205 protein-coding genes (2 of these 205 only partly in view) are annotated in these 229,297 nt (G+C 60.9%); 93 read left to right on the forward strand and 112 right to left on the reverse strand.

The annotated features are described in order from the left end of the window. Both purE and CAF76_RS06275 read right to left on the reverse strand, forming a co-directional pair. Positions 1-373: the 5' portion of a 5-(carboxyamino)imidazole ribonucleotide mutase gene (gene purE, locus CAF76_RS06270; protein WP_007954291.1), read on the reverse strand. It extends 119 nt beyond the left edge of the window; the window shows 373 of its 492 coding nt (coding positions 1-373); its start codon is at positions 371-373; its stop codon lies beyond the left edge, outside the window. A 266-nt stretch (positions 374-639) separates the two neighbouring features. Then, on the reverse strand, positions 640-1,548 hold the full coding sequence (locus CAF76_RS06275; protein ID WP_085647098.1) for a LysR substrate-binding domain-containing protein: 909 nt from the start codon (positions 1,546-1,548) through the stop codon (positions 640-642). Positions 1,549-1,728: 180 nt separating this feature from the next. On the opposite strand from CAF76_RS06275, the gene aspA reads away from it, so the two are divergent. The 7 genes from aspA to CAF76_RS06310 all read left to right on the forward strand — a co-directional run bounded on the left by aspA (position 1,729) and on the right by CAF76_RS06310 (position 17,922). After that, complete coding sequence (gene aspA, locus CAF76_RS06280) at positions 1,729-3,153, forward strand: aspartate ammonia-lyase (RefSeq protein WP_039765095.1); 1,425 nt, start codon at positions 1,729-1,731, stop codon at positions 3,151-3,153. A 441-nt stretch (positions 3,154-3,594) separates the two neighbouring features. Continuing rightward, on the forward strand, positions 3,595-5,040 hold the full coding sequence (locus CAF76_RS06285; protein WP_011336625.1) for a sodium:alanine symporter family protein: 1,446 nt from the start codon (positions 3,595-3,597) through the stop codon (positions 5,038-5,040). 98 nt (positions 5,041-5,138) lie between these two features. Beyond that, positions 5,139-6,143 carry an asparaginase gene (locus tag CAF76_RS06290; protein WP_085647099.1) on the forward strand — a complete coding sequence of 335 codons (1,005 nt, stop codon included), beginning with the start codon at positions 5,139-5,141 and terminating at the stop codon, positions 6,141-6,143. 167 nt (positions 6,144-6,310) lie between these two features. Next, positions 6,311-7,309, forward strand: a complete 999-nt coding sequence (locus CAF76_RS06295) for an AraC family transcriptional regulator (RefSeq protein ID WP_085647100.1) — start codon at positions 6,311-6,313, stop codon at positions 7,307-7,309. A 132-nt stretch (positions 7,310-7,441) separates the two neighbouring features. After that, positions 7,442-8,467, forward strand: a complete 1,026-nt coding sequence (locus tag CAF76_RS06300; protein WP_085647101.1) for a histone deacetylase family protein — start codon at positions 7,442-7,444, stop codon at positions 8,465-8,467. A 155-nt stretch (positions 8,468-8,622) separates the two neighbouring features. Beyond that, positions 8,623-13,188: a dermonecrotic toxin domain-containing protein gene (locus CAF76_RS06305; RefSeq protein ID WP_085647102.1), complete on the forward strand. Its 4,566-nt coding sequence runs from the start codon at positions 8,623-8,625 to the stop codon at positions 13,186-13,188. Positions 13,189-13,329: 141 nt separating this feature from the next. Then, complete coding sequence (locus CAF76_RS06310) at positions 13,330-17,922, forward strand: dermonecrotic toxin domain-containing protein (protein ID WP_085647103.1); 4,593 nt, start codon at positions 13,330-13,332, stop codon at positions 17,920-17,922. Positions 17,923-17,937: 15 nt separating this feature from the next. On the opposite strand, the gene CAF76_RS06315 is transcribed toward CAF76_RS06310, so the two are convergent. Next, the gene (locus CAF76_RS06315) at positions 17,938-19,491 is read right to left on the reverse strand and encodes a PLP-dependent aminotransferase family protein (RefSeq protein ID WP_085647104.1); all 1,554 of its coding nucleotides are present in this window, start codon (positions 19,489-19,491) and stop codon (positions 17,938-17,940) included. Positions 19,492-19,583: 92 nt separating this feature from the next. On the opposite strand from CAF76_RS06315, the gene CAF76_RS06320 reads away from it, so the two are divergent. Genes CAF76_RS06320 through CAF76_RS06330 form a run of 3 tightly spaced genes read left to right on the forward strand, consistent with a single transcriptional unit; the run spans position 19,584 to position 21,348 of the window. Then, complete coding sequence (locus CAF76_RS06320; protein WP_085647105.1) at positions 19,584-20,207, forward strand: FMN-binding negative transcriptional regulator; 624 nt, start codon at positions 19,584-19,586, stop codon at positions 20,205-20,207. A gap of 10 nt (positions 20,208-20,217) precedes the next feature. Beyond that, on the forward strand, positions 20,218-20,664 hold the full coding sequence (locus CAF76_RS06325; RefSeq protein WP_085647106.1) for a GNAT family N-acetyltransferase: 447 nt from the start codon (positions 20,218-20,220) through the stop codon (positions 20,662-20,664). 12 nt (positions 20,665-20,676) lie between these two features. Further along, positions 20,677-21,348 (forward strand): GNAT family N-acetyltransferase, encoded by a 672-nt coding sequence (locus tag CAF76_RS06330; protein WP_085647107.1) that lies wholly within the window; start codon positions 20,677-20,679, stop codon positions 21,346-21,348. Positions 21,349-21,378: 30 nt separating this feature from the next. Here CAF76_RS06330 and CAF76_RS06335 read toward each other — a convergent pair whose 3' ends face one another. Beyond that, positions 21,379-21,657: a helix-turn-helix domain-containing protein gene (locus tag CAF76_RS06335; protein ID WP_064600535.1), complete on the reverse strand. Its 279-nt coding sequence runs from the start codon at positions 21,655-21,657 to the stop codon at positions 21,379-21,381. Continuing rightward, on the reverse strand, positions 21,654-23,006 hold the full coding sequence (locus CAF76_RS06340) for a HipA domain-containing protein (protein ID WP_085647108.1): 1,353 nt from the start codon (positions 23,004-23,006) through the stop codon (positions 21,654-21,656). The genes CAF76_RS06335 and CAF76_RS06340 overlap by 4 nt, the downstream gene beginning before the upstream one ends. Before the next feature lie 240 nt (positions 23,007-23,246). Between CAF76_RS06340 and CAF76_RS06345 the strand changes: the two genes are divergently transcribed. Both CAF76_RS06345 and CAF76_RS06350 read left to right on the forward strand, forming a co-directional pair. After that, on the forward strand, positions 23,247-26,204 hold the full coding sequence (locus tag CAF76_RS06345) for an autotransporter domain-containing protein (RefSeq protein ID WP_085647109.1): 2,958 nt from the start codon (positions 23,247-23,249) through the stop codon (positions 26,202-26,204). A 200-nt stretch (positions 26,205-26,404) separates the two neighbouring features. Then, the gene (locus CAF76_RS06350; RefSeq protein ID WP_085647110.1) at positions 26,405-27,871 is read left to right on the forward strand and encodes an autotransporter outer membrane beta-barrel domain-containing protein; all 1,467 of its coding nucleotides are present in this window, start codon (positions 26,405-26,407) and stop codon (positions 27,869-27,871) included. 105 nt (positions 27,872-27,976) lie between these two features. Here CAF76_RS06350 and oadA read toward each other — a convergent pair whose 3' ends face one another. Continuing rightward, entirely contained in the window at positions 27,977-29,785 is a 1,809-nt protein-coding gene (gene oadA / locus CAF76_RS06355; protein ID WP_085647111.1) for a sodium-extruding oxaloacetate decarboxylase subunit alpha, read from the reverse strand. A gap of 11 nt (positions 29,786-29,796) precedes the next feature. Then, on the reverse strand, positions 29,797-31,212 hold the full coding sequence (locus tag CAF76_RS06360) for an acetyl-CoA carboxylase biotin carboxylase subunit (RefSeq protein WP_007954255.1): 1,416 nt from the start codon (positions 31,210-31,212) through the stop codon (positions 29,797-29,799). Between the two features lie 190 nt (positions 31,213-31,402). On the opposite strand from CAF76_RS06360, the gene CAF76_RS06365 reads away from it, so the two are divergent. After that, positions 31,403-32,365: a LysR family transcriptional regulator gene (locus CAF76_RS06365; protein WP_039765068.1), complete on the forward strand. Its 963-nt coding sequence runs from the start codon at positions 31,403-31,405 to the stop codon at positions 32,363-32,365. Here CAF76_RS06365 and CAF76_RS06370 read toward each other — a convergent pair. From CAF76_RS06370 to CAF76_RS06380, 3 genes are all read right to left on the reverse strand, one after another. After that, the gene (locus CAF76_RS06370) at positions 32,307-32,513 is read right to left on the reverse strand and encodes a PA3496 family putative envelope integrity protein (RefSeq protein ID WP_007954251.1); all 207 of its coding nucleotides are present in this window, start codon (positions 32,511-32,513) and stop codon (positions 32,307-32,309) included. The genes CAF76_RS06365 and CAF76_RS06370 overlap by 59 nt on opposite strands. Positions 32,514-32,753: 240 nt before the next feature. Continuing rightward, the gene (gene hexR / locus CAF76_RS06375; protein WP_007954250.1) at positions 32,754-33,620 is read right to left on the reverse strand and encodes a transcriptional regulator HexR; all 867 of its coding nucleotides are present in this window, start codon (positions 33,618-33,620) and stop codon (positions 32,754-32,756) included. A gap of 149 nt (positions 33,621-33,769) precedes the next feature. After that, on the reverse strand, positions 33,770-36,643 hold the full coding sequence (locus tag CAF76_RS06380) for a GGDEF domain-containing phosphodiesterase (RefSeq protein WP_085647112.1): 2,874 nt from the start codon (positions 36,641-36,643) through the stop codon (positions 33,770-33,772). A 259-nt stretch (positions 36,644-36,902) separates the two neighbouring features. On the opposite strand from CAF76_RS06380, the gene uvrD reads away from it, so the two are divergent. From uvrD to CAF76_RS06400, 4 genes are all read left to right on the forward strand, one after another. Then, positions 36,903-39,086, forward strand: coding sequence for a DNA helicase II (uvrD, locus tag CAF76_RS06385; protein ID WP_085647113.1), 2,184 nt, complete (start codon positions 36,903-36,905; stop codon positions 39,084-39,086). A gap of 53 nt (positions 39,087-39,139) precedes the next feature. Continuing rightward, positions 39,140-39,580 (forward strand): EamA family transporter, encoded by a 441-nt coding sequence (locus tag CAF76_RS06390; RefSeq protein ID WP_064379739.1) that lies wholly within the window; start codon positions 39,140-39,142, stop codon positions 39,578-39,580. A 175-nt stretch (positions 39,581-39,755) separates the two neighbouring features. After that, positions 39,756-40,634 carry a Tim44 domain-containing protein gene (locus tag CAF76_RS06395; protein WP_085647114.1) on the forward strand — a complete coding sequence of 293 codons (879 nt, stop codon included), beginning with the start codon at positions 39,756-39,758 and terminating at the stop codon, positions 40,632-40,634. A gap of 137 nt (positions 40,635-40,771) precedes the next feature. Beyond that, entirely contained in the window at positions 40,772-41,179 is a 408-nt protein-coding gene (locus CAF76_RS06400) for an SMI1/KNR4 family protein (protein WP_007954245.1), read from the forward strand. A gap of 22 nt (positions 41,180-41,201) precedes the next feature. Here the strand turns inward: CAF76_RS06400 and CAF76_RS06405 are convergent, their stop codons facing one another. Further along, on the reverse strand, positions 41,202-42,965 hold the full coding sequence (locus tag CAF76_RS06405) for a cation:proton antiporter (RefSeq protein ID WP_085647115.1): 1,764 nt from the start codon (positions 42,963-42,965) through the stop codon (positions 41,202-41,204). A 282-nt stretch (positions 42,966-43,247) separates the two neighbouring features. Here CAF76_RS06405 and CAF76_RS06410 point away from each other — a divergent pair, with 282 nt between their 5' ends. Next, complete coding sequence (locus CAF76_RS06410) at positions 43,248-43,730, forward strand: acyl-CoA thioesterase (RefSeq protein ID WP_003229693.1); 483 nt, start codon at positions 43,248-43,250, stop codon at positions 43,728-43,730. Between the two features lie 117 nt (positions 43,731-43,847). Here the strand turns inward: CAF76_RS06410 and pdxY are convergent, their stop codons facing one another. After that, on the reverse strand, positions 43,848-44,720 hold the full coding sequence (gene pdxY, locus CAF76_RS06415; RefSeq protein ID WP_039765058.1) for a pyridoxal kinase PdxY: 873 nt from the start codon (positions 44,718-44,720) through the stop codon (positions 43,848-43,850). A gap of 117 nt (positions 44,721-44,837) precedes the next feature. Here pdxY and CAF76_RS06420 point away from each other — a divergent pair, with 117 nt between their 5' ends. Continuing rightward, the gene (locus CAF76_RS06420) at positions 44,838-45,251 is read left to right on the forward strand and encodes a DUF3301 domain-containing protein (protein WP_039765057.1); all 414 of its coding nucleotides are present in this window, start codon (positions 44,838-44,840) and stop codon (positions 45,249-45,251) included. Between the two features lies 1 nt (position 45,252). Here CAF76_RS06420 and CAF76_RS06425 read toward each other — a convergent pair whose 3' ends face one another. After that, positions 45,253-46,224, reverse strand: a complete 972-nt coding sequence (locus CAF76_RS06425; RefSeq protein WP_085647116.1) for a GTP-binding protein — start codon at positions 46,222-46,224, stop codon at positions 45,253-45,255. Positions 46,225-46,248: 24 nt separating this feature from the next. On the opposite strand from CAF76_RS06425, the gene CAF76_RS06430 reads away from it, so the two are divergent. Then, positions 46,249-46,605: an NADH:ubiquinone oxidoreductase gene (locus tag CAF76_RS06430; RefSeq protein ID WP_085647117.1), complete on the forward strand. Its 357-nt coding sequence runs from the start codon at positions 46,249-46,251 to the stop codon at positions 46,603-46,605. 4 nt (positions 46,606-46,609) lie between these two features. Here CAF76_RS06430 and CAF76_RS06435 read toward each other — a convergent pair whose 3' ends face one another. After that, positions 46,610-47,260, reverse strand: a complete 651-nt coding sequence (locus tag CAF76_RS06435; protein ID WP_085647118.1) for a DUF1826 domain-containing protein — start codon at positions 47,258-47,260, stop codon at positions 46,610-46,612. After that, positions 47,260-48,465 carry a zinc metallochaperone GTPase ZigA gene (gene zigA, locus CAF76_RS06440; protein WP_085647119.1) on the reverse strand — a complete coding sequence of 402 codons (1,206 nt, stop codon included), beginning with the start codon at positions 48,463-48,465 and terminating at the stop codon, positions 47,260-47,262. Before zigA ends, CAF76_RS06435 begins: the two co-directional genes overlap by 1 nt. 223 nt (positions 48,466-48,688) lie before the next feature. On the opposite strand from zigA, the gene CAF76_RS06445 reads away from it, so the two are divergent. Further along, the gene (locus tag CAF76_RS06445; RefSeq protein WP_064600551.1) at positions 48,689-49,063 is read left to right on the forward strand and encodes a hypothetical protein; all 375 of its coding nucleotides are present in this window, start codon (positions 48,689-48,691) and stop codon (positions 49,061-49,063) included. Here the strand turns inward: CAF76_RS06445 and CAF76_RS06450 are convergent. Then, positions 49,060-50,259 carry an N-acetylmuramoyl-L-alanine amidase gene (locus CAF76_RS06450; RefSeq protein WP_085647120.1) on the reverse strand — a complete coding sequence of 400 codons (1,200 nt, stop codon included), beginning with the start codon at positions 50,257-50,259 and terminating at the stop codon, positions 49,060-49,062. The genes CAF76_RS06445 and CAF76_RS06450 overlap by 4 nt on opposite strands. Before the next feature lie 84 nt (positions 50,260-50,343). On the opposite strand from CAF76_RS06450, the gene folE2 reads away from it, so the two are divergent. From folE2 to CAF76_RS06480, 6 genes are read left to right on the forward strand one after another with little or no spacing between them, the layout of a single operon-like run. Next, the gene (folE2, locus tag CAF76_RS06455; RefSeq protein ID WP_064600558.1) at positions 50,344-51,240 is read left to right on the forward strand and encodes a GTP cyclohydrolase FolE2; all 897 of its coding nucleotides are present in this window, start codon (positions 50,344-50,346) and stop codon (positions 51,238-51,240) included. After that, a complete protein-coding gene (locus CAF76_RS06460; protein ID WP_085647121.1) occupies positions 51,237-51,905 on the forward strand; it encodes a metal ABC transporter ATP-binding protein in 669 nt (222 codons plus the stop codon). The genes folE2 and CAF76_RS06460 overlap by 4 nt, the downstream gene beginning before the upstream one ends. Further along, the gene (locus CAF76_RS06465; RefSeq protein WP_085612445.1) at positions 51,905-52,771 is read left to right on the forward strand and encodes a metal ABC transporter permease; all 867 of its coding nucleotides are present in this window, start codon (positions 51,905-51,907) and stop codon (positions 52,769-52,771) included. Before CAF76_RS06460 ends, CAF76_RS06465 begins: the two co-directional genes overlap by 1 nt. An 11-nt stretch (positions 52,772-52,782) precedes the next feature. Beyond that, positions 52,783-53,658 carry a metal ABC transporter substrate-binding protein gene (locus CAF76_RS06470; protein WP_085647122.1) on the forward strand — a complete coding sequence of 292 codons (876 nt, stop codon included), beginning with the start codon at positions 52,783-52,785 and terminating at the stop codon, positions 53,656-53,658. Next, positions 53,655-54,215, forward strand: coding sequence for a carbonate dehydratase (locus tag CAF76_RS06475; protein WP_011336655.1), 561 nt, complete (start codon positions 53,655-53,657; stop codon positions 54,213-54,215). The genes CAF76_RS06470 and CAF76_RS06475 overlap by 4 nt, the downstream gene beginning before the upstream one ends. A 3-nt stretch (positions 54,216-54,218) precedes the next feature. Next, a complete protein-coding gene (locus CAF76_RS06480; protein WP_085647123.1) occupies positions 54,219-55,556 on the forward strand; it encodes a dihydroorotase in 1,338 nt (445 codons plus the stop codon). 38 nt (positions 55,557-55,594) lie between these two features. Here CAF76_RS06480 and CAF76_RS06485 read toward each other — a convergent pair whose 3' ends face one another. Further along, complete coding sequence (locus tag CAF76_RS06485; RefSeq protein ID WP_039765036.1) at positions 55,595-56,113, reverse strand: DUF3617 domain-containing protein; 519 nt, start codon at positions 56,111-56,113, stop codon at positions 55,595-55,597. 146 nt (positions 56,114-56,259) lie between these two features. Between CAF76_RS06485 and cls the strand changes: the two genes are divergently transcribed. After that, entirely contained in the window at positions 56,260-57,699 is a 1,440-nt protein-coding gene (cls, locus tag CAF76_RS06490; protein ID WP_085647124.1) for a cardiolipin synthase, read from the forward strand. 2 nt (positions 57,700-57,701) lie between these two features. Here the strand turns inward: cls and cfaB are convergent, their stop codons facing one another. The 5 genes from cfaB to hflK (CAF76_RS06515) form a co-directional block, all read right to left on the reverse strand. Beyond that, positions 57,702-58,889: a C17 cyclopropane fatty acid synthase CfaB gene (gene cfaB, locus CAF76_RS06495; RefSeq protein WP_085647125.1), complete on the reverse strand. Its 1,188-nt coding sequence runs from the start codon at positions 58,887-58,889 to the stop codon at positions 57,702-57,704. 177 nt (positions 58,890-59,066) lie between these two features. Beyond that, on the reverse strand, positions 59,067-60,974 hold the full coding sequence (locus CAF76_RS06500) for a heavy metal translocating P-type ATPase (RefSeq protein ID WP_085647126.1): 1,908 nt from the start codon (positions 60,972-60,974) through the stop codon (positions 59,067-59,069). Next, positions 60,971-62,029 carry a protease modulator HflK gene (gene hflK / locus CAF76_RS06505; protein ID WP_064600576.1) on the reverse strand — a complete coding sequence of 353 codons (1,059 nt, stop codon included), beginning with the start codon at positions 62,027-62,029 and terminating at the stop codon, positions 60,971-60,973. The genes CAF76_RS06500 and hflK (CAF76_RS06505) overlap by 4 nt, the downstream gene beginning before the upstream one ends. Next, positions 62,026-63,072, reverse strand: coding sequence for a protease modulator HflC (hflC, locus tag CAF76_RS06510; protein WP_085647127.1), 1,047 nt, complete (start codon positions 63,070-63,072; stop codon positions 62,026-62,028). Before hflC ends, hflK (CAF76_RS06505) begins: the two co-directional genes overlap by 4 nt. Continuing rightward, positions 63,069-65,015, reverse strand: coding sequence for a protease modulator HflK (gene hflK / locus CAF76_RS06515; protein WP_085647128.1), 1,947 nt, complete (start codon positions 65,013-65,015; stop codon positions 63,069-63,071). Before hflK (CAF76_RS06515) ends, hflC begins: the two co-directional genes overlap by 4 nt. A 210-nt stretch (positions 65,016-65,225) precedes the next feature. On the opposite strand from hflK (CAF76_RS06515), the gene lpdA reads away from it, so the two are divergent. Continuing rightward, entirely contained in the window at positions 65,226-66,626 is a 1,401-nt protein-coding gene (lpdA, locus tag CAF76_RS06520) for a dihydrolipoyl dehydrogenase (protein WP_064600586.1), read from the forward strand. Between the two features lie 37 nt (positions 66,627-66,663). Here lpdA and CAF76_RS06525 read toward each other — a convergent pair whose 3' ends face one another. Next, on the reverse strand, positions 66,664-67,137 hold the full coding sequence (locus tag CAF76_RS06525) for an Lrp/AsnC family transcriptional regulator (RefSeq protein ID WP_085647129.1): 474 nt from the start codon (positions 67,135-67,137) through the stop codon (positions 66,664-66,666). A 144-nt stretch (positions 67,138-67,281) separates the two neighbouring features. Here CAF76_RS06525 and CAF76_RS06530 point away from each other — a divergent pair, with 144 nt between their 5' ends. Continuing rightward, the gene (locus CAF76_RS06530; protein ID WP_085647130.1) at positions 67,282-67,911 is read left to right on the forward strand and encodes a LysE family translocator; all 630 of its coding nucleotides are present in this window, start codon (positions 67,282-67,284) and stop codon (positions 67,909-67,911) included. On the opposite strand, the gene CAF76_RS06535 is transcribed toward CAF76_RS06530, so the two are convergent. Genes CAF76_RS06535 through CAF76_RS06565 form a run of 7 tightly spaced genes read right to left on the reverse strand, consistent with a single transcriptional unit; the run spans position 67,908 to position 76,964 of the window. Next, positions 67,908-70,046, reverse strand: a complete 2,139-nt coding sequence (locus tag CAF76_RS06535) for a hypothetical protein (RefSeq protein ID WP_085647131.1) — start codon at positions 70,044-70,046, stop codon at positions 67,908-67,910. The genes CAF76_RS06530 and CAF76_RS06535 overlap by 4 nt on opposite strands. Continuing rightward, on the reverse strand, positions 70,033-71,226 hold the full coding sequence (locus CAF76_RS06540) for a DUF3142 domain-containing protein (RefSeq protein ID WP_085647132.1): 1,194 nt from the start codon (positions 71,224-71,226) through the stop codon (positions 70,033-70,035). The genes CAF76_RS06535 and CAF76_RS06540 overlap by 14 nt, the downstream gene beginning before the upstream one ends. Before the next feature lie 48 nt (positions 71,227-71,274). Further along, positions 71,275-72,093 carry a class I SAM-dependent methyltransferase gene (locus tag CAF76_RS06545; protein ID WP_064379692.1) on the reverse strand — a complete coding sequence of 273 codons (819 nt, stop codon included), beginning with the start codon at positions 72,091-72,093 and terminating at the stop codon, positions 71,275-71,277. Next, entirely contained in the window at positions 72,087-73,241 is a 1,155-nt protein-coding gene (locus CAF76_RS06550; protein ID WP_085647133.1) for an acyltransferase, read from the reverse strand. The genes CAF76_RS06545 and CAF76_RS06550 overlap by 7 nt, the downstream gene beginning before the upstream one ends. Beyond that, a complete protein-coding gene (locus CAF76_RS06555; protein WP_085647134.1) occupies positions 73,238-74,122 on the reverse strand; it encodes a class I SAM-dependent methyltransferase in 885 nt (294 codons plus the stop codon). Before CAF76_RS06555 ends, CAF76_RS06550 begins: the two co-directional genes overlap by 4 nt. After that, positions 74,119-75,423: a glycosyltransferase gene (locus CAF76_RS06560; protein WP_085647135.1), complete on the reverse strand. Its 1,305-nt coding sequence runs from the start codon at positions 75,421-75,423 to the stop codon at positions 74,119-74,121. Before CAF76_RS06560 ends, CAF76_RS06555 begins: the two co-directional genes overlap by 4 nt. Beyond that, positions 75,417-76,964 (reverse strand): glycosyltransferase, encoded by a 1,548-nt coding sequence (locus tag CAF76_RS06565; RefSeq protein WP_256579598.1) that lies wholly within the window; start codon positions 76,962-76,964, stop codon positions 75,417-75,419. The genes CAF76_RS06560 and CAF76_RS06565 overlap by 7 nt, the downstream gene beginning before the upstream one ends. A 426-nt stretch (positions 76,965-77,390) precedes the next feature. Between CAF76_RS06565 and CAF76_RS06570 the strand changes: the two genes are divergently transcribed. From CAF76_RS06570 to CAF76_RS06605, 8 genes are read left to right on the forward strand one after another with little or no spacing between them, the layout of a single operon-like run. Further along, the gene (locus tag CAF76_RS06570; protein ID WP_085647137.1) at positions 77,391-78,305 is read left to right on the forward strand and encodes a GDP-mannose 4,6-dehydratase; all 915 of its coding nucleotides are present in this window, start codon (positions 77,391-77,393) and stop codon (positions 78,303-78,305) included. Continuing rightward, the gene (gene gmd / locus CAF76_RS06575; RefSeq protein WP_039765008.1) at positions 78,302-79,273 is read left to right on the forward strand and encodes a GDP-mannose 4,6-dehydratase; all 972 of its coding nucleotides are present in this window, start codon (positions 78,302-78,304) and stop codon (positions 79,271-79,273) included. Before CAF76_RS06570 ends, gmd begins: the two co-directional genes overlap by 4 nt. A gap of 3 nt (positions 79,274-79,276) precedes the next feature. Next, entirely contained in the window at positions 79,277-80,719 is a 1,443-nt protein-coding gene (locus tag CAF76_RS06580) for a mannose-1-phosphate guanylyltransferase/mannose-6-phosphate isomerase (protein ID WP_085647138.1), read from the forward strand. Then, complete coding sequence (locus tag CAF76_RS06585; RefSeq protein ID WP_085647139.1) at positions 80,720-81,517, forward strand: ABC transporter permease; 798 nt, start codon at positions 80,720-80,722, stop codon at positions 81,515-81,517. After that, complete coding sequence (locus CAF76_RS06590; RefSeq protein WP_085647140.1) at positions 81,517-82,767, forward strand: ABC transporter ATP-binding protein; 1,251 nt, start codon at positions 81,517-81,519, stop codon at positions 82,765-82,767. The genes CAF76_RS06585 and CAF76_RS06590 overlap by 1 nt, the downstream gene beginning before the upstream one ends. Next, entirely contained in the window at positions 82,764-84,131 is a 1,368-nt protein-coding gene (locus tag CAF76_RS06595; RefSeq protein WP_085647141.1) for a glycosyltransferase family 1 protein, read from the forward strand. The genes CAF76_RS06590 and CAF76_RS06595 overlap by 4 nt, the downstream gene beginning before the upstream one ends. Then, positions 84,115-85,245 carry a glycosyltransferase family 1 protein gene (locus CAF76_RS06600; protein ID WP_085647219.1) on the forward strand — a complete coding sequence of 377 codons (1,131 nt, stop codon included), beginning with the start codon at positions 84,115-84,117 and terminating at the stop codon, positions 85,243-85,245. The genes CAF76_RS06595 and CAF76_RS06600 overlap by 17 nt, the downstream gene beginning before the upstream one ends. Then, positions 85,246-86,376 carry a glycosyltransferase family 4 protein gene (locus CAF76_RS06605; protein WP_085647142.1) on the forward strand — a complete coding sequence of 377 codons (1,131 nt, stop codon included), beginning with the start codon at positions 85,246-85,248 and terminating at the stop codon, positions 86,374-86,376. It begins immediately after the preceding gene. 4 nt (positions 86,377-86,380) lie between these two features. Here CAF76_RS06605 and CAF76_RS06610 read toward each other — a convergent pair whose 3' ends face one another. From CAF76_RS06610 to mnmG, 21 genes are all read right to left on the reverse strand, one after another. After that, the gene (locus CAF76_RS06610; protein ID WP_085647143.1) at positions 86,381-88,411 is read right to left on the reverse strand and encodes a pyridoxamine 5'-phosphate oxidase family protein; all 2,031 of its coding nucleotides are present in this window, start codon (positions 88,409-88,411) and stop codon (positions 86,381-86,383) included. Between the two features lie 38 nt (positions 88,412-88,449). Beyond that, positions 88,450-89,076 (reverse strand): glutathione S-transferase family protein, encoded by a 627-nt coding sequence (locus CAF76_RS06615; protein WP_064600620.1) that lies wholly within the window; start codon positions 89,074-89,076, stop codon positions 88,450-88,452. Between the two features lie 104 nt (positions 89,077-89,180). Further along, positions 89,181-90,107, reverse strand: coding sequence for a LysR family transcriptional regulator (locus CAF76_RS06620; RefSeq protein WP_085647144.1), 927 nt, complete (start codon positions 90,105-90,107; stop codon positions 89,181-89,183). A 158-nt stretch (positions 90,108-90,265) separates the two neighbouring features. Beyond that, positions 90,266-91,042 carry a hypothetical protein gene (locus CAF76_RS06625; RefSeq protein ID WP_085647145.1) on the reverse strand — a complete coding sequence of 259 codons (777 nt, stop codon included), beginning with the start codon at positions 91,040-91,042 and terminating at the stop codon, positions 90,266-90,268. Continuing rightward, positions 91,030-92,049, reverse strand: a complete 1,020-nt coding sequence (locus CAF76_RS06630; protein WP_085647146.1) for a hypothetical protein — start codon at positions 92,047-92,049, stop codon at positions 91,030-91,032. Before CAF76_RS06630 ends, CAF76_RS06625 begins: the two co-directional genes overlap by 13 nt. Before the next feature lie 256 nt (positions 92,050-92,305). Next, positions 92,306-94,138 (reverse strand): glutamine--fructose-6-phosphate transaminase (isomerizing), encoded by a 1,833-nt coding sequence (gene glmS, locus CAF76_RS06635; protein ID WP_085647147.1) that lies wholly within the window; start codon positions 94,136-94,138, stop codon positions 92,306-92,308. Positions 94,139-94,140: 2 nt separating this feature from the next. Further along, on the reverse strand, positions 94,141-94,917 hold the full coding sequence (locus CAF76_RS06640; RefSeq protein WP_085647148.1) for a DeoR/GlpR family DNA-binding transcription regulator: 777 nt from the start codon (positions 94,915-94,917) through the stop codon (positions 94,141-94,143). Positions 94,918-95,047: 130 nt separating this feature from the next. Next, positions 95,048-96,415 (reverse strand): bifunctional UDP-N-acetylglucosamine diphosphorylase/glucosamine-1-phosphate N-acetyltransferase GlmU, encoded by a 1,368-nt coding sequence (gene glmU, locus CAF76_RS06645; protein ID WP_085612472.1) that lies wholly within the window; start codon positions 96,413-96,415, stop codon positions 95,048-95,050. Between the two features lie 118 nt (positions 96,416-96,533). Then, a complete protein-coding gene (locus tag CAF76_RS06650) occupies positions 96,534-96,959 on the reverse strand; it encodes a F0F1 ATP synthase subunit epsilon (RefSeq protein ID WP_007954164.1) in 426 nt (141 codons plus the stop codon). Positions 96,960-97,004: 45 nt separating this feature from the next. After that, positions 97,005-98,381 carry a F0F1 ATP synthase subunit beta gene (atpD, locus tag CAF76_RS06655; protein WP_007954162.1) on the reverse strand — a complete coding sequence of 459 codons (1,377 nt, stop codon included), beginning with the start codon at positions 98,379-98,381 and terminating at the stop codon, positions 97,005-97,007. A 27-nt stretch (positions 98,382-98,408) separates the two neighbouring features. Then, the gene (gene atpG, locus CAF76_RS06660; RefSeq protein ID WP_007954161.1) at positions 98,409-99,269 is read right to left on the reverse strand and encodes a F0F1 ATP synthase subunit gamma; all 861 of its coding nucleotides are present in this window, start codon (positions 99,267-99,269) and stop codon (positions 98,409-98,411) included. A gap of 50 nt (positions 99,270-99,319) precedes the next feature. After that, positions 99,320-100,864, reverse strand: coding sequence for a F0F1 ATP synthase subunit alpha (atpA, locus tag CAF76_RS06665; protein ID WP_041073579.1), 1,545 nt, complete (start codon positions 100,862-100,864; stop codon positions 99,320-99,322). 21 nt (positions 100,865-100,885) lie between these two features. Then, positions 100,886-101,422, reverse strand: a complete 537-nt coding sequence (locus CAF76_RS06670; RefSeq protein WP_007911956.1) for a F0F1 ATP synthase subunit delta — start codon at positions 101,420-101,422, stop codon at positions 100,886-100,888. A 12-nt stretch (positions 101,423-101,434) separates the two neighbouring features. Then, on the reverse strand, positions 101,435-101,905 hold the full coding sequence (locus tag CAF76_RS06675) for a F0F1 ATP synthase subunit B (RefSeq protein ID WP_007954149.1): 471 nt from the start codon (positions 101,903-101,905) through the stop codon (positions 101,435-101,437). A 57-nt stretch (positions 101,906-101,962) separates the two neighbouring features. Then, a complete protein-coding gene (gene atpE / locus CAF76_RS06680) occupies positions 101,963-102,220 on the reverse strand; it encodes a F0F1 ATP synthase subunit C (protein WP_003097235.1) in 258 nt (85 codons plus the stop codon). Between the two features lie 134 nt (positions 102,221-102,354). Beyond that, positions 102,355-103,224, reverse strand: a complete 870-nt coding sequence (gene atpB / locus CAF76_RS06685; RefSeq protein WP_039764981.1) for a F0F1 ATP synthase subunit A — start codon at positions 103,222-103,224, stop codon at positions 102,355-102,357. A gap of 16 nt (positions 103,225-103,240) precedes the next feature. Further along, a complete protein-coding gene (locus CAF76_RS06690) occupies positions 103,241-103,648 on the reverse strand; it encodes a F0F1 ATP synthase subunit I (protein WP_003229783.1) in 408 nt (135 codons plus the stop codon). Positions 103,649-103,796: 148 nt separating this feature from the next. Beyond that, entirely contained in the window at positions 103,797-104,669 is an 873-nt protein-coding gene (locus CAF76_RS06695) for a ParB/RepB/Spo0J family partition protein (RefSeq protein WP_064600630.1), read from the reverse strand. Positions 104,670-104,678: 9 nt separating this feature from the next. Next, on the reverse strand, positions 104,679-105,476 hold the full coding sequence (locus tag CAF76_RS06700) for a ParA family protein (protein WP_039764974.1): 798 nt from the start codon (positions 105,474-105,476) through the stop codon (positions 104,679-104,681). An 18-nt stretch (positions 105,477-105,494) separates the two neighbouring features. Then, positions 105,495-106,139, reverse strand: coding sequence for a 16S rRNA (guanine(527)-N(7))-methyltransferase RsmG (gene rsmG / locus CAF76_RS06705; protein WP_007911906.1), 645 nt, complete (start codon positions 106,137-106,139; stop codon positions 105,495-105,497). After that, the gene (gene mnmG, locus CAF76_RS06710; RefSeq protein ID WP_085647149.1) at positions 106,136-108,034 is read right to left on the reverse strand and encodes a tRNA uridine-5-carboxymethylaminomethyl(34) synthesis enzyme MnmG; all 1,899 of its coding nucleotides are present in this window, start codon (positions 108,032-108,034) and stop codon (positions 106,136-106,138) included. The genes rsmG and mnmG overlap by 4 nt, the downstream gene beginning before the upstream one ends. 571 nt (positions 108,035-108,605) lie before the next feature. On the opposite strand from mnmG, the gene CAF76_RS06720 reads away from it, so the two are divergent. From CAF76_RS06720 to CAF76_RS06730, 3 genes are all read left to right on the forward strand, one after another. After that, positions 108,606-109,112 carry a sigma-70 family RNA polymerase sigma factor gene (locus CAF76_RS06720; protein ID WP_085647151.1) on the forward strand — a complete coding sequence of 169 codons (507 nt, stop codon included), beginning with the start codon at positions 108,606-108,608 and terminating at the stop codon, positions 109,110-109,112. Then, entirely contained in the window at positions 109,112-110,059 is a 948-nt protein-coding gene (locus CAF76_RS06725) for a FecR domain-containing protein (RefSeq protein WP_064600638.1), read from the forward strand. The genes CAF76_RS06720 and CAF76_RS06725 overlap by 1 nt, the downstream gene beginning before the upstream one ends. Positions 110,060-110,179: 120 nt before the next feature. After that, complete coding sequence (locus CAF76_RS06730) at positions 110,180-112,615, forward strand: TonB-dependent siderophore receptor (protein WP_085647152.1); 2,436 nt, start codon at positions 110,180-110,182, stop codon at positions 112,613-112,615. 42 nt (positions 112,616-112,657) lie between these two features. Here CAF76_RS06730 and mnmE read toward each other — a convergent pair whose 3' ends face one another. The 5 genes from mnmE to rpmH all read right to left on the reverse strand — a co-directional run bounded on the left by mnmE (position 112,658) and on the right by rpmH (position 116,585). Next, positions 112,658-114,028 carry a tRNA uridine-5-carboxymethylaminomethyl(34) synthesis GTPase MnmE gene (gene mnmE / locus CAF76_RS06735; protein WP_064600643.1) on the reverse strand — a complete coding sequence of 457 codons (1,371 nt, stop codon included), beginning with the start codon at positions 114,026-114,028 and terminating at the stop codon, positions 112,658-112,660. 81 nt (positions 114,029-114,109) lie between these two features. Then, the gene (gene yidC / locus CAF76_RS06740; RefSeq protein ID WP_085647153.1) at positions 114,110-115,792 is read right to left on the reverse strand and encodes a membrane protein insertase YidC; all 1,683 of its coding nucleotides are present in this window, start codon (positions 115,790-115,792) and stop codon (positions 114,110-114,112) included. A gap of 2 nt (positions 115,793-115,794) precedes the next feature. Then, entirely contained in the window at positions 115,795-116,040 is a 246-nt protein-coding gene (gene yidD, locus CAF76_RS06745; protein WP_010465488.1) for a membrane protein insertion efficiency factor YidD, read from the reverse strand. Continuing rightward, positions 116,033-116,434, reverse strand: coding sequence for a ribonuclease P protein component (gene rnpA, locus CAF76_RS06750; RefSeq protein ID WP_011336726.1), 402 nt, complete (start codon positions 116,432-116,434; stop codon positions 116,033-116,035). Before rnpA ends, yidD begins: the two co-directional genes overlap by 8 nt. A 16-nt stretch (positions 116,435-116,450) precedes the next feature. Continuing rightward, a complete protein-coding gene (gene rpmH, locus CAF76_RS06755) occupies positions 116,451-116,585 on the reverse strand; it encodes a 50S ribosomal protein L34 (RefSeq protein WP_003213577.1) in 135 nt (44 codons plus the stop codon). 567 nt (positions 116,586-117,152) lie between these two features. Between rpmH and dnaA the strand changes: the two genes are divergently transcribed. The 4 genes from dnaA to gyrB are packed head-to-tail and all read left to right on the forward strand — an operon-like array spanning position 117,153 to position 123,360. After that, a complete protein-coding gene (dnaA, locus tag CAF76_RS06760; protein ID WP_085647154.1) occupies positions 117,153-118,676 on the forward strand; it encodes a chromosomal replication initiator protein DnaA in 1,524 nt (507 codons plus the stop codon). Positions 118,677-118,715: 39 nt separating this feature from the next. Continuing rightward, positions 118,716-119,819, forward strand: coding sequence for a DNA polymerase III subunit beta (gene dnaN, locus CAF76_RS06765; RefSeq protein WP_011331733.1), 1,104 nt, complete (start codon positions 118,716-118,718; stop codon positions 119,817-119,819). A 14-nt stretch (positions 119,820-119,833) separates the two neighbouring features. After that, a complete protein-coding gene (gene recF, locus CAF76_RS06770; protein WP_007911886.1) occupies positions 119,834-120,937 on the forward strand; it encodes a DNA replication/repair protein RecF in 1,104 nt (367 codons plus the stop codon). 5 nt (positions 120,938-120,942) lie between these two features. Next, entirely contained in the window at positions 120,943-123,360 is a 2,418-nt protein-coding gene (gene gyrB, locus CAF76_RS06775) for a DNA topoisomerase (ATP-hydrolyzing) subunit B (protein ID WP_011331734.1), read from the forward strand. A gap of 63 nt (positions 123,361-123,423) precedes the next feature. On the opposite strand, the gene CAF76_RS06780 is transcribed toward gyrB, so the two are convergent. Then, on the reverse strand, positions 123,424-124,140 hold the full coding sequence (locus CAF76_RS06780; protein WP_064592400.1) for a response regulator transcription factor: 717 nt from the start codon (positions 124,138-124,140) through the stop codon (positions 123,424-123,426). A gap of 166 nt (positions 124,141-124,306) precedes the next feature. Between CAF76_RS06780 and CAF76_RS06785 the strand changes: the two genes are divergently transcribed. Then, positions 124,307-125,848, forward strand: a complete 1,542-nt coding sequence (locus CAF76_RS06785; RefSeq protein ID WP_085647155.1) for a HAMP domain-containing sensor histidine kinase — start codon at positions 124,307-124,309, stop codon at positions 125,846-125,848. Positions 125,849-126,005: 157 nt separating this feature from the next. Here CAF76_RS06785 and CAF76_RS06790 read toward each other — a convergent pair whose 3' ends face one another. From CAF76_RS06790 to glyQ, 4 genes are all read right to left on the reverse strand, one after another. Beyond that, entirely contained in the window at positions 126,006-126,785 is a 780-nt protein-coding gene (locus CAF76_RS06790) for a 1-acyl-sn-glycerol-3-phosphate acyltransferase (RefSeq protein ID WP_064592402.1), read from the reverse strand. Positions 126,786-126,867: 82 nt separating this feature from the next. Beyond that, positions 126,868-127,407 carry a D-glycero-beta-D-manno-heptose 1,7-bisphosphate 7-phosphatase gene (gene gmhB / locus CAF76_RS06795; RefSeq protein ID WP_178076161.1) on the reverse strand — a complete coding sequence of 180 codons (540 nt, stop codon included), beginning with the start codon at positions 127,405-127,407 and terminating at the stop codon, positions 126,868-126,870. A 5-nt stretch (positions 127,408-127,412) separates the two neighbouring features. Then, the gene (glyS, locus tag CAF76_RS06800) at positions 127,413-129,467 is read right to left on the reverse strand and encodes a glycine--tRNA ligase subunit beta (RefSeq protein WP_085647156.1); all 2,055 of its coding nucleotides are present in this window, start codon (positions 129,465-129,467) and stop codon (positions 127,413-127,415) included. Then, positions 129,464-130,417 (reverse strand): glycine--tRNA ligase subunit alpha, encoded by a 954-nt coding sequence (glyQ, locus tag CAF76_RS06805; RefSeq protein ID WP_003187265.1) that lies wholly within the window; start codon positions 130,415-130,417, stop codon positions 129,464-129,466. Before glyQ ends, glyS begins: the two co-directional genes overlap by 4 nt. 81 nt (positions 130,418-130,498) lie before the next feature. Between glyQ and tag the strand changes: the two genes are divergently transcribed. After that, positions 130,499-131,056 (forward strand): DNA-3-methyladenine glycosylase I, encoded by a 558-nt coding sequence (gene tag / locus CAF76_RS06810; protein WP_085647157.1) that lies wholly within the window; start codon positions 130,499-130,501, stop codon positions 131,054-131,056. 40 nt (positions 131,057-131,096) lie between these two features. Then, positions 131,097-131,984 (forward strand): lysophospholipid acyltransferase, encoded by an 888-nt coding sequence (locus CAF76_RS06815; protein WP_085647158.1) that lies wholly within the window; start codon positions 131,097-131,099, stop codon positions 131,982-131,984. A gap of 51 nt (positions 131,985-132,035) precedes the next feature. Here the strand turns inward: CAF76_RS06815 and CAF76_RS06820 are convergent, their stop codons facing one another. The 5 genes from CAF76_RS06820 to def are packed head-to-tail and all read right to left on the reverse strand — an operon-like array spanning position 132,036 to position 136,599. Further along, entirely contained in the window at positions 132,036-132,350 is a 315-nt protein-coding gene (locus CAF76_RS06820) for a tetratricopeptide repeat protein (protein ID WP_085647159.1), read from the reverse strand. Between the two features lie 20 nt (positions 132,351-132,370). Next, positions 132,371-133,747 carry a Trk system potassium transporter TrkA gene (gene trkA / locus CAF76_RS06825; RefSeq protein WP_039764938.1) on the reverse strand — a complete coding sequence of 459 codons (1,377 nt, stop codon included), beginning with the start codon at positions 133,745-133,747 and terminating at the stop codon, positions 132,371-132,373. A 22-nt stretch (positions 133,748-133,769) separates the two neighbouring features. After that, positions 133,770-135,080, reverse strand: coding sequence for a 16S rRNA (cytosine(967)-C(5))-methyltransferase RsmB (gene rsmB, locus CAF76_RS06830; protein ID WP_085647160.1), 1,311 nt, complete (start codon positions 135,078-135,080; stop codon positions 133,770-133,772). Continuing rightward, on the reverse strand, positions 135,077-136,036 hold the full coding sequence (gene fmt, locus CAF76_RS06835; protein WP_085647161.1) for a methionyl-tRNA formyltransferase: 960 nt from the start codon (positions 136,034-136,036) through the stop codon (positions 135,077-135,079). The genes rsmB and fmt overlap by 4 nt, the downstream gene beginning before the upstream one ends. A gap of 56 nt (positions 136,037-136,092) precedes the next feature. Next, entirely contained in the window at positions 136,093-136,599 is a 507-nt protein-coding gene (def, locus tag CAF76_RS06840; protein WP_007954104.1) for a peptide deformylase, read from the reverse strand. A 169-nt stretch (positions 136,600-136,768) separates the two neighbouring features. On the opposite strand from def, the gene CAF76_RS06845 reads away from it, so the two are divergent. The 8 genes from CAF76_RS06845 to CAF76_RS06880 all read left to right on the forward strand — a co-directional run bounded on the left by CAF76_RS06845 (position 136,769) and on the right by CAF76_RS06880 (position 144,931). Beyond that, on the forward strand, positions 136,769-137,794 hold the full coding sequence (locus CAF76_RS06845; protein ID WP_085647162.1) for a LysM peptidoglycan-binding domain-containing protein: 1,026 nt from the start codon (positions 136,769-136,771) through the stop codon (positions 137,792-137,794). Positions 137,795-137,873: 79 nt separating this feature from the next. Continuing rightward, positions 137,874-138,974 (forward strand): DNA-processing protein DprA, encoded by a 1,101-nt coding sequence (dprA, locus tag CAF76_RS06850; RefSeq protein ID WP_085647163.1) that lies wholly within the window; start codon positions 137,874-137,876, stop codon positions 138,972-138,974. A gap of 54 nt (positions 138,975-139,028) precedes the next feature. After that, complete coding sequence (locus tag CAF76_RS06855; RefSeq protein ID WP_085612492.1) at positions 139,029-139,586, forward strand: L-threonylcarbamoyladenylate synthase; 558 nt, start codon at positions 139,029-139,031, stop codon at positions 139,584-139,586. 271 nt (positions 139,587-139,857) lie between these two features. Next, entirely contained in the window at positions 139,858-140,529 is a 672-nt protein-coding gene (locus CAF76_RS06860) for a hypothetical protein (RefSeq protein WP_064592414.1), read from the forward strand. Then, a complete protein-coding gene (locus CAF76_RS06865; RefSeq protein WP_085612494.1) occupies positions 140,507-141,241 on the forward strand; it encodes an iron-containing redox enzyme family protein in 735 nt (244 codons plus the stop codon). Before CAF76_RS06860 ends, CAF76_RS06865 begins: the two co-directional genes overlap by 23 nt. A 42-nt stretch (positions 141,242-141,283) precedes the next feature. Beyond that, positions 141,284-142,378, forward strand: a complete 1,095-nt coding sequence (locus tag CAF76_RS06870) for a DUF3419 family protein (RefSeq protein WP_085647164.1) — start codon at positions 141,284-141,286, stop codon at positions 142,376-142,378. Continuing rightward, the gene (locus tag CAF76_RS06875) at positions 142,375-143,643 is read left to right on the forward strand and encodes an aminotransferase class I/II-fold pyridoxal phosphate-dependent enzyme (protein WP_085647165.1); all 1,269 of its coding nucleotides are present in this window, start codon (positions 142,375-142,377) and stop codon (positions 143,641-143,643) included. The genes CAF76_RS06870 and CAF76_RS06875 overlap by 4 nt, the downstream gene beginning before the upstream one ends. Further along, a complete protein-coding gene (locus CAF76_RS06880) occupies positions 143,633-144,931 on the forward strand; it encodes a phenylacetate--CoA ligase family protein (protein WP_085647166.1) in 1,299 nt (432 codons plus the stop codon). Before CAF76_RS06875 ends, CAF76_RS06880 begins: the two co-directional genes overlap by 11 nt. A 23-nt stretch (positions 144,932-144,954) precedes the next feature. Here the strand turns inward: CAF76_RS06880 and CAF76_RS06885 are convergent, their stop codons facing one another. Next, positions 144,955-145,932 (reverse strand): NADPH:quinone reductase, encoded by a 978-nt coding sequence (locus tag CAF76_RS06885; protein WP_085647167.1) that lies wholly within the window; start codon positions 145,930-145,932, stop codon positions 144,955-144,957. A 147-nt stretch (positions 145,933-146,079) separates the two neighbouring features. Here CAF76_RS06885 and hemF point away from each other — a divergent pair, with 147 nt between their 5' ends. Then, positions 146,080-146,994 carry an oxygen-dependent coproporphyrinogen oxidase gene (hemF, locus tag CAF76_RS06890; protein WP_007954079.1) on the forward strand — a complete coding sequence of 305 codons (915 nt, stop codon included), beginning with the start codon at positions 146,080-146,082 and terminating at the stop codon, positions 146,992-146,994. Positions 146,995-147,003: 9 nt separating this feature from the next. Continuing rightward, a complete protein-coding gene (gene aroE, locus CAF76_RS06895; RefSeq protein WP_085647168.1) occupies positions 147,004-147,825 on the forward strand; it encodes a shikimate dehydrogenase in 822 nt (273 codons plus the stop codon). Between the two features lie 105 nt (positions 147,826-147,930). Here the strand turns inward: aroE and CAF76_RS06900 are convergent, their stop codons facing one another. From CAF76_RS06900 to betC, 3 genes are all read right to left on the reverse strand, one after another. Next, positions 147,931-149,499, reverse strand: coding sequence for a SulP family inorganic anion transporter (locus tag CAF76_RS06900; protein ID WP_085647169.1), 1,569 nt, complete (start codon positions 149,497-149,499; stop codon positions 147,931-147,933). 283 nt (positions 149,500-149,782) lie between these two features. After that, a complete protein-coding gene (choX, locus tag CAF76_RS06905) occupies positions 149,783-150,700 on the reverse strand; it encodes a choline ABC transporter substrate-binding protein (protein ID WP_085647170.1) in 918 nt (305 codons plus the stop codon). Positions 150,701-150,716: 16 nt separating this feature from the next. Next, positions 150,717-152,231: a choline-sulfatase gene (betC, locus tag CAF76_RS06910; RefSeq protein ID WP_085647171.1), complete on the reverse strand. Its 1,515-nt coding sequence runs from the start codon at positions 152,229-152,231 to the stop codon at positions 150,717-150,719. Positions 152,232-152,345: 114 nt separating this feature from the next. Here betC and CAF76_RS06915 point away from each other — a divergent pair, with 114 nt between their 5' ends. Further along, positions 152,346-153,296, forward strand: a complete 951-nt coding sequence (locus CAF76_RS06915; protein WP_085647172.1) for a LysR family transcriptional regulator — start codon at positions 152,346-152,348, stop codon at positions 153,294-153,296. Between the two features lie 3 nt (positions 153,297-153,299). Here the strand turns inward: CAF76_RS06915 and CAF76_RS06920 are convergent, their stop codons facing one another. Further along, on the reverse strand, positions 153,300-153,959 hold the full coding sequence (locus tag CAF76_RS06920) for an NAD(P)-dependent oxidoreductase (RefSeq protein WP_085647173.1): 660 nt from the start codon (positions 153,957-153,959) through the stop codon (positions 153,300-153,302). 84 nt (positions 153,960-154,043) lie between these two features. Here CAF76_RS06920 and CAF76_RS06925 point away from each other — a divergent pair, with 84 nt between their 5' ends. Beyond that, complete coding sequence (locus CAF76_RS06925) at positions 154,044-154,370, forward strand: DOPA 4,5-dioxygenase family protein (protein ID WP_085647174.1); 327 nt, start codon at positions 154,044-154,046, stop codon at positions 154,368-154,370. Here CAF76_RS06925 and CAF76_RS06930 read toward each other — a convergent pair whose 3' ends face one another. Continuing rightward, positions 154,371-154,772 carry a GFA family protein gene (locus tag CAF76_RS06930; RefSeq protein ID WP_085647175.1) on the reverse strand — a complete coding sequence of 134 codons (402 nt, stop codon included), beginning with the start codon at positions 154,770-154,772 and terminating at the stop codon, positions 154,371-154,373. A gap of 336 nt (positions 154,773-155,108) precedes the next feature. Here CAF76_RS06930 and CAF76_RS06935 point away from each other — a divergent pair, with 336 nt between their 5' ends. The 9 genes from CAF76_RS06935 to CAF76_RS06975 all read left to right on the forward strand — a co-directional run bounded on the left by CAF76_RS06935 (position 155,109) and on the right by CAF76_RS06975 (position 165,357). Continuing rightward, positions 155,109-156,416: a CitMHS family transporter gene (locus CAF76_RS06935; RefSeq protein WP_007954069.1), complete on the forward strand. Its 1,308-nt coding sequence runs from the start codon at positions 155,109-155,111 to the stop codon at positions 156,414-156,416. Between the two features lie 71 nt (positions 156,417-156,487). After that, on the forward strand, positions 156,488-157,255 hold the full coding sequence (locus CAF76_RS06940; protein WP_064592444.1) for a TerC family protein: 768 nt from the start codon (positions 156,488-156,490) through the stop codon (positions 157,253-157,255). A gap of 213 nt (positions 157,256-157,468) precedes the next feature. Beyond that, complete coding sequence (locus CAF76_RS06945) at positions 157,469-159,127, forward strand: Na/Pi cotransporter family protein (RefSeq protein ID WP_039764899.1); 1,659 nt, start codon at positions 157,469-157,471, stop codon at positions 159,125-159,127. Between the two features lie 167 nt (positions 159,128-159,294). Continuing rightward, on the forward strand, positions 159,295-160,686 hold the full coding sequence (locus tag CAF76_RS06950; RefSeq protein ID WP_085647176.1) for a pitrilysin family protein: 1,392 nt from the start codon (positions 159,295-159,297) through the stop codon (positions 160,684-160,686). Positions 160,687-160,761: 75 nt separating this feature from the next. Beyond that, the gene (locus CAF76_RS06955; protein WP_039764894.1) at positions 160,762-161,790 is read left to right on the forward strand and encodes a DUF5924 family protein; all 1,029 of its coding nucleotides are present in this window, start codon (positions 160,762-160,764) and stop codon (positions 161,788-161,790) included. 55 nt (positions 161,791-161,845) lie between these two features. Further along, a complete protein-coding gene (locus CAF76_RS06960) occupies positions 161,846-162,994 on the forward strand; it encodes an ABC transporter permease (RefSeq protein WP_085647177.1) in 1,149 nt (382 codons plus the stop codon). Next, a complete protein-coding gene (locus CAF76_RS06965; RefSeq protein WP_064592457.1) occupies positions 162,991-163,794 on the forward strand; it encodes an ABC transporter ATP-binding protein in 804 nt (267 codons plus the stop codon). The genes CAF76_RS06960 and CAF76_RS06965 overlap by 4 nt, the downstream gene beginning before the upstream one ends. 1 nt (position 163,795) lies before the next feature. After that, positions 163,796-164,734 (forward strand): MlaD family protein, encoded by a 939-nt coding sequence (locus tag CAF76_RS06970; RefSeq protein WP_039764886.1) that lies wholly within the window; start codon positions 163,796-163,798, stop codon positions 164,732-164,734. Then, positions 164,731-165,357 (forward strand): ABC-type transport auxiliary lipoprotein family protein, encoded by a 627-nt coding sequence (locus tag CAF76_RS06975; protein ID WP_064592458.1) that lies wholly within the window; start codon positions 164,731-164,733, stop codon positions 165,355-165,357. The genes CAF76_RS06970 and CAF76_RS06975 overlap by 4 nt, the downstream gene beginning before the upstream one ends. Positions 165,358-165,360: 3 nt before the next feature. On the opposite strand, the gene CAF76_RS06980 is transcribed toward CAF76_RS06975, so the two are convergent. From CAF76_RS06980 to CAF76_RS07005, 5 genes are all read right to left on the reverse strand, one after another. After that, entirely contained in the window at positions 165,361-166,590 is a 1,230-nt protein-coding gene (locus tag CAF76_RS06980; RefSeq protein ID WP_085647178.1) for a nucleoside recognition domain-containing protein, read from the reverse strand. A gap of 102 nt (positions 166,591-166,692) precedes the next feature. Beyond that, entirely contained in the window at positions 166,693-168,024 is a 1,332-nt protein-coding gene (gltP, locus tag CAF76_RS06985; protein ID WP_064592462.1) for a glutamate/aspartate:proton symporter GltP, read from the reverse strand. A gap of 697 nt (positions 168,025-168,721) precedes the next feature. Continuing rightward, the gene (locus CAF76_RS06995) at positions 168,722-169,186 is read right to left on the reverse strand and encodes an inhibitor of vertebrate lysozyme family protein (RefSeq protein ID WP_039764879.1); all 465 of its coding nucleotides are present in this window, start codon (positions 169,184-169,186) and stop codon (positions 168,722-168,724) included. 2 nt (positions 169,187-169,188) lie between these two features. Then, positions 169,189-169,353, reverse strand: a complete 165-nt coding sequence (locus CAF76_RS07000) for a DUF1328 domain-containing protein (RefSeq protein ID WP_003177151.1) — start codon at positions 169,351-169,353, stop codon at positions 169,189-169,191. Positions 169,354-169,420: 67 nt separating this feature from the next. Next, a complete protein-coding gene (locus CAF76_RS07005) occupies positions 169,421-169,705 on the reverse strand; it encodes a hypothetical protein (RefSeq protein WP_039764878.1) in 285 nt (94 codons plus the stop codon). A gap of 427 nt (positions 169,706-170,132) precedes the next feature. Here CAF76_RS07005 and algB point away from each other — a divergent pair, with 427 nt between their 5' ends. Beyond that, positions 170,133-171,479 (forward strand): sigma-54-dependent response regulator transcription factor AlgB, encoded by a 1,347-nt coding sequence (gene algB / locus CAF76_RS07010; RefSeq protein ID WP_085647179.1) that lies wholly within the window; start codon positions 170,133-170,135, stop codon positions 171,477-171,479. 10 nt (positions 171,480-171,489) lie between these two features. Next, positions 171,490-173,280, forward strand: coding sequence for a KinB sensor domain-containing domain (locus CAF76_RS07015; protein WP_085647180.1), 1,791 nt, complete (start codon positions 171,490-171,492; stop codon positions 173,278-173,280). On the opposite strand, the gene CAF76_RS07020 is transcribed toward CAF76_RS07015, so the two are convergent. The 7 genes from CAF76_RS07020 to CAF76_RS07050 all read right to left on the reverse strand — a co-directional run bounded on the left by CAF76_RS07020 (position 173,277) and on the right by CAF76_RS07050 (position 180,618). Continuing rightward, the gene (locus CAF76_RS07020; RefSeq protein WP_170928281.1) at positions 173,277-174,890 is read right to left on the reverse strand and encodes an EAL domain-containing protein; all 1,614 of its coding nucleotides are present in this window, start codon (positions 174,888-174,890) and stop codon (positions 173,277-173,279) included. The two genes, CAF76_RS07015 and CAF76_RS07020, sit on opposite strands and share 4 nt — an antisense overlap. A gap of 75 nt (positions 174,891-174,965) precedes the next feature. Next, positions 174,966-175,745 carry an N-acetylmuramoyl-L-alanine amidase gene (locus CAF76_RS07025; protein ID WP_039764871.1) on the reverse strand — a complete coding sequence of 260 codons (780 nt, stop codon included), beginning with the start codon at positions 175,743-175,745 and terminating at the stop codon, positions 174,966-174,968. A gap of 101 nt (positions 175,746-175,846) precedes the next feature. Next, on the reverse strand, positions 175,847-177,937 hold the full coding sequence (locus CAF76_RS07030; protein ID WP_085647181.1) for a GGDEF domain-containing protein: 2,091 nt from the start codon (positions 177,935-177,937) through the stop codon (positions 175,847-175,849). Continuing rightward, positions 177,934-178,812 carry an endonuclease/exonuclease/phosphatase family protein gene (locus tag CAF76_RS07035; protein ID WP_039764867.1) on the reverse strand — a complete coding sequence of 293 codons (879 nt, stop codon included), beginning with the start codon at positions 178,810-178,812 and terminating at the stop codon, positions 177,934-177,936. The genes CAF76_RS07030 and CAF76_RS07035 overlap by 4 nt, the downstream gene beginning before the upstream one ends. 14 nt (positions 178,813-178,826) lie before the next feature. Beyond that, positions 178,827-179,468, reverse strand: coding sequence for a thiol:disulfide interchange protein DsbA/DsbL (locus CAF76_RS07040; protein WP_007954043.1), 642 nt, complete (start codon positions 179,466-179,468; stop codon positions 178,827-178,829). A gap of 200 nt (positions 179,469-179,668) precedes the next feature. Continuing rightward, positions 179,669-180,280, reverse strand: a complete 612-nt coding sequence (locus CAF76_RS07045) for a cytochrome c (RefSeq protein WP_064592479.1) — start codon at positions 180,278-180,280, stop codon at positions 179,669-179,671. 32 nt (positions 180,281-180,312) lie between these two features. Then, positions 180,313-180,618, reverse strand: coding sequence for a cytochrome c5 family protein (locus CAF76_RS07050; RefSeq protein WP_041475093.1), 306 nt, complete (start codon positions 180,616-180,618; stop codon positions 180,313-180,315). A 191-nt stretch (positions 180,619-180,809) separates the two neighbouring features. On the opposite strand from CAF76_RS07050, the gene yihA reads away from it, so the two are divergent. Next, a complete protein-coding gene (gene yihA / locus CAF76_RS07055; protein ID WP_085647182.1) occupies positions 180,810-181,454 on the forward strand; it encodes a ribosome biogenesis GTP-binding protein YihA/YsxC in 645 nt (214 codons plus the stop codon). A gap of 414 nt (positions 181,455-181,868) precedes the next feature. Here the strand turns inward: yihA and polA are convergent, their stop codons facing one another. Then, the gene (polA, locus tag CAF76_RS07060; RefSeq protein ID WP_085647183.1) at positions 181,869-184,673 is read right to left on the reverse strand and encodes a DNA polymerase I; all 2,805 of its coding nucleotides are present in this window, start codon (positions 184,671-184,673) and stop codon (positions 181,869-181,871) included. Between the two features lie 74 nt (positions 184,674-184,747). On the opposite strand from polA, the gene CAF76_RS07065 reads away from it, so the two are divergent. Together CAF76_RS07065 and CAF76_RS07070 are read left to right on the forward strand one after the other, a co-directional pair. Further along, positions 184,748-185,044: a DUF2782 domain-containing protein gene (locus CAF76_RS07065; protein WP_011331780.1), complete on the forward strand. Its 297-nt coding sequence runs from the start codon at positions 184,748-184,750 to the stop codon at positions 185,042-185,044. 61 nt (positions 185,045-185,105) lie between these two features. Continuing rightward, positions 185,106-186,059 carry a homoserine kinase gene (locus CAF76_RS07070; protein ID WP_085647184.1) on the forward strand — a complete coding sequence of 318 codons (954 nt, stop codon included), beginning with the start codon at positions 185,106-185,108 and terminating at the stop codon, positions 186,057-186,059. 37 nt (positions 186,060-186,096) lie between these two features. Here the strand turns inward: CAF76_RS07070 and CAF76_RS07075 are convergent, their stop codons facing one another. After that, a complete protein-coding gene (locus CAF76_RS07075; protein ID WP_218190796.1) occupies positions 186,097-187,026 on the reverse strand; it encodes a metal ABC transporter solute-binding protein, Zn/Mn family in 930 nt (309 codons plus the stop codon). A 57-nt stretch (positions 187,027-187,083) separates the two neighbouring features. Here CAF76_RS07075 and zur point away from each other — a divergent pair, with 57 nt between their 5' ends. Genes zur through CAF76_RS07095 form a run of 4 tightly spaced genes read left to right on the forward strand, consistent with a single transcriptional unit; the run spans position 187,084 to position 189,883 of the window. After that, a complete protein-coding gene (gene zur, locus CAF76_RS07080; RefSeq protein WP_011331783.1) occupies positions 187,084-187,566 on the forward strand; it encodes a zinc uptake transcriptional repressor Zur in 483 nt (160 codons plus the stop codon). Continuing rightward, positions 187,566-188,351 carry a zinc ABC transporter ATP-binding protein ZnuC gene (gene znuC, locus CAF76_RS07085; protein ID WP_039764852.1) on the forward strand — a complete coding sequence of 262 codons (786 nt, stop codon included), beginning with the start codon at positions 187,566-187,568 and terminating at the stop codon, positions 188,349-188,351. The genes zur and znuC overlap by 1 nt, the downstream gene beginning before the upstream one ends. Beyond that, positions 188,344-189,132: a zinc ABC transporter permease subunit ZnuB gene (znuB, locus tag CAF76_RS07090; RefSeq protein WP_085647186.1), complete on the forward strand. Its 789-nt coding sequence runs from the start codon at positions 188,344-188,346 to the stop codon at positions 189,130-189,132. The genes znuC and znuB overlap by 8 nt, the downstream gene beginning before the upstream one ends. A gap of 37 nt (positions 189,133-189,169) precedes the next feature. Further along, on the forward strand, positions 189,170-189,883 hold the full coding sequence (locus CAF76_RS07095) for a PA5502 family lipoprotein (protein ID WP_064592487.1): 714 nt from the start codon (positions 189,170-189,172) through the stop codon (positions 189,881-189,883). Positions 189,884-189,976: 93 nt separating this feature from the next. On the opposite strand, the gene katE is transcribed toward CAF76_RS07095, so the two are convergent. Further along, positions 189,977-192,118 carry a catalase HPII gene (katE, locus tag CAF76_RS07100; RefSeq protein ID WP_085647187.1) on the reverse strand — a complete coding sequence of 714 codons (2,142 nt, stop codon included), beginning with the start codon at positions 192,116-192,118 and terminating at the stop codon, positions 189,977-189,979. 260 nt (positions 192,119-192,378) lie between these two features. Here katE and CAF76_RS07105 point away from each other — a divergent pair, with 260 nt between their 5' ends. From CAF76_RS07105 to CAF76_RS07115, 3 genes are all read left to right on the forward strand, one after another. Next, a complete protein-coding gene (locus CAF76_RS07105) occupies positions 192,379-193,386 on the forward strand; it encodes a methionine ABC transporter ATP-binding protein (protein WP_007953999.1) in 1,008 nt (335 codons plus the stop codon). After that, positions 193,386-194,060, forward strand: a complete 675-nt coding sequence (locus CAF76_RS07110; protein ID WP_011331789.1) for a methionine ABC transporter permease — start codon at positions 193,386-193,388, stop codon at positions 194,058-194,060. Before CAF76_RS07105 ends, CAF76_RS07110 begins: the two co-directional genes overlap by 1 nt. A gap of 74 nt (positions 194,061-194,134) precedes the next feature. After that, positions 194,135-194,908: a MetQ/NlpA family ABC transporter substrate-binding protein gene (locus CAF76_RS07115; RefSeq protein WP_085647188.1), complete on the forward strand. Its 774-nt coding sequence runs from the start codon at positions 194,135-194,137 to the stop codon at positions 194,906-194,908. A 280-nt stretch (positions 194,909-195,188) separates the two neighbouring features. Here CAF76_RS07115 and CAF76_RS07120 read toward each other — a convergent pair whose 3' ends face one another. From CAF76_RS07120 to CAF76_RS07140, 5 genes are read right to left on the reverse strand one after another with little or no spacing between them, the layout of a single operon-like run. Then, positions 195,189-195,824 (reverse strand): SCO family protein, encoded by a 636-nt coding sequence (locus tag CAF76_RS07120; RefSeq protein ID WP_085647189.1) that lies wholly within the window; start codon positions 195,822-195,824, stop codon positions 195,189-195,191. After that, positions 195,821-196,720 (reverse strand): heme o synthase, encoded by a 900-nt coding sequence (gene cyoE, locus CAF76_RS07125; protein WP_007953992.1) that lies wholly within the window; start codon positions 196,718-196,720, stop codon positions 195,821-195,823. Before cyoE ends, CAF76_RS07120 begins: the two co-directional genes overlap by 4 nt. Continuing rightward, positions 196,708-197,787, reverse strand: coding sequence for a heme A synthase (locus tag CAF76_RS07130; RefSeq protein ID WP_085647190.1), 1,080 nt, complete (start codon positions 197,785-197,787; stop codon positions 196,708-196,710). The genes cyoE and CAF76_RS07130 overlap by 13 nt, the downstream gene beginning before the upstream one ends. A 10-nt stretch (positions 197,788-197,797) precedes the next feature. Continuing rightward, the gene (locus tag CAF76_RS07135; protein WP_064592499.1) at positions 197,798-198,391 is read right to left on the reverse strand and encodes a hypothetical protein; all 594 of its coding nucleotides are present in this window, start codon (positions 198,389-198,391) and stop codon (positions 197,798-197,800) included. Further along, positions 198,357-199,097 carry an SURF1 family protein gene (locus CAF76_RS07140; protein ID WP_064592501.1) on the reverse strand — a complete coding sequence of 247 codons (741 nt, stop codon included), beginning with the start codon at positions 199,095-199,097 and terminating at the stop codon, positions 198,357-198,359. The genes CAF76_RS07135 and CAF76_RS07140 overlap by 35 nt, the downstream gene beginning before the upstream one ends. 72 nt (positions 199,098-199,169) lie before the next feature. Here CAF76_RS07140 and CAF76_RS07145 point away from each other — a divergent pair, with 72 nt between their 5' ends. Then, complete coding sequence (locus CAF76_RS07145; RefSeq protein ID WP_064592503.1) at positions 199,170-199,373, forward strand: twin transmembrane helix small protein; 204 nt, start codon at positions 199,170-199,172, stop codon at positions 199,371-199,373. Between the two features lie 9 nt (positions 199,374-199,382). Here the strand turns inward: CAF76_RS07145 and CAF76_RS07150 are convergent, their stop codons facing one another. The 4 genes from CAF76_RS07150 to coxB all read right to left on the reverse strand — a co-directional run bounded on the left by CAF76_RS07150 (position 199,383) and on the right by coxB (position 203,776). Next, entirely contained in the window at positions 199,383-200,270 is an 888-nt protein-coding gene (locus CAF76_RS07150; RefSeq protein ID WP_011331798.1) for a cytochrome c oxidase subunit 3, read from the reverse strand. Between the two features lie 25 nt (positions 200,271-200,295). Beyond that, on the reverse strand, positions 200,296-200,847 hold the full coding sequence (locus CAF76_RS07155) for a cytochrome c oxidase assembly protein (protein WP_085647191.1): 552 nt from the start codon (positions 200,845-200,847) through the stop codon (positions 200,296-200,298). A gap of 126 nt (positions 200,848-200,973) precedes the next feature. Continuing rightward, on the reverse strand, positions 200,974-202,566 hold the full coding sequence (ctaD, locus tag CAF76_RS07160; protein WP_007953983.1) for a cytochrome c oxidase subunit I: 1,593 nt from the start codon (positions 202,564-202,566) through the stop codon (positions 200,974-200,976). 82 nt (positions 202,567-202,648) lie between these two features. After that, positions 202,649-203,776 (reverse strand): cytochrome c oxidase subunit II, encoded by a 1,128-nt coding sequence (coxB, locus tag CAF76_RS07165; RefSeq protein ID WP_011331801.1) that lies wholly within the window; start codon positions 203,774-203,776, stop codon positions 202,649-202,651. Positions 203,777-204,145: 369 nt separating this feature from the next. Between coxB and CAF76_RS07170 the strand changes: the two genes are divergently transcribed. Beyond that, entirely contained in the window at positions 204,146-204,778 is a 633-nt protein-coding gene (locus CAF76_RS07170) for a hypothetical protein (protein ID WP_039764833.1), read from the forward strand. A 51-nt stretch (positions 204,779-204,829) separates the two neighbouring features. Here CAF76_RS07170 and CAF76_RS07175 read toward each other — a convergent pair whose 3' ends face one another. The 6 genes from CAF76_RS07175 to CAF76_RS07200 form a co-directional block, all read right to left on the reverse strand. Then, positions 204,830-206,356, reverse strand: coding sequence for a SulP family inorganic anion transporter (locus CAF76_RS07175; protein ID WP_085647192.1), 1,527 nt, complete (start codon positions 206,354-206,356; stop codon positions 204,830-204,832). A gap of 90 nt (positions 206,357-206,446) precedes the next feature. Then, complete coding sequence (locus CAF76_RS07180; protein ID WP_064592510.1) at positions 206,447-207,178, reverse strand: carbonic anhydrase; 732 nt, start codon at positions 207,176-207,178, stop codon at positions 206,447-206,449. A gap of 238 nt (positions 207,179-207,416) precedes the next feature. Beyond that, positions 207,417-208,475 (reverse strand): PA0069 family radical SAM protein, encoded by a 1,059-nt coding sequence (locus CAF76_RS07185; RefSeq protein ID WP_085647193.1) that lies wholly within the window; start codon positions 208,473-208,475, stop codon positions 207,417-207,419. Between the two features lie 74 nt (positions 208,476-208,549). Beyond that, positions 208,550-209,851 carry a cytochrome c gene (locus tag CAF76_RS07190; RefSeq protein WP_085647194.1) on the reverse strand — a complete coding sequence of 434 codons (1,302 nt, stop codon included), beginning with the start codon at positions 209,849-209,851 and terminating at the stop codon, positions 208,550-208,552. Between the two features lie 12 nt (positions 209,852-209,863). Then, positions 209,864-211,648 (reverse strand): GMC family oxidoreductase, encoded by a 1,785-nt coding sequence (locus CAF76_RS07195; RefSeq protein WP_085613564.1) that lies wholly within the window; start codon positions 211,646-211,648, stop codon positions 209,864-209,866. Between the two features lie 2 nt (positions 211,649-211,650). After that, positions 211,651-212,397: a gluconate 2-dehydrogenase subunit 3 family protein gene (locus tag CAF76_RS07200; protein WP_085647195.1), complete on the reverse strand. Its 747-nt coding sequence runs from the start codon at positions 212,395-212,397 to the stop codon at positions 211,651-211,653. A gap of 297 nt (positions 212,398-212,694) precedes the next feature. Between CAF76_RS07200 and CAF76_RS07205 the strand changes: the two genes are divergently transcribed. Beyond that, positions 212,695-213,339 (forward strand): dual specificity protein phosphatase family protein, encoded by a 645-nt coding sequence (locus CAF76_RS07205; protein WP_064592520.1) that lies wholly within the window; start codon positions 212,695-212,697, stop codon positions 213,337-213,339. Here the strand turns inward: CAF76_RS07205 and CAF76_RS07210 are convergent. The 3 genes from CAF76_RS07210 to prlC form a co-directional block, all read right to left on the reverse strand. After that, a complete protein-coding gene (locus CAF76_RS07210) occupies positions 213,326-215,368 on the reverse strand; it encodes a M3 family metallopeptidase (RefSeq protein WP_085647196.1) in 2,043 nt (680 codons plus the stop codon). The genes CAF76_RS07205 and CAF76_RS07210 overlap by 14 nt on opposite strands. Positions 215,369-215,481: 113 nt before the next feature. After that, on the reverse strand, positions 215,482-215,772 hold the full coding sequence (locus tag CAF76_RS07215; protein WP_007953955.1) for a YheV family putative zinc ribbon protein: 291 nt from the start codon (positions 215,770-215,772) through the stop codon (positions 215,482-215,484). Beyond that, complete coding sequence (prlC, locus tag CAF76_RS07220; protein ID WP_064600647.1) at positions 215,769-217,820, reverse strand: oligopeptidase A; 2,052 nt, start codon at positions 217,818-217,820, stop codon at positions 215,769-215,771. Before prlC ends, CAF76_RS07215 begins: the two co-directional genes overlap by 4 nt. Before the next feature lie 89 nt (positions 217,821-217,909). Here prlC and CAF76_RS07225 point away from each other — a divergent pair, with 89 nt between their 5' ends. Beyond that, the gene (locus CAF76_RS07225) at positions 217,910-218,455 is read left to right on the forward strand and encodes a gamma carbonic anhydrase family protein (protein WP_085647197.1); all 546 of its coding nucleotides are present in this window, start codon (positions 217,910-217,912) and stop codon (positions 218,453-218,455) included. Positions 218,456-218,483: 28 nt separating this feature from the next. Beyond that, the gene (locus CAF76_RS07230; protein ID WP_085647198.1) at positions 218,484-219,134 is read left to right on the forward strand and encodes an HAD family hydrolase; all 651 of its coding nucleotides are present in this window, start codon (positions 218,484-218,486) and stop codon (positions 219,132-219,134) included. A 102-nt stretch (positions 219,135-219,236) separates the two neighbouring features. On the opposite strand, the gene CAF76_RS07235 is transcribed toward CAF76_RS07230, so the two are convergent. Then, positions 219,237-220,319: an aminopeptidase gene (locus CAF76_RS07235; RefSeq protein WP_085647199.1), complete on the reverse strand. Its 1,083-nt coding sequence runs from the start codon at positions 220,317-220,319 to the stop codon at positions 219,237-219,239. A 58-nt stretch (positions 220,320-220,377) separates the two neighbouring features. Here CAF76_RS07235 and CAF76_RS07240 point away from each other — a divergent pair, with 58 nt between their 5' ends. Together CAF76_RS07240 and CAF76_RS07245 are read left to right on the forward strand one after the other, a co-directional pair. Beyond that, positions 220,378-220,800, forward strand: coding sequence for a hypothetical protein (locus tag CAF76_RS07240; RefSeq protein ID WP_085613559.1), 423 nt, complete (start codon positions 220,378-220,380; stop codon positions 220,798-220,800). Positions 220,801-220,840: 40 nt separating this feature from the next. Continuing rightward, positions 220,841-221,260, forward strand: coding sequence for a hypothetical protein (locus tag CAF76_RS07245; protein WP_085647200.1), 420 nt, complete (start codon positions 220,841-220,843; stop codon positions 221,258-221,260). 6 nt (positions 221,261-221,266) lie between these two features. Here CAF76_RS07245 and CAF76_RS07250 read toward each other — a convergent pair whose 3' ends face one another. Continuing rightward, complete coding sequence (locus CAF76_RS07250) at positions 221,267-221,506, reverse strand: DUF1161 domain-containing protein (protein WP_007953935.1); 240 nt, start codon at positions 221,504-221,506, stop codon at positions 221,267-221,269. Positions 221,507-221,609: 103 nt separating this feature from the next. Next, positions 221,610-222,041 (reverse strand): OsmC family protein, encoded by a 432-nt coding sequence (locus tag CAF76_RS07255; protein WP_064592538.1) that lies wholly within the window; start codon positions 222,039-222,041, stop codon positions 221,610-221,612. A 243-nt stretch (positions 222,042-222,284) separates the two neighbouring features. Here CAF76_RS07255 and CAF76_RS07260 point away from each other — a divergent pair, with 243 nt between their 5' ends. After that, entirely contained in the window at positions 222,285-223,286 is a 1,002-nt protein-coding gene (locus tag CAF76_RS07260) for an LLM class flavin-dependent oxidoreductase (protein WP_039764807.1), read from the forward strand. A gap of 61 nt (positions 223,287-223,347) precedes the next feature. On the opposite strand, the gene CAF76_RS07265 is transcribed toward CAF76_RS07260, so the two are convergent. Together CAF76_RS07265 and CAF76_RS07270 are read right to left on the reverse strand one after the other, a co-directional pair. Then, positions 223,348-223,572, reverse strand: coding sequence for a DUF1161 domain-containing protein (locus CAF76_RS07265; protein ID WP_039764805.1), 225 nt, complete (start codon positions 223,570-223,572; stop codon positions 223,348-223,350). 128 nt (positions 223,573-223,700) lie between these two features. After that, positions 223,701-223,916, reverse strand: coding sequence for a dodecin (locus CAF76_RS07270; RefSeq protein ID WP_007953919.1), 216 nt, complete (start codon positions 223,914-223,916; stop codon positions 223,701-223,703). Between the two features lie 156 nt (positions 223,917-224,072). Here CAF76_RS07270 and CAF76_RS07275 point away from each other — a divergent pair, with 156 nt between their 5' ends. Continuing rightward, a complete protein-coding gene (locus tag CAF76_RS07275) occupies positions 224,073-224,399 on the forward strand; it encodes a YqjD family protein (protein WP_011331820.1) in 327 nt (108 codons plus the stop codon). Here the strand turns inward: CAF76_RS07275 and CAF76_RS07280 are convergent. Further along, positions 224,372-225,289 carry a LysR family transcriptional regulator gene (locus CAF76_RS07280; protein WP_085647201.1) on the reverse strand — a complete coding sequence of 306 codons (918 nt, stop codon included), beginning with the start codon at positions 225,287-225,289 and terminating at the stop codon, positions 224,372-224,374. The two genes, CAF76_RS07275 and CAF76_RS07280, sit on opposite strands and share 28 nt — an antisense overlap. A 112-nt stretch (positions 225,290-225,401) precedes the next feature. Between CAF76_RS07280 and trpB the strand changes: the two genes are divergently transcribed. The 3 genes from trpB to CAF76_RS07295 all read left to right on the forward strand — a co-directional run bounded on the left by trpB (position 225,402) and on the right by CAF76_RS07295 (position 228,027). Continuing rightward, positions 225,402-226,649 carry a tryptophan synthase subunit beta gene (gene trpB, locus CAF76_RS07285; protein WP_039764801.1) on the forward strand — a complete coding sequence of 416 codons (1,248 nt, stop codon included), beginning with the start codon at positions 225,402-225,404 and terminating at the stop codon, positions 226,647-226,649. After that, positions 226,649-227,461 (forward strand): tryptophan synthase subunit alpha, encoded by an 813-nt coding sequence (trpA, locus tag CAF76_RS07290; RefSeq protein WP_039764800.1) that lies wholly within the window; start codon positions 226,649-226,651, stop codon positions 227,459-227,461. The genes trpB and trpA overlap by 1 nt, the downstream gene beginning before the upstream one ends. Before the next feature lie 122 nt (positions 227,462-227,583). Beyond that, positions 227,584-228,027: an anti-virulence regulator CigR family protein gene (locus tag CAF76_RS07295; RefSeq protein ID WP_085647202.1), complete on the forward strand. Its 444-nt coding sequence runs from the start codon at positions 227,584-227,586 to the stop codon at positions 228,025-228,027. Between the two features lie 65 nt (positions 228,028-228,092). On the opposite strand, the gene CAF76_RS07300 is transcribed toward CAF76_RS07295, so the two are convergent. Next, positions 228,093-229,297: the 3' portion of a DUF4105 domain-containing protein gene (locus tag CAF76_RS07300; RefSeq protein WP_085647203.1), read on the reverse strand. The gene runs 757 nt beyond the window's last position; only the last 1,205 of its 1,962 coding nucleotides appear in the window; its start codon lies off the right edge, out of view; it ends in the stop codon at positions 228,093-228,095.

Here is a 229,297-nt window from a genome sequence, read left to right on the forward strand (position 1 = left end):
CGGCGTTGATCGCGCCGGCCTTGCCGATGGCCAGGGTGGCGACCGGAATACCGGCCGGCATCTGCACGATCGACAGCAGCGAGTCGACGCCCGAAAGCATCGCCGACTGCACCGGCACGCCCAGCACCGGCAGGTGGGTCTTGGCCGCACACATGCCTGGCAGGTGGGCTGCGCCACCGGCACCGGCGATGATCACCTCGATGCCGCGGCCTTCAGCCTCTTCGGCGTACTGGAACAGCAGATCCGGGGTGCGGTGGGCAGAAACCACCTTGACCTCGTAAGGGATGCCGAGCTTTTCCAGCATATCGGCGGTGTGGCTAAGGGTGGACCAATCGGACTTGGAGCCCATGATCACGCCAACCAGTGCACTCATCGTCGCGCCTCTTCTCTCTGGGCGCCCGCAGGCGCGTCAAAAACAACAAGCCACGCAGGATGCGTGGCTTGTTGTAGGAAAAATGGCCGGACGAACCGGCCGAAGGCCGCGCAGTATACCGCAAAGAAAGCAATAAACAGCCCCCGTTGCGACCATCTGTCATCTGCCGCAAAAGCCCGGTTTTATTGACTTTAAGGTCAGCGACAGAACACCGCAAATCCCCTGTGGAACCGGGCAGGCTCGCTCCCGATTGGCGCTGCAGTCACTCAGGAAGCTTGTGCTGCACCACCTTCAAGCTTGCGCCACAACAACCGCACATTGGCCTTGCGCACCAGCGCGCAGCGGTACAGGCGAATCTCCAGCGGCACATGCCATTGCGCACCGCCGCAGACCACCAGTTCGCCACGGGCCAGTTCGGCCCGCACGCTCAGTTGCGGCACCCAGGCGATACCAAGGCCTTCCAGCGCCATGCTTTTCAGGCTGTCGGCCATGGCGGTTTCATAAATCGTGGTGAAGCGCAGCTGACGCTGGCGCAGCAAGCCATTCACCGAGCGCCCGAGAAACGCCCCGGCGCTGTACGCCAGCAACGGCACACTGCCCTCGCCTTCCAGATCGAACAGCGGTTTGCCATTGGCATCCGCCGCACACACCGGCAGCATCTCGGTCTGGCCCAGGTGCAGCGACGGGAAAATTTCCGGGTCCATCTGCATGGCCGCGTCCGGGTCATAGAACGCCAGCATCAAGTCGCAGCCACCTTCACGCAGCGCGTGCACCGCGTCGCCAACGTTGGTCGCGACCAGCCGGGTGGCGATGTTCAGGCCTTCGTTGCGCAGTTGAGCGATCCAGCGCGGAAAGAAGCCGAGTGCCAGCGAATGCGCCGCTGCGACTTGGATCACTTCGCCCTGCCCGCCTTCCAAGTGATGAAGGTGGCACAACACTTCACCGAGCTGTTCGACCACGGTGCGCGCGGTTACGAGGAACAATTGCCCCGCCGCCGTCAGCTCGATCGGCGTGCGCGAGCGGTTGACCAGCGTCAGCCCGAGCGCCGCTTCCAGGCTGCGGATCCGCCGGCTGAAGGCCGGCTGGGTCACGAAGCGCCGTTCGGCCGCCTGCGAGAAGCTGCGGGTGGCGGCCAGAGCACTGAAGTCCTCGAGCCATTTGCTTTCCAGATTCATCACGTCCTCCCGGACACGCACCAAAACAGGTCACACGTCTGCCGCACACGCGGCGTCACACGGGCATTATGCCGAATGTGCATAGGGCAGTGTTTAACAGCATTGGCCCAAAAACTCCCACAAGCCTAGCATTCGCAGCGTTCCGGCACAGACCGGGTCCCTATCGAGATGATTTCTATCATGTCCTCCGCTGCATCATTCCGCACAGAAAACGACCTGCTTGGCACCCTCGAAGTCCCTGCTCAAGCGTATTACGGCATCCAGACCCTGCGAGCGGTGAACAACTTCCGTCTCTCTGGCGTTCCGATTTCGCACTACCCGAAGCTGGTTGTCGGTCTGGCAATGGTCAAACAGGCCGCTGCTGACGCCAACCGCGAGCTGGGTCACCTGAGCGAAGCCAAGCACGCTGCCATCAGCGAAGCCTGTGCACGTTTGATCCGCGGCGATTTCCACGAAGAGTTCGTGGTCGACATGATTCAAGGTGGCGCCGGTACCTCCACCAACATGAACGCCAACGAAGTGATCGCCAACATTGCTCTTGAAGCGATGGGTCACCAGAAAGGCGAGTACCAGTACCTGCACCCGAACGACGACGTGAACATGGCGCAGTCGACCAACGACGCCTACCCGACCGCGATCCGCCTGGGTCTGCTGCTGGGTCACGACGCGCTGCTGGCCAGCCTCGACAGCCTGATTCAGGCATTCGCGGCCAAGGGTGAAGAATTCAACCACGTCCTGAAGATGGGTCGTACCCAGCTGCAAGACGCCGTGCCGATGACCCTGGGTCAGGAATTCCGTGCTTTCGCCACCACCATGGGCGAAGACCTGGCCCGTCTGAAGACGCTGGCCCCGGAACTGCTGACCGAAGTGAACCTGGGCGGCACCGCGATCGGTACCGGCATCAACGCCGACCCGCGCTATCAGGCCCTGGCCGTACAGCGTCTGGCGCTGATCAGCGGTCAACCGCTGGTTCCAGCCGCCGACCTGATCGAAGCCACCTCCGACATGGGCGCCTTCGTGCTGTTCTCCGGCATGCTCAAGCGCACCGCGGTCAAACTGTCGAAGATCTGCAACGACCTGCGCCTGCTGTCCAGCGGCCCGCGCACCGGCATCAACGAAATCAACCTGCCGGCGCGTCAGCCAGGCAGCTCGATCATGCCAGGCAAGGTCAACCCGGTGATTCCGGAAGCCGTGAACCAGGTGGCATTCCAGGTCATCGGTAACGATCTGGCACTGACCATGGCAGCCGAAGGCGGCCAACTGCAACTGAACGTGATGGAGCCGCTGATCGCTTTCAAGATCCTCGACTCGATCCGCCTGCTGCAACGCGCCATGGACATGCTGCGCGAGCACTGCATCGTCGGCATCACCGCCAACGAAGCGCGCTGCCGCGAACTGGTCGAGCACTCGATCGGTCTGGTCACTGCACTGAACCCGTACATCGGCTACAAAAACGCCACCCGCATCGCCCGTATCGCCCTTGAAAGCGGCCGCGGCGTGCTGGAACTGGTGCGCGAAGAAGGTCTGCTCGACGAAGCCATGCTCGCCGACATCCTGCGCCCGGAAAACATGATTGCTCCGCGTCTGGTTCCGCTCAAAGCCTGAGCCGACGCGTGACTTGTAGCACCGCTCACCAGGTCGAGGGACTAGACACCTCTCACCTTTTGAGGGCTTGGGGATGATTCCCCGAGCCCTTTTTTTTAACTGTTTGAACCTGAGAACCGTATGTATGGAAGCTGGCTGCAAACCGGCTCCCAGACAAGCCCGACGCCGGTAACGTCGGGTGTTTCAAAGCTTCGTTTCGTCGCTTGCACCACAACCGTGCAGACGGGCGCCGCACTGATCGGTATAGTGCCGCCCCTCTTCGCGTGAGCGGTCGTCGGTAACGAGGCCATAACCCATGCGAAACCCGAACTAATAACAAACCCGCGATATGGATCCGGGACGAACCCTCGCCTCGCCTGTTGTGCCGCGCGCACACCGGTGTAACGCGATGTTTCTGACCATCCAGCATTTGCTTAAACAATAAACAGCGAGGAAAAATCCATGCTCGAAGTCATCAACGACTTCCTCTCAGGGAAAGTACTGATCGTGCTCATTGTCGGGCTCGGTAGCTACTTCACGATTCGCTCGCGTTTCGTTCAATTGCGCCACTTCTTCCACATGTTCGCGGTGTTCCGCGACAGCCTCAAGGGCAGCGCCGGGCAACTCAGCTCGTTTCAGGCCCTGATGCTCAGCCTCGCCGGCCGCGTCGGTGCAGGCAACATCGCCGGTGTCGGCATTGCCGTGACCCTCGGTGGTCCGGGTGCGGTGTTCTGGATGTGGGTGACCGCACTGGTCGGCATGTCCAGCAGCTTCTTCGAATGTACGCTGGCCCAGGTCTACAAGCGTGCCGATGGCGACGGCCTGTACCGTGGCGGTCCGGCTTACTACATCCAGCACGGCCTGAAGCTCAAAGGCATGGCGGTGGTGTTCTCGATCCTGCTGCTGGTCACCTACGGCTTCGCCTTCATCGGCCTGCAGTCCTACACCGTGACCCACTCGCTGCAAAACGCCTTTGCCTTTGATCCGCAACACACCGGCATCGTCCTGGCAGTGCTGCTGGCCATCACCTTCATCGGCGGCATCAAGCGCATCGCTTCGGTGTCCGACCTGCTGGTGCCGATCAAGACCCTGGCCTACATCGGTGTGACCCTGTACGTGATCGGCACTCAGATCGAACACGTGCCAGCCATGCTGGTCACCATCTTCAAAAGCGCCTTCGGTCTTGACCCGGCTTTCGGCGGCCTGCTCGGCAGCGCGATCGTGATGGGCGTGAAGCGTGGCGTGTTCGCCAACGAAGCGGGCCTGGGCAGTGCGCCGAACGTCGCCGCCGTGGCCGCCGTGAAGCACCCGGGTGCTCAGGGCGTGGTTCAGGCGTTCAGCGTGTTCCTCGACACCTTCGTGATCTGCACCTGCACCGCGCTGCTGATTCTGTTGTCGGGCTTCTACACCCCGGGCTTCGAAGGTGACGGCATCGTCCTGACCCAGAACTCGCTGGCCGCCGTGGTCGGTGACTGGGGCCGCATGTTCGTCAGCGTCGCGCTGTCGCTGTTCGTCTTCACGTGCATCCTCTACAACTACTACCTGGGCGAAAACAGCCTGCAGTTCCTCACCCGCAACCGCGCTGCGCTGATGACATTCCGCGGCCTGGTGCTGGCGCTGGTGGTCTGGGGTTCGATGCAGGATCTGTCGACCGTGTTCGCCTTCGCCGACATCACCATGACCTGCCTGGCCTTCGTCAACCTGATGGCCCTGGCCTTGCTGTTCAAGGTCGGCATGCGTGTGATGCGCGACTACGATGCGCAGCGCCGCGCAGGCGTCGACCAGCCGGTGTTCGACTCCAGCAAGTTCAGCGACCTGGATCTGGACCTGAAAGCCTGGCCTGCCAACCCGTCGGCCGACACCCAGGCCAACGCTCAGCCGCAAGGCATCCCCGCAGCGCAACGCTGATCGGGTAAAAACCGGCGCAGATCCTGCGCTCGGCGTGACACAAGCAGCGGTCGGCGTCATGCTCGACCGCATGCTGTCCTCGTTCAGGAGAACTCCCCATGAATTCCTCGACCTACCCTGCCGCCCAGCACGTCATGGTGCTGTACACCGGTGGCACCATCGGCATGCAGGCCAGCGCCAATGGCCTGGCCCCGGCCTCCGGTTTCGAAGCGCGGATGCGCGATTACCTGCACAGCCAGCCTGAGCTGGTGGTGCCGCAGTGGCGCTTTCGCGAAATGTCGCCGCTGATCGACAGCGCCAACATGACCCCGGCCTACTGGCAGCAACTGCGTGAAGCGGTGGTCGACGCCGTCGATGTGCAAGGCTGCGACAGCGTACTGATCCTGCACGGCACCGACACCCTGGCCTACAGCGCCGCCGCCATGAGCTTCCAGTTGCTCGGCCTGCATGCCCGCGTGTGCTTCACCGGCTCGATGCTGCCGGCCGGCGTCACCGACAGCGATGCCTGGGAAAACCTCAGCGGCGCACTGGTCGCCCTCGGCCAAGGCCTGGCGCCGGGCGTGCATCTGTATTTCCACGGCGAACTGCTGGCCCCGACCCGTTGCGCGAAAGTGCGCAGCTTCGGCCGTCATCCGTTCAAACGTCTGGAGCGTCAGGGAGGCGGCGTGAAAGCCACTTCCCTGCCGGCAGCGCTGAACTACAACCAACCGAAGCAACTGGCAAAAGTTGCCGTGTTGCCGCTGTTCCCGGGCATTGGCGCCGAGATCATCGACGGCCTGCTCGACAGCGGCATTCAGGGTCTGGTGCTGGAGTGCTACGGCAGCGGCACCGGGCCGAGCGACAATCCAAAGTTCCTCGCCAGCCTCGGCCGGGCGCGGGACAGCGGCGTGGTCGTAGTTGCAGTCACGCAGTGCCATGAAGGCGGTGTGGAACTGGATGTGTATGAAGCCGGCAGCCGCTTGCGTGGTGTTGGCGTGTTGTCCGGTGGCGGCATGACCCGCGAAGCAGCGTTCGGCAAGTTGAACGGCTTGCTCGGTGCAGGCCTTGATACGGCCGAAGTGCGGCGCCTGGTCGAACTCGACCTGTGCGGTGAGTTGGTCTGAGACCACGTCATGGCCCTGTGGGAGCGGGCTTGCTTTCGAAAGCGCTATGTCAGATGCGTTGATGTCGTCTGACACAACGCATTCGCGAACCAGCCCGCTCCCACAATTGACTCTTCGTCCGGCATGTAACTTGCTGCGTTCCAGCTATCCCAAGGCTGGAAGATCTTATGCTCCACTCCCACCTCACTACGCTCAATGCGGTCTCGTTGATCCTCAACACGTTCAAGACCGAAGGCCTACCCAGTGAAGCGTTGCTCGCTGGCAGCGGCATCCGTGCAGACGATCTGGCCCGCGCCGACACCCGCATCACCACCAATCAGGAGATGCAGGTCTGCGCCAATGCGGTCGCGCTCAAGCACGACATCGGCCTGGAGCTGGGCCGGCGCATGCATGTTTCCTGCTACGGCATCCTCGGTTACGCGCTGCTGACCTGTGCCACCTTCGGTGACGCTTTGCGGCTGGCGATCCGTTATCCGGCGCTGCTGGGAACACTTTTCGAGCTGAGCCTGGAGGACGACGGCGAGCGCGTCTGGTTCGTTGCCGCCGATTACCGCGAAAGCCCGGCAATGGCGGTGTTCAATGCCGAGTTCTGTCTGGTGTCGCTGAAAGTCATCTGCGACGACCTGCTCGGCCATCCGCTGCCATTGCTGGCTGCCCGCTTCGAACACGCTGCGCCGGACTATCGCGACAGCTACGCCGAACTCTTCAAGGCGCCGCTGCACTTTGGCGCCAAGGACAATGCCTTCGCCTTCGACCGGCGCTGGCTAGACCAGCCGCTGCCACTCGCCGACATCATCACCCATCAAGCCATGGCCGAGCGGTGCCGCAAGCAGAACATCGAGTTCACTGGCCGTCAGGCGTGGCTTGGGCGGATCCGTCAGTTGCTCAGCGCACAACTCAACGCCGCGCCGGGGCTGGAAGGTCTGGCGCAGCAGATGAACTGCTCGCCGCGTACCTTGCGTCGACATCTGAAGGACATGGGTTGCAGCTACCAGGAGCTGCTCGACGAACTGCGTTTCGAGCGGGCCAAGCAGATGCTTTGCGAGGATCAGTTACCGATCTACCGCATCGCCGAAACCCTGGGTTTCAGCGAGACGGCAAGCTTCCGTCATGCCTTCGTGCGCTGGAGCGGCGTGGCACCGAGTCAGTTCCGGCCACACGGTTAAACCGTCGAGGGGCGATATCAGGTCAGTATTTTTGGCCACATCGATCCCCTTTTGGCCTCTCTGGCCGTTCTCCGATTCGGCTCACGCCGCAACACTGTGATCAACCGAATCAGCCCCTGCGGAGAACAACAAATGCTGACGATCTACTCTGACGATCACCACCTGCACCATGGCCGCTGCGAATTGATCGACGGGCAACTCAAGCCTTGCTTCGAGATGCCGTCGCGCGCCGACCACGTGCTGCAACGGGTAAAAAATCAAAACCTCGGCCCGGTCGAGGCGCCGAAGGATTTCGGCCTCGGGCCGATCGAGCGCATTCACAGCCGCGACTACCTCGACTTCTTCAAAGGCGCCTGGGCGCGCTGGACCGAATTCAACACCGACGGCGATTTGCTGCCCTACACCTGGCCGGCGCGCACTTTGCGTCAGATCAAGCCGACCAGCCTGCACGGCCAGCTCGGCTATTACAGCTTCGACGGCGGCGCACCGATTACCGCCGGCACCTGGCAAGCGGCCTACAGCGCAGCGCAAGTGGCGCTGACCGCTCAAGCGGAAATCCAGCGCGGCGCGCGGGGGGCCTTCGCCCTGTGCCGTCCACCGGGACACCACGCCGCCAGCGATTTGATGGGCGGTTATTGCTACCTCAACAACGCCGCCATCGCGGCGCAGGCGTTCCTCGATCAGGGCCACAAGAAGGTCGCGATCCTCGACGTCGACTATCACCACGGCAACGGCACTCAGTCGATTTTCTACGAGCGCAGCGACGTGCTGTTCACCTCGATCCACGGCCACCCGGAAGCGGAATTTCCGTTCTTCCTCGGCTACGAAGACGAGCGCGGTGAAGGGGCCGGCGAAGGCTTCAACTTCAACTACCCGCTGCCGGCCGGTTCCGGCTGGGATGTCTGGAGCGCCGCGCTGGATCAGGCCTGCCAGGAGATCGATAACTACGGCGCCGACATCATCGTCGTGTCGCTGGGCGTCGACACCTTCAAGGACGATCCGATCTCGCAGTTCAAGCTCGACATCCCGGATTACCTGGCGATGGGCAAGCGCATCGCCGCCCTCGGCAAACCGACCCTGTTCGTCATGGAAGGTGGCTACGCGGTAGAAGAAATCGGTATCAACGCGGTGAATGTGCTCGAAGGTTTCGAGCAATGAGCCGCTTCAAGTCCGCCACCTGATACCCCGACCCGCACACGCGGGTCTTTTTTTGCCTGCGATATTTATGTACCGCAACCGCTCCCGTCTCGCCCGCTACCTTGCTCGACCCGGCGCCGCTTCCGGCCGCCTGAGGTTCAATCAAGGAGATGGCCATGCCTGAAATCCCGACGCCCAGCGCTGTCGACGTACTGACCCAACTGGTGACCGGTCCGTCACTGTGGGAGGTCGCCACGAATACCTTGCGCCCGGCACTCAAGACCCTGTATCCGGAACTGGAGCTCGACCCGCGCCAGACCCTCGTGGTGACTCCGGTCTGGCAAATCGACGGAGATCGCGTGATTCCTGGCCGAAGCCGCTCCGAATCCCTGACCAATGTGCTGGTGCGTCTCGGACTTGGCGCGACCACCGTCACCTGGATCGATGGGGAGCATTACCTTGTCCGGCGCTCGACGAATGAGCAACCGGTCACGCTGGCGGTCAAGATCGATGCGCTCGCCCGCTTGATCAATGAACTCGCGCCACTGCTGTTCGTGGCTTATCAGGAACAACAGATCGATTACTGGAACGAACCCACAGGCCTGTCGCATCCGCGCTGGTATTCGTTGTCGGACGCCTTGCGTGCACTGTGGGACGTCAAGGATACAACCGACTGGGACGAACATCGGCTGGCCATGGCCCGGGCCGTTTTCGCCGATCCTGACAAAACGCAGCGCCTGCCCCGGGACAAGTACAAGACCCGCGCGTACCTGATCGATGTCGACGCGGGTGACGAGGTGCAACGCCGCCATCTCCACGTCCTCGACACCGCCGTGCTGGTCGGCTCGGTAGCCGGGCGCACCCTGATCCTGAGCCACTCACTGCCGCTGGGTTTCCAGCGCTTCGACTCTTTCGAGGAGCTGGGCGAGGCTATCAGGAACGCGTATCCGGCGAAGGCTGTTCCGGTCTCGCTGAACTGGCGGCTGATCGAGCCGGAGGGCAATTTTTTTGATCGCCAGGCCTGCATTCTCATCGCTCTGGAAGCAGACGCCATCGGCGCGCTCGGGTCGCCGCCCTCGACCCGGCCGGGCGTTCTACCGCATCCGGGCACGCTCGGCAGACACACCGCAGAGCTGCCACCGCAACTCCAACCCCAGGCCGAGCACTTGCGACCACTGCTGCCGTCCTGGCTGGACCAGGCCAGGGCCGATGACCAGACCTGCTACAGCCGCCACCTGCTGGATCTGGTGCTGATACAACACCAGAACGCCGGCAAGACGTTCCAGAACGAAGTCCCCGACCTGCGCACTTTCACCCTCGAAGCCCTGAGCGCACAGATCCGCAGAGAACAACCCCAGACAAACGATGTAAGGGTCGACAACCTCGAAATCAGCATTACCAGCCTGGTGGTCTGGGGCACGTTCATGTGGCCGGGCAATACCGAGACCCTCACGCTGTCCCTCACCGATCTCGCCTTGCAGAATCTGGCCGGGCTGCCGCCGGGCAACAAAGTCGTGCGCTGCAAGGACGGCACTCCGGTGCCTGACTGGATGAGTGCCGATTATCTGGAAAGGCTCGTGACCACCGTCGACATCGGGGCCCGTTACCCGGCCATGCTGAAACGCTGCCTGGTCGAGGACAGCACCCGGGCCTCCACCCTGCAGCGGCTTTACACTCGACAGTTAGCCGCCGAGCTGCCGCTGCTGGCGTTGCAACACAAGATCCGTGGCGAAATGGATATCGACGAACAAGGCTATCGGTACATTGTCGCTGCACTGGCCGACACCGCCAGCGAACGGCAAGTGGATGGACAGCAGATCGTTGTCCGCCCGCTGGCTTTCATTGTCGGCCAGCGTCCCCGTGACATCGTTGCCAATATGTTCATCATCGGTCCGCGCCAGACCGACCAAGGCCCCTGCCTGCTTTACCGGCCTCTGCTCGATCCGCCACTGATCCAATACGCCAGCCCCGCCAACCTGTTATACGCAATCAAGCATTCACGCTCGATTCGCCAGGCAGTACTGGCCTGGTTGCCTGACGACGTGCGCTTCAATTACGAGCAGTACGTATTTCCCGCCAGGCTGCCTTCGATCTGGACGATTCCCCAATCGCTGGTCGATCCGAGCGCCGCCCTCGATATGAGCGGTCCTGTTTCGTTGGCCAGCGACGTGATCGAAGACCCGATTTTGCCAGCCCTGTTCAACGCCAATGTGCAAGCCATGCTCACCCAGTCGGACCGGCAGTCGGTATCCAACGCTGAAGCACGCTGGGCTTCGCTGAAGAATGGTGGCTGGCGGATTTTCAATGCGGCGCTGCCGTTCCTGGGGCGCAGCGTGGGGACGGCGGCGTGGATCTGGCAGATCATCGATGACTTGCAGGCAATGAATGACGCCGCCAATGAGGCTCCGGCCCGACTCGACTGGAGCGCGCTGGCCGACATCCTCCTGGCACTGGGCATGGTACTGGCCCACAGGGCCGCTGTTGGCAGAAGGCCGGTCCATGAATCACCGGCGTCGCCGCAAACCGTCGTTGAAACACCTGCCCGAACGCTATCCCCGGCCATCAAGGTGCTGCGCCTGCCGGACATCGGCGACCGCGAACTGTCCGCCAGCCATGACATCTCGGTCAACGCCATCGGCGCTCTGGACCGCTCGCAACCGGGGCTTGGCTCGCTGCTCGACAGCCTCCAGGTCCCAAGGCCCGAAGGCCTGGGTGATGCCCAGGACGAGGGCCCATACCAACACCTTCATGCCCATGGGCGCGCCTGGTATGCAGCAGTCGGTCAGCGCTGGTTCGAGGTGATCGTGAATGACGACGAACGTGTCCAGATCAGCGATTCGCGCCAGCAGCCTGCGCGTACCGGGCCGCTGCTGACTCACAATGCCGACGGTCAGTGGTTCGTGGATCTTCGCCTGCGCCTTAACGGTGGCGGCCTGCGCAGCCGGCTCAGGAAACTGCAGGACGATAACCGGGCGCGGCTGATTCAGATGAAGGCAGCGCTCACCGACTTCGACGCCACCTTGCAGGCCAAACAAACCCAGCTCAAAGAGGTGCGCGAGGCCATGCTGCAGGCCACCCCCGATAACCGTTCGAGCGCCCGGGAGCAGTTTCTCGACACCCTGGAGGTGCAGATCAGGGCGTACGGTGAGCATATCCAGCAGCTCAAGGCCATGAACGTCGTCGAACCTATCCCCAATTACCGTACCGCCATGATCGAGCGGTTATCACTGCAGCTGTTTCTGGTGCAATCCTGGCTCGACGAACAATCGTCCGAATTCCGCAGCAGCCTGAGCACTACCCTGGCATTGCTTGACGAACCCTCGGCACCCCTGTCGGCAGAGCGCAACGCGCCTTTTACCAAAGCCAGTGACATGACCCAGGGCATGATCGACAAGATCGAATACGCCCGTAGCCGACTCGATGAACTGAGCCTGCTGGGCAGGGACGCCCTTGAAGTCACGCGAGACTACAAGGCGAAACTCCCCCGCTACACGATCGATGACCTCAAGCTGCTGCAAATCACGCTGGAGCAGGAGCTGTGCATCAGGCCGGACCTGACACAAGAGCCGGTCGATGCGCGGCTGGCGCTGGAAAACCTGATCGATGATGCGGCGCTGAACATTCAGAGTTCTCTGGAAGTGAGCAACGAGGAGAGTCTGCAAAATCTGAGTCAGCGGATCGAGACGATGAGCAATCTGGCCGAACAGTTCGTCGCTGTCGATCAGCGCTTTGCAGACCTGCTCGTCGAGTATCCGGAGCAACTGCTTGCCGATCGCATCGAACAGGTACGCCGGCGCGTTGCCGGATTTGCCGACAGGACGGTCGACCGGCTGGTGAACCTGCTGCGCGACCAACGACAGTTCGATCCCGTACCGGGCCCTTCTAAACCATCGACGGCGTCGGCCAAAAAGGTCATCAAGACCCGTTACAAGGGCACGGTCGTCGGTGAGCCACGCAAGGACGCCAGTGGCCGGGAAACCGATCTGGTCGACGTGCGCGCGCCCCTGACGGGCAAGATCATCGCCACCTTTCACGAAAAGAGTCCGGGTGTCTGGCTCGAAAGGGTCACACCCAAACCCGTGTCAAAAGGACCGGCACCCAGCCTGCACCGCTGTATCGAGGAAGGCCAGGCACTGATCGATGGCCTGCCTGCCTTTCACCGGCGCACGGAGGCCCACATCAACCGGGCCGCGCGCATTCCGAGCGAAATTCAGGATCTCTACTACCTGCATGCCGACCGGTTGCGCGAAGCGAGGGATGCAATCGACCGGGCCCTGACCGCGCGCAATCTCACCGATGATCGCAATGCCACGGCCAGCACCCTGAACAGAGAACTCGCCGATGCCGCCACCGCGCTTTATCAGCGCGGCCAAAGCGCACGCATCCGGATCATCAAGCAACAACCACCCACCGCGGCCCGTGTCGAATGGCTCAAGAGCAAGGGCCAGGTAGACATCTCGAAAGCCACTGCCCGGCAGCGGCTCAAGGGCTCCGGGAAGGGTTACCTGGACGAGTACGAGGTGCTTGACCACGAAACCCGCGCGGTTCTGTGGTACGCGCACTTTCACTACAGCGGAATCAATGATCCGGTGACCGCCTTCAACGCCGCGCACCTGAAAACCGTAGAGCAACGCCGACTGGGTGGACGCTTCGATCCGCGCACCACCGGCAACCAGGAACTCATCGCCATTTACCGCGGTGAAATCAATCGTGCGCAGGCCGCTGCGCTGTTCTTTTCCTGACGCCGGTGCGCCGCTGCCCGCGAAATTCGGGCATCGGCCGACGGCATATATCTATGCACCGCCCTGCCCGATGCCCGCCCGGATAACGTGCGTCGCATCAGGGCCGCCAGCCGCGCTGCCCTTTCACACGGGATCTGAACCATGACTGAAACCGCCGCCGGCACCACGCCTGCCTCTTCCCCGTTTTTGCTCGAACAGAGCCGGCTGATCGATCTGATCAGCCAGGGCCCGACGCTGAATCAGGTGGCCTCGACGCTACTGCAACAGGCGCTGGGAAAGCACTATGCACACCTGCAGATCGACCCCGATCACACCATGCTCGCCACTCCGGTTTGGCGCGACGATGAACAAGGGTTCGCGATCGAGTCTTTCCGGTTCGAATCCCTGACCCACGCGCTCATCCGACAGAGTGTCGAGAAAACCCGAGCGAACCTGATCGAAGGCGAACATTTCCTGACGGTCACGCCGGACGCCCAACCGGCCACTCACCTGGCCGTCGACATGGATGAGCTGACATCGCTGCTCAACGAGCACGCCGCATTCTTTTTCATCGCCTTCGCACAGCAACAACTCGACTACTGGAATGGAACCGGCGCACATTGCCCCCGCTGGCAGGAGCTGTCCGACACACTGAAAACCGCCGTGGACGTGCAATCCGCTGTTGGCTGGGATGCCGACGCCTGCGCCTTGGGGCGGTGGGTGGCCAACCATCCGGAAAAGCCCATGCGTCAATCGACACTAAACGGATTCAGCCAGATCCGCGCTTGCCTGCTGGATATCGACCTGGTCGAGGGCTCGAACACCACTCACTTGACCATCGCAGGCGCGATCGTGCTGACCGCGACCGTCAAACAGCGCGAACGGTTTTTGATGTACACCATCGGCGCCGGCCACGAATCGTTTTCGTCCCTTGCCGAACTGGGAGAGTCACTGCCCGGACGCCTCGACCTGGACCTGAGCGGGCGCAGCCTCGAGTGGCGACTGGTGGAGCCGCAGGAAAACATTTTCGACAGTTGTACGTGGGCATTGGTGAACATTCAGCTGGACGACATCAAGGCCCTTGATCCCGCCAACCGCCCCGTCGTTCCGACTGCCCTTTCCTCGCCATCGCACAACAGGCATTTAAGCGGCAGGGACCATGCCCGGCTCAGCCAGTTGAACCGGGCCATTCCCAAGTGGCTTTACACAGGATCGATCCGTGATTTTCAGGCTTACACACGCTACATCGCCGAACTCGGCAGGCTTCATAAGGAGGAACCGAGTGATAACGTCGGACAGCCTCTGCTTTCGATCAAGTCCTACGCCCAACAACAGATGCGCGAGGCGATTGTCGCCGACAAGGCTGCCGAAGACGCCGCCTCGCTGCCGCTCGACGATCTGCAGATAACCGTCGCTCACAGCTTCGAGGTTGCCGGCCTGACCCTGCCCAACCCTCTGGAGCAGGAACATCAGACCCTCGGTGAGTTCGCCCTTGAAAACACCACGCCGTATCTCGCCAGCGTCGCGTTCACCAATGGCCATGGCGTGCCGGCATGGTTGACCGTCGACTACCTGACGCAGATGGCAGAGCAGGTCGATATTGGAGGCCATTATCCGGCACTGATAAAAAAGGCACTGATCGACGACCCGCAACAGGCCGCCCGCCACAGGGCCCGCTACCGGCGCCAGCTGCCGACCCTGCTGCCGCTGTTGGCCCTGGAGTGCAAGCTCCGGCATCGAGGCGATGTCGACGAGCGCGGTTACACGTATATCTGTCAACTGATGGCATCCATCAGCGCGGGACAGTCCGACACCGAGCCCGGCGTGTACATCCGCCCTTTGGCCTTCAGGCCTCGATACCGCATAAGCAACGTGGCCGACACGGTGGCCAACACGTTCATCATCGGGCCGCGCGAGCCGGAGCTGGGCCCCTGTGTGCTTTACCGGCCATTGTCGGACACCCCGCTGCGGCAGTTCGCTTCCCCGCAAAACCTGCTCTACGCGATTTATCAGCCTGGAGAGTTGCGAGACTCGGTGCTGGCCTGGCTGGCCAGCCCGTCGCTGAGTTTCGAATACGCCCAGTTCGTTTTTTCCAGTGGCATTCCGTCACCCTGGATCATTCCCCGGATGGCGTTCGAGCCCTTCATCCACTTCGACTTGATCGGCCCGATCGGACTGGACGATACGCCGCTGACCGGCGATATCCTCGACGCCCTTCACACTGCCAACAGCCAGGCGCTGGCCGAACTGGCCGACCGCCAGTCAGTCTCCAACAGCGAACGTCGGCGAGCCTTGCTGGCGAACAGCGGCTGGGCGGTGTTCAGTATCGCGTCCAATTTCATGGTTGGCGCAGCAGGCACCGCCGTGTGGGTCTGGCAAACCATCGAACAGATCCAGCAGGCAATCGATGCCCGGGAACAGGGAGACACACTGGTGGAGTGGCGCTCCGTCGGAGACATCCTGCTGACCCTCGGCATCATCCTGACGCAGCACATCGCCACGCTGCGCAGTCGTACGCCCCTGGCGCTGTTCGAGACCTCGGCTGAACAGACACTGGAAGAGATACCCGCCGTTTCCGGTGCTTTCCCGCCAACGCCGCCGACCATCCGTTTCAACGCAAACGCCATGACCGACGTGATTGCCCCGAACCATCTGTCGAGCGTCGAGCCAGGCACTCTGGTACGCCCGTCGACCAGCGCCGGATTCACGGCCATGCTGGAGCGTTTCCAAATACCCGATCCGGATCTGGACGGACATTCGATTTCCCCGGTCAGCCACCTCTACACCCTCGGCGATCGGTTATGCGCACGCGTGGGAGCGCGCTGGTTTCAAGTGACGGCGCCCGACAATGAACCGGTCTGCATCGTAGACCCGGCCGACCCTTCGCATACCGGCCTGGCCATCAAATTCGATGACACGCTGGGTGAGTGGCACTGGGACCCGAAACTGCGACTGCGCGGAGGCAGCCCGACCGGGCGAATCGAGGCGCTGCGGCGCGCCAAGGCGCAAAACAAGGAAAAAGCCTGGACGGCCCTTCATCAGTTCATGGCGCAGGAAGTGACCCGCAAAAACGCAGTGAGCAGCGCCCTGCTCGAGTTGCCACGGGACGGTTCCTCGAGTGAATTCGAACCCAGGGCCCAACGCTACCTGGCGTTGGCCGAGGCGCTGGGTGACGAATACACCCAGGCGCTCGGACACCTGGAAACCTGGCGTCAGAGCGGAGGCGGTGGCGTGTTCTATCAGTCCCAACTGATGCGCCTGACCGCAGAACAACACCGATGCCTGGGCGGTGCACTGCGCCTGCAGATGCGTGTCTATGCACAAATGACCGAAAAATTCGCCAACAGTGCAAGCACAGATATCTCCCTGTCACGGGACGAACAGATCGATATCACCACCCGAGCCACGGCACTGAGCGACCAGATGATCGCCCGACGGCAGGTTCTGCGTCAGTCGCTGGACACCCTGGGACAACTGGCGGGGATTTCGAGCAAAGTGGGGCACGATCTGGAACGGCTGCTTCCGGCGTTCACCGATCTGGACCTCAAGGCCAACGAAATCAGCATGGCTTACGAATGGTGCGTGCGCGAACAGCCCGGCCCGGCCATGGAAGATGCCCGAGAAGCCATCAACCTCATCACCGGCAACGCTTCGACTGCCAGCCATGACCTGATCGAGCTGACCAGGGCTGAACCGATCGCTGGCGCGCAGCACCAACGAATCGAGCAATTGGCCCGCTTGAACGACCGCTTCGCCAGCCTCGCGCAAGAAATCGAGCAGTTGCCCGCCGCCCACCCGGGACTGTTCGTGCAGGCGCGACTGGATCGCATCCATGAGCTGATCGGTGAATTCCATGCGCTGGCCGGCGCGCGCCTGGTCGCAGAACTACCGGAGCGCACCGAGCAGCCGGTCGTGTCCGTTTCGCAGCCGGGACCGTCGACGTCGAGACCCAGGGTGAAGGTCAGCAAGAGCCGCCCTCGTCAGGGCGCCAGCGAATCGTCACGCGAGAGCGAAGAGTCCGGTGCCATTAGGGAAATCCCCTTTATCAAACTGTCGCGTTCGCGGCTCCCCAAAAAATCCGATGCCGTCGATGTCATCGCGCGGGCATTGGAACTGAATCTGAAAATCAACGAGTTCAACCGTACAACCCGGGAAGATGCCAAACGTCCCGGCCGCATTCCAGCGGACATTCGTGACATGTTCGAACAGCAATCGGTCAGGCTCACGCAAACGGCCAGCGACGTCGACGCTGCGCTCGCAGCCCAGCAAAGGGCTGGGCGCCCCCCTCTGCCGGTGGCCTCTCTCAGTCAGGAACTACGCAACGGAGCGCAACGCACCCGGACCGAAGGCATCAGCACCTATGCCGCGATGCTCAAGCAACGCAAACCCCGGGAGGCGTACTTTCACTGGCTGTATGACAACGGGCTGGTGGAGGTGGTCAAGGATGAACGCGGACGCATCCGCACCCGGCAACGCGGGGATTATTTTCAGGAATACCGGATCCTCGACAAAGCCCGCAATAATGAACCGCTCTGGGTGGCGCATTTCCATTACGACGCCCTGAAGGACCCCGACGCGAAATACACCACCGCCCACCTCAAACCCGCCGAGCCCTACTTGCAAACGCTCGACGCGGCGACGCGGCAATCCTTGAGCACGTTCGATGCGGTCGAGAATGCGCTGCGTAAAATTGTCGATCCGGTGGTTCGGGACCTGTTCCTGAAGCCGCAGCCCCGCGACCCGGTCGACGATTGACGTCACGTCGCAGGCTCACACCCGCCAGGCCCGGCGCAAACGGCCCAGCGCCGAATCGATCGCCGGCTCCGGGACGGCGGCGAAACCCAGCACCAGACCGGCTCGCCGATCGAGCGGGGTCAGCGAGTCGGGCAGCCAGTAGTTACTCAATCCGCTGATCTCAACCTCTACGCTGCGCGCCAGTTCGATCAGCTGGCGCTCGCGCTCGACGCTCTCCACCGGCACCGTCAAATGCAGGCCGGCGGAGACCGCGGGCAGCGGGCCGACACCCTCGACCTCCTGCGGCCAGCCACTCATCAAGGTGTCGCGCCGGCTCAGGGCGGCTCGGCGCATCCTGCGGATATGCCGCTGAAAATGGCCGGCGGCCATGAACTCGGCCATCACCGCCTGAGTGCTGACTTCGGAATGCCGTACGTCTACCGCGCGACGTTGCGAGAAAGCCTCGACCAGGCCCGGCGGCAACACCAGATATCCCAGGCGCAAGGCCGGAAACGCCACTTTGCCGAAAGTCCCCACATACAACACCCGTCCTTGCCGGTCGAGTGCAGCCAGAGGAGCCAGTGGCGCACCGGTGTAGCGGTACTCACCATCGTAATCATCCTCGACGATCCATCCCTGAGTGCGCTCGGCCCAGGCCAGCAGTTCGAGACGACGGGCCAGGCTCATCACCACCCCGGTCGGGTATTGATGAGACGGCGTGACATACGCCACCCGGCAGTCTTCGGCGGCGGCCAGGGCCGCGCAGTCGATACCCTCTTCGTCCACGGCAATGCCATGCAATCGGCCACCGGCCAGCGCGAACGCATGACCCGCTGCGCGATAGCCGGGATTCTCGATGCCCACCCCGGCGCCCGGCTCCACCAGCAACTGTGCACAAAGGCTGATTCCCTGTTGTGCGCCACTGGTGATCACAATTTGTTCAGCCGAGCACTGCATACCCCGCGAACTGCGCAAATAAGCGGCAATCAGACCGCGCAGGCGCGCATCGCCTGCCGGATCGCCATAACACAGCTGCTGCAAATCGGGTTTGCGCCAGAACGCCGCGTTCAGCTTGGCCCAGACGTCGAACGGGAACAGATCGAAGGCCGGAACACCGACCCGGAATGCTCGCGGCGGACCGCTCGGTGGCGTCGGTAAATGGTTCTGCTCAAGCCGCTGCAATGCACCGCTGTGGATAACTTTGCTGGATAAATCACCAGTGGAATCTAACGAAATTGTGGATAAGGCTGTGGGTAAGCCTGTTGAAAACCCTGTGGATACTTTTGTGGATAGTTTTTTCGCGGGCGCCAGCGATTGCGGTAATTGCGCCACGTAAGTGCCGTCCCCGACCCGCCCTTCGATAAAGCCTTCGGCATACAACTGATCGTAGGCACGCACCACGCTGTTGCGGGAAATCGCCAGTGCTGCCGCCAGATCACGGCTCGCCGGCAACCGCGTGCCGCTGGCCAGGCGCCCGTCGAGTACCCGCAGGCGCAAGGCCTGGTAGAGCTGACGGCTCAGGCCTTTGCGGCGGTCGAGTTCGATACCGGCAGGGTTGAACGGCAGCGACAGTGTGGTCGGATCGGGCATGACAATGGACCTATGAAATTGGTCATCAATGGCTCTTACAACAGACCAATAGCCTGCCTACGATGCAGGCATTCGCCAAGGAAGTTTTCTCCATGTACACACCCCGCGCCTTTGCCATCGACGACCTGTCCCAACTGCACGAACTGATCCTCGCCACCCGCCTCGCCATATTGGTCACCCACGGCGAGCAAGGCTTGCAGGCCAGTCATGTGCCGGTGCTGCTGCATCGTGAACAAGGTTCGAACGGTACGCTGTACGGGCATCTGGCCAAGGCCAATCCGCAGTGGAAAGACCTGCGCGACGGCGCCGAGGCCCTGCTGATCTTCCCCGGTGCCGATGCCTACGTCAGCCCGGGCTTTTACCCGAGCAAGGCCGAGCACGGCAAAGTCGTGCCGACCTGGAACTACGTTGCCGTGCACGCCTACGGTCACGCCGAAACCTTCAGCGATGGCGGTCGGCTGCTGGATATCGTCAGCACCCTCACCAATCGCCATGAGGCCGGCCGCGCCCAGCCCTGGTCGGTTGACGATGCCCCGGCCGATTACATCGACGGCATGCTCAAGGCCATCGTCGGGTTCGCCATTCCGATCGGTCGCCTCGAAGGCAAGCGCAAGCTCAGCCAGAACCGCAGCGCCGAAGACATCGCCGGCGTGCGCGAAGGCCTGGCTGCCAGCCCCGACATCAACGATCAAACCCTCGCTCACTTGATGCGTTAAGGAAATCACCATGAGTCAGATCGACATCCGTCCGGTCAGCGCCGCCGATCACGCCGCCTGGCTGCCGCTGTGGCAGACCTACCTGCGCTTCTACAACACGGAATTGCCGGACGCCGTCAGCCAAAGCACCTGGCAGCGCTTTCTCGACCCGAACGAACCGACCCACGCCGCCCTCGCCTGGGCTGACGGCAAAGCGGTGGGCATGGTGCATTTCATCTACCATCGTTCGAACTGGAGCATCGAAAACTCCTGCTACCTGCAAGACCTGCTGGTGGAGCCGCAAACCCGTGGCACCGGCGTCGGTCGCCTGTTGATCGAACACGTCTACGCCACGGCCAAGGCCGACGGTTGCTGCAAGGTGCACTGGCTGACCCACGAAACCAATGCCACGGCGATCCAGCTCTACGAGCGCATCGCCGAACGCCCGGGTTTCATCCAGTTTCGCAAAGCCATTTAAGGAGCCACGTGCATGACCATTTCTCCCGCTGACTGGAAAGGCGTGCCGCCGCCCACCACCACCCTGATTGAAGGCCGCTTCATCCGCCTGGAAAAACTCGATCCGGCACGCCACGGCGACGACCTGTTCAACGCCCTGGAAGGCCCGGGCGCCGACCCGAAGCTCTGGGATTACTTGCCCTACGGCCCGTTTCCGGAACGCAGTGCCTTCAATGACTGGCTGAACAACCACGCCGCCCACAGCGACCCGTATTTCTTCAGCGTCATCGACCGCGCCAGCGGCAAGGTGCAAGGCATCCTCAGCCTGATGTCGATCGTCCCGGCTCAGGGCCGCATCGAAATCGGCCACGTCACCTTCGGCGCCCCGATGCAGCGCTCGCCGAAAAGCACCGAGGCGGTCTACCTGCTGGCCAGGGAATCCTTCGCCCTCGGCTACCGCCGCCTGGAATGGAAATGCAACAACGGCAACGCCCGCTCCAAATACGCGGCCGAGCGCCTGGGCTTCAGCTTCGAAGGCGTGTTCCGCCAACACATGGTGGTCAAGGGCCAGAACCGCGATACCGCGTGGTACTCGATTCTGGATTCGGAATGGCCGGCGATTGCGGCCGGGTTCGAACGTTGGTTGAGCGATGAGAATCAGACGGCGGATGGGCAGGTGAAGGGGTTGGTCGAGTGCCGCGCTTGAAACTCGATCGACACTAAGCGGGTTGCGGGTTCAGCTGTTGTTTCGCCGAACCCGTACCACGCCCATTTTCAGTCCAAACGGGCGGAACACGGCATTCAGCGATTTCAGTGTCTGATTACCCTCGCCGTGTTCGATGTGCACCAGCGTGCGTACCGAAATCTTGCACATCTTCGCGAACTGGGTCTGATGCAGCCCGGTCACCTCCACGCGCAAACGGCGAACGGCTTCACCGATTTCTACGGTTCCTTCAGCCAGCGCTTCTTGAATGCTTTCGATGAGCAAGGTGCGCTCGGCGACGGTCATGCTCATTTCAGATCCCATTCTTTCAATCGTTGCTCCAGGTTTTTCAGGTGGACGCCCGGATGATTCATTGTCCGGTCAGGCAAACCGCTGGCGCTCAAAATGTCCGGCAACTCGGCTAGGCACTGCGCGTCTTCACGCAGGCGCTCGAAAGATTCCGGCGCGTCGGACAACCCTGCCAATGGGTCATCCGGATCGGAAATATCCGCCAATGCGCGACAAACCCCTCGCCAATCGACATCTCCCGCCCTCTCCAGCTCTTTTGGCCATTTGGTGGTGCGGGTCACACCTTCGTCATCCATGACCATGGGGGCCAGATCATAAATGGGGGCCAAACGATACGAGCCCTCGTCACGAATGATTGCGGTATTGCGACCGTGGTTGTCCGAGTTGCCAAGAATCTTGTTGATCAGGTCCCGGCGTAAATAGTCCGCCACCAGCGCCGGAATCTGATCCGCTTGCCCCGCATTGCGCCAGAGCTCGGCGAGCATGCGAATGACATCCATATGGTTCATCGCGCTTCCCGGCGTCGTCACTTCGGCCAGCGAATAAATCGACTCCACGGCAAAACGCTCTACCCCACGGCTCGTCACCTGGCGATCAAAACGCTGCACCCACAAGCTGGGTTTGTTCGCTTCCTCTAACGCCAGACCTTCTGCCGCGACGGTTTCGATGCCCAGTGCCTGAAGCGCCTGGTAGTAGTGGAATTCGCTGCGCAGGATGTCTTGATCGGTTTGACCTCCCTTATTCCGGGCGAACTTCACAAACCAGTGCTGATTGACGTTTTCATCATCCAGCACGGCATCGGGATACAAAAGACCGGCGTGATCCTCTGCCAGAAGAATCTTGGGAGCCTCACCTCCGGCCCCTGTCGCCCCACCAATCGCAGCTCCCATTTCATAGGCATATTCAAGGAAGCGGTGGTCACGGCTGACGACCTCCTGACGCTGAAAACCGATGGGCTTGCGCTCATCGACAGCCTCGGCCGATTCTTTTATCCGCATGTTGCCGATCGGAGCTGGAGTGCAGCGACCAAGCAGATAAAGATCGGCACTGATGCCTGCAGGTTTCTCCTGCCCCAGACGTGCAAGAAGAAACCTTTTAGCGGCGCCTGCCGGCGCGATGTCATGCACGAATGCAGGGGTGATGGATCGCCGGCCTTCCCAATCAAGGGGGAACAGCGCACTCACGGCCTTGGAAAAAGGGGAGCCGATGACCTCGATGTTCTCGACCAGATACGCCGACTCGTAGCCAAAGCTGCAGCGGCTTTCGAAGCCTTTTTCGGGCGAGTCGAAACTCAACACCATCGCGTCGTGCCATTTGCCGGCGTTGAATATCTGCAATGTCAGATTGTGCATGCGGCTCTCATCTGCAATTAAATGCATTACTGCGGTCGTTTGGTGAACTTTAAATGCAATATAGTGCATTTCAGAAGATCGGGAGTCTCGTCAACATGCAGTAAAGTGCAGATGAAGGGTTAAAACCTCGAAATAAACGCAAAATAATGCAGATGCCGCTGAGTTCGCCATGGACATCATTTTGTAAAAACCCTCCGCTATACAGGACGCCCCGCTTATAACAAAAAGGACGTTCTGCCCATGCCCTTCCCGCCCCAGCGCCTGTCGTTTGCCATTGCCCTGCTGATCGCCACCAGCGCCGCCCACGGCAAGACCGTGCAGATCGACACCGCCACCACCGCGTCGCAAACATTGGGCGGTAAAGACACACTGACGATTTCGGCGCCGGGCAGCATCACCAACAGCGGCAAGGCTGTGAGCCTCAAGGACGGCACCAGCGGCGTCGGTGTAATCATCGATAACGCCGGCAAGATCATTTCCAGCGGTGGCCGGGCGATTGATAGCAGCGGCGATCTGACCCAGGCGCGCAACTACGCCATCCATAACCGCAGCGGCGGGCAGATTCTCGGTTCCAACGATGCGATTCGCATCGACAGCAACTTTGTCAGCGGCAGCCTGTTGATCGACAACAGTGGCACCATTCGCTCGACCACCGGCCAAGGCCTGGATCTGGATGCGTTGCGCAGCGACGGGGTAAAAACCACGATCATCAACCGCGCGGGCGGGCTGATTCGTGGCGACGCCAGCGACGGCATGAAAACCGGCGCCAATGCGACCATCAGCAACTACGGCGAGATCTCCACCGGTGACTCGCACAATGCCGATCAGAAGTTCGACGGCATCGATATCGACACCGCGACCGGCGTCAGCGTGACCAACTACGGCGTGATTTCCGGCGGACGGCATGGCATTACCACTGACCTGGGAGCGACGCTGGTCAACTATGGGCAAATCACCGGGCGCAATGGCTCCGGTTTCGGCTCCGATGGCGACGGCACGGTGATCAACCACGGCACCATCACTGGCGCCTATTCCGGGCTGCAAGCCAATGGCGACGGCGACGGCGTGGACATCGACAACATCGCCCACATCGAAAACTACGGCACCATCCAGGGCGTCGGCGCCGGCGGTGTGGACAAGGGTGGTTTCGCCAATGGCAGTGAAGGCATTGCCCTGGGCGGCGGTTACATTCTCAACGCCAAGGATGCACTGATCAGCGGCGCCAACAGCGCCATTCTGGTAGATGACGGAAGCGGCGGTGCAGGGCTGGCGGCCACCACGCTGGAGAACTACGGCACCATCCAGGGTCTCGACGGTTTCGGCGTGAAATTCGTCGGAGAGTTCGCCGACAGCGTGATCAACGGCGGCACGATCAGCGGCAGCAACGGCCTGGCGCTGGACCTGGGTGGCGGCAATGACAGCCTGACCCTGCGCAGCGGCAGCCGCTTTGTCGGCGTGGTCGATGGCGGCAGCGGTTACGACCGGGTGGTGATGGACGACGCGGCGGGCGGCAGCTTCGGTGCCAGCCGCAACTTTGAATGGCTGGAAGTCAAACAAGGCGCCTGGACGCTCACCGGCAGCGGCGACTTCAGCGACGGCGGTGCCGTGCGCAACGGCGCCACTTTGGTCAACCAGGGTGGCATCGCCGGCAACCTGACCGTGGACGCCGGTGGTGTGTATGCGGGTGGTGGTTCGGTGGGCAACCTCAACGTCAATGGCACGTTGCGCACCGACACCCGCCTCGGCACCGCGACCATCGTGCACGACTTGAACATGGGCAGCGCATCTACCCTCGCCTACGGCGTCAACGCCGATGGCAGCAGCGCGCCAGTCCAGATCGGCGGCACGGCCAACCTCAACGGCGCGACGCTGGCGGTCAATCCCGGTAGCGGAACCTATCCGTGGCAGAGCCATTACACGGTGCTGCAGGCAGCGCGGGTCAACGGCACGTTCGGCGCGGTCACCAGCGACTACGCGTTCCTCACGCCGACCCTCGCCTACACACCAACGCAGGTCGACCTGACCTATACCCGCAATGACGTGGCCTTCAATGAATTCGCCGCCACCGGCAACGGCAGCAACGCCGCCAACAGCCTGGCCTCGATCGGCAAGAACAACGCGCTGTACAACGCCTTGCTCAACACCACTCAAAGCAGTGCAGGCGCGGCCATCGAGCAACTGGCCGGCGCCAGCAACGCCAACCTGACCAGCGCCACCCTTGGCGCCAGCAGCCAGGTTGGCAGCAGTATGCTCTCGGCCATGCAGCAAATGGGTGGCAGTCCCGGCTTGATGGTCGGTCTTGATCAGCGTGATACGCCGATCCTCGCGGCTAACGGCGTTCCGTCCGAAGCGCGAAACCTTAATGACCCGAATGCCCGGGGCCGGCTCTGGCTGCAGGCCATCGGCGGCTACGGCAAGCTGGATGGCGAACACGGCAGCAGCGGTCTGGAACAGCGCACCAAGGGCAGCGTGCTCGGCGCCGACTGGGCGCTGAATCCACAATGGCGACTGGGCGTGCTCGGCGGCTATTCGAAGACCGACCTTGACGCCACCGGCGTCGACGGCAATGTCGAGAGCTGGCACGCCGGCGTTTACGCGCTGCATCAAAACGGCCCGCTGGCCCTGCGCCTCGGAGCGGCGTACAGCGGCCATCAGGGCGAAAGCAAGCGCACCATCGCATTCAATGGTTTCAGCGATCGTCCCAAAGGCGATTACGACGCCGACAGCCAGCAAGCCTTCGCCGAACTCGGCTATGCCATGGGCACTGGCCGGCTCAGCGCCGAACCGTTCGCCAGCCTCGGCTACCAGCGCTATCACCGCGACCGCTATCAGGAAAAGGGCGGCGCGGCGGCCTTGCAGGTCGACAGCCAGACTCAGGACAACTTCAGCAGCACCTTCGGCGTGCGCCTGGCGCACCTCGGCTCGCTGGACAATGGCATGAGCCTGACCCCGCGCATGGCCGCTGGCTGGAAGCACACCTACGGCGATGTCAGCAGTTCGACCCGTCAGGCCTTCGTCGTGGGTGGCACGGCGTTCAACGTCGATGGCAGTTCACTGGATCGTGACAGTCTGGTGCTGGAAGCAGGGCTGGATCTGGGCATTTCCGCGCGACATACGCTGGGGCTGGGATACAGCGGCGAGATTGGCAGCAACAGTCGCAATCACGGGTTGATCGGGCAGTGGCAGATGAGTTTTTGAGATTTCGCCAATCCGGATTTCAGCGGGTGTTGTAGGTAAAAGCGTCTGGACGATTGGGTAATCATGGCGGGTTCACCTCCCGCCGGCGACCGGGCTACAAAAGCAGACGCTATCACCTGCATGTGGCTCGGAATTGCCCGGCATCGGAGGACCGGCGTCGACTTTTACAGTTTGGCCTCATTTCACCTGAGGCGAACGGAATGCCCATTCAATGCAAATACAAGCTCCAACATCTTGTCCTGGCGGTTGCGCTGGCAGTCGGTTGCGTGGAATTTTCTCTGGCGGAGCAGTCGGAGCCCGACGTGCCTGTCATGGACGAAGTGAAACCCAAGCCTGCGCGCAAGAAGAAAGAAAAACCTGCTCCGCTTGATCTCGCTAAAGAAACCGCGCGTGAGGAAAAGGCCGCTCCGACACCGGAAACAAGCCCCGTCAGCACCGAGATTCCCGTGGTAGCCGCTCATCCAGCCGACGACATTCCATCCAAAAAAGTTGCCACGACAGAGAGCGGCAAGGCGCTCGAAGAAAGCCTGGAAAAACCAGCGCCCTTACCGGAACCGGTCCTGGCCGAAACGCCCGCAGCTCAACAAGCTCCAGTGGCTGACCAGCCACCGTCAACGGACTCCCCTTCACCACCGGGCAACTCAGCCATTGCGGCCGTGCTCGCCGCCGACGAAACCACGGCCGCCCTCGCCTACTATCAACTGGCGGGCGGCAGCAATGCCAACCTCGCCAATGCAACCCTGAGCAGTGTCACGCCGGTCAGCGCCAGCCTGCTGTCAGCCATGCACCAACTCGACAATGCCCACGACTCACCGGGCAACTCACCACGCCATGCGGCCGGCAACGCAGACACCGGTAGGGTCTGGCTGCAAGCCCTTGGCCACAGCGGGAAACTCGATCGCGAATTTGAACCGATGCAACACTCCACCAAAGGACTGCTGCTCGGCGCGGACTGGCGCCTCGATGAAACATGGCACCTGGGCTTGATGGGCGGCACCTCCGACACGCGCATCGACAGCAAAGAACTGGACGGCGATCTCGACAGTTGGCACATCGGTGCCTACGCCTTGCGCCAGACTGGCCCGCTGTCACTTCGGTTAGGCGTAGCCTGGAGCCGTCATGAAGGCAATACCCGTCGCGAAGTCGCGTTCGGCCGTTTCCATGACCGGCTAAAAGGCAACTACCAGGCCAGCACCCAGCAAGCGTTCATCGAATCGGGATACAACCTGGGTCGGGCCAACGTCAGCATCGAGCCATTTGCCGGCCTTGGCTACCAGCGTTACCACCGCGATGGCTACACCGAAAAAGGCGGGGATGCGGCGCTCAAGGTTCACGCTCAATCCCAAGGCAACTTCAACACCACCGTCGGCCTGCGCATGGCGAAAGTCAGCACGCTGGATAACGGCATGCGCCTCACGCCACGACTCAGCGCGGGATGGAAACACGTTTACGGCGAGACCTATACCAGCACCCGCCAACGCCTGGCCACGGAAACTGAAGACTTCACTGTTTACGGCGCCAAACTGGATCGCGACAGCTTGAAACTCGACACAGGGCTGGATCTTGCGGTCTCGAACAGTCACACATTGGGTGTCGCACTGTCCGGAGAAATCGGTACCGACAGCCGTAGCCATGGCATCTCAGGCCAATGGCGAATGGCGTTCTGAGTACAGACGGGATTGCTGCCGCACGTTGCGGCAGCAGCTGAAAAGCAAAAAAAAGGGGAGCACATGCCCCCCCGAGGTTTAAAGCGTTGTATCGAGGCCGTTATCTCAGCCTTCGATCTCGATCAGGATTTCGCCCGGGTTCACCCGGTCGCCTTTGGCAACATGGATGGCAGTGACCTTACCGGCAATCGCAGCCTGGACTTCGGTCTCCATCTTCATCGCTTCGGTTATCAGCACAGCCTGGCCCGCCTTGACGGTGTCGCCTTCCTTGACCAGCACATCGACGATGTTGCCCGGCATGGTGGTGCTGATGTGGCCCGGGGCCGAAGCCTGCTTGCGCTTGCTGCTGCCGCCGCCGACGAATTCGTTGAGCGGCTCGAACACCACTTCTTCCGGCATGCCGTCGATGGACAGGTAGAAGTGACGCTTGCCCTCAGCCTTGACGCCGACACCGGTGATGTCCACACGGTAGGTTTCGCCGTGGACGTCGATGACGAACTCGGTCGGTACGCCTTCGCCACCAGCCGAAGCCACCTTGCCCGCTTCCGGGATCGGCAGCAGCACTTCCGGAGTGAGGGTGCCGGCGGCACGCTCTTCGAGGAACTTGCGACCGATGTCCGGGAACATGGCGAAGGTCAGCACGTCTTCTTCAGATTTGGCCAGTGCGCCGATATCGGCACGCAGTTTGGTCATTTCCGGCTTGAGCAGATCGGCCGGACGTACGTCGATCACCTCTTCGCTGCCAATGGCCTGGCGACGCAGCTTCTCGTTCACGGTGCCCGGCGCCTTGCCGTAGCCGCCTTGCAGGTAGAGCTTCACCTCGTTGGTAATGGTCTTGTAGCGCTCGCCGGCCAGCACGTTGAAGAACGCCTGGGTGCCGACGATCTGCGAAGTCGGGGTCACCAGCGGCGGGAAACCGAGGTCTTCGCGCACACGCGGGATCTCCGCCAGCACTTCGCCCATGCGGTTCAGAGCGCCCTGCTCTTTCAGCTGGTTGGCCAGGTTGGAAATCATCCCGCCTGGCACCTGGTTGACTTGAACACGGGTGTCGACGGCGGTGAATTCGCTTTCGAACTGGTGGTACTTCTTGCGCACGGCGTAGAAGTACAGGCCGATTTCCTGCAACAGCTCCAGGTTCAGACCGGTATCGAACTCGGTACCTTTGAGTGCAGCGACCATGGATTCGGTGCCTGGGTGACTGGTGCCCGAAGCGAAGCTGGAGATGGCGGTGTCGATGTGGTCGGCACCGTTTTCAATGGCCTTGAGCTGGCACATGGCTGCCAGGCCGGCGGTGTCGTGGGAGTGGATGAACACTGGCAGCGACTGCTCGGCTTTCAGTGCACGCACCAGCTCACCGGTGGCGTATGGGGTCAACAGACCGGCCATGTCCTTGATCGCCACCGAGTCGCAACCCATGGCTTCCATTTGCTTGGCCTGGGCGACGAACGCGTCGATGGTGTGCACCGGGCTGGTGGTGTAGGCGATGGTGCCTTGGGCGTGTTTGCCGGCAGCCTTCACCGCTTCGATCGCCACGCGCAGGTTACGCACGTCGTTCATTGCGTCGAAGATGCGGAACACGTCGATGCCGTTGACCGCGGCCTTGGCGACGAACGCTTTGACCACATCATCGCTGTAATGGCGATAGCCCAGCAGGTTCTGGCCGCGCAGGAGCATTTGCAGGCGGGTGTTGGGCAACGCAGCGCGCAGTTGGCGCAGACGCTCCCACGGGTCTTCTTTCAGGAAACGCACGCAGGCGTCGAAGGTCGCGCCGCCCCAGCATTCCAGCGACCAGTAGCCGACTTTGTCGAGCTTGTCGCAGATCGGCAGCATGTCTTCGGTGCGCATACGGGTGGCGAGCAGCGATTGGTGAGCGTCGCGCAGGATGGTATCGGTGACAAAGATCTTCTTGCTCATTCTTGTATTCCTCACAGGCCTGCGTGGGCGGCGATGGCGGCGGCGATGGCCAGGGCCAGCTCTTCGGGTTTGCGCTTGATCGAGTAGTTGGTCAGTTCCGGGTGGCTTTCGACGAAGCTGGTATTGAACTGGCCGCTACGGAATTCCGGGTTGCGCAGGATTTCCTGGTAGTACGCGGCGGTGGTCTTCACGCCTTGCAGACGCATGTCGTCGAGGGCGCGCAGACCACGGTCCATGGCCTCTTCCCAGGTCAGCGCCCAGACCACCAGTTTCAGGCACATCGAGTCGTAGAACGGCGGGATGGTGTAGCCGGTGTAGATCGCCGTGTCGGTACGCACGCCCGGGCCACCGGGGGCGTAGTAGCGTGTGATCTTGCCGAAGCTCGGCAGGAAGTTGTTTTTCGGGTCTTCGGCGTTGATCCGGAATTGCAGGGCAAAACCGCGATGCTGAATGTCTTCCTGCTTCACCGACAGCGGCAGGCCGGAGGCGATGCGAATCTGTTCGCGGACGATGTCGATCCCGGTGATTTCTTCGGTGATGGTGTGTTCCACCTGCACCCGGGTGTTCATCTCCATGAAGTACACCTCGCCCTCGGCGAGCAGGAACTCCACGGTGCCGGCGTTCTCGTAGCCCACGGCCTTAGCTGCACGCACCGACAGGTCGCCGATGTAGGCGCGTTGTTCCGGGGTCAGTTGCGGGCTCGGGGCGATTTCGATCAGCTTCTGGTTGCGACGCTGGATCGAGCAGTCACGCTCGAACAGATGCACGACGTTGCCGAAGCTGTCGCCGAGGATCTGCGCTTCGATGTGTTTCGGATTGACGATGCATTTTTCCAGGAACACTTCCGCCGAACCGAAAGCCTTGGTGGCTTCGGAAATGACCCGGGGGAAATTCTGTTCGAGTTCTTCGCGACTGTTGCAGCGACGGATACCGCGACCGCCACCACCGGAAGTTGCCTTGAGCATCACCGGGTAACCGATGCGGTCGCCCTCGCTCAACGCTTCCTCGATGCCCGAGACGTTGCCTTCGGTGCCCGGCGTGACCGGTACGCCGGCCTTGATCATGCTGCGGCGTGCTTCGGTCTTGTCGCCCATGCGGCGGATGACTTCCGCCGACGGGCCGATGAATTTGATCCCGCGTTCGGCGCAGATGTCTGCCAGCTCGGCGTTTTCCGAGAGGAAACCGTAGCCGGGGTGCAGCGCATCGCAGCCGGTTTCCACGGCCAGGTTCACCAGCTTGCGCGGGTTCAGGTAACCGGCCAGCGGCTCGGCACCAATGCTGTGGGCCTCGTCCGCACGCTTCACATGCAAGGCATGCCGGTCGGCGTCGGAATAGATCGCGACCGAACGGATGCCCATCTCGGCGCAGGCACGCACGATTCGTACGGCAATCTCACCACGGTTGGCGATCAGGATCTTTGTTATCACTTGGAGGTTCCCTTGAGCCGGTGGCACCACGACCTGCTAGACCCAGGTCGGCACGTGACCAAATGTTTCAATCTGGTCTCGGCCCCACACTAGCGCTGACAAGGGATTAACAAAAATGAATAAAAATTGGGTCAGGCATAAGTAAAGACTTATAGTCAGTGCATCAGCCAATGGCCAGAGTCGGTAGAAAATGCGTAAGTCCCTGATGCGTATGACATTGCGTCAATTGCAGATCTTCAACGAAGTGTGTGATTTACGTTCTTACAGCCGCGCAGCCGAGGAAATGTCGCTCACACAACCGGCCGTAAGCCTACAGATTCGTCAGCTCGAAGAGCTGATCGGCCAGCCATTATTCGATTACGTCGGCAAAAAACTCTACATGACCGAGGCCGCCGAAGCACTGCAGCGCGCCAGCCGGGACATCTTCGGCCGCCTGGAAAACCTCGACATGCAGCTGTCGGACATGCAGGGTTCGCTGCAGGGCCAGTTGAAACTGGCGGTGGAATCCAGCGCCAAATACTTCGTGCCGCACCTGTTCGCGGCGTTCAAGCGCCAGCATCCGGAAGTGAACCTGCAACTGACGGTGGTCAACCGTGGCCAGGTGATTCGTCGACTCTCCGACAACCGCGACGATCTGGTGATCATGTCGATGGTGCCGCAGGACATGGGCCTGGAATTCCTGCCGTTCCTCAACAACCCGATCGTTGCCGTGGCGCGTCCCGATCATCCGCTGGCGCACATGGGCCCGCTGCGCTTGCAGGACCTCGAGCCATACACCCTGCTGATCCGCGAACCCGGTTCGGGTACGCGGCTGGCCTGCGAGGAGTATTTCAAAGAGAAGCGCGTGCACTTCACCCAGACCCAGGAAGTGGCGTCGGCCGAAGCCCAGCGTGAATGCGTGGTGGCGGGTCTGGGCCTGGCGCTGTTGACGCGCCACGCCCTGAACCTGGAGCTGGCGACCGGCGGCCTGGTCGAGCTGCCGGTCGAAGAGTTGCCGCTGTTTCGCAGCTGGTGCCTGGTGCAAGCCAAAGCCAAACGGCTGTCACCGGTGGCGCACGCCTTCCTGGCGTTTATCCGCAGCGAACGGGTGCAGATCAGCGCGCTGGTTGAGCGCTTCGACGGGAAGCTGCCGGCGCTGCCTGCCAGTGATTGATGTCCTCGGGAAAATCGCCGATTTCGGCCTGAAGCTGGCGGAGTTCGAAGCGATCTTCGATAGCGCGGCGAAATTCCATGCGGCGCTGGTCTTCCTGCTGACGACGGGTTTTCGCGGCGCTGTTGCGTTCTTCGTAAGGCTGAGCCATTTCGAGTCTCCCAAGGCGATTACGGGAGTTTCACGATAGGCGCAGGGGATGACCATTTGGCTGCGGTGGGATGACAGTGCGATGAAACTTGCAAATGGCGAGGGTGTTTTTAAGGCCGCCATCGCGAGCAGGCTCGCTCCCACATTTGATCTCGATATGACACAGAATTTGTGTACGTAAAAGATCCCCTGTGGGAGCGAGCCTGCTCGCGATCAAGGTCGGAACGACCTTGCGATGACTTCAGTCATCCAGCGCTTTCACCGATTTTGGCGACAGCCGCAAGCTGCGCAGACTGCGCTTGACGCTCTTGAGGTGGTTGACCAGGCTCGGCCCGCGCGCCATGGCCACGCCCATCGCCAGCACGTCGATCACCACCAGGTGAGCGATACGCGAAGTCAGCGGGGTGTAGATTTCGGTGTCTTCGTGAACGTCGATCGCCAGGTTGACGGTCGACAACTCGGCCAGCGGTGTCTGGCTCGGGCACAAGGTAATGAGCGACGCACCGCTCTCGCGAACGAGGTTGGCGGTGATCAGCAAATCTTTGGAACGGCCGGACTGGGAAATGCAGATCGCCACATCGGTCGGCTTCAGCGTCACCGCTGACATCGCCTGCATGTGCGGGTCGGAATACGCCGCTGCCGTCAGCAGCAGACGGAAGAACTTGTGCTGCGCATCCGCCGCCACCGCACCCGACGCACCAAAACCGTAGAACTCGACGCGCTGGGCCTGGGACATCAACGTCACCGCCCGTTGCAGCTCAAGAGGATCGAGCTTCTCGCGAACCTCCATCAGCGTGTGCAACGTGGTGTCGAAGATTTTCAGGCTGTAGTCGGCGACGGAATCGTCTTCATGGATCGCGAACTGACCAAAACTGGCGCCGGCCGCGAGACTCTGCGCGAGCTTGAGTTTCAGATCCTGGAAACCGGAGCAACCAATGGCACGGCAGAAGCGCACGATGGTCGGCTCGCTGATGCCGACGCTGTGGGCGAGGTCGGCCATGGAACTGTGCATCACTGCCGCAGGGTCAAGCAGCACGTGGTCGGCGACCTTGAGCTCCGACTTGCGTAACAGGTGACGTGACTGGGCGATGTGTTGCAGCAGATTCAAGGGGCTGGACTCTTGTTATGGAAAGATGTGCTTTGGCCAGATGCCAGGGATGTAGCAAGCTTGTAGTTATACTACATGAATCGGCTTTTTGCCTGCTCAATGCGTAACCGGATCCCCCCGGATCAGGCGACATGCGCTGCATGTAGCCCTTACAGCGGTTTTTCCTGTTCACGCAACAACGCGGCAAGGCCAACCGCCTCCACCGGACGGCTGATCAGATAGCCCTGCACCTCGTCGCAACCTTCAGCCTTCAGAAACGCCAGCTGCTCGGATCGCTCGACTCCTTCGGCGACAACTTTCAGTGACAACCCGTGAGCCATCGCAATGATCGCCCGGGTGATCGCCGCGTCTTCGCTGCCCTCGCCCAACCCGCGAATAAAGGCCTGATCGATCTTCACGTAATCCACCGGAATCCGCTTCAGATAGCTCAGCGATGAATAGCCGGTGCCGAAATCGTCGATGGCCAGTTTCACCCCCAGATCCCGCAACTGCTGGAACGTGGCGATGATGTGTTCGACGCTGTCGAGCAACTGGCTTTCGGTCAGTTCCAGTTCGAGGAAATGCGGCGCCAGACCCGTTTCCTCCAGCACCTGCCGTACCAGACTGACCAGTTTGCCCTGGCGCAGTTGATGAACCGACAGGTTCACCGAAACCCGAATCGGCGCCAGCCCCTGACGCTGCCATTCACACGCCTGCCAGCAGGCCTGACGCAGGACGAATTCGCCGATCGGGCCGATCAGCCCCGTCTCCTCCGCCAGACCGATGAAGTCCCCCGGCGGCACCCGCCCCATGGTCGGATGATCCCAGCGCACCAGCGCTTCCGCCGCGTTGAGACGGCCGGTCCCCAGGCACAGCTTCGGTTGATAGAAGACCTTGAGCTGCTTTTCCTCGATGGCTTTGCGCAGCTGGTTTTCCAGTTGCAGGCGCTCCAGCGTGCTGGCCTGCAGACTATCGGTGTAGAACTGGAAGTTGTTGCCGCCCAGGTGCTTGGCATGTTGCATGGCCATGTTCGACTGGCTGACCAGCGCGGAAATCTCCCGGGCGTTGTCCGGCAGCATGCTGATGCCCATCGAGGCGCTGACTACCAGCTCATGCCCCTCCACGGTCAACGGCAGGCGCAGCTTGCTCGACAATCGCGTGGCGACCCGCGCCAGGCTCGACAGGTTGCCGTAGGCGTCGAACAGTACCGCGAACTCATCGCCGGACAGCCGGGCGATGGTGTCGGCTTCCGGCAGAGCATTGACCAGACGCCGGGACATCTTTTGCAGCAACTGGTCGGCAATCTCGTGGCCAAGGCTGTCGTTGAGCAGCTTGAAGCGATCCAGATTGATGTGCAGCAACGCCAGGCTCCGGCGCCCGCCCTGTCGCACGCGCTGATGGGCTTCGTGCAGGCGTTCGCGGAACAGCGAGCGATTGGCCAGGCCAGTGAGCTCGTCGTAGTGGGTCAGGTAGCGCATGCGCTCTTCGGATTCGCGGCGCGCCGACAGATCGGCGAAGAAGCCGACGATATGACTGACATTTCCCCGACTGTCGCGCACGGCATTCAATTGCAGCCACTGCGGATACAGCTCGCCGTTCTTGCGGGTTTCCACCAGTTCGCCCTGCCAGCTGCCGTGCTGCTCCAGCGCGTGGCGGATCGCGACGTAATGACGGCGGGCGTCGCGACTGCACGGCAGTTCGACAACGTTGCGTCCGAGCATGTCGTTGATGTCATACCCGGTGACCCGGCTGAAAGCCTGATTGATGGCGATCAGCGAATAATTCGGGTCAAGAATAACGATGCCTTCGCTGGCGGCTTCGAACACCGTCGCCGCCAATTGCTGTTGGGCTTCCAGGCTTTTGCTGACGCTGATGTCGCGGCGGGTGCCGACCATGCGGATGACCCGGCCGTTCTCGTCACGCTCCACTGCGCGTCCACGGTCTTCGATCCAGACCCAGTGACCGTCGCCGTGGCGCACGCGGTATTCGATCTGATAATCCTCGGTGCGCCCCTTCAAGTGCTCGATCAGCGCGCGCTTGAGCGGCGGCACATCTTCCGGGTGCAGCCTTGGTCGCAGATGCCTGAGCAGCCCGGTGACGTATTGCGGGTCAAGGCCGAACAGTTCCTGAATCTGTGTGTGGTGAACCTCGTCGGTCTGCAGGTTCCAGTCCCACAGCCCCAGCTCACTGGCCTTCAACGCCAGGGCCAGGCGCGCCTCGCTTTTGCTCAGCGCCTGGTTGGCGACGTCCAGCTCTCGGCTGCGCTGGGCGACCCGATCCTCCAGCTCGACCTGCGCCTCGCGCAGCTTGCCCTCGGCGCAACGCCGCTGCTCGATTTCCTTCGCCAGCTCCTGATTGAGCTGTTCGCTGCGGGTTTGTGTCTGTTGCAGGTGCTCGATCAGATGCTGGTTCTGGAAGCGCCGCAGCAAACCGCGATCGATCAACCGGTTGACCTGCCACGCCACCACGCTCAGCGAGCCGAGCAGAATCAGCCCGAGCCAGCCCCAGCCGCGCGCCAGTTCGTCACCGCCCCAGAACAGGTAGCCGATGGCCGGCAGCAGGCACGGCAAGGTAAAGGAAAGAAACGCCGGAATGCTCACGGCGTAGGCCACGCTGGCCGACAGGGTCGCGGCGCCGATCAGGCCGAACACCCAGGCCTGCTGCATGAAGTTGTCGGCCGGGACCAGGGCGATGCCGGCGCCGGCCAGGGTCAGGCCGGTCATGGTCGAGCCGAGCAGGAACATGCGCCCCCAGATCGGCTGGGCCTGGCGATCGGGAATCGCCGAGTCGAACGCGGCGACCTGAATCACCCGCAACGCCACCAGCGACAACAGCCACACCAGCCAGACGCTGACCACGAAGTAACGCTGCGGGCTCCAGAGCAGAGCGGCGCAGACCAGACCGTTGATCAACATGAACAGGGTGGGCAGCAGCGAACCCTGATAAAGAAGGCGCGTGCGCTCGACCGCCATCTGGGTGGCGTAAAGCTTGCGGATCACCCGAGGCTCCACGGAGGGGCCCGACAGGTCGAAGCTGAGGGTCATAGGCAGCGTTCTTGTTCTTATAAGTGTGAGCATGCGCCCGGAAACGTGGACGGAGCATACACAAGCCGAACCACTTGCCAAACTGCTCCAGATCATAATTTCACCGAAACTTTTCAGCCTCCCGACACCCGCAAAAGCCCCGGAGCGAGGCGGGCCAACGCCTGTAGCCGGTGACCGACCGGTCGTCATCGGCAGCACTTTCATCGGCTAATGCAAAGCTCGGTTTGCCCGGGCCTGCGGCGCACCCTAGAATGCCCCGATGCGCGATGATCTCTCCCTTCTGCTGAACTCCCTCAACGATGCCCAACGCCAGGCCGTAGCGGCTCCCGTTGGTCGTCAATTGGTCCTGGCCGGTGCCGGCTCCGGCAAAACCCGAGTGCTGGTGCACCGTATCGCCTGGTTGATCCAGGTCGAGAACGCCTCGCCCCACTCTATTCTGTCGGTGACCTTCACCAACAAGGCCGCTGCCGAGATGCGTCACCGCATCGAGCAATTGCTGGGCGTCAATCCGGCCGGCATGTGGGTCGGCACCTTCCACGGCCTGGCGCACCGCCTGCTGCGGGCGCACTGGCAGGAAGCCGGGCTGAGCCAGACCTTCCAGATTCTCGACAGCGACGACCAGCAACGCTTGGTCAAGCGGGTGATCCGCGAGCTGGGGCTGGACGAGCAACGCTGGCCGGCCCGTCAGGCCCAGTGGTTCATCAACGGGCAGAAAGACGAAGGTCTGCGTCCGCAACACATTCAAGCCAGCGGCGATCTGTTCCTGGCGACGATGCGCGGCATTTATGAAGCGTACGAGGCGGCATGCCAGCGGGCCGGCGTCATCGACTTCTCCGAACTGCTGCTGCGCGCCCTCGACCTGTGGCGCGACCACCCGGGCCTGCTGGCGCACTACCAGAAGCGTTTCCGACACATTCTGGTGGACGAATTCCAGGACACCAACGCCGTGCAGTACGCCTGGTTGCGTCTGCTGGGCAAGGGCGGCGACAGCCTGATGGTGGTCGGCGACGACGATCAGTCGATCTACGGCTGGCGCGGCGCGAAAATCGAGAACATCCACCAGTACTCTTCCGACTTCCCGGATTCGGTGACCATCCGTCTGGAGCAGAACTACCGCTCCACGGCCGGCATCCTGAAAGCCGCCAACGCCCTGATCGCCAACAACACCGGGCGTCTGGGCAAAGAGCTGTGGACCGATGGTGGCGACGGCGAAGCGATCAACCTCTACGCCGCGTTCAACGAACACGATGAAGCGCGCTATGTTGTCGAAACCATCGAAAGCGCGCTGAAAACCGGCCTGGCTCGCAGCGATATCGCGATTCTCTACCGCTCCAACGCCCAATCGCGCGTTCTTGAAGAAGCCTTGCTGCGTGAACGCATTCCGTACCGCATCTACGGCGGCCAGCGCTTCTTCGAGCGGGCGGAGATCAAGAACGCCATGGCCTACCTGCGTTTGCTGGAAGGTCGCGGCAACGATGCGGCGCTCGAGCGGGTAATCAACGTCCCGGCGCGTGGCATCGGCGAAAAAACCGTCGAAGCGATCCGCGACCATGCACGCCACAGCGATGTGTCGATGTGGGAAGCCATGCGCCAGCTGGTGGCCAATAAAGGTCTGACCGGTCGCGCCGCCGGTGCACTCGGTGCGTTTATCGAGCTGATCGAGAACCTCGCCGCCAAGTGCGCCGAGATGCCGTTGCACCTGATGACCCAGACCGTCATCGAGCAATCCGGACTGATCGCCTACCACGAAGCGGAAAAAGGCGAGAAAGGCCAGGCCCGGGTAGAAAACCTTGAGGAACTGGTCAGCGCCGCGCGCAACTTCGAGAACACCGAAGAAGACGAAGAGCTGACGCCACTGGCGGCATTCCTCGGCCACGCGTCGCTGGAGGCCGGCGACACCCAGGCCGACGAGCACGAAGACAGCATTCAGTTGATGACCCTGCACAGCGCCAAGGGCCTGGAATTCCCTTACGTGTTCCTGGTGGGCATGGAAGAAGGCCTGTTCCCGCACAAGATGAGCCTGGAAGAACCGGGACGCCTTGAGGAAGAGCGGCGTCTAGCCTACGTCGGCATTACCCGGGCAATGCAGAATCTGGTGATGACCTATGCTGAAACCCGGCGCCTGTACGGCAGCGAAACCTACAACAAGGTGTCGCGTTTCGTACGGGAAGTACCGAAAGGCCTGATTCAGGAAGTGCGTCTGTCCAACAGTGTCAGTCGGCCGTTCGGCGGCAACCAGTCGATGGGCGGCAGCAACCTGTTCAGCGGCAACGAGATTCCGGAAACCGGCCTGAGCCTCGGCCAGGCTGTCCGTCACTCGATCTTCGGCGACGGCGTGATCCTCAACTTCGAAGGCGCCGGCGCCCAGGCCCGGGTGCAGGTGAACTTCGCCGAAGGCAGCAAGTGGCTGATGCTCGGGTACGCGAAGCTGGAAGCCATATAAGTCAACGTTCGTTCCCGCGCCCGGCGCGGGAACGAACACTGGAGGCAACATCCATGGGCTCGGGCTTCTTTTCCTCCTGGACATTCTGGGCCCTGCTCTCGGCCACTTTCGCCGCGCTGACGGCCATCTTCGCCAAGATCGGCATCGAAAACGTCAACTCCGACTTCGCCACCCTGCTGCGCACAATCGTCGTATTGGTGAGTCTGGCCTTGATTTTGTACGCCACGGGCCAATATCAGTCCCTGGGATCGATCTCCGCCAAGAGTTACCTGTTCCTGCTGTTGTCGGGCCTGGGCACCGGCGCTTCATGGTTGTGCTACTTCCGGGCGTTGAAAGTCGGCCCGGCATCGCTGGTCGCCCCGGTGGACAAACTCAGCGTGGTCTTCGTGGCGGTGCTCGGTGTGATCCTGCTGGGCGAGAAACTCGACCTGCGCCAGTGGGGCGGTATCGGCCTGATCACTGCCGGTGTGGTGATGCTGGCCTTGCGGCGCTAATCCATTTCCTGCTGAACCTATCTCCTTTTCCTACAGACAAAAGTACATGGCCTTATTGCCCCGACCGAGCTGAACGTAACCTGTCAGGCAAAAGCCCGAAACACTCTCTCGCTAGCCAGTAACACTTCAGCTGTGCAACATGGCGCGCGTGTCTCCACAAACGGGAATTCCCTTTATGAAACGTTTTCTTAGCATCGCCATGGCGTTGTGCATCGGCCTGACGATGAGCCTCGACGCCAACGCCAAGCGCTTTGGTGGTGGCAAAAGCGCCGGCGCTGCGCCGACGCACCAGACCAGCCAGATGGCTCCTTCTTCCCCAGGCATGGGCGGCGCTGCGGCGACCGCTGGTGCTGCCGGTGCCGCGGGCGCTGCGGCCAAGGCCGGCGGCGCTTCGAAATGGCTCGGCCCTCTGGCCGGCATCGCGGCCGGTGGCCTGCTCGCTTCCATGTTCATGGGCGGCGGCTTCGAAGGCATGCAGTTCTTCGACATCCTGATCATGGCCGTGATCGCGTTCGTGATCTTCCGCTTCATCGCCGCCCGTCGTCGCAAGCAGCAGGAGCAGTTCGCTCCGGCCGGCGCACCGATGCAGCGTGAAGTGTTCGAACAGAAACCAGCAGCCATGGGTTCGATCTTCGGTGGTTCGGCGGCGCCTGCTGCCGCCCGTCCGGTGATCAACGCACCGGCCTGGTTCAACGAACAGCGCTTCCTCGAAGCCGCCCGCAGCCACTTCCAGGCGCTGCAGCAGCACTGGGACGCCAACGAAATGGACAAGATCGCCGAGTTCGTGACCCCGCAGATGCTCGAGTTCCTCAAGCGCGAGCGCGCAGAACTGGGCGATGCCTTCCAGTCCACCTTCATCGACAACCTCCAGGTACAACTGGATGGCGTGGATGACCGTGCGGACAAGACCATCGCTACCCTGACCTTCAACGGCGTGTCGAAGACTTCGCGTTTCGACCAGCAGGGCGAAGTGTTCAGCGAAAGCTGGAACATGGAACGTCCACAGGGTGACAACCAGCCTTGGCTGGTCGCCGGTATCCGCCAGAACGGCTGATTACCTCCAACGTTTTACTCGCTGCAATAAAACCCCGGCCTCGGCCGGGGTTTTCTATTTCGCGGTTGCATCTATAGCGAGCTACTGTATAAACCGGCCCATATGAACCGCGCCATTCAAGCAAGAGGATCCCGGACGTGGAAGAAATCATCGAACAACTGCGCGAAGCCAACGAACCCGTACCGGTTCCTTTGGAACTGCCCGACGAAGACCAGTTGGTGGAAATCGAAGAAGAACTCTTCATCAACATCCCGTTCGTCTTCAAAGAGTTTCTGCTGACCGTCAGCGACGTGGTTTACGGCAGCCTGGAGCCGGTGACCGTCACCGACCCGCAATCCCACACCTACCTGCCGGATGTCGCCGCCAACGCCTGGGATGCCGGCGTGCCGCGCGACCTGATCCCGATCTGCCAGGACGGTGACGACTACTACTGCGTCGAAGAAGACGGCACCGTGGTGCTGTGGTCGGGCGAAGAAGAACTGATCACCGAAGAGTCCTGGGAATCGGTCTGGCACTGGGCTCGGGACGTCTGGCTGGAAAGCTGAAATGCCCCTCCCCATTGGGTGGTCAGTGCCCCGACGGCTCCTTGTGGTTGTCGAGGGTTTCCAGCAAGGCCACCTGCATCCGCGTGTGCACCCGGATGAACCAGCGCCAGAGCAGCGCCGCCACGGCGGCCGCGACCACGGCGATCAGCATCAGCAACTTGTTGGTCGGCAAGATACTGGCCGACAAGGCTGCCAGCAGCAGGAAAATCACCAGCAGCGAGATGATCGGGATTACTTCGGCGATCACCCGGCGCACTCGCTGCGTGTGACGCCCGGCCATTTCCGGCTTCACACCCATCTCCGCCAGCAACATCGACAGCGCCTTGAGCTTGCGATAGGCCGCGATCAGGAACGGCAACGACACCAGCAACGCCCCGCCCCAGATCAACGCTTTCTGCCAGCTAGGATCACTGATCCAGTCCTGCATCCAGATCGAGAGGCGCCCGGCAAAGAAAGCCCCGGCAAAGAAGATCGCGATCACCAGCGCCAGATTGACCCCGACCTGCAGCAGGATCCGCCGGATCATAGAAGCCAGCATCGCGCCCTCACCTTGCGGCTGAATGCTGCGCAGCCACTCGCCGTACATCCCGAACACTCGACCGAGGCGTTGCGGCATGGCGGCGGACAGCTTGATCGACAGCGGATCGGCAGCCCGAATCAGGTACGGCGTCAGCAACGTGGTAATCACCGAAACCGCCACGGCCACCGGATAGAGAAAGTTGCTGGTGACCTGCAGGGTCATCCCCAGCGCCGCGATGATGAAGGAGAATTCGCCAATCTGTGAAAGTCCCATCCCGACCCGCAGTGAGGTTCGCCCGTCATTGCCGGCGATAAACGCACCGAGCCCGCACGACAGCATCTTGCCCAGCACCACGGCGACCGTGATCACCGCGATCGGCCACGCGTACTGCAGCAGGATCATCGGGTCGAGCATCAGGCCGATGGCGACGAAGAAGATTGCGCTGAAGAGGTCGCGAACCGGCTCGATCAGGCGCTCGATTTTCAGCAGTTGCCGCGACTCGGCCATGATCGCGCCGATCAGGAACGCCCCCAGCACCATGCTGTACTCAAGCTTGACCACCAACAGGCAGAAACCGAAACACAGGCCCAGCACCGTAATCAGCAGCATCTCGTTGCTTTCGAATTTGGCGACGTAAGCCAACAGACGCGGCACCAACAGGATGCCGACCACCAGGGCGACAATCATGAACAGCGAGAGCTTGCCGACCGTGGAAAACACTTCGCCGGAACTCACCGTGCCGCTGACGGCGATGCTCGACAACAAGGCGATGATGCCAATGCCGAGAATGTCCTCGACGATCAGCACGCCGAAAATCAGCTGCGCGAAGCGCTCGTTTTTCATCTTCAGGTCGTTGAGCGCCTTGACGATGATGGTGGTCGAGGAAATCGCCAGGATCGCGCCGAGGAACAGCGAATCCATGGTGTTCCAGTCAAACCAGCGGCCGATTTCGTAGCCGATCCAGATCATCAGGACAATTTCGAGGAACGCCGCGATGAATGCCGTGGCGCCGACCTTGAACAGCTTGCGCAGGCTGAACTCCAGGCCCAGGCAGAACATCAGGAAAATCACCCCCAGCTCGGCGAGGGTCTTGATGGTTTCTTCATCGTGGATCAGGCCGAACGGCGGCGTGTGAGGGCCGATGATGAAACCGGCGACGATGTAGCCGAGCACTACCGGCTGCTTGAAGCGATGGAACAGCACGGTCACCACACCTGCGACCAACATGATCACCGCCAGATCCTGAATAAAGCTGATGGCATGCATGGTGTGGGCTCCTTGAATGACGAGGCTCACGCAGGCATGGGAAATGTCTGGGCGAGCTGAGTAAAAATCCGCTTTGGGTGTAGGAATCGCCCTTGGGGAGGGGCTTTTGCAGGGTAACACCGCGACTTCCGGCTGAAAGGCGGTGCAATATATGGAAACAGATCGATTCGGGCGTGACGGCGGCCAGTTGCCTGGCGTCCCGATAACGGTGCTTTTGAAAAGCGACCAGGCACCCGCAGAGGTGTTTCTTCCAGCAACCCTGCCTTGACCCGTGAGAACGTTATGGAACCCGGAAACGCCCAGCTGTCGATGACGGTACTGATGACCCCCGACATGGCCAACTTCTCTGGCAATGTCCACGGCGGCACCCTGCTCAAATACCTCGACGAAGTGGCCTACGCCTGCGCCAGCCGTTATGCCGGCCGCTACGTGGTGACCCTGTCGGTGGATCAGGTGATTTTCCGCGAGCCGATCCACGTCGGCGAACTGGTGACCTTCCTGGCGTCGGTGAACTACACCGGCAACACCTCGATGGAAGTCGGTATCAAAGTGGTGACCGAGAACATCCGCGAGCGCTCGGTGCGTCACACCAACAGCTGCTTCTTCACCATGGTCGCGGTGGACGATCAGCGCAAACCCGCCGCCGTACCGCCGCTGCAACCGCAGAACAGCGAAGACAAGCGCCGCTACATGCAGGCGCAGCAACGCCGGCAGATCCGTCAGGAGCTGGAAAAGCGCTATCAGGAAATCAAGGGCGACGCCTGATCAGCCCTTCGATGTACGGCGCTCTGTAGATAGCTTTCGCGAGCAAGCCCGCTCCCACATTTGGAATGCGTTCCTCCTGTGGGAGCGGGCTTGCTCGCGAATGGGGACAACTCGGTCTTACAGACTGATCGGCGTGGCTTCGAACTTCACCCGCGGATGCGCAATCCGGTCCTGCGCTCGCACCAGCTGCAGCTCGTAACTGGCGCAGGCCTGGGTTTCCAGCAGCACTTCATGCACCGCTGCTGCGGTGAATTCAAACGCCGCCACCAGGCTATCCCCGAGCAGCACACGCGCCAGGAACAGACCGGACGTCAGATCGCCCACCCCCACCGGCTGACGCGGAAACGCCAGCAGCGGGCGTCGCAGATGCCAGCTGCCCTCGGCCGTCACCAGCAACATTTCAAATCCATCCGCCGGTTTGCCCGGATAATCCAGATGCTTGACCAGCACCGCTTTCGGCCCGCGTGCCAGCAGCGCCCGCGCCATCGCCAGGCAATCGAACAGCGACTGCGGCTTGCGTCCGGAGAAGCTGTCCAGCTCCAACTGGTTCGGGCACATGAAATCCGCAACGGCAGCGGCCTCCTCCAGCAGGAAGTCACTGACTTCAGCAGGAACGCTGCAGCCCTTTTCCGGATGCCCCATCACCGGGTCGCACAGATAAAGGGCTTTCGGGTTGGCCGCCTTGATCCGCTCGATGCCACTGAGAATCGCCCGCCCCTGCGCCGCACTGCCGAGATAACCTGACAGCACCGCATCACAATTGCCCAGCTCACCGATCGCGGCGATGCCCTCGACCAGCTCGGGGATCCGGTGCGGTGCCAGCACTTCACCGGCCCACTGGCCGTACTGGGTGTGGTTGGAGAACTGCACCGTATTGAGCGGCCAGACATTTACCCCGACCCGCTGCATCGGAAAAACCGCAGCGCTGTTGCCGGCGTGGCCGAACACCACATGGGACTGGATGGCGAGCAGATGAGGCGTACGTTTCATTCGGGTTTTTCCGTAAAACGATTGAAATTCAAGCCGCGCAGTATGCGACGAAACGCAGCCTGTACGACAGACCGGCGACGCAGTTAAGCTGACGCCATCATTTGGAGTTTCGTATTGATGCTCACCCTGGAAAACATTTTCGTGCTGATGCTGTTCGCCGCCGCCGGTGCGTGGCTCTGGCACAACCACGGCTTGCGCGAGCGGGCGCTGGAGCGGGTTAAACAGCATTGCGTGAATGTCGGCGTCGAGCTGCTCGACGGTAACGTGGCGCTGAAGAAGATCGGCCTGATCAAGGACGCCAGCGGTCGGCGACGTCTGGCCCGGGTCTACAATTTCGAATTTACCGTGACCGGCGAAACCCGACATAACGGCACGATCACCCAGTTCGGTGCGCACAGCGCGCAGATTGAACTGGCGCCCTACCCGGCACCGTTCGATGACACACCACCCGTGGTGGAGGTGACAAAACCGCGTGGTGAAGTGATCGAGCTGAGCCAGTGGCGTCAGGAACACACCAAGTGGAAGCCTTGAATCAGCTCGCCTGAAGCCGACACCGGGCCAGCCCGGCCTGTAATTCACCGACCGCTTGCGGCTCGTCGAAAATCAGCTCGATCCGGGAATCCTTGCGCCATTCACTGGGCAGCCAGCTGAGCTCGGCATTGTCCAGCGCATTGGCTGACTGCCAGCCGACCGGGCTGTGAATCACCAGTTTGGCCCGGCGCCAGTTCAGGCTTTTCAGCCATTGGGTTATCCCCGACACATCGAACACCTGGCTCGGATGCCAGCGCCAACCGATGCTCCAGCCACCCTCCTGCGCCTGACTCAGGCAGATCGGCAACGCCGGATCGCTCCAGATGGCCGGGATTTGTGCCAGCCCCTGAGGCACGACCAACTTATCAACACCTGCCTGCGCCTGTACGGCCAGCCCCGGCAGCTCGCTGAGCGACAACATCGCCTGTTGCGTCCAGATCAGTCTGACAGGCGGCAACTGTCGGGTGATTCGCTTACGTGTGGGCTCGTCGAGGTTTTCTGCCTTGTTCAATAGCAGCAGACCCGCACTGGACAAAGTTTCCTGCTGCGCGTCCGGCAGCGGTTTGCCCGCGGCAAGGGCCTGGGCGTCCAGCACCAGCAAGCAAGGTTGTACGGCGAGTACGCCTTGCCACGGCGCCTCGTTCAGCTGCTTCAGCAACTGCGCCGGATGCCCGAGCCCCGAGGGCTCGATGAACAAGCGATCCGGCCGTGCCTTGCGCAACAATCGCCCCAGACCGATCTGGAACGGCGCACCGTTCACGCAACACAAACAGCCCCCGGCCACTTCGCCCAGTGCGATACCATCGGCGTCGCGGGTCAACAGCGCCGCGTCGAGCCCGATCTGGCCGAACTCGTTGATCAGCACCGCCCAGCGCTCGCCCGCCGGTCGCTGGGCCATGAGCTGGCGGATCAGGCTGGTCTTGCCCGCGCCCAAGGGGCCGGCGATGACGTGGGTGGGAATGTTCTGCAACATGATCAAGATTTCTGGAGGTCGAAGATGCGGTGGATGGGATGGTCGTTGCTGCTGACGCTGGTGTCGAGCGAGGCTTTGGCCCAGGCCTGCGTGGTGCACAGCCAGGCGGAGCGGCTCGACGTGAAAGTCTGCCAGCAGAACCGCAACATCCCGGAAAAACTGTTCAACGACGGCTTCTGCCAGCCGACTCTGGCCGGGCAAAAAGTCGAGGTTCAATACGTCGACCAGTGCCCCGCTGGCGCGTTCGGCGTGTGCAGCAACGCGCAAGTCGCCAATATGCCTTATCGCCAGGATATCCACTATTACGGCATAGCCACCGATGCGGCGTATTTGCAGCCCTATTGCGAGGCCCAGAGCCAGGGGAAATGGCTCAAGCCCTGAGGCGCTATCCGAGCCAGTCGAGGGTCAGCATCAGCCGCCGCTCTCCCGGCGTCGGTTGTGGCGAGCGATGGATCAGGCCGAAACCTTCGTTGCCGTGCCATTTTTCGCCCTTGAGCAATGCCACTTCGCCCCGATTCAATTGCTGAATCCGTGACGCTTCCTGCGGCTCGGCTTGCGGCTGTCCCAGTTGCCCACGGTCCATCTGCCCTTCCCTTAACCATTCACTGCCGACACCGGCGTACGTGGTGATCAACCGCACCGGCACATGATCGACGTGAAAACGCGGACACATGGCCTTGTCCAATACCCGCAAGCGCAAGCCGATTCGCCGCGCGCCCAGCAGGCACGCGAAGGCACTGAGCAGCCATTTCAGATCAGTGATGAACCCTTCATAGCCCTCCAGGTCGCGAAAACCGCCGGCCAGTCCCCTGAGATCCGGTTCTGCGTCTTCGTCCGGCAATTCCAGGCACAGTGCCTCGGCGTAGGGTTCGTTCAGAGACAACAACAAGTCCGCAAACTCGGCAATGTGCAGCGGAAGCTGGCGTTGCCAGACCGCGAGGTTGGTCTCATCGTCAAGAATGTCCGCCAGCGCCTGCGGGGTCTGGCCGAACGATTGATGACGTGTACTGCTTGGCAGCGGTTTCAAGGCGAGCATCAGGCCACCTCTTCGTGCCAGGAGCCAAACGGATCGCGCAGTTGTAGCCAGCCTTGAGTACCGAGCGCCATTTCATCATCGGTCAGCAGGCAATCATCCAGTTCCGACGACAGCTGTGCGAAATCGATGTTCTGCCCGATAAACACCAGCTCCTGACGACAGTCGCCTACGCTGGCGATCCAGTTTTCCATGATCGCGGCGGTACTTTCCTGATCCTGCGGCCACTGTTCTTTTGGCACGAAGCGCCACCAGCGTCCGGCGAAACCGTGGCGCATCAGCCCTCCTGCCTGGGACCAGCTACCGGCGTCGGTGGGTTTGCTGGCCAGCCAGAAGAAGCCTTTGGAGCGCAGCAGTTTGCCGTTAACCCAAGGACGATCAATGAAGTCGAAGAAACGCTGCGGATGAAAGGGCCGGCGCGCCCGATAGGCCGTGGATGCGATGCCGTACTCCTCGGTTTCCGGCACATGTTCGCCACGCAATTCCTGCAACCAGCCCGGGGCCTGGGCGGCTTTTTCGAAGTCGAAACGACCGGTATTGAGAATTTTCTCCAGCGGTACCTCACCCATGACCATCGGAATGATCTCGGCCTGAGCGTTGAGGCGTCTGAGAATGGCCATCAGTTCTTCCCGCTCGCGGCTGCTGATCAGGTCGATCTTGCTGATCAACAGGACGTCGGCGAATTCGATCTGTTCGATCAGCAGATCGGTGATCGAGCGCTCATCTTCTTCACCGAGGAATTCGCCACGGGAGGCGAGATTTTCGGCGGCCTGGTAGTCCGGCAGGAAGTTCATGCCGTCGACTACAGTGACCATGGTGTCGAGGCGTGCGATGTCGGCGAGGCTTTGCCCCTGCTCATCACGGAAGGTGAATGTCTCGGCCACGGGTAACGGCTCGGAGATTCCGGTGGACTCGATCAGCAAATAGTCGAAGCGGCCTTCGCGGGCCAACTGACTGACCTCTTCCAGAAGGTCTTCACGTAACGTACAGCAGATACAGCCATTGCTCATTTCGACGAGCTTCTCTTCAGCACGGTTCAGGCTGACATCACGCTGGACTTCGCTGCCATCGATGTTGATCTCGCTCATATCGTTGACGATAACGGCGACGCGCAAATCATCTCTGTTACGTAGTACGTAATTCAAAAGTGTACTTTTTCCGGCGCCGAGAAAGCCGGACAAAACGGTCACGGGAAGTCGGGAAGACATTGGATAAACCTCATCAGACGGTCGCTAAACAGCGCTGGAGGCTCTCGGGGCGAGCGTTCTTGGGCTTCGATGGGGTCACCAAGGAAACGGACGCTTGAAATGGAAGCCACGGAAAGCCTTGTCCGATTAATGTTATAGTATAACAACAAAATCAATCCACTCTCTTCTTGCCCAAAGTGACAAAGGGCCGGAAGCTGTAATCAGGTCGTCGCCGAGTTACGTCATGAAAACCGCGTTGAAATACTCGTTTATCTGGCTGGCATTGCTGACGCTGAATGCCGAAGCACAAGTGCCGGGGCTCGCCAATTGCACGCGCAGCGCAAACCTTTTGGCGTGCATCGATGGCAACGGCAACGCCTACAGTGTCAACACCGTCGGCAGCACGATTTACCTGCGCGGATTTGAAAAAGCGGGAAACCGCTACTGGGCACAAACCAACAGCCGCTACGGGCAACTGACGTTCTTCACCGGCATCGCTTCCGATGGGGAAGCCTGGGTTGGCTACAACCGGCGCGTGGGCTGGACGACAATCAATCGGTTCTCCAGCTCCGGCGGCAGCAGCGCAAAGTTCACCTGCAGCCGGATCACCGGCTGTTAAACCCGCGATCCTTTCTGCTCTTGCTGCCAGGCCATGTAGCTGTCGACAGGTGGATTCTTCTGAAAATAGCGCTGCAAGCCCTCAAACAAACCGTCTGCTACGGCCTGCTGGTGACGCGCGGTCACCAGACGCTGACTGTCCCGCGCGTTAGAAATGAACCCGGTTTCCACCAGGATTGACGGCACATCCGGCGATTTCAGAACGGCAAATCCAGCCTGTTCCACGCGCTTTTGGTGCAGCGTAGTGATGCCAGCCAGACTGCCCAGCACTGTGCTTCCGAGTTGCAGACTGGCAGCGATGGTTGCGTTCATCGACATGTCGAGGATCACGCCAGCGAGCATCGGATCCTTGTCCTTGAGATTGAGCAGACTGGTGGCGCCAAGCAGATCCACACCGTTCTCACGCTGCGCCATGAACCGCGCGGTGGCAGAAGTTGCACCTCCTTCGGATAGGCAATATACCGACGCGCCAGAGGCGGTCAGACGCGGCGCAGCATCGGCGTGCACCGAGATGAACATGTCGGCTTTGTGCTGACGCGCGATCTCCACACGCTTGCGTAACGGGACGAAGAAATCGTCATTACGCACCAGCTTCACATCAAAGCCTTTTTCTCGTTTAAGCCGACGTGCGAGCAATTGCGCGATGGACAGCACCACATCCTTTTCGCGCTCGCCTTTGGCACCAATGGCACCCGGGTCTTTTCCGCCGTGCCCTGGGTCAACCACCACCATGATGTCGCGCTTGGGGTGAGATTTTTCCTGGGGTGTTTCACGTGGAACGCTCGCCGGGAGCCCTGCTGAAGCAGTCATCAAGTCCAAAACCAAGCGATGTCCTTGCCCATCCTGAGGCGCCAGCAAGAATGAATTGAGCTGAACCGGACTGCTTAAATCCAGCACGATCCGGGTGTTCCCTTGGCCAAAATGGCCGGAGCGAATCGAATGAATAGGTGTGCCGGATAAGGCCAACTGGCTGAAATCTCCATTCAGGCTGGCACCGCTCAAATCGATGATCAACCGTTCCGGTGCACTCAAGGTAAACGTCTTGTAGCTCACGGGACCACTCAGATCGAACACCAGCCGAAGCTTGTCATCCGAACGCCAAAGCCGCGCATTGCGTATCTGCGTGGCGGACACCGAAAAAGGCAAAACAAAGGCCGCGCTGGCCAGCATCAGGTTGAGCAAATGGCGTCTGTGCATATGAAAGCCTGTTCATGAAAAAGGCATCGTGGTTTGAATTGTTATAATGTAACATCAAATTCAATCACCATGATGGAACTGCTCATGAACGCGCTGACTTTGCCGGATGTCGCGGCTCAAGCCGCCCGCCAGGCCCTGCCTCTCGAATGGGTGGGGATGTGCGGCATCGCATTACCTGTGTTTATCGAAGGCCAACGTCTGGCTGCCAAAGCGGATGCAGGCGTCAGTCTGGATGATGGAGACGCACGAGGCATTCACATGTCGCGGCTCTATCTGGGGCTGGAAGCGCTGGAGCAGGAGAACCTTTCTCCCGCGCTTCTGCGAAAAGTTCTGCAGCGTTTTCTCGACAGCCACGAAGATCTTTCCGAAGCCGCCTATCTCAATATCCACACAGATTTATTGCTGAGAAGGTCGGCATTGGTCAGTCCTTTGGCAGGATGGAAAACCTACCCCGTCACTGTTTCAGCCCACCTGAAAAGCAAAATGTTCCACGTGGAACTGAAAATGGAGGTGGCTTACTCGTCGACTTGCCCATGTTCTGCAGCATTGGCGAGGCAACTGATCCAGCAACAATTCATCGACGACTTTGCCAACAAACCGCTGCAGCACGCCGACGTGTTGGCGTGGTTGGGTTCGACCCAAGGCATCGTGGCCACACCTCACAGCCAACGCAGTACCGCCCAGTTGCATCTGCATCTGGACGAATTCGTCGACGAACTACCGCTGACGTCCATCATCAACGACGCCGAAGCAGCCCTCGGCACCGCCGTGCAAACCGCTGTGAAACGCGCCGACGAACAGGCCTTCGCCCTCGCCAACGGCCAGAACCTGATGTTCTGCGAAGACGCTGCTCGACGCCTGAATCTGGCCCTGCGTCGTTCACCTGGTATCAGCGAGTTTCACGTCCGAGTCATCCACGCCGAAAGCCTTCATGCCCACGATGCGGTCGCCGAAAGTCACTGGCGCCGGGAGCAGCCATGATTCGTTGCCAGAACATGAGCTGGGGAGCCCCCGGCCAACCGCTTACCGCACCGCTTAACATGAAGTTGGAAAGCGGCAGCTTGACGGCAATCATCGGCGTCAACGGCAGCGGCAAAAGCAGCCTGCTCAAAGTCATCGCCGGATTACAGCGACCGCTGGCCGGCAAAGTCGAACTGGGTGTTCCACGCCAAAGCGGTTTGTCCTTCCTGCCTCAGCAACAGCATCTGGATCGACAGTTCCCGATCAGTCTTCAAGAGTTGGTGGCCGCCGGTTTCTGGGGACGACGACTGTCATCGCAACTCAGGGCCCAGCGTCTCGAATCCGCACTGGAAGACTGGCATCTGAGCGGTCTGGAGCATCGTCCCCTGATGGCTCTCTCCGGCGGAGAACTGCAACGCGCCCTGCTGGCCCGATTGAGTCTGGTCGACACTCCGTTGCTGCTGCTCGACGAACCCCATGCCGCGCTCGACGAACTGGGGCAGAAACTGTTGTGGCAACACCTGCACGCCTGGCATGAGCAGGGACGAACCCTGGTCGTGGTTTGCCATGACCTTGCCGCCGTGCGCCAACACATTCCACAGACCTTGCTGATCAAACAGAGCGGCTGCGCATTCGGCAGCAGCACCGACCTGATCCAGCAAACGCCTCAAACGCAGGTGGCCTGATGCTCACGCTGAGCCATTTATGGCAACCGTTCCACGAGTTCGTCTTCATGCGCCGGGCCCTGCTCGGCGGTCTGGTCCTGGCGTGCAGCACGGCGCCACTGGGCGTGTTTCTGATCCTGCGCCGGATGAGCCTGATTGGCGACGCCGTTGCCCACGGCATCCTCCCCGGCGCCGCGTTGGGGTTCTGGTTCGCCGGGCTGAGTCTGCCGGCGCTGACCCTCGGCGGACTCGGTGCCGGCCTGAGCATGGCCGGACTCGCCGCGTGGATCACCCGCCGCACCGGCCTGCGCGAAGACGCCAGCCTCGCGGCCATCTATCCCATCTCGCTGGCCAGCGGCGTGCTGATTCTCGGCATCGCTGGCAAGCGACTCGATTTGCTGCACCTGCTGTTCGGCTCCGCTTTGGCGGTCGATGGGCCGACCCTCAACGGCATGCTGTGGGTGTCGGCACTCAGCCTGATGGCCATGGCGCTGATCTACAAACCCTTGCTGCTCGACACCCTCGATCCGTTTTTCCTGCGCACGGTCAGCCGACTCGGCCCCGTCGCCCATGGCGTGTTCCTGACGCTGGTGGTGCTCAATCTGGTGATCGGTTTCCAGGCGATCGGCGCCTTGATGGTAGTCGGCCTGATGATGCTGCCCGCCGCCGCGTCACGCTTCTGGAGCCGACGCCTGCCGGTCCTGATTGCCATCGCCGCGCTCATCGGTTGCGCATCGGTATGGCTCGGTCTGTTGCTGTCGTTCTACTACTCGCTGCCCAGCGGCCCGGCCATCGTGCTGGTCGCCGGTGGCGGTTACCTGTTGTCCGTGGTGTTCGGACCGGTGCACGGTCTGTTGCGCCGCCCGCCTTTGCTCACATCCCAATGAGGTGTTTCCCGATGCGCGCTCTACTCGTGCTGTTCAGCCTGATGCTGTCGATGTCGTTATCGGCGGCGGAAAAACTTCCGGTGGTCACCAGTTTCAGCATCCTTGCCGACATGGTGCATCAGGTCGGCGGCGAGCATATCCAGATCACCAACATGGTCGGCCCTGACGCCGATGCCCACACTTACGAACCCACTCCGGATAACGCCGAGGCCCTGCTCAAGGCGAAACTGATCGTCAAGAACGGGCTGGGCTTCGAGCCGTGGCTGGATCGGCTGGTCGCCAGCACCGACACCAGAGCTCCGGTAATCAGCGCCAGTCGTGGCGTGATTCCGCGCTCGCTGGATGAGGACGGCGAAACCGTTCCCGACCCTCACGCCTGGCACAACCTGGCGAACGCCGAGCTGTACGTCGCCAACATCACCAAGGCGCTGATCGCTGCTGACCCGACAAACAAAGCCGACTACGAGCGCAACAGCCAGGCCTACCTGAAACAGATCTACGCCCTCCTCGCCCAGGCGAAAACCAAGCTCGGTTCATTGCCGCCGGGAAACCGCAAGATCGTCACCAGCCACGATGCCTTCGGTTATCTCGGTCAGGCCTACGGCATCGACTTCATGGCGCCACAAGGTCTGTCCACCGAACGCGAACCCTCCGCCGCCGAAGTCGCCGCGCTGATCACCCAGATTCGCCAGGCCAAGGTCAAAGCGGTGTTCATGGAAAACATCAAGGACGCACGCCTGCTCAAACAGATCGCCGACGAAAGCGGCGCACACATCGGCGGCACGCTGTACTCCGACGCCCTCGCCACTAGCGGTCCGGCCAGCACCTTCACCGGGTTGTTCGAATACAACCTCAACACTCTTTACCAAGCCCTGAGCCAACCATGATCCGTAAAAATCCTTCCGGTGATTTGCCGCAGATTGCCGAGTCTGCCTACGTCGATAAAACCGCGATCATCTGCGGCAAAGTCGTCATTGGTGAAAACGTGTTCGTCGGCCCATACGCGGTGATCCGCGCTGATGAAGTGGACGCCACGGGCGAGATGGAACCGATCACCATCGGCGCCAATTCGAACATCCAGGACGGCGTGGTGATCCACTCCAAATCCGGCGCGGCGGTGACCATCGGCGAATTCAGCTCCATCGCCCACCGCTCGATCGTGCACGGTCCATGCACGGTCGGAGACCGGGTGTTCATCGGCTTCAACAGCGTGCTGTTCAACTGCGTCGTCGGCAACGGTTGCGTGGTGCGGCACAACTCGGTGGTCGACGGCCGGGATCTGCCGGACGCGTTCTACGTGCCCTCCACCACCCGCATCGGCCCGGGCACCGACCTCTCGCAATTCCCGCCGGTGAGCGTCAGCGCTTCGGAATTTTCCGAAGACGTGGCGCGCACCAACGTCGACCTGGTGCGCGGCTACAAAGCCCTGCAGAACGAGTTCTGAATCATGAGCAGTGTGTTGATTCGCAATGCGCGGCTGGTGAACGAAGGGCGTGAGTTCGACGCCGATCTGTTGGTCAGCCACGGGCGCATCGTCAAGATCGCCGGCATCATTGAAGGGGAAAACGCGACCCGGGAAATCGACGCCAACGGTCAATGGCTGCTGCCGGGAATGATTGACGACCAGGTGCATTTCCGTGAGCCGGGTGCGCCGGCCAAGGGCAGCATCCACACCGAATCCCGTGCGGCGGTGGCCGGCGGCATCACCAGTTTCATGGACATGCCCAACACCCACCCTGCCACTCTGACTCTCGAAGCGCTGGCCGACAAAAAGCGCCGGGCGGCAATCAACTCGGTGGCCAATTACGGTTTTCACTTTGGTGTCAGTCAGGACAATCTGGACACGGTCGCGGCGCTGAATCCGAGCGAAGTGGCGGGGGTCAAAGTGTTCATGGGCGCGTCCACCGGCAACATGCTGGTGGACGACCCGCACACCCTCGAGCGCCTGTTCGCTGAAGTGCCGACGATTCTGCTGGCCCACTGCGAACACACCCCGAGCATCGAGGCGAATGCCGCGAACCTGCGCGAACGCTTCGGCAACCAACTGCCGCCCGATGCCCACGCGCAGATCCGCAATGCCGACAGCTGCTTTCGTTCATCGTCTCTGGCGGTGGATCTGGCCAAACGTCATGGCACTCGCCTGCACGTCCTGCACCTGACAACGGCCCGCGAGCTGGCGTTGCTCGAAGACAAACCGCTGTCGCAAAAACGCGTCACCGCCGAAGTCTGCCTGCATCACTTGCTGTTCGATGACCGTGACTATCCGAATCTTGGCAACCTGATCAAATGCAATCCAGCGATCAAATCCCAAGCCGATCGTGATGCCTTGCGTCAGGCACTGCTGAGCAATCGACTGGACGTGATCGGCAGCGATCACGCACCGCACACCTGGGCGGAAAAGCAGCAAGCGTATGAACAGGCACCGTCCGGTCTGCCACTGGTGCAACACGCGCTGCCGGCGTTGTTGGAGCTGGTGGCGGATGGCGTATTGCCGATCACCACGCTGGTGGCGAAGACCAGCCACCGGGTGGCTGATCTGTTTGCCATTCCGGATCGCGGTTATTTACGTGAAGGGTATTGGGCGGATCTGGTGTTGGTTCAACCGGAGCCTGGGGGTGTCGCGGTGTCCCGCCAACCGGTTCTGTCGCAATGCGGCTGGACGCCGTTCGCTCAGCGCAGCTTTCGGCATCGGGTCAGCACGACGATGGTGTCGGGGCAGATCGCGTGGCATGACCATCGGATCCATGACAACTGTCAGGGATTGCCGCTGCGGTTCATGCGCTGAAAAAAAACCGCCTCCACTCGATGTGGAGGCGGTTTGATTTACGCTCTCGGTTTGACGGTACCGCAATCCTGCCCCAGCCAGACCGCCCGGGTTTCCAGACTGCCCTTCTGGTTGATCCCGATAGCGTTGAAAGTGCCGTTGGCGACGGTGGTGAACTCACGATCACTGAGGAACGTCGCGACACCAGTGCCCTGGGCTTTCGGGCAACTGAAGCGGAATTTCCACTGGTTGCCGACGCGCTCGGTGATCTGCTGTTTGCAACCCGACTGCGGGTCCGCCAGCGGGATATCGTTGGTTGCTACCTGCTGTGGCGTCAGGCAGGCGCGGATACCCTTGCCACCGATGTTGATCCCCTGCTTCTCCAGTTGCGCCCGCTGCTGCGGGGTGATCTGGCCCTGAATCTGGCCGAGGATCGATTGCACATCCATCACCTGATCATCGACCTTCACATTGCTCGACGTCATTTCCCACAACCCCGGCTGCAGCATTTGCGCCTGAGCAACCACCGGCAAGGCCAAACCCAGGCCCAGCGCCAAACCCAGCAGACGAACGTTCATTGAAAAACTCCTGATCAGTAGTGGCCGTTAGACGCCGGCCGCCTGTTTCGGTTCATGGCGGGCGCTGGCGTCTTGAAAACAAATAGCGACAATCGCCATGGAACATGGTCTGTTAAGCATTGAATCTTCAGGAGCAAGGTTGCCCCATGGATTATTTCGGACCGCACATTTTCGGTTACCTGATCGCCCTGATACACACCCTCGGCTCGATCGCCGCGATCCATGCCGTGTTGACCGTCCGCACCGCCCAAGGCTCGATCGCCTGGGCGCTGTCGCTGATCTTCATTCCCTACCTCACCCTCATTCCTTATCTGGTGTTCGGCCGCAGCACCTTCGATGGCTACATCAAGGCCCGCCGTCAGGCCAACGAACAAATGCGCCTGGCGATTTCCGAGCTCAACTGGCGGCCCTGGGTGGAAGAAGCCCTGACCGCCCGCGCCTCGAATGCTTACGACTCGTTGCGCGCAATGCCGAAGCTGGGGCGCATGCCATGCCTGGCCAACAATGAAGTGCGATTGCTGATCAATGGCGCGGCGACCTTCGAGGCGATTTTCCACGCAATCGACCAAGCGCGGAAAGCCGTACTGATCCAGTTTTTCATCATTCACGACGATCGCCTCGGCCAGCGTTTGCGTGACCTGTTGCTGAAGAAAGCCGCCGAAGGCGTGGTGATTCATTTGCTCTACGACCGCATCGGCAGCCACGCCCTGCCCCACAGCTATGTGCAGGCGCTGCGCGATGGCGGCGTCGAGGTCAAGGCGTTCGCCACCCGCAGCGGCTGGCTCAATCGGTTCCAGGTGAATTTCCGCAACCACCGCAAGATCGTGGTGGTCGACGGGCTGATCGGATTTGTCGGCGGCCACAACGTCGGCGACGAATACATGGGTGAAAAACCACCGCTGGCGCCGTGGCGCGACACTCACGTCCAGGTGCGCGGCCCGGTGGTGGCGTGCATGCAGGAGTCATTTGCCGAAGACTGGTTCTGGGCCGCGCGGTCATTGCCGCCGCTGATCCTGCCGGACGCTTACCCGGATGACGGCGTGCTTTGCCAACTGCTCGCCAGCGGCCCGGCGGATGCCTACGAAACCTGCTCGCTGTTCTTCGTCGAAGCCATCCACGCCGCCGCCGAGCGCGTGTGGATCACCAGCCCTTACTTCATTCCCGACGAAGCCGTATTCGCAGCATTGCGCCTCGCCGTATTGCGCGGGGTCGACGTGCGCCTGTTGCTGCCTTCGCGCCCCGACCATCGCATCGTCTACGCCGCCTCCAGCCTGTATGCGTTCGAAGCGGTGCGCGCCGGCGTGCGGGTATTCCGCTACGAACCGGGTTTCCTGCATCAGAAAGTGGTGTTGATCGACAGCGAGATCAGCGCCATCGGCAGCGCCAACCTGGACAACCGCTCGTTCCGGCTGAATTTCGAGGTCATGCTGCTGACCGTCGACAGCGAATTCGCCGCGAGCGTGGAACAGATGCTCAACGATGATTTCGCCCAGGCCTACGAAGTCGCCAAAGAAGAAAGCCGGGAGATCCACCGCCTGCAACAGGTCGGTATGCGGATCGCCCGGCTGATTTCACCGATTCTCTAGGTTCAAGGGTTGTAGATGTCGTCCCTCGTCCACGGCAGTTCATGGCTGCCGTCGGCATGGGCCTTCACGGCGAGGATCTGGTGCAGGTTGATCCAGCCGCGAGCGAACGCATAAGCGCAGCCCGCCAGGTACAGACGCCAGATACGCAGCGCCTGGTCCGGCACCAGTTTCGCGGCGGCTTCAAGGTTGTCCTCCAGCCGTTCGCTCCAGTGGTCCAGGGTGCGCGCGTAGTGCAGGCGCAGACTCTCGACGTCGACGATCTCCAGACCCGCTTCGCTGATCTCGGCCGAGATCATCGCTAGGTGCGGCAGCTCGCCGTTGGGGAACACATATTTCTCGATGAAATCCCCGGCGCCGCGCCCCACAGGGCGGCCATCGGTGTGCTTGGCGGTGATGCCGTGGTTCATCACCAGACCGCCCTCTTTCACCGCGCCGAACAGGGTTTTGCAGTATTCGGCGAGGTTGGCGTGGCCGACGTGCTCGAACATGCCGACGCTGACCACTTTGTCGAAGCGCCCATCCTGGGGCAGATCGCGGTAGTCAAGCAGTTGCAGTTCGATCTGGTCTTCAAGACCTTCAGCTTTGACCCGCTCACGGGCCAGCGCCAGTTGCTCTTTGCTCAGGGTGATACCGAAGACCTTGGCGCCGAACTCTCGGGCGGCATAACGCGCCAGTCCGCCCCAACCGCAACCGACGTCCAACAGATAGTCGCCGGGCTGCAGGCGCAGCTTGCGGCACAGGTGCCGGAACTTGGCTTGCTGGGCTTGCTCCAGGGATTCGCTGCCGGTTTCGAAATACGCGCAGGAATACGCCATGTCGCTGTCCAGCCACAGCTGGTAGAACGCGTTGGAAAGGTCGTAGTGATAGGAAATGGCTTTGGCGTCGGTTTCCTTGTCATGCACGGTGCGCACCGGCTGACTGTCTTCGTCATCGTCGAGCAGCGCCGTGCTCAACTCATCGCACACCCGGATGACCTCGCTGATCGAGCCCTCCAGTTCGAGTTTGCCCTCGACGAACGCCGCCCCCAGCGCATCGAGACTTGGATGGGTCAACTGGGACACCATCAACGGGTCCTTGACCACGATGGTGACACTGGGCGCCGGGCCCAGATTGAATTCATGGCCGTCCCAGAGTCGCAGGCGTAGCGGAAGCTGCAGATTCTGTAAGGCCGGTGGAAGTTGCGCGAGCATGGAATATCCCCCTGGTTTCAGACGTCTGATCTGAGGGTAGACCATCCTTGAAAATTAGCAGGCTATCGATTTGATAGTCGCCGACTATCAGCCACAGAGGCTGCCACCGCGCTGTCATCCCTGGTTCAGTGCGCCTTCTCAAATGACTGCGAGACCGGCGCACAGTTCGAAAAATGATCAGTCCGGCGCTTTCAGCTTCAGCAGTGGCTCCTGAAATCGCAGCAGGCGTCCGGCGTTGCCCAGCACCAACAGCGTGCTCAGGTTGTGCAGCAACGCGGCGATCATCGCCCCCGCCGCACCGAGCCAGCCGAAGGCGGCGAAAACCACGATGGCCAGCGTCCAGCCCAGGCCGATGATCACGTTCACCTGCAAGGTCCGTCGGCACTGGCGGCTCAGGCGCACACAGGTGCCGAGCCGACGCAGGTCGCTGCCGATCAGCACGATATCGGCGGATGCCAGCGCAATATCCGCGCCGCCCGCGCCCATCGCCACACCCACGACACCCGCCTTCAGCGCCAGCGAATCGTTGATCCCGTCGCCGACCACCATCGGCCGGAAGCCGTTGTCGATTTCCTTGAGCACTCGGTTGAGTTTGTCTTCGGGCAACGCCTGGGCTTCGACTTCGTGCAGGCCGACATCCTTGGCCAGTGTCTGCGCGACGCTTTGCCGGTCGCCGGTCAACAGCAATTGCCGCCCCAGCCCGAGGTCACGCAGTTCACTCAGCGCAAATCGCGCTTCCGGTTTGACGGTGTCGGCCAGCAACAGCCAGGCAAGGAATTCGCCGTTCAGCGCCAGTCCGGCAATCGGGCCGTCGTGTTCGGGGATCGCCGTGGTCGGGATGCCCAACTGCGCAAACAGCTCCGGACGCCCGAGTGCGGCCTCGCCTTGCGCGGTTTTGGCCACTACGCCCAGCCCCTGCCGCTCATGAATATCGGTCAGCACCAGCGCCTCTTCTGCGCTGACCAGTCCGGCCAGCGCGCGGCTGACCGGATGGCTGCTAGCCGCACCCAGGCTTGCAGCCAGCGCCATCACCGACCCGTGATCAGCTCGCGGGCTGTTGATCGACTGTAAGCGCAGCGTGCCGTAAGTCAGGGTGCCGGTCTTGTCGACCACCAGCGAAGTGAGATCGGCCAGCTCCTCAAGGAACGCAGAACTGCGGATCAGAATCCCGTGCCGCGCCGCCACCGCCACCCCGGCAATCGCCGTGGCCGGCGCCGACAACACCAGCGCGCATGGGCATGCCGCCACCAGCACCGCGAGCATCGCCTGCGCATCGTTGGTGATAAACCAGGTCACCGCCGCGAGCAGCAACACCAGCACCATGTAGCTGCCGGCATAACGTTCGAGCAACCGGGTGATCGGTGGCTTGGAGCGTTCGGCGTTCTGCATCAGCGCGATGACCTTGCCGAGGGTGGATTCATCCCCGGTACGGGTCACTTCGATTCGCAGCAGCCCGTCGAGGTTGATCGCGCCGCCGAACACCGCCATGCCGGCACCCGCTTCCACCGGCACCGACTCACCGGTGATCGACGCTGTGTCGAGGCTGGCCTGGCCGGACAAAACCCGACCGTCCGCCGGCACTCGATCCCCGGCGCGCACTTCGACTTTGTCGCCGGCCTTGAGCGTGCCGTTGTCGACTTCGATGATCGAGCCGTCCGCCTGCACCTTGCGCGCGTGGCTGCGGGTCAATTGGCCGAGGGCATGAATCGCTTCCTGGGAACCGATCACACTGCGTTCTTCCAGCACGTGGCCGAAGATCATGATGATCGGCAACAGCGCCGCCGTGAGCAGATCGCCCGTGGCCCAGGCCCCGATCATCGCCAGGGCGATCAACTGGTCGGTGATGCCGTGCAGGCTCGGATAACGCAGGCTGAACCACGCCGAACGCATCACCGGCACCGCGACTAATAAAGAAGCGAATCCGAGCAGCAACTGACTGACGCCCGTCTGTTCCGGCATTAACCAGCGCCAGATCAGCCCCAGACCGAGCAAGCCGAGGGCGAGCATCGCCAAGGTCAACTGGCGGGCGGCGCGGCGTTGTTCGGCCGAGGACAACAGGCTCGGTGCGGTGGTGGTGGCAGTCATTTACTGGCTCCCTGAATGATCAGGCGTGAATCGTCTTTCGGATCGACCGTGGTGACCGAACCGGCCTGACCGAGAATCTTCGGCATCCGCTCGCGGTACAGACGCAAGAGCATTTGCGGGTCCGTGCCCTGCTGTTGCGCCTTGGCCAGGCTCAATACCGTCGCCGTGTCGGCGGAGGCTTTGGCCAGGCGCTCACCGGCCTGGGCGTGGGCGACTTGCAGCGTGCGGTCGGCTTGCTCGTTGGCGGACTGGGTGAGTTTCTCGGCTTCGGTGCGGGCATTGGCGACCGCTTTGTCGGCTTGCTGGCTGGCGGTGAGGACCGCGTTAAACGCGCTCACTGCCGGCTCCGGCAGGCTCGATTGCACATCGACCCGCGCCACTTCGATGCCGATGCCCTGACCGCTCGCCTTCAACTCGGCGAGACGTCGGTTGATGCCTTGCACCAGATCACCGCGCAACCGTTCGCGACGTTCGGCCGCCTGATTGTCAGCGCCGATCAACTCCGGCCGCGCCACCAGAATCGTGTCCAAGTCCCGCGCGGCCGTCAGCGCCACCGCGCTGCGCGTCACCAATCGATCCAGCGCCGGTAGCACATGTTCGCCCTGCAGTACGAAGTCATAGGGATCCGTGACCTTGTAGAACACCCGCACATCCAGCTGCACCACACCCGCATCACCGGTGAGCAAATAACCGGAGCCGGCCAGCGCGTCGCTCAGCGGCGTGGCGAAGGTTGCCACGCGATCCGCCTGCAGGGCCTGATCGCTGCGCAGCAAGTTTTCCACCCTGCGCTCGATCACCCGATCCGCCGCCGGCAACAAAACCACCTGTTCAAACGGCTGCGGCCAGGCCAACAACAACCCGGCATTCTGAATGCGATCCAGCGCTCCGAAATGCAAAACCACCGCTCGATTTTGCGGGTCGATCTGCCGGACATTGGAAAATGCCCAAGCCAATGCCGCGAGCACGGTTACCGCATACAGCGCGAAAAACGCCAGACGTCCCGCTTGAATCCACGGACTGTTCAGCGAATGTGTTCCACGTGGAACTTCATTCATGGCTGCGATCCGCTTTTGTTGTCGAGATTCGGCGGACCGTCGACCAACACCCGGAACGGCGCGGCGTCGGTGCGCAGGATCAGTTTGGTGTCTGGCGAAACGATGGTGCCAAGGGTGTCCAGCGAGCGCAGCAAGTTGTACAGCTGCGGTGAGCCGGCGTAAGCACGCCCGTAAATCTGCGCCGCTTCCACCCGCGATTGGGCTTCGATATCGGCAGCTTTCACCGTGGCATCGGCTTGCACGATTCGCGCATCGCGTTCGGCGGCGGAGCGAATTTGCGCTGCCTCTCGCTTGCCGATGGCCGTGCGCTCGGTGGCGATGGTTTCACGCTCGGCACGCATCCGGTCAACCGTTGCAGTGAGGGTCACCGATGGCAATGTCAGCCGTTCGATACCCACCTGCACCACCCGCACGCCATAAGTGGCGAGCAGTTGCTGATCAATTTGCTGGCGCAACTGCGCTTCGAAATCGGCGATGCGAACCTGACTCGCATCGGTATTCACCAGATTGGCCAGATCGAAACTGCTGGCCGTGGTTTCCAGTGCCGAGCCGACAAACGTCCGGATCTGCCGCGCCGCTTCGTCCGGCTGGTTCTGCACAGCGCGCATGAAACGCTGCACGTTGTCGGGATCGCCCTGCACCTGCCAAGCCACGTACGCCTGAACGATGATGCGCAAACCGTCGCGGGTGCCGACATCCTGCAAGCCGCTGGAGGTCGTGCGCAAACGCAGATCCACCGGAATCGCCGCTTCGAACGGTGCCGGCCAGCGCCAGCTCAGCCCCGGTTCCAGTAACACGCGGGACGGATTGCCGAACCGGGTGATGACCGTGGCTTCACCGGAGCGCACTTGCACCAGGCTCGCCGCCGCGATGGCGAACGCCACCAGCAACGCTGCCCAGCCCATACGTTTCCACGGAAAAGGCCCCGCCTCTTCCGGCGCACCGTGGTGATGGTGATGATGCCCGTGATGGTGATGACCGCCGCCATGAGCATGATCGTGGCCGCTGTGGTCATGGTGATCGTGAGTGTGCGACTGGCTCAATGGGTGGCTCCTGGCTGAGCGGTGGTGCGCGCCGGATCTGCCGGCAGCGTGAACGTACGCAGGTCGATGGTCGGTGCGTTACTGCTGCCGCCCAGGCGATGGTCGAGTACCAACAGTTTGGCTTTGCTCAAACCCTGGCTGAGTTGGCTGAGGTATTGCTCCAGCACGAAGGCCTGGCCGGCGCTGGCGTAGGCCTTTTGTTCGGCGCTGAACTTCAGATCTGCCGCCCGGGCGGTGGCATTGATTTCATGGGCATTGGCACTGGCCTGATCCCGAGCGAGGCTGGCCTGCAACTGCGCCTGGTTACTCGCTTCGGCGGCAGCGCCGCGCTCGCGGGAGATCAACGCCTGAGCGCCGATCTGCGCCGCTTGCACGCTGTGATAGGCATTGGCCGCCCCTGCCGGCGGGTGTATCGCTTCGACCACCGTGGCGAGAATTTCCACGCCGCTGTCGAGTTTCTGCAGATCGCTTTGCACGGCACGGCCGATTTCTTCGGCGAGCCCGATCCTGTCCTCGCCAAGCAATCCGTCGAGGGTACGCGAGGCAAAGTCATGCACCAGAATCCGGCTGGCGGTGCTGCGGATCAGCGTCGGCACATCGGCGCTGTTGTAGGTGGCGGCCAGTGCGGCTTGATCGCTCAGGCCGATGCGATAGACGAAGCGCACGTCCATGTTGACGATCTGAAAGCTCTGCTGATCGCCACGGCTGCTGGCGATAACCTGAGACTTGTCATTGACGTGGCTGGCGTCCCACAAACGGTTCGCGGTGAATGGCGCCGGGCCCTCTGCCGGATCCAATTGCACGGGTGCCGGGTTCTCGCCAACGCTGGTCGCCAATTCATGGACCACGCCGTTTTCAACACTCAGTACACGCCCCAAGGGCCAGGGCAAACCCGCATGCAGCCCCGGCCCGAACACCTGCACCGGTTTGCCGAAACGCTCGTAAATCCCACGGCTTTGCATCGGAATTTCGTGAAGGCCGGTGAGCAACCAGCCCAGCGTTGCCACCAGCACCAACACCGGCAAGAACGCCCGGCGCATGTAACCAAAGGCCCAGATCTGACGCAGATCGATGCCGAAGCGGTTGTGCAATTCGTGCTGCAACGCAAGCAACGGTTGTGGCGGCCAACGCAGCAGATCAGCGACAAAACTGCGCGCCAGCAGCACCGGTTCGAGTTGTTCGCGGCGCGGGCTGAACAGCGACAGCAGCGCACGCAACAGCAACTCCAGGGCAACCAGCCCCGGCAAAATGCCGATCAATACCGCCAGACGCACCGGCCAGATTGCACTGTCACTGGCGAACAACAGGCACAACGCGCCCAGCACCAAACTGATGATTGCCACGCGTGTCAGCTGCGCCAGCGCTCCGGCCTCGGGCCATTGCGCCGGATTTTCCTGGGCCAGCTGTCGCTCCAGCACCAGCAGACCGAACGCCAAAAGCAACGCGATAGCCGCACCGACCGTGGCGGACAACCCCACACCCGCCGCCGGCAGCGTCAGATTCCACGTCTGCTCGAGGCTCAGCAGCACCAGCAACGACCACCCGCCGAGCCACAACGTTGCCGCGCCGATCTGCCCGAGCAGATGCAGACTGCGCTGGCTCATCCGATCCAGCAGCCGCTCGTACCAGCCCTCCGGCGCAGGTTCTTCAGCAGCCGTCACCGGCACCACGGGATTGATCACCCGCGCCCGCCATTGCGTCACCCACCACGCCGATTGCAGCCCCGCCACCAGCACCAGCAACGCCGCGCTTTGATTGACCAGCAGCGCGGGCCACAGCGATTGCGGCGCAAACAGCCCGACAAAAAATGCCAGCACCCACCCTGCCCCGGCCAATGCACCCAGACCGATCGCCAGGCGACGCAAACGCCGGCCCTGCGTTGCCGCTTGCTGAAAGCGCGGCAACCCGGTCACCGGCGTGCCTTCATCCAGATCGACTTGCATATCCCCCCAAACTCTTTGGCTCACTGCACATATCGTTACGATATAACGAAAGTCGTGAAATATTTGTACTCATTTGCATCATTCAAAGATGGGCAACCTGTCGCTTGCCTGAAGCCTTGACCGAAATGTCTGGAAACGCACATATTACGTTCGTAATTTTTAGCACGAACTACTTTTACCGATCCGCATCCTTCAGCCAGGAGTAAGAGCATGAGCAACTATGACGTGGTGATTCTGGGCGGTGGTCCCGGCGGTTATAACGCAGCGATCCGCGCCGGCCAGCTGGGCCTCAAGGCCGCGTGCGTCGAGGGTCGCGCCACGCTGGGTGGCACCTGCCTGAACGTCGGCTGCATGCCGTCCAAGGCGCTTTTGCATGCGTCCGAGCTGTACGAAGCGGCGCTGGGAACGGAGTTCGCCAACCTCGGTATCGAAGTCAAACCCACGCTCAACCTTGCGCAAATGATGAAACAGAAAGACGAAAGCGTGAGCGGCCTGACCAAAGGCATCGAATTCCTGTTTCGCAAGAACAAGGTCGACTGGATCAAGGGCTGGGGCCATATCGACGGCCCCGGAAAAGTCAGCGTGACCGGCGATCAGGGCAGCCGGATCGAGCTGACGGCCAAGGACATCGTCATCGCCACCGGCTCCGAGCCTACTCCCCTGCCCGGCGTGGAGATCGACAACAAGCGCATCCTCGACTCCACCGGCGCGCTGTCCTTGAGCGAAGTGCCCAAGCATCTGGTGGTAATCGGTGCGGGCGTGATCGGCCTCGAACTCGGCTCGGTCTGGCGCCGACTCGGCGCGCAGGTGACGGTGGTGGAATACCTCGACCGCATCTGCCCCGGTGTCGACGGCGAAGCCGGCAAGACCCTGCAACGCTCGCTGAGCAAACAAGGCATCAGCTTCAAGCTGAGCTCGAAAGTGACCAGCGCCACCTCCTCGGCCACTGGCGTACAGCTCAGCGTCGAACCCGCCGCTGGCGGCAGCGCGGAAATCCTCGAAGCCGATTACGTGCTGGTGGCCATTGGTCGTCGCCCGTACACCCAGGGCCTGGGCCTGGAAAACGTCGGCCTGAGCACCGACAAACGCGGCATGCTCGCCAACAAACAGCATCGCACCGAAGCGCCCGGTGTGTGGGTGATCGGTGACGTGACCTCGGGGCCGATGCTCGCGCACAAGGCTGAAGACGAAGCCATGGCCTGCATCGAACAGATCGTCGGCAAGGCCGGTGAGGTCAATTACGAGCTGATTCCCAACGTGATCTACACACGGCCGGAGCTGGCCAGCGTCGGCAAGACCGAAGAGCAACTGAAGGCCGAAGGCCGGGCGTACAAGGTCGGCAAATTCCCGTTCACCGCCAACAGCCGGGCGAAGATCAATCACGAGACCGAAGGCTTTGCCAAAGTCATCGCCGATGAACGCACCGACGAAGTCCTCGGCGTGCACCTGGTCGGCCCGAGCGTCAGCGAAATGATCGGCGAGTTCTGCGTGGCCATGGAATTCAGCGCCTCGGCCGAAGACATCGCGCTGACCTGTCACCCGCATCCAACCCGCTCCGAAGCGTTGCGTCAGGCGGCAATGAATGTCGAAGGGATGGCGACGCAGATGTAAGCACTGTGCGAATACTTCCCGCGCAATGCGGGAAGTATCAGGACGGCAGATGCCCCAGCGGCAATGCGCCGGGCGTTTTCACCGTGTGGATCGCAAAATTGCTGCGGATATCGCTCACCCCCGGCAGCTTCAACAGGCAACCGGTGAGAAAGCGGTCGTAGGCGCGCAGATCCGGCACCACCACTTGCAGCAGAAAGTCCGATTCCCCGGACACCAGAAATGCCGAAATCACCTCCGGCAACGCCGTCACCGCCTGGTGAAACGCCTCGGCCTGTTCATCGTTGTGCCGCTCGACCTTGACCCCGACAAACACCGTCAGCCCCAACCCCACTTCATCACGGTCCAGATTGGCCTGATATCCGCGAATCACCCCGGCCTCTTCGAGCATCCGCACCCGGCGCAGGCACGGCGATGCCGACAGGCCGATTTCGTCGGCCAGTTGTACGTTGCTCAGGCGTCCGTCCCGTTGCAGTGCGGCAAGAATCTTGCGGTCGAAGGCATCCAGTTTCATGGTTGGCAGATCCTGATGGTTTTCGCGGTGAAAGAGCGCAGATTATGCCAATCCAGAGGCCTTTAGAAGCTGACTACGCAACCACCTGCCCTGCCCTTCGGCCCTAGACTGAGGCGACTGAATCGACAACGAAAGGGGTGCGACATGGCAAGTCTCTGGCTGTTTTTCCTGGCGCTGGCAGTGGTCTTTCTGTTGCCCGGCCCGGACATGATCCTGCTGTTGCAGACCGGCGCTCGTCAGGGGCGCGGCGCAGCGCTGGCCACGGCGGTGGGTCTGGCCATCGCCCGAGGCTGTCATGTAGCGCTCGCGGCGTTGGGGCTGGCGGCGCTCTTCAAGGCGGCGCCGTGGACGTTCGATGCTGTGCGGATCGCCGGGGCGGCGTATTTGCTGTGGATCGGCATTCAATGCCTGCGCACCACGCTGTTGCCGGATCTGAACGCCGGCACCGTGACGGACAGTCATGCGCAGTGGTACGCGGCCATCCGTCGCGGCCTGCTGACCAATCTGCTCAATCCGAAAGCGTTGCTGTTCTGTTCGGTGCTGCTGCCGCAGTTCATCGTGGCAAATGGCGCACCGGTGCTGACCCAATTCGCCGTGCTCGGTGCGATGCTGGTGGGCGCAGGTCTGCTGTTCGACAGCGCTTACGCCCTGACCGGCGCCGCGCTGGGCCGCTGGCTGAAACACAGCCCGACGGCCCAGCGGGTGCAGCAGTGGCTGTTCGGCAGCCTGTTGATCGGCTTCGCCGTGCGCCTGACGTTCGCCCAGCAGGCTTAGGCTTTGCGGGCCTTGCGCCGGCGGCGAGTGATCAGCAGCAACGCCACAGCGCTGAAGGCCACGATCGCTCCGATCTGCACCGGCCACTTGTACGGCCGCAGTGTCGAACGCACCGAATCGGTCACCTGAGTGACGTAGCGCTTGTCAGCGTTTTCAAAATCCGGATAAGGGCATTGATGGCCGAAATCCACGGCCCACGGGACGTACGGCCCTTCATCGACATAGCGTTTGTACAACGCACTCTGCTCTTCCAGGCTGCTGTTCCAGCCCGCCGCCGAACACAACACAGCGGCGAACGCCTGGCTGGTGTGCGGCAGATTGTCTGCCGCACGGCTGGCCAGCGCCGTGGCGACAAAACGATAGTGATAACGCTCATCCGGTTGCGCTTCACTGGCCTTCTGACGTTGCACTTCGGCCTCGCTGACCAGCGGCCCGACTTTCAGCTCGGTGTTTTCCAGGCTGTAGTTGCCGCCGAAGGTCGCGTAATCCGGGGCCATTTCGTAGCCCAGGATGTCCATGCCCCACTCACGGGCTGTCCACGCAGCATTGAACAGTGCGCTGGCACGTTTGGTCGGCCACCACGCTGAGTCGGCCTTCAGGCGTTGCTCGCCATAGAGCCGGGCCTTGTTCTGCAGATCGGCATTGTCGAAATAACCGACCGCTTCTTCGTAGTGCCCCTCACGCAACAACCGCCGCCCCAGCAGATTGCGCAGGCTGGCGGCCACCGGCAGCGGCACGTAATTGTCGCGATCCTGCTGGCTCAGCGCGGGCGGTGCCGGCACGTTGGTATCGACATAGTTTTTCAGCTCCTCGACCGTCAGCACTCGCTCAGCCACGGTCGCAGCGTCGAACCAGTAAAGGTGCTGGCTGCGATACAACTGGTCGAAGGCTTGCAGGTACTCGCCACGTTGCAGCGCAAGGATCGCGCTCTCGCCCTCGACCCGGCATTTGGGCTGCACGGTTTCGAGATTCCAGTCGGCGGTACGCCGCTCGCCCCAGGACTCCTCCTGCGGGAACGCTTGCGCAGCTTTCGCATAGGCCGCAGCCGCTGCGTTCCGATCGCCATCGCGCACCGCCAGTTTTGCCCGCAGCCACCACGCCAGACCGCTGTCGCCCGCGTGTTCGAGGAACGCCTTGGCGCTGGCGTAATCGCCTTGCTGATAATTCATCGCCGCCAGGCGATCAGCGTTGTCGAGGCTGCCTCGGGTACTCGCTTGCAGCGCTTTGACCAGCTTCTTCTCGTTCGGCGGTTCATCGCCGAACGACCAGCCAATGCGGCTAATCAGCGAGGCGGTCACCAGTTGCTGCACCGCTTCGCCGCGCAGCAATTTCGCCAGCCGATCTTCGGGCTCCTCGGCCAGTTCGTTCATCAACTGCTTCAGCGAGGTGTAACCGACGTTCGAGCCGTGCAGGTTCTGCGCGGCATAGAGCTTGATGGCGTTGTTCCAGTCACCCGCCATGCGCAGCGCCCGCGCCTCTTCGCCAAGGCTGGCCACGCCGAGTTCCAGCGGATCGCTGAAACCGTCGATGCTCAGCTGCCGCGTCTGACGGAAGGCGTCGATGGCGTTTTCCAAGGCTTCGAGCGCATCGCCCGCTTCGCTGCTCATGGCAAAGAACGCCCGGCCCAGCGAATACGCGGCCCAGGTGCTGCGCAACCCACGCTGATCGGCCGGCAGCGCCAGCAACTGGCGGAAATACTCGACCGCCAATTGATGGTCACCGGCGCCGAACGCCACGGCGCCCGCCACATACAGGCGCAGTTCCGCCGGCAGGCTCGCGCCCTGCACGTCGACCTGACGCGCGTCGGTCAGGCTGCGCAGGCGTTTGACCAGCGTTTGCTGTTCAGGGGTCAGGCCGATCTGCTCGGCCTTGTCGCGCACCTCGGCGGGCTCTGGCGTCTCGGCGTAGATGTCATCCGGATTGTGGGTGGCGGCGGTGACGTTCTTCAGCCCGGCGATGGTTTTGCCGAGGCGACTGATCTCGAACCTGAAGTTGCCCTCCGGCATTTGCGCCAGCGATTGCCCGCGATCGTCGAGCAGGCGCATCGGGAAGTCCGGGCCACAGGCCAGCGCCGAGCCCAGCGGCAGGCTGAGGCTCAGGCAAAGCAGATGGCGGGGCCAGTTACGGGTCAACATGCGAACCTCCTTGATCAATATTTGCGCAACGTGCCCAACCGATCGCACGCTGCCCGCCTGCCGGCAATCGGCCGTCGCGCAGGCGGGTGAAGGTAAGCAGATCCGCCGTCTGTTGCAACGCATAACCGGCGAGCGCGTCAGCGCCTTCGCAGCCCCGGGCCTTGACGGTGATGCGGGCGGGCCAGGCGCTGTCGAGGTTACCGACGTTACGCAGGGCAATGTCTTGCAGGCCATTCTGTTCGGTAAACACCACGCCGAGATGGCTGCTCAACGCATCGCCTCGGGCGACCGCACGCAGCGTGCTCAGGCTCCAGGCTCGGCGGTCGTTAGCCAACGGCAGACGAAACCAGATCAGGCCGGCCAGATGCGCCGGTCGATCCTCGCGTAACTCATTTGCCAGCCGGCTCAGTTGTTGTGGATCGGCAAGCAATTCGCGGCGCTGGCCACCCCGTTCGAGCGGTACTTCGCTTTCCACCACCGGAGCGCCATCGACATCCGCCAACAGCGCCACGCCATAGGCCGGCAGCGCCAGATAAAACGGTTTGTCGGTCACTCGCCCCCAGGCCTTGGCCCAGCGCCGCGCCTGTTCGGAGTCGAACAGACCGCGACGCGGATCGCTGACGGCATGCACCTGCAACACACTGCTGTCGACGGTCGCCAGCAACGCCGGCAATTGCGGACTGTCGAGCCAGGCAGGTAACGCAGTGATGCTCAGGGGCAGATTGGCCGGCAATGCCGTACGCAAGTGAGCAAGGAATCCGATGTAAGCAGGCAGGCGGGCATTGCCGGCGTCATGGTCGATCTCGATCCCGGCCAGGGTAAGTCCCTGACCTTGCCAGTCAGCAAGCACTTGGAGGATCTGCGCCGTGACCGCTTGCGGGTCGAGCGCCTTGAGCTGGCCGTCGAGGCGAATCACCGCGATCAACGGCCGGGCATCGCGTCTCAGCAACGCAGAATCGACGCGTGCCCGACTCCATCCGGCATTCGGGAACGCCTGCAACGCCAAGACCCGCAACGTCGAAAAGTCGTTGCGACTGTCATTCAGGGCAAGCTCATGGGCCGGCGTCCATTGCCGTTGCCAGACGTAAAGTTGCTGATCGAGTGGCACTGCGTCCTGTCGCTCACAAGCACACAGCAACAACACAGCCACCAGGGCGGACCACCCGATGATAAAGCGCATACCTTGCAGATCCCTGAGACATCAGGCTGCAAGGTTACACAAAAGCGTTCAGGGCTTGCGGGCAATGATGACCTGACTTTTCGCCACCACCGCATCCAGCGCCTGCTTGATCTGCGCGCCGCGCGGCGAGTCGAGCACCGCTTGCCAGGTATCGGCCCAATGATTGAGCAGCGGATGATCCGGGTTGCTGAACTCGACCTTCGCTTCCCAGAACAGCATCATCCACATCGACCAGTAAAAGCCGTACTGGCTATGGCTGATGATCTCGAGTCCCGCCTCGCTGACCATCGCCTTGAACTGCTCTTCGCTGATGATGCGAATGTGGTTGGGCTTCTGGAAATACTCCGGCGCGGCGATGTCTTTTTGCAGGTCTTCGGAGCTGGGGTGCGGCACGCTCAGCAAATACAGCGCGCCCGACTGACCGACGCGCACCAGTTCGGCAAGGAACTGCGCCGGGTCGTCGACGTGCTCGATGACTTCAGTGGACACCACGCGAGTGGCCGTTCCATCGGCGATCGGCAGCGGATTGCAGTCGGTCACATGGCATTCGACGCCACGCGCCGGCGTATCGCTCAGGCGCTGGCGAGTCGCTTCGACCTTGGCGCCGTCGATGTCGGCAATGATGATCTTCGCCCCGCGCATGCCGCAGAAATGCACGTTGCCACCGTCGCCACAGCCAACGTCGAGCAAGGTGTCATCGGCGGTCACGGGGAAGCCTTTGAACAGCTCACCGGTTTGCTGGTTGAACCAGCCGCTGAGCATCGCGTCGTGCAGGCCGAGCATGTAAGGGTCGACCTTGTCGGCGACCGGTGCGACAGCGTGTGCGGGGGCCGGAGCCGCCGTGAGTTTTTTCAGAAGGCTCAGCATGAGGTGGCTCCAGGGGACGAGACGACGGTTCGCGAAGTGGCGAGGCGTTTCACCAGCGTGGCGCCTCGATTGCGCATGGGCATTTCGATCAAGCGGTAATTGAGTTCGCTGAGCAGCACGATCAGGCCACCGGCAATCAGCAGTGTCAGGATCGGATGTCCCGCCGGGCTCGGTAGGCCGGCGCCCTGCAAACGAAAGATCAGTTCTCGCACCAGTTGATAGGCCGGGATGTGAATCAGATAAATGCCGTAGGAGCGGCTGCCGATCCAGGCCATCAGTCGTTGCAGCCTGCCGGCCGGCAGCAGGTAATCGCGGTCGTACGAAGCAATCCACACCAGCACGGCGCTGAGCACGGCGATCGACCCGATGCGGTAACCGGCGAAGGTGAAACGGTCGGTGGCCATGAAGCTCAGCAGCGCTCCGAGGCCGATCAGCGCGAACACTCCGGCCCATGGCCGCCGCAGGAATACCGGCTCCCAACGGCGATAACCCGGCTGCACGCTCCACATGGCCAACAGCACACCCAGCGCCAGCGCATCGGTACGAATCACCATCAGCAGCGGCGTGCGCACCGTGAACAATTGCACCGCCACCAGCGCCAGCAATGCCCACACCAGATACTTGCGGCACAGCATGATCACAAGCGGGAACAACAGGTAGAACTGCTCCTCCAGCGCCAGGCTCCAGTAGACAAAACTGCTGCCGTATTCGTAATGAAAGAACGCATCGGCAAAGCGGAAGTTGGCGTACTGCAGTACCCCGGCCAACGTGGCCTGGACGTTGGCAGACCACGTCCCGAACGCGCCTGATCGATTCAGAAACACGCACGCCAGCAGCATCAACGCCAGCCACAGCCAGGCCGAGGGCAACAGACGAAACGCCCGACGCAGCCAGAAATTGCGCGTCTGCTCCCAGTATTCCTGGCGATTGCTGCAACCGCGCAGCGCCGGGATCAGGCTGCGGGCAATGACAAACCCCGAGATCGCAAAAAACAGGTCAACGCCCCACCATGGCTGCGCCCAGGTATGGATCCTTTCAAGCAGCGGCACCGGGTCGGTGAACAGGCTGCCCTGCAGGTGATGAAACAGCACGCCGAGTACAGCGACAGCGCGCAGCACTTCGATGTCCATGATCCGCTTGCCGCTCATGACACAGGTCCTGCATCGAGCGGTTTGCGGGCGATGATCACCTGACTCTTGGGCATGAACCGGTCGAGCATCTGCTTGATCGCCAATCCATCGGGCTGCGCCAGCAAGTCCTGCCAGGTTCTGGCCCAACTCTCCATCAACGGTGGATACGGCGCCTGGATCCGGTCGCGCACGGCACCGCCCAGGTCACGTCCTGCAGCCCGTTCGCTGGCCCAGAAAAAGATCATGCTCATGACCCAGAAAAATCCCGTGGCCTGACGATGCTCAATCACCAGACCGGCATCCTCAACCAATGCCGCGAAGCGCTCCGGGGTGAAGATCTGCACATGATTGGGTGACTGGTAATAACCCGCCGGGGCAATGCCCTGCTGCAAATGCTCGCCCACCGGCGCCGGCACACTGAGCAGGTACAGCGCACCGGGACGGCCCATGCGTACCAGCTCGGCCATGAACGGCTCGGGATGATCGATGTGTTCCAGCACTTCCATGCACACGACCTTGCTCGCACAGCCGTCGCTCAGCGGCAATGGCAGGCTGTTGCTGACCAGACCGAGACTGGCCTTGCGGCTCTGCGCTTCGACTTGTCGGGCGAGGTCGCGCACCTTGTCGTGTTCGCTGTCGGTGAAGATCACCGAGGCGCCCTGGCGCACGGCGAACAATGTTGCCACGCCCTCGCCACACCCCACGTCGAGCAGGGTGTCGTCCGCGTTAATGACAAAGCCCTTGAGCAACTGACCACTGTCGCCGTGAAACCAGCCGTCGAGCATGGCGTCATGCAGACCCACATCCCTGGGCGACACGCCCGCGGCAACCGGTTCAGGCACGGATACCGGCGCCGGATGCGCAACCGGACGCAAACGCCTCAGCCATGCGCGGATCATGTGCCCGTGGCTTCCGTTGCAGCGGCACCACGGTGCTCGTGTACCTGAGCGAGAAAATCGCGCAACCGCTGCTCGGCCACCGCCTGACTGCAGAACGCCTGCAGGCTGGCAACGGCCTGCGCCGACATCTGCGCATAGCGCCCGGGATCGTTCTTCGCCACCTCATAGCTGTCGCGATAGGCCACACAGACCGACGCCCAGTTGGTCATGTAGCGCAACGTGCGGAACGCCTTGCGCGGATCGTGAGGCCAGGCGGTGAGTTCATCGGTGGACTCGACCAGGAACGCGTTGTCGGTGCTCAGATAATCGATCATCGCCGTGGTCCGCGGCGCCACGGCCGGCTTGCCGCAGGACATGAATTCCATCAGCGGCAGGCACTGGCCCTCGCCGTAGGACGTGTTGACCACGTACCGGGTGGCCTGCACCAGACGCTCGTAGTCCGCGTCCGCGAGGTAGCCATAAATCAGCACGATGCGGCAGCGGTAGGACTGGTTTTTGTACAGGTGATGAAGAATGTCGCCGAGCGCTTCTTCGGCATCGTGGTGCGTGAGCTTGAGCACCAGCGTCGCGTCTTCGACCTCGCGAAACGTCACGCAGAATGCGCTGAGCATGTCTTCCCAGTTCTTGCGTCCGTCACCGGGATTGAACACCGATGTGTAGACGACACCGTCCAGCAGCAGCTCCTGCTCGCGCGCCGGCGCCTGGAAATCGATGCCCTTGCCACGGCGCAGGTGTTTCGGGCCGAACGCGTCGAGATCGAGCTGACGACTGTCGGCGACCAGCCCTTTGATCGTCAGGCGCACCGGCCCTGTCGAGGGCTGCCCCTGAAGCTGCGAGCCCCGGGCTGCAAAGCGATCCCACACCGGCGCGGGCACCGCGACAATCGGGTAATGGGCGCCCATGGCCTCGCGCACCGCATTGACCGTGTAGGTGGAATGGGTGATCGCCGCGCCGCAGGCCCGGAGCACCGTGCGCCAGTCATTGCGCGGCTCGTTGTCGAAGGGTTCGTTGGGGATGGTGCTGAATTCCCAGGCGAACACCGGCAGCGTCGGACACGCCAGGTGGATCGGCGTGCGGTGCGGCGGCGAGAACGACAGGAACACGCACGGCTCGCCACGGGCCAGGCATTCCAGATACAGCGCATCGACTTCGCGCGCCGGGTCGACGACCTCCAACACACGACCAAGGCGTTCGAGCACCGGCCGGTATTCCTTGAGGACGAAGTAATAGCTGTACTCCGAACGCCCGAGGTTTTGCGCGATGGTGTGCTGGTTGGTTTCCGAATGAATGATGATCAGCATGAGGCGTTGTCCGTCACGGGGGCGGCATCGGCAGCCAGCGGAACCAGGCCGAAAAAGTCCGCCATGCGCCGCTGCACCGGAGCAAACGCGCAGTAGTCGTGCATGCGTTCGACAGCGGCGGCAGACATGCGCGCGTACTCCTGCGGCTGCGCCTTGGCCATCCGGTAGCTGTGCTCATAGGCGCTTTTGAGCGAAGCCCAGTCCGGCCGGTAGCGCAGGGTGCGGTAAATGATGCGGGTGTCCTGGGGCCAGATCGTCAGCTCTTCGCTGGACCGGACGACGAAGGCCACGGTGTCGTCGATGTAGTCTTCCATGGCCGTGTGATCCGGGGCGATCACCGGTTTGCCGCTGGACATGAACTCCATCAGCGGCAGGCACAGCCCCTCGCAGCGTGAAGCGTTGACGTAAAAACTGGCCGCCTGGTAGAGCCGCGCGTATTGCGCATCGTCCAGATAACCGTGCATTACCAGCACCCGGCAGGCGAACGGTGTCAGTTGTGCGAGCAGGGTCATCAGTTCGCTGTAGTAGGACGCCAGATCGTTCTGGGTGATCTTCAGCACCAGCGTCGCGTCAGGCGTTTCGCGAAAGGCCCAGCAGAAGGCGGTAACCAGATGATGCCAGTTCTTGCGGCCGTCCCTTGGGTTGAACACCGTCACGTAGATCACGCCTTCCACCGTGGTCTCGACCACCGAGGACGTGTCCGGCAGATCCAGCGGCGGTGGCTCGGCCACGGCCACCGCATGCGGAGCGGCAATGGCCGGCAGGCGTTTCTCGAGCCAGGCGTGTGTGCGATCCGACAGCAGATCCTGCACACCTTCCCAGTACCAGTGGTGCAGGTATTTCACCCGTTCTTCACCCGCCCCCAGCCTCCACAGGCGCAGATAATGACGGGCAATGACCAGGCGGCGTTTGAACGTCAGCGGTGGCGGGCGCAGTGCCTCGATTTCAGCCAGTTGTTCGGCGGTCAGCGGTTTGGGCAGCAAATCGTCGGCAGACAGTCCCAGCGTGCGGCTGTCGAAAATGCAGCCCTTGATGGCCAGGGTCGCGCCGGGATTGATCGGCGCACTGACATGCTGCTCACGAATGGCGGCGAAGTTTTCCCACAAGGGCGTCGGCAGCACGAGTACCGGAAAGTTCTCGCCCATGGCGCGGCGAATCGCGCGGGCGGTGTGGCTCGACAGCGTGATGACCCGTCCCTGTCGGGCGAGCATCTGCGTCCAGTCGTGGCGCGGATCATCGTCCCATGACTCATCGGGGATCGAGTCGAACTCCCATGCGATCACGCAGATCGTCGGGCATTCAAGATCGGTCGGGGTATTTTGTGGCGGCGTGAAGGACAGGAAAACGCTGCTTTCACCGGCGGCGAGCAGTTGTCGGTAGAGTGGATCAACCTCGGCGCTGGTGGACACCACATGCACTCGCCCCAGGCTTTCCAGCACCGGGCGATAGGCCTTGAGCACAAAGTAGTAGCTGTATTCGGGACGCCCAAGACTCTGGCTGATGGAGCGGTCGTTGACGTCCGAGTAGAGAATGAAATTCATGGCATCCCACGGTGCAACCGCCATCCCGGCAGCTTCACGCTATGACGGCCGGGCGTCGGATCGAACCGGCATCAGCGCGGTTCGTCCTGCATCATCGGGCACGTCTCTGTTCTTGTTTTAATGGTCGGTTTTACCCTGTCGCACGATCCTTGCGAGCAGCCGCCGGGGATCGCGACGAGGGGCATTCTAAACACATCCGCCGCGCATTCGGGAACCGCCGGGCGAGAAAAAACCGACTACGCTGACGAGAACTGACCGGTCACGATTTGCCCTGTTGAAATTGCTGTGCAATTGGCACAGATTGGCAACCAAACAACTACAACAACGACTTCACCCTTTGTCTGGGCCGGGTTTTCTCTCGGTCTGACAGACATCCCCTTACAGCCTGTGGGAAGAGGTGAAAGTTAAAGACCAAGGGGTCGCTGTTTGAAAAAAAGTCTGTTCATCACGGGCCTCAGTGGGTTCGTAGGACAACACATCCAGTCACGCCTCCAGGGGGAAGACGCGTCGTGGGAGCTGCTGCCTGCCGCCTCACCCTACGACCTGACAAACCCGGACAGCCTCATCGATCTGTGGCCGCAACTGCCCGATGCGGTCATTCATCTCGCCGGCCAGACCTTTGTTCCTGAAGCGTTCCGCGATCCGGCACGAACCTTCGACATCAACCTGCTCGGCACCCTGAACCTGTTGCAGGCCCTCAAGGCCCGCGGCTTCAAGGGCACGTTCCTGTATGTCAGCTCGGGCGATGTCTACGGTCAGGTCGAAGAACCCGCGCTGCCGATCACCGAACAACAAGCACCCTGCCCGCGCAATCCTTACGCCGTGAGCAAACTGTCGGCGGAATTTCTCAGCCTGCAATGGGGGTTGAGCGAAGGCTGGCCGGTGCTGGTGGCGCGTCCGTTCAATCACATCGGCACCGGGCAGAAGGACAGCTTCGTCATCGCCAGCGCCGCACGGCAGATCAACCGCATCAAGCAGGGGCTGCAAGCGCCGCAACTGGAAGTCGGCGATATCGATGTCACCCGCGATTTCCTCGACGTCGGCGACGTGATCTCGGCCTATTTTGCGCTGCTGGAAAAAGGCACGCCGGGACAGGTCTACAACATTTGCTCAGGTCATGAGCAAAGCATCCGCAGCCTCATCGAACAGATGGGCGACCTGGCCCAGGTCAAGCTGCAACTGGTTCAGGATCCGGCACGCATGCGCCGCGCGGATCAGCGTCGCGTCTGCGGCAGCCACCAACGGCTGGCCCGGACCACAGGATGGACGCCGCAAATCACTACACAACAATCCCTGCGGGCGATCCTGTCCGACTGGGAGAAGCGAGTACAACAACAATGACAAAAAGTGCATTGATCACCGGGATCACCGGCCAGGACGGCGCGTATCTGGCCAAGCTGCTGCTCGACAAGGGTTACAAGGTTCACGGCCTTGTCGCACGGCGCAGCAGCGATTCACGCTGGCGCCTGCGGGAGATGGGCGTCGAAGCGGACATCGTCTACCTGGATGGCGACATGGCCGATGCCTGCTCGGTGCAGCGCGCGGTGATCAAGTCGGCGCCGGACGAGGTGTATAACCTGGCAGCCCAGAGCTTCGTCGCGGCCTCCTGGGACCAACCGGTGACGACCGGCATCGTCGATGGCCTGGGCGTGACCCACCTGCTCGAAGCGATCCGGCAGTTCAGCCCGCACACGCGTTTCTATCAGGCGTCCACCAGCGAAATGTTCGGTCTGATCCAGGCCGAGCAACAGGACGAGAACACCCCGTTCTACCCGCGCAGTCCTTACGGTGTAGCCAAACTCTATGGCCACTGGATCACCGTCAACTACCGCGAAAGCTTCAACCTGCACGCCAGCAGCGGCATTTTGTTCAATCATGAATCGCCCCTGCGCGGCATCGAATTCGTGACCCGCAAGGTCACCGACGCCGCCGCCCGGATCAAACAGGGCAAACAGCAGGAGCTGGCCCTGGGCAACATCGACGCCAAGCGCGACTGGGGCTTTGCCGGTGATTACGTCGAGGCCATGTGGCTTATGCTGCAACAGGACAAGCCCGACGATTTCGTGGTCGCCACCGGCGTCACCACCACCGTGCGCGAGATGTGCCGCATCGCCTTCGATCACGTCGGCCTGAACTACCGGGATTACGTGAAGATCGACCCGGCGTTTTTCCGCCCGGCGGAAGTCGAAGTGCTGCTCGGCAACCCGGCCAAGGCCCAGCGCGTGCTCGGCTGGAAACCCAGGACCGACCTCGACACCCTGATTCGCATGATGATGGATGCGGACATGAAGCGCGTCGCCAAGGAGTAGGCCATGCTGATCCCCGTGATTCTGTCCGGCGGTGCCGGCACCCGTTTGTGGCCGGTGTCCCGCGAGGGCCATCCGAAGCCGTTCATGACCCTGCCCGACGGCCAGTCGCTGCTGGGCAAGACCTACCGGCGCGCCGCCGCGCTGCTGGACGGTTGGGGCGACATTGTCACGGTGACCAACCGCGAGTACTACTTCCAGAGCAAGGATCACTATCAGGCCGCGCGCCTGTCCCGGCATCGCGGGCACTTCCTGCTCGAGCCTACCGGACGCAACACCGCACCGGCCATCGCGGCGGCGGCACTGTCGCTGCAAGCCCTGCACGGCGATGCGGCAATCATGGTGGTGATGCCCGCCGACCATTTGATCGTCAATGAAGAGGCGCTCAAAAGCGCGGTCGAGCACGCGGTCAATCTGGCGAAGGACGGTTATCTGGTGACCTTTGGCGTGGTGCCGACCGCCCCGGAAACCGGCTTCGGTTACATCGAGACCGGCGCACCGCTCAACGACCGGGGCGCGGCCAAGGTCCAGCGATTCGTGGAAAAACCCGACCTGCAGACCGCCACCCATTATCTGGAGAGCGGCAACTTCCTGTGGAATTCGGGAATGTTCTGTTTCTCCACCGCAACGGTGATCGCCGAGCTGGCGCTGCACGCCCCCGAGCTGCTGGAACAGGCCCGCGCCTGCATGGCCGCCAGCGAACCGGTGGAAACCGCTGGTTGCCTGCAACAGGAATTGTCCGCGCAGCTGTTCGCCGAAATCACCGACATTTCCATCGACTACGCACTGATGGAGCGCTCGGAAAAGGTTGTGGTGGTGCCGGCGGGTTTCGACTGGAGCGACATTGGGTCCTGGGGTGCAGTGGCCGCGCTGGTGCCGGCCGACGCTGATAACAACCGTGCGAGCGGCGAGGCGATCTTCATCGACAGCCGCAACAACTTCGTTCAAAGCGATGGCCGGCTGGTGGCCGCCGTCGGTGTGGAAGACCTGATCGTCATCGACACCGCCGACGCCGTGCTGGTAGCCCATGCCGACCGTGCGCAGGATGTGCGGCGGGTGGCCAAGCAGCTCAAGGACAAGTCCCACGAAGCCTATCGCCTGCATCGTACGGTCAGCCGTCCGTGGGGCACCTACACGGTGCTCGAGGAAGGCCCGCGCTTCAAGATCAAGCGCATCGTGGTCAAACCCGGCGGCAAGCTCTCGTTGCAGATGCACCATCACCGCAATGAACACTGGGTGGTGGTCGAAGGCATGGCCAAGGTCACCAACAACGGCAGCGGCACGACCCTGGTGGCGAAGAACGAATCGACGTTCATCGCCGCCGGCCACAAGCACCGTCTGGAGAACCCCGGCGTGATCGACCTGGTGATCATCGAAGTGCAAAGCGGCGAATACCTGGGAGAGGACGACATCGTCCGCTTCGAAGACCAATACGGCAGGACGGTGTGAATGCTGCTTTCCCTGTACCGCTCGCTGCACGACTATCGAGGTTTCATCCTCGGTAGCGTCAAGCGGGAGTTTCAAGCGCGGTATCGCAATTCGCTGTTCGGCGCGCTGTGGACGGTACTCAACCCGCTGTCGATGATCGTTGTGTACACGGTGATCTTTTCCCACATCATGCGCGCCCGCCTGCCCGGCGTGGACGACGGCATGGCCTACAGCGTCTACCTGTGCGCCGGGCTGCTGACCTGGGGCCTGTTCTCGGAAATCACCCTGCGCAGCCAGAACATGTTTCTGGAAAACGCCAACCTGCTGAAAAAAATCAGCTTCCCGCGCCTGTGCCTGCCGGTGATCGTGCTGCTCAATGCGGGAATCAACTTCGCGATCATCATCGGCCTGTTCCTCGGGTTTCTGTTGATCAGCGGGCGCTGGCCGGGCATGGCCCTGCTGGCACTGGTGCCGCTGCTGGCGCTGCAAGTGCTGTTCTGCGCCGGACTGGGGATGATCCTCGGCGTGCTCAACGTGTTCTTTCGCGATGTCGGGCAATTGTTCGCCATCTGCCTGCAATTCTGGTTCTGGCTGACGCCGATCGTGTATCCGCTGAGCATCCTGCCCGAGTGGGTGCAGCGCCTGCTGCAACTCAATCCGCTGACCAACCTGATCGGCAGTTACCAGAACCTGTTTCTCTACGGTCAGTGGCCGGTGTGGAGTTCGCTGCTGCCGATCTTCGTGATCGGCCTGCTGTTGTGCGCGGTCGGCCTGCGCCTGTTTCGTCGGCGGGTCGGCGAAATGGTGGATGAACTCTGATGGGGCACATACGCGTCACAGGCCTGGGCAAGGCCTACAAGCAGTACCCCACCCGCTGGAGTCGCCTGGCCGAATGGCTGATTCCTTTTTCGCCGATGCGCCATCGCCAGCACTGGGTGCTGCAGGACGTGAATTTCGAGATCACCCCCGGTGAAGCGGTGGGCATTGTCGGGGTTAACGGCGCCGGCAAAAGCACCCTGCTGAAAATGATCACCGGCACCACTCAACCGACCTGCGGCCAGATTCAACTCGAGGGCCGGGTCGCGGCGCTGCTGGAACTGGGCATGGGTTTTCATCCGGACTTCACCGGCCGGCAGAATGCAGTGATGGCCGGGCAACTGCTGGGCATGCAGGTCGAAGACATCGAAGCACTGATGCCGGACATCGAACGCTTCGCGGAAATCGGCGAAGCCATCGATCACCCGGTGCGCACCTACTCCAGCGGCATGCAGATGCGCCTGGCCTTCAGCGTCGCCACCGCGCGCCGCCCGGACATTCTGATCGTCGACGAAGCGCTGTCGGTGGGCGATGCCTACTTCCAGCACAAGAGCTTCGACCGCATCCGCAGCTTCCGCAAGGCCGGCACCACGCTGTTGATCGTGTCCCACGACCGCTCGGCGATCCAGTCGATCTGCGACTCGGCGATCCTGCTCGAAGGCGGCCACATGGTGATGCACGACAAGCCCGAAGCGGTCATGGATTACTACAACGCCCTGCTCGCCGAACGCGAAGGCCAGACCGTGCGCCAGGAACTGCTCGACGGCGGCCAGGTACGTACCGTGTCCGGCACCGGCGAGGCCGGGATCCTCAGCGTGCGCCTGCTCGATGAACGCGGACGCTCCATCGACGCCGCCGAAGTCGGTCAGCCGGTGACACTGGAAGTCGAGGTGGAGATTCGCCAGGACATCGAACGGCTGGTGCTCGGCTTCATGATCAAGGATCGCCTGGGCCAAGCCATGTACGGCATCAATACCCACCGTCAGAACCAGGCGCTGGAAGACCTGCGTGCGGGTGAACGCATCACCTATCGCTTCGCCTTCGTCATGGGCCTGGGCAAGGGCAATTACTCCGTGGCCCTGAGCCTGTCGCGACTGGACTCGCACCTGGACCGCAACTTCGAATGGCGTGACTACGGCCTGGTGTTCCACGTGATCAACAACCGTCAGGAAGATTTCGTCGGCTGTTCCTGGCTGGGCGCCAGCACCTCGATCACCCGCCACGCGCACAGCCTCGCGGAGCGCGCGCCATGACCCGCCTGCTGGTTGAATGCACCCACGTGTTCAAACACCCGAAGGTCAATTCGGGGATTCAGCGGGTGGTGCGCAACGTCATCAAACAGCTGCCGCCGAGCGCCGAAGGCGTCGAATGCGTGCCGGTGGTTCTGCTCAAGGGCCAGTTGTACCGAGTGAAGCGTCTGGCGCCGCTGGATTCGCCGCTGTTCAATGCCATCGTCACGTTTGGCGAACGCCTGGAGCGGCTGGCCCATCGTTTCTGGCAACTGCATCAGCGGCTGGATACCGGTTGCCGCACAAAACTGGTACGACGCCTGTTGTACGTCGGCTATCGCCTGACCTCGTTCGGTGCATTCGGAATACCGCTGCGGCTGGTCGAGCAGGTCAATCGCTATCAATTGCCTCAACGCTGCGAACCACTGCAACACCAGACTGGCGATCATCTGGTGCTGCTGGATTCGTCCTGGCATTCAGACTTTTTCCTGCATGCCGAGCGCCTCAAACAGGAAGGTCTGGGCATCGTTGCGGTGATCTACGACCTGATTCCCTTGTCCCACCCGCAGTTCTACGACACGCGGCTGGTCGAGGTGTACAGCGAGTGGTTCGACTGGATCGCCCGCAATGCCGACGGCTTCATGGCGATTTCCGCCACGGTGCGCGATCAGGTGCGTGCAGAACTGCAACGTCGTCTTGGATCGGGCCAGGCTGACAAACGCTGGTTCGACTACTTTCACCTCGGTTCGGAGCTGGATCTGCAGAGCATCGAAGCCGCCGTCGAACCGCGTCTGCAAAAGCTGTTCGCAACAAAGGAGCCGGTGTTCCTGATGGTCAGCACCATCGAGCCGCGCAAGAACCACGGCTATCTGCTGGATGCCTTCGACCATGCCTGGGCGAACGGCTCGAACGCCCGGTTATGCATCGCCGGGCGCATCGGCTGGAAGTGCGACGCGCTGCTGGCCCGGATTCGCCATCATCCGGAGCTGAACCGGCGCCTGTTCATGTTCAACGACTTGAGCGACACCAGCCTCGAACACGCCTACGCCCATGCCAGTGCGCTGGTGTTTCCGTCGTTCGTCGAAGGCTTTGGTCTGCCGCTGGTGGAAGCCATGCAACGCGGGCTGCCGGCGATGGGCAGCGATATCCCGGTGTTTCGCGAAATCGGCGGTGAGTTCATGGCGTATTTCGATCTGCAGTCGCCGCAAAGCCTCGCCGATCTGGTGCAGAGCTTTGAGCGCAGCGGTCGATTCCCCGCCGCTCGCGATGTCAGCAACTGGCAATGGATCGGCTGGCGGGAAGCCAGCGCGCAACTGACCGAGCGCACCGCGCGCCATGTGCTGGAGGCGCCTCAGGTGCCAGCGAGGCAACATGCGCATAGCCCTTAACGCCCGCATTCTCCAGGCACCGCGCACCGGTATCGGTCACTACGTGGCTGAACTGGTGAATGCCTTGCACGCTGAAACCGATATTGAAGTGGCGCTGTTCCACGGCTGGGGCTGGAGTGCGCAACTGCCGGAAGCGGCGATGCCCGGTTATTCGCGCCTGACGCCGCTGCTGCGGCAGATCCCCGGGGCCTATCAGGCCCGCCGCTGGCTTGAACAGAAACGCTTCGATCAGGGCCCGGCGCAACCGGTCGATCTGTACCACGAACCGAGCCTGTGGCCGCTGGCCTTCGATGGCCCGACCGTGATTACCCTGCACGATCTCACGCACCTGCATTTCCCCGAGACCCAGCCACCGGCGCGGCTGCGGGAAATCGAGCGCCGGCTCGCCGAAGGCGTACGCCAGGCGCGGATCATTCTGACCGACTCGCAAGCCATCGCTGACGAGGCCCGGGAGTATTTCGGACTGCCTGCCGAGCGCTTTGTGGTCGCGCCGCTGGGTGTCGCCGAGCGTTTCCATCCGCGCGAGCCGCAGGACATCGATGCGGTGCTCAAGGCACATGCGGTCGAGTACCGGGAGTACTTCCTCTGCGTCGGCACCCTGGAGCCGCGCAAGAACCTGAATCTGGCCCTGCGTGCCCACGCGCTGCTGCCGGATCGGGTGCGCCAGCGTTTCCCGCTGTTGATCGTCGGCATGGCCGGCTGGCAGCGCGACCAGTTCAGTGATGAATTGAATCAGGCGCTGGCTTGCGGGCACGTGTGCCTGCTCGGCTACCTGCCCGATGAGCAAGTCGCGCAATTGCTGGCCGGCGCCCGGGCGCTGATTTTTCCGTCGCTGTATGAAGGTTTCGGCCTGCCGGTGCTGGAAGCGATGGCCAGCGGCACGCCAGTGGTAATCACCCGCTCTTCGGCCATGCCGGAAGTGGCGGGCGACGCCGGCAACTATATTGAAGCTGACGATGCAGACGGCTTGCGTGATGCGATGAGCCGACTGATCGATGATCAAGCGCACTGGCAGGCATGCCGGGAAGCCGGATTGCAGCGGGCACGGCTTTTTTCCTGGAAGCGTTGCGCGCAGGCCACGGCCGGCGCCTACCACCAGGCCATGGGAGGTTGAATGCGAGTTCTTCATTTCTTCAAGACGTACCTGCCTGACTCGGTCGGCGGTATCGAGCAAGTGATCTTTCAACTCTGCGAAAGTGGCGCCCAACACGACATCGAAGGCCAGGTGCTGACCCTCAGCGCCAATCCAGAACCTGCGGTGGTGCGTCTCGGCCAGCATGAAGTGCATCGGGCCAAACTGGATATCCAGTTCGCCTCCACGGGTTTTTCCTGGAGCGTGTTCAAGCAGTTTCGTGAACTGGCCGCCGAAGCCGACGTAATCAACTACCACTTCCCGTGGCCGTTCATGGATCTCGTGCATTTTGCCAGCGGCGTGAACAAACCGACGGTGGTGACCTATCATTCGGACATCATTCGCCAGAAGCACCTGCTCAAACTCTATCGCCCGCTGATGAACCGCTTTCTCGCCAGCGCCGACCGGATTGTCGCGGCTTCGCCAAACTATCTGCACACCAGTGATGTGTTGCAGCAATTCCAGGACAAGACTCGCGTCATCCCCTATGGCTTGAACAAGGCCGGTTATCCACAGCCCGATATCGAGCGCATGAACCGCTGGCGTCAGCAGCTTGGGGACAAGTTTTTCCTGTTCGTCGGGGTAATGCGCTATTACAAAGGCCTGCACATCCTGCTCGAAGCCTTGAAAGACGTGGACTATCCGGTAGTGATCGTCGGCGCCGGCCCGCTGGAGCAGGAACTGCACGCCCAGGCCGCGGCCCTGGGTCTGCGCAACATTCATTTCCTCGGGCGGCTGAGCGATGAAGACAAGGTCGCTCTGCTGCAACTGAGCTACGCCATCGTCTTCCCATCGCACCTGCGCTCGGAAGCGTTCGGCATTTCGCTGCTCGAAGGCGCGATGTACGGCAAACCGATGATCTCCAGCGAAATCGGCACCGGCACCAGCTACATCAACATCCACAACGAAACCGGACTGGTGGTGCCACCGAGTCATCCATCGGCATTTCGCGAAGCGATGCGCACCCTGTGGGAAAACCCGGCCCGCGCCGCCGAAATGGGCCTCAAGGCGGAGGCCCGCTATCGGCAGTTATTCACAGCCGATGAAATGGGCCGCAAGTGGACCGAGTTGTATCAGGAGCTGCTGGAGGAAAAGGCGTTGTCCTACGCCTGATCCGTTACAGATCCAGCACCAGCGGCTGGGCACTCTGCGCCGGCACCGCGCAGCAAATCAGCACCTGCCCCTCCTCCGGCACTTCTGCCGGAGGCTGTGGATAATTCACCGCGCCGCTGATCAGCCGCGTCCTGCAGGTGCCGCACGAACCCCCGCGACAACTGAATTCCGGACGCAAGCCGCGACTTTCCGCCAGCTCCAGCAAACTGCCGCCATCGGGCTGCCAGCGCGCTTCCTTGGCTGAACGTTCGAACACCACCGGCACCGACGTGGTCGCAGCCGGCGGTTGTTCCATCACGATCGCGTCCGGATCGGCCTGGCGCTTGAGGGTCGAAGGGCCGAAGGTTTCGGCATGGATCTGCCCGTCCCGCACATCCAGTTCGCGCAAGATGTCATAAATACCCTGGGTAAAACCGCCGGGACCGCAGAGCACGAAGTCGACCTGATCGAAGTCCTCGTCGGTCAGCAGATTGCGTAACAACTCGCCATCGATGCGGCCGCGCAGGTCGAAGTCTTTTCCTTCGACCAGATCGTCCTCCGGCTGGCTGAGCACCCGCAACACTTTCACGGCATCACCGGCATCCTCCAGCAACCGATCCACCTCTGCTCGGAACGGCTGGTCGGCGAGGCTGCGGGAACTCTGAACAAACAGGGTCGGACGAATCCGCCGGGTCCGCAGGCCCTGATACACCACCTCACGCAGCATCGACAGCAGCGGCGTAATGCCGACGCCGGCCGCCAACAGCACCAGTGGACGACGCTCCAGCGCCGCGACCGTGAAATGCCCTTGAGGCAAGCGCGCCTCCAGCACATCGCCCACGCGAATCTGCTCATGCAGGTGCGTCGACACCCGGCCTTCGCGTTTCACGCTGATCCGGAAGAAATCATCCGACGGCGCGCCGGACAGGCTGTAGGTACGGATGTGCACCTCGCCATCGAGGGTGAACCGCAGCGGCAGATGCTGACCGGCGAGAAACACCGGCAGTCCTGCGCCATCGTCCGGCTCCAGATAAATCGAGCGGATGTGACGGCTTTCCATTTCGACTTTTGCCACGCGCAATGGCCGCCAGCTGTCCCCCAATGCCTTGGCCTGCAATCGTGCATCGGCCTGGGCCCAGTTGCCGGTCAGCAGGCTGGTGGGTGACATGCCGTCGAAGCGCCAGCGAAGAGCCAGCGCTGCAGGACGCCGAACCAGTTTTTCCACCTCGAAAGTCCACAGGCGTTCGGCGCCCTGAAAGGCCTCGATCTGCGGCGCCTCGAGAATGATCTCGGTGCGACCGCTGAGCTGCAACACATCGCCTGTGGAAAAGTCGATGAACAGCAAGCCGGCCAAGGGATTGAGCAGCAGATTGCCCAGCGTGTTGAAGTGCAGGTTGCCGGCAAAATCAGGGATCGTCAGGCGATTACCCTCGATCCGCACAAAACCGGGCTGACCGCCGCGGTGGGAAACATCCACCGAACGCTCGCCGTCGACGTCGACGTAACTGGCGACGAAGAAAGTATCGGCGCTTTCGATCAGCGCAATGGCGGCGTCGTCGAGGCTGTCACGATGTTCGGCTTTGCGGGTCTGCGGATCGGTCAGCGGCACCCGCTGAAACTGACGCAATTGAATGTATTGCGGGCAATTGCCGAACGATTGATCGACCGTCAGCCCGAAGCCGTTCGCATCGAGATTATCGATGTGGCCATTGAGCCGATTGCGCCGGCGGGTGTGCAGTTCGATACCAAGCAGACCGATGGCGGCGCCGGCTTGTAACTGCGCCGGGTCATCGGCAGCCGGCAGACTGGCGAACTGCAGTTGCGTCGGCTCGGGAGAGTGAGCAAAGCCCGGCTCCCCCTCCAGCACACTGGCCCAGGGGCGACCTTCGGCATCCACCGCGCCGTACAGCATGAAAGGCAATTGCTGATAGAACTGGCGGTGTTGATCCGGCATCCAGGTGCGAATCACCTTACGCCCGAATTCCGCCATGCGCTCGGCAACGCCGACATGGGCCTGCAACTGTTGCTCGCCAGCGTGCCACGGTGAACGTTCCATCACGGTCTCTCCCCTGCGCCGTTGGCGCAGATTGAATGTCAGACGGTGGTTTGCAGGCCGGCAACGGTGCGCGGCATGCCGACAAAACCGGGCAGCGCCTCAATGCGCGAAAGCCAGGCGCGAACGTTAGCGTAGTCGTCCAGCGACACATTGCCTTCCGGTGCGTGGGCGATGTAGCTGTAGGCCGCCACGTCAGCGATGGTCGGCTCAGTACCTGCCAAATACGGGGTTTTGCCCAGTTCCAGGTCCATCACCTTGAGAAAATTATGCGCGCGGGTGATGACTTCCTCGGCGTTGAACTTCGCCCCGAACACCGTGATCAGGCGGGCGGCGGCAGGGCCGAAAGCAATCGGCCCGGCGGCTGCCGACAACCAGCGCTGCACATGCGCGGCGCCGACCGGATCGCTTGGCAGCCAGCGGCCATTACCGTATTTCTGTGCCAGATAGACGAGGATCGCGTTGGAGTCGGCCAGCACCACGCCGTTGTCATCAATGGCCGGTACTTGCCCGAAGCTGTTGATCGCCAGGTAGCCGGGCTGTTTGTGCTCGCCTTTGGCCAGATCGACAAAGATCAGCTCGGTCGGCAGTTGCAACAGTGACAACATCAGTTCGACGCGATGGGCGTGGCCGGAACGCGGGAAGTTGTAGAGTTTGATCGCTTGCATGGTCGACTCCGCTGGATGATGGCGCCGTTCAGGGTGGACGGCGGCCGTGGGAGCCATATTCCCTTGATCGCGAAAGCAATAGAATCACCAGAAAACGCAATCCATTATTTCTCTGGATGAAATAAAGCGGCATTTTTCAAGGCGGGATGCTCACGCAATGCGTTCACCATGAAGTCGACAAAACTGCGCACCCGCGCCGGCGCCTTGCGCCCGCCCTGATACACCACATGGATCGGCAAAGCAGGCAGTTCAAACTCGGCGAGCACGATTTCCAGTTCACCGGAGGCGACCTTGCTGGCCACCTGATAAGACAGCACCCGGGTCAGACCCAGGCCCAGCGACGCCGCCGTGATCGCAGCCTGATTGGCGGTGACCACCAGACGCGGTTCCGGTTTTACGCCGATGAGTTCACCGTGTTCCATGAATGGCCAACTGCGCTGTTGACCGATGGCCGATGTCGCCACCACCGGCGCCCCGGCCAAGGCCTGTGGATGATTCGGCCGGCCATGAATCGCAAAGTACTCCGGCGAACCACAAATCACCCGCCGTACCTCACCGACCCGGATCGCATGCTGATTGCTGTCCGGCAACTCGCCGATACGCACCGCGACGTCGATGCCCTCCTCGACCATGCTTACTACCCGGTCGAGCAACAGGGCGTTGATGGAAACGTCCGGGTATTGCGTCAGATAACGCGCCATCACTGGCGTCACAAACAACTCGCCGAATAAAACAGGCGCCGTCACCGTCAACTGCCCACGCGGCTGGGTATGACTGCCGGCAGCGGAATCCTCCGCTTCCTGCACCTCGGCGAGAATTCTCCGACAGTCTTCCAGGAAACGCAGACCGGCTTCGCTCAAATGCACGCTGCGGGTTGTACGGATCAACAACTGCGTGCCGATCCGCTGCTCCAGCGCCGCCACCGCCCTGGTCACGCTCGCCGCCGACAGACCCAGACGCCGCGCCGCAGCGGAAAAACCCTGTTCCTGGGCGACGATGGCGAAAACCTGCATTTCCTGGAAGCGATCCACTGTTCAACTCCTAAACCGCGGCGTTTATCCGCTGATACAAGTCCGATCCAAGCAGAATCACGGATTTTTCTGCGGATTCAAGGCTACGCTCGAAGCCTTTATTCACCTAGCTTTGAGTGCCATAAGGAATTCAGTTATCAGGTGTCGTTCGCGGATTTTTATGAGGACCGTTGAAGACCAAACGACTCTGCGATACGACTGATAATGGTCGAAAGATCGCCCCGCATCTTCAGTGCTTTGAGGTCGATGTTTTCAGCTGCCAAAAGCTCAAGGAACTGCGCCATATCTGCGGTGAGGCTTTCGGGCAACTCGAACACTTCGCCGGTCAGTAGGCCGGAAAGGCGAAGGACGTCGTTACGGTGCTTTTTGATGTTCCCGCTATCGATCCCACTTTCTCCGTTTGCTTTGCGCTGAGACAGGTCGAGCCAGGCTTTGGCCTTGAAAGGTATGAGTCGATCCGCGCTGATGTAGGTAAGCTCCTCACTCTGCTGGCGGCCCGCTAGAAGGAAACTGTAGTAGTCCTGATTTAGAAGGATGGCACTCAAGCTCGAAACTGACTCGCCTGTGGGGATAGGGGTCAGCGTCGCGTTCTCCTCATGCTCCAAACCTTCAGGTGCACGCGAAAAGAGTTCGATCATGACCGGGTACGCTTCGTCTTTCGGGCCCTGAAATCGATAGAAAACAGGGTTAGGACGCTCGCCACCTCTCTGCCTGATCTCATACCCGCCCGCTTTGATGAAGTCCCAGAAATGCGCGACGAATTCAGCATCCAGGGCTTCGATCACCAGGACGATGTCCAAGTCCTTGGTGGCCCTGAAGCTTTCACCCGCATCTTCCATTGCCAGAGCGGAGGCAACGCCACCGATCAGAACGTAGCGATCGCGGTATTCGCGAAAATGCCGCCCGAATACGTCTAGACCTTTCACGCTAACCATTCAACTTGCTCCTTGAGTTCATCCAACGCAATCTGAATGCGTTCGTCAGGATTATCTTCCAAGCTCAGAAACAGCGACGCTGTATCTGCTATGTAGTGTCTTTCAGTGAGCGACGGATACGCCCAAATCTCCACCCATTCCTTGATCGCGTCCACCGACTCGACTACCTCGAACGCATCAAGCGCCAGCATGTCGTCAAACACTTTCTTGGTCATTCCCCATACGGCCTGCTCGGGCTCTGCCAGCATCGTGCACTTGGCCAGAGCAGTTTCTCCTGCGAGACACACACCGGGCGCCATGGGAATAGTGTTGCGAGTGATGCCAACTCTCTTTTTGACGGGTGAGCGCAGGTATTGCTTGGCTTTTTGGAATACCTCAGAAGGAGATCCGCTGAAAGCGTAGGTTCTCCAGTGCAGTTGGCTTTTCACTGGGATAATCACCTCCAGCGAGGTCAGTTGCTCCACTGCTTTCGATAAGGTCACACGGCTGTATCCCAGATCACCCAGCAAAGCGTTGGTCGTGAAGTAGGTTTTTTCGGGTATGCCGGCATAAAGGCACGAGAGAAGCATGGCTTGGGCGGCGGGAAGGAGGGCAGTAACCTCGCTTCGCTCTCGCCGCTGGCGGAAACTTTCGCGTAGGTCTAGCGCTATCTCCGGTATGAACATCTGGAAGGCGGGCTGGATAAAATTGATCTGATGCGTGATCAGGCTGCGGCGGTCTTGAATCGTCAGAGATCTGCAGACGAAGGCTATTACCTGGTTTGTAGCTTTGCGCACAAGTTCGACGTGCTTTTGCAGCTTCACGATGCCTGGGTAATCAACGTCGTCACGGGTGACTAGCAGCATCATGGTAAGCGCTGAGAAATGCCCCATCGGGATGCTCAGTTCGTAGGTTTTGTAGTTATCCCGGATGTTGAAAGGAACTCTAGGGTGCGCCAGCTCAAGTCGCGCAGGCACGCCGAACACGGACTCGATGTAGGCCTTGGCTTCGTCTTCTAAATTCGGCATATCCTGACTTCGTGTTAACCATATTTTCTCACTGTAAACCGCAGTGATTTACACGTCAAAAAAAAGGTTAACAGTCCCGTGTTTATCGGGAGAACATAGACTATTTGCCATCTATAGGGAATTCGAGGCAGCGTGCATCTCAGCGTGCGCGCTGGGTGCACGGCCCCCTACAAGAGGCCGTGGTCACGCATGACAACTTTTATTGTCGCAATACCGCTTGTTTCGGAAACCCAAATCAACCGCAGTACAATCTCGATTACTCCACCGTCACCGACTTCGCCAGGTTACGCGGCTGATCCACGTCCGTGCCCTTGAGCACCGCAACGTAGTACGACAGCAGTTGCAGCGGAATGGTGTAGAGGATTGGCGACAGGATGTCGTGGATGTGCGGCATCTGCACTACGTGTGTGCCTTCGCCGTTGGTCATCCCGGCCTTTTCGTCGGCGAACACGACCAGTTCGCCACCGCGGGCGCGGACTTCCTGCAGGTTGGACTTCAGTTTCTCCAGCAGTTCGTTGTTCGGCGCGACGGTCACCACCGGCATGTCGTTATCCACAAGCGCCAGCGGGCCATGCTTCAGTTCGCCGGCCGGATAAGCTTCAGCGTGGATGTACGAGATTTCCTTGAGCTTCAAGGCCCCTTCCATCGCCACCGGGAATTGCGCGCCACGGCCCAGGAACAGGGTGTGGTTCTTCTCGGCGAACAGCTCTGCGATTTTTTCCACGGTGCTGTCCATCGCCAGGGCTTCGCCCAGACGGGTTGGCAGGCGACGCAGTTCTTCGACCAGCGTGGCTTCAACGCCTTTGCCCAAAGTACCGCGCACCTGACCCAGAGACAGGGTCAGCAGCAGCAGACCGACCAACTGCGTAGTGAAGGCCTTGGTCGAGGCCACGCCGATTTCACGACCAGCCTGGGTCAGCAGGGTCAGGTCGGACTCGCGCACCAGCGAACTGATGCCGACGTTGCAGATCGCCAGACTGGCGAGGAAGCCCAGTTCCTTGGCGTTGCGCAGGGCGGCCAGGGTGTCGGCGGTTTCGCCGGACTGGGAGATGGTGACGAACAGGGTGTCCGGCTGCACCACCACCTTGCGGTAGCGGAACTCGCTGGCGACTTCGACCTGGCACGGAATGCCGGCCAGCTCTTCGAGCCAGTAACGGGCAACCATGCCGGCGTGATAGCTGGTGCCACACGCCACGATCTGCACGTTGCGCACTTTGGCGAACAATTCGGCCGCTTGTGGACCGAAAGCCTGCACCAGCACCTGATCCGCACTCAATCGACCTTCCAGAGTGCGCTGCACCACGGACGGCTGCTCGTGGATTTCCTTGAGCATGTAGTGACGGAACTCGCCTTTGTCGGCGGCTTCGGCGCCATCGGTGTACTGGACGGTCTGGCGCTCGACGGCTTTGCCGGTCACGTCCCAGATCTGCACCTTGTCGCGCTGGATTTCGGCGATATCGCCCTCTTCCAGGTACATGAAACGGTCGGTGACCTGACGCAGGGCCAGTTGATCGGAAGCGAGGAAGTTTTCGCCCAGGCCCAGACCGATCACCAGCGGGCTGCCGCTGCGAGCAGCAACGAGTCGATCCGGTTGCTTTGCGTGGATAACCGCCAGACCGTAAGCGCCATGCAGCTCCTTGACCGCAGCCTTCAGCGCGTCGGCGAGGTCTGGCAACGACTTGAGTTTTTCGGTCAGCAGGTGAGCGATGACTTCGGTGTCGGTGTCCGAGGTGAACACGTAGCCCAGTGCCTTCAGCTGTTCACGCAGCGCCTCATGGTTTTCGATGATGCCGTTGTGCACGACAGCGACGTCACCGGAGAAATGCGGGTGGGCATTGCGCTCGCTCGGCGCACCGTGGGTAGCCCAGCGGGTGTGGGCAATACCGAGACGGCCAACCAGCGGGTGTTCGGCCAGCGCCGCGTCGAGTTCGCTGACCTTGCCCACACGACGAGTGCGTTCCAGAATGCCGTCATTGGTGTACACCGCCACACCGGCACTGTCATAGCCCCGGTATTCGAGGCGTTTGAGGCCTTCGACCAGAATGGCGGTGATGTTACGTTCAGCTACCGCGCCGACGATTCCACACATGCTTATTTCTCCTGACTGACAGTCGCGCAAATCAAGTTGATACCGCGAGCCTGAATCTGATCGCGCGCATCCAGGGACAGGCGATCATCGGTAATTAGGGTATGGACGCTGCTCCATGGCAGCTCCAGGTTGGGAATCTTGCGGCCGATCTTGTCGGCCTCGACCATCACGATCACTTCCCGCGCCACTTCCGCCATCACCCGGCTCAGGCCGAGCAATTCATTGAAGGTGGTGGTGCCACGCACCAGGTCGATGCCATCGGCACCGATAAACAATTGGTCGAAGTCGTAAGAGCGTAGTACCTGCTCGGCGACCTGGCCCTGAAAGGATTCCGAGTGCGGATCCCAGGTGCCGCCGGTCATCAGCAGCACAGGCTCGTGTTCAAGTTCGCTCAGGGCGTTGGCTACGTGCAGGGAGTTGGTCATCACCACCAGGCCTGGCTGCTGGCCGAGTTCGGGAATCATCGCGGCGGTGGTGCTGCCGCTGTCGATGATGATGCGGGCGTGCTCGCGGATGCGTGTGACGGCGGCGCGGGCAATCGCCTGTTTGTATTTGGAAACGTTCTGACTGACGTCCGCCACCAGTTCCTGGGGCATGGTGATCGCGCCACCATAGCGACGCAGCAGCAAGCCATGACTTTCCAGAGCGGCGAGATCCTTGCGAATCGTAACTTCCGAAGTTTCGAAGCGCTTGGCCAGTTCATCCACACTCACCTCGCCCCGCTCATTGAGCAAAGCCAGAATGTTGTGACGGCGCTGAGGTGTGTTGCGTTTCGACATGGCTGATTAAGTTTCGATTCGAAAGATAACGGAAGCAATCAAAACCTATCAGCTGCGAATCGTCAAGCCGGCGCCCAAAAAAAAAGACCGCTGGCAGCGGTCCTTTTTTAATTTGAGCATTGTGGATAACTCAGCTCTTCTTGATCTTCTCAGGCCGCTTCCAGCCATCGATGTTCTTCTGCCGCGCCCGGCCAACAGCCAATTGCGCGTTATCCACATTCTGAGTGATAGTCGAGCCGGCTGCAGTAGTTGCACCGGCAGAGATATCCACAGGCGCCACCAGCGAGTTGTTAGAACCGATGAACACATCCTCGCCCAGCACGGTTTTCCACTTGTTGGCGCCGTCGTAGTTGCAAGTGATGGTGCCGGCGCCGATGTTGGTGCGCGCACCGATCTCGGCGTCGCCCAGGTAAGTCAGGTGCCCGGCCTTGGCGCCCTCGCCCATGCGGGCGTTTTTCAACTCGACGAAGTTACCCACATGGGCGCGGGCTTCCAGCACAGTGCCCGGACGCAGACGGGCAAACGGGCCGGCATCGCTGCCTTCGCCCAGCACCGCGCCTTCGATGTGACTGTTGGCCTTGACCACTACGCCTTTGCGCAGGGTGCTGTCCTTGATCACGCAGTTCGGGCCGATGACCACATCGTCCTCTATGACAACCTTGCCTTCGAGAATCACGTTGATGTCGATCAGCACATCGCGACCGACGGTCACTTCGCCTCGCACATCGAAACGGGCCGGGTCGCGCAGGGTGACACCCTGAGCCATCAGGCGACGACCGGCGCGCAGCTGGTAATGACGCTCCAGCTCGGAGAGCTGTTTGCGATCATTGGCGCCCTGCACTTCCATCGGATCGTGAGGTTGTTCGGTGGCGACGGTCAGGCCATCGCTGACCGCCATCTCGATCACGTCGGTCAGGTAGTACTCGCCCTGAGCGTTGTTGTTCGACAGGCGACTCATCCAGTCCGCCAGACGATTGGCCGGCACTGCCAGGATGCCGGTGTTGCCTTCAGTGATCGCCCGTTGCGCTTCGCTGGCGTCCTTGTGTTCGACGATGGCGGCAACCTTGCCGTCGGCATCGCGCACGATGCGGCCATAACCGGTCGGATCGTCCAGCTCGACGGTGAGCAAGCCCATCTGCCCGGGTACAACGTGCTTGAGCAGACGTTGCAGGGTCTCGACTTCGATCAACGGCACATCGCCGTAGAGAATCAGTACGGTATCGGCGGTGATGAAAGGAACAGCCTGGGCCGTGGCGTGGCCGGTGCCCAGCTGCTTGTCCTGCAATACGAAATTCAGATCGTCAGCGGCCAGACGCTCGCGCACTACATCGGCGCCGTGGCCGATGACGACATGAATGCGCTGTGGATCAAGTTGACGGGCGCTGTGGATAACATGGCCAAGCATGGAATCGCCGGCAATCGGATGCAGCACTTTTGGCAGCGCGGAACGCATGCGGGTGCCTTGACCGGCCGCGAGGATAACGATTTCAAGAGACATGACTGGCTACCAATCCTGGGTGGTCAGCAACTGCGACCGGGTTTGTAGAATTCTGAAAAGAAAAAAGGGTAGCCGAGGCTACCCTTTTTTATCAATCGCACAACAAGTGGCTGACGGATCAACCGCCAAACTTCTTGCGGATCTGCTGGACGGTGCGCAGCTGAGCTGCAGCCTCGGCCAGACGTGCGGACGCAGCTCCGTAGTCGAAATCTGCGCTCTTCTCATGCAGAGCAGCTTCGGCAGCCTTGAGAGCTGCTTGAGCTTGAGCTTCATCCAGGTCGGCGGCACGTTGCACGGTATCGGCAAGCACCTTGACCATGTTCGGCTGAACCTCGAGGAAACCACCGGAGATGTAGAACACCTCGGCTTCCCCGCCTTGCTTGATCAGGCGGATCGGACCTGGCTTCAGATTAGTGATCAGCGGCGCGTGGCCCAGAGCGATACCAAGATCACCCAGAGCACCGTGCGCAATCACCATCTCGACCAGGCCGGAAAAGATTTCTCCTTCCGCGCTGACGATGTCGCAATGGACTGTCATAGCCATCTGATTGCCTCAACCTAAATTAGCGCCCGTTGCCGGGCGCCTGGATTACAGTTTCTTGGCTTTCTCGATCGCTTCTTCGATGCCGCCGACCATGTAGAACGCTTGTTCTGGCAGGTGGTCGTAGTCACCGTTGAGGATGCCTTTGAAGCCAGCAATGGTGTCTTTCAGGGAAACGTATTTACCCGAAGCACCGGTGAAGACTTCAGCCACGAAGAACGGCTGCGACAAGAAGCGCTGGATCTTACGAGCACGGTTTACCAACTGCTTGTCGGCTTCCGACAGCTCGTCCATACCCAGGATTGCGATGATGTCCTTCAGCTCTTTGTAACGCTGCAGCACGTACTGAACACCACGAGCGGTCTCGTAGTGATCGTTGCCGATCACGTTCGGGTCCAGCTGACGCGAAGTCGAGTCCAGTGGGTCTACCGCCGGGTAGATACCCAGGGAAGCGATGTCACGGGACAGAACGACGGTGGCGTCCAGGTGAGCAAACGTGGTCGCTGGCGACGGGTCAGTCAAGTCGTCCGCTGGTACGTATACGGCCTGGATCGAAGTAATCGAACCTTGCTTGGTCGAAGTGATGCGCTCTTGCAGCACGCCCATCTCTTCAGCCAGGGTCGGCTGGTAACCTACTGCCGAAGGCATACGGCCCAGCAGTGCGGATACTTCGGTACCGGCCAGGGTGTAACGATAGATGTTGTCGACGAACAGCAGAACGTCGTTACCTTCGTCACGGAACTTCTCGGCCATGGTCAGACCGGTCAGCGCTACGCGCAGACGGTTTCCCGGTGGCTCGTTCATCTGACCGTAGACCAGGGCTACCTTGTCGAGAACGTTGGAGTCCTTCATCTCGTGGTAGAAGTCGTTACCCTCACGAGTACGCTCACCCACACCGGCGAACACGGAATAACCGCTGTGCTCGATGGCGATGTTACGGATCAGTTCCATCATGTTTACGGTCTTGCCTACACCGGCACCACCGAACAGACCGACTTTACCGCCCTTGGCGAACGGGCAAACCAGGTCGATAACCTTGATGCCTGTTTCCAGCAGCTCGTTGCCACCGGCTTGTTCAGCGAAGGAAGGAGCGGCGCGGTGGATACCCCAGCGCTCTTCTTCGCCGATCGGGCCAGCTTCGTCGATCGGGTTGCCCAGTACGTCCATGATCCGGCCCAGAGTCGCTTTACCGACCGGTACGGAGATGGCTGCGCCAGTGTTGTTGACGTCCAGACCGCGCTTCAAGCCTTCGGTGGAGCCCATCGCAATGGTACGAACCACGCCGTCGCCCAGCTGCTGCTGAACTTCCAGAGTGGTTTCGGCGCCTTGAACCTTCAAGGCGTCGTAGATGCTCGGTACGCTGTCGCGTGGAAATTCCACGTCGATAACGGCGCCGATGATTTGAACGATACGTCCGCTACTCATAGCTGGATCCTCTGAATATTTGAACCGTTAAACCGCGGCAGCGCCGCCGACGATTTCCGAGATCTCTTGGGTGATCGCAGCCTGACGCGCCTTGTTGTAGATCAGCTGCAAATCGCTGATCAAATCACCGGCGTTGTCGGTAGCGTTCTTCATCGCGATCATCCGCGCAGCCTGTTCAGCCGCGTTGTTCTCGACCACCGCCTGGTACACCTGCGACTCCACGTAACGCACCATCAAGCCGTCAAGCAGCTCTTTGGCGTCTGGTTCGTAGAGGTAGTCCCAGTGGTGCTTGAGTTCTTGATCCGGGGTCGCCACCAATGGAATCAACTGCTCCACGGTAGGCTGTTGCGTCATGGTGTTGATGAACTTGTTGGATACCACGGACAGGCGGTCAATACGGCCGTCCAGGTAGGCATCCAGCATCACCTTGACGCTGCCGATCAGATCATTGATCGACGGCTCTTCACCCAGGTGGCTGATAGCTGCAACGACGTTACCGCCGAAGTTGCGGAAAAAGGCCGCACCCTTGCTACCAACGACACACAGATCGATCTCGACGCCGTTTTCGCGGTTTACCGCCATGTCCTTGACCAGGGCCTTGAACAGGTTGGTGTTCAAGCCGCCGCACAGACCACGGTCACTGCTCACCACGACATAACCGACGCGCTTTACTTCGCGATCGATCATGAACGGGTGGCGGTATTCCGGGTTGGCGTTGGCCAGATGCCCAATTACCTGGCGGATACGCTCCGCATAAGGACGGCTAGCAGCCATGCGCATTTGTGCCTTGCGCATTTTGCTGACCGCCACTTTTTCCATGGCGCTGGTAATTTTTTGCGTGCTTTTGATGCTCGCAATCTTACTGCGAATCTCTTTTGCGCCTGCCATGTAACACCTATCAGGTTAGCAAGCGGGAGCCTTGCGGCTCCCGCTGCGGCTTACCAGGTTTGGGTGGCCTTGAACTTCTCGATACCAGCCTTCAGGCCAGCGTCGATTTCGTCATTGAAGTCACCTTTAACGTTGATCTTGGCCATCAAATCGGCGTGATCGCGGTTGAAGAAAGCGATCAGCGCTTGTTCGAAGCTGCCGATCTTGGCGATTTCAATGTCAGTCAGGAACCCACGCTCAGCGGCATACAGCGACAGCGCCATGTCAGCGATCGACATCGGTGCGTATTGCTTCTGCTTCATCAGCTCGGTAACGCGCTGACCATGCTCAAGTTGCTTGCGGGTCGCTTCGTCCAGGTCAGAAGCGAACTGGGCGAATGCCGCCAGTTCACGGTACTGAGCCAGAGCGGTACGGATACCACCGGACAGCTTCTTGATGATCTTGGTCTGAGCGGCACCACCCACACGGGATACCGAAACACCGGCGTTCACTGCAGGGCGGATGCCCGAGTTGAACATGGCCGATTCCAGGAAGATCTGACCGTCGGTGATGGAAATCACGTTGGTCGGAACGAACGCGGAAACGTCGCCAGCCTGGGTTTCGATGATCGGCAGTGCGGTCAGGGAACCGGTTTTGCCGGTCACTGCGCCGTTGGTGAACTTCTCTACGTACTCTTCCGAAACGCGGGATGCACGCTCCAGCAGACGGGAGTGGAGATAGAACACGTCGCCTGGGTAAGCTTCACGGCCTGGTGGACGGCGCAGCAGCAGGGAAATCTGGCGGTAAGCCACTGCTTGCTTGGACAGATCGTCATAAACGATCAGCGCGTCTTCACCGCGGTCGCGGAAGAATTCACCCATGGTGCAACCGGAGTACGGAGCCAGGAATTGCAGTGCTGCAGATTCCGAAGCGCTCGCTGCAACGATGATGGTGTTAGCCAGTGCACCGTTTTCTTCCAGCTTGCGAACCACGTTGGCGATGGTCGATTGCTTCTGACCGATTGCCACGTAGACGCAGAAAATGCCGCTGTCTTTCTGGTTGATGATCGCGTCGATCGCCAGAGCGGTTTTACCGATCTGACGGTCACCGATGATCAGCTCACGCTGGCCACGGCCGACAGGGATCATGGCATCGACAGCCTTGTAGCCAGTCTGTACAGGCTGGTCTACCGACTTACGCCAGATCACGCCCGGAGCAACTTTCTCGACCGCGTCGGTCTCGGTGTTGCCCAGTGGACCTTTGCCGTCAACAGGGTTACCCAGTGCGTCGACAACGCGACCCAGCAGTTCCTTACCAACCGGAACTTCGAGGATGCGGCCGGTGCACTTGGCGCTCATGCCTTCAGCCAGACTGGTGTATGCGCCCAGTACAACGGCACCTACGGAGTCTTGCTCCAGGTTGAGGGCCATACCGTAGACGCCGCCCGGAAACTCGATCATCTCGCCGTACATGACGTCGGCCAGACCGTGAATCCGCACGATGCCGTCAGATACGCTGACGACAGTGCCTTCGTTACGGGCTTGGGAGGTCACATCGAGCTTTTCGATGCGGCCCTTGATAATTTCACTTATTTCGGAAGGATTGAGTTGCTGCATTGCTCTGCTGCCCCTTCAAACTCAAGATTTCAATGCTTCGGCAAGTTTCGCGATTTTGCCGCGAATCGAGCCATCGATAACCAGGTCGCCGGCGCGGATAACGACACCACCTATAAGGGCAGCATCCTCCGCAACTTGCAGGCGCACTTCCCGGTTGAGTCGTGCACTGAGAACCTTGGCGAGTTTGTCTTGCTGTTCTTGGTTCAATGCAAAAGCACTGGTCACTTCAACGTCTACCGATTTCTCTTGCTCGGCCTTGTACAGGTCGAAAAGAGCGGCGATCTCCGGCAGAAGCGGGAGACGGTCGTTTTCGGCAACGACATTGATGAAGTTCTGTGCCTTGGCATCAAACTTGTCGCCGCACACGTCAATGAACGTGGCGGCCTTTTCTGCGCTCGTCAGTCGCGGGGCCTTGAGCACGCGCTGCATGGTGTCGTCTTGCGACACCGCTGCTGCCAGGCCGAGCATGGCTGACCAATTGGCCAGTTGCTGGTGGGCCTGAGCGTGCTCGAAGGCCGCCTTAGCGTAAGGTCGGGCCAACGTGGTCAGTTCTGCCATGATCGCCCTCGCTTAGATTTCAGCAGCCAGTTGGTTAACCAGCTCTGCGTGCGCGTTTTGATCGATTGTGGCACCCAGGATCTTCTCGGCGCCGCCGACAGCCAGCAAGCCCACTTGGGCGCGCAGCTTGTCTTTGACACTGTTCAGTTCCTGTTCGATCTCGGCTTGAGCCTGAACCTTCACACGGTCAGCGTCGACGCGGGCCTTTTCAACGGCCTCTTCGACAATCTGGTTACCGCGTTTCTTGGCTTGCTCGATGATTTCAGCTGCCTGAGCTTTCGCTTCGCGCAGTTGCTGACCCGCTTTCTCTTGGGCCAACTCCAGGTCGCGAGCTGCACGGCTGGCAGCGTCCAGACCATCAGCGATCTTCTTTTGACGTTCGTGCAGAGCCGCGATGACCGGAGGCCATACGAACTTCATGCAGAACAGTACAAAAATCAGGAACGCAACGGACTGGCCAATCAGGGTCGCATTAATGTTCACGCCAACACCTCGCAGTTACGTTGTCCATCACACCAAATCACTCGGAGATCCGAATGATTAGCCAGCGATCTGACCAACGAACGGGTTCGCAAAGGTGAAGAACAGAGCGATACCAACACCGATCATGGTTACGGCGTCGAGCAGACCGGCAACGATGAACATTTTAACTTGCAGCATTGGAACCATTTCTGGCTGACGCGCTGCGCCTTCCAGGAACTTGCCGCCCAGCAGGCCGAAACCAATTGCGGTACCCAGTGCGCCCAGGCCGATCAACAGTGCAACAGCGATAGCGGTTAGACCAACTACAGTTTCCATCTTTCCTCCCGACTTTTACGTCGTATGGTTTAGGTTTTTTAGATTAAAGCGGTAAAACAAATCGTTTCATGGTGCCCCGTGAGGAGCCCCTTCCCGTTTGACCGGGAAGGACATCAGACTAGTCGAGACTGGTCTTAATGGTTTTCTTCGTGCGCCATCGACAGGTAGACGATGGTCAGCATCATGAAGATGAACGCCTGCAGGGTAATGATCAGGATGTGGAACACAGCCCACGCCCACTGCAGGACAACGCCCAGGCCGCTGAGCCAGAGCAGGCCGCTGCCGAACATCACAGCGATCAGGATGAACACCAGCTCGCCGGCATACATGTTGCCGAACAGACGCAGAGCCAGAGAGATCGGTTTGGCGATCAGGGTCACGAATTCCAGCAGGAAGTTCACCGGGATCAGCAAGGCCTGAACGAAGATGTTCTTGCTGCCGAACGGGTGCAGGGTCAGTTCGCCGATGAAACCGCCGATGCCCTTGACCTTGATGCTATAGAAAATGATCAGTGCGAAAACCGAGAACGCCATGCCCAGGGTCGCGTTCGGGTCGGTAGTCGACACGGCGCGGAACGGGATGTGGTGGTCGCCAGAGATCAGGATGGCCAGCTGAGGAATCCAGTCGACCGGTACCAGGTCGACGGCGTTCATCAGGAACACCCAGACGAAGATGGTCAGTGCCAGCGGTGCAATCACCGGGCTACGGCCATGGAAGCTGTCTTTCACGCTGCCATCGACGAATTCGACCAGGACTTCAACGAAGTTCTGCAGTGCACCCGGCTGACCGGAAGTCGCCTTCTTGGCCGCCATGCGGAAAAGAATGACGAAGATCAGACCCAGCGCGACCGACCAGCCGAGGGTATCGACGTGGAAAGCCCAGAAGCCCATTTCCTTGGCTTCTGCTGCGGTGTGGGCAAAGCCCCAGCCGCCGTTGGGTAGCTGACCGAAGGTCAGGTTCTGCAAGTGGTGCTGGATATAGCCCGAAGCGGTTGTTTCTGCCATGGTTGCCTCAAACGCCCTAAGGTCTCGAAAGTCTTGTTCTCATCAGCAGGGGAGCGAACCAGCTGACCGACTGAGTCAGCACGAAGGCGCCGAATACAGCGATCGGCGCCAGTGGCTTCACACCTGCAAACACCAGTGCAAACAGCACTGCCGTCAAAATCAGTTTGCCTGCCTCGCCGGCATAGAAAGACCGGACGATGGACTGGGCTGCTCGGGCGCCGGAAAACCGAAATGCCTTGTGAGCGAAATAAACATTGGGCAGCAAGGCTATCAGGCCTCCGCAAAGTCCCGAGTATCCGGCAACGACTCCGTGCCATTGCCAGAGCGCCAAAGCGGCAATGAGCAAAATGACAAATTGAGCCATTAACACCGGAAAAACCGCCAGGCGATGGAACGGCAGGCGGTTTGGCTTGCGGGTTTCCATCACTATTGCTCTCCAATGGCCGGCTGCCGAAATTCAATAACTTGGCATAATTTGTGCCGACAAAATGCGCGCAGAGTATAGGGGCGGTTCTGCCCCTATTCAACTGTCAGGTAGTGATTTCCGACTGCGCGCTACAAGAGGAATTGTTTCAGCGGATGTGTGCGAGCACACCTTGAAGCTCATCGAGGGAGTTGTAACCGATCACCAGCTGCCCCTTGCCCTTCTTCCCGTGGCGGATCTGCACCGCAGAGCCCAGGCGCTCGGCCAGACGCTGTTCGAGGCGGGCGATATCCGGGTCGGGTTTGGACGGTTCGACCGGCTCCGGTTTGCCACTCAACCATTGGCGAACCAGTGCCTCAGTTTGGCGCACGGTGAGACCGCGTGCGACAACATGTCGCGCCCCTTCCACCTGCTGATTGTCCGGCAGACCAAGCAATGCACGGGCATGACCCATCTCCAGGTCGCCATGGGACAGCATGGTCTTGATCACTTCCGGCAGCGCAATCAGGCGCAACAGATTGGCCACGGTGACGCGGGACTTACCCACAGCCTCGGCAACCTGTTGCTGAGTGAGCTGGAATTCCTGCTGCAAGCGCTGCAGGGCTACCGCCTCTTCAATCGGGTTCAGGTCTTCGCGCTGGATGTTCTCGATCAGCGCAATGGCGATTGCCGTTTCATCCGGCACATCACGCACCATCGCCGGGATGGTTTCCTGCCCGGCTTGTTGACTCGCGCGCCAGCGACGTTCGCCGGCAATGATTTCAAAACGACCACCACCAATCGGGCGAACCACGATCGGTTGCATCACGCCCTGGGCCTTGATCGACTGCGCCAGCTCTTCCAGCGCCTGCGGATCCATGTCCCGGCGTGGCTGATACTTGCCGCGCTGCAGCAGGTCCAGCGGCAGGTGCTGCAACTCGCGGCTGTCAGCCTGCGCCGCTTGTTCTTCCAGCGAGCTGACAGTCGGACCGCTCAACAGCGCATCCAGTCCTCGTCCGAGACCTCGTTTCTTGACGGCCATGGGGATTCCTTAAGTTGGCTGGGCAGCGGCGGTGCGTGAATTTTTGCGCTGACGGCGAACCATCTCGCCCGCCAAGGCCAGATAGGCCAGCGCGCCACGCGATTGCTTGTCGTAGGCCAGCGCCGGCATGCCGTAGCTCGGAGCTTCGGCCAGACGAATGTTGCGCGGGATCACCGTGTCGTACAGTTGATCGCCGAAGTGTTCCTTGAGCTGGGCTGAAACGTCGTTCATCAGGCTCAGGCGCGGGTCGTACATGGTCCGCAACAGGCCTTCGACTTTCAGGTTCGGGTTCAGCAGTTCAGCGATGCGCTTGATGTTATCCACAAGGTCGCTCAGACCTTCGAGCGCAAAGTACTCGCACTGCATGGGGATAATGACCCCGTCAGCGGCGACCAGTGCGTTCAGTGTGAGCATCGACAGTGACGGCGGGCAGTCGATCAGAATGTAATCGTAGTTCTCGCGGATCGGCGCCAGCGCGCTGCGCAGACGGCTTTCCTTCATCTGCATTTCCAGCAGCACCACTTCGGCCGCCGTCAGGTCACGGTTGGCCGGCAGCAGTTGATAACCGCCATGTTCGGAGTAGTGCATCGCCTGGGCCAGATCGCATTCGCCGATCAGCAGGTCGTAGACCGAATTTTCCAGGCCATGCTTATCCACGCCGCTACCCATGGTGGCGTTGCCCTGTGGATCGAGATCGATCAACAGCACCCGGCGCTTGGTCGCGACCAGGGATGCTGCGAGGTTGATGCAGGTGGTGGTCTTGCCCACACCACCCTTCTGGTTCGCTATCGCGAATACCTTAGCCATTCTTGCTTGTGTTCCCAATCATGCCGTGCGGCGCAGTATCAGCAGATGGCGTTGGCCTTGGCAACCGGGTACGGCCAGGGCGTGTTCGCTATCGAGTTTGAAGTCTGCCGGCAATGCTACCAGCTCATCCGCCGGATGGACGCCCTTCATTGCCAGCCAGCGCGTATCGGCGTCGCCGAGGTGGCGAGTCCAGTTGGTGAAGTTCTCCATGCTGCTGAACGCCCGGGAAATGATCCCGTTGAACGGCTGTGCAGGCTGGAAGGCTTCGACGCGACTGTGGATAACTTGCAGGTTATCCAGTTTGAGTTCGAGTTTGACCTGGGTCAGGAAGCGGGTTTTCTTGCCGTTGCTGTCCAGACAGGTCACCTGCGAGTCCGGATACAGGATCGCCAGAGGGATCCCCGGCATTCCGCCGCCGCTGCCGACATCCAGCCAGCGCCCATTTTCGATGAACGACATCACGCTCAGGCTATCGAGCAAATGACGGGAAACCATTTCGTCCGGATCGCGAACGGCAGTCAGGTTGTAGGCCTGGTTCCATTTGATCAACAGGGCCAGATAACCCAGCAGCAGTTCGTGCTGGGTTTCAGTGAGATTGACACCGAGCTCGCGGGCTCCTGTGGATAACTCTTCGGCGTGTTGCGAAGTGACCTTAGAACTCAAGCGCTTTGCTCCAACTGACGGCCCGCGCCGCGTTTTTTCAAATGAATCATCAACAGCGAGATCGCTGCCGGGGTCACACCGGGGATCCGCGAAGCCTGGCCCAGCGTCTCGGGACGCGTGGCACCCAGCTTGCTCTGGATCTCCTTGGAGAGACCGGAAATGTTGGTGTAATCGATATCCACAGGCAGTTTCGTGTCTTCACTGGCACGCAGACGGGCGATTTCGTCCTGTTGGCGATCGATGTAACCGGCGTACTTGGTCTTGATCTCGACCTGTTCGGCGACCTGTGGATCTTCGGCGCCCTGCCCGGTCACTTCGACCAGACCAGCGTAGTCGATTTCCGGACGGCTCAAGAGATTGAGCAAGTTGTATTCGTGAGTCAGCGGAGTGCCGAATTTGTCGGCAATCGCATCGCCCTGCGGGGTGCCCGGGCGAACCCAGGTGCTTTTCAGGCGTTGCTCTTCGATTTCGATGCTTTCGCGTTTCTTGCAGAACGCTGCCCAGCGCTCGTCATCGACCAGGCCCAGTTCGCGACCTTTTTCGGTCAGACGCAGGTCGGCGTTGTCCTCACGCAGGATCAGACGGTACTCGGCACGGGAAGTGAACATGCGGTACGGCTCTTGGGTACCGAGGGTGATCAGGTCGTCGACCAATACCCCAATGTAGGCTTCGTCGCGACGCGGGCACCAGGCTTCTTTGCCTTTCGCACGCAATGCAGCGTTGGCACCGGCGAGCAAACCCTGCGCACCGGCTTCTTCGTAACCGGTGGTGCCGTTGATCTGGCCAGCGAAGAACAGACCGCCGATCACCTTGGTTTCCAGGCTGTACTTCAGGTCGCGCGGATCGAAGTAGTCGTACTCGATCGCATAACCCGGACGCACGATGTGCGCGTTTTCCATGCCGCGGATCGATTGCACGATCTGCAATTGCACGTCGAACGGCAGGCTTGTGGATATCCCGTTCGGATAAAGCTCATGGGTGGTCAGGCCTTCCGGCTCGATGAACACCTGATGGCTTTCCTTGTCGGCAAATCGGTGAATCTTGTCTTCGATCGACGGGCAATAACGCGGACCAATGCCTTCGATTTCGCCTGCAGCGGAATACATCGGCGAGCGATCGAGGTTCGCGGCAATGATTTCGTGGGTGCGGGCGTTGGTGTGGGTAATCCAGCAACTGACTTGCCGTGGATGCTGTTCCTTGTTGCCCATGAACGACATCACCGGGATCGGCGTATCACCTGGCTGCTCGGTCATCACCGAGAAATCCACAGACTTGCCGTCGATACGCGGAGGTGTGCCGGTCTTCAGGCGACCGACTCGCAGCGGCAGTTCACGCAGACGATGCGCCAGGGCGATCGACGGTGGATCACCGGCGCGACCGCCGGAAAAATTCTGCAAGCCTATGTGGATAAGTCCGCCGAGGAACGTACCAGTGGTCAACACCACGGAATCGGCGAAGAAACGCAGACCCATTTGCGTGACAACACCGCGTACCTGTTCCTGCTCGACGATCAGGTCGTCAGCGGCTTGTTGAAATATCCACAGGTTCGGCTGGTTTTCCAGTATTTCGCGGACAGCGGCTTTGTACAAAATCCGGTCGGCTTGCGCGCGGGTCGCCCGTACGGCCGGGCCTTTGCGGCTGTTTAACACGCGAAACTGGATGCCGCCCTTATCGGTAGCCATGGCCATCGCGCCGCCGAGGGCGTCGATTTCCTTGACCAGATGGCTTTTGCCAATGCCGCCGATGGCCGGGTTGCAACTCATGGCACCGAGGGTTTCCACGTTGTGCGTCAGCAGAAGGGTTTTTGCACCCATGCGTGCTGAGGCCAGTGCTGCCTCGGTACCGGCATGACCGCCGCCGATGACGATCACTTCAAAACGGGAAGGGAAATCCACCACGCACCTCGTGCCTGCTTAAGTAGGTAATTCAGGAATAGTTTGAGATCAGGTTTCTGGACCTGGTCGGCAAGTATAGGGACTTCGCCCTTCCTAAAGAACCCTTTGCACAAAATTTAACCAGCTGTGGAGAACTTGCGGTTAAAAGAATAAAAAAGAGAGAAATTTATAAAACCTTTGTTTTAAAGCTTATTCTTACTGCCCATGATATCTGTGGATAGATTTCTACAGGCCTTTATTTTCAATGTGTACAGAGATTCAAAACCCTGTGGCCATGTCGCCATGAGGCCCTTGGATAACCGGTGTAAGCCTGTGGATGAATGGGGTGGTTATCCACAGAGGCAGTTATGTTCAGCTTTCAGGTCCTGTTATCAACTGCCCTCAGTGGCAGTTATTCACAGGGCTTAATCCACAGAAAATCGACGAAACGGCTTTTCCAGGGCGCCATAAAAGCGCCTGTCCGGGGGCAGGTGACGGTGGAGACGCTGATGGAGGGAAGTGACGGGGCTATTGTGAGAGAACGTAACAGAGGCTAATAATAGCCATTATCATTAACTCACCAGTTGCTCCCATGTCCCTACCCGCCCATAACGCTGCGATCGAGCAAATCTACGAGCAACACCATTCGTGGCTATATGGTTGGCTGAAGGGAAAATTGCATGACGCCTGCGATGCGGCCGATGTCGCGCATGACACGTTTGTGCGGATCCTGGCCGCCCGCAATGCGGCTCAGATTCGCGAACCTCGGGATTATCTGGCCACCGTTGCACGCGGCCTGGTCATTGACCGGTATAGAAGACGCGCGATCGAGGCCGCGTATTTGCAGACCCTCGCCGCCAGATCTGAAGCCACGGCCATCAGCGAAGAAGACAAGGCGCTGATCATCGAAACTCTGGTTGATGTGGATAAAGCCTTGGCCGGTCTTGGCGCACGAACCCAGCGGATCTTCATGCTTTCGCAGATCGATGGGCTGACTTATCAACAGATCGCCGTGCAGTTGAAGGTGTCGCTGACAACAGTGAAGAAGCACATGATCCGCGCTTTGACGGAATGTGCCCTGATCATGGCGCAGCGTTGATGGCCATCGCACCCAGCCGCAAGATTTTCGAAACCGCCGCCAGTTGGTACGTGCAGTTTCAAGCCGACCCGCCGACCCTCACCGAACAGAAAGCCTGGCAACTGTGGATAGATAGTGATCCAGCGCATCTGGCGGCGTGGAATCAGATGGAACAACTACAGCGTCACCTCGGCACCCTGCCGCAGGATTTGAAACGTCGTGCGCTGAATACCGGCCAGCAACGGCGCCAGGTACTGAAGTTGTTGTTGCTCGCCGCAGGAACTGGTTTCGTTGGCTGGAATGTTCAGCAGCGTACCTCCCTTGGCGATGTCTGGGCCGACTATAAAACCGGCGTCGGTCAGCGCCGCAACATTACATTGGCCGATGGCAGCCAGATTCAGCTCAATACCGGTACAGCGATTGATGTGTCTTTTGACGCAGCCCAGCGACTGATCCGTTTACGCTCTGGAGAGATCCTGATTCAAACCGGCAAGCTCGGTGATCAACGGCCTTTTTTCGTCGAAACCCGCAATGGCCGGATTCAAGCGCTGGGTACCCGATTCTCTGTACATCAGTTGTCGGTTTCTACCCGTGTGGGTGTGCTGGAAGACCGGGTCAGCGTCCAGCCCGCCGACCTGTCGACAACCGCAATCATCCTGAAGGCGGGCGAAGGCGCCGACTTCGATGGTCGGCACATCGGGTTGATTCATCCTTTCAAATCCTCGGAAGTAGCGTGGACCAACGGTCAGTTGATTGTGCTCAATGCCCGGTTGGGCGAGGTGATCGACGAGTTGGGGCGCTATCGCAGCGGTGTTTTGCATTGCGATACCCGCGCACGGGATCTTCGGGTTTCCGGCACCTTTCGTCTCGACTCCACCGACGCAGTGCTGGCCAATCTTCAGGCGTCCCTGCCGATAAAGGTCCGCTACTTCACCCGTTACTGGGTTTCGATCAGTCACGACGCCTGAGCGAAAAAATACCTGGGGAAAAATAATTGAACACAAGGGTTATCTTTTTTTGCCCTGACCCGGCCCTACAGGTAATCGCGATAAACGCGGCTCTTTGCCACTTTCAGGGCTTATCCACACATGCGTCTTCCCACGTTCCGTCAGCGTTTTTCCCACCACTGCATTGCCTACAGCTTACTGATCACCAGTGCTGCGTCCTGCCTGGTCATCACCGATGACGCCTTCGCTGCGACAGCAGCTCAGCGGTACGCCATTGCTGCGGGACCGCTCGATACCGCCCTGAGCCAGTTCGCCTCGGCCGCGAATGTGATTCTGTCGTTCTCGCCGCAACAGACCAGCCGTTTGCGCAGCGCCGGGCTGAACGGCAACTTCAGCGTGAAACAAGGGTTTGCCCAACTGCTGCAGGGGTCGGGATTGCAAGCCGTGCCACAGGCGCCGGGCAGCTACATTCTGCAGGCACTGCCAAACGGCGATTCGCTGGAGCTGGCACCGACCAATATCAATGGTCAGTTGGCCAACCCGATGAACCTGGATTACGCCGACGACGTCGGTTACAAGGCACAGAACAGTCGGGTCGGTACGAAAACCAGTACGCCGTTGTCGCAAACACCACGTTCGGTGTCAGTCGTAACCGCCCAACGCATGAAGGATCAGAAATCTCAGACACTCACCGAAGTACTTGGCTACGTACCGGGGATCTTTGCGCCACCGTTTGCCGCCGGCGACAGTCTGGCGGGGGATCTGTTCTACATTCGCGGTTTCAACGCCACCGATTACGGCTACGGTCTGTTGCGTGATGGACTACGCGTACAGGGCAACCGGTATGACACCAGCACCGAGCCTTATGGCCTTGAGCGAGTGGAGATTTTCCGCGGCCCTTCTTCGCTGCTTTATGGGGAGAACGCACCGGGCGGGCTGGTGAATCTGGTGAGCAAACGTCCTACCGCTGTACCCCGGGGTGAAGTGCAACTGGGCTATGGCTCGAACAATCGCCGGCAGGTCGGCGTCGATGTCTCCGGTCCGCTCAACGACAGCGGCAACATTCTCGGGCGGGTGGTGATGCTCGGACGTAAATCGGACACCCAGACCGATCATGTCCCCGATGACCGGATCTACGTTGCACCATCCCTGACCCTGAATTTTGACGACTTCAATACCCTGACCCTGCTGGCCAACTACCAGAAGGATCACACCAACATGGAACTTGGCCTGCCGGCCGCCGGGACTCTGCTGACAAACCCTAACGGCAAGTTATCCAAAGGCACCATGCTCGGTGACCCGGACTGGAACACGTTCGAAAGGGAAACGTGGAGCACTGGCTATGAATTCAGCCACTCGTTCAACGATGACTGGCAGTTCCGTCAGAACTCTCGCTACATGCAGTCGCGCATCACCCGACATGAGACCTGGCCGGGCAACCTTAACAACGCCGGGTTCGGCACGCGTCTGAACATGACCGCCTACGATCGCTTCAATAAGTCGATGGTGTACTCGCTGGATAACCAACTGGAGGGCAAATTCCAGGTCGGTGGCCTGGAGAATACGGTGCTGGTCGGCGCCAGCTATGATCGTACCTCCTTCAATCAGGACTGGAATGCAGGGCTGGTCGGGTCGATTGATGTGTATAACCCCGTCTACCTGCGCGATCCGACCACGCCGATCGCGGTGCAAAACACCTTGCTCGAACAACAGATGAAAGGTGTTTATGCACAGATCCAGAGCAAATACGACCGCTGGCTGTTCCTGCTCGGTGGTCGTCAGGACTGGGTCGACAGTGATTTCCGCGACAAGGTGGCCCGCTCCAGCGACATCAGTTCCGAGGACAAGAAGTTCACCTATCAGGGCGGAGTGATGTACCAGTTCGACAACGGTATGACGCCGTATGTCAGCTATTCCACCTCGTTCGTGCCGGTGCAACAGATCTCCAACGCCGGCGCGCCTCTCGATCCGATCACCAGCAGCCAGTACGAAGTGGGTCTCAAGTACGAACCGATCGGCTGGGACACCGCATTCACGGCGTCGGTGTATGACCTGCGCAAAAAGGACGACACCTACTTCGATGCCACGACGTCGAGTTACCGTCAGGTGGGCGAAAGCCGTTCCAAAGGTGTAGAACTTGAACTCAACAGCAATCTGACACAGAACCTGAATGTCACTGCGGCCTACACCTATACCGACGCCCGAATCACCAAAGACGCGACGACGTCATTGGTCAAAGGCCACCAGATGACGGGCGTGCCGCGTAATCAGGCCTCGGTCTGGGCCAAATACCGCTTCCTTGATGGCGATCTGAAAGGATTGTACGTAGGGGGTGGTGTGCGTTACTTCGACAGTGCGTTCGCCTACACCTCGCCTTCGCTATACGGAAAGCTGGACGCCGGCGATGTGACGTTGGTGGATGCGGCGATCGGTTATCAGATCGACACGCACTGGAGCGTCGACCTGAATGCGAAGAACCTGTTCGACAAGGAATATGTGTCGGGATGCAACGATGCCGGCCGCTGCTACTGGGGCGAGGACCGCACCTTGCTCGGTACGGTTTCTTATAACTGGTAATACAAAAAGGGGCTGTGGATAAAATGTCCACAGCCCATTTTGTCATTTGCCGATGCAGAAGCTGGAAAAGATCCTTCCCAGCAGATCATCGGAACTGAAGGCCCCGGTGATTTCACCCAGAGAATGCTGGGCCTGACGCAAATCCTCAGCGAGCAATTCGCCAGCGCCCGCCAGCGTCAGCTGGGCGCGACCGTGTTCCAACGCCGCACTGGCGTGACGCAAGGCCTCCAGATGCCGGCGCCGCGCACTGAAGCTGCTTTCCGAGGTTTGCTCGTAACCCATACAGGCCTTGAGGTGATCACGCAGCAGATCCAGCCCCTCTCCCGCAGATTTGGCGCTCAGGCTGATCGTCACGTGGCCATCGTCACTGACTTCCAGGGCAATGGCTTCGCCAGTCAGATCGGCTTTGTTCCGGATCAATGTGACCTTCGCCGGATCCGGCCGGGTTTCGAGGAATTCCGGCCACAAGGCGAACGGATCGGCGGCCTCTGGCGCAGTGGCGTCGACTACCAGCAGCACTCGGTCAGCCTCGCCAATGGCTTTCAATGCTCGTTCAACGCCGATTTTTTCCACATGGTCATCGGTATCGCGCAGACCGGCGGTGTCCACAACGTGCAGCGGCATGCCATCGATGTGGATATGTTCACGCAGGATATCCCGAGTGGTACCGGCGATTTCGGTCACGATCGCGGCTTCACGACCGGCCAGAGCGTTGAGCAGGCTGGATTTGCCGGCATTCGGACGACCGGCGATCACCACGGTCATGCCGTCCCGCAGCAACGCGCCCTGCCCGGCTTCGCGCAATACGGTGGATAACTCGTCGCGCACCTTGTCGAGCATGCTCAGGACATGGCCATCGGCAAGGAAGTCGATTTCTTCTTCCGGAAAGTCGATGGCCGCTTCGACATAGATCCGCAGACCGATCAGCTGTTCGGTGAGGTTATGCACACGTTGGGAAAATGCCCCCTGCAGAGAGCGCAGGGCATTGCGCGCAGCCTGTGCAGAACTGGCTTCGATCAGGTCGGCGATCGCCTCGGCCTGAGCCAGGTCGAGTTTGTCATTGAGGAATGCTCTTTCGCTGAACTCTCCAGGACGGGCCAGACGGCAGCCCAGTTCCAGGCAACGCTTGAGCAACATGTCGAGGACGATCGGGCCGCCGTGGCCCTGCAGTTCCAGTACGTCCTCGCCGGTGAACGAGTTCGGCCCGGGGAAATACAGCGCCAGACCTTCATCCAGCACCTGTTGATCGTCAGTTAAGAACGGGCCGTAGTGGGCAAATCGTGGTTTCAGTTCACGGCCGCTGATGGCTTTGGCAGCAACGCTGGCCAGCGGCCCGGAAATTCGAACGATGCCCACACCACCACGGCCCTGGGCGGTGGCGACAGCTGCGATGGTTTCACGAGGTGCGCTCATAAACCGGTATCCAGACAAAAATGGCAGATAGCAAAACGCCCCACTAGGGGGCGTTTTGAGTGGTGTTATCCACAGAGTAAGTTACGCCTCGGCTTTTTTCGTCGCCGCTTCGATCTTACGCGTGATGTACCACTGTTGGGCAATCGACAGGCAGTTGTTCACAACCCAGTACAGCACCAGACCTGCCGGGAACCACAGGAAGAAGAAGGTGAAGATGATCGGCATCATTTTCATCACCTTGGCCTGCATCGGATCCGGAGGTGTAGGGTTCAGACGCTGCTGGATGAACATGGTCGCGCCCATGATGATCGGCAGGATGAAGAACGGATCCTTGATCGACAGGTCGGTAATCCACAGCATGAATGGCGCCTGGCGCATTTCCACGCTTTCCAGCAGAACCCAGTACAGGGAAAGGAAAACCGGCATCTGCACCAGGATCGGCAAGCAGCCACCCAGCGGATTGATCTTCTCTTTCTTGTACAGCTCCATCATGGCTTGCGACATTTTCTGCCGGTCATCGCCATGTTGCTCTTTCAGTGCTGCCAGTTTCGGAGCCACGGCGCGCATGCGGGCCATCGACTTGTAGCTGGCGGCCGACAGAGGGAAGAAGATCCCTTTGATCAGCATGGTCAGGAAGATGATCGACCAGCCCCAGTTGCCGACGATGCTGTGGATATGTTGCAGCAGCCAGAAGATTGGCTGGGCAATGAACCACAGAATGCCGTAGTCGACAGTCAGTTCCAGACCTGGGGACAACTCTTTCAGCACCGCCTGGCTTTTCGGACCGGCGTAAAGAACAGCGCTGGTCTCGACTTTCGCACCCGGTGCAGCGGTCAACGAAGGACCGGTGTAACCGATGATGTAGTTGCCTTTGCTGTCTTTACGGGTCTGGACGATGTTGTTTTCGCCCTTCGGAGCAACCCATGCAGTCACGAAGTAGTGTTGCAGCCAGGCTACCCAGCCACCGGTGACGGTTTCCTTGAGCTGAGCTTTGTCCATGTCCTTCATGGACACTTTCTTGTACGGCTCGGAACTTGTCCACAGGGCGGCGCCCAGATAAGTCGCGGTACCGGTAGCAGTGGTCGACGAAGGATCGGCGCTGGCGTCGCGTTTCAGCTGGGCGAACATCGAACCGGACCAGGGCTGAGCGCTCTGGTTGTCGATCAGATAGGTCACGGTCACGTCATACAGGCCACGTTTCAGAGTGAAACGCTTGATGTAATTGACGCCGTCCTTGCTGAATTTCAGGTCGACGACCAGTTGGTCCTGACCGTCAGCCAGTTGATAAGTCTTCTTCTCCGAAGAGTAGATCGGGCGACCGGCCGGGTTTGCATCCGGACCATTGGTACCAATCAGACCGCTCTGTGCCAGATAGGTACGTTCGCCACCGTTGTCGAACAGCTGGAACGGAACGTCCGGACGATCCTGACGACGTGGATACAGCGGCAAGGTCAACTGAGCAACATCACCACCTTGTGGATCGATCGACAGATCGAGCACGTCGGTCTTGATCTGGATCAGATCCTTGCTGACGGCGACCGGCGTTTCGGCAGGTGCGCTGGTATCGCTTGCGGCGCGCGGAATATCGTCACTGGCAGCAACATTATTGCCAGTGGCGGTGTCCGGCAAACCGGATGTAGTCGTACTGGAAGCAACATTCTGAGTCGGCAGGGCAGCCTGGCCATAGTCCTGGTTCCATTTAAGGACCATGACGTAGGACACGATTGCCAGGGCGACGATCAGGATCGTGCGTTTGATATCCATGATTACTCGGCCATCGAAGAAGAACGGGAGGTAGGGATAGGTGGAACCGGGTCATAACCACCGGGATTCCACGGATGACAGCGACCTAAACGACGAAAGGTCAGCCAGCCACCGCGCAGAAGGCCATGATTTTCGATGGCTTCATACGCGTAGCAAGAACAGCTGGGGTAGAAACGACAGTGACTGGCCATCAGGGGACTAATGGCGTAGCGATAAAACTGGATCGGAACGAGTGCCAGTTTACGCATCTGGACTGTCTACCCCTACAGTTTCGGTTTTGACTGCTGGTACCGGCTTGTTGCGTGCCAGACGTTTCCAGAGTTTGCCGAAATGCTGAATCAATTCGGGGTTTTCTACGTCACCCAAACCCTTGCGCGCGACGATAACGATGTCCCAGCCGACCAGTGAATCCTGGTGCAGGCGAAACGATTCGCGCATAAGACGTTTGAGGCGATTGCGCTCGACGGAGAGCTTGACGCTCTTTTTCCCGATAACCAGCCCGAGACGGGGGTGATCGAGATCGTTGTTGCGCGCAAGGAGCAGGAGATTTTTCCCCGGAACCTTGCCGGTAGGGGAGTCAAAGACTGCCTTGAAATGCCGGGGTGTAAGCAGACGCTTTTCCCGACTGAAGTCCTGACTCACCTCCAGTGCCGGATTATCAAACTGCCAGACGTGCGCGGCCTTTGGCGCGACGACGCGACAGTACGGCACGACCGTTCTTGGTAGCCATGCGAGCACGGAAACCGTGGGTACGAGCGCGTTTGATAGTGCTTGGTTGGAAAGTACGTTTCATGTCGTGTTACCTGGTTCGTCCACAACGGGCCGGAATGGCCCCCGTTTTAAGAGACCGGGGATTCTAGAGAAAGCAAGCCAATAGGTCAATTTCCAACCAACGTTTCCTTATAAATAGATCTTCAGAGCGTCCAGGACCTGATTACCCGTTTGCCAGAGATAAAAATAAAGAAGGGAATTATTTAAAGCTTTTCTGTAAAGCTTGTAAAAGCTAGGAACCCCACTGTCTGTGGATAACTGGCTCAAGGCCTTGTTTCAAGCGATGTACAGAGAATGACAACTACAGTGGAAAACCGTGTTCAGCCTGTGCTGCGCTGTCGGATAACCTGTGTGTGGAATGGGTTGTTATCCACAGGCTGGTTATCCACCGAGTTTCGCCCCCAATTGTCCAGTGTGCTCAGATAGGGTTATCCACAGAGCTTATGCACACACCGTCGGTCGCCTTTTTCTCGTTTAACGCATTGATAAATCATGTCCACCGGGCAACCTGCATGTGGATAAGTGGACGACTGGCCGCTACAATGGCCGCTTGTTTTTGCCTCACCGGCTTTCAACTTAGGGGATATCCGTGTCAGTGGAACTTTGGCAGCAGTGCGTGGAGCTTTTGCGCGAAGAGCTGCCTGCCCAACAATTCAACACCTGGATCCGTCCACTACAGGTCGAAGCCGAAGGCGACGAGTTGCGCGTCTACGCACCGAACCGTTTTGTTCTGGACTGGGTCAACGAAAAGTACCTGGGGCGCGTCCTTGAACTGCTGGATGAGCATGGCAACGGTCTGGCACCGTCGCTCTCCTTATTAATAGGCAGCAAACGCAGTTCAGCGCCGCGTGCCGCACCGAATGCGCCATTGGCTGCTGCGCAAGTGTCCCAGGCTCAGGCCAATGCCGCGCCGGCCAGCGTTCCAGCGCCAGCTCCCACGCCTGCACCGACCAAGCGCTCGACGCAGAAAACCGAAGAAATCAGTGAAGAGCCGTCCCGCGACAGCTTCGATCCGATGGCTGGTGCCGCTTCGCAACAGGCCCCGGTTCGTGCCGAACAGCGCACTGTGCAGGTCGAAGGCGCGCTCAAGCACACCAGCTACCTGAACCGCACTTTCACCTTCGAGAACTTCGTCGAAGGTAAATCCAACCAGCTCGCCCGAGCAGCGGCCTGGCAAGTGGCAGACAATCCCAAGCACGGCTATAACCCGCTCTTTCTTTATGGCGGCGTAGGTCTGGGTAAAACGCACTTGATGCACGCGGTGGGTAACCATCTATTAAAGAAGAACCCGAATGCCAAGGTCGTGTACCTGCATTCCGAGCGTTTCGTGGCCGACATGGTCAAGGCGCTGCAACTGAACGCGATCAACGAGTTCAAGCGTTTCTACCGTTCGGTGGACGCCCTGCTGATCGACGACATTCAGTTCTTCGCCCGCAAGGAACGTTCCCAGGAAGAGTTTTTCCACACCTTCAACGCCCTGCTTGAAGGTGGCCAGCAGGTCATTCTCACCAGTGACCGCTACCCGAAAGAAATCGAAGGCCTTGAAGAGCGCCTTAAATCCCGCTTCGGCTGGGGCCTGACGGTTGCCGTCGAGCCGCCGGAGCTGGAAACCCGCGTAGCGATCTTGATGAAGAAGGCCGACCAGGCCAAAGTCGAGTTGCCACACGATGCGGCGTTCTTCATTGCCCAGCGCATTCGCTCCAACGTCCGTGAGCTGGAAGGCGCGCTGAAACGCGTGATCGCCCACTCGCACTTCATGGGCCGCGACATCACCATCGAGTTGATTCGCGAATCCCTGAAAGACCTGTTGGCGTTGCAGGACAAACTGGTCTCTGTGGATAACATTCAGCGCACCGTCGCCGAGTACTACAAGATCAAGATCTCCGACTTGCTGTCCAAACGCCGCTCGCGTTCGGTCGCTCGTCCGCGTCAGGTCGCCATGGCATTGTCCAAGGAACTGACCAACCACAGCCTGCCGGAAATCGGCGATGTGTTTGGCGGTCGCGACCACACGACCGTGTTGCACGCCTGCCGCAAGATCAATGAACTTAAGGAATCCGACGCGGACATCCGCGAGGACTACAAGAACCTGCTGCGTACACTGACCACTTGATGAACACCAGCGCAGCTTATTAAGGCAAGGGACTAGACCATGCATTTCACCATTCAACGCGAAGCCCTGTTGAAACCCCTGCAACTGGTCGCAGGCGTCGTCGAGCGCCGACAGACCTTGCCGGTACTGTCCAACGTGCTGCTGGTTGTCGATGGCCAGCAACTGTCGCTGACCGGTACCGACCTGGAAGTCGAGCTGGTTGGTCGCGTGCAACTCGAGGAGCCGGCTGAAACAGGTTCCATCACCGTGCCGGCGCGCAAGCTGATGGACATCTGCAAGAGCCTGCCGAACGATGCGCTGATCGACATCAAGGTCGACGAGCAGAAGCTGGTGGTGAAAGCCGGCCGTAGCCGTTTCACCCTGTCGACCCTGCCGGCCAACGATTTCCCGACTGTGGAAGAAGGCCCGGGTTCGCTGACCACCAGCCTGGAACAGAGCAAGCTGCGTCGCCTGATCGAACGCACCAGTTTCGCCATGGCTCAACAGGACGTGCGTTACTACCTCAACGGTATGTTGCTGGAAGTGTCGACCGGTGTGATCCGTGCCGTGGCCACCGACGGTCACCGTCTGGCCATGTGCTCGATGCAGGCCGACATCGGTCAGCAGGATCGCCATCAGGTGATTGTGCCGCGTAAAGGTATTCTCGAACTGGCACGTCTGCTCACCGAGCCGGATGGCAATGTCAGCATCGTGCTGGGCCAGCACCACATCCGCGCGACCACCGGCGAATTCACCTTCACCTCCAAGCTGGTCGACGGCAAGTTCCCGGACTACGAGCGTGTTCTGCCGAAAGGCGGCGACAAATTGGTACTGGGCGATCGTCAGGCGCTGCGTGAAGCGTTCAGCCGTACCGCGATTCTGTCCAACGAGAAGTACCGCGGTATCCGTCTGCAACTGGCCAGCGGTCAGTTGAAGATCCAGGCCAACAACCCGGAGCAGGAAGAAGCGGAAGAAGAAGTAGGCGTGGAATACAACGGCGGCTCCCTGGAAATCGGCTTCAACGTCAGCTATCTGCTCGACGTGCTGGGCGTGATGACCACCGAGCAGGTTCGTCTGATCCTGTCCGACTCCAACAGCAGTGCGCTGGTGCAAGAGTCCGACAACGACGATTCGGCTTACGTTGTTATGCCGATGCGTCTGTAATCAGCTGACTCTGGATGTCGCTAAGTCGCGTCTCGGTCACCGCGGTGCGCAATCTGCACCCGGTGACCTTCTCCCCTTCCCCCCGAATCAACATTCTTTACGGCGCCAACGGCAGCGGCAAAACCAGTGTTCTGGAAGCCATTCACCTGCTGGGGCTTGCCCGTTCGTTTCGTAGCACGCGGCTGTTGCCGGTCATCCAGTATGAGCAACTCGCCTGCACTGTATTCGGCCAAGTCGAACTTGCCGAGGGTGGCCATAGTGCATTGGGGATATCTCGCGATCGTCAGGGCGAGTTCCAGATTCGCATTGACGGTCAGAATGCCCGCAGTGCGGCACAACTGGCGGAGATCCTGCCGCTGCAGTTGATCAACCCCGACAGCTTCCGCCTGCTGGAAGGCGCGCCGAAGATTCGCCGGCAGTTTCTCGACTGGGGCGTGTTCCACGTTGAACCGCGGTTCATGGCCACTTGGCAGCGTTTGCAGAAGGCCTTGCGCCAGAGAAACTCCTGGCTGCGGCATGGTACACTTGACGCCGTTTCGCAAGCGGTTTGGGACAGGGAACTGTGCCAGGCCAGCGCTGAAATCGATGAATACCGCCGCGCTTACATCAAAGCCTTGAAACCAGTCTTTGAACAAACCTTGAGCGAACTGGTTGAGCTCGAAGGTTTGACGCTCAGCTATTACCGAGGCTGGGACAAAGACCGGGAATTGAGCGCTGTACTCGCTGGATCCTTGCAACGGGACCAGCAGATGGGTCACACCCAGGCTGGGCCACAACGGGCTGACTTGCGTCTTAGGTTGGGCGCACACAACGCCGCGGACATCTTGTCCCGGGGTCAGCAGAAGTTGGTGGTCTGTGCGTTGCGGATTGCCCAGGGGCATCTGGTGAGCCAGGCCCGACGCGGCCAGTGTATTTATCTGGTGGATGACTTGCCGTCCGAGCTGGACGAGAGCCACCGTCGCGCGCTGTGCCGTTTGCTGGAAGACTTACGCTGCCAGGTCTTTATCACCTGTGTAGATCACGAATTATTGAGGGAAGGCTGGCAGACGGAAACGCCAGTCGCTCTGTTCCACGTGGAACAGGGCCGTATCACCCAGACCCACGACCATCGGGAGTGAAGGCATTGAGCGAAGAAAATACGTACGACTCATCAAGCATTAAAGTGCTGAAAGGCCTGGATGCCGTGCGCAAACGTCCCGGTATGTACATTGGTGACACCGACGATGGCAGCGGTCTGCACCACATGGTGTTCGAGGTGGTCGACAACTCGATCGACGAAGCCCTCGCCGGCCATTGCGACGACATCAGCATCATCATCCACCCGGATGAGTCCATCACCGTTAAAGACAACGGCCGTGGCATCCCGGTAGACGTGCACAAAGAGGAAGGCGTTTCCGCCGCCGAGGTCATCATGACCGTCCTCCACGCCGGCGGTAAGTTCGACGACAACTCCTACAAGGTATCCGGCGGTCTGCACGGTGTAGGCGTTTCGGTTGTGAACGCGCTGTCCGAAGAGCTGGTCCTGACCGTTCGCCGCAGCGGCAAGATCTGGGAACAGACCTACGTCCACGGCGTACCTCAGGCACCGATGGCGATCGTTGGCGACAGCGAAACCACCGGTACCCAGATCCACTTCAAGGCTTCCAGCGAAACCTTCAAAAACATTCACTTCAGCTGGGACATCCTGGCCAAGCGCATTCGTGAACTGTCCTTCCTCAACTCCGGTGTCGGCATCGTCCTCAAGGATGAGCGCAGCGGCAAGGAAGAGCTGTTCAAGTACGAAGGCGGCCTGCGTGCGTTCGTTGAATACCTGAACACCAACAAGACTGCGGTCAACCAGGTGTTCCACTTCAACATCCAGCGTGAAGACGGCATCGGCGTGGAAATCGCCCTGCAGTGGAACGACAGCTTCAACGAGAACCTGTTGTGCTTCACCAACAACATTCCGCAGCGCGACGGCGGCACCCATCTGGTGGGCTTCCGTTCCGCGCTGACGCGTAACCTGAACAACTACATCGAGCAGGAAGGTCTGGCGAAAAAGCACAAAGTCGCCACCACCGGTGACGATGCCCGTGAAGGCCTGACCGCGATCATCTCGGTGAAGGTGCCGGATCCGAAGTTCAGCTCCCAGACCAAAGACAAGCTGGTGTCTTCCGAAGTGAAGACCGCGGTTGAACAGGAAATGGGCAAGTACTTCTCCGACTTCCTGCTGGAAAACCCGAACGAAGCCAAACTGGTCGTCGGCAAGATGATCGACGCTGCCCGTGCCCGTGAAGCGGCGCGCAAGGCCCGTGAGATGACCCGCCGCAAAGGCGCGCTGGACATCGCCGGTCTGCCGGGCAAGCTCGCTGACTGTCAGGAAAAAGACCCGGCGCTGTCCGAACTGTACCTCGTGGAAGGTGACTCCGCGGGCGGCTCTGCCAAGCAGGGACGTAACCGCAAGACCCAGGCCATCCTGCCGCTGAAGGGCAAGATCCTCAACGTCGAGAAAGCCCGTTTCGACAAGATGATCTCGTCCCAGGAAGTGGGCACCCTGATCACAGCGCTGGGCTGCGGCATCGGTCGCGAAGAGTACAACATCGACAAGCTGCGCTATCACAACATCATCATCATGACCGATGCTGACGTCGACGGTTCGCACATCCGTACCCTGCTGCTGACCTTCTTCTTCCGTCAGTTGCCTGAGCTGATCGAGCGCGGCTACATCTACATCGCCCAGCCGCCGCTGTACAAAGTCAAGAAAGGCAAGCAAGAGCAATACATCAAAGACGACGACGCCATGGAAGAGTACATGACGCAGTCGGCCCTGGAAGATGCGAGCCTGCACCTGAACGAAGACGCCCCGGGCATTTCCGGCGAAGCGCTGGAACGTCTGGTGAATGACTTCCGCATGGTGATGAAGACCCTCAAGCGTCTGTCGCGCCTGTACCCGCAGGAGCTGACCGAGCACTTCATCTACCTGCCGGCCGTCAGCCTGGAAATGCTCGGCGATCACGCCAAGATGCAGGACTGGCTGGCCCAGTACGAAGTCCGTCTGCGCACCGTCGAGAAGTCGGGCCTGGTCTACAAGGCCAGCCTGCGTGAAGACCGCGAGCGTGGCGTGTGGCTGCCAGAGGTCGAACTGATCTCCCACGGCCTGTCGAACTACGTCACCTTCAACCGCGATTTCTTCGGCAGCAACGACTACAAGACCGTCGTCACCCTCGGCGCTCAACTGAGCACCCTGCTCGACGAAGGCGCGTACATCCAGCGTGGCGAGCGCAAGAAAGCGGTCACCGAGTTCAAGGAAGCCCTGGACTGGCTGATGGCCGAAAGCACCAAGCGCCACACCATCCAGCGATACAAAGGTCTGGGTGAAATGAACCCGGATCAGCTGTGGGAAACCACCATGGACCCAAGCGTGCGCCGCATGCTGAAAGTCACCATCGAAGACGCCATTGGCGCAGACCAGATCTTCAACACCCTGATGGGTGATGCGGTCGAACCTCGCCGTGACTTCATCGAGAGCAATGCTCTGGCGGTGTCCAACCTGGATTTCTGATCCTGGTCAGTACCAACGAAAAGGCCAACGCACCAGCGTTGGCCTTTTTTTATTGCCTGCGATTCACTCCCCTGCCGCCACACTCTCCAACCGATACCCATACCCATAAATCGTCAGCAATTGCCAACCCCGATCCGCCGTCAGCCCGAGCTTGTTGCGCAGGCGATAGATATGCGTGTCCAGCGGTCGCGAGGTGGACATCTCTTCGTGGGGCCAGAATCGTTCGTACAGGTAATCCCGTGACAGTGGTCGGCCGAGGTTGCTGAACAGACAATGGGCGAGGCGATACTCACGTTCAGTCATAACAATCGGTTTCCCGTCGCGGGTAACGGTGAGTTCGGCGTCGTCGAACACCAAGTCGTTGAAACGCAGAACCTCGGCCGGTGCGCTTCGTTGCAGGCTGTGCCGGCGCAATACCGCCGCCACGCGCGCCTTCAGTTCATTGGGCCGAAACGGCTTGCTGACATAATCGTCGGCACCCGCATTCAGGGCCTGGACGATATCGCTCTCGCCATCGCGGCTGGTGAGCATGATGGCCGCCGGCGGGGCTTCCATGTGTTCGCGGGTCCAGCGCAGCAGCGCCAGGCCGGTGAGGTCGGGCAGTTGCCAGTCGAGGATCAGCAGGTCGAAGGTTTCCCGGCGCAACTGTCGCAGCAGGTCTTCACCGCTTTCGAAGCTGTGCAGTGACCAGGGCTGTCCTCCGGCCTCGGCCATTTGTTGCAGGGTCTGCTCGACCCGGCGCAGTTCGGCGGGTTCATCGTCCAGTATCGCAACGCGCATACGCGGTGGTTCCTTGTCGCTCGGGCAATGGGTGCCGACCGGATCGGCTCACTCCATGCAGTGAAAGTAAGCGGCACGCCGAGGGGGGAGCCGCTATGATTCTTCGGGTCTACGTCCTCAGACCGGCCGCCTATGAAACCATTCAACCCGCCCTGCCCTGTTCCCCATGAATAACCACCGCCGACGCGAAAGCCGCGTACCCAGCCAGGTTCAGCGTTTGTTCCGGCAACTGGTGCGCGAGTGGGTGTGGATAAGTCTAGTGCTGTTGCCGCTGACTGCACTGCTTTCCTGGCGTGCGCAGATCAATTTGCATGATCCGGCGCCGTTGATGGGCGCGGGACTTTCAGTTGCCTTGGTCGCGTGCGTACTTGGGTTGCTGCTGTGGCGCCCGCGTCTGGCACTCTGGCTAACATTGGGCGGGATGGCCTGTGTGCTGCTGACCAGTGCAGGCCTGGCTGAAATGCGGCGTTGGTGGTCACCCACGCCGGCGGTGCTGGGCATGTTATTCGGTTATCTGATCTGGAACTGGCGACGCCTGAGTGTGGTGCTGACCTACTTCGGCTGGGAGCTGGCGCGGCTGGACAGTGAACCGAAAGTCTTCCCTGAACGACGTCGGGCGCAGTTTCCCAGCGCCGATCGCTTGCAGGGGCAGATCATGGCGCTTGAGCAAGCCATGAGCCGTACCCGCGATACCCGCCGATTCATTGCCGACGGGCTGGAGTATCTGCCGGTCGCGTCGCTGATCAGCGATCCACGGGGGCAAGTCTTGTTGGGCAATCGCAAGGCCCGGAGCCTGTTCGACCACAATCTGGTGGGCGAGGATGTGCTCGATCAACTGGCGAGCCTGGGCTATCCGGAGTTGTCCACAGAGTCGCGCCCACCGCTCTCCGAGCTGCCTCTGCTGGAGTTTCGTGACCACAAGGAACGTAGCCTGCGCCTGGAGCGCGCCGCGCTGTTGCCAGTCGATGGCGACCTGCCGATCGGCTGGCTCTTGAGTCTCACTGATCTGAGCGCCGAACGCGCCGCCGAGGAACAGCGCGGTGTGTTGCTGCGCTTCCTGTCCCATGACCTGCGCGCGCCCCATTCGGCGATTCTTGCCTTGCTCGAGGTACACCGACATCAGACGGGAACGGATTCACCGCTGTTCGAACAGATTGAGCGCCAGGTACGCCGGGCGCTGGAACTCACCGACGGCTTTGTTCTGCTGGCCCGTGCGGAATCCGAGGCGTACCAGTTTCAACCGAGCCTGTTCGGGATGCTGGTCATGGACGTTCTGGATCAGGCGTTGCCCATCGCTCAGCAAAAACGCATCGAGCTCTTGAGCGACATGGACGAACAATCACAGGAGCGTCTGATTCTGGCCGATCAAGGCTTGTTGACCCGCGCCCTGTTCAACCTGCTGGAAAATGCGATCAAGTACAGCCCGGCCGGATCCACAGTGAATCTGCATGTCAGTTGCGACAACGACTGGCTGCGTTGTGAGCTGTCCGATCAAGGCAAAGGCATCGCTGCAGAAGAACTGCCTGACCTGTTCAGCCAGTACCGGCGGTTTTCCTCTGCGCAGGGTATCGATGGCGTGGGGCTTGGACTGTCGATGGTCAAAGCCGTTGTGGATCACCATGGCGGCCGAATCGAATGCCTGAGCGTGGTCGATCAAGGCACGACGTTCCGTCTGGAACTGCCACTGATTCCTGAAGAGCAGGCATAAAAAAACCGGCTATATCAGCCGGTTTCCTTACTTCCGAAAAAAACTTATGCACCTTTTACGGTGTTTTATCAGCTTCGGAAATATATAAGTAAATCAGTAAGTTAATTCGATAATTCGGGATTTTGCGAACAAACCGTACACAGGTTATCCACAAATCTCAGACAGCGATCTGATCGTTCGCAGCCGGTGCCTGAGGGGCCGGAGGCAGCGAGCCCATTTCTCGTTGCGTTTTCTCGTTCCACGCCTGCACCCGGTCATTCAGATCGGCGATGGCGCGCGGGCCACTGCCCTCGGCGTACATCGGCTCACCGATGACCACGGTGATCACACCCTGCTTTTTACCCCAACCGATTTTCGGCCAGAACTTGCCGGCATTGTGTGCAATCGGCAGTACCGGAAGCGCCGCATTCACCGCCAATGCGCTGCCACTGCGGGAGAACTTGCCGATGGTGCCATGGGGAACGCGAGTGCCTTCAGGGAAAATCAGCACCCAGACATCGTCCTTGAGCAGCTCGTCACCTTTCGCCGCCACCTGCTTGAGGGCGGCTTTCGGGTTGTCGCGGTCAATCGCGATCGGCCGCAGCATGGCCATGGCCCAGCCGAAGAACGGCACATACAGCAATTCGCGTTTGAGCACTTGGCTCAAGGGCGAGAAATAAGCGGAGAGAAAAAACGTCTCCCAGGTGCTCTGGTGGTTCGATTGAATCACGCAGGGCCGGTCAGGCACGTTTTCCGCGCCTTTGACTTCGTAACGGATACCGAGGAACACCTTGGTCAACCACAAGGCGCAACGGCACCAGTACACGTTGATGAAACGATAGCGCGCCTTGAACGGCAGAAAGGGCGCGATAAAAAAGCTCAGGCTGCACCACAGCAGAGCGGTGGTACCCAGCAGCAGGTAAAAGAGGAAGATTCTGATGGCCTGCAGTATCGACATGGCGACGTTTACCGTTACGGGCAATGCCCGACTGTTCAAGCGCACTCCCGATCAATCCCTGGTCAGGAACATCAGAAGCACTCTAGTTGTGGATAAGTTCTGCGGCAATCGCCGCGAGATCGTCAAAAATCAGGGTGCCCACCGGCAAGGTCTTGGCCTGAGTCTTTTCGCCTTTCCCGGTCTTTACCAAAACGGGCTGTGAATCGACGGCTTTGGCGGCCTCCAGGTCACCAAGGCTGTCGCCGACGAACCAGACATTCGTCAGCGCGACGTTGTAATGCTGTGCGATGATTTTCAACATCCCCGGTTTCGGCTTGCGGCAGTCGCAACCCTCATCCGGCCCATGCGGGCAATACACGATCAGCCCGACTTCACCGCCCTGCTCCGCCACCAGTTCGCGCAGGCGCGCGTGCATGGCATCGAGGGTGGCGAGGTCGTAGTAGCCGCGAGCAATGCCCGACTGGTTGGTGGCGACCGCCACCGTCCAGCCGGCCTTGCTCAACTGCGCAATCGCTTCGATCGAGCCGGGGAGCGGAATCCACTCCTCCACCGACTTGATGTAAGCGTCGGAGTCGTAATTGATCACTCCGTCCCGATCGAGAATCAGCAGTTTCAACAGCAATCCCCTCAACCCAGCAGCGAAATGTCGGCAACGCCCAGGAACAGGCCACGCAGACGCGCCAGCAGCGCGTAACGGTTGGCCCGCACATTGGCGTCGTCGGCATTGACCATCACCGCGTCGAAGAACGCGTCCACCGGCTCGCGCAGTGCAGCCAGGCGTGCCAGCGATTCGTTGTACTGACGCGCCGCGGCCATTGGCTGTACAGCCTGGTCCGCTTGCTGGATCGCCGAGTACAGCGAGAACTCGTTGGCATTGTCGAAGTACTTGGCCTGGACTTCGGTCGGCACCGAGCCTTCTACCTTGCTCAACAGGTTCGATACGCGCTTGTTCACCGCCGCCAGTGCTGCCGCTTCCGGCAGTTTGCGGAAGGCCTGAACCGCTTGCACACGCTGGTCGAAGTCCAGCGCCGAACCCGGCTTCAGGGCACGCACCGACAGGTAGGTGGCGACATCCACGCCTTCGTCTTCGTAACGCGCACGCAGACGGTCGAAGATGAATTCCAGCACCGCGTCGTTCAGGCCGGCAGCCTTGACCTTGGCACCGAAGGCATTCACGGCGAATGCCACGGCGTCGTTCAGGTCCAGATCCAGTTGTTTCTCGATCAGGATCCGCAGCACGCCCAGTGCCGCACGGCGCAGGGCATACGGGTCTTTGCTGCCGGTCGGCAGCATGCCGATGCCGAAGATGCCGACCAGGGTGTCGAGCTTGTCGGCGATGGCCACGGCCGCACCGGTCAGGGTGGCAGGCAGTTCAGCGCCGGCGCCGCGCGGCATGTACTGCTCGTTCAGCGCCAGGGCGACGTCTTCCGGCTCGCCGTCATTGAGGGCGTAGTAGTAGCCGGCGACACCTTGCATCTCCGGGAACTCGCCGACCATTTCGGTCGCCAGGTCGCACTTGGACAGCAGGCCAGCACGGGCAGCCCACGAAGCGTTGCCGCCGATGCGTGCGGCGATGTACGCCGCCAGTTTCGACACGCGCTCGGCCTTGTCGTAGACGCTGCCGAGTTTTTCCTGGAACACCACGTTCTGCAGGCGATCGTTGAACGCTTCGAGCTTCTGCTTCTTGTCCTGCTTGAAGAAGAACTCGGCGTCGGTGAGGCGTGGGCGAACCACCTTCTCGTTACCGGCGATGATCTGCTGCGGGTCTTTGGATTCGATGTTGGCCACAGTGATGAAACGTGGCAGCAACTTGCCGTCGGCATCCAGCAGGCAGAAATACTTCTGGTTGTCCTGCATGGTGGTGATCAGCGCTTCCTGCGGCACGTCGAGGAAGCGTTCCTCGAACGAGCACACCAGCGGCACCGGCCACTCGACCAGCGCGGTCACTTCGTCGAGCAACGCAGGAGGCACGATCGCGGTGCCTTCCTGACGGGTCGCCAGTTCTTCGGTGCGCTTGCTGATGATTTCGCGACGCTCGTTGGCGTCGGCCAGCACGTAGGCGGCACGCAGGTCGGCCAGGTAGCTCGACGGCGAACCGATGCGCACGCTTTGCGGGTGGTGGAAACGGTGGCCACGGGATTCACGGCCAGCCTTCTGCGCGAGGATCGTGCAGTCGATGACCTGATCGCCGAGCAGCATCACCAGCCACTGGGTCGGACGCACGAACTCTTCCTTGCGCGCCCCCCAACGCATGCGTTTCGGGATCGGCAGGTCGTTCAGCGAGTCTTCGACGATGGTCGGCAGCAGGCTGGCGGTCGGCTTGCCGGCGATGTTCTGGCTGTAGCGCAGTTTCGGACCGCTCTGGTCGATTTCGCTCAACTCGACGCCGCACTTCTTGGCAAAACCCAGTGCCGCTTGAGTCGGATTGCCGTCGGCATCGAACGCGGCCTGACGCGGCGGGCCGTCGAGGTTGATGCTGCGATCCGGCTGCTGGGTGGCCAGCGCAGTGATCAGCACAGCCAGACGACGCGGCGCGGCGTAGACGGTTTTGCTCTCGTAATTCAGGCCAGCGGCTTGCAGGCCCTTGTCGATACCGGCCAGGAACGCTTCGGCCAGGGTGTTCAGGGCTTTGGGTGGCAGTTCTTCGGTGCCCAGTTCAACCAGAAAATCTTGAGCACTCATTGTGCAGCCTCCAGCTTGGCCAGTACTTCGTCACGCAGGTCCGGGGTTGCCATCGGGAAGCCCAGCTTGGCGCGGGCCAGCAGGTAGGCTTGAGCGACGGAACGCGCCAGGGTGCGCACGCGCAGAATGTATTGCTGACGCGCGGTCACCGAGATCGCTCGGCGCGCATCCAGTAGGTTGAAGGTGTGCGAGGCCTTCAGGACCATTTCGTAACTTGGCAACGGCAGCGGCTGGTCGAGTTCGATCAGGCGCTTGGCTTCGCTTTCATAGAAGTCGAACAGTTCGAACAGCTTGTCGACGTTGGCGTGTTCGAAGTTGTAGGTGGACTGCTCCACTTCGTTCTGGTGGAACACGTCGCCGTAGGTCACTTTGCCGAACGGACCGTCAGCCCAGACCAGGTCGTAGACCGAATCCACGCCTTGCAGGTACATGGCCAGACGCTCGAGACCGTAGGTGATCTCGCCGGTCACCGGGTAGCACTCAATGCCGCCCGCTTGCTGGAAGTAGGTGAACTGAGTCACTTCCATGCCGTTCAGCCAGACTTCCCAGCCCAGACCCCAGGCGCCGAGGGTCGGCGATTCCCAGTTGTCTTCGACGAAGCGGATGTCGTGGACCAGCGGGTCCAGGCCGACATGCTTGAGGGAGCCCAGGTACAGTTCCTGGAAGTTGTCCGGGTTCGGTTTCAGAACCACCTGGAACTGATAGTAGTGCTGCAGACGGTTCGGGTTTTCGCCGTAACGGCCGTCAGTCGGACGGCGGCTTGGCTGCACGTAGGCGGCGTTCCAGGTTTCCGGGCCGATGGCGCGCAGGAATGTCGCGGTGTGGAAAGTGCCGGCGCCTACTTCCATATCGTAGGGCTGAAGTACCACACAACCTTGCTCGGCCCAGTACTGCTGGAGCGCGAGGATCAAGTCTTGGAAGGTACGCACGGCTGGCGTAGGCTGGCTCACGAAATTCACCTGTTTCTTGGGCTGCGATTTAAAGAGCGGGAGTATACCCGATTCAGTCGCACCTCCACCCCCTGGAGCCTTATGCCACGCTGCTTTTGGTGCAACGAAGATCCGCTGTACATGGCTTACCACGATCAGGAGTGGGGTACGCCGCTACGCGATGCGCAGGGTTTGTTCGAGTTGCTTTTGCTCGAAGGGTTCCAGGCCGGGCTGTCGTGGATCACCGTGCTGCGCAAGCGCGAGCGATATCGCGAGGTGTTGTTCGGCTTCGACGTACAGCGCGTGGCGCAAATGAGCGACGCGGAAATCGATGAATTGATGCTCGATCCGGGAATCATCCGCAATCGCCTCAAACTCAACGCCGCCCGACGCAACGCCCAGGCCTGGCTGGCGCTCGAGGATCCGGTGGACTTCCTCTGGTCGTTTGTGGATAACCGCCCGGTGATCAATCATTTCAAGGATCGCAGCGAAGTCCCGGCCATCACCCCGCAAGCCGTGGCCATGAGCAAAGGCCTGAAAAAGGCCGGTTTCACCTTCGTCGGCCCGACCATCTGCTACGCGCTGATGCAGGCCTCGGGCATGGTCATGGATCACACTCAGGACTGCGACCGCTACGCGCAGCTCGTCAACGGCGGTTAGAATGGCCGCCTCGCGCACAGCACAAGATCAGGAGTGACCTGTGGAAAAGTTTAAAGGCGCCATGCTGGTTGGCGCTCTGCGGCTGTTTGCCCTGCTGCCGTGGCGGGCCGTGCAGGCCGTGGGTTCGGCAATCGGCTGGATCATGTGGAAAACCCCCAACCGTTCCCGCGATGTGGTGCGGATCAACCTCGCCAAATGTTTTCCCCAGATGGACCCGGCCGAACGCGAGCGTCTGGTCGGCCAGAGCCTCAAGGACATCGGCAAGTCCCTGACCGAAAGCGCCTGCGCCTGGATCTGGCCGGCCCAGCGTTCCATCGACCTGGTGCGCGAAGTCGAAGGCCTCGAGGTGCTGAAAGAAGCGCTGGCCTCGGGCAAGGGCGTGGTTGGCATCACCAGTCACCTGGGCAACTGGGAAGTGCTCAACCACTTCTATTGCAGCCAGTGCAAACCGATCATTTTCTATCGGCCGCCGAAGCTCAAGGCTGTGGATGAATTGCTGCGCAAGCAGCGGGTGCAACTGGGCAACAAAGTCGCCGCGTCGACCAAGGAAGGCATCCTCAGTGTCATCAAGGAAGTGCGCAAGGGCGGTCAGGTGGGGATTCCAGCGGACCCGGAGCCGGCCGAATCCGCCGGGATCTTCGTGCCGTTCTTCGCCACCCAGGCCCTGACCAGCAAGTTCGTGCCGAACATGCTCGCCGGTGGCAAAGCTGTCGGCGTGTTCCTGCATGCCCTGCGTCTACCGGACGGTTCCGGCTACAAGGTGATCCTGGAAGCAGCCCCAGAAGCCATGTACAGCACCGACACCGAAACGTCCTGCGCGGCGATGAGTCAGGTAGTCGAGCGTTATGTGGCGGCTTATCCGAGCCAGTACATGTGGAGCATGAAACGCTTCAAGAAGCGTCCGCCGGGCGAGGCGCGCTGGTACTGATCGGCAATGGGCGTTTGTGGATAACCTGAACAAACGGGTTATCCACAGCCGTCATGGCTTCCGCCGATCCAGCTTCTTCAGAAACACCGTCATCTCCTTCTCGGCCTGCTTGTCGCCATGGGCCCGGGCGGCTTCCAGCCCCTGCTCCCACGCCTGGCGAGCAGCCGCCAGATCACCCAGCGCCAGTTGCGCCTTGCCCAACAGCTTCCACGCCGCCGAATACTTCGGATCAAAGCCGACGCAATGCTGGAAATGCTCGGCCGCCTTCGCGTTCTCTCCCAGATCCAGATAACCCTTGCCCAAGCCGAAGCGCAGCAGCGAGTTATCCACACCCTTGGCGAGCATTTTTTCCAGGGATTCGATCATCGGTCTCGCCTCTTGGTCGGTCAGAAGAAACTCAGGCCCACGTGGAACAGCTTCTCCACATCGCGAATATGCTTTTTATCCACAAGGAACAGAATCACATGGTCGCCGGCGGCAATCACCGTGTCGCCATGGGCGATGATCACTTCTTCATCGCGGATGATCGCGCCAATGGTAGTTCCCGGCGGCAGCGCAATGTTGTCGATGGTCTTGCCGATGACCTTGCTCGACTTCGAATCTCCGTGGGCCACCGCTTCGATGGCTTCCGCCGCGCCACGGCGCAATGAGTGCACGCTGACGATATCGCCGCGCCGCACATGCGCCAGCAAGGTGCCGATGGTTGCCAGTTGCGGGCTGATGGCGATGTCGATGTCACCGCCCTGGATCAGGTCGACGTAGGCCGGGTTGTTGATGATCGTCATCACCTTCTTCGCGCCCAGGCGCTTGGCCAGCAGCGACGACATGATGTTGGCTTCGTCGTCGTTGGTCAGGGCGAGGAAGATGTCCGCGTCGGCGATGTTCTCTTCCAGCAGCAGGTCGCGATCCGACGCGCTGCCCTGCAGCACCACGGTGCTGTCGAGGGTGTCGGAGAGATAACGACAGCGCGCCGGGTTCATCTCGATGATCTTCACTTGGTAGCGGCTTTCGATGGCCTCGGCCAGCCGCTCGCCGATCTGCCCGCCGCCGGCAATCACGATGCGTTTGTAGCTTTCATCGAGCCGGCGCATTTCGCTCATGACTGCGCGAATGTTCGCACGGGCGGCGATGAAGAAGACTTCGTCGTCGGCCTCGATCACCGTGTCGCCCTGGGGAAGGATCGGTCGGTCACGGCGGAAAATCGCGGCGACCCGGGTTTCCACATTCGGCATGTGTTCGCGCAACTGGCGCAGCTGCTGGCCTACCAGCGGCCCGCCGTAGTAGGCGCGCACCGCGACCAGTTGTGCCTGGCCTTCGGCGAAATCGATCACCTGCAAGGCGCCGGGATGCTGGATCAGACGCTTGATGTAGTTGGTGACGACCTGCTCGGGACTGATCAGCACGTCGACCGGAATCGCCTCGTTCTGGAACAGCTGCTCCTCGCGGGTCAGATAAGACGCTTCGCGCACCCGGGCAATCTTGGTCGGGGTGTGGAACAGGGTGTGAGCGACCTGGCAGGCAACCATGTTGGTTTCGTCGCTGTTGGTCACCGCGACCAGCATGTCGGCGTCGTCGGCACCGGCCTGACGCAGAATGTTCGGCAGCGAGCCTCGGCCCTGCACGGTGCGGATGTCGAGGCGATCGCCAAGATCACGCAGACGGTCGCCGTCAGTGTCGACCACCGTGATGTCATTGGCCTCGCTGGCCAGATGTTCAGCCAGCGAACCGCCGACCTGTCCCGCACCGAGGATGATGATTTTCATCCAGTCACTCCATTGAATCCGTTTAGCCGCGCGCGGCAGCGATCTTGATCAGCTTGGCGTAGTAGAACCCGTCATGCCCGCCCTGCTGGGCCAGCAATTGGCGACCATGGGGCTGCTTGATCCCGGCGGCGGTGGCCAGATCCAGCTCCCGCGCGCCCGGCGTACGCTCAAGGAACGCAGCGATGACTTCGGTGTTTTCGGTCGGCAAGGTCGAGCAGGTGGCGTAGAGCAGGATGCCGCCCACTTCGAGGGTTTTCCACATCGCGTCGAGCAACTCGCCTTGCAGGTGCGCGAGGGCGGCGATGTCGTCGGCCTGACGGGTCAGCTTGATGTCCGGATGACGGCGAATCACCCCGGTGGCCGAGCATGGCGCGTCGAGCAGGATGCGCTGGAACGGTTTGCCGTCCCACCACGCTGCCGTGTCGCGACCGTCGGCGGCGATCAGTTCGGCGCTCAAGCCGAGACGTTCGAGGTTTTCCTTCACTCGCACCAGCCGCTTGGCTTCCAGGTCCACCGCCACCACGCCGGCCAGTGCCGGTTCGGCTTCGAGGATGTGGCACGTCTTGCCGCCCGGCGCGCAGCAGGCGTCCAGCACTCGCTGGCCCGGCGCGAGGTCGAGCAGGTCGGCGGCCAGTTGCGCGGCTTCGTCCTGTACGCTGATCCAGCCTTCGGCGAAGCCCGGCAGGCTGCGTACGTCGGCGGCAGTGTCGAGGATGATGCCGTCGCGGCTGAAGGTGCATGGCTGTGCGGCGATACCCGCTTCAGTCAGCAGACTCAGGTAGGCATCGCGGCTGTGATGACGGCGATTGACCCGCAGGATCATCGGCGGATGCGCGTTGTTGGCTTCGCAGATCGCTTCCCATTGCTCAGGCCAGAAGGCCTTCAGGGATTTTTGCAGCCAGCGCGGGTGAGCGGTGCGCACCACCGGATCGCGTTCCAGCTCGGCGAAGATCGCCTCATGTTCGCGCTGCGCATTGCGCAGTACGGCGTTGAGCAGGCCTTTCGCCCAAGGCTTTTTCAGCTTGTCGGCGCAACCGACGGTTTCGCCGATGGCGGCGTGCGGCGGGACGCGGGTGTAGAGCAACTGATAGAGACCGACCAGCAGCAGCGCCTCGACATCGGCGTCCGCCGCCTTGAACGGTTTCTGCAGCAGTTTCTCCGCAAGCGCCGACAAGCGTGGCTGCCAACGGGCGGTGCCGAACGCCAGGTCCTGGGTGAAACCGCGATCGCGATCGTCGACCTTGTCCAGTTGTGTCGGCAGGGAGCTGTTGAGCGAAGCCTTGCCGCTGAGGACAGCGGCGAGTGCCTTGGCGGCGGCCAGACGCGGGTTCATTGCGCGTCCACCGCTGCGCCCAGCACGGTGCCGGTGGCGAATTTCTCACGACGGCTGTTGAACAGATCGCTGAAGTTCAGCGCCTTGCCGCCGGGCAATTGCAGGCGGGTCAGGCACAGCGCCTGTTCGCCGCAAGCGACGAGCAGACCGTCCTTGCTGGCGCCGAGGATGGTGCCCGGTGCGCCTTTGCCTTCGGCCAGTGTCGCCGCCAGCACTTTCAGCGCTTCTCCATTGAGCGTGCTGTGGGTGATCGGCCATGGATTGAAGGCACGGACCAGACGTTCCAGCTCAACGGCCGGTCGGCTCCAGTCGAGGCGTGCTTCGTCCTTGTTCAGTTTGTGCGCGTAGGTGGCGAGCTCATCGTTCTGCACTTCGCCTTCCAGGGTGCCAGTGGCCAGACCGGCAATCGCCTGCACCACGGCAGGCGGGCCCATTTCAGCGAGGCGATCGTGGAGGCTGCCGCCGGTGTCTTCGGCGCTGATCGGGGTCACGACTTTGAGCAGCATCGGCCCGGTATCGAGGCCTGCTTCCATGCGCATGACGGTCACGCCGCTCTCGGCGTCGCCCGCTTCCACGGCGCGCTGGATCGGCGCCGCTCCGCGCCAGCGTGGCAGCAGGGAGGCGTGGCTGTTGATGCAGCCCAGGCGCGGAATATCCAGCACCGCTTGCGGCAGGATCAGGCCGTAGGCGACCACCACCATCAAGTCAGGCTTGAGCGCCGCGAGCTCAGCTTGAGCGTCAGCGTTGCGCAGGGTCGGCGGCTGCAACACCTGGATATTGTTTTCCAGGGCGAGCTGTTTGACCGGGCTCGGCATCAGTTTTTGCCCACGACCGGCCGGACGATCCGGTTGGGTGTAGACCGCAACGATCTCGTAAGGGCTGTCCAGCAGGGCCTTGAGGTGTTCGGCGGCGAATTCCGGGGTGCCGGCAAAAACGATGCGCAGTGGCTCAGTCATGGGGGAGTCTCATAAAAAGAAAAAGGCTTGCCGCAGCAAGCCTTTGGAGAGGGGCATCAAGCGTTCTGGCGGTGCTGCTTTTCCAGTTTCTTCTTGATCCGGTCGCGTTTGAGCGTGGACAGGTAATCGACGAACAACTTGCCGTTGAGGTGGTCGCATTCATGCTGGATGCATACTGCGAGCAGGCCTTCGGCGATCAGTTCGTAAGGCTTGCCATCACGGTCCAGAGCCTTGATTTTGACCTTCTGCGGGCGGTCAACGTTTTCGTAGAAACCCGGCACCGAGAGGCAGCCTTCCTGGTATTGCTCCATTTCGTCGGTCAGCGATTCGAACTCGGGGTTGATGAACACCCGCGGTTCGGTGCGGTCTTCGGAAAGGTCCATCACGACGATACGTTTGTGCACGTTGACCTGGGTCGCGGCAAGGCCGATGCCCGGCGCTTCATACATTGTTTCAAACATGTCATCGACCAGCTGACGCACTTCGTCGTCCACTACAGCCACAGGTTTGGCGATAGTGCGCAGACGCGGGTCCGGAAATTCGAGGATGTTCAAAATGGCCATAAGCTTGATTGCTGCACGTGTGAGGTAAAGTCGGGCGATGGCCTGGCGGGTCCGAAGATGCAGGCTACCGTTGTGAAACGTAGCTCCTTGATTTTCAGCATAGAGCAGGGAGCGAGCCACGGGGGCTCTGGCGTTTCACGCGAACGCACATAATAAAGGGATTCACCGCATGAGGAAATCACTACTCGCCCTGCTGTTTCTGGCCTCGGCCAGTACCGCGCACGGGCAAGTGCAACTCAAGGAAGGTTTTCCACAGCAATACACGGTGGTTTCGGGGGATACGCTCTGGGACATCTCCGGTAAATATTTGCGCGAACCCTGGCAGTGGCCGCAGTTGTGGCGGGCCAATCCGCAGATCGAAAACCCCAACCTGATCTATCCGGGCGACACGCTGACGCTCAGTTACGTCAACGGCCAGCCGCGCCTGACCGTCAATCGCGGCGAGTCACGCGGCACCATCAAGCTGTCGCCGCGCATCCGCACCAGTCTGGTGGCCGATGCGATTCCGAGCATTCCGCTCAAATCGATCAACAGCTTTCTGCTGAGCAACCGCATCGTCGACAAGGTCGAGGACTTCGACAAGGCGCCGTACATCGTCGCCGGCGATGCCGAACGGGTGCTCAGCGGCACCGGTGACCGGATCTTCGCCCGTGGCCATTTCGATCCGAACCAGCCGGTCTACGGCATCTTCCGCCAGGGCAAGGTCTACACCGATCCGCAGAGCAAGGAGTTTCTGGGGATCAACGCCGACGACATCGGCGGTGGTGAGATCGTCGCCACCGAAGGCGACGTCGCCACCCTCGCCCTGCAACGCACGACCCAGGAAGTGCGCCTCGGCGACCGCTTGTTCAGCGGCGAAGAGCGTTCGATCAACTCGACCTTCATGCCCAGCGCGCCCTCCACCGACATCAACGGCCTGATCATCGATGTGCCGCGCGGCGTCACGCAGATCGGCGCGATGGACGTGGTGACCCTGAACAAAGGCAAACGCGACGGTCTGGCCGAAGGCAACGTGCTGGTGGTGATGAAAACCGGGGAAACCGTGCGCGACCGGATCACCGGCCAGCCGCTGAAAATCCCGGATGAACGTGCCGGATTGCTGATGGTGTTCCGCACCTACGACAAACTCAGTTACGGCCTCGTGCTGAACGCATCGCGCTCGCTGGCGGTGCTGGACAAGGTGCGAAATCCTTAGCTGGCTTCACAAGTTACCAACAGAGTTATCCACAGCTTGTTCCGAAAGGTTCGGGCCTTATAACGATCAAGGATGATCCATGATGATGCCTGTCTCCCCGTCGGTTTCGCCGGCAGAACTGGAAGCGCGCCTGCGCCTGCACCGCTTGCCGGAAATCGGTCCCAAGCGTTTCACCAAATTGCTCGAAGCCTTCGGCTGCGCCTCGAAGGCGATCGGCGCGCCGGCCAGCGCCTGGCGCTCGCTGGGTTTGCCGGCGGCTTGCGCCGAGGCCCGACGCTGTTCTGAAGTTCGCGACGGCGCCAGCCACGCATTGCGCTGGCTAGAGCGTCCGGATCAACATTTACTGATGTGGGACCAAGCGGATTACCCGGCCTTGCTGGCGCAGATTCCTGACCCTCCGCCCCTGCTGTTCGTCGCTGGCGACCCGCAGATTCTGGAAAAGCCGCAACTGGCGATGGTCGGCAGTCGCCGCGCTTCCCGCCCGGGCATGGACACTGCCGCTGCGTTTTCCCGCAGTCTCGCGGGGGGCGGATTTGTCATCACCAGTGGCCTGGCGCTGGGCATCGATGCGGCGGCGCATCAAGCCGCTGTGGATGTCGGTGGGCAAACGGTCGGCGTGCTCGGTACCGGCCTGGAAAACTTTTATCCACAGCGCAACCGTCGGCTGGCGGACGCGATGATTGCGTCCGGCAGTGCGGTGCTTTCGGAATTTCCTCTGGACACCGGGCCGACGGCGAGCAACTTCCCGAGACGCAACCGCATCATCAGCGGCTTGTCCCTCGGCGTGCTGGTGGTTGAGGCCAGTGTCGCCAGCGGTTCCTTGATCACCGCACGGCTGGCGGCGGAACAGGGGCGCGAGGTGTACGCCATTCCGGGTTCGATCCATCACCCCGGCGCTCGGGGCTGTCATCAACTGATACGCGACGGAGCCGTGTTGGTGGAAACCATCGAGCATATTCTCGAAGCCCTGCGCGGCTGGCAGCAGTTGCCGCTGTCCGCCTCGGCGCCGGATCCCGATCATCCTCTACTGGATCTGTTGCACGCCGCACCGCACACCAGCGAGGGTCTGGCCGACAGCAGTGGCTGGGCGTTGCCCAAAGTGCTGGCGGCATTGACCGAACTGGAGATGGATGGCCGCGCCGTGTGCGAAAACGGCCGCTGGTTTGCGCGCGTAAGCTAGGTTTTACATTGAAGATCGGTAAACTGCGCGAAACCTGTTTGCGGAGAGTTTTTCATGGTCAACAGTTGGCGTGTGCAACAAGCCGCACGAGAGGTTCGCGCCGGGGCGGTGATTGCCTATCCAACCGAAGCCGTCTGGGGGCTGGGGTGCGATCCTTGGAATGAAGAAGCGGTGGATCGCCTGCTGGCGATCAAGAACCGTTCGGTGGACAAGGGCTTGATCCTCGTCGCCGACAACATTCGTCAGTTCGATTTTCTGTTCGAGGATTTCCCGCAGGACTGGATCGACCGCATGGCCAGCACCTGGCCGGGCCCGAACACCTGGCTGGTGCCGCACCAGAACCTGTTGCCAGAGTGGGTGACCGGGGTGCATGACACCGTGGCGCTGCGGGTCAGCGATCATCCGCAGGTGCGGGATCTGTGCTCGCTGGTAGGGCCGTTGATTTCGACGTCGGCCAATCCGCAGGGGCGGCCGGCAGCGCGCACGCGCTTGCGGGTCGAGCAGTATTTCCGTGGTCAGGTCGATCTGGTGCTTGGCGGAGCGCTTGGCGGTCGCAAGAATCCGAGTCTGATTCGGGATCTGGCCACCGGCAAGATCGTGCGCCCGGCCTGATATCACCCTTGGTTGATTCTGTGAGTACTCCTCGGCTTCCATGGCGAGGAGTACTACGCGCATCTACGATTTTTCCTTCATATGGCTGAAGTTACAGCCCGGTTTTTGCTTTGAATTTCTCCTTTCTACGTCAGATGAATCTTTAAGTATTCAATTGTTGTAATTTTTCCGACGTTATTCTCAGAAGCCACACAGTGGCGATTTTTCTAAAACCATTCATTATTTCAATGCGCTCAGAAAACTTCGAAAAGTTAACGGCTGCGGAGAAGAAATGGATATCAGGGATTCGCAATTAACGGATTATCTGCAGGAGATTCAGACGACCTTTAAAAGGCGTCATGAAAACTATCGCATCGTTATTCTTGAAGCAGGATCAGACACACGAGAGTTTGAACGGTTTGTTTCCCGTCATTTTCGATTGCGATTGCAACACTACATGTTGACACCCAGAGCCAGGTCACTTGAAACACGCCTGGCGATTATTTCGCGCAGTACCCACTTTCTGTTGTACCAGCACGACAGGCCCACGGCCGTATTGAGAGTGACCCCTGCGCCGTTCGAATGGGCCTCACTGGCGCAGCAACAACTGTCTCCCGCCACGACGCTGTCGCGCCATGTCGAGTTCAGTCGCTTGATCAGTCACTCGCAAACTCAGTTCCCCATGTCGATCAACGGCCTGCTGGCCGCTGCCACGGAATGGGCGGTCACGCGGGGTTATGAGGGCGTTACCGCGCTCTGCCGATCACCGCAGCGGCGACTGTTCCAGCGCTTCGGCCTGACGCCCATCACCACCGACGCCCTTCGCATCGAACAGCGCCAACGCGGCGATTACTGGCTGCTCTCGGCTCAATGGCAGCAAATCCTCACGGCACTTCAACAGTCTGCCCACCTGCTCGCCAACCCATTGGAGACCCCCATTGATGAATACGCCTCTCAGTTTTGAACAACAATTAAGCCTGCTCGATGAGCGAATCGAAAAGTCATGGACCGATATTCTGGAAAGTTCGCGGCTGGTGAAAGCCATCCGTGAGGGCAGCGTTTCCAAAGCCTTGTACGCGATCTATATGATTCAGACTTTTCACTACACGGCGCACAATGCGCGAAATCAAGGATTGGTCGGTGTCCGACATGCGGATAATCCGGTGTATGCCAAGTTCTGTTTTGAACATGCGGCACAAGAAGTCGGCCATGAAAAAATGGCACTGCACGATGTCATGAGTCTTGGTTTGAAGAATGAAGTGTTTGATATTCCGCCTGCACTTCCGGCCACTGATGTGCTGATCGCTTATTTATATTGGATCTCCTTTACCGGTAACCCGTTACAACGGCTTGGTTATAGTTATTGGGCAGAAAATGCCTACCAGTTCATTACTCCGCTCATCGATAGCCTGAGTGAAACACTGTCGCTAAAACCCGCTCAACTTACATTCTTCATTGCACATTCCGACATTGATATCGAGCACTTCAACGAAATCAAACTGATGCTGCAGCGCACCTGCAAGCGTCAGGAGGACTGGGATGCGATAGCCACTGTGATGGAAACCAGCCTGCGTCTGACCGGCAACATGCTCGAGGCGGTTTATGAGCAGTTCGAGGCCTGGCAAAACGGGCTGGCGCCCCGTTATGAATTCCTCCACGCCCTGGCCAACCAATGAAGGCCGCCCGCCGATGTTCCGATCAGATGGCTGGAGGCAGACATGGCTGATTATTTCGACCGGCTCAACTACACGCTCGGCGATGAGGACACCGCGCTTGAGTACGCGATCCTGCCCAGACATGCCAGTCACGTGCTGGGTATCGCCGGATGCGGCGGCCGGCTCTTGCCGTTATTGGCCGCCGCCCCGGCACGCATGACCTGTACCGATATCAGCGCGCCGCAACTGGCGTTTACCCGATTGCGTTTTGCCCTGCTGGAACAGACTGATCACGAGTCGTTCATGGCGTTCATGGGCTATCGAATGGAAAGTATGAGGGCGCGACGCCGCTCCATCTTCCAGCAACTGGTTTTACCGCCGGCGGATCGTCGCTGGCTGTCCGTGTTTTTTCAGTCCCGAAGTTGGGAAGCGCCGATCTACATGGGCGCATTCGAGCAGACCCTGAAGCGCTTGGCGAAGATCACCGGACTGTTCACCGGCAAGGCCGGCCGGGGCATTTTTCAGTTCAGTCAGCTTGACGAACAAACGGAATATTACCGAAACCGCTTTCCGCTCAAGCGCTGGAAAGCCGTGATCGCGTTGCTGGGAAACGCAGCAGTCCTCAATTCGCTGCTGTACAAGGGCGCGTTTCCACCCAACAACCTGGGGATCAGTTCCCGCGCGGCGTATCTGGAAATTTTCCATACGTTGTTCACCACTCAGGTGGTCCGCGAGAGCTTTTTCCTGCAAATGCTGTTTTTCGGTGAGCTGCGTTATCCACAAGGCTTTCCGCTGGAGTGCGATCCGCAGATTTTCCAGCGGGCCCGCGAGGGGCTTCAGCAGTGCGAGTTACGCGTCGTGCAGGCCGACATCCTCGACTGCGTTGCCGGGGAAACAGCCATCGATTTCGTATCGCTGTCGGACGTGCCTTCCTTCATGCCCGAAGCGGCCGGCAAGAACCTTTTGCAGCGCCTGGCACCGGCCCTGGCAGGAAACGCACAGGTGGTCATGCGCGGGCATTTGCATGTGGTGCGACCCGATTGCGCAGGTTTCTGCGATATCACCCAGCAATACCAGGCAGACATTGCGCGAGAAAAAACCCAGCTCTGGCATGTCCAGGTCTATCGCCGCACACCCTCTTTGCAGGTATCCCGATGAACACTTTTCAACCGACCGTCAATTGGGTCAAAAACCGTGTCCGGCAAGCGCGAGACGATCAGCAGCAGCTGTTCGATGCAGGGCTGAATGGCCTGAAGCTGGCTAAACGTGAAGGCAAAGAGATCGAACTCGAAAGCGGCGAGCGGCTGACCGAGTTTCTCTCGTGTTCTTATCTGGGGCTGGAGTGTGATCCTCGCTTGATTCAGGGGGCGATGCACTCCGTCGAGTCCTTCGGCGTGCAATTCGCCGCCGCACGGACCCGAGCGCTGTTGCCACCCATGCGTGAGCTGGATGAACTGCTGAACCGGATATTTCAGGGGCATTCAGTCACCTTCAACTCGGTGGGCAGTGCACATCTTGGCTGTCTGCCGCTGCTTGGTTCCGGTGAGATGCCCTCCTATCCCATGCGTCGTGGCCCGTGCTGGATTGTCGACCGTGCCGCTCATGCTTCGATGCAAGTGCTGCAAGGCATTCTCTGGCAATTCGGCCCGATACAGCGCCGCGATTGCAGCGATGTAGAGCAGGTCGAAGAAGCGTGTTCAACGGCAGTCGCGGCGGGTAATACGCCCATCATCCTGACCGACAGCATTGGCTCGATGCGCGGTGTTTACCCGATCAATCGCCTGTTGCAACTGGCGGAGCGTTTCGACGGTTATCTCTATGCGGATGACGCCCACGGTACCTCGATCCATGGCGTGGCCGGAGGTGGTTACGCGCTGGACGCGGCGGAAGAACGACAGCGTGGCCGGCTGATCCTCCTGTCATCGCTGTCCAAGGCGTTCGGCGCAACCGGTGGGGCAATCACTGTGCGTACCGAAGCCGATGCCGAGATGATTCGGCGCCATGCATCGACCTATACGTTTGGCGGACCATTATCCGTTGGCGGGGTGGGCGCGGCAGTCGCTTCGGGGAAAATCCATTTGTCGCCGGAGCTGGGTCATTTGCAGGTAGCGCTGTGGCGAAACATCGCCACGGTCGACAGGTTGCTGGGGCCAGTGCTGGGCAATCATCACGTCGCGTCTCCCATTCGTTTTATCCGTGTCGGGGCCGAGAGAGATGCGATAAGCCTGGCGCAGCATTTGCGCCGGCAGGGCATGGCGGTCACCACCGCGGTGTTTCCGGTGGTGGCCAAGGGCGAGGCCATTTTGCGTCTGGCCATCAGCGCGAGCCACAGTCAGCTCCAGTTGGAGTCTCTGGCGAACGCCGTCCGTAGCGGATTCGATGAGTTGGGCATTCGTCAGGGAGGGCGCGGTAATGAGCAATGAACCGATCACCGATGTTTTGGCCGAGGCGTTTGCGAATAAATTGGCTCACGCACGCTCACTGTCGTGGTTCCGTGCGCTGTATCCGCGAATCCTGGAAGTGCGGGGATTGGCCGATCTCCATCGATTGCCGGTTCTGGCGGTGGAAGACGAGTCCGGCGGCGTATTGTTTTCCACCCTCGGTGAAGCCTCCCATCGAGCACCGGGCGGCGGGCTGACCCTGACCTCGGGAGGCAGCACCGGCAATCGCAAACAGATCACCCATTCCTGGGCGTTCAACGCTGCAATCGTGCCTTTGGGGGCACGGATGTTCGGTTCGACGGACGAACGCCCCGAGGTGGTCGTCAACTGCCTGACAGCCGGGGAAATGCAGGGTGCCTTTCAATACGCGGCAGCTATCGTCCAGCACATTGGCGCACGCCTGCTGCCTGCCGGTTCACAGATGGGCGTGCAGCGCGTTGCCGAGCTTATTGAGGCACACAAGGCTGATGCGTTGATATGCACTCCCTCCTTCGCCGCCGCGTTGTTCAATCATGAGAAAGTCGGCGCTGTGCAATTGTGCAGCCTGAAGTGGCTTTACTACATTGGAGAACCTTGCAGTCAAACGCTGCGCGACCAGTTGGCCCGGGACTGGCCGATGCTGAAGATCCGCTCGCTGGGCTACAGCTCGACGGAGACCGGTCCCATCGGTTTTCAGTGTGCCCATCTGGAGCACGGTTTTTTTCACCTGCATGCGGACGCCATGCTGCTCGAGGTGGTTGATTCTCTGACCCTGCAAGCTGTAACTGAAGAGGAAGCCGGTGAGTTTCTGCTGACGCCATTGCTTCCTGATCATGTGCCGTTGTTGCGTTACCGGATCGGCGATCGTGGGCGAATCCTGCGCACAGTGACGAAGTGCGACTGTGGCAGTTCCATGCCGGTACTGGCGCTTGAGGGGCGGGTGGAAACATCGATCAAACTGGGGGGCGCGATCATCACTCAGTCACAGGTGTTGCACGTACTCCGACAGCTTTTGCCGCAGCTGCAGAACACCGATGTCCAGGTGCAGATTGATCGACAGCCCGAGGGGGCACGCATGCGTCTGGTCATAGCCGAGGACGGACTGACAGCCAACACACAGAGCGTCATTGAAGATGCGTTGCAAGTCGAAGGACAGGCCAGTGCATTGCTCAGGCTGCCGGGCGTTTTGGGGTTGGAGGTGAAGCGTCTTGCCCGTCAGGAATTCGAAACTACCCTGGCCGGCAAGACGCCGTTTTTCGTGACGACGGAAAAGACCCCGGTACCGTCATGAAGATGCGCCGAGGTCATTGGTGGTCAGGGCAGCAGAACAGTGGAGCCCGTGGTGCGCCGCGCCGACAGCTCGGTCTGCGCTTTCGCCGCGTCAGCCAATGGATAACGCTGGCTGATATCCACTTTCAGCTTGCCGCTGGTAATCATCCCGAACAGCTCGTCGGCCATGCGCTGCAGGTTTTCGGCGTTATTGGCGTAGGTCGCCAGGGTCGGACGGGTGACGTAAAGCGAACCTTTTGCCGCCAGAATCCCCAGGTTCACCCCGTCCACCGCGCCCGACGCATTGCCGAAGCTCACCAGCAGGCCACGGGGCGCCACGCTGTCCAGCGAAGCCGGCCAGGTGTCCTTGCCAACGCCGTCGTAGACCACCGGGACTTTTTTCCCATCGGTCAATTCCAGCACTCGTTGGGCGACGTTTTCGTGGCTGTAATCGATGGTTTCCCAGGCGCCATGGGCCTTGGCCAGATCGGCTTTGGCTTTCGAGCTGACGGTGCCGATCAGCTTCACGCCCAAGGCCTTGGCCCATTGACAGGCGAGCAAACCGACGCCGCCGGCCGCTGCGTGAAACAGAATGGTTTCGCCACCCTTGAGTTCGTAGGTCTGGCGCAGCAGGTACTGCACGGTCAGGCCCTTGAGCATCACGCCGGCGGCGGTTTCGAAGCTGATGGCGTCCGGCAGTTGCACCACATTCGCTTCCGGCAGAACGTGAACGTCGCTGTACGCGCCCAACGGGCCGCTGCCGTACGCCACACGGTCACCGACCTTGAACCGGGTGACCTCGCTGCCCACGGCCTCGACAATGCCGGCGCCCTCCGCACCCACGCCCGACGGCAACGCCGGTGGCGCGTAAAGACCGCTGCGGTAGTAGGTGTCGATGAAGTTCAGGCCGATGGCCTTGTTGCTCACGCGAACCTGCTGCGGACCGGGCTCGGCCGGTTGATAGTCAACGTACTCGAGCACTTCGGGGCCGCCGTGGGCGCGGAACTGGATTCGCTTGGCCATCTGCCTACTCCTTGGGTCATTTGGGAAGGTCCCTATCGAACGCTCATGCTTGATCTTCGTCAACTGCGGCGTGCCGGTTTGCGATGGTATGCTACGCGCCCATTTGCGCGGGGCGCCGCGCAGTTCCGCCCGATCCAAGGTGAAGCCATGACGACCCGCACCGACGCCGTAAAGGCCTATCTGCTCGACCTGCAAGACCGCATCTGCGCCGCGCTGGAGACCGAAGACGGTGGCACGCGCTTCGTCGAAGACGCATGGACCCGTCCGGCCGGCGGTGGCGGTCGGACCCGGGTGATCGAGAATGGTACGGTGATCGAAAAGGGCGGCGTCAACTTTTCCCACGTCTTCGGCAGTGGCCTGCCACCGTCCGCCAGTGCCCATCGGCCGGAGCTGGCCGGGCGTGGCTTCGAAGCCCTCGGCGTGTCGCTGGTGATCCACCCGCACAATCCGCATGTACCGACGTCCCACGCCAACGTGCGCTTTTTCATTGCCGAGAAGGAAGGTGAAGAACCGGTCTGGTGGTTCGGCGGTGGCTTCGACCTGACCCCGTACTACGGCAACGAAGAAGACTGCATCCACTGGCACCGCGTCGCCGAGCAGGCCTGCGCGCCGTTCGGCCCGGACGTCTACCCGCGCTACAAGGCCTGGTGCGACACCTACTTCCACATCAAGCATCGCCACGAACCGCGCGGCATCGGCGGGTTGTTCTTCGATGACCTGAACGAGTGGGACTTCGACACCAGTTTCGCCTTCATGCGCGCCATCGGCGATGCGTACATCGACGCTTACCTGCCAATCGTGCAACGGCGCAAGAACGACGCTTTCACCGCCAAACAGCGCGAGTTCCAGGAATTCCGCCGTGGCCGCTACGTCGAATTCAACCTGGTTTACGACCGTGGCACCCTGTTCGGCCTGCAATCGGGCGGGCGCACCGAGTCGATCCTGATGTCGCTGCCACCGCAAGTGCGCTGGGCCTACGACTGGAAAGCCGAGCCGGGCAGCGAAGAAGCGCGCCTGACCGAGTACTTCCTGCAAGACCGCGACTGGCTGGCTCAGGCCTGAGGACTTCTGATGGATCGTTACGTCGTTTTCGGTAACCCGATCGGCCACAGCAAGTCGCCGATGATTCACAAACTGTTCGCCGAACAGACCGGGCAGCGTCTCGACTACAGCACCCTGCTGGCGCCGCTTGAGGACTTTTCCGGCTGCGCCACGGCGTTTTTCCAGGAAGGTCGCGGCGCCAACGTGACCGTGCCGTTCAAGGAAGACGCCTATCGCCTGGCCGACAGCCTGACTGCCCGCGCCAAACGCGCGGGTGCGGTGAATACTTTGAGCAAGCTCGACGACGGCAGCCTGCTCGGCGATAACACCGACGGCGCCGGTCTGGTGCGCGATCTGACGGTCAACGCCGGGATCAGCCTCGCCGGCAAACGCATTCTGCTGCTCGGCGCCGGTGGCGCCGTGCGTGGTGCGCTGGAGCCGTTGCTGGCGGAAAAGCCGGCCTCGGTGATCATCGCCAATCGCACAGTGGACAAGGCCGAGCTGCTGGCCGAACTGTTCTGTGATCTGGGGCCGGTGTCGGCCAGTGGTTACGACTGGTTGCGCGAGCCGGTGGACGTGATCATCAACGCCACCTCCGCCAGCCTCACCGGCGATGTACCGCCGATTGCCCCAAGCCTGATCGAGCCCGGCAAGACCCTGTGCTACGACATGATGTACGGCAAGGAACCGACCGCGTTCTGCCGCTGGGCCAGCGAGCATGGCGCGGGCGTGGTGATGGACGGGTTGGGCATGTTGGCGGAACAGGCTGCGGAAGCCTTTTTCCTTTGGCGCGGTGTGCGTCCGGACACTGCGCCGGTCCTGGCGGAATTGCGTCGGCAATTGGCGCAGTAACCCCTGTAGGAGCGAGCCTGCTCGCGATGACGTCGCCAGATCCAGCATCAATCTGACAGACAGATCGCCATCGCGAGCAAGCTCGCTCCCACAACGGGTTCTTCTTCAATCTTCAAAGCGGATCGGGCATTTCTCCGGCCCTTCGAGTTTGCGCAACTCCTCCACCACCTGCGGTCGCGCCTGACGCAAGGTCAGGCTGCGATCCTGGCGCAGCAGGCGCCGGGCTTCCTGATGGAGCATTTCCACGCCGGAATAGTCGATGAAGTTGATCTGTTGCGCCTCGATCACCACCCGCGCGCCGTGCATCCGTTGCAGGCGCACTTGCAGGTAGTGGCTGGCGCCGAAAAAGATCGAGCCGCCGACCCGCAGTACATCATCTTCGCCATCACGCCAGTGCTGTACTCTCGGCTGCGAAGTGCGCTTGAGGTAGAAAAACAGCGAGGCGAGCACGCCGGCATAGATTGCCGTCTGCAATTCCAGCAGCAACGTGGCAATGCAGGTCAGGCCCATCACCACGAATTCCGCCCGGCTGACCCGCAGCAGCGCACGAATGCCGCGATGATCCACCAGTCCCCAGGCGATCAGCAGAATGCTGCCGGCCATGGCCGGGATCGGAATATGCGCGATCAGCCCCGCACCGAAAATCGCGAACAGTGCCACCCACAACGCTGAAAACACCCCGGCCAGTGGCGAACACGCCCCGGCCTCATAGCTCAGCCCGGAACGGGTGAACGAGCCGGCGGACAACGATCCCGAAAAGAACGCCCCGACGATGTTCGAAAGCCCTTGCGCGCGGACTTCCTGATTGGCATCGAGCAGCTGTTGCGAGCGCGCGGAAATCGAACGGGCAATCGACAGGCTGGTGACCAGCCCGAGCATGCCCACCGCCACGGCACTGGGCAGCAGGCGCAGGATCAGATCCATATCCAGCGGCAGTCCACTGAACGGCGGCAAGCGCCCGACAAACGCGCTGACCAACTGAACGTGGCCGAACATCGCCGGCCACAGCCACACCACCAGACTGCCGAGCACCAAGGTCATCAACAGCGTTGGCCAGCGTGGCAGCCATTGTTTGAGCAGCGCACCGACCACCACCGTGGCGACACCGAGGACCAGCGACGGTTTATCCACAGCCCCGAGATGGCGTAGCAGATCCATCAGGCTGGCCAGCGCCGTGGCCTTGGCCGGCAGATCCAGTCCCAGCAGGTTCGGCAATTGACCGATGGCAATCACCACCGCCGCGCCGAGGGTGAAACCCAGCACCACGGAATGCGAGACGAAATTCACCAGCGCGCCGAAGCGCAACAGGCCAAGCAGCCACTGGAAAATCCCGGCGAGAAAGGTCAGCAGCAGGATAAGGGTGATGTAGTCCTGTGATGCAGGCACCGCCAGTGGGCTGACACTGGCGAACAGCACAATCGAAATGGCCGCTGTCGGGCCGCAGATCAAGTGCCACGACGAGCCCCACAGACAGGCGATCAACACCGGAACGATGGCGGCGTAGAGCCCGTACTCCGGTGGGAGACCGGCGATCAGGGCGTAGGCAATCGACTGGGGCAACGCGAGAATCGCCCCGCTGAGGCCGACGACCAGGTCCCGCCCGACGCTGGCGCGGGTCTGCCGGGGCAGCCAGGTCAGGAAGGGGAAAAGTGAGCGACGGCTGGGGAGGGCCATGGATCCTCTCGGTTTGGGATGGGTGGTGTGTGAAGGGTATCAGGGTGTCAATCAGGAACAGCCCCCTCACCCTAACCCTCCCGAAACGTCGGACCGCCCGGAGGGAGAGGGAACTTACCGAGGTGTCTTTTCGAAATCCATCGACCTGAAAGTCTTCAGTCGAACTCAGGTTCTGAAACCAACGACGGTCAGCTCCCTTTCCCCCTCGCCCCCCTTGGGGGGAGAGGGTTGGGGTGAGGGGGGAAAAGATCTAAAGCGAACTCAGACCTTCAGCACACCGCGATCAAAGCTTCGCTTTAACCGCCGCCAACGCATCTTTGCCATCCACCGTCTTCACACCATCAAGCCACTTATCCAACACCGCCGGATTCGCCTTGATCCAGCCCTTCGCCGCCTCCGCATTGCTGACTTTCTTGTTCACCACCTCGGCCATGATGCTGTTCTCCATCTCTTGAGTGAACGAAAGATTGGTCAGCAATTTACCCACATTCGGACAGGCCTCGGCGTAGCCCTTGCGGGTCAGGGTGTAGACGCTGCCGGTGTCGCCAAAGTACTTCTCGCCGCCCTTGAGGTAGTGCATTTTCAGCTGCACGTTCATCGGGTGCGGGGTCCAGCCGAGGAAGGTGACGAATTTCTGTTTCTTCACCGCCCGCGAGACTTCAGCCAGCATCGCCTGTTCGCTGGACTCGATCAGCTTCCACTGGCCCAGGTCGAAGTCGTTTTTCTTGATGATCTCTTGCAGCGAGATGTTCGCTGGCGCGCCGGAGCCGATGCCGTAAATCTTCTTCTCGAATTTATCGGCGTATTTATTCAGGTCGGCAAAGTTATGCACACCCGCATCCCACACGTAATCCGGCACGGCCAGGGTGAATTCGGTGCCGTCGAGGTTCTTCGCCAGTTGGGTGACGTCACCGGTGGCGACGAACTTGTCGTAGAAACCCTGCTGCGCCGGCATCCAGTTGCCGAGGAACACGTCGACCTGGCCATCCTTCAAGCCGCCGAAGGTGATCGGCACCGCGAGGGTGTCGACCTTGGCCTTGTAGCCCATGCCATCCAGCAGAAACCCGGTGATGGCATTGGTCGCGGCGATGTCGCTCCAGCCGGGGTCGGCCATTTTCACCGTGTCGCAGCTCTCGGCGAACGCGGATGCGCTGCCCAGTGCCAGCAGGCTGACCGTCAGGACTGTGGATAACTTGACCATGAACTTCCCCTTAACGTTATTGGTTTTGGCAGGGTTGTGGATAACGGGCCTTGCGCTCCAGGTCATCGAGGTCGATGTGGTTGCGCATGTATTGCTGACTGGCGTCTACCAGCGGCTGGTGATCCCAGCTCTTCAGCTTGCCGATTGTCAGTGCCTCGGCGACGAAACGCCGGCGACGCTGGCTTTCGAGGACTTCGCGGTGGATCGCCGGGATGTCCCACCTGGCCCGTGCTTCGGCGAGAAAATCGTCGAACAGCCGGCGATGTTGCGGTGATTGGCTGAGTTCTTCCTGCTCGCGTGGGTCGTTATCCACATCGAAGAGTAGGCAAGGGTCGGATTCGCTGTAGATAAATTTGTAGGCGCCACGACGGATCATCATCAGCGGGCTGACGGTGCCTTCGGCCATGTATTCGCCGAACACTTCGTCGTGACCGCCCTGCCCTTGCAGGTGCGGAACCAGCGAACGGCCGTCCAGCGGCAGGTCAGGCTCCAGGCTGCCGCCGGCCAGTTCGACGAAGGTCGGCAACAGATCGGCGGTGGACACCGCGGCGCTGACACGGCCTGATTGGAACTGGCCAGGTGCACTTATCAACAGGGGCACCCGCGCGGCCATTTCGTACCAGTGCATTTTGTACCAGAGGCCCTTCTCGCCGAGCATGTCGCCATGGTCACCGGAAAACACGATGACGGTGTCATCCATCAGCCCACAATCTTCGAGGGTTTGCAGAAGTTTGCCGACGTTGGCGTCGATATAACTGCAAGCACCGAAGTAGGCACGGCGGGCATCGCGAATTTTATCCACAGGCAGAGGCTTGTCCCACAGGTCGTAGACCTTGAGCAATCGCTGGGAGTGCGGATCGAGTGAACGCTGATCCGGCGTCGTCGGAAGCGGGATATCCGCATCGTCGTACAAATCCCAGAACGCCTTGGGAATCGTGTACGGATCGTGGGGGTGAGTCATCGACACGGTCAGGCAAAACGGCTGATCGCCATCCTCGCGGATGTGGTCGAACAGGTATTGCTGAGCCTTGAACACCACCTCTTCGTCGAAGTCGAGCTGGTTGGTGCGTACGCACGGGCCGGCCTGCAACACCGACGACATGTTGTGATACCAGCTCGGCCGCACATCAGGCTCGTCCCAGTTCACCGCCCAGCCGTAGTCGGCTGGATAGATGTCGCTGGTCAGGCGCTCTTCGTAACCGTGCAGTTGATCGGGGCCGCAGAAATGCATCTTGCCCGACAGCGCGGTGCGATAGCCGAGGCGGCGCAGGTAATGGGCGTAGGTGGGAATGTCGGCGGGGAAATCGGCGGCGTTGTCGTAGGCGCCGATCTTGCTCGGCAACTGGCCGCTGACCAGGGTGAAACGCGACGGTGCGCACAGCGGGCTGTTGCAGTAAGCGGCATCGAATACCACGCCTTGTTCGGCGAGGCGGCTGAGATTCGGCAGTTTGATCGGCGACGGGCCGTAGAACGGCAACATTGGCGCGGCCATTTGATCGGCCATGATGAAAAGAATGTTCTTGCGCTTCATGTGATCGCGGCATTCCATAGTGAATATTTATGCGACATTGCTGCGATCGAGCATGGATTCCACGCAATATCCGGTAAAGCCCGCGCCGGACAATGACTAGGATAAGCACAGCTTATGTATGAAGCCCTCGGTGATCTGTCGCTGGACCTGCTGCGCGCCTTCGAGGCGGCGGCCCGTCATCGCAGTTTTACCGCTGCCGCTGTTGAACTGGGTACGACGCAACCAGCAATCAGCCAACAAATCAAACGGCTGGAAGAACAGCTCGGCACGCGGCTGTTCGATCGTATCTACCGGGGCATCGAACTGACTGAGGTCGGCTCAATCCTGTTCGAGCAAGTTACCCTTGGTTTGCAGAATATCGACGCGGGATTAAGCGCAATCAGCACGCAGCAGCAACATGAAGTGCTGCAGGTTGCCACCGATTTCGCCTTCGCCGCGTATTGGCTGATGCCGCGTCTGCACCGCTTCCATGAAGCTTATCCACAGGTGGACGTGAGCCTGGTCACCAGCGAGCGCAATCACAACATGCTGCGTCCGGATATCGACGTTGCCGTGCTGTTCGGCGACGGTCGCTTCAAACAGGGCGAAAGTCACTGGTTGTTCAGTGAAGAAGTGTTTCCGGTGTGCAGCCCGCAATTGCTCAAGGATCGCCCCCTGCCCTTGCCGGCCCAGGCATTGATGGAGTTTCCGCTGCTGCACCTGCGCGGGGAAAACAGCAGTAACTGGTTCGACTGGAGCGGTCTGTTCCGCGCGCTGAACATCAGCGCGCCGCCAGCGCCGGGCCAACTGCGCTTCGACAATTACACCCTGCTGATTCAAGCGGCGATTGGCGGTCAGGGCGTGGCGATTGGCTGGCGGCACCTTGTGGATAACTTGCTCACTCAAGGTCTATTGTGCCGGCCGATCGCCGAAACCACCCTGTCGCGTCTCGGTTATTACGTGGTGCTGCCACAGCGCAAGCGCCGGGGCGCGTTGATCCAGACGTTCGTGGATTGGCTGATGACCGAACAAGCCAGCAGCGCCGAGTCCTTGGCCGGGCTGCCGCTGCCGTCAATTGCGGTATAACGATCAGGAGGCGGCAACAAAATCCACGTGTTGATGGATATGCAGATTCAGTCGCAGCTCATCGGCAATCCCCACCGCCACCCGGTTCAGGCGTTCCAGCGGTTCAGCCAGTCCCGGTTCCAGCGTACGGCCGACCTGACTGAAGTGCTCGATCGTCAGCCCGGCGACGCTGCGCGGTGCGTTCACCAGCGTCCAGTGCAACGGGCTGCTTTGCAGGGCTTCGTGTACTTCCAGAGCGGCGTGGCGTTGCAGCGGGTCGGCGTTTTCCGGATCATCCAGTGCTTCGAATTCGCCGATGACAAACAGCCGCGAGACGTTTGCCGCCTGTAGCCCATCGATAAGCGCATCCACCGCCAGCACCTGTTCCACCGGCCCCAGCACCACGGATTTTTCGACATGATCGCTGCTCAGCGGCAAGCCCGGCGCATTCAGCAGGCAGATCACTGCCGAGCTGCCGGCCACGCTCTGATTGACCCGCTCGGCATCGAGCAGATCGCCGCTTTTGGTGCGCAGCCCCGGCCGTGGGGCGAGCGCCGTCAAATCGTCGAGGATCGCGATTACTTCGTGCTGGCGACGCAGCAGTTCAGCCATCAACGCGCTGCCCAGGCTACTCATGGCACCATAGAGCACCACTTTCACCGCCGGGGTTTCGGCATTTTTCATGGCTGAGGTTCCTTTTGTTTTCCCTTGTATGGCGTGTGACATACGGGCAGCGCCGAGGGTTCGAACCGATTCAGAGGGTTTGCGATGCAGACGATCAAGGGTTATCACGCCCACGTTTATTACGACGCCAGCACCATTGAACAGGCGCGGGCGCTGTGTGAACAGGCGGCAGCGCTGTTTCCATTGAAGATGGGCCGCGTGCATGAACGTCCGGTCGGCCCGCACCCGGACTGGAGCTGCCAGCTGGCCTTCGGCCCGGAGCTGATCGGCGATGTGCTGCCGTGGCTGGCACTCAATCGCAAGGGATTGGTGGTGTTCCTGCACCCGGACACCGGCGATGACTTGCTCGATCACACCGAGCACGCGATCTGGATGGGCGCGATGCGGCCGCTGGATCTGTCTGTTTTTTAATCAGATGGTTTCTTCGGGTTCGCCAGGTAAATGCTCGTCCAGGTGCAGCCATGGCAACTGGCTGTCGGTCCAGATATGCCACTCGGCGGCGGCCTGCTCCGGATGATCCAGTGTGGCGACCGTCAGATCGATGCTCTCGGGGCTGAGCAGCGTCACCAGCGCCAGTTGTGCGCCGCAGTTCGGGCAGAAGAACCGTGCGCAGCTGTCTGAAGAGTCGTAGCGCGAAGGTGTTCCGGCCAGCCACTGGAAGTTCGCTGCCGGCAGCGTGATCCAGGTGGTGACGATGCCACCGCTGACTTTTCGGCAAATCGAACAATGACAGTGGGCGATGTCGTGCAATGCTCCGCTGAACTGATAGCGGATATGTCCGCAGTGGCAACCACCGCCGTGCAAATCAGTCATCGCCCTGCCCTCCGCTTCCCGTGTTCATTGACTCTAGCCCGCATCCGACGGCCGGTTGGCCGTTCGCCCAAAGCTTTCTTGCGCGAAAGGTAGCTGAAAGGTTCCCCGATTAGGATCGCCCCCACTGCCGGCAACAGACCGGTTGGCCAACGCGTGTGATTGCTCGCACGACAGGCCCAATTAACAACAACAATGGTGATTCTGATGTCCTCTGCAACCCGCCTCCTCCCACGCCTTTTTTCTGACACTCCGCTCGTACGCCTTGTGCTTCCCGTTCTGCGCTGATCCAACCCGATCCGCTCACTTACCTAGCCGCGCTACGCCTGGAGTATTCCCATGCTGACTTTCCTTGGCTTCGCCATGGTCATCACGTTCATGTTCCTGATCATGACCAAGCGCCTGTCTGCGCTGATCGCTCTGATCATCATCCCGATCCTGTTCGCCCTGTTCGGTGGCTTTGCTCCGAAGATCGGCCCGATGATGCTCGAAGGTATTACCAAGCTTGCGCCGACCGGCGTGATGCTGATGTTCGCGATTCTGTATTTCGCCCTGATGATCGACTCCGGCCTGTTCGACCCGGCCGTGCGCAAGATCCTCAAACTGGTCAAGGGCGACCCGCTGAAAGTTTCGGTCGGCACCGCCGTTCTGGCGCTCGTCGTTTCCCTCGATGGTGACGGCGCGACCACTTATATGATCTGCGTGGCCGCCATGCTGCCGCTGTACAGCCGCATCGGCATGAGCCCGCGGATCATGGCCGGTCTGATCATCCTCGCCGGTGGCGTGATGAACATGACCCCATGGGGTGGCCCGACCGCCCGTGCCGCCAGTGCGCTGCACGTGGACCCGTCGGACATCTTCGTACCGATGATCCCGGCGATGGCTGCCGGTGTGGTGGCGATCCTGATCATTGCCTACTTCTACGGCAAACGTGAGCGTGCGCGTCTGGGTGAGCTGCACCTGATCGGCGACGAAATCGATCACAGCGAAATCAGCGTTTCGCAATTCCCGGACGCCCGCCGTCCGAAACTGATCTGGTTCAACGGCCTGCTGACCCTGGCCCTGATGTGCACGTTGATTGCCGGCCTGTTGCCGCTGCCGGTGCTGTTCATGGTGGCGTTCAGTATTGCCATGATCGTCAACTACCCTTGCCTGCAAATGCAGAAGGATCGCGTCGCCGCCCACGCCGGCAGCGTGCTGTCGGTGGTCAGTCTGATCTTCGCGGCGGGCATTTTCACCGGTATCCTGTCGGGCACCGGCATGGTCGATGCGATGTCGAAAAGCCTGCTGGCGGTGATCCCTGATTTCCTCGGCCCGTACCTGGCGGTGATCACGGCGCTGGTGAGCATGCCGTTCACGTTCTTCATGTCGAACGACGCGTTCTACTACGGTGTGTTGCCGGTGTTGTCCGAAGCGGCCAGCCATTACGGCATCACCGCGGTGGAAATGGCCCGTGCCTCGATCGTCGGTCAGCCGGTTCACCTGCTGAGCCCACTGGTGCCGTCGACATACCTGCTGGTGGCACTGGCGGGGATCGAGTTCGGCGATCACCAGCGTTTCACCCTGAAGTGGGCAGTGCTGGTCTGCCTGTGCATACTGGTCGCCGCCTTGCTGTTGGGGACTTTCCCGCTGTTCAGCACGTTGTAACGGCACCAAACTCACCCGGACGCCAGCTGATTGCTGGCGTCCTGGTTTAACACTCGCTCAAAGGAATACACATGGAATGGCTGACCAACCCTGAGATCTGGGTTGCCTTCTTCACCCTGACCGCCCTGGAAATCGTTCTGGGCATCGATAACATCATCATGATTTCGATCCTGGTCAGCCGCATGCCCAAACACATGCAGCAGCGCACCCGGATCTTCGGTCTTGGCCTGGCCATGATCACGCGGATCCTGTTGCTGCTGTCGATCACTTGGGTCATGCGCCTCACCGCCGACCTGTTCGAAGTGTTTGGCCAGGGCATTTCCGGTCGCGACCTGATCCTGTTCTTCGGTGGCCTGTTCCTGCTGTGGAAAAGCTCCCAGGAGATGTACCACGCACTGGAAGGTGAAGATGAAAGCGACGACGAGCCTTCGGGCAAGGGCGGCAACTTCCTCTACACCATCATCCAGATCGCAATCATCGACATCGTGTTCTCGCTGGACTCGGTGATCACCGCCGTCGGCATGGTGTCCCACGTTCCGGTCATGGTCGCGGCGATCATCGTGGCCGTGCTGGTGATGATGCTGGCCTCGGGCAAGATCAGCGAATTCATCGACAAGCACCCGTCGCTGAAAATGCTCGCGCTGTCGTTCCTGCTGGTGGTCGGCACCGTGCTGATTGCCGAATCGTTCGACGTGCACGTACCGAAAGGCTACGTCTACTTCGCCATGGCGTTCTCGCTGGCGGTCGAAGCGATCAACATCAAGATGCGCACCGCCATCGCGAAAAAACGCAAACAGCAGGATCCGGTGAAACTGCGCAAGGATATTCCGGGTCAGTAACCCGAACGCAGTGAACATGACAAAGGGCCTTCGGGCCCTTTTTTCATGGCCGCATGAACCTGTTTTCATGACACTTTTGTTTCAATCCCCGCTTTAGCTGTGCAATGCTGGCGCCCAGACCGTTAGCCAACTACAGCTTAAGTATCAGAACGTAGAAATTGCGCGGTACCGTCAACTTGCCCCTCTGGGGCGCTGCCATTACAGGGGGTCTGCATGCTAACCCTGCTCAATTTGCTGTCTGCCGTGGCCCTGCTGATCTGGGGCACGCACATCGTTCGAACCGGCATCCTGCGGGTGTACGGCACCAATCTGCGCCACGTGATCGGCCAGAACATGTCCAAACGCTGGCTGGCCTTTGTCGCCGGCATCGTTGTCACTGCGATGGTGCAGAGCAGCAACGCCACCGCCATGCTCGTGACGTCGTTTGTCGGTCAGGGCCTGATGGCGTTGACCCCGGCCCTGGCGACCATGCTCGGTGCCGACGTCGGTACGGCGCTGATGGCGCGGGTGCTGACGTTCGACCTGTCGTGGCTGTCGCCGCTGCTGATTTTTATCGGGGTAATTTTCTTTCTGTCGCGCAAACAGACGCGGCTCGGGCAGATGGGCCGCGTGTCCATTGGGCTGGGGCTGATCATTCTGGCGCTGCAATTGATCGTCGAGGCCGCTGCGCCGATCACCCATGCCCAAGGGGTGAAGGTGATTTTCGCCTCGTTGACCGGCGATATCCTGCTCGACGCCTTGGTCGGCGCGCTGTTCGCGATGATTTCCTACTCCAGCCTGGCGGCCGTGCTGCTGACCGCTACCCTCGCCGGCGCTGCGGTGATCAGCCTGCCGGTGGCGATCGGTCTGGTGATCGGCGCCAACATCGGCAGCGGCGTGCTGGCGTTCATGAGCACCAGCATGCAGAACGCCGCCGGCCGGCAGGTGGCGCTGGGCAGCCTGCTGTACAAGCTGATCGGGCTGCTGCTGATCATTCCGGTGCTCGACCCGCTGGTGCACTGGATCGACAGCCTGGATTTCAGCCCGCAGGAAATGGTCATCGGCTTCCACCTGCTCTACAACACTGCGCGCTGCCTGATCCTGCTGCCGAGCGTCGGGCCGATGGCGCGGCTGTGCGCCTGGCTGCTGCCGGAGCGGCCGGAGGTCAACGGCACCGCCAAGCCCCGCCACCTTGATCCCACTGCGCTGGTCACGCCGAGCCTGGCACTGGCCAACGCCGCCCGGGAAACCCTGCGCATGGGCGACCTGATCGACAACATGCTCGACGCGACCCTCGACGTGCTGCGCGGCAAGCAGACCGCCATCACTCAGGAGATGCGCAAGCTGACCGATGACGTCGAAGCGCTGTACAGCGCGATCAAGCTGTACCTGGCGCAGATGCCCCGCGAAGATCTTGGCGAACAGGACAGTCGGCGCTGGGCGGAGATCATCGAGCTGGCGATCAACCTCAAACTGGCCAGCGACCTGATCGAACGCATGCTGCGCAAAGTGCAGCAGCAGAAGACTTCGCAACGCCGGTCGTTTTCCGAAGACGGACTGGAAGAACTGGCCGGCCTGCACCAGCAATTGATCGCCAACCTGCGGCTCGGGCTGTCGGTGTTCCTCAGCGGCGACAAGGAAAGCGCCCGCCAGTTGCTGCGCGAGAAACGTCGCTTTCGCGCCCAGGAGCGGCGTCTGGCCCACGCCCATGTCAGCCGGTTGCAACGCAAGATCGTGCAGAGTATCGAGACCAGTTCGTTGCACCTGGAGCTGATTGCTGACATGAAACGTTTGAACTCGCTGTTCTGCAGCAGCGCCTATGTGGTGCTGGAAACTTCCGATACCGGCGCGCTGGCGGCGGACGATATGGCGGACATCACGCATTCGCCTTGAACGTCTGGGGTTGTGGTCAGTCAGTAACATTGATTCAGCCTTCAGGTCGCCATCGCCAGCAGGCTGGCTCCCACAGGGAATGCGTTTCAAATGTGGGAGCCAGCCTGCTGGCGATGAGGGCCGGACTGACGACACGGATCTCCAATTCAGCCGTATGGAAGCTCGTTATGCGTTGCCTGTTGTTCGCTTGTCTGCTGCTCGGTTCCCTGCCCGCCTTCGCCCTGGATCGTTTTCAGGTCGAAGGCTATGCGCTGCCCAACGGTTTGCAATTGCTGCTCAAGCCCGGCACCGAGCGTGGGCACGTGGCGATCCGGCTGGTGATCGGTGTCGGTCTCGACGATTTCGACTGCAATGAAAAGGAGCTGCCGCACCTGCTCGAACACTTGCTGTTCAGCGGCATCGACGCCACCGGCGAAGGTGGCCTCGAAGAGCGCATGCAGGCCCTCGGCGGCGACTGGAACGCTTTCACCAGCAACGCCGACACCACGTTCGTCATCGAAGCCCCGGCGAGAAACCAGCGCAAGGTTCTCGACCTGCTGCTGGATCTGCTGACCCAGACCCGTTTCGACGACAACGCGATCAACGCCGCCAAACGGGTGGTCGAGCGCGAGGACGGCGGCCATTACACCCGCCTGCAACGCTTCCTCGACCGGCAGGACCTGGGCCACACCGCGAGCAATCAACTGGCGGTTGAACTGGGCCTGAAATGCCCGCAGCGGGCCGAAGTCGATGGCCTGACTCGCGAGCAGCTGGAGAAGGTGCGCAAGGCCTGGTACGCGCCGAACAACATGACCCTGATTGTCGTCGGTGACCTCGACAAACTGCTGCCGGCCTATCTGGAACGGGCGTGGGGCGCGCTGGAAGCGGTCGAGCCGAGCGAACACCGCCCGTTGCCGGACATCCGCGCCAGCGCCGCTCACGAACGCACGATCACTCGCGGTTTCATCGGCAACAGCGCCAAGCTGCACTGGCTGGTGCCGGAGCCGGTGCTGGACGATCAGTACGACGAAACCTTCGACCTGCTCAAGGAATACCTGGAGTGGGCGCTGTACCGCCAGTTGCGCCTGAACCACGGTTTGTCCTACGGGCCGTGGGCCGAGCGCGAGGTGTTCGGCGGCGTCGGTTTCATGAGCCTCAACGCCGACCTGGATCGCGGCGATATCGCCGAAGCCGAGCAGGTGCTGGAAGACCTCAAGGCCGACCTGCTGAAAAACGGCCTCGACGCCGACACCTTCAATCGCTTGAAACAAGCCGCCATCGCCCACCAGGCCTGGGCCGTGCAAGGCACCAGCGCCATGGCCGACTATTACTGGAGCGCGCTGGGCGACTACGAGGATGGCCGCTTCGCCGATCCTGCGCGGGAGCTGCAAGGCGTGACGCTGGAGGCGGCGAACAAGGCCATGCGCGAATTGTTGCTGCAACCGGGTTATCTGCGGATCGAGAAACCGCTGCTCAGCGACGATCAGGTGTTGTGGCTGCTGGCGGGCGGATTGGGCGTGCTGGTGCTGATTCTGCTCGGCTGGCGCCTGCATCGGCGCAAGTCCGTGCATCCGGAATGACCGGCAGCCTCGCCACACGGCCCGGCGGGCGGTACTCTGTCGGGGTTTTTTCCTCGACTGTCGTGAACCGCCCAAATGTCTAAATTGACCCTCCTGATCCAGCGCATTCTCGAACTGATGAAGCGCTATCCCGGGGTCATTGCGCTCGGCGGTTTCATCTCCGGGGTCGGCAGCTTCATTCTGGTCGACCGGCAACAGGGGCTGGCGAGCTGGATCACCACGATCATGCTGCTGAGCTGGATCTGGCTGATGCTGGAAAACAGCCTGACCAAACTGTTCACGCGAATCTTCAAACGGGAAATCCCCCAGCCGCTGCTGCGTTACGCGACGCAGATGATCCACCAGGAAAGCCTGTTTTTCGTCCTGCCGTTCTTCTTCATCACCACCACCTGGAACAGCGGCCAGCTGTTTTTCACCGGGCTGCTGTGCATCGCGGCGCTGATCTCGATCGTCGACCCGCTCTACTACAAGTGGCTGGCGCCACGGCGCTGGGCGTTCCTCGCGCTGCACACCCTGACCCTGTTCGCCGCCCTGCTCACCGCGCTGCCGGTGATCATGCACCTGACCACCTCGCAGAGCTTCAAATGGGCGCTGGGGATTGCGGTGGTGTTGTCGTTCCCGAGCCTGGCGTCGATCTTCCCGATCCGCACCGTGCGCAATGCCTTGGCGATCCTGTGTATTACGGTCGGGATCGGCGGCGTGGGCTGGGTTCTGCGGTCGTGGGTGCCGCCGGCGACGCTGTGGATGACCGACGTGGCGATCAGCACTCAGGTGCAGGACCGGGTGCCGGGGGCCAGCCTCAAGGAAGTCAGCGCCGAGCAGATCCGTGGCGGCGGGCTCTACGCCTACACCGCGATCAACGCGCCGCGCGGGCTCGACGAGCGGATTTATCACGTCTGGCAGTTCAACGGCAAAGAGGTCGACCGCATCGCCCTCGACATCCACGGTGGGCGCAAGGAAGGCTACCGGGCCTGGACCCACAAGCAGAACTTCCCCGGCAACCCGGCAGGCAAATGGCAGGTGCGGGTGTTGACCGAAGACGGTCAGGTGATTGGCGTGCTGCGCTTCGAGGTCACGGACAGCACACCGACCAAAGAAAAGTAACCGGGTTCGTGCTATTACGTAGGTTCGTCTCAAAAGCCGAACAAGCACGGAGCTTATGACCAGCAGCCCAACGACCGGCAGTGCCCGCCTGGACACCTCGATCACCCCTGCCCGCCTGCGGGTGACCGGGGACTGGACGCTTGCCCATTACGCCGACCTCAAGCAACTGAGCGAAACGCTCCACGGCCAGTACGACGCCAACACCCCCATCGACCTCAACGGCCTCGGAGCCCTCGACACCGCCGGTGCGTCGCTGCTGGTGGAGCTGCTCGGCTCGGAGCGGCTGGGCAAGTCCGCCGAACACCCCGACTGCACGATTTCCAGCGCCGACCGCGCCCTGCTGCAGACCGTGTATCGCTCGCTGACCGATTTCTGCGTGCCGATCAAGGAACCGGAAATCAGCGTCAGCGTGCAACTGCTGACGCGCATCGGTCGGGCCGTCGACACGGTCTGGCGAGACACCCTGCAATTGCTCGGCTTCGTCGGCCTGATTCTCGAAACCATCGCCCGCAGCCTGTTCCGGCCCAAGCGCTGGCGGATCACGCCGATGATCGCCCACATCGAACAGACCGGCCTCGACGCTGCGCCCATCGTGGCGTTGCTGACCTTTCTGGTGGGCGCGGTGGTGGCGTTCCTCGGGGCGACGGTGCTGGCCAGTTTCGGTGCCAGCGTATTCACCGTGGATCTGGTGGGCTTCGCCTTCCTGCGCGAGTTCGGCGTGTTGCTCACGGCGATCCTGATGGCCGGCCGCACCGCCAGTGCCTTCACCGCGCAGATCGGCTCGATGAAGGCCAACGAGGAAATCGACGCGATTCGCACCCTCGGCCTCGACCCCATGGAGTTGCTGGTGGTGCCCAGGGTGCTGGCGCTGCTGGTGGCGCTGCCGATGCTGACCTTTCTGGCGATGATCTGCGGGATCGTCGGCGGCGCAGTGGTTTGCGCGGTGTCGCTGGATATCTCGCCGGCGATGTTCCTGTCGCTGCTGCAAAGCGACATAGGGATTCAACATTTCCTGGTGGGTCTGGTCAAAGCCCCGATCTTCGCGTTCCTGATCGCCGCTATCGGTTGTCTGGAAGGCTTCAAGGTCAGCGGCAGCGCCGAATCGGTCGGCGCCCACACCACCTCCAGCGTGGTGCAATCGATTTTCGTGGTGATCGTGCTTGATGCGGTCGCCGCGCTGTTCTTCATGGAGATGGGCTGGTGAGTCGTCTACCCCGCGCGCCCTCCGAGGCGGTGATCGAAGTTCGTGGCCTGTGTAATCGCTTCGGCCGCCAGAGCGTGCACGAGAACCTCGATCTCGACTTGTACAAAGGCGAAATCCTGGCCGTGGTCGGCGGTTCCGGCAGCGGTAAATCGGTGTTGCTGCGCAGCATCGTCGGCTTGCGCCAGCCCAGTGAAGGCATGGTCAAGGTGTTCGGCCAGAACCTGCCGAGCCTGCCGGAGCATGAGCGCTCGCTGATCGAACGGCGCTTTGGTGTGTTGTTCCAGAAAGGCGCGCTGTTTTCGTCGCTGACCGTCACCGAGAACGTCGCCCTGCCCCTGATCGAACACGCCGGTCTGAGCCGCGACGACGCCGAGCATCTGGCGGCGGTGAAGCTGGCGCTGGCCGGTCTTCCGCTGTCGGCAGCGGACAAGTACCCGGCTTCGCTGTCCGGCGGCATGATCAAGCGCGCGGCACTGGCCCGAGCGCTGGCGCTGGACCCGGACATCCTGTTTCTCGACGAACCCACCGCCGGCCTCGATCCGATTGGCGCCGCGCAGTTCGACCAATTGATCCTGACCCTGCGCGATGCCCTGGGCCTGAGCGTATTTCTGGTGACCCACGACCTCGACACGCTCTACACCATCACCGACCGCGTCGCGGTATTGGCGCAGAAGAAGGTGCTGGTGGCCGGTCCCATCGACGTGGTCTCGGAAACCGACGACGCGTGGATTCACGAATACTTCCACGGCCCTCGCGGCCGCTCGGCGCTGGACGCCGCCAAACAGCTCAACGAGGTCTGACATGGAAACCCGAGCCCATCATGTGTTGATCGGCCTGTTCACGGTGATTGTGGTGGCAGGCGCCCTGCTCTTCGGTCTGTGGCTGGCCAAGTCCAGTGTCGACACCGAGTTCAAGGATTACGAAGTCGTGTTCAACGAGGCGGTCAGCGGCCTGTCCCGGGGCAGCCCGGTGCAGTACAGCGGGATCAAGGTCGGCGACGTGGTCAGCCTGCGCCTCGACCCGCAGGACCCACGTCGGGTGCTGGCACGCATTCGTCTGGCCGGCGACACGCCGGTCAAGGAAGACACCGAAGCCAAACTGGCCCTGGCCGGGATCACCGGCACCTCGATCATCCAGCTCAGTGGAGGCACGCCGCAAAGTCCGAAACTCAAGGGCCATGACGGCAACCTGCCGACCATCGTCGCATCGCCCTCGCCCATCTCGCGGCTGCTCAGCGACAGCAACGATTTGATGAGCGGGGTCACGACGTTGCTCAGTAATGCCAATCAGATGTTCTCTGCCGACAACATCGAGCGCGTGAGCAAGACCCTCGAGCATCTGGAGCAGACCACCGGTTCGATCAACGATCAGCGCGGCGACCTGCGTCAGGCCATGCAGCAACTGGCGACGGTCGGCAAACAGGCCGGCAACATGCTCGAACAGACGTCCGCGCTGATGCGCAACGCCAACGGCCTGCTCAACGATCAGGGCAAACAGGCGCTCGGCAGTGCCGAACAGGCGATGAAATCCCTGGAGCAAAGCAGCGTCACCATCAACGGCCTGCTCAGCAAGAATCAGAATTCCCTCGACAGCGGCATGCAGGGCCTCAACGGCCTGGCCCCGGCGATTCGCGAACTGAGGGAGACTCTGAATTCGCTGCGCGCCATTTCCCAACGCCTGGAGGCCAACCCCAGCGGTTACCTGCTGGGCAGTGACAAGAACAAGGAGTTCACGCCATGAAGCTGACTCGCCTCGCCCTCCTCGCCGGCTTCACGCTGATCAGCGCGTGCTCGATCCTGCCCAAGTCCGAACCGTCGGATGTCTATCGCCTGCCGGCGGCACAGGCACCCGCCTCGGCCGGTTCGGCGGCTGCTCAGCACTGGTCGCTGCGCCTGAACAAACTGCAGGCCAGCGAAGCGCTGAACCGGCCGAGCATTGCGGTGATTCCTCAGGGAGATGTGATCAGCAGCTACAAGGCCTCGCGCTGGAGCGATCCGGCACCGGTGCTGATGCGTAATCGGTTGCTTGATGGATTCCAGCGCGATGGCCGGGTATCGCTGTTGAGCACCGACGACAGCAACTTCCAGGCGGACCTGGAACTGGGCGGCAGCCTGCAGGCGTTTCAGACCGAGTATCAGGGCACGCAGGCCAGCGTGGTGGTGCGGGTCGATGCGTTGCTGGTGCGCGGTTATGACCAGCGGATTCTCGCCAGTCGCCGCTTCGAAGAACGTCAGCCGCTCAGTGATGTGAAGGTTCCGGCGGTGGTGGCCGGATTCGGGCAGGCCAGTGATCGTCTCACCGCGAAAGTCGTGGCGTGGGCGGTGGAGCAAGGGCAGAAAGTTGCCCCACCTGCCCGGCCTTGAGCCTTAACCGAAGAACCAGTAGCAGACGCCGATTGCGCCGAGCACACCCGCCAGCTCGGCCAGCAGCGCACAACCTACGGCATGCCGGGCGCGCTGGATGCCCACCGCGCCGAAGTACACCGCCAGCACGTAGAACGTGGTTTCGGTGCTGCCCTGAATCGTTGCGGCCACCAGCGCCGGGAAGCTGTCCACGCCCGAGGTCTTCATCGTTTCGATCAGCATCGCCCGGGCGGCGCTGCCGGAGAACGGTTTGACCATGGCGGTCGGCAGCGCATCGACGAAGCGCGTGTCCCACCCTGCCCACTCCACCAGATGGCGAATGCCGTCGAGGCCGAAGTCCAGCGCGCCCGATGCGCGCAATACGCCGATCGCGCAGAGCATCGCCACCAGATACGGCAGCAGGTTCTTGGCAACGTCGAAACCTTCCTTCGCACCTTCGACAAAGGCCTCGTAGACCTTCACCTTGCGCAAGGCGCCGATCACCAGGAACAGCATGATCAGGCCGAACAGCGTCAGGTTGCCGAGAATCGACGAAAGCCCCGCCAGTGCGGTGGCCGACATCGTCGCGAGCAACGCCATGAAGCCGCCGAGAATCAGCGCGCCGGGAATCAGGTAGGCCAGCACCACCGGGTCCCAGACTCGCAGGCGCTGCATGAACGCCACCGACAGGAAGCCGACGATGGTCGAGCAACTGGTGGCCAGCAGGATCGGCAGGAACACCAGCGTCGGGTCCGGCGCGCCTTGCTGGGCGCGATACATGAAGATCGTCACCGGCAGCAGAGTCAGGGACGAGGCATTCAGTACGAGGAACAGGATTTGCGCGTTGCTGGCGATGGTCGAGCTGGGATTGAGCTCTTGCAGCGCCTTCATGGCTTTGAGGCCGATCGGCGTGGCGGCGTTATCCAGGCCCAGGCCGTTGGCGGCGAAGTTCAGGGTGATCAGGCCCAGCGCGGGATGTCCGGCTGGAACTTCCGGCATCAGCCGCAGGAACAGTGGCCCGAGCACTTTGGCCAGCCATTCAACGATGCCAGCCTTCTCGGCGATGCGCAGGAAACCCAGCCACAGGGTCAGCGTGCCGAACAGCAGCACCATGACTTCGACCGACAGCTTGGCCATGGCAAAAATGCTTTCCACCATCGCCGCGAAGATCCCGGCATTGCCGCCGATCAGCCATTGCCCCAGCGCCGAAACGGCTGCCACGATGAAGAAGCCAAGCCACAGGCCATTAAGCATCAGTCAAATCCCCCGGAAGATGCGGCGAATGATAGCGGGGTCGCCAGAAACGACAAACCCCGGATTTCTCCGGGGTTTGTCAGGGTGCCTTGCGGGCGGGGATCAGTTGTTCGAAACGTCACCGGCCGGCAGTTTTTCCTTGCTGCGCCAGTGCGGCAGCGAGTTCCAGTAGCGCTGGCCCTTGGCGTCGTCGTACATGCCTTCCCAACGAGCGATGACCAGTACGGCGAGGGCGTTGCCGATCACGTTCAGGGCGGTACGCGCCATGTCCATCACACGGTCGACACCGGCGATGAAGGCCAGGCCTTCCAGCGGAATACCCACGCTGCCCAGGGTGGCCAGCAGCACCACGAAGGACACGCCCGGCACGCCGGCGATGCCTTTGGAGGTAACCATCAGGGTCAGGACCAGCAGCAGTTGCTGGCTGATCGACAGGTCGATGCCGTACAACTGGGCAATGAAGATCGCCGCGATGGACTGGTACAGGGTCGAGCCGTCGAGGTTGAACGAGTAACCGGTCGGCACTACGAAACTGCAGATGGCTTTTGGTGCGCCGTAGGCTTCCATCTTCTCGATCACCCGTGGCAGCACGGTTTCCGAGGAGGCGGTGGAGTAGGCCAGGACCAACTCATCCTTGAAGATGCGCATCAGCTTGATCACCGAGAAACCGAACATCTTGGCGATCAGGCCCAACACCACAAAGGCGAAGAAGGCGATGGCGACGTAAACCAGGATCACCAGCTTGGCCAGCGGCAGCAGCGAGGCGAAACCGAAGTTGGCCACGGTCACCGCGATCAGGGCGAACACGCCGATTGGCGCGTAGTTCATGATCATGTGGGTGACTTTGAACATGCTTTCCGATACGCCCTGGAACATCTTCACCAGCGGCTCGCGCAGGTCCGACTGCAGGCTCGACAGACCGAGACCGAACAGCACGGAGAAGAAGATGATCGGCAGCATTTCGCCGCGAGCCATGGCCGCGAAGATGTTCGACGGGATCAGGTTGAGGATGGTCTCGATGAACGCGTGTTCATGCTGCACTTCGGCGGCGGTCGCCTGGTACTTGGAGATGTCCACAGTGCCCAGGGTGCTCATGTCGATGCCGGCACCCGGATGGAACAGGTTGGCCAGCAGCAGGCCGACGACGATGGCGATGGTGGTGACGATTTCGAAGTAGATGATGGTTTTCAGGCCGATGCGCCCGAGTTTCTTGGCGTCGCCCACGCCGGCGATGCCGACGATCAGGGAAGAGATGACGATCGGGATCACGATCATCTTGATCAGACGGATAAAGATATCGCCTGCCGGTTGCAGGACGTTGCTGATCCACCAGGCCTTTTCGGCGCTGAAATGGTTAAGCAACGCGCCGATTGCAATCCCCAATACCAGACCGATGAGGATCTGCCAGGCGAGGCTAAGCTTTGCCTTCTTCATTATCTTTACCCTTACTTGCGTTTGACTCAGGCACATGCAGGAACTGGAACGCTCATCAGCGGAAAAGTCTGTGCATCTGCCTCCGTATAAGGTGCCCCGAAGCGCGTATTTACGGCTCTCCGGCAGGCGAAAAAAGGCGCAACTATTCCGATGCAAGGTTGCGCCGTCTAATGCCGTAAACGCCTACCCTATGCCGAATCGGCATGAGCTTTTTTTTATGAAACTGGCGTCCCAACCGGTTCGAATACGACATTTCGGCAGGCATAAGTGCCGTGAACCGGCCATTACAGCGTAGGTTGGTTATTTTTTGAACGAGTGATTTCGACGAAAAATTTAGGAAAAAGCCTACGTTCGGAAACTAAATGTCCGACTTACTCGATCGACTCTTTCTCGATATACGGTCGCCAGGAAACACCGCGAAATGCTTTCGCATGCAGTGTGAGCGATAAAAAAGTTGAGCAGAACGCTCTGGATCAACGTTTTGTCACGTTGAAAGCTCAGCGCAAGTCCGTCGAACCACTCCGGTTGGCGAACTTGCGTCGCAGCTTTTACCCTGACCCGGCCCTCATCGCAGGCACTCCCTGTACCCGTAGGTCACTCCGACCCTGCAACAGTCAGAACGTCCCGGCCCCCTGGTCATGCACCGGCCTTCCTCGGGCCGACGCAATGGAGGACAGCCTTTCGGCTGCCCTCGTGTTCAATACCAGTTCGGATCTTTCTTCAACGTTTCCATCAGAAGGTTTTGCATGCCCTGATCGGGTTTGCCGAGGAAGCGGTAGGTGGCATGTCGCGTTGGCGACTTGTCTGCCGGCAGTCCTTCAGGCACATCCACAAGCATGGCGTAAGCGTCTTTCTTGTCGAAACTGAACGCGACGATCAAGCGATGGTTCATGCATTTGTCTGCGGATTCGCAGAGCGGACCGACCAGATACTTGTCGCCATCTTCGGTCACGGCATTCATCTGCTGGTCAGGCGTGCCGGACAGGTTCATCACCCATTCCGGCAGGCGCTCTTCCTTCTTCACCACGCCTTCCCAGGTTTCCCTGTATTGCGGGTCGGAACTCAACAGTTCGTTGACCCGCGCCTGGCCGTCATTGGCCGCGATTGCCATGGCACTACCGCCCAGAAGCAGGGCGGCTGCCAGTGTCTTTAACCCCTTCATGTTCAACCTCGACCGCGACGGCCAAAGAAGAAGGAAGCGATGAACATCACCAGGAACACGACAAACAGAATCTTGGCGATACCCGTGGCGGTGCCCGCGATACCACCGAAGCCCAGTACTGCGGCGATGATGGCAATGATCAGGAATGTGATTGCCCAGCTCAACATGGTGATTCTCCTTGCTTCTATTTAGGGATGTTGCCGGTCTCGGCGCGGGGGCGCCCAGATTCGTTGATCAGAAAACCCAGCGTTCTTCACGGGGCATGTCGCCCAGCGGTTGTGGCTGGTCGACGTCCATCATGCGCATCGCGCCGTTATCGGCCTGGCTGCTGCTGACGGCGCTGAAGTGCGTCTGCGTCGCGTGTTGCATGGAAATCAGGGGCTCAGGCTGCTGGCTCTGCTCCCAGCGCAGATATTGCTGGCAGGCGATCAGAGTGATCAGCAGCGCAAGTGCGCCAAACAGGGCCTGCTGCAGATGCAGTGGCGAAATACGCATTTGGGCGGCACGTTGGCGAGTCATCCTGGGTTCCTCACTCTTGTTCGGTGGGGGCAGTGCATTTCTGCCCGGGCTGAATGATGTATTGCAGCCCGCATGCCAGCTTTTTTGTTTAAAAAAATCTAATAAAATCAGATAGTTATAGATGCGGTAAAAGTTACTGACGACGCATCCTGCACGATGACCCTCGCAGCGTCGTGCGTAATGCACGATTATTTCGTAGGAGAAATCATTCTTTTTGAATTGAGAGCAGGGTGCGGATGTCAGAAAAGGAGGCAGGAAACCGTCCTGAAACTGTGCGATGTTTAAAAAACCAACAAAATCAGTGGATTAGGCGTGAGGGCAGGAGAGAGCTACCCTGCTATGACTGGAATCGATCAGAATCAACCATGCAACTTGCCCGATTTTTCCGGGACTAACCCAAGACATTCACTTATGGAGCGTAGGAAAAATGGAATCAGCCACTGAGCACCAAGGCCGCATTCTGCTGGTGGATGATGAATCTGCCATCCTGCGAACCTTTCGTTATTGCCTCGAAGACGAAGGTTATTCTGTCGCCACTGCCAACAGTGCGGCCCAGGCTGACGCGCTGCTGCAACGTCAGGTTTTCGATCTGTGCTTCCTCGACTTGCGTCTGGGCGAAGACAACGGCCTGGATGTTTTGGCGCAGATGCGCATTCAGGCGCCGTGGATGCGGGTGGTGATCGTCACCGCTCATTCGGCCGTCGACACCGCGGTGGACGCCATTCAGGCCGGCGCTGCCGATTATCTGGTCAAACCCTGCAGCCCGGATCAATTGCGCCTGGCGACCGCCAAGCAACTGGAAGTACGTCAGCTGTCGGCGCGTCTGGAAGCCCTCGAAGGCGAGATCCGCAAACCCAAGGACGGTCTCGATTCCCACAGCCCGGCGATGAAAGTCGTCCTGGAAACGGCGCGGCAAGTGGCGGGCACCGATGCCAACATCCTGATCCTTGGTGAGTCGGGCACAGGTAAAGGTGAGCTGGCCCGAGCCATCCACGGCTGGAGCAAGCGCGAGAAGAAATCCTGCGTCACCATCAACTGCCCGTCGCTGACCGCCGAACTGATGGAAAGCGAGCTGTTCGGTCACAGTCGCGGCGCGTTCACCGGGGCCAGTGAAAGCACGCTGGGTCGAGTCAATCAGGCCGATGGCGGTACGCTGTTTCTCGACGAGATCGGCGATTTTCCGCTGACATTGCAACCCAAGTTGCTGCGTTTCATCCAAGACAAGGAATACGAGCGGGTAGGCGATCCGGTCACCCGTCGCGCCGATGTGCGTATTCTCGCCGCCACCAACCTGAACCTTGAGGACATGGTGCGCGACGGACGTTTCCGCGAAGACCTGCTCTACCGTCTGAACGTCATCACCCTGCATTTGCCGCCGCTGCGCGAGCGGGCCGAAGACATCCTGACCCTGGCCGACCGGTTCCTCGCCCGCTTCGTGAAGGAATACGCGCGTCCGGCCCGGGGCTTCAGTGACGAAGCTCGCGAAGCACTGCTGGGCTATCGCTGGCCGGGCAACATCCGCGAGCTGCGTAACGTGGTCGAGCGGGCCAGCATCATCTGCCCGCAGGAACGTGTGGAAATCAGCCACCTCGGCATGGCGGAGCAACCGGCCAACAACGCGCCACGGGTCGGCGCTGCGTTGAGCCTCGACGAGTTGGAGAAAGCCCACATCGGCGCGGTACTGGCGACCGCCGGAACTCTCGATCAGGCCGCCAAGACCTTGGGGATCGACGCTTCGACCCTGTATCGCAAGCGCAAGCAGTACAACCTGTGAGCACCCGCCGATGAAACTGGCGATGAAGTTGCGGACTCGCTTGTTCCTGAGCATTTCCGCGCTGATCACCGTGGCCTTGCTCGGGCTGATGCTCGGGCTGGTCAGCGTGATGCAGATGGCCGGCACTCAGGAGGCGCTGATCCGCAACAACTTCGTCACCCTCGATCTGGGGCTCAAGCTGCGCCAGACCCTCGGCGATCAACTGATCATGATGCTCGCCGAAAAACCCGACCCTGTTGCGTTCGAGGCGTCCAAACAGCATTACTTCCAGTTGCTCGACGAGGGCATCGCCCAGGAGCAGAAAGACGACGATCGCCAGTATGGATTCAGTCAGGCCAAAACCGATTACCTGAGCTTCCTCCAGGCGTTCGACATCTCCCGCGACCCGGCTGCTGCCCTGAGTGGCGGTGGCGACTTGCGTGAGCGCTTCAACACGCTGCGCAACGGATTGATTACCGAGCACAAGCACGCACTGGACAACATCAATTCAGTCCAGCATGCCGCCCGCGACCGCGCGTTGCTGATCGCTGGCCTGTTGGGACTGGTGGGGCTGGCGGTGCTGATCATTGGCTTCGTTACCGCCCAGGGCATTGCCCGGCGTTTTGGTGCGCCGATCGAAGCGCTGGCCAAAGCGGCGGACAATATCGGCCAAGGCAATTTCGAGGTGACCCTGCCGGTGTCCTCGGCCATGGAAATCAACCTGCTGACCCGGCGCTTCGGGCTGATGGCCGAAGCCCTGCGCGAACATCAGGCGACCAATGTCGACGAATTGCTCGCCGGCCAGCAGCGCCTGCAAGCGGTGCTCGACAGCATCGATGACGGTTTGCTGATGATCGACCGTCAGGGTCGTCTGGAACACTTGAACCCGGTGGCCCAGCGACAACTGGGCTGGGACAGCGACCGTTTCGGCGAAGGCCTCGGCACGGCGCTTCAGCGACCGGAGCTGGATGCACAGCTGCAACTGGTGTTGCGCGGCGGCAACCTTGAGCGGGCGCCGGAAGATTTGAGCATTGAGGTCGACGGCGAAACGCGCCTGCTGACCTACAGCCTGACGCCGGTCAGCCATACCCAGGGGCATATACTCGGCGCCGTGATGGTCCTGCACGACGTCACCGAGCAGCGCGCCTTCGAACGGGTGCGCAGCGAGTTCGTGTTGCGCGCGTCCCACGAACTGCGCACGCCGGTCACGGGCATGCACATGGCGTTCGGACTGTTCCGCGAGCGGGCGAAGTTTCCTCCGGAGTCGCGCGAATCCGATCTGCTCGACACGGTCAATGAAGAAATGCAGCGCCTGATGCAGTTGATCAACGATCTGCTCAACTTTTCGCGTTATCAGAGCGGTTTGCAGAAACTCACACTGGCGCCGTGCTCCATCGAGGATCTGCTGGAGCAGGCGCGTTTGCGTTTCGCCGATTCCGCAGCGCAGAAGGGCGTTACCTTGACCGTCGAAGCGCAGAGCCCGCTGCCACGCTTGCAGGCGGATCAGGCGCAGCTCGATCGAGTCCTCGACAACCTGATCGACAACGCCTTGCGCCACACGGCGCGCGACGGGCTGATCCGCTTGCAGGCCCGTCGCCATGGCGAACGGGTGATCATCAGCGTCGAAGACAACGGCGAAGGGATTGCCTACGGTCAGCAAGGGCGGATTTTCGAACCTTTCGTTCAGGTGGGCCGCAAGAAGGGTGGGGCCGGGCTGGGTCTGGCGCTGTGCAAGGAAATCGTCCAGTTGCACGGTGGGCGGATGGGCGTTTACTCGCGGCCGGGGCAGGGCACGCAGTTCTATATGGCGCTGGCGGTTTAGGCTTCGTCGTCGATCCGGCGGCCGGCGAGTCGCCGTCCACGGGTAATCAGTTCGATGAACTGCACCGCGCTCAAGGCGTGGGCGAACAACCAGCCCTGACCGAACTTCACCCCTTCGCTGCTCAGCAGCGCCGCTTGTGACTCGAATTCGATCCCTTCGGCAATCACCTTCAGGTCCAGCGCCTGGGCCATATGAATGATGTGTGGCGCGACGCCGCTGCTGGCGGCGTCATGGCCGAGGGCGTCGATGAAGGCCTTGTCGATCTTCAGGCAGTCCACCGGCAAGGTTTGCAGGTACGCCAGACTGCAATAGCCGGTGCCGAAATCGTCGATCAGCACCTGATGACCGACATCGCGCAGCGCCTGCAGGTTTTCCCGGGCTACCACCACATCGATCAGGCCGCGCTCGGTCACCTCGAAAGCGATCTGCCGCGCCGCCACCCGATGCAGGGTCAGCAGCCGCGCCATGACCTGGCCGATGCGCGGCACCATCACGTCGCAGGCGGCCAGATTCACCGAGATGTACAGCTGCGGATTGGCCCGCAGCAACTGACCCAACTGCTCGAGCAGGCGTTGCAGGACGAAGTCGGTCATCTGGCGAATCTGTCCGGTGTTCTCGGCCATCGGGATGAACAGGTCGGGGCTGGTCAGCGTGCCGTCCGGCCGGCGCCAGCGCAGCAGGGCTTCGGCACCGACGCAGTTGCGGCTGTCGAGATCGAAGATCGGCTGATAAAGCACCTGCAACTCGCCGCGGCGGATGGCGCCGTGCAGCTCGGCGTCGAGCGACTGGCGCTGGCGCACGACCCAGAACACCAGAACGCCCACCAGCGCACCGAGCACCAGACAGAAAGGCACCATCCACCACCAGAGCTCCGGAATGTGCATGCCCGTGCGCGGGCTGATCAGCACCAGTTGGTATTCCGGGTTGTCAGTGGGCATGCGGTAGATCAGGTGTGACTGGGTGACTTGCAGCGCGTTCGGGGTTTTCGGCGGCCAGGGTTCGGTGGGCGGCCAGACCTGTGGAACGCCGAGCACCGGAATCGCCCGGGTCCCGTGATCCAGCACTACCAACAGGCTGCTGCCGGGCAACAGGTCGACCATGTCGGTGAGATGTCCGCGCGAGGTGGCTACGCGAAAGTTGCCGCGCCCGAGCATCAGCGCTGCGCGGTTTTCATCGGGTTCGGTGGTGGTGTTCAGCCAGTAGCTGTAGGTCGGGCCCTTGATGTCCGGAGGACGGATCACCGACAGGCCTTCCTGGCGCGGACGGTTGGAGCAAATCCGGGTGGCGTCCATGTAGGCGGCTTCATAGACGAAGCGGTAGTTGAACGTCACTTGCTGCAACGTGGCGATCATTTCGTCGTCGCAGCTGCGCAAGGGCTGGGCTTCGAGGTCGTCGAGGCTTTCGCGCAACTGGCCGAAGAGTTGCTCCAGACGTGCCAGGAACCGCTCGCCCTGGGCGTTCATTTCCTGGCTTTCGCTTTGCTCGACCTGCCGAACGGCCACGAACAGCCCGCCGGTGATCAGCAGGCTCGCACTGAGGACAGCCGCGATCATCGCCAGAAACCAGGGGCGATAAAACCAGCTACGCAGCGTCTCTCGGGTAGCAACCATCATGGATATCCGAAGAATTACCAATGAGTTATAGCTGCTGATTGCGATTTCGCCCTGACCGTCGGGCGGGCGTCATTATTTTGTCTGATTCAGCACCAGCAGCAACGCTGCCGTTTGCGCATCCGGCGTGCCGTCAAAGCGCGCAGGGCGGTAGTGCATCTGGAAGGCCGCGAGCACATGGCGGGTCGCTACATCCAGCTCACCGGTTTGCGGCGTCGAGTAGCCCAGGCGTGCCAGTTGGCTCTGGAACCAGGTGATGCTCGGCAGCTCGGCGTCGAACTGCGCTTGCTGGCGTGCCACGGCTTGCTCGTCGGGCCAGAGCCCAAGCCCCTCGGCCGCCAGCCGCTTCCAGGGGAACAGCGGCCCCGGGTCGAGCTTGCGCAACGGGGCGATGTCACTGTGGCCGATGATGTGGCGCGGGCTGATGCCCTGGCGTTTGCTGATGTCCTTGAGCAGGACGATCAACGATTGCACCTGGGCTTCGCTGTAGGGATACCAGAGGCGACCGGTCGGTGTGTCCTTGAAGCCCGGATTGACGATTTCGATGCCGATCGAGCTGGAGTTGAGCCAGGTACGGCCTTGCCATTCGCTTTCGCCGGCGTGCCAGGCACGCAGGTTTTCGTCCATCAGCTTGTAGATGGTGGCGTTCTTGTCATCGCCGATCAGGTAATGGCTGCTGACTTCGCCGTGGGTCAGCAATTGCAGTGAGCGTTCGAGCGAGGCGGAGGTGTAGTGCACGATCACGAACTGCACACGGCTGTCGTGATTGACCGAAGGATGGCTGGTGTCGAAACGCGGGCCGCTGGCACAACCGGCCAATAAGAGGAGCGACGCGAGGAGGGTGAAAAATTTCATGGCAGAGGGCAGTACACGCAAGACGATAATGCAACAGTGTAACGTATCGCCTTGCGCTTCGACGCTTAAAGGGCTGATTTAAACAATATGGAACAATTGCCTCAGCCCAGCTCTACCCGGTTACGCCCTGCGTTTTTTGCCCGGTAAAGCGCCTGATCGGCTCTTTTGAGCACCAGATCGCTGTGTTCTCCCGGCCGGAAAGCCGCCAGCCCCATGGAAACGGTAATCGTGACGCGCTCGCCCTTGAAGTGAAACGGGCAGGCTTCGATGGCGGCGCGCAGGGTTTCCAGGAGTTTGGCGCCGACCGCCGGCGGGGTGGCCGGGAGCAGAAGGACAAACTCTTCCCCGCCGAAACGGGCGATGAAATCACTGCCGCGCAGACGCTTGCGCAGCACCGTGGCGATGATTTTCAAGACCTTGTCGCCGGCCAGATGCCCGTAGTTGTCGTTGATTCGTTTGAAGTGATCGAGGTCGAGCATGGCCAGGCTCAAGGTATTGCCGTGCTGCTGCCATTGGGTGATTTCATATTCGAGCCGTTCGGTCCAGGCGGCGCGGTTGGGCAGGCCGGTGAGCGGATCGATCAGGGCTTTCTGGCGTTGCTCTTCGAGGTGTTCGCGATAACCCTGCGCTTCCTGCTCCATGTGTGCGACGCGTTCGGCCAGGCTTTTCAGGCGTCCAGCCACTTCCTGTTCCCGGGCGTCGCGCTGCTTCTGGTGCTGATCCATGGTGCCGAGCAGACCTTCGAGGTGGTTTTCCAGCACTTGCTTCAGATCATCCAGATCGGCCGCTTCCTGCACGCTGTTCTGCAGGCCGTCGACCTGTTCGCGAATCTGCGTGTCCATCGCTCGCGCCGCAGAGCTGTTGTCGGCGTGGCCTTCGCTGGCGGCCTGCAAGTTGCTCTGGAACGCTTCGAGGCGCTCGTTGAGTTGCTGCAGGTAGGCTTCGAATTCGTGCTGGCCGCTGTCGGTAATGGCCAGCATCAAGGTCGCGAGATCGTCGAGGATCGGCAGCAATTCGTACCAGTTCAGGCCGTTTTTCAATCGATCGCGCATGGCCTCGGCTTGCGGGCGATGGCGCTCCGGCAAGGTCAGGTCATCCAGCAGCCCGATCAGCGTGTCTTCGATGTGTTTGGCGACCGAGCTGTAGGACGGCTCCGGCGAGTCCGGCAGGGCGTAGAGGATGTCGTGCTCGGATTGTTCCGGATCGATGGCGGCCAATGCCTGGGCGATGGGCTCGGGCAGGGGCAGGCTGTCGAGGATCACGGGCGGCGGGGTATCGCCGGGGTGGATCAGTTCGTCGGGGTTGATGGCTGTTGGCACTGCCGGCGCGAAAACCGGAGGAGGTGTGAAGGTCTGCGGCTCCGGTTCTGGCTCGACGGGTTCTGGTTCGCTGGGGGCGGTGGCGGCTTCGGTGAGAATTCTGGCAGGCTCAAAGGCCGCCACCTCCGGTTCCGCAAGATATTCGGGGATTGGCTCTGGCGCTATGAAGGGCTCGGCCACGGGGGCGGCGATCGGCGCTTGGCTGACGCTCGCAGTGGCGACCGGTTCGGCGCTTGTAACTGGCGCTTCCGGCGCTGGCGCAGCTTCATGTGTGACGGGCGCTTGCTGTGGCTGCACTGGTGGTGCGACCGCAGCGGCTTGAGCCACTGGAGCAGGCGTTTCCTCGCTGTCGCGACTGCCGAACAGGCGCTGCAACAAGCCCGGGCGTCCCGGTTCCGCCGGCGTTGCCAGCTGGCTCAAGGCCTTGCCCTGCAGGCCGCTGAGTTCGCTGAGCAGCAGCGGCATCTCTCTGGCCTGACTCACCCGGCCATCCAGCTGCTTGGCGAATTTCTTCAACGGCTGAGCCACATCGCGAGGCAGGGGCAGAGATTGCAGTTGGGTGACCAGCGCCGTCAGTGCGGTGCTGACCTGTTCGATCCGGGTTTCCCGACGCTGCTCGGAATCGAGCACGGCTTTTTCCAGGCGCGGCAGCAGGGCGGCGAGGCCGGCGTCCATGTCGTCGGTGCGCACTACGTCGCGCATTTCTTTCATGCACTGGTCGACCACGCGGTCGGTGCCTTCCGCTGCCAGGGTGCTGCGCACCAGGCCGCGGCGCAGCAAGTCGAGTCGGGCGTCCCATCGACGTTCGAGCTTTTCCTGTTGTTCGATGCTTTTGAGGTATTTCTCTTTCCAGCGCTGGGCTTCGTCGCTCATTCAGGGGTTCCGCGAAGGGCAGTGCTCAACGCGGGCAATGCATCGGCCGTGAGCGAACCCGGCAGACGAATCTCTACCGCGACCGGCAGGTGATCGGAAATCGGTTGTGCCAGCACTTCGACTTTTTCCAGGGTCAGGGTCGGGCTGAGCAGAATATGGTCCAGGCAGCGCTGCGGGCGCCAGCTGGGGAATGTCGCTTCGAGTTGCGGGGCCAGCAGGCCGAGGTCGCGCAACGGCGAATGTTGCAGCAGATCGCTGGCGTGGGTGTTCATGTCACCCATCAGCACCTGATGCTTGTAGCCGCCGATCAGCTCGCGGATGTAAGCCAGTTGCATGCTGCGCACCCGGGCGCCGAGCGCCAGGTGCATCATCACCACCACCAGCGCTTCCGGGCCTTCGCCGAAGCGCACCAGAATCGCCCCGCGTCCCTTTGGACCCGGCAGCGGGTGGTCTTCAATCGCCCACGGCCGCAGGCGACTGAGCACGCCATTGCTGTGCTGGGCCAGTCGGCCAAGGTTGCGATTGAGTTGTTGATACCAGTAGGGGAAGGCGCCGAGCTGGGCCAGGTGTTCGACCTGATTGACGTAGCCTGAACGCAGGCTGCCGCCATCGGCTTCCTGCAGGGCGACCAGATCGAAGTCGCCGAGCAGATTGCCGATCTTTTGCAGATTGCTGGAGCGCCCGGGGTGCGGCAGCAGATGCTGCCAGCTGCGGGTCAGGTAGTGCCGATAGCGCTCTGTGCTGATGCCGACCTGAATATTGAAGCTGAGCAAGCGCAGACGGCTGTCTGCGGGCAGGCCCGTCGATTCCAGGTGATGCTCGTTGACCTGCGGATCATGCAGGCCAACGACGCGTTCGGTTCCCCAGCGGCGCATGGCGATTGCCGCGCTTAGTTGGCGGCTGCCTTGTTGGTCGCTCGCTCTTTGGCTACCAGTTGGTCAGCCAGTTTCAGTGCCTGTTCGGCGCCGCCGGCGGAGCCGATGTCGAAGCGGTACTTACCGTTGACGATCATGGTTGGAACACCGGAGATTTCATACTTCTTGGCCAGTTCGCGGGCTTTCACGATCTGCCCCTTGATGGCGAACGAATCGAAAGTCGCCAGGAACTTGTCCTTGTCCACGCCTTGAGTGGCGAGGAAGTCGGCCATGTCGTTCTTGTCGGTCAGTTTCTTGTGTTCTTTCTGGATCGCGTTGAATACGGCAGCGTGCACGTTGTGCTCGACGCCCATGGCTTCCAGGGTCAGGAACATCTGGCCGTGAGCGTCCCACGGGCCACCGAACATCGCAGGAATGCGTACGAAGTTGACGTCGGACGGCAGTTTTTCAACCCATGGATTGATCACCGGCTCGAACGCGTAGCAATGCGGGCAGCCATACCAGAACAGCTCGACCACTTCGATCTTGCCAGGCACGGCGACAGGCACCGGGTTGCTCAGTTCGACGTAAGGGGCAGCAGGGGCTTCGGCGGCCTGGGCGGTCACGCCGAACAGGCTGGCAGCGACGAGGGCGGCGCTGATGATCAGATTACGCATGCTTTACTCCTGGACAATTTTGGTCGCCTCGCGCGACCTGTTTTCAGACAGATCCTGGCGGGCATGAGTTCTGTAGTGTAACGGCAGCGGCCACAAAAAAGGGCGGCCAAAGCCACCCTTTTTATACTTGCTGCGACGGATTAATCGAGCGTTAACGTAGCAGGCGTTGGCCATCGCACGTAACGCTCGAATCGCGCGTCTTAGTGCAGGCCCTGAATGTAGCTGGAGACTGCCGCGATGTCTTCGTCGCTCAGCTTGCGGGCGATGGTGCGCATGGTCATCGCGTCGCCGTCGTTGCTGCGGCCGGCTTCTTCCTTGCGGAAATCGGTCAGTTGCTTGGCGATGTACTGAGCGTGTTGGCCACCCAGGTGCGGGAAGCCGGCGGCTGCGTTGCCGGCGCCGTTCGGCGAGTGGCAACCGGTGCAGGCTGGCAGGCCTTTCTCGATATTGCCGCCACGGAACAGGGCTTCACCGCGAGCGACGATCTTCGGATCGGCGGCGCCGACGCTGCCTTTCTGGCTGGCGAAGTAGGCGGCGATATCGGCCAGGTCCTGATCGCTCAGGTTGGTCAGCAGGCCCGTCATTTCCAGAACGGTGCGCTTGCCCGACTTGATGTCGTGCAATTGCTTGGTCAGGTAGCGTTCACCCTGTCCGGCCAGCTTTGGAAAGTTTGGCGCCATGCTGTTGCCATCCGGGCCATGGCAGGCGCCGCATACGGCGGCTTTTGCCTGGCCTGCGGCTGCATCACCGGCAGCATGGGCGAAGCCTGAGATTCCCACGGTCAACAGCAGACTCACGATCAGTTTGTTCATCAGCTAATCCAACTACGGCTAAGGGTTAAGAGTTATGGACCGGGCTTACTCTCGCTCATCCAGAGGATGAGGGCCTGGTAATCCTCGGCACTGCAGTCCATGCACAAACCACGCGGCGGCATCGCCTTGAAACCCTGGGTCACGTGTTGCACCAGCGTCTCCATACCTTTCGCCAACCTCGGCGTCCAAGCTGCCTGATCGCCTCTTTTGGGCGCCATGGGTAGTTGGCCGGAATGACAGGCTCCACAAACACGGTTGTACACGGCTTCCGGATCCTGTGTAGCCTGTGCGCTGTAAAGCGGCATCAAGACTCCGGCAGCCAGCAGCCATTTCGTCATAAAACGACCTTTTCAGGGTTGAGAGCGTTCTGCGTTCTAATGCGCAATCAAGGTCTGTCGCTCTCGTGAACTTCATCCTTCGCTGGGACAAAGCACACACAAAATCTGCGGCATTATATACTGGCGTCACTGAAACGGAAGCGACACCGCGTTCCGCGCCTAATCCCGGCGCCGCCCACATCGGAAATCCCATGCAACCCAAGAATCCCATCCTCGGCCTGTGCCAACAGTCCACGTTCATGCTCAGTGCCGCCAAAGTCGATCAGTGCCCCGACGACGAAGGCTTCGAAGTGGCGTTTGCCGGTCGTTCCAACGCCGGTAAGTCCAGCGCGCTGAACACTCTGACTCACGCCAGCCTGGCGCGCACCTCGAAAACCCCGGGTCGCACACAGCTGTTGAACTTCTTCAAGCTAGACGATGAACGGCGTCTGGTCGACCTCCCGGGCTACGGTTATGCAAAAGTACCGATCCCGCTCAAGCAACACTGGCAGCGTCACCTTGAGGCTTACCTCGGTGGCCGCGAGAGTTTGAAGGGTTTGATTCTGATGATGGACATCCGTCATCCAATGACCGACTTCGACCTGCTGATGCTCGACTGGGCCGTTGCGGCCGGCATGCCGATGCACATCCTGTTGACCAAGGCCGACAAACTGACCTACGGCGCAGCCAAGAACACGCTGCTCAAGGTGCAGTCGGAAATCCGTAAGGGTTGGGGCGATCAAGTGACGATCCAGCTGTTTTCCGCCCCTAAACGTATGGGCCTGGAAGAGGCCTACACTGTGTTGGCAGGCTGGATGGAACTGGCCGATAAAGGCGCGGACGCAGCGGCTGAATAATAAGGATATGGAAAATTGGCTGTAGTGCGGTCAGGCAAGGCGAAAGTGTTAGTAAAAAGCGGAGTTTAGGGGACCTAAATGAGCATTTTTACTAACGCTTTTAACGCAGCATGACCGCGCTACAGCCAATTTTGAGGCAAAAAAAAGCCCCGGACTTCATATGGGGAGGGAGAAGTTCCGGGGTTTAAGTTCCGAACCGCTAGGGCGGGGTTCAGATATCTGCCAACACTTAACACAACATAGGAGCATCGAAGGGCTTCACCAGCCATTCAGTATCTCTGAGTGCCCTGTCGCAAGATTAGTTCAGAATCTTTTCAAAAAACTTTGGAATAAACTCAAGAACGATCAGGCCTAAGCGGTTTCCGGTGCTTTTGCCGCGACGCTCGGTCGCAGCAAAGCCCCGTCCCAGAGGCCTCAGTGCGCCTCGTCCCAGTTGTTGCCAACTCCCACTTCCACCAGCAACGGCACGTTCAGTTTTGCCGCTTCGCTCATGTGCACGCGAATTTCTTCGCGAACCTGATCGACCAGATCCTCGCGAACCTCCAGCACCAGTTCGTCGTGCACCTGCAGGATGACTCTGGCGTCCAGCCCGGAAGTGCTCAGCCAGTTATCCACCGCCACCATGGCTTTCTTGATGATGTCTGCTGCGGTGCCCTGCATCGGCGCGTTGATCGCCGTGCGTTCGGCGGCCGCGCGATCCTGCGGCTTGTTCGAATTGATTTCCGGCAGATACAGACGACGACCGAAGATCGTTTCCACGAAGCCTTGGTCTGCTGCCTGGGCGCGGGTGCGATCCATGTATTCACGAACGCCCGGGTAACGCGCGAAGTAGGTGTCGATGTAGGCCTTGGCAGTCTTGGTGTCGACGCCGATGTCCTTGCCCAGCTTCTGCGCGCCCATGCCGTAGATCAGACCGAAGTTGATCGCCTTGGCGCTGCGGCGCTGGTCGGACGTCACTTCATTGAGCTCGACCTTGAATACTTCGGCCGCGGTGGCGGTGTGCACGTCCAGATTGTTGCGGAAGGCGTTCATCAGCCCTTCGTCGCGGGACAGGTGCGCCATGATTCGCAGTTCAATTTGCGAGTAGTCCGCCGCCAGCAGTTTATAGCCTTTCGGCGCGACGAACGCCTGACGGATGCGTCGGCCTTCGGCGGTGCGCACCGGGATGTTCTGCAGATTCGGATCGCTCGACGACAGGCGTCCGGTCGACGCGACGGCCTGATGGTACGAGGTGTGGATACGCCCGGTACGCGGGTTGATCTGCTCCGGCAGGCGATCGGTGTAGGTGCTTTTCAGCTTGCTCATGGAACGGTGTTCCATGAGCACTTTCGGCAAGCGGTGATCGTCTTCGGCCAGTTTCGCCAGCACTTCTTCGGCGGTGGACGGCTGGCCCTTGGCGGTCTTCTTCAGCACCGGCAGGCCAAGTTTTTCGTAGAGGATCACGCCCAGTTGCTTTGGCGAGCCGAGATTGAATTCTTCACCGGCGATCTCGAAGGCTTCACGTTCCAGCGCGACCATCTTGTTGCCCAGCTCAATGCTCTGGATGCCGAGCAGGTCAGCATCGACGAACGCGCCCTGGCGCTCGATGCGAGCGAGCACCGGCACCAGCGGGATCTCGATGTCGGTCAGCACGCTGGCCAGGCTCGGGATGGCGCTGAGTTTTTCGAACAGGGTCTGGTGCAGGCGCAGGGTCACGTCGGCATCTTCGGCGGCATAGGGCCCGGCCTGTTCCAAAGCGATCTGATCGAAGGTCAGCTGCTTGGCGCCTTTGCCGGCGATGTCCTGGAAGCTCACGGTGGTGTGGTCCAGGTATTTCTGCGCCAGGCTGTCCATGTCGTGACGGGTGGCGGTGGAGTTGAGCACGTAGGACTCAAGCATCGTGTCGAAGGCAATCCCGCGCACAGTGATGCCTTCATTCTGATCGCCGCCAATGGCGCAGTTGGCCAGGATGTTCATGTCGAACTTGGCGTGCTGGCCGACCTTGAGCTTGTTCGGGTCTTCGAGGATCGGCTTGAGCGCGCGCAGCACGGTGTCGCGATCCAGCTGCTCCGGCACGCCGATGTAGGAATGGGTCAGCGGGATGTACGCCGCTTCGTTGGCCTGTACCGCGAAGGAAAGCCCGACCAGTTGCGCCTGCTGCGCGTCGATGCCGGTGGTTTCGGTGTCGAAGGCGAACAGCTTGGCGTTCTTCAGTTTTTCCAGCCAGACGTCGAATCGCGCCTGGTCGAGGATGGTTTCGTAAGCGGCTTCAGCGGATGTTGCAGGCGCTTCGGCTTCTGGCGCGCTGAACAGATCGCCGGCCGGCGCAGGCTCGGCAGCAGCGCTCAGTTCCTGGCGCTTGGCATCGCGATCCAGGTCATTCAGCCAGCTCTTGAACTCCAGCAGGGTGTATAGCTCGTAAAGTTTGGCCGGGTCCTCCGGACCCATTTGCAGGTCGTCGAGGCCGATGTCCAGCGGCACGTCGACCTTGATGGTCGCCAGTTGATAGGAGAGGAATGCCATCTCCTTGTGCTCTTCGAGCTTGGCCGGCAGGGTCTTGGCGCCACGGATCGGCAGGGTCGGCACGATGTCGAGTTGCGCGTACAGCTCGGTCAGGCCGCCGTTGACGCCCACCAGCAGGCCGGACGCGGTCTTCGGACCGATGCCCGGAACGCCGGGGATGTTGTCGGAAGAATCGCCCATCAGGGCCAGATAATCGATGATCTGCTCCGGAGCGACGCCGAATTTCTCCTTCACGCCCTCCACATCCATCGAACTACCGGACATGGTGTTGACCAAGGTAATGTGGCCGTCGACCAGTTGCGCCATGTCCTTGTCGCCAGTGGAGATGATCACCGGGCGATCGGCGGCCGCGCTGCTGCGGGCCAGGGTGCCGATCACGTCGTCGGCCTCGACGCCATCGACACACAGCAGCGGGAAACCGAGGGCGATCACGCTCTGGTGCAGCGGCTCGATCTGCACGCGCATGTCGTCGGGCATGCTTGGGCGGTTGGCCTTGTATTCGGCGTACATCTCATCGCGAAATGTCCCACCCTTGGCGTCGAACACCACGGCGAACGGGCTGTCCGGATACTGCTTGCGCAGGCTCTTGAGCATGTTCAGCACGCCTTTGACCGCACCGGTCGGCAGGCCTTTGGAGGTGGTCAGCGGTGGCAGCGCGTGAAAGGCGCGGTACAGGTAAGACGAACCGTCCACCAGGACGAGGGGGGCTTGGCTCATGAGCAGAATCAACCTTTTCGGCGGGCCCGGCGCTAGAATAGCGGGACCGTTGACGACAAAGGGACAAGGTTATCATGCGTACGTTAAATCGCTTGCTGCTGGTCAGTCTGATTGCTGTCTCACCGCTGGCCGCGATCGCGGCGGATGATGCGCCATCATCGGAGCCGGAAGTTACCATCAGCACGCACACGGAAGGTGACAAGGTCATTCAGGAATACAGCCGGAGTGGATTCGTGTACGCGATCAAGGTCACACCGAAGGGCGGCAAACCCTATTTCCTGGTGCGCGCCGATGGTACGGACGCGAACTATATCCGGTCCGACCAGCCGGATATGCTGATTCCGTCGTGGGAAATCTTTACCTGGAAGTAAATTTCCTGATTTTTAATCGGCGCCGCGCAAAAGCGGCGCCAGAACTGAGCAGTTTTTAACCATGTCTGTGTTCACCCCCCTGGCTCGGCCCGAGCTGGAAACCTTTCTCGCCCCTTACGGGCTCGGCCGTCTGCTCGATTTCCAGGGGATCGCCGCCGGCAGCGAAAACACCAACTTCTTCATCAGCATGGAAAAGGGCGAGTTCGTCCTGACCCTGGTCGAACGTGGCCCGGTGCAGGAAATGCCGTTCTTCATCGATCTGCTCGACGTGCTGCACGAAGCCGATCTGCCGGTGCCTTACGCGCTGCGCACCACCGACGGCGTTGCCCTGCGCGAGCTGAAAGGCAAACCGGCGCTGCTGCAACCGCGCCTGGCCGGCAAGCACATCAAGCAGGCCAATGCCCAGCATTGCGCGCAGGTCGGTGACTTGCAGGCGCATCTGCACCTGGCGACCCAGGGCGACAACATGATCAAGCGCAAGACCGATCGTGGCCTGGACTGGATGCTGGAAGAGGGCACGCAGTTCCTTTCGCACCTGAACGAGCAGCCGCGCGCATTGCTGCAAAAATCTCTGGATGAAATCACCCAACAGAAAGAGAAAATTCTCGCGCTGCCTCGGGCAAACATCCACGCCGACCTGTTTCGCGACAACGCGATGTTCGAAGGCACGCACCTGACCGGGCTGATCGACTTCTACAACGCCTGCTCCGGGCCGATGCTCTATGACGTGGCGATTGCCCTGAACGACTGGTGTTCCGATGACGAAGGCCTGATCGACGGCCCGCGTGCACGGGCCTTCCTCGGTGCCTACGCGGCATTGCGACCTTTCACGGCGGCCGAGGCAGAACTGTGGCCGACCATGCTGCGAGTGGCGTGTGTGCGGTTCTGGCTGTCGCGGTTGATCGCGGCGGAATCGTTCGCCGGGCAGGACGTGCTGATTCACGATCCGAAAGAGTTCGAGCAGCGGCTGGCGCAGCGTCAGACGGTCAGTACGCCGCTACCTTTCGCCCTGTAAAAAAACCGCAGCCTGTACAGGCTGCGGTTTTTTTGTATCAGAGCGATTCCAGGCAACCCGCCAGATCATTCCCCAGCTTCTCCAGCACTTGCTCATAACCCTGAGCCGTCGCTGGCGTGTATCCGCCCAGCGCATCCAACTCCGCCAGCTTCACCGGCAGGCCCGCCACCAAGGTCTCGGCCAGACGTGGACGCAGCGGCGGCTCACTGAACACGCACGTCTTGCCGACTTCCTGCAAACGCGTACGCATCGCCGCCACATGCTGGGCCCCCGGCTGCACTTCCGCCGCAACGCTGAACACGCCGGCGTGTTTCAAACCGTAGGCCTCTTCGAAGTAGTCGAAGGCTTCGTGGAAGACGAAGTAGGGTTTGCCTTCAACACTGGCCAGGCGTTTCTTCAAACGCTGATCCAGTGCATCCAGACGCTCGTCGAACGCCTTGGCGTTGCTCTGATAGCGCTCGGCATTGGCCGGGTCGGCGGCACTCAGGTCAGCGGCCATTTTGTCGGCAATAACCCGCGCGTTCACCGGCGATAGCCACAAATGCGCATCGAGACTGCCCGGGCGATGGTCGTGGTCATGTTCGTCGGCTTCTTCAGGGTGGGAATGGTTGTCCGCAGCGAAGCGGCGCAGCTTCATGCCCGGCAAGTCCTGCACGGCTACGCTCGGCAGCGTACGACCATTCAGCACGCGTGGCAGGAAACCTTCCATGTCCGGGCCGATCCAGTACAGCAGGTCCACCGATTGCACCTTGCGCACGTCGGACGGTCGCAATGCGTAGTTATGCGGCGAAGCGCCCGGTGGCAGCAGCACTTCCGGAATCGCCACGCCGTCCTGCACTGCAGCGGCAATCAGTTGCAGGGGCTTGATGCTGGTGAGAACTCTGACCTCGGCCTGAGCCGGACCGATCAGCAGAAAACCGGTGATGAATACGACAAAAACAGAAAAAAGTCGGGACACGATGACCACTCAATGAGGCGAGAACGGGTAACATAATAACGTCTCTAACCAAACTCGTCGCCGCTCATGCCTATTACACCGATTGCCAGCCGTCCCCACGACCACTCGCACTGCGTTCACAGCGCGCTGTCCGAGGCCGATGCCCTGTGTGCACAGAAAGGCCTGCGCCTGACCGCGTTGCGCCGGCGGGTACTGGAACTGGTCTGGCAGAGCCACAAGCCGCTGGGCGCCTACGACATTCTGGCCGTGCTCAGCGAGCAGGACGGCCGCCGCGCCGCGCCGCCAACCGTGTACCGGGCGCTGGATTTCCTGCTGGAAAACGGTCTGGTGCACCGCATTTCCTCGCTCAACGCCTTCGTTGGCTGTGTTCACCCGAAACATTCGCACCAGGGCCAGTTCCTGATTTGCCGCGAATGCCATGCCGCCATCGAACTTGAGCAAAAAACCATCAGCGATGCGATTGTCCACAGCGCCAAGGACGTCGGCTTCATCGTCGAGGCCCAGACCGTCGAAGTGGTCGGCCTCTGCTCCGGCTGCCGGGGGGCTTGATGAGCGATGCGCTGATCCGTCTGGAGCAGGTAGCGGTCCGGTTTGCCGGGCAGAACGTGCTGGACAACATTCACCTGAGCGTCGAACCGGGGCAGATCGTCACCCTGATCGGCCCCAACGGCGCCGGCAAGACCACGCTGGTCCGCGCCGTGCTCGGGCTGCTGAAACCGGACAGCGGCAGCGTCTGGCGCAAGCCGAAGCTGCGCGTCGGTTACATGCCGCAAAAACTTCACGTCGATCCGACCTTGCCGCTGTCAGTGCTGCGCTTCCTGCGGCTGGTGCCGGGCGTCGATCGCCCGCGTGCGCTGGCGGCACTCAAGGAAGTCGGCGCCGAGCACGTCATCGACAGCCCGGTGCAAAGTGTTTCCGGCGGTGAAATGCAGCGCGTGCTGCTGGCCCGTGCCTTGTTGCGCGAGCCGGAGCTGCTGGTGCTCGACGAGCCGGTGCAAGGCGTCGATGTCGCCGGGCAAGCCGAGCTGTACAGCCTGATCACCCGTCTGCGCGACCGTCACGGCTGCGGCGTGCTGATGGTGTCCCACGATCTGCATCTGGTCATGAGCACCACCGATCAGGTGGTATGCCTCAACCGTCACGTCTGCTGCTCCGGGCATCCCGAGCAAGTCAGTGGCGATCCGGCCTTCGTCGAGCTGTTCGGCAACAACGCGCCGAGCCTGGCGATCTATCACCACCATCATGACCACGCCCACGACCTGCACGGTTCGGTGGTCAAAGGGCCTTTGACGGGCCAACCTCACGTTCACGGAGATAGCTGCAAGCATGGCTGATTTTCTGTTCTACGCCCTGCTTGCAGGTCTGGCGCTGGCGGTGGTCGCGGGGCCGCTGGGCTCGTTCGTGGTCTGGCGGCGCATGGCCTATTTTGGCGACACGCTGTCCCACGCCGCACTGCTCGGCGTGGCGCTGGGCTTTCTGCTGGATGTCAGCCCGACCGTCGCGGTGACTGTGGGCTGCCTGCTGCTGGCGGTGTTGCTGGTGACCTTGCAGCAGCGCCAGCCGCTGGCCTCCGACACGCTGTTGGGCATTCTTGCGCCGAGCACGCTCTCTCTCGGGCTGGTGGTACTAAGCTTCATGCATGAAGTGCGGATCGACCTGATGGCCTACCTGTTTGGCGACCTGCTGGCGATCAGCCCGACCGATCTGGCGTGGATCCTCGGCGGCAGCGCAGCGGTGCTGGTGTTGCTGGTGACGCTGTGGCGGCCGCTGCTGGCGATCACCGTGCACGAAGAACTGGCCCGGGTCGAAGGCCTGCCGGTGGCCGGTTTGCGCATGGCGCTGATGCTGTTGATCGCAGTCGTGATCGCGGTAGCGATGAAAATCGTCGGTGTGTTGCTGATCACGTCGCTGTTGATCATCCCGGCGGCTGCGGCACAACGTCACGCCCGTTCGCCGGAGCAGATGGCACTGGGCGCGAGTGTGCTGGGCATGCTCGCCGTGTGTGGCGGGCTGGCGCTGTCCTGGTTCAAGGACACCCCGGCGGGCCCGTCAATCGTTGTGACGGCGGCCGCACTGTTTCTGCTGAGTTTTGTTCTGCCCCGTCGAGGGGTGTAGACTTGCTCGTTTTTTGCGCAAATAGAGAGTCGCAGGAATGAAGCCGTTCGCCTCCCGTTATCTGCTCCTTGTGGCCTTTTCAGTGCTGCTGGGCGCCTGCCAAAGCACGCCGCCGGTGGCCGAAGTCCCCGATGCGCGGGCCACGGCCATCGCACAGCTGGAGCAAAGCCTGGCCAGCAGCGAACTGGCCACTGCCGAAGACCAATTGGCAGCCTTGCAGGCCGAAACACCCAACGATCAATCCCTTGAGCAATACCAGCGTCAGTTGGCCGAAGCCTATCTGCGTCGCAGCCAGATCGTCCTGCAGAAGGGCGATGTGAATGCGGCCGCAACCGCTTTGGCCCGTGCCCGTGTGCTGATGCCCAAGGCCCCGGCACTGACCGGTGGCGTCAATGGCGCGATCACCGAAGCGCGCAAGGCCGAGCTGGAGAAAGCCGAAGCAGCGCTGCAGGCCGCTGAAGCCAAGCCGAAAGCCAAGGTGATCGATCCGACCGCCGAGAGCACCACGGTTGCGCTGAACATCACCGATAGCCGCAAACTTCGCCGCCAACTTGATGCGATCGCCGCCGATGTGGTGAATTACGACTGTGCGGTGAGCATTCAGGCCCCGCGCACCAATGATTACCCGTGGCTGGCGACGTTGATCACCAAGCGCGTGAAGAAGCTCGATCCGGATTTCGATCTGCAAATCAAAAAGCAGATCCTACGCAGCGTTCCCGCTCAAGTGGTTTTGAGTCCTCGTAAACCATAAAAAATCGCGAGCAGGCTCGCTCCCACAGGTACAACATGATTCCTGTGGGAGCGGGCTTGCTCGCGAAGGCGTCCTTTCAGTTAACCAACAACCTTAAGCTGGAATGGCCTTGGCCTTAGGCTCCCGATCCCAGACCCGATGCTGCCCGATCGCCGCAAAGAACGGCTGGGTCAACGCCTTCACATCCTTGCCTTCGATCAACCCCGCATCCGTTTCCAGCTTCAACACGTCCAGCAACTGTTTGGCCTCGCCATGCAGCGCAATCGCCTTCAGGTGTTTGTACGCCTCCAGCAGGTAATGCAACGCCACGCCGTCACCGCTCAACGCTTTGACCGACGCCGCGCCACCCGGCACGAACACCGCATCGAACGCAATCGAAGGCAAACCTTCCATCGACGCATCCACCGCCAGGGTTTTGCCATCGGCGGTCTTCACTGGCGCCGAAGTCGGGCCAAGCAGCTTGGCATGCGCACCCTCTGCCGCCAGCGCCTGCTTCATCGCATCAATCGCCGCACCATCGACGCCGTTGGCCGCCAGGATCGCGACTTTTCGGGTCTTGATGTTCTCCGGCAGCAGGTTGGCCTGACTCAGCGCCGGCGAGCGATCCAGTGATGTTTTCGGCACGTCCACGGTACCTTTGCCTGGCGCTGGCAGACCCAGGTTGGCCGCCACGCGTTTGGCCAGCTCCAGATCGATGTTGGCGAGAATCTCGTTCACTTCTCGCGCCCGGATGAACTCACGCTCAACCTTGCCCAGTTCGAAACTGTAGGCGGCGATGATGTGCTCCTTTTCGTGCGGGCTCATGCTGTTGAAGAACAGCCGCGCCTGGGAGAAGTGGTCACTGAACGACTCGCTGCGCTGACGGATCTTGTTGGCGTCGATACGCTCCGGGTAGCTCTCGAAGCCGCCGTCCTGCGCGGCCGGTGGCGTCTCTTTCGGCCAACCGCCATCGATGGAATTGGGTTCATACGAGGCACGGCCCCTGTCGATCACTGTACGGTGCTGGGCATCGCGCTGGCCATTGTGGAACGGTGCGACCGGGCGGTTGATCGGCAGCTCATGAAAGTTCGGCCCGCCGAGTCGGCTGATCTGCGTGTCGGTGTAGGAAAAAAGCCGGCCTTGAAGCAGCGGGTCATTGGAGAAGTCGATGCCCGGCACGATATGGCCGGGGCAGAACGCGACCTGCTCGGTCTCGGCGAAGAAGTTGTCCGGGTTGCGGTTGAGGGTCATCTTGCCCAGCGGCGTGATCGGAACGATTTCCTCGGGAATCAGCTTGGTCGGGTCGAGGATGTCGAAATCGAAGTCGTGCTCGTTTTCCTCTTCGATGACCTGAACGCCGAGTTCCCATTCCGGGTAGTCACCCATCTCGATGGCTTCCCACAGATCGCGCCGATGGAAGTCGGTGTCTTTACCCGCGAGTTTTTGCGCCTCGTCCCATACCAGCGAACAAGTGCCGGCAGTAGGGCGCCAGTGGAATTTGACGAAGCGCGATTTGCCCTCGGCATTGATCAGCCGGAAGGTGTGCACGCCGAAGCCCTGCATGCTGCGCAGGCTTTTCGGGATGGCCCGGTCGGACATGGCCCAGATCACCATGTGCGCCGATTCCGGCACCAAGGACACAAAATCCCAGAACGTGTCGTGAGCCGAGCCGCCGGTGGGGATCTCGTTATGCGGTTCGGGTTTCACCGCGTGGACGAAGTCAGGAAACTTGATCGCGTCCTGAATGAAGAACACCGGCATGTTATTGCCGACCAGATCGAAGTTGCCTTCGTCGGTGAAGAACTTCACGGCAAAACCGCGCACGTCACGGACGGTGTCGCCGGAGCCGCGCGGCCCCTGGACCGTGGAAAAGCGCACGAATACCGGAGTTTTCTTCCCCGGATCCTGCAGGAAACCGGCCTTGGTCAGCGCCGCATGGTTCTCGTAGCTTTGAAAGAATCCATGGGCGCCGGTGCCGCGGGCGTGAACGATGCGCTCGGGAATCCGTTCATGGTCAAAGTGCGTGATCTTCTCACGCATGATGAAGTCTTCCAGCAGCGACGGCCCGCGAGCCCCGGCCTTGAGGGTGTTCTGGTTATCAGCAATTTTCACGCCCTGGTTGGTGCGCAGGGCCTGACCGGTAGCGTCGGAGCGAAACTTTTCCAGGCTGTCGAGTTTGGCGTTGGTATTGGCGCGATCCGGGGTATCGGTGCCGGCCAGTTGGCTTTTGTCATCGGCAGGTTTCTTGGTACTCATCAGTCATGAACTCCTGTTTGTCCCGGGATTGCTCCGGGACGCTTGAGTGTTTCCCAGGCACGGCACCCAGGGTTTTCAAGTCGCTTAAGTAGTGACTGACGAGGGTTTCGGGCGTTCCTTTTTTATGACCTTTGATCCTGTTATTGCCAAATCGAAGGTTATTTGCGAAATAAATGCTAAGAACCTCTATACGGACAGGCTAAAATGCGCGCCCGGCTAACCGCTGATCCTTTTCCAACGCGCCCCACAAGGTTCGCTACGTGATCGAGTTTCAAAACGTCCATAAGACTTACCGCGTCGCCGGTAAGGACATCACCGCGCTGCACCCGACCAGCTTCTCCATCGAGAACGGTCAGGTGTTCGGCCTGATTGGCCATTCCGGCGCGGGAAAAAGTACCCTGCTGCGTCTGATCAATCGCCTGGAGCAATCCAGTGGCGGCAAGATCATCGTCGACGGCGAAGAAGTCACCGCGTTGGACGCCAACGGCCTGCGCCGTTTCCGTCAGCAGGTCGGGATGATCTTCCAGCACTTCAACCTGCTGGCATCCAAGACCGTGGCCGACAACGTCGCGCTGCCACTGACCCTGGCCGGTGAACTGTCCCGCGCCGAGATCGACCAGCGTGTGGCCGAGTTGCTGGCGCGGGTCGGCTTGTCCGATCACGCCAAAAAGTACCCGGCGCAGCTGTCCGGCGGTCAGAAGCAGCGTGTCGGCATCGCCCGCGCCCTGGCGACCAAGCCGAAAATCCTGCTGTGCGACGAAGCCACCAGCGCCCTCGACCCGCAGACCACGGCATCGGTCCTGCAACTGCTGGCCGAGATCAACCGCGAGCTGAAGCTGACCATCGTCCTGATCACCCACGAGATGGATGTGATCCGCCGCGTGTGCGATCAGGTCGGCGTGATGGACGCCGGTGTGATCGTCGAGCAAGGTTCGGTGGCCGATGTGTTCCTGCATCCGAAGCACCCGACCACCAAGCGCTTTGTTCAGGAAAGCGAGCAGATCGACGAAAGCGAGCAGCGCGATGACTTCGCTCACGTGCCGGGCCGCATCGTGCGTCTGACCTTCCAGGGCGAAGCGACCTACGCGCCGTTGCTGGGTACCGTCGCCCGGGAAACCGGTGTGGACTACAGCATCCTGGCCGGTCGCATCGACCGCATCAAAGACATTCCTTACGGGCAATTGACCCTCGCCGTCACCGGTGGCGACATGGAAGCGGCGTTCGCCCGCTTCACCGCCGCTGACGTTCATATGGAGGTGTTGCGCTAATGGAAGACCTGATGAGTTTCTTCACCAATATCGACTGGTACGAAATCTGGCTCGCCACCGGCGACACCCTGATGATGCTCGGTGGTTCGCTGCTGTTCACCGTGCTGCTCGGCCTGCCGCTGGGCGTGCTGCTTTTCCTGTGCAGCCCGCGTCAGTTGCTCGAAGCCAAAGGCGTGTACGCCTTGCTGTCGCTGGTGGTGAACATCCTGCGTTCGCTGCCGTTCATTATTCTGTTGATCGTGATGATCCCGTTCACCGTGCTGATCACCGGCACCTCGCTGGGCGTGGCCGGTGCGATTCCGCCGCTGGTGGTAGGTGCAACGCCGTTCTTCGCGCGGCTGGTGGAAACCGCCCTGCGTGAAGTCGATCGCGGCATCATCGAAGCGACCCAGTCGATGGGCGCGACCACTCGCCAGATCATCATGAACGCTTTGCTGCCGGAGGCCCGTCCAGGCATCTTCGCAGCAATTACGGTGACGGCGATTACACTGGTTTCCTACACGGCGATGGCCGGTGTGGTCGGTGCCGGTGGTCTGGGTGACCTGGCGATCCGTTTCGGTTACCAGCGGTTCCAGACCGACGTGATGATTGTCACCGTGGTGTTGCTGCTGATTCTGGTGCAAGTGCTGCAAATGGTTGGCGACCGACTGGTCGTGCACTTCTCGCGCAAATAACCGGTTTTGTAATGACATGAGCCGGCCATTCGCTGGCAGGCGCCAGACGGGCGCCGTAAAAAGGAGTTAGCTGAATGAAAAAACTGATCGTTGCCCTGGCTGCTGTTGCAGCGTTCTCGGCCCACGCCGACGAAACCCTGACCGTTGCTGCCACCCCGGTGCCGCACGCGGAAATCCTCGAATTCGTGAAGCCGGCTCTGGCCAAAGAAGGCGTGGATCTGAAGGTCAAGGTGTTCACCGACTACGTACAGCCGAACGTCCAGGTGGCCGAGAAGCGTCTGGACGCCAACTTCTTCCAGCACCAACCGTACCTCGATGAGTTCAACAAGGCCAAGGGCACCAGCCTGGTGTCCGTGACCGGCGTGCACCTGGAACCGCTGGGCGCCTACTCCAGCAAGTTCAAGAAAATCGAAGAGCTGCCAAGCGGCGCCAACGTGGTGATCCCGAACGACGCCACCAACGGCGGCCGTGCGCTGTTGCTGCTGGCCAAGGCCGGCGTGATCACCCTGAAGGATCCGACCAACATCCTGTCGACCGTCAAGGACATTGCGCAGAACCCGAAAGACCTGAAGATCCGTGAACTGGAAGCCGCGACCATCCCGCGTGTGTTGACCCAGGTCGACCTGGCGCTGATCAACACCAACTACGCGCTGGAAGCCAAACTCGATCCATCCAAGGACGCGCTGGTCATCGAAGGCAGCGACTCGCCTTACGTGAACATCCTGGTGTCCCGCGCGGACAACAAGGACAGCGACGCGATGAAGAAACTGGCCGCTGCGCTGCACAGCCCGGAAGTGAAGAAATTCATTACCGAGAAGTACAAAGGCGCGGTGTTGCCGGCGTTCTGATTCACATAGTTGCAACGAAAAAGGGGACGCCAGTGGCGTCCCCTTTTTTGTGGCCGGGTGTTCGGCTTCGGACCTGCTGCGTATTCGCCCCTCACCCCAGCCCTCTCCCGGAGGTAGAGGGAGCCGACATAGGTGTCCTGCGCTATCTGTCGACCTGCAAGTTCGAGTCGATTATGGATTCGGTGAAGCATGATCAGGTCGACGTAAATCTGCAGCATCCCCCATTCAGTCCCCTCTCCCTCCGGGAGAGGGTTAGGGTGAGGGCTAGCTTTTGATCTTCTTACTTGCGGTTCAACATCACCGGCAACTGCGCCACCAGCTTGGCGTTGTTCAACGGCGCCCGAATAAACCCGCGCTGCGTCCCATCAGGCCCGATCACCGCCAGGTTGCCGCTGTGATCCACCGTGTAATTCGGCTTGCTGGTGTCCGCCGGAATGAACGGAATGCTCACCGCGTTCGCCACCTTCTGCAGCTCTTCGATCGACTTTGGCGTCAGGCCGATGAACTGTGGATCGAAGTAGCCCAGATACTGTTTCAACTGCGCAGGGTTGTCGCGGTTCGGGTCGACGCTGACCAGCACGATCTGCAACTTGTCCACGGCATCCTTCGGCAATTCGCTCTTGATCTGGCGCAGCTGGGCGAGGGTGGTCGGGCAGATGTCCGGGCAGAAGGTATAGCCGAAGAACAGCAGACTCCACTTGCCCTTGAGCTCGTTGATCGTGACCGGTTGGCCGTCCTGATTGGTCATCGTCACGTCCGGCAGGTTGCGGCTCTGCGGCAGCAGAATGATGCCGGCGTCGATCAGCGCGGTCGGGTCGCCCTGGCCCTTGCCGCTCAGCACTTTGTTGACGGTCAGGCCGAGGATCAGCGCGATCACGGCGACGAGGATGAAGACGGTTTTCTGGGTTCGAGTCATAGGTTCAACAGTAAGTAGTGGTCTACGAGCAGGGCGATGAACAGCAGAAACAGGTACCAGATAGAGTACTTGAAGGTGTTGATCGCCGCGTGCGGCCGAGTGCCACGGTACAGCACCACGGCCCATTGCAGAAACCTGGCGCCCAGACCGAGCGCGCAGATCAGGTACAGCAGGCCGCTCATGTGGATCACGTACGGCAACAGGCTGACCGCCAGCAGGGCGAATGTGTACAGCAGAATGTGCACCTTGGTGTAGTGCTCGCCATGGGTGACCGGCAGCATCGGAATGTCGGCCTTGGCGTATTCCTCTTTGCGATGGATGGCCAGCGCCCAGAAGTGCGGCGGGGTCCAGGCGAAGATGATCAGCACCAGCAGCAGCGGTTCGGCGCTGACGTGGCCGGTGGCGGCGGTCCAGCCGAGCAGCGGCGGGGCGGCGCCGGCGAGGCCACCGATGACGATGTTCTGCGGCGTCGCGCGTTTGAGAAAACCGGTGTAGATCACCGCGTAGCCAAGCAGCGAGGCCAGGGTCAGCCACGCGGTCAGCGGATTGGTGAAGGTCAGCAGCAGGGCCTGGCCGAGCAGTGCCAGCACCAGCGCAAAGGTCAGTGCGCCCGTGGGCGAAACCCGGCCCTCGGCCAGCGGCCGTTTATGGGTGCGGGCCATGACCGCATCGATACGCCGGTCCACCACGTGATTGACCGCCGCCGCGCCACCGGCACACAACGCGATCCCCAGGTTGCCGAACACCAGCACCGTCCACGGCACCCCGGCGCGGGTCGCGAGGAACATGCCGACCAGCGAGGTGATGAGCATCAGCACCACGACTTTCGGTTTGGTCAGCTCCAGGTAATCACGCCACAGCGCCTGCGCCGGACGTTCGCCGATCAGAATCGCCATGGCGTCTCTCCTTTAATCGTGATGGGCGCCGCCGAGTGTTTGCGCGGGCTCAGGCGCCAGCGCGCGATCATCGGCTGCCTGACCCGAACCAGGCTGGTTCGCGCGTGATAGTTGACCAGCACCATCGTCAGCAGCAGCGCCGCACCGCCGGCGTTGTGCGCTACGGCCACCGGCAGCGGCAGATGGAACAGCACGTTGCTGATGCCGAGGGTGATCTGCGCGCCGAGGGCGATCAGCACCAGCCCGGCCAGTCGCGTCATGCCCACCACTTTCAGTTGCCAGGCCAGGCCGAGCAGGACGACCGTCACCAGTAACGCACCGATGCGGTGGGTCAGGTGAATCGCCGTGCGTGCATCGCTGTCGAGTTGCCCGCCGAGGTAATTGGGGCCGATGTGTTGGGTCAGGTGAAAGCCGTTGGCGAAATCCGCCGGCGGCAGCCACTGGCCGTGGCAGGTCGGGAAGTCGATGCAGGCCACCGCCGCGTAGTTGGAACTGACCCAGCCGCCGAGAGCAATCTGGCCGATCACCAACAGCAATCCGGCAGTCGCCCAATATTGCAGACGCTTGGGCACGGTCAGCGCCGGCAGCACGCCGGACAGTCGCAAGGTCAGCAGAAACAGCAGGCTCAAGGTCGCGAAGCCGCCGAGCAGATGCCCGGTTACCACTTGTGGCCAGAGCTTGAGCGTCACCGTCCACATGCCGAACGCCGCCTGGGCGAACACCACCGCCAGCAGAAACAGCGGCAGCTTCAGCGGTTGCCCGGGATGACGACGGTTGACCCACGCGCGACCGGCCAACACCGAGATCAGCATGCCGAGGGTGCCGGCGAAGTAGCGGTGGATCATCTCGTTCCAGCCTTTGTGCGCCTCCACTGGCGAGTCGGGGTAATGCAGTTCGGCATGGGCCAGTTGGGCTTCGCTTTTCGGCACGCTGATGAACCCGTAGCAGCCCGGCCAGTCCGGACAGCCGAGGCCGGCGTGGGTCAGGCGGGTGTAGGCGCCGAGCAGCACGACGATCAGTGCCAGCAGGGTGGCAAACAGCGCGAGGCGAAATCCAGGTTTGGCCATGACGATGCCCTTATCCGATGTTCGACAGTTTCAGCAGGTGGCGCAGGTCGTTGAGCAGGTCCTTGCCCTTGACGCTCGGGTCGTAGCGCAGCACGAGGTTGCCGTGGGGATCGATGATCCACAGTTGCGGCGTGGCCTTGTCGCCCGTGGTCTTGCTGAAGGTCGCCGGGTCCAGCGGGTAGCGTTGCAGCTGCGGGTATTCGCGGGTCAGCTTGGCTTCGTAGTCGGCAGCCAACGGTTGTGCAGCGGCCAGGGCGTGGCTGGCGCGCCCGGCTTCGCGGCCCAGGCCGATCTGGATCTGCCGCGCCAGGTACACCAGTTGCTGGCAGTCCACCGCGCAATCCTTCGGTGCGGTCACCAGCATCTGCCAGCGCGTTTCGTCAGCCTGGATGCCGAGGTCGGCGCGGGTCTGACCGTTGCCGATCAATTCGCCGTGATAGCTGCGACCTTCCGGCACCCAGAACTGCAACTTGTACATGCCGGTGGCGAGGATCATCGGACCGACCACGCCGAGCACGATCAGCAGCAGCTGGATGCGTCCGCGACGGCGACTGGCCGGGACTTTCGTTTCAGACATGCTGGGTGGATTCATGGCCGCTCCCATGGTGTTTCTCCTTTGCGTTGTGCCAGCCGAGATAGAGGTAGAGCCCGAGCAGGGCGGTGGCCATGGCGAACCACTGCACGGCGTAACCGAGGTGTTTTTCCGGGCCCATCGCGACTACCGGCCAGTCGGCCTGATAGCTGGCGGGGCCGGGTTCGGCGCGTAATTCGTAGGCGAAACCATCGCGTTCGAGGGTTTTCCACAGCTTCGCGGGTTCGATGGCGGTGACGGTTTGCGGCCAGGTGCTGCTGACCGGGTCGGCATGCAGCTGGAAGGTGGCGCCGGGGGCGACGTACACCCAGGCATCGACATTCACGGCGTCGGTCGGTGTGTTGAATTGCGGGGCCGTGCGCCGATCCGGCCACGGCAGCCAGCCGCGATTGACCAGCAGCCACTGGCCGCTGCGTTGATCCTGAAACGGTTGCAGCAATTCGACGCCGACCTTGCCGTTGCGCTGACGGTTGTCCAGCAACAGGCTGTGGGCAGCATCGAACTGGCCGTGCAGATGCACCCGGCGAAAGGCCGGATCGGCGCTGTGCAGCAACTCGGTGCTGGCCATCGGTTCGGCGGCGCGGCGTTCGGCGTAGCTGGCGAGCAGGGCGGTTTTCTCCGCGCCCCGGCCCAGTTGCCAGAAGCCCAGCGAAATCAGCAACGGCAGCAGCAGGCCGACCACCAGAGTCGGCACCACGCCCGGCCGGAAGCGCTTCATGGCCGCGCCAGAAAATCAGTCAGTGCGATCGCTATACTCAAGTGCATCGCTTGTTCCCCCGGAGTTCTTCCCATGCTCAAAGCAGCCATCGTCCTGATGCTGATTGCCACGGTGGTCAGCCTGTTCAGCGGCCTGTTTTTCCTGGTCAAGGACGACAGCAGCTCGAATCGCCTGGTGATCGCCTTGAGTGTTCGGGTGACGTTGGCCGCTGTCACCGTCGGCCTGATCGCCTGGGGTTTCTACAGCGGCCAACTGGTGTCGCACGCGCCTTGGTAGCTCTGTTCCTCAGAGCACGTAAACGAAGATGAACAAGCCGATCCACACCACATCGACGAAGTGCCAATACCAGCTCGCCGCTTCAAAACCGAACTGATGTTCGTTGTCGAAGTGGCCCTTCATGATGCGCATCAGCATCACGAACAGAATGATCGTGCCGATGGTCACGTGGGCGCCGTGGAAACCGGTGAGCATGAAGAACGTCGCGCCGTAGATGCCCGAGCCGAGGGTCAGCCCCAGTTCGTGGTAGGCGTGGATATATTCTTCGGCCTGGAAACCGAGGAACGCGCAGCCCAGCAGCACGGTGATCGCCAGCCACAGTTTCAGCGCGCCGCGATGACCTTTCTTCAGCGCATGGTGGGCGATGGTGATGGTTACGCTGGAGCTCACCAGCAGGATGGTGTTGATCAGCGGCAGGCCCCAGGGGCTGATGACTTCCTTGGGCGGCGGGAACAGTTTCGGATCCGGCGTGTGCAGCAGCGGCCAGGTGAACTGGAAGTTCGGCCAGAGCATGTGGGCGATGCCTTTGGTGCCTTCGCCGCCCAGTGCCGGGCCGGAAATGTGCCGCACGTAGAACAGCGCGCCGAAGAAGGCGATGAAGAACATCACCTCGGAGAAGATGAACCAGCTCATGCCCCAGCGGAACGAGCGGTCCAGTTGTGGGCTGTACAAGCCCGCGCGGCTTTCCTTGATCACCGTGCCGAACCAGCCGAACAGCATGTACGCCAGCAACAGGCCGCCGACGAAAAAGATCAGCGGGCCGTGGGATTCCGGACGCGCTGCCTTCAGATCGTTGAACCAGGTCGCCAGGCCGTACACGGTGACGAACATCCCCACCGTGGCCACGATCGGCCACTTGCTCTGGGCCGGGACGTAATAGTGCTCATGAGTTGCCATTTATTGTTCTCCTTATCGGGCACGCTTAACCGCCAGTGTTTGCAGCCACCGGAGGATGTCGGGCGGTGATATCGAACAGCGTGTAGGACAGCGTCAGGTGCTTCACGTCCTTGGGCATGTCGCGGTCAACGATGAAACGCACCGGCATCTCGATCTGCTGACCGGGCTGCAGCACCTGCTGGGTAAAGCAAAAGCATTCGGTCTTGTGGAAATACGCCGCCGCATTGCTCGGCGCGATGCTCGGTACGGCTTGAGCGCTCATTGGTTTGTCGGTGGGGTTGCGCGCGATGAAGATCATCTCGTTCACCGCGCCGGGGTTGGCCGTCAGCTCGTCATGCTTGGGATAGAAATCCCATGGCATGTCGGCGGTGTTGGTCGACAGAAACTGTACCCGCACTTGCCGCGAGGCATCGACGGTCTGCTCGCCCTCGTACTGCCCGGCGGTCTTGCCGTTAATGCCGAACGCCTCGCACATCACGTCGTAGATCGGCACCAGGGCAAAACCGAAGACGAACATCGCCACCACCACGCCGAGCAGTCGGGTGACCAGCTTCTTCATCGAAATCGAGTCAGCCATGATTAATGTCTCTACCGAGAGCCCTTGTGGGAGCGAGCCTGCTCGCGATGCAGGCGCTACGGTCTGGCAGACAGACCGCGTCATCGTTCATCGCGAGCAGGCTCGCTCCCACATAGGGTTGGATTTTCATTTCACTTCCGGCGGCGTGGTGAAGGTGTGATACGGCGCCGGTGACGGCACGCTCCATTCCAGACCTTCGGCGCCATCCCACGGTTTGGCCGGAGCCGGTTCGCCGCCACGGATGGTCTTGATCACGATGAACAGGAAGAAGATCTGCGTGGCGCCGAACATGAACGCACCGATCGACGACACCATGTTGAAGTCGGCGAACTGCAGGTTGTAGTCCGGAATCCGCCGAGGCATGCCCGCCAGGCCCACGAAGTGCATCGGGAAGAACGTCAGGTTCATGCCGACGAAGGACAGCCAGAAGTGCAGCTTGCCCAGGGTTTCGTCGTACATGTGGCCGGTCCATTTCGGCAGCCAGTAATAGGCCGACGCGAAGATCCCGAAGATCGCCCCCGGCACCAGCACGTAGTGGAAATGCGCAACTACGAAGTAGGTGTCCTGGTACTGGAAGTCGGCCGGGGCGATGGCCAGCATCAGCCCGGAGAAACCGCCGATGGAGAACAGGATCACGAACGCCACGGCAAACAGCATCGGCGTCTCGAAGGTCATCGAGCCTTGCCACATGGTGCTGGCCCAGTTGAACACCTTCACCCCGGTCGGCACCGCGATCAGCATCGTCGCGTACATGAAGAACAACTCGCCCACCAGCGGGATGCCCACCACGAACATGTGGTGCGCCCAGACGATGAACGACAGGAACGCGATGCTCGCTGTGGCGTAGACCATCGAGGTGTAGCCGAACAGCGGCTTGCGCGAGAAGGTCGGGATGATCTGGCTGACGGCACCGAAGGCCGGCAGGATCATGATGTACACCTCGGGGTGGCCGAAGAACCAGAACACATGCTGGAACAGCACCGGGTCACCGCCACCGGCGGCACTGAAGAAGCTGGTGCCGAAGTGGATGTCCATCAACATCATCGTCACGCACCCGGCCAGCACCGGCATCACCGCGATCAGCAGGAACGCGGTGATCAGCCAGGTCCAGACGAACAGCGGCATTTTCATCAGGGTCATGCCGGGGGCGCGCAGGTTGAGGATGGTGGCGATCACGTTGATCGCGCCCATGATCGAACTGATCCCCATCAGGTGGATGGCGAAGATGAAGAACGTCACGCTTTCCGGGGCATAGGTGGTGGACAGCGGTGCGTAGAACGTCCAGCCGAAGTTCGGCCCGCCACCGGGGGTGAACAGGGTCGAGACCAGCAGCAGGAACGCCGCCGGCAGTAGCCAGAAGCTGAAGTTGTTCATCCGCGGCAGGGCCATGTCCGGCGCGCCGACCATCAACGGGATCATCCAGTTGGCGAGGCCGACGAACGCCGGCATCACCGCACCGAACACCATCACCAGGCCGTGCATGGTGGTCATCTGGTTGAAGAACGCAGGCTCCACGATCTGCAGGCCGGGCTGGAACAGCTCGGCGCGGATCACCATGGCGAACGAGCCGCCGAGCAGGAACATGCAGAACGCAAACCACAGGTACAGCGTGCCGATGTCCTTGTGGTTGGTGGTCAGCACCCAGCGCATCAGGCCTTTGGCGGGGCCGTGGGCGTGGTCGTGGTCGGCATGACCGTGGTCATCGATGACAGCGCTCATGGCCGGTCTCCTTCAAGTGAGTGGACTGGGCAGGCCGGGACGCAGGGCCCCGACCGGTTCACGAAGTACGCAATAGACCGGCTCATTTGCTTTCCGCCTGTTTCAGCTCCAGCACTTCTTTTGGCGTGACCATGTCGCCCTTGTTGTTGCCCCAGGCGTTACGTTCGTAGGTCACGACCGCTGCGATATCGACTTCCGACAGCTGCTTGCCGAACGCCGCCATGGCGGTGCCGGGCTTGCCGTGGAAGACAATGCTCAGGTGCGCCTCTTTCGGGCCGGTGGCGATTTTCGAGCCCTTGAGGGCCGGGAACATTGGTGGCAGGCCCTGGCCTTCAGCCTGGTGACAGGCGACGCAGGTGGTGTGGTAGATCTTGTCGCCACGTTCCTTGAGTTCGTCGAGGGTCCATTCCTTGCTGGTCAGCTCCTTGAGCTGCAACGCTTCGGCCTTGCGCTCGGCAAGCCATTTTTCGTAGTCGGCCTTCTCTTTGACGTCGACCACGATCGGCATGAAGCCGTGGTCCTTGCCGCACAGTTCGGCGCACTGGCCACGGTAGAGGCCGGGCTTGTCGATGCGGGTCCAGGCTTCGTTGACGAACCCGGGGATCGCATCGCGCTTGACCGCGAAGGCCGGCACCCACCAGGAGTGGATCACGTCGGCGGAGGTCACGAGGAAGCGCACCTTGGCCCCGGTCGGCAGTACCAGCGGCTTGTCGACCTCGAGCAGGTAGTGTTCGCCCTTGGCTTCCTTGTTGTGGATCTGCTCGGCGGGCGTGGCCAGGTTACTGAAGAACTCGACGTCCTGGCCGAGGTATTTGTAGTGCCACTTCCACTGATAACCGGTGATCTGGATATCGATATCCGGCTCACTGGTGTCGTACATCTTGATCAGGGTCGCGGTCGCCGGAACGGCCATCGCCACCAGGATCAGCAGCGGGACGACGGTCCAGAGAATTTCGACGGTAGTGCTTTCGTGGAACTTTGCGGCGACCTGCCCGGTAGAACGGCGGTGCACCATCATCGACCAGAACATGGCGCCGAAGACGATGATCCCGATCACCACACAGATCCAGAAAATGGTCATGTGCAGGTCGAATACTGCGTGACTGATTTCAGTCGCTCCAGGCGCCATATTCACAGTCCAGGCAGCTTGCACCGGGCTGAAAATCGACCACAACAGGAGGCCCATCCAGACGTGTGGATGTCGCATCATTGCGGGTTCCCCTTATCGTTCTTGTTATCCCGCCGGCTTTCACCAGAGGCAAGGGAGCGGCTGCATCAGACTACGAACTTGAATCGCCGGGCCTTGCTGCGTGGGCAGTCGGGCGTCATCAGCTAACTCCATTCAATGGCGAGTATAGACAGCCACCGAGAAATGCAATGTGAGGACGTAAATCGAATGAAACAGCTGACACTTGCGTTCCAGGGCACGAATGGAGAAGGATGCAGACGAGTGGTGGCAAACCGATATAACGCCGGTGCATCAAGGATGAAATAATTATGACAAATGCGTCTTAGCATTTTTCGTAAGCCAGCTAAGTTATGTCTTCCCTATTTCATTGCCTTGTTTCCTGGAGTTTTCATGAACACCGCCGCATTGCGCGAGCAAATACACATAGCCCGACAACACGAGATTGAAACCGGAAAGCTGACCCGTCAGCTCGAAGCTCAAATGCAACACCTGCACCCGGCGATCCAGTTGCCGGAAACCGACGCCAACGGCGTGCTGACGCGTTTTGTCGCCGCCTACATCGACGAAGTGCCAGACCTGCTGGATGCAGCCAATGAAGTCGCCAGGGAAGCGGGAATCGAATCGCAGATCAAACCGGTGCTGAAAATCGCCGAGCAGTACTTCCTCCAGCCGCCCGTGGGCCTGGACAGTCTGCTGGACGAAGCCTATTTGGCGCACCGTTTTGTCGAAGAGGTCAACGACCTGTACATCAAGCATTTCGGCCAGCCACTGATCCCCTTGGACATGACGGTCGCCAATCTGATTGCTCACCAGTTGATCGGTGAGGAATTTGCCAACCAACTCGACGAAGTGGTGCATCACGCGGTGGACAGCATGCTCGACGACGACAGCTTTGCGCTGGAGTCGGTGGAAGCCTACCGCGAGAAACTCAGCAGCCCGGACACCGGTGCGGCGTGGAAACGCTGGCCGTGCATGAGCCGCCGTCTGGGCGTGGGCCTGGAGCTGGATCAGCCTGCGGCTTGATCTCGGCGCAAACGATTGGGGGAACAGATTGCTCTGTTCCCCCAAGTGTTTTCAGCCCGCCGCACCGATCCCGGTGGTGGTGCGGATCCGTCCCTCGAGCCGTCGCTTCAATCCACGCGACTCGATCAACAGTTTCGCCCCCTTGGCCGCATTCGCCCGGCCCCACTCTTCGAGCAGTTCCAGACACGAATGGTCGATGTAGCTCAGGTTATTGAGCGGCACGTGAACCGTCGTGCCCGGCGGAATGCTGCCCAGTACTTGAGTCAGCGCCGGCACCTTGAGGAACGTCGCGGCGCCCACCAGACGCAACTCCATTTCCCCTTCCTGCGGCAGATCGATCAGGCTGATTTTCAGGCGCGAGGCCTTGAACGCCAGTTTCAACAAAGTCAGGCCGAAACCGATCAATACGCCCGTCAACAGGTCGGTGAAGATGATCGCCAGCGCCGTGGCGGCGTAGGTGAACATCGGCATCCGGCCATAACGCCCCAGACCACGGAACGCCTTCAGGTCCACCAGTTTGAAACCGGTGTAAACCAGAACGCCGGCCAGACTCGCCACCGGAATACTCTGCAACACGCTCGACAGCAACAGCACGAACGCCAGCAACCACAGGCCATGGAAAATCGTCGAGTAACGTGTGGTGGCACCAGCCTGGACGTTTGCTGAACTGCGCACGATCACCCCGGTCATCGGCAGCGCGCCGACCAGACCGCAAAGCATGTTACCGACGCCTTGCGCCGACAGCTCACGGTCGAAATCCGAACGCGGGCCGCTGTGCATGCGATCCACCGCGGCGGCGGACAGCAGGGTTTCGGCGCTGGCGATGAAGGCGACAGCGAACGCGGCGATCAGCAGCGTCGGGTCAGCCAAGCTGAGCAGGTCCGCCGGTTTCAGCCAGTCGATGGCTTCGGCCAGATTCGCCGGCACTTCAACCCGCTTCACTTGCAGCGCCAGCAAAAGGCTGGCACCTGTCGCCAGCCCGACCCCGAGCAGCGCGCCGGGAATGAAACGCAGCGAATGCGGGCGGAATTTTTCCCACAGCCACATCACCGCGATGGTCGACAGCCCGAGCAGCCCGGCCTGCCAGCCAAAGGACGGCAAGGCCTGCGCCACTGCGCCGGGGAATGCCGTCAGATTGTCCAGACCAGAGGGTTTCGGTGACGCGTCAAGCATCACATGCACCTGTGACAGCACGATCAGCACACCGATACCGGCAAGCATGCCGTACACCACCGCTGGCGCCGTGACCCGGAACCAGCAACCGAGCTTCAGGCGTCCCGCTACCAGTTGCAGGAAACCGGCGAGCAGCAGGATCGGCCCGAGCATTTCGATGCCATGCTGGCGTACCAGCTCGAACACCAGCACCGCCAGACCCGCCGCCGGACCGCTGACCTGCAACGGCGACCCCGCCAGCCAGCCCACCACCAGCCCTCCGATGATCCCGGTGATCAGGCCTTTGGCCGGTGGCAGCCCTGAAGCAATCGCAATGCCCATGCACAGCGGCAACGCGACCAGAAACACAACCACTGAAGCGAGCAGCTCCCGTGGCAACACAGCTTTCAATTGAGCCGCACGCATGGCGATACTCCCGAAGTTTTCTTCAGGCGTGGCAGTGCCTGGCCGCTGAAACAGCGGCCGGCGTCAAACCACACGGATTTTTAGGAGGATTTAGAAGCGCGCTTTGGGCGTCGCCACCGGAATCGGATGGCTGCCGTCGAGCGGCAGGAAGCAACCCTGATCCGCGTCGTAAGCTTTGATTTCGCTGGTTTCGATGTTGTAGACCCAGCCATGGATGAACAGATGACCGTTCGCCATGCGCGAGGCTACCGAAGGATGGGTACGCAAGTGCTGCAGTTGGGCGATGACGTTTTCCTCGGTGAGGATCGGCATGCTTTCTTTTTCGTCGGCGCAGTTGCAGTTGTCATGCACCATGGTTTTCGCGACTTCGGCGTGGCGCAGCCAGGCTTTGACCGTCGGCATCTTTTCCAGGCTGTCCGGATTGAGTACCGCACGCATGGCGCCGCAGTCGGAGTGGCCGCAAATGATGATGTGCTGCACGCCGAGGGCCAGTACCGCATATTCGATGGCGGTGGAAACGCCGCCGTTCATCTGGCCGTAGGGTGGCACGACGTTGCCGACGTTACGTGTCACGAACAGATCGCCGGGCGAACTCTGGGTGATCAGTTCAGGAACGATGCGCGAGTCGGCGCAGGTGATGAACATGGCCCGTGGCGATTGGGCCGTGGCGAGTTTCTTGAAGAGTTCTTCCTGCTGCGGAAAGACCTCATGATGAAAATGCAAAAAGCCGTCAACGATACGCTTCAACGCTGCATCGGCGGATTCCGCCACAGGGGCGGCTTGCGCCGACGCAGCCAACGGCTGTTTATCCTTGTCACTCATGATTCATCCTCATTGGCGGATTCGGGGAGTCGTTCCCGTGTATTCCGGTGTGAAGCCAGTGGCTGTTTAGAACATCCGGGTCATCCCGACCCGTCAGTCACTCGATGAGCAAGGTAACTGCCGAAACTTAACTCAAACTGAATCAAGCGCTCTAGAACGTGTGTTCCAGGTCACAAAATGTGTGACCGGCGTAAACCGGGTCAAGCATTCCTTCCTCTCAACCATGGGCCAATTGTCGCTAAATCAGCGCCATCTGACGACCCGGCGGACAGAAGGCCGTGCAGTCGAGGTTGTAGCCTTCGCGGTGATTGAGCCCAAGACGTTTCAGTGCTTTGGCGAAGCGCTGGGCGAGCAGGTCGGCAAACGGCCCCTCGCCGCGCATCCGGGCACCGAAACGGCTGTCGTACAGCTCGCCGCCACGGCTCTGGCGGATCAGGCTCAGCACATGCGCCGCACGCTGCGGGTAGTGCGCTTCAAGCCATTCCTCGAACAGCGGTGCCACTTCCAGCGGCAGGCGCAGCATCATATAGGCCGCGCTCTGGGCGCCGGCCGCGTGGGCCTCGGTCAACAGGCTTTCGATCTCGCTGTCGTTGATCATCGGAATCATCGGTGAACACAGCACCCCCACCGGAATCCCCGCCTCGCGCATCACCCGGATCGCCCGCAAACGCGCCTTGGGTGCGGCGGCGCGGGGTTCGAGGATGCGTTTGAGTTCGTCGTCCAGGGTGGTCAGGCTGATCATCACCGCCACCAGCCGCTGTTGTGCCAGTTCGGTGAGCAGGTCGAGGTCGCGCAGGATCAGCGAGCCCTTGGTGACGATCGTCACCGGATGCCGGTAGCGCAGCAGCACTTCGAGGGTCTGGCGGGTTATTCGGTGTTCGCGTTCGATCGGCTGATAGGGATCGGTATTGGAGCCGAGGTTGATCGGCGCACATTGATAGCCTTTTTTCCCCAGCTGTTCTTCCAGTAGCTGTGCCGCGTTGGTTTTGGCGATCAGTTTGGTTTCGAAATCCAGCCCCGGCGACATGTCCCAATAAGCGTGGCTGGGCCGTGCATAGCAATAAATGCAGCCATGCTCGCAGCCGCGATAGGGGTTGATCGAACGGTCGAAGGGCAGGTCCGGGGAGGTGTTGCGGGTGATGATGGTCTTCGCGGTTTCGAAGCTGACTTCGGTGCCCTGAGTCAGTGGCACTTCCTGATACCAGCCGTCATCCTCGGCCACCGAACGACTCGGCGCGAAGCGGTTGTGCGGGTTGGTGGCGGTGCCGCGACCGCGCGGAGGAAGAGGGGTGGACATGGCAGCGCCTCGATACTGTGTGCATATACAGTATCGAGACGCTGTCGATCTGACTAGTGCCGTTGGGCGAACAGTCAGTTGTGCTGTGTCACCTGGCCGAGGTCATCGTTCGAGGTTTGCTTCATATCGTCCTTGCGCAACTGGGTCACGTCAGCGGCCTTGACCGGCGCGCCCTTATTGCCCCAACTGCCACGGATGAAGCTCACCACATCGGCCACTTCCTGATCCGACAGACGCCAGGCGAAGCCAGGCATGGTGAAGGTCGATGGCGCGGCGTGCGTCGCAGGTAGAGCGCCGCCCTTGAGCACGATGTGAATCAGCGAGGTCGGGTCGTCCGATTGCAGCACCGGATTGCCTGCCAGCGCCGGGAACACCCGGGTGTAGCCATGGCCGTCGGTGCGGTGGCACGCCGCGCAGTTGTCGATGTACACCGACGCGCCACGCTGACTGTCATCACCGTTCCACAAGGCCTTGGCGGCTTTCTCGTCGTACTGGTGCGGCTGGTCGGCAGGATCATTGGCCGGCAGCGATTTCAGGTAACGGGCAATCGCGGTCAGGTCGGCGTCGGTCATGTACTGCATGCTGTGGGTGACCACGTCGCTCATGCCGCCGAACACTGCGCTGCGGTCGCTGCGACCGGTCTTGAGGAACTGCACCAGTTGCTCTTCGCTCCAACTGCCGAGACCGTCCTTGTGGTCACCGCGCAAACTTTTGGCGATCCAGCCCTCCAGCGGCGCGCTGCCTGACAGAAAACTGCTGCCTTCGGCCGCGCTCAGGGATTTTTCCTGCATGGTCAGGGCCCGTGGCGTATGGCAGGCGCCGCAATGTCCGAGGCCTTCCACCAGATACGCCCCACGGCTGACGACGGCATCGTCCGACGCGGGTTTGTAGTCCTCGACCTTTGGCGCGAACAGCCAGCGCCAGCCCATCAGCGGCCAGCGCATGCTCAATGGCCACGGGATGTCACTGGCCTTGTTCTCTTGCGCCACCGGTGCAACGCCATGCATGAAGTAGGCGTAGAGCGCCCGCATGTCGGTTTCGCTGACACGGGCGTAGGACGGGTACGGCATCGCCGGGTACAGGGTCGTGCCGTTTTTGGCCACGCCATGGCGCACGGCCTGGTCGAAGTCCTCGAAACTGTAGTCACCGACACCGGTTTTATCCGGGGTGATGTTGGTTGAGTAAATTGTGCCGATCGGGGTTTCCATCGGCAGGCCACCGGCGAACGGCTTGCCATCCTTGGCCGTGTGGCAGGCCACGCAGTCGCCGGCACGGGCGAGGTATTCGCCTTGTTTGATCAGGGATTGATCAATTTCGGCGCCGTGAGCGGCCGTGCTGCCGAGCAGCGCGAGGGTCGCGATAACAAGAGTCTTCATGGTCATCGCTCCTTAAGCCTGAACCAGCGGGCCGGGGTTTTTCAGGTACTGCTCGCGAATCGCTTTCGCCGACCAGTAGGTCAACGCGGCGACCAGCCCGGTCGGGTTGTAACCCAGCCCTTGCGGGAATGCCGAGGCACCCGGAACGAACACGTTGTGCACGTCCCAGCTCTGCAGGTAGCGGTTCAGCGCGCTGGTCTTCGGATCGGTGCCCATGATCGCGCCACCGTTGAGGTGGGTGGTCTGGTACGAGGCGCTGTTGAAGTGGTCGCCGACTTTCTTGCCGATCACGGCAATGGCTTTCGGGCCCATGGCCTCGGCGATCTTGCCCATTTTCTCGACCATGAAGCGGTTCATCTTGATGTCGTTTTCCTGCCAGTCGAACGTCATCCGCAGCAGCGGCATGCCGTAGGCATCGCGGTACACCGGGTCCAGATCGAGGTAGTTGCCACGGTAGGACTGATGCGCGCCGTGGGCGTCCATCGACACCTGGTGGGTGTAGTAATCGGCAGTGGCGCGTTTCCACGCACTGCCCCAGGCCGGGGTGCCCGGTGGGTTGGAGGTGCCGGCGATCGGTCGGCTGCCGGCCTGGTTGACCCACATCGGCGAGCCACCGACGAAGCCATGCGGCCCGTGATCGAAGTTGTCGGCGTTGAAGTCATCCACCGCCACACCGTTGCCGCCGGCACCGATGAAGTTGTTGGTGTGGGTGTCCTTGTCGAAGAACGCCTTGATGGTGGCCATGTTCTGGTAGGCAAAGTTGCGCCCGACCACGCCTTCGCCACTGACCGGGTCGTAGGGCTTGCCGATGCCGGACAGCAGCATCAGACGCACGTTGTGCAACTGGAACGCGCCGAGGATCACCAGATCCGCCGGTTGCTCGATCTCGCGACCCTGGCCGTCGACGTAGGTGACGCCGGTGGCCTTGGTTTTCGTGCTGTCGAGGTTGACCCGCAGGACGTGGGCGTTGGGCCGCAGTTCGAAATTCGGCAGCGGTTTCAGCGCCGGCAGAATGTTCACGTTCGGCGACGCCTTGGAATACATGTAGCAAACATAACCGCTGCAGAAACCGCAGAAATTGCACGGGCCCATCTGCGCGCCGTACGGGTTGGTGTACGGCCCTGAAGTATTGGCGGAAGGCAGGTTGTAGGGTTTGTAACCGACTTCGGTAGCCGCTTTGCCGAACAGCTGTGCGGAAACCGTGTTTTTCTGCGCTTCCAGCGGGAACGGGTTCGAGCGATCCGGTGCGTACGGGTTGCCGCCCTTGCCCTGGCCGACCAGTTGGCCTTTCACGGTCCAGGCCTGGCCGGAGGTGCCGAAGACTTTTTCGGCGAAATCGAAGAACGGTTCCAGTTCTTCATAGCTGACGCCGAAGTCCTGGATGGTCATGTCCTTGGGGATGAAGCTTTTGCCGTAGCGCTCTTCGTAGTGGCTGCGCATGCGCAACTCGATCGGGTCGACTCGAAAGTGCACGCCCGACCAGTGCAGCCCGGCGCCGCCCACGCCATTGCCGGGCAGGAACGCGCCCAACTGGCGATTCGGCAGGGCGATGTCGTTGATGCTGTGGCGGATGGTGACGGTTTCCTTGGAAACGTCCTGGAAGAGTTTTTTCCGCACGCTGTAGGTGAGTTCGTCGATCACCTGTGGATAGTTGCCGTCCGGGTAGGTGTCCTGCATCGGCCCGCGTTCCAGTGCCAGCACGTTCAGCCCCGCTTCGGTGAGCTCCTTGGCCATGATCGCGCCCGTCCAGCCGAAACCGACGATCACTGCGTCGACCTTTTTCATTACCGTTGCCATGCTCACGCCCTCTCGCCGCGAATCGAAACTGCCGGGAAGGGGTACTGCTCGTTGCGTTCCACCCAATCCATGAAATCGGCGCGGGCGCCGGGGAAGCCGATCATGGTCCAGCCGACCATGCCTTTATTGCCGCCATGGATCGGGTCGCAGAAGAACCCTTCCTTGGTGTTTTGCAGCAGCAGGCTGAAGAAAATCTTCGCCGGAACGCTGTCGAATTGCGGTTTCCCGGCTTCGAGTTGCATGAGCAGATCGTCTCGGGTAGCGCTGTCTTGCTCGGCAAATGTTTTACCGTTGATGGATTTTGCCCACTGATCCGTGGCGGCGATGCCGAGACGATAGATTTCTTTCGGGACCAGTTTGCTCTGCCAGCCCATCTCCGGCGCGGCGTCGGCATTGAACGGGCCCTGCATGTACCAAAGGGCACCGGCGGCATACGGCGTGTTCATCTGACGGTCGATGTATTCCGGCACGCCGGCCTCGAGTGCCCCAGGGCCTTGCGCATCGTTGGGGATCAATTGCGCGACGGCGGCATTGATGAACGCCCACTCTTCGGCAGTGAAATAGCTTGGCTGATAGGTACTGGCTTCAACGGCGGCCGGTTTCGCCGGGGGCGTGGCAGGCGCACTTTCCGGCGCGGCTTGCAGCACGGTGCTGCCGAGTCCGCTGCCGGCGAGGGTAACCACTGGAATCAGGGTCAGGGATTTGCGCAAAAACTCACGCCGCGGGTTGTCTCGATCTTCATCAGACATGGGGATGCACCTCATCAGGCATTGATGGTTGTCAGCCGTTTCTGCGAACGGCTCAAGAATTTTCTGGCTGCGACGTGGCCGGAATGACCGGTAGAAGGGGGACGCGTCTGCAACATGATGTGACAAATGGTAGCAGGCTAAGCAACCGGATGAACCGATTCAGCCAAAAAAACAGCGCTTTTCGATCAAGGGAATCGCGGTATTCACGATTCTTTTACAAGCGCCTCACGCGGATTTGACCGCGAAGCTCGCAAGCTGCGGCCTTCACTGACGAAACCCACACGGTCGCCGTAAAGCATGTTCCTGACGCGTTTTTCCTCCGCTTTCTGTTTATCGCTGCTGGCCCTGTTCAGCTGGATTCCAGCTCAGGCTGCGCAAACCCCGGCTTCCCGTCCCGTCGAGTGGGCGCAACCGGTAGAGGTGCAATACAACCTGTTCCAGATGTCGCCCACGCTGTATCGCAGCGCGCTCCCTGATGACGGCGCGGTGCCGTTGCTGAACAACCTGAAGGTGGCCACCGTCATCAATTTTCTGCCGGAAGCGGATTCCAGCTGGCTGAAGGCCCCCGGTATCCATCAGGTGCAATTGCCCTATCGCACCAATCACGTGGACGACAGTGATGTGCTCAAGACCCTGCGTGCGATTCAAGCCGCCGAAGCCGACGGCCCGGTGTTGATGCACTGCAAGCATGGCTCCGATCGCACCGGCCTGATGGCGGCGATGTACCGGATCGTCGTGCAGGGCTGGAGCAAGGAGGATGCCCTGAACGAAATGACCCAGGGCGGCTTTGGTGAAAGTGGTCACTTCCGCGACAGCGTGCGTTACGTGATGCAGGTCGATGTCGACAAGTTGCGCACCGCGCTGGCCAATGGCGATTGCAGTACCAGCGCGTTTGCCACGTGCTCGATGAAGAGCTGGTTTCAGACGGTCAATCTGAAGTAACCCTTCCGGCCTCCTCATTAACGAGGCCGGCGACTGGCCGGCCGACGAACGCTTCAACCGCATCCAGGAGCGGACGCCCCGCACCCGGTGTAAAGAACGTTGCGCGAAACTCACGACCGGTCTGCGCGTTGAACACCCAGTCGCGGCTGAAGCGCTTGAATGCTTCCTGGGCCAGCATGTTCGACCAGACATAGGCGTAAACCGAAGCGTCGTACTGGGTCACCATGTAATCGAAACCATTGGCGAACCGGTGATCGTCCGGTAATTGCAGATGAGTCAGAGTGCGCTGCACATCGTTGCAAACCTCTTCGACCGAGCGTCCATCGCCGTGGGTCAAGTGCAGTTCGAAGTCAATCATCGCCCCCATCAGCAACAAGGCCTGTTGCCGGCTGGAATGGGCCTGACTGGCTGACAGAGCCGCGTCGACCCGTGCGGCGCTCAAGCGCTCGCCGGTCTGAAAATGGGCACCGAGCCACAGCACAAACTCGCGCGACTGACACCATTGCTCAAACAATTGCCCGGAAAACTCTGCCGCTTCATGCCCCAATTGCAGGATGCCGGACAGCGTGTAATGGGGCGAACGCGTCAACACGTGCTGGAGGCAGTGGCCAAACTCATGGAAAAGCACTCGAAGATCGTCGATTTCGAGGCGGCACGGATGGGTATCGGTGGGCGGTGTGAAATTGCTGTGGAGCAGGGCAATCGGCAGCGCCGGGCGACCTTCGGCGTTGATCCGGCGATTGCGCAGTGTGGTGGTGCCGGGGAAGTCCACCGCCTTGTCGCGGTGAAACGGGTCGAGGTAGATGTAGCCGATAACCTGTTCATGCTCGCTGATTTCCAGCAGGCGCACATCGTCATGCCAATGCCCGCCGCCGGACTGCTCGACGATGCGGATCCCGAACATCCGTTCGCAGAACAGAAAGAGCCTGCGCAAGGTGCCCTCGAGCGGGAAGTAATCACGCAGGTTTTCCAGTGCGCCGGGAAACTGCTGCTGACGCCATTGTTCGGCGAGGAAGTCTTCATCCCACGGCTGGACCCGGTCGATCCCGCATTGCTGCGCAAAGGCCGCCAGTTGTTCTGCATCCTGCGCGAGGGCAGGAGCCAGCTGCGCCGCCTGACGCTGGAGAAAACCACTGACCCACGCCGTCGTCCGGGCGCTGTGTTTGGCCAGATTCAGTTGCGCGGCGTTTTCATGACCGAGCAAACGGGCTTTCTGCTGGCGCAAGGCGAGCAGCTTGGCCAGCACCGGGCCGTTATCGAAGCGTCCGGCCAGTGGGCCCCGATCGGAGGCGCGGGTCATGTAGGCTACGTAGCATTCCTCACGCAAGGCGCGGTTCTCGGCGTACTTGAGAATGTGCTGGCAGGTGTTCTGGTCCAGGCGGATCAGCCAGCCGTCATGCCCGGCCTGGCGTGCGGCGCGCGCCAGGCGATCCTTCATCGCCGGCGGCAGGCCCGTAAGCAGTGCCACATCGTCAACACGTTTGCTCCACGCCTCGGCCCAGCGCTCGAGGTTGTCCAGAAATACGAATTCCAACCCACCGATCTCGCGGTTCAAACGCGCCAGCTCCTGCTGCTGTTCATTGGGAAGCTCAATGCCCGACTGCTTGAATCGGCGCAGAATTCGCGACAGTGCGATGTTGCGCGCCTCATCGAAACTGCCGGCGATCGAGCTCTGCGCCAAACGCTGATAGGTCTCGTACAACCGGCGATTGCGGGCTTTTTCAGAGCGATACTGATTGATCGCCAGATGCGCCTTGGCGCTTTCCACGAGCCAGATCGCATCGTCGGACCTGACCATCGACAACGTTTCGAGAATCGAGCGGACTTCACCGAGGCGGGCATCGGCTTCGTCGATGCTCAGCACCAGATCGTCCCAGCCGGGATGTTCGGACTGACTGGCGATCACTTGGGCGATGATATGTCGATTGTCGGCAATGATGCGGTTGACTGCCGGCACGAGATGCTCGGCGCGAATCGCTGGCCAGGGTGGCAGCGTCCAATGTTGCAGGAGGGGATTGGTGTCGGGCATGGCAGCTTCCTTCGAGGCGTGGCGCAAAGGGGCCAGCCTATGAAGCAAGTGCGGGGGACAGGTGTTAAGCCAATACCACCTTCCACCGACGAATCGGGGAAGGTGGTTGAGGATCAGTGCTGCTCGTCAGGCTTTTTCTTCAACTTCGGATTCGGGAAGAACTGCACTGCCTGAACCGTCTTGTCCGGGGCAGGCTTGAGCGCGCTGGTGTTGACCCGCGTGCCCAGCTCTTTCGGCACCGACAGCCCTTGGGCATTGAGCGTGTCGCTGTAACCGCACGCCACGCATTCACGGTGCGGGACATCGTCCTCGCTCCACATCATCAATTTGTCCGGCTCGCTGCACGCCGGGCAGACCGCCCCGGCGATAAAGCGTTTTTTGGTCTTCACGGGTGCCTCACTCATGCTGCCGCGTCCTCACTCAGGCCGCTGTGGCGCAAGAGTGCGTCAATCGACGGCTCACGGCCACGGAAGTCGACGAACAGCACCATCGGCGCCTGGGAACCACCGCGGGCGAGGATCGCTTCGCGGAAGGCGCGACCGGTGTCGGCATTCAGCACGCCGTCTTCTTCGAATTTGGAGAAGGCATCCGCCGACAGCACTTCCGCCCACTTGTAGCTGTAGTAACCCGCCGCGTAACCGCCGGCGAAGATGTGGGCAAAGCTGTTCGGGAAGCGGTTGTAGGCCGGAGGACGCATCACCGAGACTTCGTTGCGCACGCCTTCGAGCACCTGCGCGACGCTGCGGCCGTCACCGTGGGTGGCGTGCAGTTCGAAGTCGAACAGCGAGAACTCCAGTTGGCGCACCATCATCAGGCCGGACTGGAAGTTCTTCGCCGCGAGCATTTTTTCCAGCAGATCCTGCGGTAGCGGCTCGCCGGTTTCGTAGTGGCCGGAGATCAGCGCGAGACCTTCCGGCTCCCAGCACCAGTTCTCCATGAACTGGCTTGGCAGCTCGACCGCGTCCCACGCCACGCCGTTGATGCCGGACACGCCGGCATGCTCGACGCGGGTCAGCAGGTGATGCAGGCCATGGCCGAATTCGTGGAACAGGGTGGTCACTTCATCGTGGGTCAGCAGCGCAGGTTTGCCGCTGTCGGCCGGGGTGAAGTTGCACACCAGGTTGGCCACCGGGCTTTGCAGCACGCCGTCGACGGTGCGGCGACGGTCGCGGGCGCCGTCCATCCACGCGCCGCCACGCTTGTTGGCGCGGGCATAGAGGTCGAAGAAGAAGCGGCCGACGTGCTGGCCGTTTTCCTTGATTTCGAACAGGCGTACATCCGGGTGCCAGGTGTCGAAGCCTTTCAGTTCGGCGATCTCGATGCCGTACAGACGCTGAACAATAGCGAACAGGCCGCCCAGCACTTTATCGATCGGGAAGTAGGCGCGCAGGGTTTCCTGAGCCACGCTGTAACGTTGTTCACGGAGTTTTTCACCGTAGAAACCGCTGTCCCAGCTTTGCAGATCGGCGCAGCCCTGCTCGGCGGCGTAAGCCTTGAGCTGTTGCAGATCCTGGGCGGCGAACGGTTTACTGCGTTTGGCCAGATCGCGCAGGAAGCTCAGCACCTGATCGCTGGACTCGGCCATTTTGGTGGCCAGGCTCAGCTCGGAGAAGCTGGAGAAACCGAGCAGTTTGGCCAGCTCCTGACGCAGGTCGAGGATTTCGCCCATCACCGGGCCGTTGTCGTTCTGGCCGGCATTCGGGCCTTGATCCGACGCACGGGTGCAGTAGGCGGCGTAGACTTCTTCACGCAGCGCACGGTCCTGGGCGTAGGTCATCACCGCGTAGTAGCTCGGGAATTCCAGGGTGATCAGCCAGCCGTCGAGGCCTTTGGCGTGGGCGGCAGCAGCCATTTGCGCCTTGGCCGAATCGGTCAGGCCGGCGAGGGCGGCTTCGTCGGTCAGGTGCTTGGTCCAGGCCTGAGTGGCGTCGAGCAACTGGTTGGAAAAGCGGCTGCCCAGTTCGGACAGTTTGCTCTGCACTTCGGCGTAACGCTTCTGTTCGGCTTCCGGCAGGTCGATGCCCGACAGGCGGAAATCGCGCAGGGCGTGTTCCAGAATGGTTTTCTGCGCCACGTCGAAACCGGCGGCTTCCGGGCTGTTGGCCAGGGCTTCATAGGCCTGGAACAGCTCGCGATTCTGGCCCATTTCGGTGGAATAGGCGCTCAATGCCGGCAGACACGACTCGTAGGCTTCGCGCAGTTCGGCGCTGTTGCACACGGCATTGAGGTGGCTGACCGGGCTCCAGGCGGCGCCCAAGCGATCATTGAGTTCGTCCATCGCCAGCACCAGCCCGGCCCAGGTCGGGTTCTGGCCCTGGGTCTTGAGGATTTCGGCGATGGCGGCGCGGTTGTCGGCCAGGATGGTTTCGATGGCCGGCTGCACGTGTTCGGCACGGATCGCGGAGAACGGCGGCAGGTCGTAGGACTGCAGAAGAGGGTTGTTCACGCTCACGGTTGGCACCTTGGCTGGAAGAAACATGCGCCCATCTTAATTACAATCGACACCCACCGCAGCTATCGGCGACAGAGAGAGAACTAATCGTGTCCCTTCGCAAGTACCAGAATCACACCCCACGCTTGAGCAAAGGCGCTTTTGTCGACGGCTCGGCGGTGGTGATCGGCGACGTCGAAATCGGCGAAGACAGCTCCGTGTGGCCGCTGACCGTGATCCGCGGCGACATGCACCGCATCCGCATCGGTGCGCGCACCAGCGTGCAGGACGGCTGCGTGTTGCACATCACCCACGCCGGCCCGTTCAACCCGGACGGCTTCCCGCTGCTGATCGGCGATGACGTGACCATCGCCCACAAGGTCATGTTGCACGGCTGCACCGTTGGCAGCCGCGTGCTGATCGGCATGGGCAGCATCGTGATGGACGGCGCGGTGGTCGAGGACGACGTGATCATCGGCGCCGGCAGCCTGGTGCCGCCGGGCAAGCGCCTGGAAAGCGGATTTCTGTACGTGGGCAGTCCGGTGAAACAGGTTCGTCCGCTGACCGACAAGGAAAACGCCTTTTTCACCTACAGCGCGGCGAACTACGTGAAGCTCAAGGACCTGCATCTGGCTGAAGGCTACGACCAGCTCTGACTTTTCTCTCTACCGCCCGGGATTTTTCATGCATTACCAGACCGTACTGTTCGACCTCGATGGCACCCTCACCGATCCGCGTGAGGGCATCACCCGTTCCATCCAGTTCGCCTTGAGCAAACTCGGCATCGATGAGCCGGACCTGACCAAGCTGGAACACTTCATCGGCCCGCCGCTGTTGCAGGCATTCATGCAGTTTTATGGTTTTGATGAAGCCAAGGCGTGGGAGGCGGTGAATTTCTATCGCGAGCGCTTCAAGGTCACCGGGTTATACGAGAATCGGGTGTTCGAAGGCGTCACGCCGTTGCTGGAAACCCTGAGCAGCCAGGGCCGGCAGCTGTATATCGCGACGTCGAAGCCGTGGGTGTTCGCCCGGGAAATCGCCCGGCACTTTGATTTTGCCAAGCACTTCAAGGTGATCTACGGCAGCGAACTGGACGGCACTCGTACCAACAAGGTCGAGCTGATTGCCCACCTGATGGCCGAGGAAGGGCTGGACCCGGCCAGCACGCTGATGATCGGTGACCGCAAGCACGACCTGATCGGTGCTCGCAGCAACGGTCTGGATGCAGCGGCTGTTGGTTATGGGTTTGGCAGTTTTGAAGAGTTGAATGCCGAGGCGCCGGCTTATCACTTCGAGACTTTGGATCAGTTGCATCAGGCATTTTTGCAGCGCTGATCAGATAGCCTTCGCGAGCAAGCCCGCTCCCACATTGGTTTTGTGTTGATCACAGACTTAATGTGTGAGCGGGCTTGCTCGCGAACAGGACCTTTCAGCCACTCAGACTTTCGAATCTACCAACGCTTTCAGCGCCGCTTTGCGCTCAGTCGCCGGCAACTCACCCAATCTCTCCACCTGCGCATAAAACCTCAGCCAATCCCCATCGACCTGCCTGAACAACGCCGCAAACGCCGGCACCCAATGGTCATAAAGCCCGAACGGCAACAGCCGCGCGTTGTTCAACGGCGCATTGACCCAGGCGTCATAGCGTTTGTCGCCGGCCCACTGGCTATCGCGCATTGTTCGGTAGTCCTGTCGAAACCGTTCGAACTCCGCCGCCTTGCGCTCGCGCATCTGCGCTGTCGCCAATGGTTGTGCATAGAGTTTTTCAAGACGTGAGCGGGTATCGAGGATCAACTGAATGAATTGATCCCGTTGCTTCAGCTTCGAGTCGTGTTCCGGGGGCAAGCCCCGAAACGCTCGCCACTGCCGCGTACCTTCCTGCTCGACGAAGGTCGCGAAGGACTCGTTGAATTCGGTGTCGTCCTTCACATAGAAACGCTGGTGGGCCAGTTCGTGGAAGATCAGCGTCGCCAGACGCTCGTCGCCCCAGCCCATCATCGAATTGAGGATCGGGTCGTTGAACCAGCCCAGGGTCGAGTAGGCCTCGACGCCGCCGATCGACACGTCCATACCCTGCAGGCGCTGAATCGCGGCTTCGCCCCGCGCCGCACTCTGGCTGTAATAGCCGCGATAGGCCACGCAACCGGCAATCGGGAAGCAATGGTTCTGCGGGCTCAGGGAAAACTCCGGGGTGGCGAACACATTCCACACGACAAACGGCCGACCGATATCGGCGTAGAGGCGATAGCTTTGGTTGTCCGGCAGGTGCAGGTGTTCGCTGGCGAAGGTCCGGGCTTTCTGGGATTGGGCCAGGTGAGTGCGCAGCTTGGCGTCGCGAGCCGGGTCGGCGATCACCTTGGCCACCGGCTCCCGCGCCCGCAAAAGCTGCAGCTGACCGCTGGCCAGCTGGCTGTAATAGCTCAGGCTTGAGCAACCGTTGAGCAACAAAATCATCACACCCGGAAACAAAATCCGCAAAACGCGATCAAGTAACCCATGGCTTGGAAGCGGCCTGATCAAAATAAAAAATCCCCCCGGAAAGTCTGCCCAAGACTATCCCGCCCATTGGAGCTTCGCTATGCGCATGTTGATACTGACAGGAAGCGTGCTGACGCTGGCCGGTTGTGCCGGATTCGGAATGCCGACCCCTGACCCCTCGCAAGCCTGGATCGATCTGGATGCCCGGCAACAGGACACGGCGCTGCAGGCGCTGGAAGTCGACGACAAGGCTGCCGTCGATCATCGTTACTTCGAAGTGCAGCCCGGCAGCCATGAGCTGAGGGTGCGTTATCAATTTCCGGTCGAGGCGACCAATATCGGCCCGGATGCCGAGCCGCTTTGGCGTGATTGTCAGTTGAGCGTGAAATTCAAGGATTTCAACGCCGGCCAGCGTTATCAGTTGCAGGCGGGAAGCATCGGTTTCCGCCCGTGGGCCAAACTCTACGATCAACAACGCAACGTGGTGGGCCAGGGCACGCCGGCGGGCTGCCAGCGAACCTGATCAGCGTTATGCTGGATGTCCGAACTCACGGACATCCATCATGCGCACGTTGATGCTGTTGCTGGTCGCAGGCTTGCTCGCCGGTTGCCACACACCGTTGCCCCCCGTCGATCCGAACATGGCCTGGGTCGAGTTCTCGACGCCGTCCCCGGGCGGTAAGTTGCTGATGGCCGAGCGTCTCGACAACCAGCGACTGACTGATGGGCGTTTCTTTCAGGTTACGCCCGGCAGCCATGAGTTGCGGGTGCGTTTCGACTTTGAAGTGTTCGGCGGAGGCGGCAGCCTGATGACCGGCCCTGTGGAGCGCCTGTGCTACCTGACCATCCGCTACGATCATTTCGAGGCAGGGCAGCGTTACAGGCTGGAAGGCCGCTCTCTGGCATTCACCCCGAGTGCCCGCCTTTACAACGACAGGCGGGAAATCGTCGCCGAGGATCGCGAAGTCAACTGCATCATCTGAGGCGTATCAGCGGTCGTTCTTCTGATAGATGATGGCTTTGGTGCCGTTGTCGCAGGTGCCGACGATCATGGCGATGTCGTGTTTTTCCGCCTCCTCTTTGGAAACTATCTCCAGGGTGTAGGAGGGCACGGCGTTCGCCTGAATCTTGATTTCGATCTCTTGCTTGAGTTCTTCGCAGTCTTTGGGCGCTGCGAAGGCCGACGTTGCCAGCACGCCACAGATAACCGCCAAGGCAAAACGTTTCATGGTTGAAGCTCCATCGAAGCAGCGCGCACGAAGATGCGCGAAAGCTGCTGTCATTTATTCGACCACACTTTTGCCTGGCGGGTTCTGATCCGGCTCAAGGCAGTCAGCTGTCCAGCGATGCGTCGAGACTGATCTTCGCATTCAGCACCTTGGACACCGGGCAACCTTCCTTGGCCTTGTTGCTCAGCTCTTCGAACTGCGCCTGGGTCGCTCCCGGAATTTTTGCCTTGAGGATCAGTTTCACTGCGGTGATTGCAAAGCCGCCGTCCACCTGATCCAGCGTGACCTCAGCCTGGGTGTCGATGCTGTCGGCCTTGAGCCCGGCGTCGCCGAGAATCATCGAAAACGCCATGGAGAAACAACCCGCATGGGCGGCGCCGATCAGTTCTTCCGGATTGGTGCCCTTGCCGCCTTCGAAGCGGGCCTTGAAGCCGTAGGGCGCTTCACGCAGGACGCCGGTTTCGGTGGAAATCGAGCCGATGCCGGTTTTCAGGTCACCTTCCCAATGCGCGGATGCCTTCTTCACGATAGCCATGTGTGCCTCCTTCAATTCGGGCGCGAAACGCCGCGCCGTCGTGGTTTTTGCCTGCAAGGCTTCTGAGGATAGACGCCGGAACAAAGTTCAGCCCAAGTGAATCGTTGACTTTTTTAGTAGGAAATTTCGGATTGGCTATTGAAACTCGGGTATATGCCCTTATTGCACAGAACACGCTTATGAATTGGGCAGGTTCGCGTTCGCCAAGAACACACCTGCGCCCTCAATCGGAGATGCAGGTTTATGAAGCAACTGTCCGACGTAAAATTTTCCACCCTCGATCTGGTGCCGGTGCGCGAGAACGGCAGCCCGGCCCAGTCGCTGCGCAACTCGCTGGACCTGGCGCAGCATGTCGAGAAATTTGGCTACACGCGGTTCTGGGTCGCCGAGCACCACAACATGGATGGCATCGCCAGTTCCGCCACCTCGGTGTTGCTGGGTTATCTGGCCGGCGGCACGTCGACCATCCGCGTCGGCTCTGGCGGCGTGATGTTGCCCAACCACGCACCACTGGTGATCGCCGAGCAGTTCGGCACCCTCGAAAGCCTGTATCCGGGACGTATCGACCTCGGCCTGGGCCGTGCGCCGGGTTCCGATCAGATGACCGCCCGTGCCTTGCGTCGTGAGCGTTCCGGCAGTGCTGATGATTTCCCGGAAGACGTGGCTGAGCTGGCGCGCTTTCTAGGTCCGCGCACGCCGGATCAGCGGGTGATCGCGATGCCGGGAACCGGCACCAACGTGCCGATCTGGCTGCTCGGCTCGAGTCTGTTCAGTGCGCAACTGGCCGGTGAGCGCGGTTTGCCCTACGCTTTCGCCTCGCATTTCGCACCGCGTTTCATGCACGAGGCGATTCGCGTCTACCGCAATCACTTCAAGCCATCGGCGGTGCTCGACAAGCCGTACGTAATGCTCGGTGTGCCGTTGGTGGCAGCCGACACCGATGAACAGGCCGACTACCTGGCGACCTCGGTGTACCAGCGAATTCTCGCCCTGATGCGTGGGCAAAGTCTGGTGCAGCGCCCACCGGTGAAAACCATGGACGGCCTGTGGCTGCCCCACGAGCGTGAGGCCGTGGGTGATTTCCTTGGTCTGGCGATGGTCGGCAGTCCGCAGAAAATCCGCGCGAAACTCGAAGTGCTGATCGAACAGACCCAGGCTGATGAGCTGATCTTCACCTGCGACCTTTACGAACATGCCGATCGCCTGCATTCCTACGAACTGCTGGCGCAGGTGATGAAGGGCTGAGCCCGATAGCCGCGCACAAAAAAGCCGACGCATAGCGTCGGCTTTTGTTTTTCCGGCGTGATCAGCCGCGGGTGTAGACGATCTCTTTGGCGCCGCCTTCGCAGGTGCCTACGACTTTGCCGCCACTGGCCGCACCCTTGTCGACAATCTCCAGCGAATACCCGGAAACGCCCTTGGCATCCAGCTTGGCCGCGATTTCAGCCTTCAGTTCTTCACAGGGCTTGCCGGCAGCAAACGCACCACCCGCAAGGCTCAACAAACCTACTGCCAATATCAACTTCTTCATCGGTCGCACTCCCTGGTCGGATTAATTAAGGCGGGCATCGAGCCGTTCGCTCGATGCACTCACCTCGTAGCGCATTGCCATTCCTATGGCACTCGGCCAGCGCGCAAGTTCAGAAGCGTAGACCAAACTCAGCTGCTGGCTATCCGGAACCCGACTTTCAGGGTCACTTGAAAGTGGGCAGCCTTGCCATCCTTGATGTGGCCGCGGGTTTCGGTCACTTCAAACCATTCCAGATGCTTGATGCTCTTGTTGGCCTCGGCCAACGCATTGTTGATGGCGTCTTCGATGCTGCTGGTGGACGAACCGACCAGCTCGACTTTCTTGTAGGTGTGATGGTCACTCATGGTGTTCTCCTTGAAGTGTTCAATTGAGCCTAGCAGCGATTTGCCGTGTTGATTTCGGCGTTCCGAGCGAGAGGAAGTTCAGATTTTCTGCACTTTCCAGAAACGCTGAAGTCCCAACCAACACACGCCACTCATCACCAATGCAGGAGAGCCACCATGGCCAACACCTCGTTACGCAAAGCCTCGTTGCAAAGCATGGAAGCGGAGATCGAGAGTCTGCTCAAGTCGTTGGAAAGCCTGAAGGACGACGCTTCTGACGAGTCGCGCAAGACCCTCAAGGCGCTCAAGAGCAACGCTGAAAGCGCGCTGAAACATTCGCGCAGCCTGCTCAGCGATGCCTACGAAGAAGTCAAAGTCAAAACCCGCGAGACCGGGATCGCCACCCGCGATTACGCGCAGGAACACCCGTGGACGACTGCCGGTGTGGCGGTCGGTGCGCTGGGTCTGCTGGCCGCTTACTTGCTGTTCAAGCGCGGCGAGTGATCCGCCTGGCGCAGTTCGTTCCTGAGCCACTGCGCCAATTGCCGGGCGCGCCCGTCCGCGGCGCGCTTGGGTAGCCACAACGCCAGTTGCGCCGGGGTTTCGCTGAAACCCCACGGCGCGACCAGGCGTCCGGCCTTCAAGTCTTCGGTCACCAGCGGTTCCGGCGCGATCGCCACTCCCAGCCCGGCGACGGCCGCTTCCAGCAAGTAATACAAATGCTCGAAACCTTGCCCCATCTTCAACGCCTTGGCGTTGAGGCCGCTTTGCTGCGCCCAGCTCGGCCAGGCTTGCGGGCGTGAAGTCGTGTGCAGCAAGGGTTCATCGAGCAGGGCAATGGGCGGTGCCGATTGCAGGCGCTGGTAGCCGCTGAACAGCGGGCTCATGACCGGGCCGATGCGCTCGCTGGCTAGCTCATAGACTTGCATGTCTGCCGGCCATGGCGGTTCGGCGAACAGCAGCAATGCATCCAGCCCCGGGCGACGCGGGTCGAGATCGCCTTCACCGGCGGACAAGTGCAGACGCAAGTCCGGAAGATCGGTATTCAGCCTTCCCAGTCGCGGAATGAACCAGCGTGCCAGCAAGCTACCGGAGCAACCGAGTACGAACGGCGCATCGGCGGTGCTTTGGGTCAGTTCGGCGCAGACGCTGCGCAAGCGGTCGAACGCCTCGCCGCTGGCATCGCGCAGGCGGATACCGGCATCTGTGAGTTTCAGGCCACGACCGTCCTTGACGAACAGACTGACGCCGAGATGCTCTTCCAACACCTTGAGCTGCCGGCTGACCGCACCGTGAGTCACGTGCAGCTGCTCCGCAGCCTGGCTGACACTGTTCAGGCGGGCGGTGGCTTCGAAGGCGCGCAGGGCGTTCAGCGGGGGAAGGTCATGGCTCATGATATCTGTGAGTTTTCCTGACAGGTTGTGGCGATCTTATCGGTTTTCAGCCCGGAAGGTCAGGGGTAGAGTGAACGCCATTGTCTTCTCGTGAAATCCGCTGGAGCGAACCATGACCCAGACTTCGAACACCTCCGATCTGCGTAACGGCCCTGACGCCAACGGCCTGTTTGGCTCGTTCGGCGGCCGTTACGTCGCCGAAACCCTTATGCCGTTGATCCTCGATCTGGCCCGCGAATACGAGGCGGCCAAGGAAGATCCGGCGTTCAAAGAGGAATTGGCCTATTTCCAGCGTGACTACGTCGGACGTCCGAGCCCGCTGTATTTCGCCGAGCGCCTGACCGAGTTCTGCGGTGGCGCCAAGATCTACCTCAAGCGCGAAGAGCTGAACCACACCGGCGCGCACAAGATCAACAACTGTATCGGCCAGATCCTGCTGGCGCGGCGCATGGGCAAGAAACGCATCATCGCCGAGACCGGAGCCGGCATGCACGGCGTAGCCACCGCCACCGTGGCTGCGCGTTTCGGTCTGGATTGCGTGATCTACATGGGCACCACCGACATCGAGCGCCAGCAGGCCAACGTGTTCCGCATGAAGCTGCTGGGCGCCGAGGTGATCCCGGTGGTCGCCGGCACCGGCACCCTGAAAGACGCAATGAACGAAGCGCTGCGTGACTGGGTGACCAACGTCGACAGCACCTTCTACCTGATCGGCACCGTGGCCGGCCCGCACCCTTATCCAGCCATGGTTCGCGACTTCCAGGCCGTGATCGGCAAGGAAACCCGCGATCAGCTGCAAGCTCAGGAAGGTCGCCTGCCGGACAGCCTGGTGGCGTGCATCGGCGGCGGTTCCAACGCCATGGGCCTGTTCCACCCGTTCCTCGATGACAAGAGCGTCGAGATCATCGGCGTGGAAGCCGCCGGTTATGGCATCGAGACCGGTAAGCACGCGGCCAGCCTCAACGGTGGCGTACCGGGTGTGTTGCACGGCAACCGCACCTTCCTGCTGCAGGACGACGATGGCCAGATCATCGACGCCCACTCGATTTCCGCCGGCCTCGACTATCCGGGCATCGGCCCTGAGCACGCGTGGTTGCATGACATCGGCCGCGTCCAGTACACCTCGGTGACCGACGACGAAGCCCTCGCTGCGTTCCACCAGTGCTGCCGTCTGGAAGGGATCATCCCGGCACTGGAAAGCGCCCACGCCTTGGCCGAAGTCTTCAAACGCGCACCGACACTGCCGAAGGATCACCTGATGGTGGTCAACCTGTCCGGCCGCGGCGACAAAGACATGCAGACCGTCATGCACCACATGGAACACTCTCAACAAGAGCAATCGAAGCAGGAGAAACACTGATGAGCCGCCTGCAAACCCGCTTTGCCGAACTCAAAGAACAGAATCGCGCCGCCCTCGTGACCTTCGTCACCGCTGGCGACCCGGACTACGACACTTCGCTGGCGATCCTCAAAGGCCTGCCGAAAGCCGGTGCCGATGTGATCGAACTGGGCATGCCGTTCACCGACCCGATGGCCGATGGCCCGGCGATTCAGCTGGCGAACATCCGTGCCCTGGGCGCCAAGCAGAACCTGGTCAAAACCCTGCAAATGGTCCGCGAGTTCCGCCAGGACAACAGCGACACGCCGCTGGTGCTGATGGGTTACTTCAACCCGATCCACAAGTTCGGCGTCGAGCGTTTCATCGCCGAAGCCAAAGAGGCCGGCGTCGATGGCCTGATCGTGGTCGACATGCCACCGGAGCACAACTCGGAACTGTGCGACCCGGCCCAGGCTGCGGGCATCGACTTCATTCGTCTGACCACCCCGACCACCGATGACGCGCGTCTGCCGAAAGTGTTGAATGGCAGCTCAGGCTTCGTTTACTACGTGTCGGTCGCTGGTGTGACCGGTGCCGGTGCGGCAACTCTGGAACACGTCGAGGAAGCGGTGGCACGTCTGCGTCGTCATACCGATCTGCCGATCAGCATCGGTTTTGGTATCCGCACGCCGGAGCAGGCCGCGTCCATCGCGCGTCTGGCCGACGGTGTGGTGGTGGGCTCGGCGCTGATCGATCACATCGCCAATGCGACCACACCGGACCAGGCCATCGACGGCGTGCTGAGCCTGTGCTCGGCGCTGTCCGAAGGCGTGCGTAAGGCTCGCGTCAGCTGAAGGTAAAGTTCCTGATACAGAGGAATTAGAGCCTCACGACACAGACTAATTGAGCAAGACCGAGGGGTTCAGAGCCACGTTCTGAATCCCTTTTTGCTGTCAGTGCAGTGAGGAAAGACCCGATGAAAATGCCGAAACGTCTGATTGCCAGTCTGGGCGTGCTGATGATCAGCGCGACGCCGCTGCTGGCCAGCGCCGATCCGCGCGACGATCACGACCACGGCGGCCCGCAACAGGGCCACTACGACAATCGCGGTGGTGATCACCATGATTGGCAAAGCAACCATCGCGGCGGCCCGCCGCCTCGGGATTTCGGCCCGGTGCGTCAGGTGATCCGTGACAATCATGGCTATTTCGTGCGCGGTGCGCCGCCACCTCCAGGCATCCATCTGGTCCGTGGCCGACCGCTGCCCCATGGCTATTACGGCGAGCGCCTGGATAACCGGGCCTTGAGTCGTTTGCCGTATTACCCGGGTTATGAATGGCGTCGTGCCGGCGGTGACATCGTGCTGATCGCGGTGGGCACTGGGATCGTTTACGAAGTGTTGGATGACGTTCTGTACTGATCGTCAGGCAATAAAAAAGACCGCAGCCTTTACGGGCTGCGGTCTTTTGTTTTCAGGGCTGCTGTTCAGGGCAACTCCAATCCGCCCGAGGCTTTGTGCAGTTTGCGCAGATGCTCGCCGATCTGCTTCACGTTGGCCTCGCTGGCCGCAATCTCGGCTGCTCGTTTGGGTTCCAGTAACGCGCGCACTTCCTTATCCAGATCGCCGGTCAAGGCCAGCAACTGTTTCTGACGCTGGCTGCTTTCCGCTTCCAGTCGGCTGAATTCGCTCGGTTGCGGCAGGCCATAACCTCGGGAGTCGAGCAATTCTGCCGGTCGGCTGAGGAAGCCGCTGTTGGCGAGAATCTGCTGCAAGGTGGCGTTGGCCTTGTCCATGCCTCCGTTCTCCAGCTCACGGGCGCCGAGGTAGCGTTGCTTGACCTCATCCTGAGCGAGCAACAGTTGGCGGCGGAAACTGGCTTGCTCCAGCAACAACAGCGCGGCGCTGGTGCGCAGGTCAGCCCGTTCGAACCATGGACGACGCTCCTCGGCAGACAGCGAAAGCCATTCTTCAACGGTTGTCTGCTTGATCGGCAATTGCTTCTTCAACACATCGAACATCGCTTGATATCGATCACGGAACGAGTCGAAGCGATAACCCAGGCGCAGCGCCTCTTTCGGATCATCGAGCACGCTGGTGTCGGCCAGGCCTCGCCCCTTCAGCACTTCCAGCAAACCGTTGGGCATGATGCTGTCGAGGCCGGTCAACCGGGCGTTATTGCTGCCGCTGCGCAGCAGTTTCAAGCCTTCGACCGCACAGTTGTTGGAGAGGAAGAAGTAATTGCCGTCGTAGCTCCAGTGCACTTCGGCGGCGTGTTCGACCACGCCCTCGATTTCGCTGCGCGAGAGATTCAGCGGCACCGACGCCAAGCTGCGCAGTTCGGTCTTGGTGTATTCGTCGATCACCTGCGCCAGCGGCAGCACGAACAGTCGCGAAGGGTACTTGCCGACCAGCCCGTCCCAGCTCGACAGCTGCACGTCGCCGACGAAAGCGCGGTACGACAACACCAGATGCTGATCCAGATCCAGTCGGCAGTCCGGCCCGCGTGGCCGGCCCGGTGCGCAGATCACCAGACGCAACATGCTGTGGCCCCAACGGCTGACCCAGTTCTGGTTGGCTTCGGCCAACAGGTAATCCACCGCGTACACCCGCTCCGGATCGACCTGGCCCAGGGGCTGTTTGGCAAAGTCGTTGCCGGCATTGAGGAAGGCAAAGGTTTTGGCGCACGCAT

It is taken from the genome of Pseudomonas sp. B40(2017) (genome assembly GCF_002112855.1).
Classification (GTDB): Bacteria; Pseudomonadota; Gammaproteobacteria; order Pseudomonadales; family Pseudomonadaceae; genus Aquipseudomonas; species Aquipseudomonas pharyngis.

What these genes read in the sequence shown, in the direction of transcription:
- CAF76_RS06275 (WP_085647098.1), bottom strand. Translation starts at nt 1,548, where the DNA reads ATGAATCTGGAAAGCAAATGGCTCGAGGACTTCAGTGCTCTGGCCGCC.
- aspA (WP_039765095.1), top strand. Translation starts at nt 1,729, where the DNA reads ATGTCCTCCGCTGCATCATTCCGCACAGAAAACGACCTGCTTGGCACC.
- CAF76_RS06285 (WP_011336625.1), top strand. Translation starts at nt 3,595, where the DNA reads ATGCTCGAAGTCATCAACGACTTCCTCTCAGGGAAAGTACTGATCGTG.
- CAF76_RS06290 (WP_085647099.1), top strand. Translation starts at nt 5,139, where the DNA reads ATGAATTCCTCGACCTACCCTGCCGCCCAGCACGTCATGGTGCTGTAC.
- CAF76_RS06295 (WP_085647100.1), top strand. Translation starts at nt 6,311, where the DNA reads ATGCTCCACTCCCACCTCACTACGCTCAATGCGGTCTCGTTGATCCTC.
- CAF76_RS06300 (WP_085647101.1), top strand. Translation starts at nt 7,442, where the DNA reads ATGCTGACGATCTACTCTGACGATCACCACCTGCACCATGGCCGCTGC.
- CAF76_RS06305 (WP_085647102.1), top strand. Translation starts at nt 8,623, where the DNA reads ATGCCTGAAATCCCGACGCCCAGCGCTGTCGACGTACTGACCCAACTG.
- CAF76_RS06310 (WP_085647103.1), top strand. Translation starts at nt 13,330, where the DNA reads ATGACTGAAACCGCCGCCGGCACCACGCCTGCCTCTTCCCCGTTTTTG.
- CAF76_RS06315 (WP_085647104.1), bottom strand. Translation starts at nt 19,491, where the DNA reads ATGCCCGATCCGACCACACTGTCGCTGCCGTTCAACCCTGCCGGTATC.
- CAF76_RS06320 (WP_085647105.1), top strand. Translation starts at nt 19,584, where the DNA reads ATGTACACACCCCGCGCCTTTGCCATCGACGACCTGTCCCAACTGCAC.
- CAF76_RS06325 (WP_085647106.1), top strand. Translation starts at nt 20,218, where the DNA reads ATGAGTCAGATCGACATCCGTCCGGTCAGCGCCGCCGATCACGCCGCC.
- CAF76_RS06330 (WP_085647107.1), top strand. Translation starts at nt 20,677, where the DNA reads ATGACCATTTCTCCCGCTGACTGGAAAGGCGTGCCGCCGCCCACCACC.
- CAF76_RS06335 (WP_064600535.1), bottom strand. Translation starts at nt 21,657, where the DNA reads ATGAGCATGACCGTCGCCGAGCGCACCTTGCTCATCGAAAGCATTCAA.
- CAF76_RS06340 (WP_085647108.1), bottom strand. Translation starts at nt 23,006, where the DNA reads ATGCACAATCTGACATTGCAGATATTCAACGCCGGCAAATGGCACGAC.
- CAF76_RS06345 (WP_085647109.1), top strand. Translation starts at nt 23,247, where the DNA reads ATGCCCTTCCCGCCCCAGCGCCTGTCGTTTGCCATTGCCCTGCTGATC.
- CAF76_RS06350 (WP_085647110.1), top strand. Translation starts at nt 26,405, where the DNA reads ATGCCCATTCAATGCAAATACAAGCTCCAACATCTTGTCCTGGCGGTT.
- oadA (WP_085647111.1), bottom strand. Translation starts at nt 29,785, where the DNA reads ATGAGCAAGAAGATCTTTGTCACCGATACCATCCTGCGCGACGCTCAC.
- CAF76_RS06365 (WP_039765068.1), top strand. Translation starts at nt 31,403, where the DNA reads ATGCGTAAGTCCCTGATGCGTATGACATTGCGTCAATTGCAGATCTTC.
- CAF76_RS06370 (WP_007954251.1), bottom strand. Translation starts at nt 32,513, where the DNA reads ATGGCTCAGCCTTACGAAGAACGCAACAGCGCCGCGAAAACCCGTCGT.
- CAF76_RS06380 (WP_085647112.1), bottom strand. Translation starts at nt 36,643, where the DNA reads ATGACCCTCAGCTTCGACCTGTCGGGCCCCTCCGTGGAGCCTCGGGTG.
- uvrD (WP_085647113.1), top strand. Translation starts at nt 36,903, where the DNA reads ATGCGCGATGATCTCTCCCTTCTGCTGAACTCCCTCAACGATGCCCAA.
- CAF76_RS06390 (WP_064379739.1), top strand. Translation starts at nt 39,140, where the DNA reads ATGGGCTCGGGCTTCTTTTCCTCCTGGACATTCTGGGCCCTGCTCTCG.
- CAF76_RS06395 (WP_085647114.1), top strand. Translation starts at nt 39,756, where the DNA reads ATGAAACGTTTTCTTAGCATCGCCATGGCGTTGTGCATCGGCCTGACG.
- CAF76_RS06405 (WP_085647115.1), bottom strand. Translation starts at nt 42,965, where the DNA reads ATGCATGCCATCAGCTTTATTCAGGATCTGGCGGTGATCATGTTGGTC.
- CAF76_RS06410 (WP_003229693.1), top strand. Translation starts at nt 43,248, where the DNA reads ATGGAACCCGGAAACGCCCAGCTGTCGATGACGGTACTGATGACCCCC.
- pdxY (WP_039765058.1), bottom strand. Translation starts at nt 44,720, where the DNA reads ATGAAACGTACGCCTCATCTGCTCGCCATCCAGTCCCATGTGGTGTTC.
- CAF76_RS06420 (WP_039765057.1), top strand. Translation starts at nt 44,838, where the DNA reads ATGCTCACCCTGGAAAACATTTTCGTGCTGATGCTGTTCGCCGCCGCC.
- CAF76_RS06425 (WP_085647116.1), bottom strand. Translation starts at nt 46,224, where the DNA reads ATGTTGCAGAACATTCCCACCCACGTCATCGCCGGCCCCTTGGGCGCG.
- CAF76_RS06430 (WP_085647117.1), top strand. Translation starts at nt 46,249, where the DNA reads ATGCGGTGGATGGGATGGTCGTTGCTGCTGACGCTGGTGTCGAGCGAG.
- CAF76_RS06435 (WP_085647118.1), bottom strand. Translation starts at nt 47,260, where the DNA reads ATGCTCGCCTTGAAACCGCTGCCAAGCAGTACACGTCATCAATCGTTC.
- zigA (WP_085647119.1), bottom strand. Translation starts at nt 48,465, where the DNA reads ATGTCTTCCCGACTTCCCGTGACCGTTTTGTCCGGCTTTCTCGGCGCC.
- CAF76_RS06445 (WP_064600551.1), top strand. Translation starts at nt 48,689, where the DNA reads ATGAAAACCGCGTTGAAATACTCGTTTATCTGGCTGGCATTGCTGACG.
- CAF76_RS06450 (WP_085647120.1), bottom strand. Translation starts at nt 50,259, where the DNA reads ATGCACAGACGCCATTTGCTCAACCTGATGCTGGCCAGCGCGGCCTTT.
- folE2 (WP_064600558.1), top strand. Translation starts at nt 50,344, where the DNA reads ATGAACGCGCTGACTTTGCCGGATGTCGCGGCTCAAGCCGCCCGCCAG.
- CAF76_RS06460 (WP_085647121.1), top strand. Translation starts at nt 51,237, where the DNA reads ATGATTCGTTGCCAGAACATGAGCTGGGGAGCCCCCGGCCAACCGCTT.
- CAF76_RS06465 (WP_085612445.1), top strand. Translation starts at nt 51,905, where the DNA reads ATGCTCACGCTGAGCCATTTATGGCAACCGTTCCACGAGTTCGTCTTC.
- CAF76_RS06470 (WP_085647122.1), top strand. Translation starts at nt 52,783, where the DNA reads ATGCGCGCTCTACTCGTGCTGTTCAGCCTGATGCTGTCGATGTCGTTA.
- CAF76_RS06475 (WP_011336655.1), top strand. Translation starts at nt 53,655, where the DNA reads ATGATCCGTAAAAATCCTTCCGGTGATTTGCCGCAGATTGCCGAGTCT.
- CAF76_RS06480 (WP_085647123.1), top strand. Translation starts at nt 54,219, where the DNA reads ATGAGCAGTGTGTTGATTCGCAATGCGCGGCTGGTGAACGAAGGGCGT.
- CAF76_RS06485 (WP_039765036.1), bottom strand. Translation starts at nt 56,113, where the DNA reads ATGAACGTTCGTCTGCTGGGTTTGGCGCTGGGCCTGGGTTTGGCCTTG.
- cls (WP_085647124.1), top strand. Translation starts at nt 56,260, where the DNA reads ATGGATTATTTCGGACCGCACATTTTCGGTTACCTGATCGCCCTGATA.
- cfaB (WP_085647125.1), bottom strand. Translation starts at nt 58,889, where the DNA reads ATGCTCGCGCAACTTCCACCGGCCTTACAGAATCTGCAGCTTCCGCTA.
- CAF76_RS06500 (WP_085647126.1), bottom strand. Translation starts at nt 60,974, where the DNA reads ATGACTGCCACCACCACCGCACCGAGCCTGTTGTCCTCGGCCGAACAA.
- hflK (WP_064600576.1), bottom strand. Translation starts at nt 62,029, where the DNA reads ATGAATGAAGTTCCACGTGGAACACATTCGCTGAACAGTCCGTGGATT.
- hflK (WP_085647128.1), bottom strand. Translation starts at nt 65,015, where the DNA reads ATGCAAGTCGATCTGGATGAAGGCACGCCGGTGACCGGGTTGCCGCGC.
- lpdA (WP_064600586.1), top strand. Translation starts at nt 65,226, where the DNA reads ATGAGCAACTATGACGTGGTGATTCTGGGCGGTGGTCCCGGCGGTTAT.
- CAF76_RS06525 (WP_085647129.1), bottom strand. Translation starts at nt 67,137, where the DNA reads ATGAAACTGGATGCCTTCGACCGCAAGATTCTTGCCGCACTGCAACGG.
- CAF76_RS06530 (WP_085647130.1), top strand. Translation starts at nt 67,282, where the DNA reads ATGGCAAGTCTCTGGCTGTTTTTCCTGGCGCTGGCAGTGGTCTTTCTG.
- CAF76_RS06535 (WP_085647131.1), bottom strand. Translation starts at nt 70,046, where the DNA reads ATGTTGACCCGTAACTGGCCCCGCCATCTGCTTTGCCTGAGCCTCAGC.
- CAF76_RS06540 (WP_085647132.1), bottom strand. Translation starts at nt 71,226, where the DNA reads ATGCGCTTTATCATCGGGTGGTCCGCCCTGGTGGCTGTGTTGTTGCTG.
- CAF76_RS06545 (WP_064379692.1), bottom strand. Translation starts at nt 72,093, where the DNA reads ATGCTGAGCCTTCTGAAAAAACTCACGGCGGCTCCGGCCCCCGCACAC.
- CAF76_RS06550 (WP_085647133.1), bottom strand. Translation starts at nt 73,241, where the DNA reads ATGAGCGGCAAGCGGATCATGGACATCGAAGTGCTGCGCGCTGTCGCT.
- CAF76_RS06555 (WP_085647134.1), bottom strand. Translation starts at nt 74,122, where the DNA reads ATGATCCGCGCATGGCTGAGGCGTTTGCGTCCGGTTGCGCATCCGGCG.
- CAF76_RS06560 (WP_085647135.1), bottom strand. Translation starts at nt 75,423, where the DNA reads ATGCTGATCATCATTCATTCGGAAACCAACCAGCACACCATCGCGCAA.
- CAF76_RS06565 (WP_256579598.1), bottom strand. Translation starts at nt 76,964, where the DNA reads ATGAATTTCATTCTCTACTCGGACGTCAACGACCGCTCCATCAGCCAG.
- gmd (WP_039765008.1), top strand. Translation starts at nt 78,302, where the DNA reads ATGACAAAAAGTGCATTGATCACCGGGATCACCGGCCAGGACGGCGCG.
- CAF76_RS06580 (WP_085647138.1), top strand. Translation starts at nt 79,277, where the DNA reads ATGCTGATCCCCGTGATTCTGTCCGGCGGTGCCGGCACCCGTTTGTGG.
- CAF76_RS06585 (WP_085647139.1), top strand. Translation starts at nt 80,720, where the DNA reads ATGCTGCTTTCCCTGTACCGCTCGCTGCACGACTATCGAGGTTTCATC.
- CAF76_RS06590 (WP_085647140.1), top strand. Translation starts at nt 81,517, where the DNA reads ATGGGGCACATACGCGTCACAGGCCTGGGCAAGGCCTACAAGCAGTAC.
- CAF76_RS06595 (WP_085647141.1), top strand. Translation starts at nt 82,764, where the DNA reads ATGACCCGCCTGCTGGTTGAATGCACCCACGTGTTCAAACACCCGAAG.
- CAF76_RS06600 (WP_085647219.1), top strand. Translation starts at nt 84,115, where the DNA reads ATGCGCATAGCCCTTAACGCCCGCATTCTCCAGGCACCGCGCACCGGT.
- CAF76_RS06605 (WP_085647142.1), top strand. Translation starts at nt 85,246, where the DNA reads ATGCGAGTTCTTCATTTCTTCAAGACGTACCTGCCTGACTCGGTCGGC.
- CAF76_RS06610 (WP_085647143.1), bottom strand. Translation starts at nt 88,411, where the DNA reads ATGGAACGTTCACCGTGGCACGCTGGCGAGCAACAGTTGCAGGCCCAT.
- CAF76_RS06615 (WP_064600620.1), bottom strand. Translation starts at nt 89,076, where the DNA reads ATGCAAGCGATCAAACTCTACAACTTCCCGCGTTCCGGCCACGCCCAT.
- CAF76_RS06625 (WP_085647145.1), bottom strand. Translation starts at nt 91,042, where the DNA reads ATGGTTAGCGTGAAAGGTCTAGACGTATTCGGGCGGCATTTTCGCGAA.
- CAF76_RS06630 (WP_085647146.1), bottom strand. Translation starts at nt 92,049, where the DNA reads ATGCCGAATTTAGAAGACGAAGCCAAGGCCTACATCGAGTCCGTGTTC.
- glmS (WP_085647147.1), bottom strand. Translation starts at nt 94,138, where the DNA reads ATGTGTGGAATCGTCGGCGCGGTAGCTGAACGTAACATCACCGCCATT.
- CAF76_RS06640 (WP_085647148.1), bottom strand. Translation starts at nt 94,917, where the DNA reads ATGTCGAAACGCAACACACCTCAGCGCCGTCACAACATTCTGGCTTTG.
- glmU (WP_085612472.1), bottom strand. Translation starts at nt 96,415, where the DNA reads ATGTCTCTTGAAATCGTTATCCTCGCGGCCGGTCAAGGCACCCGCATG.
- CAF76_RS06650 (WP_007954164.1), bottom strand. Translation starts at nt 96,959, where the DNA reads ATGGCTATGACAGTCCATTGCGACATCGTCAGCGCGGAAGGAGAAATC.
- atpD (WP_007954162.1), bottom strand. Translation starts at nt 98,381, where the DNA reads ATGAGTAGCGGACGTATCGTTCAAATCATCGGCGCCGTTATCGACGTG.
- atpG (WP_007954161.1), bottom strand. Translation starts at nt 99,269, where the DNA reads ATGGCAGGCGCAAAAGAGATTCGCAGTAAGATTGCGAGCATCAAAAGC.
- atpA (WP_041073579.1), bottom strand. Translation starts at nt 100,864, where the DNA reads ATGCAGCAACTCAATCCTTCCGAAATAAGTGAAATTATCAAGGGCCGC.
- CAF76_RS06670 (WP_007911956.1), bottom strand. Translation starts at nt 101,422, where the DNA reads ATGGCAGAACTGACCACGTTGGCCCGACCTTACGCTAAGGCGGCCTTC.
- atpE (WP_003097235.1), bottom strand. Translation starts at nt 102,220, where the DNA reads ATGGAAACTGTAGTTGGTCTAACCGCTATCGCTGTTGCACTGTTGATC.
- atpB (WP_039764981.1), bottom strand. Translation starts at nt 103,224, where the DNA reads ATGGCAGAAACAACCGCTTCGGGCTATATCCAGCACCACTTGCAGAAC.
- CAF76_RS06690 (WP_003229783.1), bottom strand. Translation starts at nt 103,648, where the DNA reads ATGGAAACCCGCAAGCCAAACCGCCTGCCGTTCCATCGCCTGGCGGTT.
- CAF76_RS06695 (WP_064600630.1), bottom strand. Translation starts at nt 104,669, where the DNA reads ATGGCCGTCAAGAAACGAGGTCTCGGACGAGGACTGGATGCGCTGTTG.
- CAF76_RS06700 (WP_039764974.1), bottom strand. Translation starts at nt 105,476, where the DNA reads ATGGCTAAGGTATTCGCGATAGCGAACCAGAAGGGTGGTGTGGGCAAG.
- CAF76_RS06720 (WP_085647151.1), top strand. Translation starts at nt 108,606, where the DNA reads ATGTCCCTACCCGCCCATAACGCTGCGATCGAGCAAATCTACGAGCAA.
- CAF76_RS06725 (WP_064600638.1), top strand. Translation starts at nt 109,112, where the DNA reads ATGGCCATCGCACCCAGCCGCAAGATTTTCGAAACCGCCGCCAGTTGG.
- CAF76_RS06730 (WP_085647152.1), top strand. Translation starts at nt 110,180, where the DNA reads ATGCGTCTTCCCACGTTCCGTCAGCGTTTTTCCCACCACTGCATTGCC.
- mnmE (WP_064600643.1), bottom strand. Translation starts at nt 114,028, where the DNA reads ATGAGCGCACCTCGTGAAACCATCGCAGCTGTCGCCACCGCCCAGGGC.
- yidC (WP_085647153.1), bottom strand. Translation starts at nt 115,792, where the DNA reads ATGGATATCAAACGCACGATCCTGATCGTCGCCCTGGCAATCGTGTCC.
- yidD (WP_010465488.1), bottom strand. Translation starts at nt 116,040, where the DNA reads ATGCGTAAACTGGCACTCGTTCCGATCCAGTTTTATCGCTACGCCATT.
- rpmH (WP_003213577.1), bottom strand. Translation starts at nt 116,585, where the DNA reads ATGAAACGTACTTTCCAACCAAGCACTATCAAACGCGCTCGTACCCAC.
- dnaN (WP_011331733.1), top strand. Translation starts at nt 118,716, where the DNA reads ATGCATTTCACCATTCAACGCGAAGCCCTGTTGAAACCCCTGCAACTG.
- recF (WP_007911886.1), top strand. Translation starts at nt 119,834, where the DNA reads ATGTCGCTAAGTCGCGTCTCGGTCACCGCGGTGCGCAATCTGCACCCG.
- CAF76_RS06780 (WP_064592400.1), bottom strand. Translation starts at nt 124,140, where the DNA reads ATGCGCGTTGCGATACTGGACGATGAACCCGCCGAACTGCGCCGGGTC.
- CAF76_RS06785 (WP_085647155.1), top strand. Translation starts at nt 124,307, where the DNA reads ATGAATAACCACCGCCGACGCGAAAGCCGCGTACCCAGCCAGGTTCAG.
- CAF76_RS06790 (WP_064592402.1), bottom strand. Translation starts at nt 126,785, where the DNA reads ATGTCGATACTGCAGGCCATCAGAATCTTCCTCTTTTACCTGCTGCTG.
- glyS (WP_085647156.1), bottom strand. Translation starts at nt 129,467, where the DNA reads ATGAGTGCTCAAGATTTTCTGGTTGAACTGGGCACCGAAGAACTGCCA.
- tag (WP_085647157.1), top strand. Translation starts at nt 130,499, where the DNA reads ATGCCACGCTGCTTTTGGTGCAACGAAGATCCGCTGTACATGGCTTAC.
- CAF76_RS06820 (WP_085647159.1), bottom strand. Translation starts at nt 132,350, where the DNA reads ATGATCGAATCCCTGGAAAAAATGCTCGCCAAGGGTGTGGATAACTCG.
- trkA (WP_039764938.1), bottom strand. Translation starts at nt 133,747, where the DNA reads ATGAAAATCATCATCCTCGGTGCGGGACAGGTCGGCGGTTCGCTGGCT.
- rsmB (WP_085647160.1), bottom strand. Translation starts at nt 135,080, where the DNA reads ATGAACCCGCGTCTGGCCGCCGCCAAGGCACTCGCCGCTGTCCTCAGC.
- fmt (WP_085647161.1), bottom strand. Translation starts at nt 136,036, where the DNA reads ATGACTGAGCCACTGCGCATCGTTTTTGCCGGCACCCCGGAATTCGCC.
- def (WP_007954104.1), bottom strand. Translation starts at nt 136,599, where the DNA reads ATGGCCATTTTGAACATCCTCGAATTTCCGGACCCGCGTCTGCGCACT.
- CAF76_RS06845 (WP_085647162.1), top strand. Translation starts at nt 136,769, where the DNA reads ATGAGGAAATCACTACTCGCCCTGCTGTTTCTGGCCTCGGCCAGTACC.
- dprA (WP_085647163.1), top strand. Translation starts at nt 137,874, where the DNA reads ATGATGATGCCTGTCTCCCCGTCGGTTTCGCCGGCAGAACTGGAAGCG.
- CAF76_RS06855 (WP_085612492.1), top strand. Translation starts at nt 139,029, where the DNA reads ATGGTCAACAGTTGGCGTGTGCAACAAGCCGCACGAGAGGTTCGCGCC.
- CAF76_RS06860 (WP_064592414.1), top strand. Translation starts at nt 139,858, where the DNA reads ATGGATATCAGGGATTCGCAATTAACGGATTATCTGCAGGAGATTCAG.
- CAF76_RS06865 (WP_085612494.1), top strand. Translation starts at nt 140,507, where the DNA reads ATGAATACGCCTCTCAGTTTTGAACAACAATTAAGCCTGCTCGATGAG.
- CAF76_RS06870 (WP_085647164.1), top strand. Translation starts at nt 141,284, where the DNA reads ATGGCTGATTATTTCGACCGGCTCAACTACACGCTCGGCGATGAGGAC.
- CAF76_RS06875 (WP_085647165.1), top strand. Translation starts at nt 142,375, where the DNA reads ATGAACACTTTTCAACCGACCGTCAATTGGGTCAAAAACCGTGTCCGG.
- CAF76_RS06880 (WP_085647166.1), top strand. Translation starts at nt 143,633, where the DNA reads ATGAGCAATGAACCGATCACCGATGTTTTGGCCGAGGCGTTTGCGAAT.
- CAF76_RS06885 (WP_085647167.1), bottom strand. Translation starts at nt 145,932, where the DNA reads ATGGCCAAGCGAATCCAGTTCCGCGCCCACGGCGGCCCCGAAGTGCTC.
- hemF (WP_007954079.1), top strand. Translation starts at nt 146,080, where the DNA reads ATGACGACCCGCACCGACGCCGTAAAGGCCTATCTGCTCGACCTGCAA.
- aroE (WP_085647168.1), top strand. Translation starts at nt 147,004, where the DNA reads ATGGATCGTTACGTCGTTTTCGGTAACCCGATCGGCCACAGCAAGTCG.
- CAF76_RS06900 (WP_085647169.1), bottom strand. Translation starts at nt 149,499, where the DNA reads ATGGCCCTCCCCAGCCGTCGCTCACTTTTCCCCTTCCTGACCTGGCTG.
- choX (WP_085647170.1), bottom strand. Translation starts at nt 150,700, where the DNA reads ATGGTCAAGTTATCCACAGTCCTGACGGTCAGCCTGCTGGCACTGGGC.
- betC (WP_085647171.1), bottom strand. Translation starts at nt 152,231, where the DNA reads ATGAAGCGCAAGAACATTCTTTTCATCATGGCCGATCAAATGGCCGCG.
- CAF76_RS06915 (WP_085647172.1), top strand. Translation starts at nt 152,346, where the DNA reads ATGTATGAAGCCCTCGGTGATCTGTCGCTGGACCTGCTGCGCGCCTTC.
- CAF76_RS06920 (WP_085647173.1), bottom strand. Translation starts at nt 153,959, where the DNA reads ATGAAAAATGCCGAAACCCCGGCGGTGAAAGTGGTGCTCTATGGTGCC.
- CAF76_RS06925 (WP_085647174.1), top strand. Translation starts at nt 154,044, where the DNA reads ATGCAGACGATCAAGGGTTATCACGCCCACGTTTATTACGACGCCAGC.
- CAF76_RS06930 (WP_085647175.1), bottom strand. Translation starts at nt 154,772, where the DNA reads ATGACTGATTTGCACGGCGGTGGTTGCCACTGCGGACATATCCGCTAT.
- CAF76_RS06935 (WP_007954069.1), top strand. Translation starts at nt 155,109, where the DNA reads ATGCTGACTTTCCTTGGCTTCGCCATGGTCATCACGTTCATGTTCCTG.
- CAF76_RS06940 (WP_064592444.1), top strand. Translation starts at nt 156,488, where the DNA reads ATGGAATGGCTGACCAACCCTGAGATCTGGGTTGCCTTCTTCACCCTG.
- CAF76_RS06945 (WP_039764899.1), top strand. Translation starts at nt 157,469, where the DNA reads ATGCTAACCCTGCTCAATTTGCTGTCTGCCGTGGCCCTGCTGATCTGG.
- CAF76_RS06950 (WP_085647176.1), top strand. Translation starts at nt 159,295, where the DNA reads ATGCGTTGCCTGTTGTTCGCTTGTCTGCTGCTCGGTTCCCTGCCCGCC.
- CAF76_RS06955 (WP_039764894.1), top strand. Translation starts at nt 160,762, where the DNA reads ATGTCTAAATTGACCCTCCTGATCCAGCGCATTCTCGAACTGATGAAG.
- CAF76_RS06960 (WP_085647177.1), top strand. Translation starts at nt 161,846, where the DNA reads ATGACCAGCAGCCCAACGACCGGCAGTGCCCGCCTGGACACCTCGATC.
- CAF76_RS06970 (WP_039764886.1), top strand. Translation starts at nt 163,796, where the DNA reads ATGGAAACCCGAGCCCATCATGTGTTGATCGGCCTGTTCACGGTGATT.
- CAF76_RS06975 (WP_064592458.1), top strand. Translation starts at nt 164,731, where the DNA reads ATGAAGCTGACTCGCCTCGCCCTCCTCGCCGGCTTCACGCTGATCAGC.
- CAF76_RS06980 (WP_085647178.1), bottom strand. Translation starts at nt 166,590, where the DNA reads ATGCTTAATGGCCTGTGGCTTGGCTTCTTCATCGTGGCAGCCGTTTCG.
- gltP (WP_064592462.1), bottom strand. Translation starts at nt 168,024, where the DNA reads ATGAAGAAGGCAAAGCTTAGCCTCGCCTGGCAGATCCTCATCGGTCTG.
- CAF76_RS06995 (WP_039764879.1), bottom strand. Translation starts at nt 169,186, where the DNA reads ATGAAGGGGTTAAAGACACTGGCAGCCGCCCTGCTTCTGGGCGGTAGT.
- CAF76_RS07000 (WP_003177151.1), bottom strand. Translation starts at nt 169,353, where the DNA reads ATGTTGAGCTGGGCAATCACATTCCTGATCATTGCCATCATCGCCGCA.
- CAF76_RS07005 (WP_039764878.1), bottom strand. Translation starts at nt 169,705, where the DNA reads ATGACTCGCCAACGTGCCGCCCAAATGCGTATTTCGCCACTGCATCTG.
- algB (WP_085647179.1), top strand. Translation starts at nt 170,133, where the DNA reads ATGGAATCAGCCACTGAGCACCAAGGCCGCATTCTGCTGGTGGATGAT.
- CAF76_RS07015 (WP_085647180.1), top strand. Translation starts at nt 171,490, where the DNA reads ATGAAACTGGCGATGAAGTTGCGGACTCGCTTGTTCCTGAGCATTTCC.
- CAF76_RS07020 (WP_170928281.1), bottom strand. Translation starts at nt 174,890, where the DNA reads ATGGTTGCTACCCGAGAGACGCTGCGTAGCTGGTTTTATCGCCCCTGG.
- CAF76_RS07025 (WP_039764871.1), bottom strand. Translation starts at nt 175,745, where the DNA reads ATGAAATTTTTCACCCTCCTCGCGTCGCTCCTCTTATTGGCCGGTTGT.
- CAF76_RS07030 (WP_085647181.1), bottom strand. Translation starts at nt 177,937, where the DNA reads ATGAGCGACGAAGCCCAGCGCTGGAAAGAGAAATACCTCAAAAGCATC.
- CAF76_RS07035 (WP_039764867.1), bottom strand. Translation starts at nt 178,812, where the DNA reads ATGCGCCGCTGGGGAACCGAACGCGTCGTTGGCCTGCATGATCCGCAG.
- CAF76_RS07040 (WP_007954043.1), bottom strand. Translation starts at nt 179,468, where the DNA reads ATGCGTAATCTGATCATCAGCGCCGCCCTCGTCGCTGCCAGCCTGTTC.
- CAF76_RS07045 (WP_064592479.1), bottom strand. Translation starts at nt 180,280, where the DNA reads ATGAACAAACTGATCGTGAGTCTGCTGTTGACCGTGGGAATCTCAGGC.
- CAF76_RS07050 (WP_041475093.1), bottom strand. Translation starts at nt 180,618, where the DNA reads ATGACGAAATGGCTGCTGGCTGCCGGAGTCTTGATGCCGCTTTACAGC.
- yihA (WP_085647182.1), top strand. Translation starts at nt 180,810, where the DNA reads ATGCAACCCAAGAATCCCATCCTCGGCCTGTGCCAACAGTCCACGTTC.
- polA (WP_085647183.1), bottom strand. Translation starts at nt 184,673, where the DNA reads ATGAGCCAAGCCCCCCTCGTCCTGGTGGACGGTTCGTCTTACCTGTAC.
- CAF76_RS07065 (WP_011331780.1), top strand. Translation starts at nt 184,748, where the DNA reads ATGCGTACGTTAAATCGCTTGCTGCTGGTCAGTCTGATTGCTGTCTCA.
- CAF76_RS07070 (WP_085647184.1), top strand. Translation starts at nt 185,106, where the DNA reads ATGTCTGTGTTCACCCCCCTGGCTCGGCCCGAGCTGGAAACCTTTCTC.
- zur (WP_011331783.1), top strand. Translation starts at nt 187,084, where the DNA reads ATGCCTATTACACCGATTGCCAGCCGTCCCCACGACCACTCGCACTGC.
- znuC (WP_039764852.1), top strand. Translation starts at nt 187,566, where the DNA reads ATGAGCGATGCGCTGATCCGTCTGGAGCAGGTAGCGGTCCGGTTTGCC.
- znuB (WP_085647186.1), top strand. Translation starts at nt 188,344, where the DNA reads ATGGCTGATTTTCTGTTCTACGCCCTGCTTGCAGGTCTGGCGCTGGCG.
- CAF76_RS07095 (WP_064592487.1), top strand. Translation starts at nt 189,170, where the DNA reads ATGAAGCCGTTCGCCTCCCGTTATCTGCTCCTTGTGGCCTTTTCAGTG.
- katE (WP_085647187.1), bottom strand. Translation starts at nt 192,118, where the DNA reads ATGAGTACCAAGAAACCTGCCGATGACAAAAGCCAACTGGCCGGCACC.
- CAF76_RS07110 (WP_011331789.1), top strand. Translation starts at nt 193,386, where the DNA reads ATGGAAGACCTGATGAGTTTCTTCACCAATATCGACTGGTACGAAATC.
- CAF76_RS07115 (WP_085647188.1), top strand. Translation starts at nt 194,135, where the DNA reads ATGAAAAAACTGATCGTTGCCCTGGCTGCTGTTGCAGCGTTCTCGGCC.
- CAF76_RS07120 (WP_085647189.1), bottom strand. Translation starts at nt 195,824, where the DNA reads ATGACTCGAACCCAGAAAACCGTCTTCATCCTCGTCGCCGTGATCGCG.
- cyoE (WP_007953992.1), bottom strand. Translation starts at nt 196,720, where the DNA reads ATGGCGATTCTGATCGGCGAACGTCCGGCGCAGGCGCTGTGGCGTGAT.
- CAF76_RS07130 (WP_085647190.1), bottom strand. Translation starts at nt 197,787, where the DNA reads ATGGCCAAACCTGGATTTCGCCTCGCGCTGTTTGCCACCCTGCTGGCA.
- CAF76_RS07135 (WP_064592499.1), bottom strand. Translation starts at nt 198,391, where the DNA reads ATGGGAGCGGCCATGAATCCACCCAGCATGTCTGAAACGAAAGTCCCG.
- CAF76_RS07140 (WP_064592501.1), bottom strand. Translation starts at nt 199,097, where the DNA reads ATGAAGCGCTTCCGGCCGGGCGTGGTGCCGACTCTGGTGGTCGGCCTG.
- CAF76_RS07145 (WP_064592503.1), top strand. Translation starts at nt 199,170, where the DNA reads ATGCTCAAAGCAGCCATCGTCCTGATGCTGATTGCCACGGTGGTCAGC.
- CAF76_RS07150 (WP_011331798.1), bottom strand. Translation starts at nt 200,270, where the DNA reads ATGGCAACTCATGAGCACTATTACGTCCCGGCCCAGAGCAAGTGGCCG.
- CAF76_RS07155 (WP_085647191.1), bottom strand. Translation starts at nt 200,847, where the DNA reads ATGGCTGACTCGATTTCGATGAAGAAGCTGGTCACCCGACTGCTCGGC.
- ctaD (WP_007953983.1), bottom strand. Translation starts at nt 202,566, where the DNA reads ATGAGCGCTGTCATCGATGACCACGGTCATGCCGACCACGACCACGCC.
- coxB (WP_011331801.1), bottom strand. Translation starts at nt 203,776, where the DNA reads ATGATGCGACATCCACACGTCTGGATGGGCCTCCTGTTGTGGTCGATT.
- CAF76_RS07170 (WP_039764833.1), top strand. Translation starts at nt 204,146, where the DNA reads ATGAACACCGCCGCATTGCGCGAGCAAATACACATAGCCCGACAACAC.
- CAF76_RS07175 (WP_085647192.1), bottom strand. Translation starts at nt 206,356, where the DNA reads ATGCGTGCGGCTCAATTGAAAGCTGTGTTGCCACGGGAGCTGCTCGCT.
- CAF76_RS07180 (WP_064592510.1), bottom strand. Translation starts at nt 207,178, where the DNA reads ATGAGTGACAAGGATAAACAGCCGTTGGCTGCGTCGGCGCAAGCCGCC.
- CAF76_RS07185 (WP_085647193.1), bottom strand. Translation starts at nt 208,475, where the DNA reads ATGTCCACCCCTCTTCCTCCGCGCGGTCGCGGCACCGCCACCAACCCG.
- CAF76_RS07190 (WP_085647194.1), bottom strand. Translation starts at nt 209,851, where the DNA reads ATGAAGACTCTTGTTATCGCGACCCTCGCGCTGCTCGGCAGCACGGCC.
- CAF76_RS07195 (WP_085613564.1), bottom strand. Translation starts at nt 211,648, where the DNA reads ATGGCAACGGTAATGAAAAAGGTCGACGCAGTGATCGTCGGTTTCGGC.
- CAF76_RS07200 (WP_085647195.1), bottom strand. Translation starts at nt 212,397, where the DNA reads ATGTCTGATGAAGATCGAGACAACCCGCGGCGTGAGTTTTTGCGCAAA.
- CAF76_RS07205 (WP_064592520.1), top strand. Translation starts at nt 212,695, where the DNA reads ATGTTCCTGACGCGTTTTTCCTCCGCTTTCTGTTTATCGCTGCTGGCC.
- CAF76_RS07210 (WP_085647196.1), bottom strand. Translation starts at nt 215,368, where the DNA reads ATGCCCGACACCAATCCCCTCCTGCAACATTGGACGCTGCCACCCTGG.
- CAF76_RS07215 (WP_007953955.1), bottom strand. Translation starts at nt 215,772, where the DNA reads ATGAGTGAGGCACCCGTGAAGACCAAAAAACGCTTTATCGCCGGGGCG.
- CAF76_RS07230 (WP_085647198.1), top strand. Translation starts at nt 218,484, where the DNA reads ATGCATTACCAGACCGTACTGTTCGACCTCGATGGCACCCTCACCGAT.
- CAF76_RS07240 (WP_085613559.1), top strand. Translation starts at nt 220,378, where the DNA reads ATGCGCATGTTGATACTGACAGGAAGCGTGCTGACGCTGGCCGGTTGT.
- CAF76_RS07245 (WP_085647200.1), top strand. Translation starts at nt 220,841, where the DNA reads ATGCGCACGTTGATGCTGTTGCTGGTCGCAGGCTTGCTCGCCGGTTGC.
- CAF76_RS07250 (WP_007953935.1), bottom strand. Translation starts at nt 221,506, where the DNA reads ATGAAACGTTTTGCCTTGGCGGTTATCTGTGGCGTGCTGGCAACGTCG.
- CAF76_RS07255 (WP_064592538.1), bottom strand. Translation starts at nt 222,041, where the DNA reads ATGGCTATCGTGAAGAAGGCATCCGCGCATTGGGAAGGTGACCTGAAA.
- CAF76_RS07260 (WP_039764807.1), top strand. Translation starts at nt 222,285, where the DNA reads ATGAAGCAACTGTCCGACGTAAAATTTTCCACCCTCGATCTGGTGCCG.
- CAF76_RS07265 (WP_039764805.1), bottom strand. Translation starts at nt 223,572, where the DNA reads ATGAAGAAGTTGATATTGGCAGTAGGTTTGTTGAGCCTTGCGGGTGGT.
- CAF76_RS07270 (WP_007953919.1), bottom strand. Translation starts at nt 223,916, where the DNA reads ATGAGTGACCATCACACCTACAAGAAAGTCGAGCTGGTCGGTTCGTCC.
- CAF76_RS07275 (WP_011331820.1), top strand. Translation starts at nt 224,073, where the DNA reads ATGGCCAACACCTCGTTACGCAAAGCCTCGTTGCAAAGCATGGAAGCG.
- CAF76_RS07280 (WP_085647201.1), bottom strand. Translation starts at nt 225,289, where the DNA reads ATGAGCCATGACCTTCCCCCGCTGAACGCCCTGCGCGCCTTCGAAGCC.
- trpB (WP_039764801.1), top strand. Translation starts at nt 225,402, where the DNA reads ATGACCCAGACTTCGAACACCTCCGATCTGCGTAACGGCCCTGACGCC.
- trpA (WP_039764800.1), top strand. Translation starts at nt 226,649, where the DNA reads ATGAGCCGCCTGCAAACCCGCTTTGCCGAACTCAAAGAACAGAATCGC.
- CAF76_RS07295 (WP_085647202.1), top strand. Translation starts at nt 227,584, where the DNA reads ATGAAAATGCCGAAACGTCTGATTGCCAGTCTGGGCGTGCTGATGATC.